The following is a 230,686-nucleotide window of genomic DNA, read 5'->3' as shown; positions in this document are numbered from 1 at the left end:
GGTGTGTTCCTTTAGTTTTGAATCCATATTAACAACTACTCTCTAAAAAATGATTGACAATATTACCTTTCTATAATTAAATTAGTTGATAACAATTATCATTACCAAACAAATAATAGTCTATCATATCTCTAGGGGGATTCAAATGTATAATGTCATGAGTAAGAAAAAAATCATTCAATTACTAGGCGCCGGCCTATTAGCAATATCTTTAGCTGCATGTGGTGACGATGATGCAACTAAAGACGATGTTTCGACAAGTCAAACAGATGAAACATCAAGTAAAGAAGCAGTTAAATCAAAAACACTGACGGATGCCATGGGAAATGAAGTGGTCATTCCAGCTAATCCGAAACGTATCATCGCTTCATATCTTGAAGATAATTTGGTGGCTCTTGGTATCAAGCCAGCCGCTCAATGGAGTGTAAGTGATGGAGCAGAAGTTCAAGGATATCTACAAAGTGAACTAGAGGACGTTCCAACCATTCCATATGATCTTCCATTTGAATCCGTACAAAAAGTGGAACCGGATTTAATCATTATGGATTCTGCCACCATGGTTGAAGGCGGTAAATATGACCAATATAATAAAATTGCACCTACATATGTAATCGGAAACGAAGTTAATAATGACTGGCGAGATGAATTGAAACGCGTCGGGGAAGTATTCGGCAAAGAGAACGAAGCCAAAAAGGTTTTGACGGATTATGATAAAAAAGCAAAAGAAGCAAAGGGAACCCTTGAGGAAAAAGTGGGGAATCCTTCTGTAGCTGCAGTTTGGTTAGTTGGCGGGAAATTCTTCATTGTCAGCGATAACCTTTCAAGTGGAGCTGTCATGTACGGTGACTTAGGGTTAAAAGAACCGGATGTTGTGAAGGAAATCTCCGCTAACGCAACTGGGAACTGGAGTGAAATTTCTTTAGAGAAACTAGTTGAGTTGGATGCTGAACACCTATTTTTGATCAATAGTGATGATTCCGCTGGTTCAAAAGCTTTAAGCGATACGTTATGGAAAAGCGTACCTGCTGTCAAGGCTGGGAATGTTCATGAGTTCTCTCCTAATGAAAGCTGGTTGTATACAGGTGCCATTGCTAACGGGCAAATCATTGATAATATTTTAAAAAGTTTAGTAAAATAGTATAGTGTAATAAAGGCTATCACTTTTGCGAGGATAGCCTTTATTTTTTGCGGAAGTGTGTAATTGCTCTTCCTGTTTTTGTGAGTGAATATCTACTGAAAGAAGGTCATGATATGGGCCACTTATTAACAAAAGATTTGTATGTAGGCTACCAAGATCACATCATCGTCGATAATATGAATCTTCAATTCAAGAGTAACGAAATCACTACTATAATTGGGCCGAATGGATGCGGAAAATCTACATTGCTTAAGGCTATCACTAGAATCATTCCTCATATGAGAGGAAGTGTGTTGCTAGATGGTCAGTCGATAGCAAAGGAAAATACTAAAGAATTGGCAAGGAAAATGGCCATCCTGCCGCAAACCCAAGATGCTCCTGTTGGTTTAACTGTCCAGGAGCTCGTTTCTTACGGGCGTTTTCCATACCAAAAAGGGTTTGGTAAATTATCTTTAAGAGATTATGAAATAATAGATTGGGCCCTGGAGGCCACGAATACGGCAGAATTCAAATTTCGCCCCGTCGATTCTCTTTCCGGTGGACAGAGGCAACGTGTCTGGATTGCGATGGCATTAGCTCAGGAAACGGAAATCATCTTTTTGGATGAGCCGACAACATATTTGGATATGGCACATCAACTTGAGGTACTCGAGCTGTTGAAAGATTTGAATGAAAAGCAAAATCGGACGATTATAATGGTACTGCACGATCTAAACCATGCCTCGCGATTTTCACACAACATGATTGCATTAAAAGATGGTGTCCTTGTAAAAGAAGGGCTGAGTGAAGAAGTGATGAAAAAAGAAATACTGAAAGAAGTTTTCAATATTGATGCGGAGATCGTAGAGGATCCTCGTACAGGAAAACCATTATGCATGACGTATGATTTAATTCGGAATAAATGAGGTGATAGCATGTTTTTCGTCATCAAGCGTTTTTTTGCTTATTATAAACCCTATAAAGGACTATTCATCATTGACTTTTCAAGTGCCGTTTTCATCGCCCTTTTGGAATTGATATTCCCTTTGGCCGTAAACCAGGTTATTGATGAATTACTACCGAGCAATAACTGGAGGATCATCATCCTATCTTGTGTAGGGCTCCTTGGTATCTACTTGTTGAGTACAGGGTTGCACTATGTCGTAACATATTACGGACATAAACTTGGAATTAATATCGAAACGGACCTTCGGAAAAATTTATTTTCAAAACTTCAAAAACAATCTTTCACATTCTTTGATAATAATAAAACGGGTCATTTAGTTTCTAGGATGACGAGTGATTTAATGGATATAGGAGAAGTTGCCCATCATGGTCCTGAAGATTTATTCATTGCATTCATGACCATTTTTGGTGCATTCTTCGTCATGTTTCAAATCAATTGGCAGCTAGCGGTCATCGTATTTGCCGTTGTTCCTTTTTTAATCGTTTTGTCGGTATACTTCAGCCGTAAGATGACTAAGGCGTTCCATTCCATGTTTGGTGACATTGCAAATTACAATGCCCGTATTGAAAATAATATTAGTGGCATTCGTGTTGTTCAGTCTTTCACCAAGGAATCTCACGAAATAGAGTTATTTAACCGCTCAAACTCAGAATTCCGTCATACAAAATTGTTAGCCTATAAAATCATGTCATGGAGTACCTCGATAAATTTCCTTCTGATGAAATTGGTCGCCCTAACAGTATTGGGCTGTGGTGCGTGGTATGTGATTCACGGGAAAATGACGTACGGTGAATTTGTAGCCTTTATTATGTTATCCAATATTTTCGTAGCGCCGATTCAACAAATAAGCGCCATTATTGAAACGTTACCAAAGGGGTATGCAGGGTTCAAGAGGTACCTCGAATTGGTTGATATGCTGCCGGACATCCAAGACAGGGATGGGGCAGTAACCATCGAGGGGGTTAAAGGTGATGTGACATTTGAAAATGTTTCTTTTGGGTATGACTCAAATAGAAACATCCTAAACGATATTACCTTCAGTGTGCCAGCTGGGGAGACGATTGCCATGGTAGGACCATCTGGTGGTGGAAAGACCACGATAAGCAGTTTATTGCCTCGCTTCTATGATATTCAATCAGGTAGCATAAAAATTGATGGCATGGATATCAGGGATTTCACATTAAGTTCTTTACGAAAGCATATCGGAATCGTACAGCAAGATGTATTCCTTTTTGAAGGAACGATTCGTGAGAACATCATGTATGGGAACACGAATGCTACAGACAAACAATTGAACAAGGCAATCGAGGATGCTCAATTAATGAGTGTGATTGATAATTTGCCTGAGGGGTTGGATACGCTAATCGGGGAGCGCGGTGTGAAATTGTCAGGTGGGCAAAAGCAAAGGGTTTCAATAGCCCGTATCTTCCTGAAAAATCCTCCCATTTTAATACTTGATGAAGCCACCTCGGCATTGGATACCGAAACAGAGAAGGCCGTTCAAGAGGCATTGGAGCGTCTTTCTATAAATCGAACGACTATTATCATTGCACATAGGCTAGCGACGATTAAGCATGCTGATCGGATAATCGTCGTCCAAAACGGCCAAATAAAAGAACAAGGAACTCATGAAAAATTAATTCATCACGAAGGAGCATATAAGAAATTGATTCTTGCTCAAACCGTATAATATAGCGCTCTAAAAAAGGGTTCACCAGGATATTGGTGAATCCTTTTTTTTGATTGCAAAGAAAAAGCATTTTGTAGTAGAACATTTAAATGGGAATCACTTTGATTCCTATTAAATATGCGGATTATTGAAAATAAACAGAAATTAAGGTTGTAATTTTGAATGCAGTATAATAAAATAACTTAAAACCAACTAAACTAATTGGAATATTTATATATTTTAGGAGGATAGCTCTTGCAACAGCAAATCATTGAAGTAACCAATGTAAATAAATCGTTTTTAACTGATAAACAAACAATTCATGTTCTTGATCAAGTCTCTTTCCATGTGGAAAAAGGGGAAATCGTCACGTTACTCGGAAAAAGCGGATGTGGAAAAAGTACACTTCTCAATATGGTTGGAGGCTTTGAAAAGCCGGATGAAGGAAGCGTGATTCTAGATGGTAAATCTATAAATCGCCCAACTAAAAAGTGTGTCATGCTGTTTCAACAAATCAATCTCCTTCCATGGCGTTCGGTTCTGAAAAATGTCGAGCTTGGTCTTACTGGAGAAAAGCTATCTAATGAGGAAAAAAACGAACGGGTGATGGAAGCATTGAAGTTAGTAGGGCTTGAAGCACATCTGCATCAGTTTCCACATCAATTATCTGGCGGGATGCAACAGCGTGTTGCGATTGCACGTGCACTTTCCATTGCACCTGATGTCATTTTAATGGATGAGCCTTTCGCGGCACTGGACACATTCAACCGGTATCATTTACAAGACGAACTTCTTCGAATACAAGAAAAGAAGAAGACGACGATTTTACTTGTTACTCATGATATAGATGAAGCTGTCTATTTGTCGGACAGAATATTGATCATGGAGTCACACCCAGGGAGAATATTTAAAGATATTCCTATTAAGCTTGTAAAACCACGTGATCGGGCACATGGGGATTTTCATTATTATCGAAAGAAGATTCTAGAAGAATTCAAGTTGAGTGGTAATCAATTCGTTCCGGAGTATAACATCTGAGAGGGAGTGGGGTTTTGAGCAAGAAAAGGTGGGGTGCTTCGATACTAATGGCTTTCATTTTGCTGTTTACGACTTCATGTGCACAGCCTACACAGCAACCAGAAGGTAAACCAACTATTAAAATTGGCTATCTTCCCATTACTCATGCTGGTGTTCTCTATATGGATAACCACCTGTATGGTGGGGAGTTTGCAGAGTACAATATCGAGCTTGTTAAGTTCAGCTCCTGGCCCGATTTAATGGATGCCTTAAATACGGGTCGGGTGGAAGGTGCCTCTGTTTTAGTGGAGCTAGCTATGAAGGCGAAAGTGAAAGGTATTGATTTAAAAGCTGTTGCACTCGGTCATAAAGATGGGAATGTTATCATTTCATCGAAGGAGATTGAAAGTACAAAAGATTTAATAGGTAAAACATTTGCGATTCCTCATAAATACTCGACTCAGAATATTTTGTTGAATAAAATGCTTAAAAAAGAAGGATTGAACTATGAGGATGTGGACGTTGTCGAGATGCCTCCTGCTGAGATGCCGGCAGCACTGTCCGAAAATCGAATTTCGGGTTATGCAGTAGCCGAGCCGTTTGGAGCGATGGCCGTTCAACTTGATAAAGGGAAAGTGCTACACCAATCGGATGAAATATGGCCTAATTCGTATTGTTGTGTACTTGTTTTGAGGAATGACTTTATTCAATCCAACCAAACCGCCACCCAATCACTGGTGACACAATACGTAAAAACCAGTGAACAGGCAGAACATAAAGATAAAGATTTATTTAATTCATTTGATCAATATATGAAGGTAGAGAAAGAAGTACTCGACTTATCACTTGAATGGATATCATTTGATGGATTACGCATTGAAAAAGATGAATACAATAAGCTCCGCAATTCAGTGATCGAGATGGATTTATTTGAAAACCCGCCATCTTTTGAAGAATTCGTGGACAATACATATATTGATAAAGCGATGTGATTATGATGATGGAACTATTAAAAAAACTAATGAATTTTTTTATCGGAATGGTTGTATTAGTTCTACTATGGCAATTGATCATTTGGATAGGGGGGTATGAAGAAGCCCTCTTACCTACACCTTTAAGTGTTGGTAAAGCGATCGTTGCTCTCATAGTTAATGGAACGTTATTTGTCCACCTAAAAGTGAGCCTCGGGAGGTTTATTGCAGGTTATTTATTGGCGGTCATTCCAGCGGTTCTTTTAGGAATGTTCCTAGGTAGATCTCCTCGTCTCTGGAATATAGTGGATCCCATCGTACAAGTGCTGAGGCCGGTTTCACCGGTAGCCTGGTCCCCATTTATCGTCCTATGGTTTGGCATCGGAAACATGCCAGCAATTGCGATCATTTTCATAGCAGCGTTTTATCCTGTACTATTAACGACTGTAGCGGGGGTCAAGAAAATTGATCGTTCTTATTTGAAAATCGCGGAAAACCTAGAAATCAAGAAGCTGCAATTAATGATGAAGATTATTTTTCCAGCGGCTTTTCCTTCCGTCGTGAGTGGTCTTCACCTTGCGCTTGGTACGGCCTGGATTTTCTTGGTTGCAGGTGAAATGGTAGGTGCCCAATCAGGTCTTGGTTATTTAATCGTGGATGCAAGGAATACATTAAATCTTGATTATGTATTGGCTGGAATTGTCTTCATCGGTATTTGCGGCTTTCTATTGGATCGATTGATTGGTTTGTTTGAGCTCTGGGTAGGCAAGCACTGGGGAAGCTTTTCAAATTAAACAGTGATTATAGTTCAAAAACTGAAAGAAACGCTAGCCCAGTGCTAAGCCTTTCTTTCAGTTTTTTCGTCTATGATATTCTTAGTGATGGTGCTGCTCAATCTTTTCCTTTTCGTCATACGTACCTAAAGTTGTAGCTACTGTGGATACGCCTAGTATTAATACAGCCAACGACACGGTCACAATAATTGTGGAAGGAATGGCTTTCCTGAAAATGGGGTATTCTTCTTTATTCCATAGCCCGATTGCCATGATTACGCTCGCAATATAGATTGTTGTAAAAAATACAATACTTAGTTCTAGATAATTTGTTGTCATAAAGCTAAGCATTGCTCCCATCATCGCTCCCATAAATAGTGCCCCTAGGCTTTCGATGAATATTTTTACAGGCAACTTATAGGTTAATGCTATAACTAAAACCAAGCTTCCTATCATAGCGATTATGGTGGATAGCACCATGTCTGGAATCCATATAGCTACTAAAATTCCGATAATTGTACTCATGGTCATTGTCACAAACATAGCTAAACAACTAGCCATATGATTTTGTTTATAATGTTGTCGAAAGGTGAAGCCAGTTAACACCGTTAAAATTACAACAATACTAAGACTGACTAGTCCTATCATAAACTTCCTCCATTCAGTTTGTGTAAGAAGTGAAATAATGGTTTCTTAATGTGAACAGGTTGAAGAAGTATTCTTGACGGAACATGAATTTTGTTTTGCGGCACGCGGTACATCAAGCGCGGGGTTACGATCAAAGAAGCCAACAGGTTTCAATTGGAAATTTATATAGGCAGTAGGCATAACCGGCCAGTCTTCCGGACGTGTAATATGATGATGTCCCATTGTATACCATACAACGATATCCTCATTATCGATCGATCGATTTGCTTGAATATATTTGGGAAGCCCGTCTCCACCTTTATGTTGATTGGGGTAATTTCCTGTTGCATACAATTCATTACGGTTAAATTGTGTTACATGTAAATGATTTTTGATAAATCCTGCGCGCTTGATGACGCTTGCGCTTTCATGCGCAAATGGAAGGCAGTTCTCACCAGCCATAATTTTATAACCAACCGGCTGATTAACGACATTCTTTGAGTTTTTATTGATGATTTTCCATGTACGCTGGGTTGGCATATCTAAAATACGTACAGCTTCTTTTTCATGTTGGAATGTACGTGATACTGGATAAAATGCATTTGAATATGGATTGTTCGGACCTTCTGGTTCAGCAAGTGTTTCGGTTTCCACCACTGAATTTTTCACACCATCGAGCAATGTATCCAACCGGAAGTTAAAGAAATGTTGATGATGTACAGCGTTTAAGCCAGGGGCAATTTCCGTACCGTATTTTGATTGCCCGGTTTCGTTAAATGTACCGGTATTTAATATACCTGTTAGCTTAACTTCAACCTCAATCGTACCATCTTGATAGAAGCTCCAATAGAAACCATAATCATAATTTCCTACTGTACAGAAGAATGAAATGACTAAGCGCCGTGAGCGACGTACCTCTACATGGTCAGTACGCCAGTCTGTATGTTTCCATCCGATTCCATAATCTTCTTCGTGTAGGCAAATTGCATTTTTAATCGTACGAGGACTGCCAGCCCCATCCGTTAATACCGCGTCGAAATAATGAATGTGTCCTAAACAATCACAACCTAGCTCAAGCGAATTAGCTAATTGACCCATTCCATATTCTCCGGCATCAAAAGCATTTTGTGTGTTATGTGCAAAGGATGCATCTCCATAAGGAACGACCATTTCAGACAATGCTCCGCGATATAGGATGGGCCGGTCCTTTCCTTTATCATTGTAATTCACAGTGTAAAGCACAAGTCCTTCGCGAGGGGTAAACCCGTATCGGAAACTCCATTTTTGCCATTTGATTAAATTTCCTTCTACCGTAAAACTTGCACCTTCTGGCTGAATGATCTCTAGTGGCTTCAGGTCCGTTCTAAACTCTATTGAATCACTTGTTTCAGGATAATAGTTAGCATCAACAGTAGGTATCTCACGTACACCGTAGTCTTCGATACGATCAACTTCCATTTTATTCAAATCAACGTACGCGACAATTCCTGTTAATGGATAAGCGTACCCATTATCATCCGCGAATTTTTTCTGCCAACAGATAGCACGAGCGATCCGTTTACCCTCATTTTCAGGAATATTAAAGTATCCTGCCGACCATGGGTCTACCATGATTAAATCTGGGTTATCAATTCCCCGTTTAGATAAAGCTACTTTAAAGTCAGGGTCTGCCTTAACCAAATTCTCGCATTCTAAGAACTCATCAAGCATTATTCCCGGCTGTACACCTGGGATTTCTTCAAATCGAACAATGGACGATGTATTTAATGAGACAACGACTTCAAACGTTGTCTTTAATTCGTTATCTAGTAATACTATAAAAACTTCTCGTTCGAAGTCATCTCCATCAGTGTAATTTAATACTACTTCTTTTAAAGGCTCATGTAATGTTACTGTTGGGAAGCGCACCTTTTCGCTTAAATTCTTCTCGATTTTCACTATGCTCACAGCTTTTTGAATCTCTTCAACGGTAAGTGGTGCTAACGGGTGATTTACCTTTAAAGTTTTTTCTTTTAAAATATCCACATGTAACATCTCCTTTCGTATATAAATTTATTCTATAGTCAGAATATTTAGTTTACAATGTAAAAAACGGAACTAATAGTATCTAATAGTAGATTGAAAATCCCAAAGAAAATAGTCAGTATTTTTGACATGAATATAAAATTTCCTTAAAAATATATTTCTAGAGGGGTATAACCTATGGATACAGTATTTAAGCCTATTCAACCTGAGTGGAATCAAAGATTACAACATATCAACTTGCTCGAACCTACATTATTTTTAAAAAGTTCTGTTGCATATGTATACCAATTTAAAGTGTCATCAAATGTAGAACCAACCGTTTTATTACCCGGAATACCTGATGGGTGTGTCGATATTATCTTTAATATGGAGGGGGATCAGGGCGATTGTTTCTTGATTCCAAGTCCCAAAATAAGGCAGGCCTATAGCTTTAAAACAAACACGACATACTTTGGCATTCGTTCACTTCCACTCCAGACATTGTTTTCTTTTGTATTATCTATGAAAGAAATCAACCAGTATATTCAGTTAGCCTTATTTGAGGTTGCCCCTTCCTTTTCCGTACTTTATAATCAACTCCTAGAAATTTCTACATTAAAGGAAAAACTACACACACTCGAATCATTTCTTCTAAGTAACTGTACTTCCCATTCACCTAATAGTGCTATTGTGAAATGTTGCATGGACATTAGCATACGTTCGAAAGGTAATATACACGTCAAGGATTTTGAAGCGCATACAGGGTACTCTGAGCGTTATTTGCGTACGCTTTTTCAAAATGAGGTCGGGATACCACCAAAACTTTTTTTGGAACTGTTGAATTTCCAATACACGCTTCAAGAAATCTATAGTGGCACATTTAATCTAGAAACGCATATTGTCGAAAGCGGTTCCTATGATACTTCTCATTTCTATAAGAAATTTAAAAAATTCACCCAAATGACGCCTTTCGAATATAGAAAGCTACTAAAAGAAGTTATTTCTTAAAGTGGTTCTTTCAAAGTGTTCTATTATTCTTTTTTTATGTAAATGAAGTCTAGCGTGTTATACAGCACTTAAGTGTTGTAGAAGAAAGATAAATTGAATGTATAGCGGGAAAATAAAGGTTGGATTAAGCCAACGAGAGATTGGCTATTTGGGGAAGATAAAAAGAGAACGTCCTGATACTTTTCAGGTGTTAGGACGTTCTCTTTTTTATGGTGATGGATAGGTGCTTACCTTTGAAATTCTTTCTCTACTGGAACAACTTTTATGTCCTGAACTAGTTCTCCCGTTTTTTTAGAATAATAGCCTATGCTCACTTCGTCGCCTGTTACAGGGTCGATTAGTTGTTTATAGCATTTTTGCAGATGGTGGCTTCCCCAAATGATAAGTGAATTGAAGACATCTTCTAACTCTTCGCCACTTTTAGTCAATGTATAACGGTAACGAGGAGGGTGGTCCGTATAAAGTTCTGCTGTAACGAGACCTTCCTTTTCTAAGTACTTCAACCGTTCTGATAAAAGATTGGAAGAAATTCCATTTAGCGCTTTTTTTATTTCGTTAAACATGGTATGCCCGTTTAGTATTTCATGTACTACCAATAAGGTCCATCGATCACCGATGATATTAAGTGACTGTGCGATATTACAAGGCAAATCGTACCTAGTTTTCATAAGTATCCCTCCAATGTTTGATTTGATTTTACCATAGTTAGTTAAAAAACAACAAAGTTGCTTTTTTTAACTAAGTATAATAAAATAACCTTATAAAGATTTCCACTTAAAAAATACAAAGCGAGGGTTTTATCATGGGACTATTTTTAATTGAATCATCATTGAAAGATATCGTGTCAAGTAAAGAAGAACTGGATCAAAAGGTGTCAAAACTTCAAGCGGATTTAAAGGAGAGCAACGCTTCATTAGTGGAGCTTCAACTATCGAAAGATTTCTCCCGTTCATTCTTCATTATTGAAGGGGAAGACCAAAATGCTGCAACTGAGACATTAAAAGGTTCAAGTATTCCTGTGGAACTTGTGAAAGAAGTTCGCCTAGTTGGTAAGGAATTAGAAGATGTGAAGAAAAACAATGAAGTCGTCAATTATTTAGTTGAATGGAATATCCCGGAAAATCTTACGATGGATCAATACTTGGCAAGAAAGAAAAAGAATTCCGTACATTATCAAGAGGTGCCTGAAGTGGCATTCTCAAGAACGTATGTGTGTGAAGATATGACTAAATGTCTTTGCTTCTATGATGCACCTGATGAAGCTGCAATTAAGCGTGCTCGTGAAGCAGTACAAACACCCATTACTTCCATTACCGAAATTCATACAGAAACTAAATAATTTTATTTGAGAAACGAGGGACGCCTAAACTTTAAGTTTGGGTGTCCTTTTTTACTTGGAATTATAATCTGAAAATTTTGATTAGATGGTTGCAATTTTATATACAGTATAATAAAATAACCTTAAACCGACTAAACTAATATGAATAAGTGTTTTTCCAAAGCATTTAAAAAATACAGGTTAATATAGTCGTCCGATCCTATACATAAAAGAACCATCATTAAAGTCATTACTTTTAAGGTTTTATACAAAGGCGGAATGAAAATAGGGGAGTTGTGGTCATGGAATCATGCGTAGTGGATAAAAAACCTATGATCGAACAATTAATTGAAAAGGAGTTAAGACCATTCGTAAAGAAAATAGATGCTGAGGCTTTTTATGCTGAAGGATTTTTGAAAAAGCTCGGTGAGGCCGGTCTGTTTTCTTCTACTAATAAAACGGAAAAAGAAATTTTATTAGATGAAATGTATGTAGTTAAAGAAACAGCTAAAGTATGCATGACAACAGCGTTTTGTCTCTGGTGTCATTTGGCTGCCTTAACCTATATCCGAAAAACCGATAATGTAGAAATGAAAACTAGGTTATTATCAGCTTTTGAAAACGGTGAAGTCCTAGGGGCAACAGGTTTATCCAATCCAATGAAGTATTACGCGGGGCTAGAAAAACTGAATTTGAGCGCGAAACCGACTGAAGGTGGCTATATTGTTAATGGTGTATTGGCGTCCGTTTCCAATCTTGGAGAGAACCATTGGTTTGGATTAATCGCAGGTGTTAGCGAAAATGAACGAATGATGGCCGTGGTTCCTTGTAAATTAGACGGCCTAAAGCTAAAAGAAAAGGTAGATTACCTGGGGATTAATGGGAGTTCTACATATGCATGTTCCTTTAATGATGTATTTATACCTAAAGAATGGGTATTGTCTGAAAATGCCGATTTGTTCGTGGAAAAAATTCGTCCGGCATTTATTGCCTATCAAATTCCTCTCGGCCTGGGCGTCACCCAATCATCTATCATGGCGATTGAAAAGGTATGTCAAAAGCAGAATGGCTGTAATCAATTCTTGAGAACCCAATCAAATGAACTGCAAGAAGAAGAGCGACACATACAGGAAAAGATTTTAACCTTATTCAATAATGATTCACTTGACTGGAAAGAGGTTGCAGATATTCGTCTTAAAACCGCTTACCTAACCCTTAAGGCTGTTCAAACAAATATGCTTCATAATGGGAGTGCCGGTTATCTGAAAGACAGCGCACCATCGAGGAAACTTAGGGAAGCATATTTCTTTGCAAACTTGACACCGACAGTTAAACATTTGGAAAAAGTCCTTACTGTATAACCTAACCCTCATGAGATTTTCTACTCATGGGGGTTTTTAGTGAAGAAAACAACTCTATTACATCTTAAATGGGTATAAAGGCCCGGTATTTTTTAAAAAGATAAAGGATCAGAACTAAAATAGTACAAGAAGATTAGTGTGGTAAATGGGAAAATGGGTTATTTTAATTTTGGGAATATTATCTAATTTATTCCAGAAAAGGGGGAGGTTTCATTGAAAAAGTATTGGAAAAGTATATTTTGTGCGTTAGCCGTCCTTGTGCTATCGCTAACGAGTTTGCAACCTGCTTTAGCAGCGACGGATTTGAAAAAAGCGAAGACGATAAGCCTTGACAAAAACTATACGGGACAGCTATCTGTTACTAATTATGAACAGGTTTTCAAAGTCAAACTCAAGAAAAATGGAAATTTGAAAGTTTTTGTTAAAACGTATAAAAGTAGAAGTTGGTATGTTGAAGTCTTGGACAGCGAGGGCAGCCGACTTGATGACTATTACACAAAAACAACCAATGGTACCGAAACCAACGAAATCGGATTAAAGAAGGGTACATACTATATTGTCATCTCCGGAAATAAAGATAAGCCTTACAAGGTGCAAGCTAAGTTCAAAGCAAGCGAGTATTATGAAAGGGAAAGTAACAATACAGTAAAAACAGCAAACACGATAAAAACAGGTAAAAACTATTATGGTGCCCTACAAGAATTTACGGATAAAGATTATTTGAAGTTCACCGTGAAGAATAAAAGGAAAGTGTCAATCACTTATAACAATACACCCAAAGAACAAAGAGATATCTTGATAGTGAATGCGAAGGGGAAGGTCTATAAAACGGTACACACCGACTATCATGTTAGAAAACCTAGTACTAGTTCATTCAGCTTGTCTTTACCAAAGGGGAGTTATCATGTTCTGATTCAATATGGGAGCGGAGCATATAAAATAAAGGTGAAGTAAACAAACAAAAAAACGGTGCAGTCCAGCTAGTGGCTGCACCGTTTTTTCTTAAAACGGGTGTTTACATATCGTGACTACTGTTATGTTTTTGTCGAGAGTGCTGTCTGTTTTTCACTTTGTGAGAACCACTTAGAGGTTCAGGCTGACCTGATTTTTTTCCTTGATTCTTTTGCATGCCTTTTCCATCATTTTTACTCATATGATATCCCCTCCTACTTATTAAGATAATCAGTTCGTTGAAAGTTATTCACAAGCATATTTATAAAAGCATCGTACATCCTAAAGATGAAAACTTATTGAGGAGCTGAATTTGATGCAGGACAAACAAGATAAGCGGAGATCTTTTCAAGAAGCCCAGCAAAGCTACAAACAAGTAAATGATGCCTATTCTTCGATTGAAAAGACGGCACCGAATTATGGAACGGAACTGAAACATGTGAAACAGGAAGTGAATGAAGCTTATCAGCAAATTCAATCTGCTTTAGTCAACGCATCTGAACACCAGCGTGAACAATTGAAGCAGTATGAACAGGATATCCAGGAAATCGTGAACGAAGTCAATTCAGATGACTATTGAAAAAGGAATCCTATAGGCCCAGATTTAGATGTGCGTTTACCTAATAAAATGGGCTTTTTGAAGATTAGCACCTTCAAAAAGCCTCTTTTATGGATTCCTTCTTATTTATTGATTCTTCTTGCGCTTTTTATTGTTTTGCCTTTGTACCTCGGTTAAGGGTGGTTCATTACCTAATTCATCATTGTAGCCCACGCCATTGCCTTGTGCTTTTGCTGCGTTCATTCCCGGTATTACATGATTTGCTTTTTGCTTTGCCATTAGATCACCTCCATTTCATAGAGTGTCATAAGGAACGATGATTATGTATTAACTTCAAATATGTTTTGTTGGAATAATTTATCAGCTTGTTTTTGCGAAAAGCTAATTATAATGAAGCCTTTAATGGGCGTGCTATGGGCATCTTAATAAGAAGTAAGGGATTTCACATAAGCTAAACTTATCAAAAACAATAACTTTCTTGTTATTTACTTATGCTGAATTCTATATTACTATTAGGTAGAAGGAAGAGTTAGGGTGGGAGAAGAGAGATAAATTTCATCAAACTAACTTTTTTACTTATATCCATTGTAAACATGGTTTTAATGACCAGGTTTTACTTTTATGTGCAGAATTGTTCTGACAGTTTAATAGGGGGTAATATTCATGACAAAGAATGACGTATATCAAGCGCGTAAGTCTTTTGAAGTTGAAGGACAACGCTACAACTACTACAGCTTAGATGCTATTGAAAAAGCAGGGGACGGCAAAGTATCACGCCTACCATATTCCATTAAAGTCCTACTTGAAGCGGTACTTCGCCAAGTAGACGGAAGAGTTATTACAAAAGAACATGTTGCAAACCTTGCTAAATGGGGAACAAGCGAGCAACAAGATATAGATGTTCCATTCAAGCCTTCACGCGTTATCCTACAAGATTTCACTGGTGTACCAGTAGTCGTAGATCTAGCTTCTCTACGTAATGCATTCGCTGCACTTGGTGGAGATCCTGATAAAATTAACCCGGAAATTCCGGTTGACCTTGTAATTGACCACTCAGTACAAGTTGATAAAGCAGGAACTTCTGATTCTCTTGATGCCAATATGGATCTTGAATTTGAACGTAATGCAGAGCGTTACCAGTTCCTAAGCTGGGCTCAAAAATCATTCAACAACTACCGTGCTGTTCCACCAGCAACTGGTATCGTTCACCAAGTAAACCTTGAGTTCCTTGCGAACGTAGTCCATGCTGTTGAAACACCAAACGGAGACTTTGAAGTATTCCCTGACTCTGTATTCGGTACAGATTCACATACTACAATGATTAACGGTATCGGTGTTCTTGGATGGGGTGTCGGTGGTATTGAAGCTGAAGCAGGTATGCTTGGACAACCTTCATACTTCCCAGTTCCAAAAGTAGTTGGAGTAAAACTTACTGGTCAACTTCCTAACGGAACAACTGCTACTGACCTTGCATTGAAAGTTACTCAAGTTCTTCGTGCACACGGCGTAGTTGGTAAATTCGTTGAGTTCTACGGCCCAGGAGTTGGATACCTTCCACTTGCTGACCGTGCAACAATCGCTAACATGGCACCAGAATACGGTGCTACAGTTGGGTTCTTCCCGGTTGATGCTGAAGCAATCGATTACATGCGCTTAACTGGCCGTGATGAAAAACAAATTAAAGTGGTTGAAACATACTGCAAAGAAAATGGATTGTTCTATACTCCTGAAAACGAAGACCCAGCATACAATGATGTTGTGGAAATCGACCTTTCAGCTATTGAGCCAAACCTTGCAGGACCTAAACGTCCACAAGATTTAATTCCACTTTCTCAAATGAAAAAATCTTTCCTTGAAGCAATCAATGCACCTATGGGTAACCAAGGTTTTGGCATGACTGATGCTGAATTGGATAAAGAAGTAACAGTTAAATTTGCTGATGGCAAAGAAACTACTATGAAAACAGGTGCGATCGCTATTGCTGCAATCACAAGCTGTACAAATACTTCTAACCCATACGTAATGCTTGGAGCAGGTCTTATTGCTAAAAAAGCGGTTGAAAAAGGCTTGACTGTTCCTGATTATGTTAAAACATCATTAGCACCAGGTTCTAAAGTTGTTACTGGTTACCTTCGTGATGCAGGTCTTCAACCATACTTGGATCAATTAGGATTCAACATCGTTGGTTACGGATGTACAACATGTATCGGTAACTCAGGTCCATTAGCAGACGAAATCGAAGCAGCAGTTGCTGAAGCAGATCTTCTTGTAACATCTGTACTTTCTGGTAACCGTAACTTCGAAGGTCGTATTCACCCATTAGTGAAAGCAAACTACCTTGCTTCTCCAACATTGGTTGTTGCCTATGCACTTGCTGGTACTGTGGACTTCGATCTTAACAATGATTCTCTTGGTAAAGACAAAGACGGTAACGATGTTTACCTTGCTGATATCTGGCCATCACAAGAAGAAGTTAATGCAGCTGTTAAATCAACAGTTACACCGGAATTATTCCGTAAAGAATACGAAACTGTATTCAACGATAACAAACGTTGGAATGATATCGAAACAAGCAATGAAGCTATCTATGCTTTCGATTCTAAATCAACATATATTCAAAATCCTCCATTCTTTGAAGGATTATCACCTGAACCAGGTTCAGTTAACCCACTTACTGGATTGCGCGTAGTTGGTAAATTCGGTGATTCAGTTACAACTGACCATATCTCTCCTGCAGGTGCAATCGGTAAAGATACTCCAGCTGGTATCTACTTACGTGAAAACGGAGTGAAACCACGTGACTTTAACTCTTATGGTTCTCGTCGTGGTAACCACGAAGCGATGATGCGTGGAACATTCGCCAACATCCGTATCCGTAACCAAGTTGCTCCAGGTACAGAAGGTGGTTACACTACTTACTGGCCTACAGGCGATGTAATGGCTATCTATGATGCATGTATGAAATACAAAGCTGATGGAACAGGTCTTGCTGTCATTGCTGGTAAAGATTACGGTATGGGAAGTTCTCGTGACTGGGCTGCAAAAGGTACGAACCTTCTAGGCATTAAAACAGTTATCGCTGAAAGCTTCGAGCGTATTCACCGTTCTAACCTTGCATTGATGGGTGTTCTTCCTCTTCAATTCAAAGAAGGAGAAAACGCTGAGACTCTTGGCTTAACTGGTAAAGAAGCGATTGCTGTTAAGATCGACGAAACAGTTAAACCTCGCGATATGGTAACTGTTACAGCTACTGATGAAGCTGGCAACGTAAAAGAATTTGATGTATTGGTTCGTTTCGATTCTGAAATCGAAATCGACTACTACCGTCACGGTGGTATCCTTCAAATGGTATTACGTAACAAACTTAAAGGTTAATTAACTTTTAGAAGACGACAAACCTGCCTGTCAGGTTTGTCGTTTTTTTTGTGTCAAAGTTATGAAATATAACAAGGGACTTCGATTTTACCTTTTCTGAGCATGATTTTATTGGTAAGATGATGTAAGAGGCTGACAGATATGGAATATGTACTATTTCTTTTGGCGAATGAATATTTTTATTGTAACGGAATTAGGGGGACGGGGTCATGTTAAAGAAAATTATTGCCTCGGTTGTCTTACTATCGCTGATAGCGGTGGCAATCGTTCAAGCAATGGATGATAAACCTGATAAAAATGAAGAAGGAAATTCGATGGGGGGGCTGAAAATTGGTGCCAAAGCACCTGATTTCACCTTAGAAACTTTGAATGGGAAACAGGTGAATTTATCTGACTATAAAGGAAAAAAAGTGATGTTGAATTTCTGGGCAACTTGGTGTCCTCCTTGTAAAAAAGAAATGCCAGATATGGAGAAATACTCAAAGCAGGCTGGGGAAGATGTCGTTATATTGGCTGTTAACATTGATCCAGAAAATGATGTGCAGGCATTTATTGATGATAATGGGATAACATTTACCATTCCATTGGACAGTCAAAGCGCTAAACAACCGGTAAACGATCAATATAAGGTTATGGCCATACCTACAACATACTTTATTGACAGTGAGGGCATTATTCGAAATAAAATGGTTAAAGCGATGCAATTTAATGAAATGGAACAAAACATCAATAGTATGAAATGACGGAATCAATAAGATTCCGTTTATTTAGTAGGATTTAAAAAATGTGTCTAATTTGTCACAAGTTTTTAGAAAAATCAAAAAACATTACAAAAAATAGATTACACTCCGCCAATTTGGGTTAAAGTATAGAAGACGCGTGAAATGAGTTTGGTACGAACTAAAATGACTGATTATTCAGACTTTATATCAGACTGTCTGTATAGTCATAATTTTACGTTAATTTGGAAAAGATGGAATATACACTATATAGTAAGAAGGTGAAAATATGAAGAAAAGAAAACGATCTTTTGAAGAACTGATTAATGAAAATAAAAAGGAATTGTTAATGGATACAAAGCTGATGGAGAGGCTTGAAGAACGACTTGAACAAAAACATATGCAAAAGGCTGAATAATAGCATAAGGGTATGAAAAAGAAGGGCTAGCGATGAATATTTCATTGTTGGCTCTTTTTTACATGCAGTGGTAAAAACATTTGAATTCTCGGAAAACCACTCAAAAACTGGAACTCATGAATTTCATTTTTAAAACCATCCTAAAAATAGGAGGCGATTTATAATGAGTAACCCAAAAAAAGATTCACAACACTTTAGACCGAGCCATCTGGGTACACAACCGAGAACAGGTGGAGGAAATAAAGGAAAGCAAATGCAAGATACTTCAGGAAAGCATGCCCAAGTCATTCAAACTAAAGGTGAGTAAGTAAGAATTCATGTCTTTAAAGGCTAGGTGGAGAAGGGAGTTATTCTTTCTCTACCTTTTCTATTTCAATAACATAACCGAATAAGAACGGAGACGCTATTCTTTAAAGGTATTCTGCAATTATGATAAGATGATGACAGTACGATTGAAAAGGAAGTGGGGAAACAAAATGTGGATAGCAGAAAATGAAATAGAGGTTCGGTATGCTGAAACGGACCAAATGGGAGTCGTGTATCATGCTAATTACTTTGTATGGATGGAACTTGGCAGGACGAAATTAATTAATGATTTAGGTTTCCGTTATGCAGATATGGAAGCGGAGAACATCCTTTCCCCCGTGATGGATATACAGGCTACTTACAAAATACCTGTACGTTACGGTGAAAAAGTGCTGATCAAGACATGGATTGAAGAATATGATGGGCTCCGTGTCGTTTATGGATATGAAATCATGAACCAGGATAATAAAGTGGCGGCAACCGGCCAATCTGTGCATGTTTGCGTAAAAAAGGAAAACTTTAAACCTGTGTCCATCAGAAGGCTATTTCCAGCGTGGCATGAAGCCTATGAAAAAAATAAAAAGTGATATTTACATAACCGAGGTGAACAGTATGGCGTTCGGGATTAAGCGGGTCGACGTTATTAACTGGAAACGTCAAATCGACCAAGGAAAAATTGCGTTTTTAACTCACTATTGGCTTGATGATCGTTTTCCTGGTTGCAAGACAGTGACCAAAGTCGGATGTAAGGACATGAATCGTTTAGCGGAGTGGGGAGAGAAATATGGTTTGAGAAAAGAATGGATTCATCACAGGAAGGATGGTTATTCCCATTTTGACCTGTTGGGGGATCGGCAAAGAGACATTCTTAAAGCTGAGGATATCAAAGAAAGATTAGTCAAGTAAAAGGCGAAACAAGGGAAACTGACAGCAGCAGGGTTCCCTGCTGCATGGTCAAGCTCCTTTTTTGTATACGAATTCAGGTTCAGCAGATTTCTCATTGAAAGTGATTAATAAATCATGTCCATCGAAAAACCATGTATCTTTTTCTTCTACATAAAAGGTGATTGATCTCATTGTATCTGAAGCTGCTATGGCTTCAGGTTCTTCCTGAATGATGCCCAATGAAAATCCGCTTTGGACAGTACTTACCCCTCCGTATCGTGCATGAAAGCGCAGATAAGCCCCTTCAGGCAATTCTAACTCATCGATATACCATTTGGCAGCCCGGTCGGAAATTTGTAGTTTCAAAAAGTGAACCTCCTCCCTTTAATTGAACATGTTCATTATAAGATAAATGCAGTAAAGATGCGAATAAAGTATGTTGTGGAGGAAAATCAAGAATGAATATACCCTATACGATTTGTTTTATTACCCGAGTAAGATCAGGCAGGGTCGAAATTCTTATGCTTTTGCGTAATAATGAACCTAATAAACATAAATGGAATGGCGTTGGTGGAAAAATCGAGGAAGGAGAGACCGTCAATGACTCGATGGCTCGAGAAATAATCGAAGAAACAGGGCTGAAAGTGAACAATCTGTGTTTCCGTGGTATCGTAACATGGAACGAGACGAGTGGAATGTACGTTTATCGGGCCGAAGACACAGGTGGAGAACTCATTGCTTGTGATGAAGGTGAACTTGCCTGGAAGCCCTACGAGTGGGTCATGGAGACTGATGAAGCTGTGTCGAATATTAAACATTATTTAAATGAAACTTTATTTGAGCAGTCTTTATACGAATTTGCTTTGACATATGAAAATGAACGACTACTTTCCTTTGAAAAAAAATCCTTACCTGATAATTATCCGCTACTACTTACTAAATAAAAGAGCATTTTTTATTTATGAATCATGCACTAAAATGAATTTTCCTGTACATATGTAGATGAATATAAAAGTAGGGGTAATGAAGAATTCCTAACATCACACATGGGAGTTAAGGGTACGGAGAAGTGAGAGATGAAAAAACGGTGTTTTTATAGGGATGTATTTTTCGGAATCGAATTATGTAATGGATATTGAGAAAGATGGCATGCTTTCCATGCAAAAAGAAAGCATGCCTAAATCGTAACTGCGGATCATGCTATTTTTTGTTTTCTTTTTCTTCGGCCTCGGCTAGTTTCTTTAACAAGATGGGTGTAGGCATATGCATAATTTGCTCTAAAGGTAGGTTAAGTGTCTCAGATAGCTTTATTGCGGTATCTGATGAGATTTGTAAAGGTTTCACGGTTTCTCTCCTAATCTTCTATTCAATATTTAATGGTGAAAAAGTGATGAAAAGCCCATCTAATGGGCTTTTTCTCTTGCTGAATTATAGCCATTTCACTTTCGGTTCCGTCTTATCGATAATTCGTTTAATATTGGCACGATGACGGTAAAAAATGAAAACGGTCAGTATACCGATCACGATGATAAGAGCCCAGTCGCCGAAATGGAATACTAGGCTGTATATGAGGGCCAGTAGGCAAGCAATCATTGATGATAGTGATACATATTTGGTTATGTATAAGGATATAAAAAATATGAGAACGGCAAAAAGGAAAAATAAAGGTTCATAAGCCAGTATGACACCAGCTGATGTTGCAACTGCTTTTCCACCCCGGAAATTCGCAAAGATGGGGAACATATGACCGATTACTGCACAAATTCCAGCTAGTAATTCAGGCATATCCGCACCTAGGAAGAATGGGAGGAGCGTGGCTAATGTACCTTTAAGTATGTCCATGATCGTTACGGTCAGCCCAGCCTTGACACCAAGCGTTCTGAAGGTGTTCGTGCCACCTAAGTTTTTACTGCCATGCTCCCGAATATCAATGTTGTAAAAGGTTTTTCCGATTATCAAACCTGATGGAATCGATCCGATTAAGTAGGCAGCCAGAATAATGATGATTGTAAGCATTCGATAACCCTTTCTTAAAGAAGAATATTCATATTTTATCGTGCATGAACAGGCTGAAAGTGATAGAAGGACCAAATCAGCCTCAAATACCTGATAAGTTTATCTTATTGTAACATTTTCATGATAAAATGGCATGGCTGTCTGGAAAAATCCTTATGAATTTTTTAGATATATCTTCGAATTCTATGATTTGAATGGTTTATAAGAAGGGTTTATCGTTAATATAAGAAATGTAACGTGTACTTCCATCCAAGTATCGGGATAACCATTCCTTTATGTCTGAAATGAAATTAATAGACGAAATATCTGTTCGGTAAGAATGAATTTTTGTATAATGGTTTTCTTAATAATGGTATTAAACTGCTTTTCTTTGTAAAATATTCTTAATGAGGCAAAACTATTCGTTAGTATTGTATTTTATATTAAAGGGGACTGATAAAAGTGATTGAAAATCCTAGTAGGGAAGAAATGGGCAAGATGTTAAAAAAATCGAAACGGATTGCTGTGGTAGGACTATCGAATAATCCTGATCGAACTTCATATATGGTTTCAAAAGCTATGCAGGATAATGGATATGAAATCATTCCGGTCAATCCTGCCGTATCCGAAGTGATGGGGGTTAAGGCGGTTGCATCACTAAAAGATATTGTTGGACATGTCGATATCGTCAATGTTTTTCGCCGCTCTGAATACCTACCGGAGATTGCAAAAGAATTCGCAGAAATTGATGCGGATATCTTTTGGGCACAACTAGGGGTTGAAAACGAAGAGGCATATAATTTTCTAAAAGAAAAAGGCTATACTGTTATTATGAATCGATGTATAAAAGTTGAACACGCTCTTACAAAATAAAGTAAAGAGCGGATTTTTCCGCTCTTTTTTTATAAGTGGGGAATTAAATTTTTTGAAAAACATAGCTTGAATTGAAAACGAAACATAGTTATCGCAATTAAACTACATATAAAATTTAAGAGAAATAGTAAAACGCTATTTGCCAAATGAAAATTTACGGCTACAATTAGAACGGTGGATCAGATAGATTTTACAATAAAACGAACATGATAAATTCCGATCAAGAATATTAACGTTTAATAAAGGGACGAAAAAAATAGAACACTTGTTCTTTTTGTTCGAAACCATTATACTTTATGTAAAGATAACGAACATATAAATTATTTGGTTTAAGGTTAAGAGTCATTTCATTGCAGTATGATTTGGCCCGGAAATTGTGTTTAGTAAGGAAAGGGGAATTTCTGTGGCAAAGAAAGTAAAGACAATCGAGTACAATGATGATGCAATTCAGGTACTGGAAGGACTCGAAGCGGTCAGAAAACGTCCCGGTATGTATATCGGCAGTACGGATGCACGTGGACTTCATCATTTAGTGTATGAGATTGTGGATAACTCCGTAGATGAGGTTTTGGCCGGTTATGGAGACCACATTAGTGTGAAAATACATAAAGATAATAGTGTAAGTGTAACGGATAAGGGTCGGGGGATGCCTACAGGTATGCATAAAACGGGGAAACCTACACCTGAAGTCATTTTGACGATTCTTCATGCCGGAGGTAAGTTCGGACAAGGTGGATATAAAACAAGTGGCGGTCTGCACGGGGTTGGTGCATCAGTTGTCAATGCATTGTCTGAATGGCTTGTCGTGACGATTAAAAGAGACGGGTTCATTTATGAACAACGTTTCTTCAACGGGGGTAAGCCGGAAACCACCTTGGAGAAAATCGGCAAAACCAATCAATCCGGAACAAGAATTCATTTTAAGCCGGATCCTAAAATATTTTCGGTTACCACATTTAATTATGATACGCTCTCTGAAAGACTTCGTGAGTCTGCTTTTCTTTTAAAGGGCATGAAAATAGAGTTGATAGATGAACGGAAAAACGAGCATGAAATATTCCATTATGAAACTGGGATAGAAGCTTTTGTAGAATATTTAAATGAGGAAAAAGAGACGCTCCATAATGTTGTCAGTTTAGAAGGGGAACAGAATGGAATTGAGGTGGATCTGGCTTTTCAATTCAATGATGGATATTCAGAAAACATCCTAAGCTTTGTCAATAATGTCCGCACGAAAGATGGCGGGACCCATGAAATTGGGGCTAAGACAGCGATGACACGTTCATTTAATGATTACGCCAGAAAGATGGGGTTATTAAAGGAAAAAGATAAAAATCTTGAAGGATCGGATATACGAGAAGGATTATCTTCGATTATTTCTGTCCGCATTCCGGAAGAGCTCCTGCAATTTGAAGGTCAGACTAAAAGCAAGCTGGGTACCAGTGAAGCGCGGTCTGCTGTCGATTCAATCGTTTCAGAGCATTTAGCATACTTTTTTGAAGAAGATCCGACGACTACCACACTATTAGTGAAAAAGTCCATCAAAGCTTTCCAAGCTCGTGAAGCGGCCCGAAAAGCTCGGGAAGATGCTAGAAGCGGAAAGAAACGGAAAAAATCCGATGGTAATCTTTCGGGGAAATTGACGCCAGCCCAATCGAAAAATCCCGAGCGAAATGAATTATATCTTGTTGAAGGGGACTCTGCAGGAGGATCTGCCAAGCAAGGTCGGGATCGACGTTTTCAAGCGGTGCTACCGCTAAGGGGTAAAGTCATCAATACCGAAAAGGCTAAGCTTGCCGATATTTTCAAAAATGAAGAAATAAACACGATTATTCATGCCATAGGTGCAGGAGTGGGGGCGGAATTCAATACCCCTGATACCAATTATGATAAAGTCATCATCATGACTGATGCCGATACGGATGGAGCACATATTCAAGTATTACTGCTTACATTCTTTTATCGTTATATGAAGCCATTAATAGAGGCAGGAAAGGTATTTATCGCCTTGCCGCCATTATATAAAGTGAGTAAAGGCACGGGAAAGAAAGAGATTATAGAATATGCCTGGAGCGATGATGAACTTCAGGGTGCAATTGATAAAATAGGCAGAGGCTATATGATCCAGCGCTATAAGGGTCTTGGTGAGATGAATGCCGATCAGCTATGGGATACGACCATGAATCCGGAAACAAGAACATTGATTCGCGTCAAAATCGATGACGGGGCACGTGCTGAAAGACGTGTAACAACGTTAATGGGTGACAAAGTAGAGCCGCGCCGTAAATGGATTGAAGCCAATGTTGCTTTTGGTCTCGAAGAGGAATCGAATATTTTAGATAATGAAAATATGTCGATTGAAGAGGAGGTCAATAACGATGGTATTTGAAGAGTCATTTCGTGATTTACCGCTAGAAGAGGTTATTGGAGATCGCTTCGGGCGTTATAGTAAATATATTATTCAGGATCGTGCATTACCAGATGCAAGAGATGGATTAAAACCGGTTCAGCGCCGGATTTTATATGCCATGTTTGTAGAAGGGAATACCCAGGAAAAAGGGTTTAGAAAATCTGCCAAAACGGTCGGTAATGTTATTGGTAACTATCACCCACACGGTGATTCCTCAGTTTATGAGGCCATGGTACGGATGAGTCAGGATTGGAAGTTGCGGAAGGTCATGGTTCAGATGCATGGAAACAACGGTAGTATCGATGGTGACCCACCAGCTGCAATGCGTTATACGGAAGCAAGGCTTTCAGCCATTGCCTCCGAGATGTTACGTGATATAGACAAGCGGACTGTTGATTTTGTCTCCAATTTTGACGATACATCCGAAGAACCTATCGTATTACCGGCAATGTTCCCGAACCTGCTCGTAAACGGTTCGACAGGTATATCTGCTGGTTATGCAACGGAGATTCCTCCACATCAATTAGGCGAAGTCATTGATGCAGCCATTATGAGGATCGATAACCCGAAAGCGACAGTCGCGGATTTGATGACAGTTATCAAAGGTCCCGATTTCCCAACAGGCGGTATCATTCAGGGAATCGAAGGCATTCGTAAAGCCTATGAAACCGGCAAAGGTAAAATCATCGTCCGTGGCTTGGCTGATGTGGAAACGATACGTGGAGGAAAGCAACAAATTGTCGTTACGGAAATCCCTTATGAAGTCAATAAAGCGAATCTTGTAAAGAAAATAGATGAGTTCCGGCTTGATCGTAAAGTTGAAGGAATTGCGGAGGTTCGTGATGAAACCGACCGTACGGGACTTCGAATCGTAATTGAATTGAGAAAAGAAGCAGATGCAAATGGTGTCTTGCATTATTTATATAAAAATTCCGATCTCCAGGTTTCTTATAATTTTAATATGGTGGCGATTTATAAAAAACGGCCGACATTGATGAGCCTGCCTAAAATGCTTGATGCATATATTGACCATCGTAAAGAGGTTATAATTAACCGATCTCGTTTTGAACTTCAAAAAGCACACGATAGGGCACATATTGTAGACGGCTTAATAAAGGCTCTATCCATTTTAGATGAAGTCATCGCTGTCATCCGAGGTTCTAAGGATAAAAGAGATGCTAAAGATAACCTGATTGCCAAGTTTACCTTTACCGAAGCTCAGTCCGAAGCCATTGTATCTTTACAGCTCTACCGTTTGACCAACACGGACATTACAGCTCTAAAAGCTGAAGCAGCGGAGTTAAACAGTAAGATTGAGGAATTGACTAAAATACTTGGTAGTGAGAAGGTTCTACTTCAAGTCATTAAAAAAGAATTACGATTTATTAAAAAAGGGTTTGATGACGGCCGACGTTCGAAAATCGAGAATGAGATTGAAGAAATCAAGATCAATCTTGAAGTCTTGATAGCAAGTGAGGACGTTATGGTCACTGTAACGAAAGAGGGCTATGTCAAGCGTACATCGCTACGATCTTATTCGGCATCCGGCGGGCTTGATTTTGGCATGAAGGATTCAGACCGCATGCTTCAGAAACTGGAAATGAATACGACGGACGTACTGTTGTTGTTCACTTCCAAAGGTAATTTCCTATATTGTCCAGTCCATCAGCTTCCAGATATTCGTTGGAAAGAAACGGGCCAACATATCGCGAATATCATCCCAATAGATCGGGATGAGCAAATCATTAAGGCCATTCCAATAAAAGATTTCAATCAGCCGGAGTTTTTAGTGTTCATAACGAAAAATGGCATGGTCAAAAAGACCGAACTAGCTTCCTATAAAGCACAGCGTCATTCCAAAACCCTAGTAGGCATCAATTTAAAGGGTGATGATGAATTGATTGATGTTCACCACACCGATGGCAAGGCTGATCTATTCATAGTCACCCACAATGGTTATGGCTTATGGTTTGATGAAGAAGAAGTGAGTGTTGTAGGCATCCGTGCTGCTGGTGTGAAGGGAATCAATTTGAAAGAAGATGATTATGTCATTGGCGGTAAGATATTAGCCAAGGATAGTAAGGAATCCATTTTGATCGTCACACAACGCGGGGCCATCAAGAAAATGAAATTGACGGAGTTCGAAAAAACAAGCCGTGCTAAACGTGGGGTTGTCGTATTAAGGGAACTTAAATCAAATCCTCATCGTGTCATTGGATTTGATACAGTCAATAAAACCGATAGTTTGTTCATTCTTTCTGAAAAAGGCAAAATTGAAACCGTTCATGCATCATCATTGAAAAATCATGATCGCTACACAAATGGTTCCTTTATTTTTGACGAAACGGAAAGCGGAAAAGCAAAAGAATTATGGAAAATTTCATTAGAAGATGAATCTGTAAAAGATTCGTAACATCCATTCATTTTATAGTAGGGATGCTGACTTGGTCAGCATCCCTTTTCTTTATTTCTATGGTTGATCTGTGTTCAAATCTAGGCTCATTCGTCCCTTACTGTCCGTGTAGTCAAATAACACCATTTACATTTACCCCGATGCCTTCTTTACTCACTAACTACTTAATATGTTCTTAATTCAAAAGTGAATGATTAAGTCAAAATTAAATCGTTGTAGTGTCCATGAGAAAATCTCAATAATTGGATGATTAATTCAAATTTGAATTTTAATGAAACCAGATTGCTAGCCTGGTAGCGTTTTTAATTTGGCACATTACTTGCATATGATAATTGTATCTTCTTGATTTTTGTGAATTAGGAAAGGGAGCAAAAATGGATAGATCTTATAACAAGAATTCTAATCTTGAAAAAAATTGAAATGACCTTCCTACATGCTCGTCAAAAAGACATATTTTTTAATCTTCGACTCGTATTTCTATTAAACTGCGGTTCATTTAAACAAAAGCCTATACATAGTGCTTTAAGTTAAGAAACAACTCATGTGAAAAAGGTTCGATCGGCAGAAACCAATTTAAAAAAAAGGGGGGCTAACGGCATGGACTTTCGCTTTGATGCAGAGACTCTACTTTTGAAAGAAAATATCCGGCAATTTATTCAAGACGAAATCGAACCATTTGCCATGCAGATTGAAGAGGAAGACCGTATCCCTGATTCTCTCATTCAATTATCTAAAGAAATGGGCTTATTCGGTCTTAGTATCCCTGAGAGGTATGATGGACTAGGTATCGGTATGGTCGAAAAATGTGCCTTATATGAGGAAATAGGAAAAACGCATAATGGGTATACGACGTTGATAGGAGCCCATACCGGTATCGGAACAGTCGGTATTGTGGAGATGGGGAATGAAGAACAAAAGCAAAAGTATCTTTCTGACATGGCAAGTGGAAATCGAATCGGAGCATTTGCTTTAACGGAACCAGCTGCAGGATCACATGCCACAAATTTAAAAATGACCGCGGTAAAATCAGGTGATAGATATATCCTGAATGGAACAAAGCACTATATAACGAATGCGGATGTGGCAGATATTTTCACCGTCATGGCTGTTACGGATAAGGAAAAAGGAGCAAAAGGAATCACTTCATTCATCGTAGAAAAGGGATTCCCAGGATTCCAAGTAGGTAGTATGGAAAGGAAAATGGGGCTACGAGGTTCCCATTCTGCAGAACTGATTTTTGAAAATTGCGAGGTTCCTTTGGAAAATGTACTGGGGGAAGTTGGCCAAGGATACGTCAATGCCCTTAAAATCCTGGCAAACGGTCGAGCAGGACTCGCAGCACGCAATTTAGGTTCATGTCAGTACTTATTGGATTTATCCATTCATTATGCAATGGAACGGGAACAATTTGATGTACCGATTATTGAACACCAGGCTGTATCCCATATGATAGCTGAGATGGCAATGGAAATAGAGGCACTTCGTTCTTTTACCTATAGAGTGGCCTGGATGGTCGATCAGGGAGAGAAAATCATTAAGGAAGCGGCCATGCTGAAGCTTTTCGGTTCGGAAGTATATAATCGGGTGGCGGATAAAGCGGTCCAGATTCATGGAGGACTCGGATATATTAAGGATTTTCCTATCGAACGTTTCTTTCGGGATGCAAGAATTACTAGAATTTATGAAGGTACGTCGGAAATCCAGAAAAACATCATTACAGGGCAATTGAAGAAAGCGCATTCAAAATAATTTTAATGGAAGCTGGAGGGATTGTAATGGATTTACGTTTATCGGATGAACAAAGAATGGTGCAAAAAACGATTCGTAAGTTTGTCGAAAATGAACTGATTCCACTGGAAAATGAAGTGCTCCGGAATGAAATAGCCGGAAAGCCCAGTTTACCTGCAGAGACATTACAGGAATTACAGGAAAAAGCAAAAAAGGCGGGGTTTTGGGGAGTTAATACACCTGAAGAATATGGTGGGGCTGATTTAGGGCAAATGATGATGGCCATCGTGCTGATGGAAGTTTCGAAGACATTCGTTCCTTTCAGTTTCGGTGGATCAGCTGATAATATTCTGTATTATGGAAATGAAGAACAGAAGAAGAAATATCTGATTCCAACGATCAATGGGGAGAAGAAGTCTTGTTTTGCGATGACGGAACCAGGGGCTGGATCCGATACACGCAACATAAAAATGACGGCCATTAAGGATGGAGACGAGTGGGTGCTGAATGGCGAAAAAACGTTCATCACCGGTGGAAATGATGCAGATTTTGTCATGGTCATTGCGGTTACGGACAAAGAACGTCACCAGGCAACGGGGACGGAAGGCGTCACCTGTTTCATCGTGGATCGGGACATGGGATGGAAATCAGAATATATCAATACGATGGGCGAATGGGGACCTGCCGGTTTAGTGTTCGACAATGTACGGGTACCTGAGGAGAATATATTAGGGGAAATACATGGTGGCTACAAATTGGGTCTCGAGTGGATAGGTTTTGCAAGATGGATTGTTGGGGCAAGGGCAGTGGGTTCAGCTGAACGATTACTCCAAATGGCCATCGACTATGCAAAGGAGCGGGTAACTTTCGGGAAGCCTATTGCGGAACGTCAGGCCATTCAATGGCAGATTGCAGACTCTGCTGTTGAAATTGAAGCGGCAAGGTGGTTAGTCTTAAATGCAGCTTTCACACTTGATAATGGAGAAGACAATCGTCATCTAGCCTCGATGGCTAAACTTTATGGCTCGAATATGGGGAATCGAGTCGTCGATCGTGTTTTGCAAATCCATGGTGGCATGGGTTATACAAAAGAACTGCCTATTGAGCGTTGGTACCGTGAAGCAAGGCTCTGGAGAATATACGATGGTACAGATGAAATTCAGCGTATGATCATTTCAAGGAACTTAATTAAAGAACATGTTAAACTAGGACAATTTTTATAATAGATGAGGAGGAACAAACATGACAGGAAGATTTTTAGGAAAAACAGCATTAGTAACTGGTGGAAGCAGGGGGATTGGAAGGGCAATCGTTGAACTACTAGCAAGTGAAGGAGCAAAGGTAGGAATCATCGATATTAATGAAGAGGTCCTGAATGTAGCGGGAAATGAACTACGTGACCAAGGCTATACCATTTATACAAAAGTGGCAAATGTAGTCGAGGCAGAAGAGGTGGAAACTGCTGTCAAGGAAATAGCGGAAACATTCGGTTCACTTGATATCCTTGTCAATAACGCGGGGGTCATTCGCGATAACCTAATATTCAAAATGACCGATTCGGATTGGCAGACAGTCATGGATGTACATTTGAAGGGTACGTTCAATTCAGTCCGTGCTGCTCAGAAATACATGGTTGAAAGAAAATATGGAAGAATCATCAATATTTCGTCCACTTCGGCTCTCGGCAATCGAGGACAATCGAATTATGCAGCTGCAAAGGCGGGGCTGCAAGGGTTAACGAAAACGTTGGCGATTGAGCTCGGTAAATATGGAATCACAGCTAATTCGGTAGCCCCTGGATTCATTGAAACGGAGATGACGCAAGAAACTGCACGTCGTGTGGGGGTCAGTTTTGAGCAGTTCGTTGAGGGAAGTGTGAAGAAGATTCCAGTTGCTAGAAGCGGGAAGCCAAGTGATATCGCAAATGCTGTTGCTTTTTTTGCTGATGAAGCTTCTTCCTTTGTTAATGGTCAAGTTCTTTACGTTGCAGGTGGTCCAAAAAATTAACTGATTAGGTGGGGATGATATGTTTAAAGATTGTATCGAAAAACGTTCCAAACCGGTCAAAAATTCAGTCGAACGTGGGGCCGTGAAAAAATTCGCGGAAGCAATCGGTGACTTGCATCCTATTTTCATTGATGAAGAGATAGGAAAACAATCAAGGTACGGCACGAATATTGCCCCTCCTACATTCCCACGGGTCTTTGATTATGGAGTGATTGAAGGGTTGAACCTCCCTGCTAAAGGGTTAATTCACGGCGAGCAGATTTATCATTATAAGCGGCCCCTTCTGGTAGGGGAAGAAATCACGTGTTATACAGAAGTGAAGGATTATTATGAGAAGAGTGGAAAACAGGGGGATTTGGGGTTTCTAGCATTAAAAAATTATGGAACCGATGCAAATGGTGAGATAGTATTTACTGCCGATCAATTGGTCATCATCAATGATACGGTAAGAAAGTCGGTGGGGAGCCGATGAGTTTGTTAAAAGAATTGAATCCTGGAGATTCTGTACAATCGATAAAGTTGGATCCTGTTTCACGCCTAGATCTCATTAAATACGCTGGTGCTTCCGGTGACTTCAATCCCATTCATACCATTGATGAAGAAGCTAAAAAGGCCGGTCTACCTGGAATCATTGCCCATGGAATGTGGACGATGGGAAACCTTGCAAAGTTATTCAGTGATTCTTATGACATCGGATTTATTGAAGAGTATAAAATACGATTCAAGAGTATGGTTTTTCTAGATGATGTCATCACGCTTCAAGCCTATTTAAAAGAGAAAAAGGAAGATACGTACCATTTTGTTGTAGTTGCCGTCAATCAAGTAGGCAAGGAAACAATCAGTGGGGAGGTCATATTCAAAGTATATTGAATGATAGGTAGTGATGAAGTTATTTCATCACTATTTTTTATTGGAATTTCGACATTATTAAAGGGGATTCGAAAGATATCGAGAATTGAATTAGAAAGAATTCTTTTGCGGTGGTGAATGTATTGAATCAACTGAAACAGGATTCCCAGATCAAATGGATCAAAGAATGGCCATTTCCTGCCATTATCCTTGATGATGAAGGCAAGATTAAAGAATGGAGCCAATATTTTAAGGAACAGATGCAGAATAGAAATACCCTTTCAGATTTATTTGATAGATGGATATTTTTTGATAATAATAGGCTGGCAACAGCATACCATGGCACCAATCGATATGTATTTATCTCAGTGATGCAATTGGAAAAAGGCGAGCATTTATATGTAGGGGGTCAAACTTCATATGTCGATGATGTAATGGAAGAATTCGGGGAAACCAAAAAAATGAACCGCGCATTGGATGCCATCATTGAGAATTCCTATGATGGCATTTATATCACCGATCCTGATGGAGTGACAATATATACAAACCCGGCTATTGAGAGAATTACGGGGATTCCTAAAGAGTATTATATCGGCAAATCAGTAAATCAGTTGATTAAGCGTGGAATACTGAATGCCTCGGTTACACATAAAGTGGTAAAGCAGAGGAGGACTGTATCAGTCGTACAGGATAACTTCGCCGGAAAAGAGACGCTGATCACGGGAAGCCCGGTGTTTAATGGTGAAGGGGAGATTGAACAGATCGTTACGAATATACGTGATTTATCCGATTTGAATGAACTGATGCATGAATTGACGAAAGTGAATGAATTGAACAATCAGTATAAGCAGGAAATCGAAAAGCTAAGAAAGATTACAAATCAAGATGGAGTCGTTTTTGTTAGTGAAAAGATGAGGAAGATTTACGAAATTGCTGAAAGGATTTCAGACATTGACGCGACAGTCCTTATATTAGGGGAAACGGGTGTGGGAAAGGACGTATTGGCCCGCAATATCTTTAACGGGAGCATCCGTTCAAAAAAAGGGGATTTCGTTAAAATAAACTGTGGGGCGATTCCTGCCGATTTATTGGAGTCTGAACTGTTTGGCTATGAGGGGGGAGCGTTTACCGGGGCTAATCACAAGGGGAAACCGGGGATGTTCGAAATAGCTGATAACGGAATATTATTTTTGGATGAAGTCGGTGAACTCCCACTTCAGCTTCAGGTAAAATTACTTCGTGTTCTTCAGGAAAGGGAAATACAAAGAATCGGAGGAACGAAACCGAAGAAAATCGATGTTCGTATTATCGCGGCCACAAATCGAAATCTATTGGATATGGTCAAAGCGGGAGAATTTCGCGAAGATTTATATTATCGCCTGAATGTCATCCCCATTGTGATTCCACCTCTTAGGGAAAGAAGAGAAGATATCCTCGCATTGTCTGATTTATTTTTAACCAAGGCCAACAACCAATATAAATTGACCAAAAAGTTAGATTCAGCGTTAAAAGATTATTTTTTTCATTATGATTGGCCGGGAAATGTCCGAGAACTGATTAATATAGTGGAAAGACTGGTCGTGTTAACGAATGGTTCCGTCATCTCGGTAAGCGACTTGCCTGTAGAATATCAGCAAGAAAACATGAGCCAAACCAACTCTCGTGATTCTCAGTCTCTAAAGGAAGCGGTGGAGGGAGCTGAAAAAGAAATATTGACAAAAGCGGCGCAAACTTATCAGACCACATATGAAATTGCTGAAGCTCTTGATTCAAGCCAGGCTACGATTGTCAGGAAACTAAAAAAATATGGATTGAGAGTCAGTGAAAAGAATAGGTAAGCAAAGGGGGATTTCCGTAAGGGGAATACCCCTTTTCATTTCTTCCCTAGTAGTCATCTGGATAATAATATATCTATGAATCTGAAAGACAATCCATTCTAATTCAAAAGTGGTTCGTTCAGTCAAAAGTGAATGATGGTTATGCCATATGAATTCAATTATTTGAATCAAAAGTGAATCATTCTTATTTCGTAAAGTGACTTAGTATGGCTTTTTCAAGATGGCATAGTACTTGCATTGTTATTAAGGAAATGCTTTACAAATGATTTATGGGGAATGTGAGGTGACTGTGGAACGTTTCCGACGATTGCACAGCGTTATTCAGTTGACAGATATGAAGATAGTATTCATGAAATCATAAAATGGGATGCAGACAACTAAAAAAGTAGATAAAGATTACGGAAAAATGGGTCGAAACGAGGTTACAGAAGAAGCGGGTAGCCTTTCGATGGATTACGCGATAAAATAATGAAAGCGCTAACAAAAAAGGTTGGCATTAACAATTCGATAGGGTCATGGAGAAGAGTTCCTTATGGTTAGGGATGTTGTATTCAAGTAAAGCATTACCTACGAACATTCATTGGGATAAGGGAGGAAGGAAATGGAGATTTTAATTCAGCAATTGTTTAATGGTTTAACAATCGGAAGCGTATATAGCCTAGTTGCCCTTGGGTTGACATTGGTATATGGGATTCTTCATATCCCTAACTTTGCCCATGGTGCTCTCTATATGATAGGAGGGTATGTCACGTTGTCGATGATGACGTTATCTGGGCTGAATTACTGGATTGCTATGTTCGTGTCCGTCATTGTCGTGGGCCTTCTTGGGGTTTTATTGGAACGATTCGTATTCCGTTTGTTAAGGGATGCTCCACCGTTGCATGATAAAATTGCAGCCATTGGAATTTTACTTTTTCTTGAAGCCTTTGCACAATTTGTCTGGGGAGCTGATTTTCAAACCATGCAATCTCCTTATGGACAAGTAGTCAATATCATGGGCTTGACGTTCACGATGCAACGTTTGTTGATTATTGTGGCGGCAATCGTGGTCATGTCGGTTCTCTATCTGTTCTTAAAGAAGACGTATACAGGTTCCACGATCATCGCGATGTCCCAAAGTCGTGAAGGGGCTTCGCTAGTCGGGATTAACATCAATAAAGTTGCCATGCTGACCTTCATGATTTCTGGGGGGCTAGCCGCCATTGCTTCCTCCCTTGCATCTCCCATCAATCTAGTTTTTCCAGGCATGGGTCATTTAGTGATATTAAAGGCTTTCGTGATTATCATCCTAGGAGGGATGGGAAGCGTTCCAGGTGCAATCGTTGGTGGATATATTCTTGGATTCAGTGAAAGCCTTGGCGCAACCTATATATCCAATGATTATAAGGATATCATAGCCTTCTTCCTTTTAGTAGTCATCTTAACGGTCAAACCGACGGGTCTTTTCGCAAAGGGGGAGAGGTAGTTTGAATATCTTATCAAAACGAAATGTCATCTTAATTTTGATCATCCTGGCCTTTTTATTTCCAATCATCGCGCAGAATGACTATTACGTTCATATGTTAACGTTGTCTTTCATCTGGGCAATCGCGGTATATGGAATTAATCTGTTAGCGGGCTATACGGGCTATCTTTCGCTTGCCCATGCTGGATACTTTGCCATTGGGGCGTACTCATTGGGGTTATTGACGGTAAAAGCGGGAATGAACTTTTGGTTGGCACTGGTCTTGTCTTGCCTAATTTCAGGGGCGCTTGGTTTTTTGGTCGGCTTAATAGCATTGAGAACAAAAGAACACTTTTTCGCAATTTATACTTTATGCGTCGGATATATCATCTACCTGGTCATCGATAAATGGGAAGGTCTTACAGAAGGAGTTAGAGGCTTGATTGGGATTCCGGCCCCTGGAAATATCGGACCCATCACTTTCGAGACGGCCGCTTCACAATATTATTTGGTGCTCATTTTCCTACTTGGTGTCATTTTGGTCATGTATCGCATTGTTCATTCGTTGACAGGGAGAACCTATATGGCCATCAGGAATAGTGAGGAACTTGCCCAAACGATAGGCATATCCACGATGAAGAATAAGTTGACCGCATTTGTTCTTTCTACATTTTTTGCAGGCTTGGCAGGTGCCTTATATGCTTCATTCGTGCGGTTTATCGGACCGGATATCGGGTCTACGGCCATAATGTTCGACTTGTTGATGTATCTACTGGTCGGCGGAATAGGAACTCTATCGGGACCTTTGGTTGGAACTTTGCTTCTCGTCATACTATCCCAGAATCTACAATTTCTCCAAGAGTATCGAATGTTGATCTTTGGACCTTTACTTACGTTGATCATAATTTTCTATCCACGCGGTATTTCGGGTGCATTCTTTGATTGGAAAATTAAACGAAGAGATAAGAAACAACTGATTATGAGTAAGGACGTTCCGGTTAATGCGGAGGAGGGATGAAGATGTTTATCGAAACGAAGAATTTAACAAAGAGTTTCGGGGGATTGGCAGCTGTAAAAAATGTGGATTTCACCATTGAAAAAGGAAAGATCAATGCGATTATCGGGCCTAATGGAGCCGGGAAGTCTACGTTTTTCAACTTGATCAGCGGCTTCCATCGTCCAAGTTCTGGAGCAGTCCTCTTCAAAGGGAAAGACATCACGAAGCTTCCTGCCAATGAAATAGCGGGGCTTGGCATAGCAAGAACGTTCCAGACGACTAGTCTTTTTGAACAATCCACCATCTTGGATAACGTGATTGTAGGGCATAGGCTTCGCACTAAATCGAATTTGGTAGATGCTATCCTAAGGACGAAGAGGTTAAAACGGGAGGAAAAGGCCTGTCGTGATAAAGCGATGGAAGTTTTGAGAATTGTCGGCTTAATGGATGCGGCAAATAAGATGGTCTCGAGTATTTCTCAAGAGGAAAAGAAGAGGACGGCGATTGCCCTTGCCCTTGCGACGGATCCGGAAATCATCTTTCTTGATGAACCGGCTGCCGGTATAAACCCTGATGAAACAGAAGGGCTTACAGAACTGATCAAGGAGTTGAATCAATCGGGCTTCACGATTTGCTTGATCGAGCACAAGATGCATATGATCATGAACTTAGCTGACCATATCATGGTCCTGAATTACGGGGAAAAGATTGCTGAGGGCACTCCAAAAGAAATCAGGGGGAATGAGGCGGTTATTAAAGCCTATTTAGGAGGTAGTGCTAGTGCTTAAGTTAACTGATGTTACTGTATGTTATGGGAGCTTCACTGCGATTAAGCAAGTGAATATTGAAGTGGAAAAGGGAGAAATTGTCGTTCTATTGGGGGCGAACGGGGCAGGCAAAAGCACGACATTCCGTTCTATCAGCGGAATAAGCAAGCTGGCTCAGGGTGAAATTCATTTTGAGGAACTGGCTATCGGAGGTAGGGCTCCGGATAAGAATGTCCAAGCTGGAATCGTGCAATGTGCAGAAGGGCGGAAACTGTTTCCTCAGATGACTGTCCAGGAAAACTTGAAGATGGGAGCTTACGTACATCGAAAAAAAAAGATGGAAATCAAGTCCTCATTGGAAAATGTCTATCATTTATTTCCTATTTTAAAAGAAAAACTCCATGATGAAGCCGGCAGCTTGAGTGGTGGACAACAACAGATGCTGGCCATTGGCAGGGCTTTGATGTCTAAACCGAAGCTTTTGATGCTAGATGAACCTTCTGTGGGCCTCGCTCCTTTGATTGTTGAACAGATGTTCCAAGTCATCGAAGAAATAAACCGGGAAGGAATAACCGTTCTACTAGCCGAACAGAATGCGAATGCTGCTCTTAGCATTGCAGATAAAGGATATGTTTTTGAAAATGGGGAAATTGTCGTTGAAGGGACCGCAAAAGAATTATTGTCTAACGATGAAGTAAGGAAAGCCTATATCGGAGCATAAGAGTTTAAAAATGAATGGGGGATTTTTATGAAAAAGTTGAGTGTATTCTTTGTAATGCTATTACTCGTCCTAACGGCACTAGTGGGGTGTAACAAGGGAGACAGCCCTGCATCAAGTGGGGGAGGAAAGGCCGGTAAAGGGAAGAATGTTGTCAATATCGGTTTTAGCGGCCCTTTGAGTGGAGCAGCAGCCTTATATGGAAAACGAACGTTAAATGGTATGGAGATGGCTGTAAATGAAATAAACGATGCCGGTGGATTCGAAGTGGAAGGGGAAAAATATACGCTCAATCTGGTTTCATTGGATGATAAGTACTTACCGAATGAAACGGGTTCAAATGCTAAACGTTTAATCCAGGAATACAAAACTCCGATTATTTTCACTCCTCATAGCGGGGGGATACAGGCCCTACAGGTTTTTAACGAAAAAGAGAAATTTATCATCGGTGCCTATTCGAGTGAACCAGCTATCACGGAAAGCGGAAATTCATTAACGGTAAGGATCCCGCCAAATTATGAAGGGTATATTGAACCGTTTTCTACGTATGCAATGGAAAACTTCGGCAAAAAAATCGCGGCATTGCCACCATCTTCCCAGTACGGGAAAGACTGGGCGGAAAACCTACTACCACATTGGGAAAAGCAGGGTGGTAAAGTCGTGTATAATGCCTCAATTGATTTCTCTAAAGAAACGGATTTCTTCACGACTGTTACAAATGCTTTAAAAGAAAAGCCTGATGTCCTTTTCATCGGTGGGGCGTCGGAGCCTACGGCCAAGGTTGCAAAACAAGCAAGAGAACTAGGTTTTAAAGGCGGTTTTATTATCATGGACCAGGCGAAACTGGATCAAATGAAGCCAATTGCCGGTTCATACGAAACATTGGAAGGTTCGATTGGTGTGCTTCCGCTTATCGACTCCAATGAAGAAGCAGCACCAGCATTCATTGATAAATATAAAAAAATTTATAAGGAAGATGCTAGTTCTGAAGTGGGGTTGAATTACATTGCTATGTATGCCTTTGTGGAGGCAATGAAAGCGGCAGGAACAGTCGAGGATGTGAAAGCCATCCGTGAACATATGCAGGATGGGCTGACAAACACGGCACCTGAACAGAAAATTTACAATATACCTTCGATTGACGAAAATGGTGGATTCGCAGCAAAAGTCGTTGTCGGAGCGGTAGAAGATGGCAAAGTGGTACCCATCAGTGTAGAAGAGTAAAGTATCACTTGCTTTCACACTAGCTACCTTTAGGCCCCGAAAGCTAAAAAGTAATGCATTCAATAAGTTTATAAAAATCTTTAATACTTTACCTTGCGAAAACTCTTAAAATGCTGTACTCTTATATTTGCTTTAAAAAAATGAATATTTCTTACTTCTTATCAAGAGAGACTGAGGGACTGGCCCGAAGATGTCTCGGCAGCAGACTTATTTAGAGTGCTGTGCCAAATCCAGCAGGCGATTGACCTGAAAGATAAGAGGAGTGTTTATAGATTAAAAGACCTCTTCTTGTATTAAAACGGAAGAGGTCTTTTTGTACTCATAGGATAGGAATCTGTTCTTGATGGTTTGTTACTATTTTATAATCATGCTTATATTAAAATGAAGGGATGCCGGAAAATTTAGAGAGTCCAAAAAGAGTATCCAATACCATGCAAAAATAATAAAGAGGTGTACATCATGAGTTTAGACAATAAAGGGAATCCATGGGCTTTAACGCCGTTTATCGTTTTTTTGATATTATTTATAGGTTCAGGTGTGATTACAAAAGATTTTTACACATTTCCAGTGATTGTTGCCATTGCCATTGCATCTGCTGTGGCACTGGCAATGAATCGAAAGGAATCATTCAATCACAAAGTAGAAATCTTTTGTAAAGGTGCCGGGGATTCAAATATTATGTTGATGGTTGTCATATTCCTATTGGCTGGGGCTTTTTCGGAAGTGGCAAATGGGATGGGAGCCGTAGCATCTACGGTGAATCTAGCACTTTCGATCGTTCCGCAAAATCTATTAATGGTGGGGTTATTTATTATCGCCTGCTTTATCTCATTATCTATGGGGACAAGTATGGGAACGATAGTGGCTTTAGCACCAATTGGAGTAGGAATTAGTGAACAGACGGATATTTCAGTTGCCCTTTCCATGGCTGCGGTCATTGGTGGCTCAATGTTCGGTGATAATCTTTCTTTCATTTCGGATACGACTATAGCAGCTGTACGTACACAGGGAACGAAAATGAAAGACAAATTCAAAGTGAACTTTTTTATTGTTTTACCTGCTGCGGTAATTACATGTGTTATCCTTGGTTTTCTGACGATGGGTGAACAAGCTACAATTTCTGGAGAAGCCTACAGTTGGGTCAAAATTCTACCTTACCTTGGTGTTCTAGTGGCAGCATTGGCGGGGATCAACGTATTCTTGGTTCTCTCTATCGGCATTGTCTTTGCTGGAATAATCGGTTTAGCGGATGGCAGTTATCATGCAATGGAGGTTATTCAAAAAGTAGGAGATGGAATGGCTGGGATGTATGAAATCTCCTTCTTAGCGATCTTGATTGCAGGCATGGTTTCGGTTATCAAACATAACGGCGGAATAGATTACCTACTGAACCTCGTGACGAAAAAAAGCAAATCAAAAAAAAGTGCTGAGTTCAGCATCGCGGGATTGGTTGCTTTAACGAATCTTTCAACGGCAAACAATACCATATCCATCATCATTGCTGGTCCACTTGCAAAAAATATTGCCGAAAAGTATGAAATTGATCCCAGGAAATCTGCCAGCTTGCTCGATGTTTTCGCTTGTAGTATTCAAGGATTATTGCCATACGGGGCACAACTACTTTTAGCTGCCGGTGTTGCACACATCTCTCCTATCAGTATCCTACCCTATTCTTTCTATCCGGTCTTAATCGGGATTTCAGGAATCATAGCCATTTTAATAGGTTTTCCCCGATTCTCGAAGAAGAAATAAAAATAGTATGGGTGGAAGAGTATCAATAAATCATGAATGTAAAATCATGAATGTAAAATCATGAATGTTGGCCCTGGAGCATTGTCGCCAGGGCTTTTTTAGGGTAAGTGACTTCGAATGGAAAGTGTGGATGAAATCTTTAATTCTTTTATGTTCCAAAAAACTAATATCCTTCTTCAATAATATTAAAATAGTATAATAAAATACAATTAACGGAGATATCTTTATTCTTAAGTGTTTACTATTTTGTAAAAGCGGGAACTCTAAAGGTATTGTAATGAAATAATTAGAGGTGGGTTCGTTTAAAAATGGAGATAGTAGAAAAGTTTATTACTGAAACAAATGATTTATTATGGTCCTCTATACTGATCATTTTATTAATTGGAATGGGCATTTATTTTTCTTTTCGTACTAAATTTGTACAATTTAGAATGGTGAAAGAAATGATTAGGTTACTAGGGGAAGGTGCTACGGCAGATAAGAAAGGCGTATCTTCGTTTCAGGCCTTTTGCATCAGTACGGCTTCCCGGGTAGGAACGGGGAATCTGGCAGGTGTGGCTATAGCCATCACGACTGGTGGTCCGGGAGCTGTTTTCTGGATGTGGTTAATCGCATTGATTGGATCTGCCTCTGCTTTCATTGAAAGCACTTTAGCTCAAATTTACAAGGTCAAAGACGGAGCAGCCTTCCGTGGTGGTCCAGCTTATTATATGGAAAAAGCATTAAATGCACGCTGGATGGGTATCACGTTTGCTGTTTTGATTTCATTGACATTTGGACTTGCTTTCAATTCTGTACAGGCCAATACGATTACAAGTGCATTCCAAGCATCCTTTGGTGTAGATAAATGGATCACCGCACTAATTTTGGCAATCATAACGGCTGTTATCATTTTTGGCGGAATTAAGATGGTTGCTAAAGTGTCTGAAGTCATCGTGCCAATCATGGCAGGAGCTTATGTGTTAGTAGCTTTAGTTGTCATCCTATTGAATATAACCGAGTTACCAAGTGTTCTTGCATTAATCTTTGAAAGTGCATTCGATGGATTAAGGGAGATTGCTAGTGGGGCACTGGGTGCAGCCATGATGAACGGAATCAAGCGTGGCTTGTTCTCAAATGAGGCTGGAATGGGGAGTGCTCCTAATGCGGGTGCTACGGCAGATGTCACCCATCCGGTAAAACAAGGTCTGATCCAATCACTAGGCGTTTTTGTTGATACGCTCATCATATGTAGCTCGACGGCCTTTATCATCTTGTTTTCCGGTCTATACTCATCAAAAGAAACGGATGGAATTGTTCTCACGCAGAATGCCCTTAGCGAGAGCTTAGGATCTTGGGCTGGTATTTTTCTCGCCATTATTGTCCTGTTATTTGCGTTTAGCTCGATTGTTGGAAATTACTATTATGGAGAATCCAATATCAGTTTTATTAATGAAAAGAAAATTTGGATAAATATTTATCGTGCAGCAGTCGTTGGAATGGTCATTTTCGGATCAATGGCTTCGCTCGAGTTTGTATGGAATCTAGCAGATTTGCTGATGGGATCAATGGCCATCATAAACCTGATAGCCATAGCCTTGCTAGGGAAAATAGCTTTCGCTGCACTTGCTGATTATCAAAAGCAAAAGAAAGATGGCAAAAATCCCGTTTTTCATGTAAGTAACATTAAGGGATTGAAGAATGTTGAATGCTGGGGTGACCCAACTGAACAGGTGGAAGGATCCAGTAAAAAGGAATTCAAATAGAAACTAGATCATGAACAAAAGGGACCTCGATACTATTTCGAGGTTTTTTTTATAGATTTAGATAGCCCGGCATATCCGCACATCTCAATCCGGGTTATGTTCTTTCTAAATATTCTATTACACTGTGAATAAATACCTTTATAAAATGAAACAATTTATAAATCAATATTCCTATTTACTAGTTGGTAATATATAATATTGTTGGAAAATGTCGGTATTTAAGGGTATCTTTAATGATGTAGCTGAGATACTATAATATTATAAGGCTCTACCAATATTTTGAAGCTAAAACGCAACCTTGTAGTTATTTGGTGCTCAACTAAGTGAGTGGAGGAATAAAAATGAGTATGATCCTCGATAAGGAAAAAGTAGAAAACCCTACACAAATGGAAGATGCAATATTGATAGGCAAATTTCAAGATGGTGACGATGAGGCACTGAATCAATTAATTACGAAGTATAAAGGTCTTGTCAAAACTAAAGCAATGAAGTATTTTCTAACGGGTGGAGATAAGGAAGATGTTTTTCAAGAAGGCATGATTGGACTGTATAAGGCTATCCGGGATTATCGAGATTGCAAAAATTCGGCTTCCTTTAAGTCATTTGCTGAACTTTGCATTACTAGACAAATTATCACTGCCGTCAAAGCGGCCACTAGACAAAAGCATTCCCCTTTGAATACCTATGTTTCACTGTTTAGACCTATTTACCAAGGGGAATCGGAGCAAGCTCTTATTGATGTCGTTCCTGAGCAAAAGCAGATGGATCCGGTTGCCATTTTAATAGGATTAGAAGAATTCAGTGAAATTGAACTGAAATTAACGGAACTCCTTAGTGACCTGGAAAGTACAGTCGTGGACTTGTATATGGGCGGGCAGACCTACTTGGAAATTTCACAAGAATTGAATGTTCAAGTAAAGACAATAGATAATGCACTCCAACGTGTAAAAAAGAAGTTGGATAAGTATCTAGAATCACGGTTGATGGTTGAATAGTCAATACAGTGAGCATCACTTTAAATTATAGATTTTCTTTATCATCATGATAGCCGTCATTTAATTCATGGAGAATAATACTTGAAAGTGGAGTGTGTATGCGCAAGGTTAAGTCAGTAAAAATAGATGGCGAAAGTGTTTTTATGTTTAATAGTGCTATATATATATTCGAGACAGATTCAAGGTATACATTGGAATTGGAAATAATAGTGAGTGAAATAGTATTAAAAAAATTCGGCAATAATGAAAATTTAATTATTGAAATAGAATTGGAAGATGGTAAAGAAATCAGTGCGATTATGCATCTGCGCGGTTTAGTGGGGGAAGGATTGCCCCAGCTTAACCTATATTGTGAGATATATGATCTAGAAGGCTATGAAGATTTTCAGATAGTACATGAGAATGAAACATCCTTCCCGAATGTTGAAGAGGGCATTACTCTGAAAGAAATAAGAAAAGTGGAAATGCCAAATGAAAGAATAAACCTTAAACTACTATTACCGATAGATCAGACGGAATGGTTAGCGAAGCAAGGAAAAAATCTAAATGGGGTATTGAAAGAAGCTATATATGACTACTGGAATAAAGAAAAGAAACGATAAGAACGAAAACTGGTTAAATGACCATTGAGATAATTGAAAATTAGGATAATATAAAATCCTATCGTTAAATATTTTTTTGTTGTCTTTTTTTATGAGTAAAAATCAGGATCATAAAAAAATATTGAGGGAAATGCATATGCTTTTAAGCCGAAAACTCACCTTGTATGGTATCTCCTTGTAACGCCATATCATTTTTATTAACTACTTATCTACTTTAAATGATAAAATTCGACAAAGTGGGGTACATGAATGATTCGATATCTTCCATACTTCCTTAATGATAGTGAGGAAAGAGGAAGACTATTTTGTTCTATTTATACAATGAAATTTTCAATATTGTTCAAATGCTTACACCGTTCACTTTGAACGGTGTTTTTTTGTTTTTTTAATGGGGAACAGCGTAAACCTATGGTATACCATCCAGCAACAAACCTGCTATTTTTCGAAGTCGTTCATCTATTTTATATCTTACAATTGACCTCGATAGAATAAATGATATTTAACTAAGGAAAAACTGTTAGTAACAAAAGATAAAGAGGATTCATGGAACTTTTTTAAATATTTTCCTTTTGTGTGGAGAAGCTAACAAGAATAAATTAGGTTAGAAAGGAAATAAGTATGGATCACTTACAAATGGCAAGGGCGATGTTCGGGACTAATATGGGCGTACATATTATATTTGCCACTCTAGGTGTGGGATTACCTATGATGATGCTGGCAGCGGAATTGATGTATCAAAAGACGAAAGATCTACAATATGTGGTCATGGCTAAACGCTGGACCAAAACACTAGGTATTCTGTTGGGAGTGGGAATCCCGACAGGTACAATTGCCGGTGTGCAGCTTTCTCTTTTATGGCCTGGATTTATGGAGGTCATAGGTAGAGTTATGGCCCTTCCGTTCCAAATTGAGATTTATGCTTTTATGGTTGAGGCACTATTCATGTCCATCTATGTATATGCAGCTGAAAAAATCAGGCCATGGGCAAGAATCTTGAGTTTATCCTTTATCGCATTTGGTGCTTTGGCTTCAGCTGTTCTTATTGCAAATGTCCATGCTTTCGAGGGGACACCTGCTGGTTTCCGGTTCGAAAATGGTGAAATCGTCGATGTGGATCCGTGGGCAGCTTTTTTCAATCCGAGTTTCTTCGTAACAGCAGGACATACGGCGCTAACTGCTTATATGACAGGAGCGTTTGCAATTGCGGCTGTTGCTGGTTATAAAATGCTTAAAAATAAGTATGGATCCACCGAATATAATTTTCACCAAAAGGCATTAAGGTTAAGTATTGTATTGGGGTTGGTCTTTTCTATCTTGACCGCACTTAATGGTCACTCGACGACCCAGCATTTATATCGGGAACAACCAGAAAAATTAGCAGCTGCGGAGGGCCTGTTCGAAACGAAGGATCATGCAGGTCTCACATTATTCGGTTGGACAGACCGAGAAGCGCGGGAAGTGAAATATGGCATAGAATTTCCTTGGGTACTGAGTATTTTGTCAGGAAATAGTTTTGATACGGTAGTTACCGGTCTGAATGATTTTCCAGAGGAATACTGGCCGCCGCTATATGTTCACACATTATTCAATGCAATGGTGATAATTGGGGGGGGATTAATAGTACTGTCCTTGTTCGCATTAGTGTGGAATAAGGTCTTGAAGAAAGCGCGATATCCAAGGTGGCTTTTATGGTTGTTTGTGGCTTCGGGACCATTGGCCGTACTATCCATCGAATGTGGTTGGATATTCGCATGTACGGGAAGGCAACCATGGACAATTTATCGAATGCTTACCACGGCAGATTCGGTAACCACTTATGAAAATCTGGGGTACCTATTCACATTATTCATTATCGTTTACATCATATTATGTGTGTCTGTTGTATTTACACTTACCTATTATTTCAAGCGTCATTCCATAACGGATGATCTTTATAAAGCTGAACAGAAGGATGTCCAGTTATTCGATTCCAATTCATGAAAAGGAGGAATAGTGAATGAATGAAGCACTTCTAGCGATAACGCTTGTGTGGGGCTTTATTTTCTTGTATGCCATCATGGCGTCCATGGATTTTGGTGCAGGATTCTGGGCAATGATCTATATCAAGAAAGAGCATACGAATGCCACAAAGATAGCAAATAGTTATTTATCTCCGACTTGGGAAGTGACGAATACATTTGTTGTAGGTCTTGTCATTGCCATTTACAGCCTATTTCCGGGTGCTGTATTTTCTATTGGAGTTGCTTTAATTGTCCCCGCCAGTTTAATTTTACTTCTTCTTTGCATTAGAAGTGCTTTTCTCGTCTTCTCTCACAGCTTGGATAAGTATGCAAAGATGTTGACTTATATATCTGGAATAACGGGTCTCATTATACCTGGCCTATTAATCAGTGTTTTACCAATCACCCATCTTGGATTTCTCGAGAATGTAGGGGGGAACGAGGAATTAAATTTAGTTAAACTTTTCACTAGCGCAAATGAATATGCCTTTTTAGGCTTTGGTATTTTAAGTACATTGTTTCTCTCATCTTTGCTTCTGTCTGATTATTCGAAACAGGCTGATGAGCTAAAGTCGTATAAGATCTACCGCCGTGACGCAATGATTACAGGTCCATTGGTGTTAATCATGGCATTTCTCGTAATGTTCACACTGAAAAAAGAAGCATCGTGGATTTACGAAGGAATGATGGAGAACTCCACACTGCTATTGGTCTCCCTTATCTTTTTTATCATTAGCGGTGTAGCTCTTTACCTGCCCTATTTTTCCAAACAAGAGGTAAAGGGGATGCCAAGGCTCGCCGTAATATCGATTATCATCCAATATATGATAGGAAGCTATGTCTATGGGGTCGCCCATTTACCATATATCATCTATCCGAATGTCAGGATAATGGAAGCATTTACAGACCCCACTTCATTCAGGGCCGTGTTCGCTACCTATATTGTGGGATTTGCGATATTAGTTCCTGGTTTTTATTACTTCTGGTCCATTTTCATGAAAGATCAACGAAAAAAGTTCAAAAAGCGGAATATTTCGAATTAGTCAATTTGATATAAGAAAGGGAATTGCCATGAAAAAGTTAAAATTACTAAAATATTCGGTTTTAGTACTTTCAATCTTTTTAAGCTATCAAGCGGTCGAAGCACATGATAAAAATTTCCCAGAGAATGGGACCTATATCTCTTCGAAAAGGGATGTTACGGGGGATAAAAAAATTGACATAATCCAGGTCCAAGGCACACCTTTCGACAAAGGTAGCAAGTTCCTTAAAGAAATCGAGTTGCGAGTAGAAAGTAATCGCAACTCAATCAGTGTACCACTCGAAGCCGGGTATAAGCCGGAACTTTCACTGGTCGATTTGAATAAAGATGGGACACAAGATGTGCTTGTTACTGTCTTGACGGAAGGGATAGAGCGTACACTAAAGTGTTATGCTTATACATTCAAAGATGGAAAGGCCAAGGATTTGGATGTTCCGCCGTCCGTTCCAATCACCGCCCAATTTCTCGATGGGTACAAAGCGGAATTCAAAATTGAAGGGAAAAAGCCTGTGATTGTAGATGTCAGTTCAAGGAAGAGAGAGTATGAAGAGGCGGGGATTTATCAGGATGGCATGTTAAATGAGTCGACGGAGTTATTGGTTCATTCATACACTTCTTTGAAACCAAAGACTATCTTTGGAAAAGGGAAGGGATTATCGGGTGTCCAATATATAATGGGAATGGATGGGAGAGATCCATTGTTAGAAATCAAATCGGTTTGGTCATATAATAATGGGTGGAAATTGATGAAAACAGTGGTGAAACCCGTCAAGAAAAAGTAGATATTCACCAGGGATGGGCGACTGTCATAGTATAAGGTAAACCTGTATTTTTCAAAAGGAGTATGAAGGGATGCCAGAATTTCATCCGGAAAAATTAACGGTTAAGTTTATGCCACCCACGACCCCATGTCTCCCTGTAGACGGAAGGAAATATACACTGACTCATTCTGATGAAACAGGTGATCTATACCTTACCATCGGTACGCAATATGAGTGTTCTGCCTTGGATGCAAAAAAAAGAGATGAAGTGTTGGCTAATTGGGATGCATCTCTTGGTCAATATCTCTTAACGGTCAATGTGTTTGTAGATGGTTTGGAAAATGAGTATGATCAGGCAAAAGCCCGATATACAATTTTTCAGCAAAACCTGGATTTAGCTATTACGGCGATAATTAATGGAGATAAAGAATTTTATTGCTTTTTCCCATGGTTGATTGATTGCCCGATTCATGTTCAATTTCAATCCGGTTTCCCCGAATTCAATCAGCGTATCTTTTACGACACACCTCGATGCTATTGGATCAATTGAATTGTTCCCCACTTATCACTTTTCATGAGTTAAGTGGGGAATTCAATGTATAGATTCGAATCATCCACGATTATATATTAAAAAATTGACAAACTGATAATATTTGGTAAAATCTAATTAAATCCATTAAACAAGTTTTTGTTTAATGGATTTTATGTAAGCGGATACATAAGGAGTGATGGCCTTACGGAGTTAAAAGATAAAATCATTGAAACATCACTGAACCTTTTTGAACAAAATGGATACCACGGAGTTTCTGTGAACGAAATCGTGAAAGAATGCGGAACGAGCAAGGGGGGGTTTTATCATCATTTTTCCTCTAAAGATGAGCTCTTATTTGTCATTCATGATTGCTTTATATCCTATGTTTTAACGAAAGCACAGGAAGCCACCTCAGATAACATACACCCTTCGGCAAAAATGCAAAAGATCATCCTATCGTTTGTTAAAGTGTTTGACCTCTATAAACCACATATTTCGGTTTTCTATCAAGAAAGCATATATCTTAAACCACCTTATGTAGAAGCAATCAAAAAAAAACGTCACCAGTATAAAGAAATTGTATTCTCCGTTATTCAAGAAGGAATTGAAAAGGGAGAATTCCGTAGCGAGTTACCGGTGGAAATTACCGGGATGTCCATACTAGGCATGGTGAACTGGACCTACAAATGGTATAAACGGGACGGCGGAAAGACAATCGAAGAAATCGGACGAATCTATGTCGATTTAATTTTAAAGAGCCTATTAACGGAAGAATTCAAAAATGATGCAAGCATCCAACCTTATTTACTAAAGAATCAAATGGATATCGATTAAAGTTAAAGCGTTTACATTCGATACAGACCGACTAGTTGGTCTCACTATGAAAGGGGAATGAATAAATGGATTTCTCACTTACGAAAGAGCAGCAAATGATCAAGGAAATGGTAAGGGAATTCGCAGAAAAAGAGATTAAACCAATTGCTATAGAACTGGATGCGAAGTCCATGTTTGCAGAAGACGTTTTCAAAAAGATGGGAAAACTCGGGTTACTTGGTATTCCATTCCCGGAGGAATACGGGGGTTCAGGCGGTGACACGATTTCCTATGCGATTGCTGTTGAAGAAATTGGTAAAGCTTGTGGAGGGACAGGATTAAGCTATGCTGCGGCCGTTTCGCTAGGGGCGAGCCCAATTTATTACTTTGGTACCGAGGAGCAAAAGCAAAAATACCTAATCCCGATCACCACTGGTGAGACACTTGCAGCATTTGGTTTGACTGAACCGAATGCAGGTTCCGATGCGGGTGGTACGAGAACGACGGCTGTAGTGGAAGGTGATGAATATGTAATCAATGGCGAGAAGACCTGGATAACGAACGCAAGCTATTCAAGGACCATCACAGTTACAGCCGTTTCAGGGAAAGATAGCAGGGGGAAAAATATCATCTCGGCTTTCATCGTCCCAACAGATACACCGGGATTAACGATAAATAGTAATTACGAAAAAATGGGAGTGCGAGCTTCTAATACATGTGAAATCATTCTTGATAATGTACGGGTGCCAAAAAAGAATCTGTTGGGTGATCCGGAAAAGGGATTCAAACAATTCTTATTTACCTTGGATGGAGGAAGGATTTCCATCGCTGCATTAGCAGTCGGAATAGCACAGGCGGCGTTCGACAGGGCTTTGGCGTTTTCAAAAGAACGTGTTCAGTTCGGTAAAACGATTTCCAACTTCCAAGCGATTCAGTTCAAACTGGCTGATATGGCAATGGAAATAGAATTGGCGAGAAATATGGTCTATAAAGCTGCGTGGCTAAAGGATAATAAAAAGCCATTTGCGAAAGAAGCGGCATTTGCCAAGCTTTTTGCTAGTGAAACCTCATTCCGTACGAGCAACCAAGCGATTCAAATCCACGGAGGATCAGGGTACATGCGTGAATATGAAGTGGAGCGTTACTTAAGAGATGCGAAGCTGCTAGAGATTGGGGAAGGTACTTCCGAGATTCAAAGAATGGTAATAGCTAGACAATTGGGTTGCTGATCTTTGGGGAACCTGAAACTAGGTTCTTAGAGGAGTCCTGCAGATTTTATCACTTTTAATAAAAAGCGTTCATCTTACCTTTATTTGATAGGAGGAGTTTGATGTCAGATCTGCAAGATATTACGATTGGCAAACTGCTTGAAAAGACCGCTACTGAATACGGGAGTAATGAAGCGGTGGTATATCATGAACTAGGTTTACGATATACCTATAGTGAATTCGAAAAGGTTTGTCGTCAGGCAGCGCGCGGTTTTATGTCACTTGGTATTGAGAAAGGTGAACATATTGCCATTTGGGCTACCAATAAGCCTGAATGGGTCGTTTCCCAATTTTCAACCGCCAAGATGGGTGGGGTGCTCGTCACGGTCAATACGAATTATCGGACGAGTGAACTGGAGTACCTCCTCCGACAATCGGATGCGACAACAATCATTTTGATGGATAAATATAGGGATCACTCCTATATCGAGACACTTTATGAGATTCTTCCCGAACTAAAGACTGCGGAGCCAGGTAAATTAAAATCTGAGAAACTACCAAAGTTAAAAAATATCATCATGCTGAGTGACATTCGTTATCCCGGTACTTTTTCATGGGAGGATGTCCTAAGGGGAAGTAATCGGATTTCAGAGGAAATGCTCGATAATCGGATGAAGGACCTGAAGCCGGAAGATGTAATCAACATGCAATATACATCGGGTACGACGGGCTTCCCTAAAGGGGTCATGTTGACCCATTCGAATCTGGTCAATAATGGATTGAATACTGCGTCTTGCATGAAACTCACAAACGAAGATCGGCTCTGTATCCCGGTCCCGATGTTCCACTGTTTTGGATGTTCCCTTGGGACGATGGCTTCCGTTACTGTTGGGGCTACGATGGTGCCTGTTATTGAATTCAATCCACGTACCGTACTTCAAACCGTGGAGGCAGAAAAATGTACTGCACTTCACGGGGTACCGACGATGTTCATCGCCGAGTTGAACCTTGAAGACTTCGATCAGTATGATTTGCGGTCATTGCGGACAGGAATCATGGCCGGTTCCACTTGTCCGATTGAAATCATGAAACTAGTAGTGAATAAGATGGGGATTTCAGAAATCACGATTACGTATGGTCAAACGGAATCGTCACCAGGAATTACGATGACCCGTACAGATGATCCCATTGAACTTCGCGTTTCTTCCGTCGGTCGGGCGTTGCCAAATGTGGAAGTGAAAATCATAAATCCCGCTACCGGAGAGGAACTAGAGCGGGGCCAGCAGGGAGAACTTTGTTCAAGAGGTTATCATGTCATGAAGGGGTATTATAAAAACCCAGAGGCAACGAAGGAGGCCATTGATCCTGAAGGGTGGCTCCATACAGGGGATTTAGCGGTAATGGATGAAAACGGGTACTGCAAGATAACCGGTCGCCTGAAAGATATGATAATTCGCGGTGGAGAAAATATTTATCCTAGGGAAATTGAAGAGTTTCTTTACCAGCACCCCTTAATACTCGATGTTCAGATCTTGGGCATTCCCGATAAGAAATATGGCGAAGAGGTAACGGCATGGATCATCTTGAAAGAAGGAGAAAGCCTGACAGCAGAGGAGCTGAGGACATTCTGCAAAGGGAAAATATCTCATCATAAGATACCACGTTACATTCATTTTACGGATGTGTATCCAATGACTGCATCCGGAAAAATCCAAAAGTATAAGTTACGGGAGCAGACTCTTGATTTATTAGCGGAACGGACTAAATAAGGAGGTAATGGGATGATTAAAAAGGTTCTTATTGCAAACAGAGGTGAAATTGCTTCGCGTGTCATTCGTACTTGTAAGGAATTGGGTATAGGGACTGTTGCAGTCTATTCAGAAGCTGATTCCGAATCTCCATTTGTTTCATATGCAGATGAAGCTTATCTTCTAGGAGGATCCCGCGTTCAGGAAAGCTATTTGAATGTCCCAAAAATCTTAGAAATTGCTAAAGAGGCTAAGGTTGATGCCATACATCCTGGTTATGGATTTCTTAGCGAAAATGCAGATTTTGCACGCTCATGCGAAGCAGCAGGTCTGATTTTCATCGGTCCCAATCCAGATGTCATTCAACAGATGGGCAATAAAGTAGAAGCCAGAAAAAAGATGGAACAAGCGGGGGTCCCGTTAGTCCCAGGTTTTTCACGCCCATTAATCGATAGTGCTGAGGCAGCAGCTGTTGCCGAAAAGATTGGTTATCCTATTATGCTGAAAGCGTCAGCTGGAGGCGGGGGTATCGGTATGCAGATGATTACTAACGAGGAAGATCTCTCGAAAGCATTCGAAAGCAATCAAAAAAGGGCTCAGTTATTTTTTGGTAATGGGGATATGTTCATTGAAAAATTAATTGAAAAACCGCGTCATATCGAGATTCAAGTGCTGGCTGACAAATTTGGGAATGCCGTTTATTTATGGGAGCGGGAGTGTTCGGTTCAAAGACGTCATCAAAAGGTCGTGGAAGAGGCCCCATCTTCTTTTCTGGATGAGGAAACAAGAAAGAAAATGGGTGAAGCGGCTATAAAAGCTGTAAAGAGCATCGGTTATCACAATGCTGGTACATTGGAATTTTTAGTTGATGCCAACAAGAAATTCTATTTCCTTGAAATGAATACACGACTTCAGGTGGAGCACCCGGTCACGGAGGAAATTACGGGTCTCGATCTTGTGGAACAGCAAATCAAAATCGCCAACGGAGAAAAACTCTCTTTTACACAAGAGGATGTTAAAAGACAGGGGCATGCCATAGAAGTGAGGATTTATGCAGAAGACCCTAAGACCTTCTATCCAGCACCAGGAACAATGACCGGTTTGTCCTTACCTGAAGGCGAAGGGATCCGTCATGAGCTTGCGGTTCAGGATAACTCGGTCGTTTCCCACTTTTATGACCCGATGATCGCCAAGTTGGTGGTTAGCGGAGCTTCTCGTGAGATTGCAATCGATAGATTAAAAGAAGCATTGAATTTATATAAAGTAGAAGGAATTAAAACGAATCTTCCGTTGCTCAAGGAAATCATTGAACATACGGCTTTCCATAAAGGGGATACGACGACGGATTTCATCAATAAATATATTAAAAAAATCACGGTATAAGTTGGGTGAGACCTACTGGGTCTTATACCTTTCATTAAGAAAACAGGAGGAATCAAAATGGGAGAATTAAAAGCGAGCATGGCAGGAAGCGTTTGGAAAATCGTAGCAGGTGAGGGACAAAGTGTTGCTGACGGACAGGATATCATCATTTTGGAATCTATGAAAATGGAAATTCCCATATCAGTAGAAAAGGGGGGCACGCTCAAAGAACTTAAAGTAAATGAGGGAGATTTTGTGAATGAAGGCGATGTTTTGGCCGTCATTGAATAAAGGGAAGGAGGGATAGGATGAAATGGCCTGAAAGCGTAACTATTAAGGAAGTAGGGCCTCGGGATGGCCTTCAGAATGAGAAGGTCATTATCCCGACGCAAAGAAAAATAGAGTGGATCGATCAGCTTTCCGAAACCGGTCTTACTTATATAGAAGCGACATCTTTTGTTCATCCAAAATGGATTCCTCAATTGGGGGATGCCTTGGAGGTGGGTAAAGGAATCAAGCGAAATCCAACTATCACATATGCGGCCCTCGTTCCGAACCGAAAGGGGTTAGAGTCTGCCCTTGAAGCAAATATGGATGAAATATCGGTTTTCATGTCAGCCAGTGAAACCCATAATCTGAAGAATATTAATAAAACAATCTCCGACACATTCCCTGTTCTAAAGGAAGTCATTGATGCAGCAAAAGATTCAGGAAAGACGGTAAGAGGGTATGTTTCCACTGTGTTTGGGTGCCCTTATGAAGGACCAATTGATATCAATCAGATATTCAGGGTATGCGATCAATTATTCGAGTATGGGATCAATGAGCTATCACTAGGAGATACGATTGGCGTCGCCTCTCCTAGACAAGTGGATGTTTTCCTAGAGCAAGCGGTGAAACGGTATGACAAGGACAGTCTGGCCCTCCATTTCCATGATACTAGGGGGATGGCCCTTGCGAATGTCCTCAAATCTTTGGACTATGGAATTGACACGTTCGACTCGGCGCTAGGAGGACTTGGGGGATGCCCATATGCACCGGGTGCGAGTGGAAATGTGGCTACAGATGATCTAGTTCACATGCTTCATAATATGGGCATTGACACGGGAATCGACTCCAAAAAACTGATCCAGTCAGCCTCCATGATGCAAACCTGTTTGGAAAAGCCTTTACCTAGCCATCAGATGGCCATCTACAACGCACAATAAACGCACGAGAGGTGAAGTAATGTTATCGAATGTAAAGGTTAGCCATGAGGAAAATGGAATAGCCATTGTGACATTGAATAGGCCGGATGCAGCCAATGCGTTATCCAGGGAACTTCTTCATAATTTATATGAAACTCTGAATGAATTGAAAATGCTGTCCAATCTTCGGACAGTGATTTTAACAGGGGCTGGAAATAAGGCTTTTTGCGCAGGCGCAGATTTAAAGGAACGGGCTGCGATGAATGAGGCGGAAGTCAAGGAAACGCTTAAACTGATCGGTGACACGATATCGGCAGTTGAAAGTCTTCCGGTTCCTGTCATTGCTGCGATTAATGGATCCGCTTTTGGTGGAGGTCTCGAGTTAGCTCTAGCATGTGATATTCGTATTGCATCAAGCACAGCAAAGATGGGGCTAACGGAAACCTCACTTGGCATCATTCCGGGGGGCGGGGGGACCCAGCGTCTCCCTAGGATCGTTGGCATAGCGACAGCTAAAGAACTGATTTATACGGCAAGGAGACTGGACGCCGAAACAGCAAAACAGATGGGCATCATCAGCCAGGTGGTCGATTCCGAGCACTTGCTTGAAGTAGCCAAAACACTGGCTAATGAAATTGCCGTTAACGCCCCTTTGGCCCTGCGAGCAGCCAAAATGTCGATCAACCAGGGAGTAGAAACCGATTTAAAGACGGGGCTGCAAATCGAACAGGACTGTTATCAGACGACGCTACAAACCGATGACCGGTTGGAGGGTCTGAGAGCCTTCAAGGAAAAACGCAAACCGATATTTACTGGTCATTAACTTCAGTTGAAGGAGGAAGATAAATGGTAACAACCGATAAACTCAGTGAACAGGTTGAAAAAATAAGTAAGGGCGGTTTGGAGAAATACCATCAAAAAAATGCGGAAAAAGGGAAGCTGTTCGTCCGCGAAAGATTAGAGCTGTTATTTGACGATGGGATAGATATTGAGGATGCCTTTTTTGCCAATTGTACGAGTGAAGGCCTTCCGGCGGATGGAGTTGTCACAGGGATTGGAAAAATCAATGGACAGACCGTCTGTGTCATGGCCAATGATTCAACAGTGAAAGCCGGATCATGGGGAGCAAGAACGGTTGAAAAAATCATCCGTATTCAAGAGACGGCCGATAAACTACAAGTACCCCTACTGTATTTGGTCGATTCAGCAGGTGCCCGTATCACGGATCAAGTCGAAATGTTCCCAGGGCGGCGTGGGGCTGGTCGGATTTTTTATAATCAAGTGAAACTGTCCGGTAAAGTACCACAGATTTGCCTCCTGTTCGGACCTTCAGCCGCTGGTGGGGCATATATTCCGGCTTTTTGCGATATTGTTGTCATGGTTGAAGGCAATGCGTCGATGTACTTAGGTTCACCGAGAATGGCTGAAATGGTCATTGGAGAAAAAGTGACCGAGGAGGAAATGGGCGGAGCAAAAATGCATTGTTCCGTTTCAGGTTGTGGAGATGTTCTGGTACAGTCAGAACAAGAATCGATTGCCTTTGCCCGTCGATACTTAAGTTATTTTCCAGGGAATTATCAACAAAAGCCAAAAGCGTGCCAATCAGAATTGCCTGCTGACTTTGAAAAAACGATTGAAGATTTGATTCCGAAAAATCAGAATGCACCATTCAATATGTATGACTTAATCGACAGGATCATAGACCGTGACTCATTTTGTGAAATCAAGAAGCTATTCGCACCTGAATTGATTACAGGTCTCGCCCGACTGAATGGTCAATCAATCGGAATCATCGCTAATCAGCCACGAGTCAAAGGGGGAGTATTATTCCATGATTCGGCTGATAAGGCAGCCAAGTTCATTAACTTATGTGATGCGTTCCATATCCCACTACTGTTTCTTACGGATATACCAGGTTTCATGATTGGTACAAAGGTGGAACAAGCGGGAATCATTCGACATGGTGCAAAAATGATTTCTGCCATGAGTGAAGCTACAGTACCAAAGATTTCTGTAGTGGTGCGAAAAGCTTATGGAGCCGGATTGTATGCAATGGCCGGTCCCGCTTTCGAACCGGATTGTGTATTAGCTTTACCGACCGCATTAATTGCCGTTATGGGTGCGGAAGCTGCTGTTAATGCCGTCTACGCAAATAAAATTAACGCATTGGAAGCAGAAGAACGGCCTGCTTTTATTCAACAAAAACGAGAAGAATATAATAAAGATATCGATATCTATCGTTTGGCTTCCGAGATGATTGTCGACGCAATCATCCAGCCTAATGATTTGCGAGATGAATTGAGTAATCGTTTTGAAGCATATGGCAGTAAACAGCTAACATTCACTGATCGGAAACACGGGGTGTATCCGGTTTAATCAATCACTATCAATAAAAGCCCCCTTTATTAATAGTGGATAGGCTTTAAAATATGATGTGAATACCTCCACTAGCTTATTAAGTGGGGGTATTCCTATGTTTTGGAACTCCTCGCTTTACTATATATTCGTATTTAACGAATATAACATCATACAGTACCCTTCGGCCCAATGCTTTTGTTTCTATTATTTTCCAATATATAATCTCTACAATAATCTTCATATAATTTTCATAGGGACGATAAATAGGTATAAGACGTACTCATCCTACTGTTCTTAAATCATTTTATGAGGTGAAACATCTTGATTAATATATTTCAAGGTAAATCTATAAAAACATCGCTAATTAAGTTGTTATTTGTTTTAATAGCATGTTTGTTACTATTCAATCTGGCAACATTATACTATGATTCTTCCCAATCGGTTGAACAAACCTTTAAGGAAACAGGTATAAAAGACGCAACAAGAGTAGCTTCAAATATCGATCCAGTCCTCTACCAGAAATTTCTTGATGAGCCCAAAGTCAATGACACATACAATCAAATTAAAAATCAATTAAATGATTTTCGAATTAAGTCCGGTGTTCTGTATGTATATACATATGCAGTGGAAGACAACAAGGTCAAAATGATGATCAATGGTTTAGATTCTGGTGAAGGGTCGCCCATTGGGGAAATTATAGAGACGATTACTTATGAAGAGTTATCACCTGTCTTGATGGGTGAAACGTTGAGTACAGATATCATTAAAGATGAAAAGTACGGAAACTATATGTCATCTTTCGCACCCATTAAAGACAAAGATGGAAAGGTCATAGGCATTCTCGGTGTCGATACGGAGGCCGAAACTATTAAATCTATTAAAAATGGCGTACTATCCAGCCTTTTACCGATTGTCATTGCAATTTCGATTATTTTTACTGTACTCATATTGGGAATCGTCTACTATTATCTTGGTAAGAAGCTTAATCCTCTCAAGCGACTATCGGATATTGCAAATGCTATTACGAAGGGGCAGCTTGAAGAGGCCTCGACATTAACGCGGGAAAATAGAATACAATCTACTGATGAAATAGGATTACTCTATACATCTTTTGAAAAAATGACGGAGACTTTATCTGAAATGATAAGAAAAATGCATGGTCTATCATCATCATTACACGAGCAGAGTAGTAAATTGAATAATTCCTCTAATGAAGTAAATGAAGGGACAACTCAAGTGTCCGTCACGATGGATGAAATGGCGGTTGGCGCAGAGTCCCAAGCTAACTTAGCCTCTACACTTTCGGTGGATATGAGAGAGTTTTCCGAAATCATTGCCGCAACAAATAAGCAAGGTCAAGAAATTACCCAGTCAACAGAGGTAGTAATTAATGATTCACAGACTGGCATGAAATTAATGAGCTCATCAATTGAGAAAATGCAGGAAATCTATAATATTGTCTCGGAGTCAGTGAATCAGGTGAAAACTTTGGAATCGCAAAATAAAGAAGTAACCACGCTTGTTACGCTCATTAGCAATATAGCTGATCAAACGAATCTACTCGCTTTAAATGCAGCGATTGAAGCGGCTCGAGCAGGAGAGCAGGGGAAAGGATTTGCGGTGGTAGCGGATGAAGTAAGGAAACTTGCAGAACAAGTTTCTGATTCTGTCAACGGCATCTCTACAATAGTCGGCAACGTTAATAACAACTCAAAAAACATGGTGGAAATCCTTACATCAGGCTTAGAGAAAGTGGATGAGGGAAGAGGAAACCTTCATAAGACAGGTGAAACCTTCGATGATATTTCTACGGAATTGTCCACTATGAATGTATTGGTTCATTCCATGGCAAAACAGTTAATCCTGTTGACAAATAAAGAAGAAAAAATCAAAGGGTCCATTGAAGAAGTTGCGGCCATATCTGAGGAAAACGCTGCTGGTATCGAGGAAGTATCAGCATCTGCTCAAGAAATAAACGCAATGACTGGAGAGATGAAACAGTTAGTTTCCAATTTGGCCGTTGCTTCTGAAGATTTAGAAGAAATGAGTAATCAATACTCAGTTTAAGAATTCAATAAGAGACTGTCCCTTAAATGAGACAGTCTCTTTCTTGTATGTCAACAATTTTACTACTGTAAAGCTACGAGTCAACTTTCAGAAGCAATAGAAAATAATTATCCTTAAAAATGGAAATAATTAAATGTTAAATGTTGCAAAAAAGTGAAAACGAGAGTATTATAATTAGTAATTAAGGATTTACTAATTACTCATCCATTTATTTAAAAGAAAGAAAGTGAGAGCTGCCATGGTTCAGCAAGGTAAAAAGAAATATATCACTCCAGATGGATACACTGCAGACATTGCTATCTTTACGATAACGGCTAAAAAAACTGAGAAAAAAGCACCACCTGAAATGTTTTTGAAACTACTATTAATTAAACGAGCGGCTACAGATAAGGAAGGAAATCCAAATGTTGAAGGCAATAAATGGGCCTTGCCCGGTGGCTTTGTAAATGCTAATGAAACGGCCTATGAAGCCGCAGAAAGGGAGTTAAATGAAGAAACTGGAGTCTCAGGACTTCAAGTGAAACATTTTGGTATGTATGACCAACCGGGCCGTGATCCGAGAGGGTGGATCATCTCAAATGCTTTTTATGCAATTGTTCAGGAGAAATTTCTCCATCAAAGGAAGGCCAACGATGATGCCGCAGAGGTCGACTTATTTACGATTAAGGAAGTCTTACAACTGAATTTGGCTTTTGATCATTATAAAATCATTAATGAAGCGATTGAACTACTGAAAAAAGAAATGATGCAAACGACCATTGCAAAAAACTTCTTGCCGGATGAATTTACGCTTTCGGAGCTACAACGAGTTCTATTGACAGTACGGGATGATGCAAAAATCAGCGCAGATTCATTGTTTTTTTCTAAAGCTCCAAAGCTCCCATTCTTGGAAAAGGTTTTGGATGAAAAGGGTTTACAGAAGAAAACGAAACGTAATTCATTTCGTCCCTCACAACTTTACCGATTTAATGCTGAGATAGTCACGGACTCGATTTATTATTGAGGAGGAATGAAAAATGGGTAAAAAAGCATTGATTAATATCGATTATACGAATGACTTTGTAGCCGATGATGGTGCATTGACTTGTGGTAAGCCTGGTCAGGAGATAGAAGATGCACTTGTCAGTATTACAAAAGAGTTTATTAGACAAGGCGATTATACAGTTTTTGCAATCGATCTTCATGAAAAAAGAGACGGTTATCATCCTGAAGCGGATTTGTTTCCCCCTCATAATATTCGGGGTACAATGGGGAGAGATTTATATGGAAAGCTTAAAGATGAATATGAAATCAATAAAAATCTTATAAATGTACATTATATGGATAAGACACGTTATTCGGCCTTTGCAGGCACGGACCTGCATATCAAACTCAGGGAGCGGGATATTTCAGACGTATACCTAGTCGGAGTATGCAGTGACATATGCATTCTTCACACAGCAATGGACGCTTACAATTTAGGTTATAATATTTTCATTTATGAAAATGCAATCGCTTCATTTAATCAGGCAGGACACGATTGGGCACTTACCCATTTCGAAGGGGTCTTAGGCGCAACGATCATAAAGTAACGTCACAGAAAAAAAGGGAGGTACCGCTTCTCTTTTGGGAGGAACTATCATGGAAAACAAATATAATGACGATAGCTACGCGCTACACACTGATCTATACCAAATCAATATGGCTCAAACATATTGGGAGGATAATGCCCATAACAGAAAGGCAGTATTTGAAATTTTTTTTAGAAAGCTTCCTTTCAATAGTGGATATGCAATTTTTGCGGGACTAGAAAAGATTGTCCATTATCTTCAGAACTTTAGCTTTTCAGAAAGCGATATTGAATATCTAAAAAAAGAATTGCATTACGAAGAGGACTTTTTGAATTATTTGCAGAATATTTCATTTACTGGGACGATACGTTGCATGAAGGAAGGCGAGCTTGTATTTGCCAACGAACCGATATTACGGGTAGAGGCACCTCTTGGTGAAGCACAACTCATTGAAACGGCATTGCTGAACATTGTGAATTATCACACACTCGTCGCTACGAAAGCTTCACGAATTAAGCAGGTTATTGGCGATGAGTCTGCACTCGAATTCGGATCACGCCGGGCACAAGAAATGGACGCAGCCATTTGGGGAGCACGTGCGGCCTATATCGCCGGGTTTGATTCAACAAGCAACGTCCGTGCAGGAAAGCTGTTCGGAATACCGGTATCAGGCACACATGCACATTCTATGATCCAAGCTTATAAAGACGAATACACAGCATTTCATAAATACGCAAGCTCTCATAAAGACTGTGTGTTCCTGGTCGATACCTATGATACATTGCGTTCAGGCATACCAAATGCCATTCGTGTTGCTAAAGAATTGGGTGACAAAATCAATTTCATCGGAGTCCGTCTTGATAGCGGGGATCTAGCTTACCTTTCAAAAGAAGCACGACGCATGCTTGATTCAGCCGGTTTTCCAGATGCAAAAGTTGTAGCATCGAATGATTTGGATGAATATACGATTATCAACCTGAAGCAACAAGGAGCCCGGATTGATATTTGGGGTATCGGTACAAAATTGATCACCGCTTTTGACCAACCTGCATTGGGTGCCGTTTATAAAATGGTTTCAATAGAAGATGAAAACGGGAATATGAGAGATACCATCAAAATTTCTTCCAACCCTGAAAAGGTAACGACACCTGGTCTTAAACGGATCTATCGGATCATTAATAAAGTCAACCACCATGCAGAAGGTGATTACTTGGCGATGGAATTTGAAAAGCCACAGGAACAGGAAAAACTAAAAATGTTTCATCCCGTGCACACTTTCTTAAGTAAATTTGTCACAGATTTCGATGCAATTGACCTGCACGAAGACATTTTTGTAAATGGTACATTAACGTACGAATTGCCATCGATTGATGAAATTAAAGCTTTTACGTTAAGAAACATTCAAGTATTGTGGCCGGAATACTTAAGGGCCTTAAATCCGGAAGAATACCCCGTCGACCTGAGCCAGGAATGTTGGGATAATAAAATGAGAAATATAGATGAAGTGAAAGCCAATGTGGATAGAAAGCTTACAAAATAACGAATCTATTTGGGAAGAGGGGTTATACAGTGCGTCCATTACAAAAAGAAATCATAGAAAAATTACTTGTTCAACCAACAATCAATCCAGAAATTGAATTCCGGAAGAGCGTCGATTTTCTAAAGAACTACTTGAAGAAGAACACATTTCTAAAAAGTTTCGTCCTTGGAATTTCAGGTGGTCAGGACTCAACCATAGCTGGCTACATGGCCCAAGTAGCGATCAATGAATTGAATCAAGAGTTGAAGACCACCGAGTATACATTTATCGCTGTCAGCCTCCCCTACGGTATCCAGGCTGACGAAGAAGATAGGCAGCTAGCTCTGAAATTTATCAAGCCAAGCATGACCGTCACCGTCAACATTAAGGACGCGGTTGACGCATCTGTACGTGCAGTAGAGGAAGCGACAGGGAAAAAATTGACACACTTCCTAAGAGGCAATGCAAAGGCACGCGAGAGAATGAAAGTCCAATATGATTTAGCAGGACTATATAAAGGTGTAGTCCTCGGTACAGATCATGCAGCAGAAGCCATTACGGGATTCTTCACCAAACATGGAGATGGTGCGGCTGATATCATTCCGCTTTACCGTTTGAATAAAAGACAGGGCAAAGAAATCCTTAAATTCGTGGGAGCACCTGAACGACTATATATGAAAATTCCCACAGCGGATTTAGAAGATGATAAACCATTGATTCCTGATGAAGTTGCCTTAGGGGTAAGTTATGATGAAATTGACGACTACCTAGAAGGTAAAGAGATTAGGACGGAAGCGGCCGAAATCATTGAAGGCTGGTATACAAAAACGGAACATAAAAGAAATGAAGCCATTAATGTGTATGATACATGGTGGAAATGATATTAAATGTAGCCATACTGAATAATGACTCAATACAGAACCAAAAAAAACCGTACAACTCTTTTAACTAAGAGTGTGCGGTTTTTTTGGTTCAATAGGGATTACTGAAGAGTAATATGATGAAGATAATAACTTTACATATAAGGAACAGGATCCATTGATCTCATTTTATAGTATAAAATATCTATTTATTAACTTTAAAGCCATTTATAAACTCCGTAATGGTACTATAGAACAACGTTAGAACAAGGAGCGATGGTAAAATGAGTATGGATGTAAATGTTTCCCCTTTGTATGCGATTTTTGGAATATTGGACATAGTTCTCCGGATAATAGCTATACCTGCAATTATATACGGTATATATTTATTACGTAAAATATCTAAAAGGTAGTTTTAAGAGTCGATTGTTTAAAAGCTGATTGATTCCTTTTAATATAATAATGAAGTAAAACAAAGAAAAGCAAGGAGTGTTCAAGCACCTATGTCGAAAATGGTTCGCGTATAACTAAAAACTGAGTGTGATACAACTCATAAATACTTCTATACCGATGAAGTGCTGGATATGTAAGTTTTAAAGAATAAAGGGTTTTATATTAACCTAACTCAGAGTAAGGAATATTTTAGCCATAGAGCCACATCCAGAAGACGACGAGGAGCCGTTGTCACAGAATGGGGATACGTATGGGAATAATTATCCGGTTATAAATGTGAATCCGAAAGGTAATGTAAATTGGACGGTTAATAGTGAAGGCATAGATGCTCGTTTATGGGCGATAAATAGAGGATTATTAAAAAAAGCGATAAAGTTATGGGTATCTAACATCAAGAGAGGCCAAACAAACTTCATATGTGATATTCAAGGATTTGAAAATAGAACCTTACTCCATAAGGATAGGTTTTATTTAGGTAAGGTTTGTGTGAATATAAGTTTCTAATGGTCGGAAAATTTAAACTTTTACTGCTATCATAAATACATATTGGTTTTGGTCGATAAAAAACAGGGGTTCTTTTATACTGAGTAACAAATTTATATTAATTTTATATTATTCAAAAAAGACTCATATTTAACTTATAATTGAAAGGTGTGCAACGATGAAAATGGGTCTTTATTCTATACAACCGAAGTTGGAAGCTTTTGCATCAATTGCTCCACTCCTTAACGAGTTAATGCCTGAAGACATCACAATTGGAGTATGCGATACGGAAAAGTTTTTGTTAAGTGTACCGGGCAAGACTTTTTCCCTTGGTATTGAGCCGGGCTATCCACTTCAAAAAAATGATGCTATTACGGAAGCCATTAGAACTGGAAGAACTGTAAGAGTTTTTGTACCAGAAGGAGTTTTCGGTGTCCCGATTATTGCAAGTGCAATCCCTCTTTTTGATGAAAAGAGACAGGTGATTGGCGGGGTTGGACTTGGTGCAAGTATGGAGCAATATCATGCATTGTTTGGAATTGCTTCTAAATTATCAAAAGCAGTTGAACAAGTAACCGGGACAATTGAAGAGCTTGCTGCCAGCACTATTGTTTTATCCGAGAGCATGCAGCATATTTCCAATCAATCGAGTTCTGTTTTGCAAAGTGTTAGTGAAATCGAGAAAGTGTCTAAGATGGTAAGGGAAGTCTCTGATCTTAGCAATATTCTAGGTTTGAATGCCTCAATCGAAGCAGCCAGGGCTGGAGAGTTTGGGCGAGGGTTTTCTGTAGTTGCAAATGAAATCAGAAAATTGGCGGGTAATTCCAGAAGTCATACAGAGGTAATAAAGAAATCGGTCAACAATATTGAAGATCTGATTAAAACCCTAAGTACCTCCATTACGTCCATAAATGAAGAAACAGAAAATCAATCGGCGGTAACAGAAGAAATTTCAGCAACCATGATGGACATCAGTTCTCATGCAAGTTATTTGGCAGAAATGGCACAGGATATGTTAAAGGGAAAATGATAAAATAAAAATCACTGCATTGAACTGTATCCAATTGATAGACATCCATTTAACAATTGGCGCTGCAGTTTTTTGTCTATTTTCTGCAGAAAAAACCACAGGTTGTTGAACGATATACCTGAAGAAAGATAGAAAAAACCAAATATTAGTGGAAGGCTCTATTGAAGCGCTTCATAATGAAATTGAGTGTTTACATATGGAAACGATACATGAAAAAATTGACTGCTTTAATTCAAAATAAGGAAAAATCACCAAATAGGACAAGCACCAATAGTCTAAGAGTTAAGGTATAAATCCGTTGACTGACTCGAAAAGCTGGGAGTCCCTATAGTACGTATTATGATTTAGTGAAGTGTATGATTTGTTTCATTCCAAATGATGATGTAAAGGTGGAAATTAAGGCTATTCATGAGGAACATAAAATACAATTATTTAGAGGGGCAATAGGGAAAGCCACACCCAATATCCTAATTCTATAGCAGTCGCCCCCTAACGAAAAGTTCCTAACCGCTTTCTGGATGGTAAGATAAAGGAGGGAGAAAAATGCGTACATTTGATTACGAAGTGAGTGAATCCATAGAAAAGGATGAAGTATTGGATAGGATCTATAATCCTCCAATAGATCTTATATACTTTTTTAGAGATGATTCAAATAATGGTTTAACCTATACTTTTCTATTGAATACTGTGAACTTCCCTTTCTTTATTGTAATGAATGATGGCATGGGTTTTTATGAAGATTTTGAACACTTAAAACTATCCAAGCTGGTTCATTTAAATGATATAGAAAATATAAGCTTGAAAGTTTTCCAAGTACAAAGTAATAGGGATTTAAAGTTATTGATGCCTTATATACTTTTTTGTATTACCAATGGATGTTACGGGTTAGTATGTGATTGTCAACAGATGCATCTTCATAAGATTATTTCGTACAATATGGAGGATAAGTATAAACTTAAAAACAATACTGATTTAGATCCAAACGCAACGATTTACTTACTCTCAGATGTCGGGATAAGGATTTATAGCAATGATATGGTTTTAGGTAATATAAGCAAAACAAATCTATTAATAAATGAAGCATTTAATTGAACGCTTATCTAACTTTACAACGAATCAACCGAAGATATCCAAATACGTTTCAAGTTATAAATAATAGTCCAAAAGATTTATGTTATTTCTTCCAAAACCGTTTTCAAATGGTATAATAGGTAACTGTAATGAGAATGATGTATTAGTAAACTGGTAGAAAAGCCATGTGTACGGGAGTAATAATATAATAGAAAAGGTGAGATAAGTGAAAGTTAATTTAAAGCATCCAGAAACGAATATGGTTAAAACAGTGAAAGTGGGTTTTAGCTGGACAGTATTTTTCTTTAGTTTTTTACCTCCTCTTTTTAGAGGAGATTGGAAATGGGGGATTATCATATTTTTAGCTGCATCTTTTACCTTCGGTTTTACTGGTCTTATATTCATGTTTATTTATAATAAAATTTATTTGAATGAGTTATTAGAAAAAGGATACGTAGCTGTGGATGATCTTTCTGAAACGATTTTAAAAGATAGAGGGTTTATTGCAAGTTAAGTAATGATATTCCTAGGATAAATTAAGTCACCATAGCGGTGGCTTTTTCTTATGCTAACAGTAATTTTCACTAGTTAGCCGGGGTTTTTCAAACTATTATTTATGATAGGTTCTACACCAGCGTGTCCCTATGAACCAAGAATAATTAGTTAATAAAATCGTATAATATCTTCCAAAATAGTCCTCGATAGAATACATAATAAAAATACAAGAGGTAATAAGATGTTTTATAGCATAGGGGTCTACACATCTAAGTTAAAATTTAGTAGATAATTAAATGTTCCATGGAGGAAACTGAATTAAAACTTACATTTCATACATATTTATCGATTCGAACGTACCCAACATTCATCCAGAATGATTACATTGGCAAGTCCAATTAACATATTTGTACAAACTATTTACTTGCATTTTACATACATAATAGTAGATAGATAATTAATAAGGTTTGGGGAGTAATAAATGAAATTCATTTTCAAACTTTTGAATAATATCGCTAAGTATCTACTAATATCATTCTTCTGGTGGCTAGTGATTATATATACATTAATAAAATAGGGGGGCGACAAGATGTTACATAGATAAGACGATGAAACGGATGTAATTTGATAGGAAGTTATAGTAGAAGAAAGGAAAAAATGAAAAAACGCGCTTTCAAGCGTGCACGTTTTCTCATTGTGGTGGAGATATATTCAGGCTTGTATCTTGTTATCTTTTTTTAGTCTGTTTCAAAATTCTTTTAATGAATAAGTATAAAAATGATAGAACAACGAAAATTAAGAAAAAGACGATGAAACCCCAGAGACCTATGGCAGCATCTTGAAATTCCATATTCCCTCTACTAGTTAACGCCTGTTGTATTTCAATTGCAAAAACCAATACTACCATGACGGTGAATGTATAAATGAAAGAGAGTATGGTAATGCCAAATCTTAGTCTTGAAATGATGTTAGATAAAACTAGTACAAAGATGAATATGATAATCCCAATAATGCCCATTATCCAAAAGTGTAGATCTTTATCCGTAGCATTTAAGTTTAGTGTATCACTTACAAATATCAGGATGAAATCATGAATGTTATTGATGATCTCGGTTAAAACCAGAATAATTTCCTTCAAATAGTGCACCTCCAATTTCTAAATTATAGCAGGTTGTAATTTCATAGAGAAGGAATAAGGATATAAAAAGGGTACATCAAACAGATTTTAATAGGATTACCAAATTCAATTTATTTTATCATTGCTTAAATAGAGGGAAGGTGTAATATCTTAAATATGGGCAGGACGAACCGTTTTGATATGTATATTTTATAAATAACAAGCAAGCTTTGGGGGAAGAAATATGAATCGTGAAAACCAACATATTTTAAATGTAATCGATTTTATAAAAACGGGACATAACACTTGTTTCGTGAAAGTGGTAGGATATGATGCGGATGCACAAGTGGAGTTTGAAGGGGAAATCAAGTTTGTTCGGGAGAGACCATTTGGAGATTTGATCCATCCAGAAAGGTCACAGCTAACGCCTTCCAGTAGAGAATTTGTTAGGGATAATTTGATTAATCGGTATAATAAAGGTGAATTTAACTGAGCAGAAAATATTGTGACCTTCTCATATTCAAGGATTTCACCTACGAGAGTGGTATAAAGCCATTCTTTATTTAGGGATTGTCTTGTACGCCTAAGAAACAGACATCAACACGTACTCTTGTCACCATTTCCCACTAATTATATAAGCAACTTGTCCACACACTCCGACAAGTACATGCATATAATTTAGTAAGGAGGAGATAGTTATGAGTTCAAATTGCTGCTTTGTGAAGAAATGCTATGAGGAGAATGACCCTTATTCAGTCTGGGTTCCAAAAAGACCTTGTTCTTGTAAAAAGAATAAAAAAAGTTGTTATTACTACTAATATCATTTCATCATTAGGTGAATGAATATTTTTTAGGGCAGTTCTTGGACTGCCTTTTTACTTGGATTAAAAAAGACTATTTTGTAAGATTTTTTGCGAAGGAGCTAAAATTTTGTAGTGAAGAAAAAAGCACCTTACCTACGGGTATTGTGCTTTTATTTGTATTATTTATCCTTTAATAATTGCCTGCTTTGAAGGATAATTTCCCTATTTTTATTGATGGCTTCCACATTATTTAATTTAATATGATCGTTAAGGTTTTCATGATCTTCCATATATTCAAGTAGTAATTCCACAGACTTATCCAGCAATTTCTCCATCTGGATATCCCTTTCTTTGGCTAAACGAGTGAGTCGCATGTTTAAATGAGAAGCCAGCGTAGTATCAATTGGATCTCTACTTTCACTCATTTATATTCCCCCTTAAACTTTATTACTTCTATTATATGTTGGTAAGCATTGGATGGCAATGCAAATTATTATTGGTCTCTTCTACAATCAAAGGGGGGAGTTAGCCTTGAATGGACAGTTATCAATCTCTGATAGTATAGTTTCCAAAGAAGGCCAATAGTCAGGTTGAAATCAAACCGTGGAGGATCCAAAAGATTCGTTTAAAATAGAAATTCTATAGATAAAAACCACTCTGCTTTTTTAGCGGAGTGGCTAGAATGATATTTTATAAAATGAAATCCTTTAAAATATAAGCCATAAATCCTTAATTTTTACTTTTTGTGATAACAATTGCGGTCGCAAAAATGCGAGAAATTATAGTTATATTCATACTGTTGGCGTTAGGAAACCAAAATTTCAAACTCTATATAAAATCCCCTCAATACTCTCCAACACTCTTCTTACTAATCCGCTCCACAATCTCCATCAAATCATCCGGTCTATGAAATTCAATCGGGGAAACACCTTTATCGAACTGAATCGTGTCGGCTTCTATCATTAATACATACTTCCCATTAATTTTGCCTAAATGAATGCTTTCCCCGAAATCGGCTAGAAGGCCTTTAACGGAGGTACTGCCTAGCTTCATTCGCAGTTCGGCCTCAGGTGTATGTTCGACGATTTGGGCGGTTGCTTCGACGACCTGGTGGGTTTCTAAGCGTTCCTGGATTTCTCGTTTTTCACTTGATTCCCAGATTTCGAGGTCTTGCTCGAATTTCTGCAGTTCGTCGCTGTTTTCTTCGAATTGTGCTGATACATGTTCATGGACCATATGGATGACCTGGTTTTTCATGATTTCTGGCATGGATTCCCCGTATTCTACGAACTTAAGGAAATCCTCGAAGTAGCGGGCATGTGAAGCCTGATGGATTTTCAGTTCACCTTCTTCGACAATTCCTTCTTCGGGCATGAAGGGGTACTGAATCGATTTCATATTTTTTGTGGTAATGGCCATTTCCACATGTCGAATTAATGTTCGTTCGTCGGAAATGGAAGCGACTTTTGGCTCGAAATCACATTTCAATAGAAAGATGAAAGGTTCATCAAGATATTGCGTCAACTTAGCCGAAGCAATAAGGAAAACCCCGCCACGTACAGCACTTGTATCTATATAAGATTGGGCAAAAAGTTCATTTTCCTTTTGAAACTCTTCTTTTGATCGTGCATATCGGACTCGATTGAATGCATTGTAATTTGGGTTTGAGTCGAGCGCATGACCTTCTTCTACTATAAATGAACCGATTTTCGTCGGAATTTGTTCAGTTTTAGGATGACGGTCCACTTTTCGTTTGGAGATTTTCATCAATTCACCATCTAGAAAATCCTTTAAAGGACTATCTTCATATTCCTGGGTATCAAGTGTTTGAAAGTGTTTAAAACGTTTGTCCGCCTGATCGCCTTTTCCTTCGACTTGTATTAAATAAAAAGACAGATAGGTAATCGCAAAATCCATGAAAGTCACCTACTCCATTATATATATTTCCTCTTTTAAGACTTAATAAGTATAGAGATGCCAGTCTCATCCGTCAATATTAATCTAGTCACCTTGAACATGGTATTAGGACATTATGCTCCGAAGGTGAGCCCTGTAATGAAGTAAATTTATATACATATTACTAGTGAAAGTTGCCTTATAATTAAGAAATATCAAATGTCTAATATTTTGTGAGTATATTAATAGTGTATATAAATCTTGTAAGCTTTAATGAAAATAAGGATAGTATTCTTTAAAAATTATACTATTACAATAATAAAACCATTGACGGGTAAAAGGGTAATGCGTATAATTTGAAAGTCTGATAATTCAGGATTTGTTGAGTTTTGTCGAAATTTATCTTAACTAAACAATATTTTTAGCCATTCTATTATTTACTTATTGAATGTTTTTTATTTTTTATGGAGGAGAAAAGATGAACATTTTTAGAAAGAAGTCCATCGAGGACTTATTGAACACAGGTTCCAATAACAATGGTTTGAAGAGGGAGCTAGGTGCTTGGGATTTAACGATGCTAGGTATAGGCGCCATTATTGGGACAGGCATTTTTGTATTGACGGGTACTGGAGCGGTCCACGCCGGGCCTGCACTATCCCTTTCATTTGTCATTGCAGGTCTAGCTTGTTTATTTGCCGCTCTTTCATATGCTGAATTTGCATCCTCCGTTCCAGTTTCGGGTTCGACTTACACTTATGCTTACGCAACACTTGGTGAATTCGCTGCTTGGATTATCGGGTGGGACCTAATTCTTGAATATCTCTTGGCAGTTAGCGCGGTATCCGCCGGTTGGTCTGGTTATTTCCAATCGTTCTTACATGGAATCGGGATTAACTTACCAGAAGGGATTACTGCAGCACCTGGTTCTATTGAAGGCACCACAACGTATATGAACCTTCCGGCATTTTTAATCGTCATAGCAATCACGTTATTAATTTCCCGAGGTACCAAAGAAACCAAACGAGTGAATAACATCATGGTCATCATTAAATTGATTGTTGTAGCATTGTTCATCATTTCATCTATTTTCTATGTGAAGCCAGAGAATTGGCAACCATTTATGCCATTTGGAATAAGTGGTGTGTTTTCAACTGCCGCATTGATGTTCTTTGCGTTTATCGGATTCGATGCAGTAGCTTCCGCAGCTGAAGAAACGAAAAATCCCGGAAAAAACTTACCCCGAGGAATCATTGGTTCATTGATCATCTGTGTTGCTTTATATATGGTTGTTAGTTTAATCATGACTGGTGTGGTACCGTATGCACAATTCGGAACTGCGTTGGATCATCCAATTTCTTTGGTTTTACAAGTTGTAGGACAAAATTGGATTGCAGGATTCATTGATGTTGGAGCCTTTATTGGAATGACGACGGTCATCCTGGTTATGTTATTTGGACAATCCCGTATCATGTTTGCGATGTCTCGTGACGGTTTAATGCCGAAGCCATTATCTAAACTGCACAAGAAATATAAAACACCCTATGCCGTTACTTGGATGTTCGGAATCATTGCCGCGTTGCTTGGTGCATTTATTCCATTGAGTGATTTAGCTGAGTTGGTCAATATAGGAACACTAACGGCGTTTACTATGATATCCGCTGCAGTCATCGTATTACGAAAAATCAAACCAGATTTGAAACGTGCTTTTTATTGCCCATGGGTGCCTCTCGTACCAGGATTAGCAATCGTTTTCTGTGTGTTTCTGATGTTCCAATTAGGGAGCCATACATGGATTCGTTTCTTGATTTGGATGGTCCTCGGTATTATCGTGTACTTTGTATATTCACGAAAACACTCCAATCTGAATCAATAAATCGTAAAAACACTCTTACGGAGTGTTTTTTTTAGGGCAATACCAAAAATAGTCCTAAAGTAATGTGAAAATATGTTCAAAAATGAGGAAATTTTCATCAAAATAGCTTAATATTAACATAGAATATGACTTACTATCATAAATCGAAAGCAGATATCCGGAGGCAAGTCTTAATGAAAATCATATGGAAAAATAACCTTACCAATGATATTGATTATATGAAGTATAAGGATCAAGTTGGTATACAAATTAAAAACCATTCAGGTGTGTTAACCCAAATAGACATGATTCATTTAACTACAAAGGATCTCTGTGTTATTCGTTCATTACAGGACGATGTGAAGGAACATATTATTAAAATTGTAGACAATTTCTACAGAAACTTAGAAAAGGAACCCTCTTTAATGCAGGTGATTAATAAGCACAGTTCTGTTGATCGGTTGAAGACGACGTTACACCATCATATGTTTGAAATGTTTAGTGGTTGTATCGATGATGAATATATTAAACAGCGTTATATCATTGCACATGTCCATGTAAGGATTGGCTTGCAGCCAAAATGGTATCTGAGTGCATTTCAGGATTTGCTTCAGTCAATCATTCTCCAAGTGATGACTCATATCAAGGACATAGAACTATACCAGGACACGATTTTGGCTGTCACAAAAATCATGAATTTAGAACAACAAATCGTTCTAGAAGCATATGATCTTGAAAATGAGAGAATTCGCCAACAAATCCAGGGTGATAAGGAAATGATTAAACAACAAGTCAATCGGAATGCAGAAGAATTGTCTGCCATCAGTCAACAGACTAGTTCCGCCACTCAATTAATGGCGGATAAAGTAATGGATATCCAAGTTGTTACCCAAAAGGGATCCGATACCGCCATCAGGACAGAAGAGCAATCCAAAGAAGGGGTTGAACTTTTAAAGGGGCTCGAAAAAAGGATGGTTAAAACCCAAGAGCAAATAATTATTATCTCAAAGGATATGGAGCAGCTATCCAATACATCCAAGGAAATTGAAAGAATTGTATCAATCATTACTTCAATCGCAGAACAGACGAATCTTTTAGCTTTGAATGCAGCAATTGAGGCAGCTAGAGCAGGTGAACATGGTAAAGGCTTTGCGGTGGTGGCTGGTGAGGTTAGAAAGCTATCGGAAAACACGAAAAAGTCCGTTACTGAAGTGGCAAAATTGGTAAACGGAATAGGGGACTTTACAAATGTGATGAATACATCCATTGCTGTCGTGAGTGATGAAATTATTCAAGGTACGCAACAAGGAAAGGAAACTGGATTATTTTTTACTGATATTGCGGAGGCCATGCTGTCTGTCAAAGAGCAAAACATTAAAGTCGCCAAAGAAATGAACGAGCTTAACGAAATATTCGATGGAATCAGTAAAGCGTTCGATCAAGTGGCGGTATCCTCTGAGGAATTAACAACAATGACAATGAATTTATAAGATCATGATAGAAAAGATACGGAATCTGCTAGATTCATTCCTTTTTGACCAATAGCGTGTAAAAGGGAGGGAGTGAATCATGAAATGTATACCCCTCTAAAACGCTTTTTTAGAAAAGTATTCTTAATTCCTTCTTTTTTTGGGAATGAGTGAGTATAGGTGCTACCTAGTAAGGGGACTAAATTAAGAATAGAAAAGTCTCAAACATTAACTTGTAATAATTTCAGATTAATGTTATATTAATAAAGCGATGAGCTAATTTGTGTAAGCCGTAGAACATGCTTTTAGCTAAACGTCGGGATGTGGCCTGACGGTTTTGCGCCACAAACGCATCAAGACGCCTGCTGCGTGCAGGCGTCTTTTTCTATGCATTTTTCTATTTAATGGACTCTTTTTTAGCAGCTTGTACGTCTTCTTTGAAATCGGCTTGTATATCATCGGTGATCCCTTTTGTGGCATCCTTGAACTCACGAAGCGAAGTGCCGACAGCACGTCCAATTTGAGGAAGTTTACTTGGGCCAAAGACCATTAAAGCTAAAAGAAGGATTATAATTAAACCAGGTATTCCAATATTTGAAAACATAGATAGTCACCCCTAAAAATATTGATATCTAATATTATAGACTTCACACCGTCAATTGCAAAGGTTAATTACTATTAATTGTAAGCCTTGTTTGCTTATAATCTAAACATATTGCCTCCATATTATTCTCTGCTTGCAAGCTAAATTGTTTGATTGTTCGATTCCCTCATCATAACTTTACCTTCCTACCATATTTTGTGTTACCATTAAATTACATGATGGATAAAAATATTGGATTGGAGGTGTTTATGTGTCCAGTACACTTATTTTTACCCCGCTCAGTTATGTGGGCTGGGGGTCATTGAAACAACTTATTCCTCAAGTGAAGAGGTATGACATCTCCAGTATTCTGATCATCACGGACCCGGTGCTTATAAAAATAGGGGTGACGAATAAGATTACTCTCCCATTGGAAGAAGCAGGGTATCAAGTTCAATTATATACAGAAGTGATTCCTGAACCCCCTTTAGAATCAGGAGAAAAACTGGTTAGCTATATAAAGGAGCATCCATTCGATCTTATCATTGGTCTAGGTGGTGGCAGTGCTCTGGATTTAGCGAAACTGGCTGCGGTTCTTGCTGTTCATGAAGGATCTGTGGCAGATTACCTGAACCTAACGGGAACACGGAAGATTACTGCAAAAGGGATTCCCAAAATATTAATCCCAACCACAGCGGGAACGGGTTCTGAAGTAACCAATATTGCCGTGCTTTCTCTTGGAAACACCAAGGATGTTGTGACCCATGACTTTTTATTGGCGGACGCTGCCATAGTGGATCCAGAACTGACCGTATCCGTGCCACCACATATAACAGCTGCAACAGGTATCGATGCCCTAACTCATGCAGTAGAAGCTTATGTTTCCGTCAATAGCAGCCCTACGACTGAAGCCTTATCATTACACGCTGTCAGGCTCATTAGCAAATCTCTTCGTACTGCCGTTCATGATGGGCAAAATCAACAAGCAAGGACAGACATGAGCCAGGGAAGTTATATGGCCGGCCTTGCCTTTTTTAATGCTGGCGTAGCGGGAGTACATGCACTTGCCTATCCACTAGGTGGCCAATTTCACCTATCACATGGTGACTCCAATGCCGTCCTGCTTCCGTATGTTATGGGCTATATTAGAAAAAGTTGTACGAAAAAGATGGCTGACTTATTAAATGCCATGGGTGGAAGCTCAGTTTATTTATCCGAAGAAGAGGCATCCCTTAGATGTGTTGAAGAAATTAAAAGATTGGTGCAAGATATAGGGATCCCAACTACATTAGGTGATTTCGATATTCCTAAAAATGCAATAGACAAGCTGGTGGAAGATGGAGAAAAGCAAAAAAGGCTTTTAGCGAGAAGCCCCTTGCCACTTGGAAAAGAAGATATTCTAACCATCTATCAATCCGCCTTTAATGGCCGTATTACTGAACCTTTATAAAATTTATTGCATGAAATGTAGTGGATGGAAATTTTTGACCTTGCAACTTAAGATAACATTAGGTATTATAAATACATAAGCTGCGTTGTTCGTAATGATAATTAAGTTTTAACCTTTAAGCTGTAATAGGGAGTTTTATATCAAGGTTGGAATGTTATGCCTCGTCACTGACTTGGAAAACAGGAAAATTTTTGCAAACACCCACTTTGAGGAGTGGTGGTTTAAAACTTTCTTACTGAAATACGGCAATGGCGGCTTTATAACTTTTACAATTTGAGGCCAGTCCCTTATGGGGGCTGGTCTTTTGTATTTGTACCATTTAATTGGGCGAAGGTTAATAAACAGAGGCAATGTTATATAATAAAAGATTTTAGAGGCGTTATTATAGGGCAGTATTCAAAGAGTTAATTTCTATGTAAAATCTCATAAATGCTTTAAGTAACTCTTTTTTCCTACATAATTCAAAAGTGCTTTTATATAAAGCGATAGTTGGAGGTAAACTTGCGGATCGTTTTGGTTCAAAAGTCGTACTCGTCTCCTTTTTAATCCTGGGGTTCCAGACACTCACGATGTTGAGCTTTAAACCAAGCATGTTCATGCTTTATTTGCTCCTAGCCATAGCAGGGGGAACGACAACAGGTACACAAATCATTACGAATGCCTATGTATCACAGTATTACCCATATGAAATTGTCCCTTCAGGTCAACTTCTTGGCCTTTGCCATTCCTTGTATTATCGCAGCGATAGCGATATGGTTCATACAAGAAAAATTCAGCAATGCAGCACTAAGTTCAGTAAAGAAAGTAAGTTAACAGAGTATTGTATGATTAGTATCACTTTAGAGTAAAACGTAATGATAAAATATCCGGTCAGTGTTATGATTAACTCTATCATTTCATTTGGAGGATAAAACATGAACATAATCGTATTTGGGGCTTCAGGTAAAACAGGAAAATTGGTTGTGGAGCAAGCACTAAATTTACAGCACGAAGTAACAGCCTTTGTAAGGAACCCAACTAAGCTGCAATTGAATCATCCGAACTTGCATATCATTCAAGGGGATGCTCTAGAAGAAGAGGCGGTACAAAAGGCCATATCGGGCAAAGATGTGGTCATATCATGCCTAGGCTCAAGCAGTGGGTTGGGAAAGACGACCGTTCTACATGAAATGACGCAGAATATTGTCAATGGAATGAAAGTCAACAATGTTTCAAGAATCATTTATATGGCGTCAGCGGGTATTGAAAAAGAAATCCCAGGATTAATTGGGAAGTTGACAATGAAGATGTTGGGGAATGTATTGGAAGATCATCGTAATGCAGTGGATGTTATTAAAGCAAACAATTTGACATGGACCGTGGCAAGACCGATGGGGTTATCTGATAATCCGCCTACTGGTTCGTATCGGGAAGAGCATCAAGGTGTACCAAAAGGAAGCCGTAGCATTTCCCGTGCAGATGTTGCCGATTTCATAACACGAGCACTCACGGATGATAAATATTTAAATCAATCTGTTGCTTTAGGAAACTAAAGGGGTTAATAGCCCTTTAGTTTTTTTAGTTTCTTGGTGCCCATAGGATGATGGATGCCCCGATTACACAAATGATAGCGCCAATCCAATCATATAAATCAGGTGTTTTCTTATCTATTCCCCATCCCCATAAAACCGATAATACGATAAAAACGCCACCATATGCTGCATATACACGTCCAAAAGTAGGGAATGTTTGAAATGTGGCAATTATGCCATATAAAATAAGTGCAATTCCTCCGGCCAATCCAAAATAAATGGATTTTCCTTCTCGTAGCCACATCCAGATAAGATATCCGCCACCAATCTCGGCCAGACCAGCCATAAGAAATATAAGGATGGTCACAATCATATGTATCCCTCACTTTCCTCATTGAATTCTATCATAACTTGTATAACGTTGGCAGACTTTGCTACCTATGTTTTAGGAGCATCAACTCCATCTCCTTTTCTTCGATCCATGGGTCATTCACTGAATTCTACCCAATGAATATTCAAATGAATTATTATTGGATTGCATTTCAAGTACAAAGGGTACTAGAACTAAAACGGAATCATAGTATCCTAGTTAAGGAGATGCAACCATGAAAACCAAATCATATGCTTATATGCTAGCCATATTGCATGCCAGCATTGTTGGCTTATCCTTTTTGTTTACAAAGATGGCAATCGCCGAATCGAACCCACTTGATACGTTGGCGTTCCGTTTCAGCATTTCTTTCGCCGTTATATTAGTTCTGGTCGCACTAAAAGTAATTAAGGTGAGCTATACAATTGAGTCAATCAAAAAACTGCTTCCATTATCATTAATGTTTCCCACCCTTTTCTTTGTCTTTCAAACTTTCGGACTTAAATATTCCCAATCCACGGATGCCGGAATCTTATCGGCTATCACCCCAATCATTACAGTCATCATTGCGGGATACTTTCTAAAGGAAAGAACCTCTCTTTATCAAAACATCTCTATTGTTTTATCGGTAGTAGGGGTCATTTTCATTTTCCTTATGAAAGGAAGTACGATGAATGCCTCTGATTTGCTCGGTATGGGATTAATCCTTCTATCTTGTTTAGCGACAGCAGGATATACGACGATGACACGGTCCTTGGCAAAGGAATATACGCCTGGTGAAATGTCCTTTTTCATGATGGGAACAGGTTTCATCCTTTTTAACCTGGCTGCAATCATATCTCATATGAGCAAGGGAACGATGCCGGAATTCATTTCACCATGGTCAAGTATGGAATTTGTCGGTTCTATCTTATATTTAGGAATCTTGGCTTCGTTGGTCACGTCGATGCTTTCGAACACGATATTATCAAAAATCAAGGCTTCTCAAATGAGTGTCTTTGCAAATCTATCGACAGTGGTGACCATTATTGCAGGAGCACTCTTTCTTAATGAAAAAATTACGATTTTCGATATAGTGGGTTCAGGTTTAATTATCCTGGGCGTGTTCGGTACCAACTATTTTGGGGAGAGGAAAGATCACCCTATTAAAATGAAACTTCATTTTGATGAGAAAGAGCATAGTGTAAAATGAAAAAATCAGCTTATCCTCAATAAAGGGATAAGCTGATTTTATTTCCACCATATTGTGTCAGGGAATTCCATTCCGCCAATGTGAACAGGCTCGCCGATTTTTGGGGTGGCTACTTGTACGGTTTTTTCCTTGGCAGCTTTTGTCACCCTTTCAATGGGTTCTGTCCAATCATGAAGAGATAAAGTGAAGCCTGCCCAATGAATGGGAATCATTAGTTTTCCTTTTACGTCGATAGTTGCTTGGACCGTTTCTTCAGGCATCATATGAATGGTAGACCATCGTTCATCATACTGTCCGCATTCCATTAATGTAAGATCGAAGGGACCGTATTTTTCGCCGATTTCTCTAAAATGTGTGCCGTACCCGCTATCACCGCTGAAAAAGACCTTATCTTCTTTTCCGTATATCACCCATGAACACCAAAGTGTAGAATTTCTATCATTTAAACTTCTCCCGGAAAAGTGTCTTGCTGGCGTACAAACTAAATGGAGTCCGTCGTAGAATACTTCATCCCACCAGTTGTGTTCCTGTATCTTTTCCTTCGATACACCCCACTTCACCAAATGGTCTCCTACCCCTAGGGGAACAATGAATTGACCGACCTTATCTTTTAATTTCTTTATGGAATAGTAATCTAAATGATCATAGTGGTCATGCGAGAGAATGACAGCATCAATCGGTGGAAGGTTTTCCAAATCGATTGGCAAGTCACCGCTAAATCTCTTGTTTCCAAACACCGGAAAAGGAGTAGGGGCTTTACCAAACATTGGATCCACCAATAAAGTTTTACCGTCCAACTCAAGCATGAAGGCTGAATGTCCATACCAGGTGATTTTATTGGCGTCTTTGTATGATCGGACCGTCGAATCAATCAAAATGGGAACGGCAGGTCGTCTGTTTGGATTTCCTTTCATATACTCCCGAAGTATGGAGCCAGTATGTTTAAGGCTCATCATCTGACTCGCAGGAATTTGATTGATGAATTGCCCATTCTTAAAATTTTCTTTCGTACTGAAGTTTTTGATTCTTTTCTTTGATGCACGTCTTCCTAGTGGAGGATAAAGACTTATAAAAAGTATCCCGGTTAATAGGATGGACATGAAAATTCTTAACGTTTTCAGCATATATGTTCCTCCTGAATATTTAGGGATTTATTCTGAACTAATCATAACATAAAAATTGGTAATCACTCACTGAAGTGGTTCTGAATGAAACGCGTGAGGGTCGCTGTTCAAGTGCAAATGTAAACAGCAATCCTCACTTATACTTTCTCTTTGCTTGCAGGAAAAAGAGGGAGACATCCTGAATATAATTTATATAAGAATTATAGAAGCTGAAAAAAGGGTAGGAGGATAAAAACAGTGTTGATGTTTTTCAGAGTCTTTGTATGGGCCGTATTTATTGCATTATTAGTTTATGTGGTTTTATCCTGGAGGTATAAAGATAAAATCAGCATGAAAATAGAAGCCATTCGAAAAACATGGTATGTCATTTTCATATTGGGGGCTTTAATATACTGGAGTTTTTATCCGACGAGCATTTTTGATGAGTGGAAGAATTTCCTCATTGTCGCCGTTCTGTTTGTGCTGATAGATATGTTCGTATTTTTGAGCATGTATATATCAAAAATTGGCGATAATGAGCTCTCCTATGCAACTAAAGCGGTTGCGGAAAGCGATAAGTTATTATCGGATAATCGGGAAAAGGTCAAAAATATGTTTTACCTTTTGAAAAAAGAAGGGATTCCGGAGTTTTATCAGACGAATGAGGAATACCTGGCCTACTTGCATATCATGCTTCAGGCTTATGCAGCCAAGGAAGGGATGAATGTCAAAATTATTCCTTTTAAAACGGAACAAGACAAGAACTTGATGTTAAAAGCTTACCCGACCTTGTCTGGAAGTACGATCCGTGCTACATTGGAAAGAGAAGATACGTATTACAATGATGAAGAGAAAATGGCGCTTCAGCCCGTTAATGTTTTGACATTTCCTTATATTTTAGAGATAAGATCGGAAAGCTTCGTGTCAGAAGTGGATTGTTTATTAATAGCATTATTGATCATGATGTTTGATATGGTCATAAAACAAAATTAAGGGGAGTTGGTTAAATGAGCATTTATGATAAAGCTGGAAGCAATGTTTCCGTCGCTGTAATTAAACCCCAGGTCAAAATTCCCGATGTGGCTTTAAGTCCACATACAAAAAAGGTGATGAAACAAAATGAACGTGTTATCCTGAACCATAAAGAAAAGACAACACGTTTGAACAAATTGAGGGATGTCCTCTAGAAAGAAGGAGGCTTGGGATTGATGATATTTTAAGGGCACCTGCATATACTATTTTATAATGATAAATAGGAAGGGTCCTTTAGATATGAACAAAAAACCTGTGAGAGTAGACATCCCAGCCCCTTCAGCATCGCCATCCGAAAACAGGATACATAAAAAAAATGCTGAATTGTTGAATGTTTTACGTAAGTTGAAAACGAAACGTTGGTTTTTTATACGGTAATTCAAAAAAGTGTGGATGATTACAATCATCCACACTTTTTTGAATTACGAATCAAGTAGGATAATATTCAATATGTTTTTTGCCTTCTTTAGCAACATACATAGAATGGTCCGCTTTTTTCAGTAACGTAACCATGTCGTCCCCATGGACCGGGTAAACGCTTATCCCCATACTTGCAGAAATCAAATGTTCTTTCCCACCGACTTGAATAGGCATGGAAGATAATTGTTTTAAAAGGAGTTCGGCTGTCTGTTTTGTGCTTTTTATTCTATCCTCAGTGCGTAATAAAATAACAAATTCATCCCCACCAATTCGAGCGACATAACTATTGTCAGGTGAAGATTTCAAAAGACACTCCGCGGTCCTTTTAATGACACTATCTCCAAAATCATGACCAAAAGTATCATTGAAATATTTAAAATTGTCGAGATCGATATAAAGGAGGGACATTTCGTTATAAATTTCATCCTTATTATATTCAAAATAGTTATAAATGTAGTTACGGTTATAGAGACCAGTCAAAGAATCCCTGATTATTCCATTCTCGATGTTGACCGTTTGACTGATCAGCGATGCCAAGGAGCTAAGTAGCACTACATCATACTCTTTAAATTCATAAGGTTTAATATCGAATGCACATAATGTTCCGATGATTTTATCCTCATTTTTAATAGGAGCACCCATGTAGCATCCATTTTTAATCCTATCCAATATGGGGTGATTACATGTCAGGGTACTATTTTTTATATCGTTAATAACTACGGGTTCCATTTTATTCTCGACGACCAGGTTACAAAGAACTTCATTAAAGGGTATGGTATCGCCGGTCTTGATTAGATTTGCTTTCCGATTGAAGGACTTGACGATAAAACTTTGGGATTGATCGAAAACCGTGAGCACGAATGTATTGACTTTAATCGTATGCGCTAGTAATTCTAAGACTTCGTTAGCGATGGAATCAAAATTCTTGTAGTAATTAATGTCGTGGTGAATCATTTTCTGAATCCCCTTTCCATAAGTCAGGTTGTTTGATGGGTTCTATATGGGTGATTTATCATGGGTTGAATCTATTTATATAAATGACGGTATGTTCGTCGCGTTAGCTCATTGCTAATTCGAGGTTACTATCACGAAAAATGGATACAGTTTTGCTTGAAATTTGTTAGTATTAGTTTAAACCATCATTATAAATGTAGAAGTTACATAGCTTATTGTAGACAGAGTCACCATTTACTGTACATGTAATGGAAGTAATACCATTAATCTATCATACATGTCATATTTTATCACTATTTGCATCATAGCACTTCCTTTGTGCTTTCTCACAGTTCCGATAAAATGGCTTATCGTGCTGATTTTAAAAAAAATTTTGGAAAGGATAATAAATAAGAAGATTCAAAAGGGGATTATCATGGGAAAATTAGAAAATATACACCCACTTTCAATTGAACAGACAAAGCAAAAATTACTCCAAGATATCGACCGCTATGTAGAAAATAAAGATGTAATGCCGACCTTTGAAACATACCTTTCAGATCGGATGTCTTATATCGAACAGATTTGGATGAATGTTTGGTTAAATAAAGCGTCCAATGACGTTCCGAGAAAAGAAAAGAAAGTATTTTTAAAAGGCAGGGGATTCGTTACAGAAGGGACAGATCATAAGCATATCAACCATTTGTTTCGAAATGAGTTAAGGACGTATCACCCTTTTGATACAATATCCTGGCTGGAGGAGACCTTTTCCGAAAACGATCAAGATTGGGAACAGAGATATGTGAACGCAAGGGAAGTCTTCTTTAAAAGGCAAGAGGAACAAAAGCTAGCACATAAGCGATGGCTGGTACAGGAAAAGCTTGAAAATGAAGCGTACACTTTTTTAGAAAATAACTCTCTGCTAGTTTATTTACATGTCCGTTATTATATATCAGGCAAAATTGCCACTGATCTTCTTAATAAGCCGAAATTTCAGTCTGTAGAACCGTATCTACTTGAAGAACGGTTGATTGAGGAGGGATCATTCGAATCTACCGATTACCTTATGGTGACTGATTTCTTCGATGAACTGACGGGGGATATTCATTCTACTTTTGATTGGGGTAAAAGTCGTTACGAGTATGAAAATTATTTCTATCGTTATGAACGGTTGGTATTAGACTTTATCTTTGAATATATACCTAAAAAGGTTCTTGAGAACTTGACTACAGAAGTGTTGAACGATTATTCAGAAACCTTAGGGGATATCGTCACCCCGGAGATCCTTAAAGAGTTACTTCAAGAGGATTTGACAGATTTGTCACAGGCTTGTTTCGACGAACTTCAAGAAGAATACCTATCTGACTTACTGAAGCTTGCCCAGATTCCCTTTGATGAATCTGTTCATCAAGAGATTTTTGAAAGGGACGAGGCAACCAGGGAACGAAAAAAAGCAGAAGCGCTGGCAGAAGCTGCTCGAAAGAAGGAAGAAGAGAAAAGAATCCTTGACGACATTTTTGGAAAGGCCTATACACCATCATTAGGACTAAAGGTCAAATACATTTTACACATTGGAGACACGAATACAGGAAAGACACACCAGGCCCTGGAGAAAATGAAAAAGGCCGAGAGCGGATTGTATCTTGCACCACTTAGGCTTCTTGCTCTGGAAGTGTTTGATAAGCTGAATGCAGACGGTGTGCTTTGCTCATTAAAAACGGGAGAAGAAGAAAAGCTGGTAAATGGGGCACAGCATATCTCTTGTACGGTTGAGATGTTTCATGAGAAGGACTACTATGATGTAATTGTCATTGATGAAGCTCAAATGATAGCGGACAAGGACCGTGGATTTTCTTGGTATAGAGCGATTACGAAAGCAAATGCAAAAGAAGTACACATTATAGGAAGTAGAAATATTCAAAAGATGTTGCTGAATTTACTTGATGAAACGGATTTGGAGATTTATGAATATAGTCGGGAAATACCGTTAGAAATAGAACCGAAAGAATTCGAATTGAAAAATACCAAGAAAGGGGACGCCCTTATTTGCTTTTCAAGAAGGCAAGTACTCGAAACGGCCTCACGTGTGCAAGCTAGTGGGCATAGGGTCAGCATGATTTATGGGAGTATGCCACCAGAAAACAGAAAAAGGCAAATTGAGCTTTTTAATCGGGGGGAGACATCCGTCGTTGTTTCAACTGACGCAATTGGGATGGGATTGAATTTACCGATTCGCCGCATCGTTTTTCTTGAAAATGAGAAATTTGACGGGACGAGAAGAAGAAGGCTGACTTCTCAAGAAGTAAAACAGATAGCAGGGCGTGCTGGAAGAAAAGGGATTTATGATACGGGTAAAGTAGCATTTACGGGCGACATAAAAATCATGAGGAAATTACTTGAACAGGTAGATGAGCCGGTTCAAACCTTTACGATTGCCCCGACCTCTGCGGTATTTGAACGGTTTCAGAAGTACTACAGGAATTTAGGGACATTCTTTGAGTTATGGGAAAAGTTCACTCCGCCAAATGGAACAAAAAAAGCATCACTTTCGGAAGAGCGGGAGCTTTATGAACTGATCCGTGAGACTGAAATCGAAGCTCGTTTTTCATTAATGGACCTATATGGTTTCCTGCATTTACCTTTTTCGGCAAAAGAACCTCGCCTTATTCGCCAATGGCTAGAAACCATAGAAGCAATTGCTGAGAGTAGCGAACTTCCCGATCCCTTTATAAGGACTAGGAACTTAGAGGAGTTGGAACTATCTTATAAAGCAATAGGTCTTCATCTTTTGTTTCTATATAGGATGGGTAAGAGAACCGAGGCTGTCTATTGGGAACGGGTGCGGGAAGAAATCAGTAATGGCGTTCATGATCAGTTGAAAGATGAAATAATCAATTATCAGAAAAAGTGTAAGCGCTGTGGAAAACAGCTTCCAGATACCTCGCGTTTTCAAATATGTGACGCTTGTTATCATAATGGCCATAGAAAAAATCGAAAATATTAAGGAAATAATAAAGAAAAACCCCGGATATGGTACACCTTTACATGGTGGCAGATATACGGGGTTTTTGAGTTGAATTCATTTTTTTCGATTGGACTTTGCAATCAAGGCAGCTTGATGCTTCATTCGATTATCCGCTTTTTTGTCATGAACAACCAAAATGGCATGAATTAGGCCTGGAACGTAGAAAAATAAGGTGAGAATCAAGTTAAGCAAGGCTTGAATTGGTTTACCGGCCAATAAGACGGCTAGAGGAGGAAAAAGAATGGCGATTAAATATAGAATATTGATCACTCTCCAAAATTAAAAGTAGATACCCCTAATATAACACTTAACCTATTTCGGTGCTATGAATGGGGTTGGGAATTTTCTATAGAGGTCCCACTGTCGCGTAAAGCCTTCGAATGAAAGTTCTTGATATGATTAGGGAATTGCCTGGGAAATGGGAAACCAAGATATTTGACCCATTAGAAAAAGATATGGACAACATATCCATAGGATAGGGATATATGAAACAGAGCCACTTGCGTTACTAGTTATTTCAATGAAGTGAGCAATCAGCCTCCATTCACTTTATTACGTATCTGTTCAAGGATTAATTCCAACTCTTCAACAGGAAGCTCTGCAAGGGAACTTTTAATTTTTTCTTCAACCCGTTTTCGGTCAAGCTCGCGGTATTGATCCCACCATTCCCTCAAACCATCCGTATTTTCCAATAAGTACTCGATGTCAATTTCTTCTTGCTCGTCGTCGGATAAATACCTCATGACGGCTCCTAATAATCGATTGAGTCGAGTTACCTCGTTTTCTTTCTCTTTCTTATCTATAGTTGATACTTTTTTCCCCTTATCGTTCTCACCGGAAACTTTTTGATTTGCCATGCACATTACCCTCCTGTTTTAAGACTAGTATTCCTAAAATAGCCAAGTTTAATAACTTTGAGGATGGAGGGATGCAAAGTATGAGAATTCAAGTGAAATGCCAACCAATAATTTTAGCATGAACCTCGGTAGAATATATTATTTGATCTTTCAACTCAAAGTATAGTTTAAATAAATTAACATCAATCATTAGGAAGAAAAAAACAAAATTATAAAGGGATAGAGCACCCTATCCCTTTATATGAAGTTATGCTGCAAGTTTCCTGCATTCTTCTGCACACGTTAAGCAAGCCTGGGCACATTTCTGACAATGTTCATGATCATGCTTTTTACATTCATTCCCGCAACTTTCACAAATCTTAGCACAGGTAGCTGCCAATTCAGAAACGAATGGTGTATTTCTTCCTAATGCTTGTTCCAAGTATGAACACATATCCGCGCATTCTCGATCCAAGCGGATGCACTCGGCCATCATCTTTACGTTCTCTTCTTTTAAGCAAGCATCAAAACAATGGTTGCATGCAGTCATGCATTCGTGCAAAGTTTGAATGACTGACTGATAATTTTCGTGTGACATAAGTAAGTTCCTCCTTAATGGTTATCTCATATTGTCTACATCTATTTCCTTAATAACAATTTTCAAAACATGAATAGCCAAACAGATAAAGTACAGACATAGTCGAACATAGCAAAAAATCCAGGTTGAGAAGAACAGGGCAAGCAAAATCTTTTAACGGAATGAATAGGGAAGCTAGTGCATAAATTTAAAGAAAAGGAGGTTGCTTGCATGTATATTAAATTAAGCGTGGCTAGTGTTTCCGGAGCTGTCGTCTATTTGATTTATAATTTAAACAAGACGCTTCGAAAAGGAATGGGTACGCTTGAGGAAACCAATAAAACCCTAGAAGAGGTAAGAAAGGCGGTTCATGGGTTAACAGATGAATCCAAACAATTAATCCATACCGCGAACCAAATTACCGTTGATGTAAAAGGGAAAATGAGTAATGTAGATCCGTTATTGGAATCGGCCCAAGATGTTGGCGAAATGATTCATAACGTCACCAGTACCATCAAAGAAGGAAGCAGGACCGATTCAGAAATTCCTTCAAATCCGACTGCTCCTAATAACCAGCCAGAGGGAGTACACATCAAAATCAAATAAAAGATTTCATATTAGGACCATGCACCCCGAGAATTACTAACATATACATCTAAACTACGGCAATATGCATGTAATGAATTTTTTGAGTTTAAGGGGGATTTTTTCATGGTTATGGAATATAGCGTCGCAGCAATCGCATTGGCTTTCATTTGGTTGGTTGTTTTCTTGATTGGTACATTACAAAAAGTGATGGTGACGTTAGGGGAGGCAAATAAAACATTGATTGATGTGAGAGGAGCGATACAGGACCTTTCATCCGAATCAAAACAACTTATTCATACAGCGAACGATATCACTGTGGATGTGAAAGGGAAGATCAAAACAGTGGAACCATTATTCGACTCGGCCCAAGACGTCGGGGAAGCCATTCATTCAGTGACGGATACGGTTAAAAAAGCTACAAATACCTATAATACAAAGCTTTCACCCAAAAAAAGCAATCCTACTAAACCCAAAAGTAATATTAGATAGCACAAAATCTTCTTCTTATTCTTTCTACATACATCTCATTTACCTCATAGAACAAAAAAGACACTTCCAAATTGGGTAGTGTCTTTCCTTTATTAATCTCATTATTTAATTGTCCAATCTTCTTCTATGGATTTAATTGAATGAATAACCCGTATTAGAATCTGAGACAAGAAAGTTTATTTGTAGCCACTCGATTAAGTGGATTAATTATTTCTCGCTTTTACTACTCGAATCGTTACCATTGGCTTTGGAATCATTGCCATGTTTGACGCCCTTACTTACGTACGGCTTGGCACTCTTTTTCTTATTGGCTCCCGTTTTCCAACGATTCCAACCCTTCTTGCCCGTACCTGTTCCTGTTCCCTTACCTGTTCCACTCTTAGCTTTAGCCTTGCTCATGAAATCACTCCATTAATAGTCTATGCTTAGTTTAAACCACATTGCTTGATTAATACCCAAGTATGTTGAAATATACATCAAATAGCGACATAAGTACAGGAAAAGGGACAAATATTTTTCAAAATCCTTATAGATCAGTTTCTGGAAATAGGTTACGTGTACAAGCATTAAGCAAGATGGTTGGGATTTTGAATGACCAAATTGTCCAAACAATCCATTATTAATAAACGTTTTGTTTGGATTTCGTCAACCAGAGGCTTATCCCGATTTTTTTACAGATGGTTAAGTAATGCATTAATGTAATTAAAACAGCACCTGTATTCATACCCAAGATAACGCCTTCCATATTAAGGACAGCTTGAGATCCAAGAATATACATTAGGGTAAAGGAAACAATATGAGCCCACACGGTATGGATGAATGCATCTTTGACGAGACCTAATCCAATGAGGTAGGCTTGCATCGGTATGATGAAAAAGTGGAAAAGGAAATAAGGACAAAGCATTTTCAAATAAAGAGAAGCTGTTGTGGAAGAAAAGAAGAGTGCTGTCAGAGGTTCCGCAAATAAATAGATAATGAGTACGGCTGGGACTCCATACATAACCGTAAACCACATTGATTTTTGTAACAGGACTCTAAGCTTTTCTTTATCCTGATTTTTGTGAGCTTCCGATACAGTCGGAATAAGCATGATCATTAGAGAATGAGCAATAAATGCCGGAAAGAAACCTATAGTCATCGCGACACCCGTTAACATCCCAAAGTGCTCGGTTGCAAGAACGGCACCAAACCCTGCTGAAAGAAGCGCAGCATGAATAAGAAAGGGTTGAATGGCATTAGTGATTGCATGAAAGATTCTAAGTCCCATAGTTGGGAGGGATACCTCCAAAAGCTTTTGTCGGGCATGTTTACCTGTGGTCCTTAAATTCGTACCACGGCCCATGATCCGAACTTGAAGGATCAGTATGCTGATCAAGTATAAGAATACAAGAAATTCACTTCCTACCAATACGAAAAAGGCCATTAGCAAAGACTTTTCCTGGTTAAATTGAAACAAGTTAAAGATGACGAGCAACAGGCCGAACTGAAAAATCTTCTTTAAAAAGTTTGAGATTGCAATTTTGTTCATTTGTTGTACACCCATAAAATAACCTCTTGCAATCGAGGAAAATGCGACGATAGGTATCAAACCGATCAGCATCCATTTTATATATGGGTGAAACCCGTCCATTATTGAAGAAAATGAAAGGATAAAAGGAAGGATGATACACATGATCAGCACGACCACAGTTGCCAATTTGAAGGCATGAAGCAGTAAATTATAATGTAATGCAGGTTTGTTTTCAGCGACAAACTTGGCAATCGAAACATGCAATTCAAAACTGGCAATTACATATATCAGAAAGAATACAGGCAAAATGGACATGTAAAGCCCCATGCCTTCCTCTTGTAGTTCCCTGGCGAGAATCATGTTTACAAAAAACTCGATACATTCACCAAAAAACGCTGCGACTATCAAGATGAGCGTTCCTTTATAAAAAGATTGCATGCTGTCACACTCCTCAAAAGGTGTTTGTATAAATATATGAGACAGGCACCGGAATATTCATATTGAAGGATGACATGACATGGCATGCTATCCATACAGTTCAAAATGACAGCATGTAGCCATGGTGATGATAAAGTGTGTAAAAGTAACTATGTTATGTCCTTTGTAATCTAACTAATATTTTGCTATCCTGTATTCAGAGGAGATGTTAAAAATGAAATTTTCAGCGATTGACCATTCGAACCTAGACGAATTATGTATTGCATTTGAAAGCTGTTTGACCCAAAATCATATTTCATTCAAATATGTTGACATGACTGAAGAAAATGGAATTATCTCGTTCATATTCTGTAACAATCCCGAGTATGCCCGATCTGTTGAATTGGACGGAAAACAGTTTATCGGTTTAGAAACGGATTACATAGCAAATGAAATATTGGTGCCTATTTTACCTAGATTAAAAGAATTCTCACAAGAATGAACTCCTCTAAATTGAGGAGTTTTTATTTTGATCCGTTTTCTTATATAAGCAATCAGGCAAGAAAATTTTAATTACTCTAGTTCAAAAGAAGGGTAAAGTTAATGCTTATTGAATATATGTAATAGGATGGGTATTACCTGCTCTTTCATTAGCTCCATGTTATACATCTCATTTTTATATATCTTAATAGTAAATCTTGAGCGGTTACGTATTTCAATGGGGAGGTATTCATGCAAAAAAATATAGATGGTAAGCAAAACGAAACAAAAAGACCAAATAGCCAGTCGAGTGGTAACATGCCAACTCTTCCCTGGTCAAACAAAATAAATAACTTTTTGGTGCTTTGCATCTATGAATCAAACAACCAATATAATGATTTTCATAAAATGTATCACATTCATAAGGCTAAAGGCCGGACAGGTTTTCAAACATTTAAAGAAGGGTTTAGTACATCTTTTGTTATTTGGGAAGAGGCATACAAAAAAAATGAAGAGTTGTTTTTTAAACTAAGGATTACAGCACGAAATGAAACCGTTTCACAGATAGCACAGAATGTTGTGTTTTACCTTATAAGCAGATATGAGAAGTTGTCTTCAAAAAGCGAGGCTGTTTTTAATGATAAACAATTAATTGAAGATTCCATTTATCAAATGGAAAACAAATTAAAAACAGATACCTTTTTGGCTAAGGAGACTGTTTGGGTCAATTTTTATAGTTGGTTTAGAAATCAGATAAAGGATTGGATCATTGAGGAAATTGCTGGTTTGTTAGGCACTAATCATTTGGCAAGACTGGATAATGATGAGCTGAATAAACTATTCTATCAACAACTTACGGATAAATTCGCTAAAGACACCGATTTTGTATTGAAATTAATAGATATCGTAAATGGCTATGTACAAGAATGGGTTAAATTAATCATCATTCATTTCAATCTGGAATCTTGTTCTGTAAAAAAAATAGAAGAGTTTCTTTGTATTAAGAAAGATGGTTTTCGAACACCTGATTTATTATTAACAAATATCAGGGATTTTTCTTCAAGCTTTACTATCCAAGACCACTTACTGGTAATGAATAGTGCACCGTACCAGTCTGTCAGAGACGCCATTTATAAAAAGAACTTTCAAAAAATCGGAAATGCCCCATGGCCATCCACACCTATTCTACGTGGAAACACAGAAGGATTTATACAAATTATCCCTATATTCAACCACTCTCTAAATATGGAACAGAGTATAGTCGACAAAGCATGGAACAGAGTACAATTATTGTCGGATGCGGATGTGGATGTATTCGATGCCCTTTGCAGCCTGTTTTTATCCAAGGCGAGAAACAATGAAGAAATTATAGAAATTCACCTGAGTGATTTACTATCCATAAGAGGCTTAAAACCTAAACTTGGTGGAGATGGGCGAAGAGGGGGATATGAAGCGAAACAACGAGAACAAGTTTTGAAATCGCTTACAAATATTCAGAGCATATGGATTAATATCCAAAAAGCAATCGTCTACGAAAAAGGTAAACCAGTTCATACAAGGTTGCAAGGACGGACATTTACTTTTATCGACCGTAAGGGGGAAGAATACTCCATTTCGGAGGAAACATGTAAGAAAAAGATTTCCTTTACAATTGATCGGGTTTTCGCGAAGTTCTTGAATGGATCTGGCAGGCAGGTTGCACTTCTTTCAATTAAAGCTTTGCAATATAACCCTTATAAACAACTGTGGGAGAAACGACTTACTAGATATTTAAGCTGGCGTTGGAGGACACAAGCGAGAAAAGGAACCTTTTTACAGCCAAATAAAACAAGTACGCTCTTGGAATCTATTGGGGAAGAGATAAATATTCGAACTCCATCGCGTACGAGAGAACGTTTTGAAAAGGCTTTGGATAAGTTACTTGATGATGGAGTAATTGCATCATGGCATTATGAAAAGTGGGACGAGTCTATTGCGGATTTTAAAGGATGGGCGAATATTTGGTTGAATTCCATGATTTTAATAGAACCTCCGGAGATTATTAAGGATCAATATCGCTCAATTGAGAAAAAAAAGCCTATTGATGATTCGGAACAAAAACATTCTAACCAAAAGAATGAACAAATTGGTAAGCAAATAAGAAACACTAGAAAAGTGCTCAATCTTACCCTATATCAATTGGCAGAAGAACTAGAAATTTCTGCCCCTTACATTAGTAATATTGAGAGGGGAATTAAAATCCCATCAAAAAAAATTCGCATGAAAATGCTAAAATGGTTGGAAAAACATGAAACGGTTCATTAAACATAGTGGTTAAAACGCCGAATTCCGCTCATTAAATTCCTTTGAGCCAAAGAGTCCAATACCTACACTACACTCTAATAAAAGGGAAGGAATTGGACTATAGCCCCCGAAGTAAGCAGGAGGGATTTGGCCCTAATGCAACTACTGTTTTCGGAGGGGTGAATGTTTCATATTGTCATATGTATTTAAACATATCGCTTCATTATTTATATTTGTATCCCTTATCATATCGTTACAACTAAACAATTATTTACTTATTGGTATATGGCTAATTACGTCTATTTTTATTTTTATAACTTTCGATAGATCCATGAAATCGTTTATTATCACAAGTATTCTATTTGGAGTTGGATTTTCCGCTTATTTATATGCAATTACTCATTGGACGGTACAGTTTGAAACAAAGGAATTACGTATACTTTTCAGTAGAGTATCATTAATTCTAATTTTGGTCCCCTTATTCATTTTATCTTTCTTTTCCAAGTCTCCATTTATAGCATATTTGAAAAAACCACAATGGAATGAACTGATTTACTTTCCATTTATATGGTCCGGTTTTCACCGAACGAGTGTTAAGTTTTTTCTATTCATAGCATTAATCGTTAATACTATTGTCTTTACACCTTTCATTATTCAAAATGGTTGGTTCGCCATCAAAGAAATGTGGCTACTCACCATCATATTTTCAATAACAAATGCTGTATTAGAAGAACTTATTTGGAGAAGTAATCTGCTGAATCGGTTCTCAGAACTATTAGGTGAAAAATGGGCGGTCGTACTAACAAGTTTGGGTTTTGGATTGCAACATTATTCACTTGGAATTCCATGGGTTACTTGCATTGCCTTTTCAATTGGAGGAATGTTTTATGGAGGGATTACTATCAAAGGCAGAAGTGTGATTCCTTCGATTCTTTGGCACTTTATTTTTAATATTCTTATGGTTTTAAGTGGTTTCCTATTGAACTAAGAAAAGGTACGAATTCAAGTATCACCAAGGAACAGTAGAAAAAATTTAATAGAGTTTATATAGGAAATCCTTAAACGGGGTTTCCTTTTTTATTTCAAACTAAAAAGTTAAGCGTTTATCTTGTTCAGATGTCGGGGCTATCCCCACGCATAGTCGGGGTTATATAGAACGTAATTTTTTTAGTGTCTCCTTGTATCCCTTGCTGCATCAAGGTTAAATGAAAGGTTTTACATGAATTAACCTCCTAATGTTTATATGAATTTAGCGATAGTTAATTTTCTTATCTTTTTTTCTCTACATGTAAGATGAAAACAGAGAAATGATTTATACATTACGAGGTTGGGGGAGAATGTATGACAAATGAAAATCAACTAGATCTTTCAAATCAATCGCTTGATCCTTTATTTAATCCTAGGTCTGTAGCCATACTAGGTGCATCTGCGAATAAATATAAGATTGGTAATCTACAAGTGAAGACACTTTTGGATGGGGAATTTATCGGAGAGATTTATCCAATCAATCGCAAAGCGAAGGAGATTGAAGGATTAAAATGTTACCCTTCCTTATTGGATGTACCAAACGATATTGACTTGGCCATATTTTGTTTAAATGCCGAACAAGTACAGCAAGGGTTAGAAGAATGTGCAAAAAAGAATGTTAAAGCGGCCATCATTTTTTCTGCGGGCTTTTCTGAAACTGGACAGGAAGGCATTGAAAAGCAGAAGGTGCTCACAGAGATTGCCAAAAAGAATGGTATTCGAATAGTCGGTCCCAACTGCGTTGGGTTAGTTAATTTGTCTAATGGATTAATCGGGACGTTTTCACCTGCGATATTATCAGTTCCGTTGGATGGTCAACAAGGTGTGGGGTATGTCTCGCAAAGTGGGGCATTTGGTGTATTAACATACATGGCTGCTGCACAGAATGAACTAAGTTTTAACTACTTTGTGAGTGTCGGAAATGAAATGGAAACCGAGTTTGCAGATATCGTAGAATATATGATCCATGATCCAAAAATAAGCGTAATAAGTGGTTACTTGGAAGGATCTAAAAATCCAGAAAAGCTAAGAATTTTGGCTAAAGACGCACTGGACAAAAATAAACCAATTATTGTCATGAAAACAGGCAGAAGTATAGCAGGAAGTAGAGCTGCTGCTTCTCACACTGGTTCACTCGCTGGTTCGGATCATGTTTATGATGCATTCTTTACGCAATCCGGTATTGTCAGAGCTGATGATTATGAAGATATCATCTCTTTTTCAAAGTTATTTCTTTCCAACAAGTTGCCTAAAGGAAGAAATACAGTAATCATCACAAGTTCTGGAGGAAGAGGCATTAATGAAGCAGACCGTTGTGAAGCAAATGGTCTTACCATCATTCCTCTAAGTGAAAAAACAAAGGAAAAAATCATGCTTAATATTCCTACTTATGCAAGCGCTTCCAATCCAGTTGATTTAACAGCTGCTGCCTCTGTATCCAATCCAGAATTATTTATCGCTCCATTAAGGGCTCTTATTGAAGATCCTGAAGTAGATAATATTATTTTCACTGAGTTTCCTAATTATTGGGATGCTGATCATCCTTTGTTAAAAGAGTTTATAGGTCTTTGTAAAGCTTCCGACAAATTCATATTCATTACCTCTTTCCCACTGGTAGGCATGTCCATTCCTCAAGGCACAGCAGAGCTTGTTAAAAATGGAATTCCTGTTGTACCGGGTAATTTAAATCCAATCAGAGGATTTGCTAAATTAGTCGAATACAGTGAATATTATCGAAAAAATAAGGAGTTACATGCATTTGAACAACTTGAAATTCCTAAGTTGATAGAGAAGCAAGATATAGAAAAACTATTGCCTGCTGGCAAGACACTGAGTGAATCAGAAGCAAGCGCTATATTGGATCATTATCAAATTCCAACTACAAAGAGATCTTTAGCTACAACAGCTGAAGAAGCATCAAATTTTGCAACAAAAATGGGGTACCCAGTCGTTTTAAAAGTGGATTCCCCTGATATTCCACATAAAACAGAAGCAGATGCCATTCGATTGAATGTGAAAGACGAACAAGAAGTCGTAAAAGCTTTCAATGAAATAACCCGTAATGCACTGAAGTATAAACCAGACGCTATAATCAATGGAATTTCCGTACAGGAAATGCTCCCCGAAGGTGTGGAAGTAATTATAGGGGTTAATAATGATCCGGTTTTTGGACCTGTTATCATGTTTGGTCTGGGAGGGATATTTGTAGAGGTCTTCAAAGATGTGTCACTTAGGGTTGCGCCAATTTCGAGAAAAGATGCTCATGAAATGATTGAAGAGATCAAGGGAAAAGCCATCCTTAAAGGAACGCGGGGAAAAGATCCGGTTCATATCGAATCCATTATTGATGTGTTACTAAAGGTTTCAGCCTTGGTCACTGATTATAAAGATTCCATCAAAGAGCTGGATATAAATCCTCTAATTGTTTATCGAGATGGAATTAAAGCAGCGGATGCGATGCTTGTTATCGGTAACGAATCTGAAGTGAAAACAACGATTAGGGGGTAGCAAACTATGGAGTTGGATTATTTAAAGGGTTTAACTGGAAATCAATTTGTATTTGAAGTCGAAAAAAGGCATATACGGCAATTTGCCGAAGCAATCGGTGATTTTAATCCTTTATATATCGATGAAGAGTATGCTGCAAAAACAATATATGGAGGCATTATTGCTCCTCCCACTTTCCCTATAGCAATAGGGCAAGATAGTGGAGAAAACTTGGATCTAAAGCTCGATCAAAGAAGAATGCTGCATGGTGAGCAGGAATTCATCTATGAACGCCCAATTCGTCCGGGGGATACACTATATTGCCAGATGAAGGTCTCTGATGTGTATGAACGTGAAGGAAAAAAAGGGCCTATGCAGTTCGTGGTTCTCGATACGGAAATCAAAGATGAAACGGGTAAATTGGTTGTGATAAGCCGTACGAATATTATCTATAGGCCCTTAAAAGCTAAATCATCTACAGTTTAAGTAGGGAATAATTGCTTATAAATAGTCGATTGGAGCAAAAGGAAGACTTCCAATGAGAGGAGTAAAGGGAAATGTTGAATTATGAAGGCTTACAAGAAGGACAAAGACTCAAGTCACTTACCAAGCCAAGTGTAACAAAAGTTCAATTAGTCAAATATGCAGGTGCTTCAGGGGACTTCAATCCGCTCCATACAGATGATGACTTTGCCAAAAAAGTAGGAATGCAAGGGGTGATTGCTCACGGAATGCTGGTCATGGGCTTTCTAGGGGAATATGTAATGAAATTGGCTGGCGATACCGCTATGCCAACGAACTTTAAAATGAGATTCGGTGCTATCACTGTACCCGGAGACCAAATTACCTGTTCAGCATTTGTGAAAAATGTGTATGAGAAAGAGGGAAAACGCTTTGTCAAACTGGATCTTATTGCAGAAAAAGAACCAGAGCATGTTGTAGGATCAGGGCAAGTCGTCTTGCAATTTCAATAGGGGGTTGCTTTAGAAATCAAAAGGGAGGCTTTTTTATGGGAAGTATAAAAGATCGCTACGCCATTGTCGGAGTTGGGGAGAGTGAACGATCCAAGAATTCTGGAACAACGCCCCTTCATTTGGCATTGGATGCAGCACGGGCAGCATTGAATGATGCTGGTCTTCAAGCGAAAGATATTGATGGTTTCATGAGTTATTCCGAACATGATTCTTGCACTTCACATCAGTTAGCCACGTATTTAGGCGTTCGTCCGAAATATGTAAACGATATTATGGGTGGAGGAAGCAGCACGGAGATGTTAATTGCTGATGCTGTTGGTCTAATTGAAACAGGTCAATTAAATACGGTATTAATCTACCGCTCTATGAATGGGAGATCTGGCGTCCGAATGGGCGGGGGCGGTTGGGATGTGAATCTGCTCCAATCGGCCATTGAAGGTGGGAGCTTTATCATTCCTTACGGAGCGGGTAGCCCATCACAGTGGTTCGGACTTTTTGCGACTCGCCATATGCATGAAACCGGGTTGACCCAGGAGCATCTTGGACATGTCTGCACGAGCTTTTATGAGCATGCCCAAAGAAATCCAAAAGCATATTTTTACGGGAAACCGTTAACGATGGAAGAATATAAAAATACACCATATTTGAGTTACCCATTCAATAAGCACGACTTCTGCATGGAATCAGATGAAGCAAATGCAATCATCGTCACTTCAGCAGAGCGAGCTGAAAATGGTAAATCTAAACCAGTCTACATCATGGGCTTATCTGCAAGGCAATGTGTGTCACATGCCCATTATTGGAACAATTTAGATGAAGTCGCTTCTGACTATGTTGCACCTGAAGTATATAAAATGGCAGGGGTTAAACCCGAAGATATTCAGGTTGCGTCCATTTATGACTGTTATAGCTGGGTGGTGCTACGTCAATTAGAGGCTTATGGATTCGCGCCACGAGGCGAAGTAGGGGATTTTGTAGCCGAAGGAAACTTACGGATGGGTGGGAAATTACCATCGAATACTGCTGGAGGAATGTTATCAGAAGGCTATACACATGGGATGAATAACGTATTGGAAATTGTTCGACAAGTCCGACATGAATATAAAGGGACAGATCGCCAGGTGGAAAATTGTGAAATAGGTATATGTACTGGCTGGGCTGGTCCTGATATCGCAGGAGCTATGATTCTTAGAAACTAGGAGGGAAAAAGATGGAATATCAAAAACCAATTCCGGTAAAAACCCAAGATAATACCCCATATTGGGATGGGGCAGATCGTCATGAACTGATTCTACAAAAGTGTAATAGCTGTCAGGAATATTCGCATCCTCCTGGACCAAGTTGTGCAAAATGCGGAAGTACGGAACTAAGTTGGGAAAGTCAAGGTAGTGACATAAACGGGAAAGTTTATTCGTATATCATTTCCTATCGTCCATTTCTGCCAGGATTCCAAGATGATTTACCACTCATCATTGCAATTGTCGAATTAGATAAATTGCCTGATGTCAAATTAATCGGGAATATTCAGCAGTGTCCTACCGATGATGTTCATATCGGAATGCAGGTCAAGATGACTTGGGAGAAAATGACGGAAGAACGTTCTTTGCCACAATGGATTCAAGTATAGATCATTCAATTTAGACTGGTAAAAAAGGGGGAAAGAAACAATGGACTTTTCGTTTTCAGCAAAGGAAGAAGAATTCCGACATGAATTAAGAATGTGGCTTGAACAAAATTTACCTGAAGGTTGGTTAGAAGGATCTAGCCAGGTTTCTAAGGATGAAGGTGAATATGCCGCTTTTTTAAGAGATTGGCAAAGGAAGTTATACGAAGGGGGCTGGGCGGGAATTGCTTGGCCGAAAAAGTATGGTGGCCGGGAAGCTACGTTGATGGAGGAAATTGTTTATCATCAGGAAATGGTTCGTGTTAAGGCACCTCCTTTGGTGAATTATGTTGGACTACATATGGTTGCACCAACACTTATGCAAATAGGTACGGAAGAACAAAAAACAAAGTATATTCAAAAAATCCTCACAGGTGAAGAAGTTTGGTGTCAAGGATACTCCGAGCCAAACGCTGGATCAGATTTATCAGCTATCCAAACGAGTGCAGTAAAAGATGGAGACCGATGGATCATTAATGGTCAAAAGGTATGGACAAGCTTTGGGCATCTAGCGGATCGCTGCTTTTTACTTGCTAGAACAAATCGTTTTGATAAGAAACATAAAGGGATTACAGTGTTCCTCTTGGACATGAAACAGCCAGGAGTGGAAACCCGACCTATCATTCAAATGGATGGGCAGCATGATTTTAATGAAGTGTATTTAAATGACGCGATTGCATATGATGCTGAAATTGTTGGAGAAGTGGATGAAGGATGGAAGGTTTCAATTGCGCTCCTTATGCATGAGAGAACGGGTATAGGAGCACAGGTTTTCACATTGGAACAGCAATTCAATGACCTCGTATCATTGACAAAAGAATGGAAAGTGGATGACAAGCCGTTAATGGCCGATCCACTTGTTAGAAAAACGATGATAGATTTATATACTCGTTCCCGTGGTTCTCTATTAAATTATTATCGGAATTTAACGAAAACAATAAAAAATGGTTATCCAGGAGCCGAGGGTTCCATGGATAAATTAATAGTAAGTGAACTCACAAAGGACTTACTTTCTGAATCAATATCCCTGCAAGGTCATCAGGGAGTTCTATGGAAAGAAGATGCCATTTCAGGTCAGTCATATTGGCAAGATAATTATCTCTATTCATTCGGCCAGACAATTGGTGGAGGGACGAGTGAAATACAAAAGAATACAATTGCTGAAAGAATTCTAGGCTTACCGAAGGATATGGGACGCTAAGTCTAAATAGGGGTGATGAAAAATGGATTTTTCTTTAAATCAAGAACAAGAGATGTTTCGGGGGTATGTCCGAAAGTATTTAGATGATGCAGGTCAAACAAAGGCAGCTCGTGATTTTATCAAGGGTGATACAGAATCATTACTAGCCCTGCAAAGAGGAATGGCCGAATTAGGCTGTACTAGTATTAATATATCAGAAGAATATGAAGGAATGGGATTAGGACCTTTGGATTTAATACCTGTTCTTGAAGAATCCGGTCGTTCATTAGTACCAGGACTTTATTTAGAAACGAGTGCATTGGCTGTTCCCTTATTAGAAAAGTTCGGTACGGAAGAACAAAAAGAAAACTATCTACCCAATATAGCGAATGGGACTCAATCATTTTCTCTTGCATGGTTAGAGAGGGGCGGAAGTTATGGTCCTTCTGGAATTAATCTATCTGGAAAAGTAGAAAATGACCAAGTGATATTAAATGGGGTAAAATCGCTTGTTCCAGATGCCGAGTTAGCCGATCATTTTATCGTAACGGTCCGCACAGATATAGGAAAAGGTACAGAAGGGATTTCGTTAGTTATTGTCAATCGTACCGATCCCAATCTGACTATTCAAAACCAAAAAAACATGGATGAGACGCGCAGCTTAGGAAAGCTTACATTTAGTAACGTTAAAATTCCAAGAAATCAAATCCTCGGAACTCTTCACAAAGGCTGGGATGTTCTCCAAGAGGGTTTACTTTCCTTCAATGCTTCACTTTCAGCTGTAATAGTGGGAGCTATGGAGAAAGTAGTGGAGATGGCTACCGAGTACGCAAAAATTCGTGAACAGTTTGGCCACCCCATTGGAAGATTCCAGGCGATCAAACACAGAATAGTAGATATGAAGACAGACTTGGAAATGGCAAGATCTTTGGCATATTATGCGAATTGGGCATTGGAAAGTCATGCATCCGATCGTGTTCAGGCCATTGCTTGCGCAAGAATCTTTGCTACGGATGCCTTTACCCGTATCTCCGCTGATAATATACAAATTCATGGAGGAATTGGTTTTACAGAAGAAATGGATTGCCAGCTATTTGTAAAACGGGCCCGATTCTATGAGAATTATTTAGGCCGTACAGATCAGTTTTATAAACAAGCCGCAACAGCATTAGGATGGTATGACGAAAGTGCGGTAATCATGCCTGTTTGAAATATATACTCATTTTGAAAGGCGGAGTTGAACTTTGAAAATAGCAAATGAAATTAGGGATTTTCAAAACATGATCAACGGGAAATTAATTCAATCTTCTTCCGGAAGACAAATAGAAAGTATCAATCCATCTACGGGAAAGGTATGGGCCACTATTCCTAACAGTACAGTCGAAGATGCCGAATCGGCAGTAAGGGCAGCAAGGCGTGCTTTTGAGGGCTGGTCTACCCTACCAGCTATGGAGCGGGCAAACTATTTGAGGAGAATTGGTGATCTGATTGTCCAACATGGTAAAGAACTTTCGGAGTTAGAGACTAGAGATAATGGGTGGGTCATTAGGGAAACGAGTTACGGACTCATTCCAAGTTTAGCAAGTTACTGGTACGATGCAGCAGGAGCGACAGCTGTAGGAAGCAAGGGAGATACCGTCCAGTTGGGTTCATCAAGTGTTGGATATACATTACGGGAACCTTATGGGGTGGTTGTAGGAATACTTCCATGGAACTCACCTCTTTTTACTTTTACCGTTAAAGCGGCCTATGCCCTTGCTGCAGGGAATACCGTCATAATCAAACCATCTGAACTGGCCTCTGTCGCATCATTAAGGTACGGTGAATTAATTAATGAGGTTCTTCCCCCTGGTACTCTGAATGTTGTTTCAGGGGATGGAGTGGAAGTAGGTAATACATTGGTCAGTCATCCTAACGTGAATAGAGTCAGCCTAACTGGATCCGGGGCAACGGCCAGGGCAATTGCCCAATCAACGGCTAAAAATCCAAAGCCTATGACGTTTGAACTTGGTGGAAAATCAGCAAACATCGTCTTTGAGGATGCCGATCTTGAAAAAGCTGCACAAGGTGTTACACTCAATGGGATTTTCACTGGGAATGCAGGCCAACTATGTGTAGGTGGTTCCAGGATCCTTATTCAAAGATCGATTATTGATGAGATGGTGACCAAAATGAAAGAAGTGATCACCGAGTATATCCAACTAGGAGATCCGATGCATCCTGAAAGCGCCATGGGGCCAATTGCTAATGCCATACAATATGAAAAAGTGTGCTCGTATATAGAATTAGGTAAAAAAGAAGGGAGAGAAATTATCATCGGCGGTCGCCACGGAGGAAAGGATCTATTGCCGGATATGCCACATTTAGCGGAAGGTTACTGGATTGAGCCTACATTAATCAGGGTGGATAGTAACACCCTTCGAATTTGTCAGGAGGAAATATTCGGTCCGGTGGCGACCGTCATCCCTTTTGATACGGAAGATGAAGCGATTGCTATGGCCAATGATACTGAATTCGGTTTAGGAGCAGGCGTTTGGACGACCAACTTGAACCGGGCACACCGAATGATTCGGAAATTGGAGTCAGGAAATGTCTGGGTCAATACATACCGGACAGTAGGTCCTGAGTTGCCTTTCGGTGGACAAAAAAGTAGTGGATACGGTGTGGATTCTATTATGGAATTCACTCGTGAGAAAACATGTTATATTGATATCGGTTAATCTTCGAAGGTAATTGAAGTGGTTGGAGAAAGGCGGTAATGTATGGAGCAAGGAGCTAAAGGCGTATTCTATGGTTGGTATGTTGTATTATGTGGGTTCTTTATAATGTTTGCCGCTTACTCTATAATAAATTCTTTACACAGCTTATTTATGGTTTCTGTTACTGAAGATTTAGGAATAAGTAGAACCACTTTTTCAATTGCTCTTTCCATAGCTGGTCTTGGCGTGGCAGTAGCTTCCCCCTTTATGGGAAAGCTACTGGCTAAGGGTAATATGAGATTGATCATGTCCATTTGTGTAGTGGTGGCGGGCTTGGGATTCATGTCATACTCATTAGCCAATTCGGCTCTATACTTTTGTATTGTTGGCTTTATGATAGGTATCTGTGTCGCGGGTTTTTCAAATATTCCCATTTCCATTATGGTAACGAACTGGTTTTATGAGAAAAAGGGAAAGGCCATGGGTTTTGCTTTTGCAGGATCAGGAATAGGCGCTGCGGTGCTTAGTCCTGTATTAACTACCATCATCACAAACTACGGATGGAGAACGGCCTATGTTATAGCGGGAATACTTCTCATTGTCTTAACATTGCCGTTTGTTTTACTATTTGCCAAGAAAAGTCCTTCCGAAAAAGGCCTAGCCCCACTTGGTGCTGATAAAATGGAGTCAATTGAGAAAATAGAGACAGAGAAGAGCGGATTAATGATGGGTGAAGCCAAGAAGACAGCGATGTTTTGGATTTTTGTACTAGGAATCGTTTGTTTTGCATTGGTGGCAGGGGGTGTACAGATGCATATTCCCGCTTATTTAATAGATATTGGTCATCCCGCCCTCTTTGCCGGTACGATTTTTGGCCTGCTTTCCCTCGCAAACACAGTGGGAAAATTGATTTTAGGTGCTGTATTGGATAAGTTCGGTACTACTGGAGGAGCTATCTATGTAGGGATATGTATGACTATTGCCATGCTATCCCTTCTGTTGGCTAAAGGCCCTGCTTTCGCCTACTTATTTGCGATTGCTTTTGGATTCAGTGTCGTGATCTCGACATTAGGACCTCCATTCATGACAAACGATATTTTTGGTAACAAAGATTTCGGAGCAATTTTTGGAGTCGTACAAGTCTTCTTTGTGGCAGCAGGTTCCTTAGGGGTCATTGTTTCCGGTTTAATCTATGATCTCACTGAAAGCTACCGTGTTGCATGGATTTTCTTCCTTGGATTATTTATCTTCAGTATGATTTGCGTGCTAGTTGCTAACAGCATGAAAGGAAAAGCAAAGGATAAATTTACAATGGAGTCAAATAAAGAAATCATATCATAAGAAGTAGTATGCCTTTTTCATCACTAAAAAACTGAATAGTCAGGTTTAGACACTGTTTATATAAACAGTGTCTAAACCTTTGAACAGGACCCATATTGGCAATACATAGGTTAAAACGTTTTTCGCCATTCGTCATCTTCTAATGCCACTCCATCAGTGCTGACGTAATTCACGATGAGTTCACCTCGAACAAGAGCGCCGTCGGTTTTAATGGATTGAATAATACTGTTAAAATCATTTTCATCTGAATCTTGTTTTTTACGGTGAATTGTAAGAAGGATAGATGGTGTAACATCATACTCTTTATAACTTTTTGGATGATTCGGGTCAATATCTAATTCTCTTCCAATCTCCCTATCAAAAAGGACAACTAATTCACTAGAATCCCCTATCTTAGCCTGGATTTCTTCATAATTGTTACTATCAGTAATTTCTTTCATTTCCACTGATGACTTTACATCCCCAATTTTTTCTTCGATATAGGGCTTTATTTCTTTTTCTGAATCATCTCTCCATTTATTAGAAATAAAGGAATCCTCCATTTTTCCAGTATGCACGTTAGAATACACAAGAAATTCTGTACCATACTTTTCCTCTCTAACTTTAGCGGCGTATTCAAACTCATCAAAGTTACCCATGTTATCGTATAACACGTCGTATACATACGTTTTTTCTTTAAAATTTTCCACTAGATATTGTTCCGCTTGCACCCGGACTTTCTTTTCTTCGTCAGGATCACCCTTCATACCTTGTGTGAAGGAATACATCAGGATGACTACTCCGGCTAATATAAATAGAAAAATTACAAGTAAAATCAATAAAATCTTTTTTGTCTTACTCACGATATGCCCCCTATTATCCATTCTCTTATTTCCATTATATTCTAATGTTTGAGATATACAAAAAGATATCCAAATTTACTTATTTATCTCTTGGAAAAATACCATTTCCTTGTTGCTGAGAATCTCTACATTAGAGCAGTCTTTTGATACAATAGTTTAATCAGTTGTACATAAAGGAGTGTTAAGTCTTGGAAGCCTTCCAAAGGGATTTGAATCATAATCGTGACGAATATAGAAGGATTAAATGGGGAAAACATCGTGAACGGGTAACAGAATTATTTGATACCGTTTTTTCCAAACAAGCTTTTGTAAATAAAATAGGGATTATTGGAGCGGGCAATTGTGATGATCTGGATTTAAATCATCTATCAACAAAATGTAATTCGATTTATTTATTCGATATAGATAAAGAAAGCATGGTAAATGGAATCAAGAACTTTTCAGAAAGTACTCGCAATAAAATTCAGTTAGTTGCAATGGATGTGACCGGATTGGATAAAATAAATTTCGAACAAACACTGACTTCCATGTTGGAGCATGGTGAAAAGACTGAAGACATTATTCAATACGTATTGAATATGAAGGATAAGTTATCAGAAATCGTTCATAATGAATTCAATGATTATATTGGCCAATTTGACATATTCGCAACATCGGCCATTTATACTCAATTATTTTATAATTGGGCATTAGATACTCTTGAAAAGAATAAACACCACTATGAACAGTTGGATTTAGTAAGAATAAAAGATGGATTTTTGGATGTAAGAGATCAGGTTGTGCTTAATTTGCAGGATGTAGCCTTCAAGTGTTGTACTGGAAATGGGTTCTACATAACCTGGTCCGATATCTTGAAGATGGAACCAGAATACATTGAGACTACCAATCAAGGAATTAACGCCATTTTTTCATTAGCTTCCAATGTCGGGTATGGGGCCGCATTAATTGCCATCCAGCATTATATGAGTAAAGTGGATCGGCAAGATTTTTCCTTGCGCCATTGGTTATGGGATTTCGATGAAAATAAGCAATATTTATCAATCGGGCTATTGGGAAAAGTGAAACAAGTTTAAGGAACATCAGAGGACAATAAGGATATTAGCACAGACCTGCATCAAAAAAATCAAAATCCTACTTTCATATAAAGAGATCCTTTCTACTAGAAATCGAATAGAAGGGATCTCTTTATTTTTGAAAAACCTTACTAGTTATCTGCCACATCCAAAATAGGAAATATATTATTTGTAAGATTTTTCATAAACTTTTTAAACCCTCCATATACACACCAGCGAAGTTTGAATCGTTAAACTAGTGATTACTGGTAAAAAGGAGGACGATGATGATGGACTCACGAGAATTAACATATTTCGAACATACTATAGAAAAGCTAAAGGAAGCTTATGAACAAGTTTCAAAAGATATTACAAAACAAGACCACTCCTATAAAGAGTTACAAAAATATATGATTGATTACAAAAGTGAAATCGATAAATTTGAGATATATGATTATAGCCAAACGTTGAATATGATTGACCGACGGGGTTTTGCTCAAGTTACCGAACGAGAGCAACTACAGAAACTGATCGATTCCCCATACTTTGGTCGATTTAATTTTGTTTATGAAGGCGATGAACCAGATGAAGTGGAATCATTTTATATAGGCCGTTTTGGATTTAGTGATGAAGCCAGTAATAATCTCATCTATGATTGGCGTGCTCCGGTTTGTAATATGTACTATGAATTTGAAATAGGAAAAGCTTATTATGAGGCAAAAGAAAATCATTTTGACGGTGAAATTGTTTCGAAAAGGCAATTCAAAATCGAAAATTCCAAAATTGAGTATATGGTTGAAAGCTCATTAACAATTCAGGATGCTGTGTTACAAAAGACTTTAAGTGAGCATGCGAATGCTAAAATGAAAACGATCGTGACCTCAATTCAACGGGAACAAAATAAAATTGTCCGTAATGATTCTGCCTATAATGTCATCATACAAGGTGTCGCGGGATCGGGGAAAACGGCAGTTGCTCTGCATCGTATTGCGTACCTTTTATACAAATTTCGAGATACACTACAAGCAAATCGAATTTTTATACTATCCCCTAACAAAGTTTTCGGTGATTATATATCTTCAGTCCTACCGGAACTTGGCGAGCAGCCAATCCGTTCCTTTACTATAGATGAGTTAACGGAACAGTTACTTCCTAACCACTTAACTTACGTATCGTTTGAACAAGAGGTAAAAGATATTTTAGCAGATCCCAAAAGTGACTATGCAATAAGAGCTTCGATCAAATCAACTTATGCTTTTGTAGAACAGTTAAATGCTTTTTTACAAAGATTGAACTCAACCTTATTTAAAAATGGTACCCTTTCGGTTGCTGATTATGAATTCACAACAGAATATTTGCAGAATCGTTTCAGCAAATATGCAAAAGAACCCGTACTTATTCGCTTAGAGATGATAGCTGATGATGTAATGAATGTTCTCAAGACGAAGCGCCAAGGTGAACTAAAACTACCCAGTAAAAACGAAATCGTAAAACGATTAAAAAAACGGCTACTTATTAACTCCGCAATCGATATTTATAAAGCATTTATGTCGGAATTCAGTGAAGAAACATTCTATTTCAAAAAGCGGCACTTTGAATTTACTGATGTATATCCCTATCTTTATTGTCAGCTTTACTTTGAGGGTATAAAGACATTTGATATGATACAGCATTTTGTCCTAGACGAGATGCAAGATTATACACCCATTCAATATGCACTACTCGAAAAAGTATTTGAGTGTAAACGTACGATTATTGGTGATTTTAGTCAGGCACTTTTACCATACGAAACAATTTCAAAAGAAGGTTTTGAGCAAATTTTTTCAAACCTAGAATATGTTGAACTAACGACTAGTTACAGGTCATCTTATGAAATCGCAATGTATGCGAAAAAATTCATGCGGAATTCGACAATTCATCCAATCGCTCGTCACGGAGAGGAACCAAAAGAAATCCCCTATAAAATATTGAATGAAATGATTTTGAGATTGCTTGGATCTATTAAAAATGATTTCAAATCTACAGCCATCATTTGTAAAACGGAATCAGAACTTGTTTTGTTAAAAGAACATGTAAACCATTTGCCGATTCACCTAGTAGATGCTCATACAGAAAAATTTGAAAAGGGGATTATTTTAACAACAATCCAATATGCAAAGGGACTTGAATTTGACTCGGTAATAGTGCCATTCGTAAATGGCACGAATTATCGGAATGAATTCGATCGTGGGTTACTCTATATTTCAACGACAAGAGCAATGCATGAACTAACCATTTTAAAAGACGAAGTAAATCCGTCTCCTTTATTATAAGTCCTCTAATAATGCGATGATTGACTTTACGTCTTTCATCGCATTTTTTAAATTTATCTCAAGTTCATCTGTAACATGTAAAAATTCATCAGCAAACTTTGGTGAATTTAAAAGGGATTGAATATCCCGTGCGGTTTGCACTTCTTCAATACCTTCTATTAAATGATGTATGGCTGCAATGGAAAAATGAGCAGTACGAAGCGTACGAATAATTAATAGTTTCTGAATATCACGCTCTGAATATTGACGTCGGTTTTGGGAATTTCGTTTTACCGTAAATAAGCCATTTCTTTCCCAATTCCTAAGGGTCTCTTCCGTTAATTGCAGATTATTTGCTACTTCTCTATGAGTGTATGTCTCAGTATGAACTACTACCTTCGTTAAAATCTTTTCAACTATTTGGACAGCACGACAAGTATAAGAATACTCCGCTTCTAAAAATTGCAGATATTTATTTGCTTCTATTAATGCCTCGCTAAACAGCTCACTACCACTTAATCGGACAATTCGGGTAGCTTGTTTGCGCAGGTTATTTTGAATGAATTCTTGTCGAAAAGCATAGCGAGCGATTTGCATTTGAATTAGATGGATGTGAATATCTCCTGTATGTATTTGCTTCTCTGGGAACTGAAGAAATAAACCCCCAATCCTCATAAAGCCTTACAGTGTTAGGGTGAACTTTCACTTTTTTTGCTACTTCATTTGTTCGCATTAAATCACTCCTTCCTTTAGCTTTTCCATTATAGTTAACTTTTAAAAATACAACAACATTTCATATCCCTTAGTAAAAAACAATTGTTGGTAGTGTTTTTTGTTGTTTTAGATAGTAGTAATTGAAAATAGATAAAAGGTATAAAAAACGGTCCAAAGAATTAACTTTTTGTCTAATGAATGTAACAGTCTATGCAAGTATAATAAAAAGAATAATCCGAAAATTAAGTTTTATAGAAAGTCATCATGTTTTTTAGTAAGTATTCGAAGGGAGTAGTGCTCTATGAAAAAGCAAAAACTACTGATAAATGGTAAGAGGTTAAGTGACTCACTTGAAAAATTTGCAGATTTCGGACGTACTGAAAATAATGGAGTCACCCGCCTTTCGTTGACTGAAGAAGACCGTTTAGTCAGAGATTACTTTTGCTCTTGTTGTGAAGAATTAGGAATGTCGATTAAAGTTGATGATATGGGTAATATTTACGCTACATTAGAAGGTTTGGAGAATAAACCGCCAATCGTCATGGGTTCACATATGGATACCGTGAAAAAAGGTGGGCGCTTTGATGGAATCCTAGGGGTGGCTGCTGGGTTGGAAGTGGTTCGTACCTTAGTAGATAATGATATCAAACCAAATGTTCCAATCACGATCGTCAATTTTACAAATGAAGAAGGAGCAAGATTCGAGCCTTCGATGATGGCCTCCGGGGTCCTTTCGGGGAAATTTGAAAAAACTACGATGATACAAAAAACCGATAGTGATGGAATTACTTTCGAAGATGCCCTGAACTCGATTGGGTATGCAGGAGACATTGAGTCCCGCCTAAAAGAGGCCACAGCCTTTTTAGAATTACATATTGAGCAAGGACCTATCCTTGAAAGAGAAGCTTTGAAGATTGGTGTAGTGGAATGTGTTCTTGGAATGGTCTGCTACGAAATAGAAGTGACTGGCGAATCAGACCATGCTGGAACCACTCCTATGAATATGAGAAAAGATGCCTTCTTTACGACAAATAGTCTTGTCACAGAAGCCATTCAAAAGTTAAATCTTCTTGATGAAGATTTAGTTTTTACCATAGGGCGGGTAAATGTGCATCCTAATATTCATACAGTCATTCCGAATAAAGTAGTTTTTACATTAGAAGCGAGACATAAGGATCAACAGGTTATTGAGCGTGTAGAAGAAATTATAAAAGGGCTAATACAGTCAGGCTCAAATGATGGGTGTGAAGTCATTGCCACAAAGCTATGGGGACGCGACACGGTTTGGTTTGATGAGTCACTTTGCGATTTATTAGAGCAATCTACTAATTCATTGGGGTATTCCTACAAAAGAATGGTAAGTGGAGCTGGGCATGATGCACAATTCATCGCAAGCTATATCCCTACCGCGATGGTTTTCGTTCCAAGTGTCAACGGAAAAAGCCACTGCGAAAACGAGCTGACATCTTGGGAAGATTGTGAAAAAGGTGTGAATGTCATCTTAGAAACAGTCCTTGCGATACAAGCTAAATAGGCAGATTGAAAAAACACTACTAATATATTACGTGGTTTCCTAAAAGGGCAGATTTCATATGAAATCATGCCTTTTTTATTGCAACTTACCATGTTGGTGAAATGTATTTCTAAAGATAATGGAGCCTTCCGGATTTAGCTAAATGGAGGGTCGGAAATCTAGAATAGAATAGGAAAAAAATGGTTTTAAAATAGAGAGGATGGGTAATTAAAAAAAACAAATATATTTAGGGTGTTCAATGGCAAGAGGATGCGAAGGAGAGATGGAATTGTTCTTTTCTAAGGAGTTTTTACCAATAGGGAGTGTAGTTGGAGTCCAAGGTGATTCAAGGCGTTTGTTAATCATCGGTCGTCTGGTGTTTTCTGAAAATCATAATGTGGTTAAAGATTATACAGCTATTGAATATCCAAATGGTTATATCCATTCGAAAGAAAAATTCATTCTTTTTAACAAGGATGATATAGACGTTTTGTATCATTATGGGTATGTGGATGAAATGGAAGTAAAAGTTGATCAATTACTTAAAGAGGCGGAAACAAAGGGAGGCGATTCGAAAATTGAAGGAGGCCAAATAAGTGGGGGTATTTAAATTTAATAAAGACTTGCCTGATATGGTTTCTGGAAGCGTCCGAAAATTAGAAGATACGATATTAGCCGTTTATAAACCCATCGTTTTTTTTAGTAAGGAACTTGAGAATCATAGCGGTGAAGCTGTTACAGCGCTTAAGACAAAATTGAGTAATCATATCGAATTTTTTAACAAAGCTAGCGTTGGTTTACTGTATTTTGCTGATACTGTTATGAACTTTGTATCAATGATTTTGAGTACGGATGAATCAGGTTCAGTAGAGACTGTACCTCAGAACAACCGTGCAGTGCAGCAATACGAGTTTTCTTATGAAAATATGAGTAACGAAATTAAACTAAATGCCTACACATTAAAAACAGCAAAAAAAGAATTTTCTTCTAACTTAGATAGCTTAAACGAGTTGTTAAAAGACTTTGAAAAATTATTGAATGATGTACTTTTTCATACGGAGTTTCCTTGGGGGGATGTTGCCGATGTGTGGGAGGAAGGAAAGGTGCAAATTACTTTCCTTTTATCCACGTTTTTAAAAAGTGTCGAAGAACTTAGCACTGACGCGGATGGAATTATTAAAGAGCTTGAACGAGTAGATAATCTCATTGCTCATAACCTAGGGAAGTGTGAATAATCAGGAAAGGATAAAGAACCTATGTATAAAGAGCCAGAAGTAACGAGTTTGATTAATTTACACACTAGCCGCGCAAATGCTACGGTATTATTAGCAAATTCCAAACTTGTAAGAAATGCATATGCAAAGATTTGGGGTTTTATTGATTCAGGCAGTATAACGGAATTGGCTGGTACTATGATTATGTTTGACTTCTCTGATTTGAAAGCTGAAGTGGACCAATACATAAGTGATTTAGACGAGTTAAGGTTGAAGTCGGAGAACAAAAAACTTCAGTTAAAAGGCGATCAGATTGAAGAAGAACTATTAAAACTTACGAATATTATCTCTCAATGTCAGGAAATTTCACTTTATTATAATATGCTCAAAAGTGAAATATCTGAAATTGAATTAGATTTCGAAAATGCTGTCCGCTATTATCGTTCGCCGATGCGACAGGGATTAAATGATATTTCAATCATTTATAATTCCATGAAAAATATTAAAGGACCTATGGGGGACTTTGAAGAAGTATCAGTTTATATTCATGGAATCGAATCAAACGGGAACGAGTTTTTGGAAAGTGCTAAAAAGGCTTCTGTTGAGGGTGACGTAATCGTTCATTTGAAACGTAACGGAAAGAAAGAATATTATGTTGTGAAAATGAATGAATATGGCGAAAAGGAAGTGCTTGCACTAGACGATTTTCAATCCTTACAAAAGGAAGATGCCTTTAAATATCCTGAAGGACGTATTCATTTAGTTTATGATACAGAACAGTCAAATGAACATAGACAGGAAACCAGTGATGATTTAACTAGATTGCTCTCAGAAATGGGGCTTATAAACAAAACGACAAAACTTAATTTGTTTGGTCATAGTTATGGAGGCAGAAGATCTATGCAATTTGCAATGGATTATCCAGACTATGTACAGAGCATTACTACTATCGGCACACCTTATGACAAAAACAAACTAGCTAAAACGGGAAACAGTTTACCTTATGTTGCTGAAAAAATAGGGCAAGACCCACGGCAATTTACAGATTTTTTGGATTTCAATCCAGAAAATAAAAGGGAGGATAATGGAATTCTCCATAGCAATGTCTATACCGATCTATCTAAGGAAGAAATGAAAGAGGACTTACAAAATCTCAAATCTGCAAATCCTGAAGTATATACTAAACTTGAAAAGATGAATATAATAGCTTCTGCCGGTTATCGAATGGAAACGGTATATTATGAGGGTGGGTCTATGGAAGTTAAAAAAGATAGCGACGATGTAGTCTCATTGGAAAGTCAAAATGCAAACAATCTTGAATCATTGATTGATGAAAGACCGCAATATGAGGTAGAGGGTGTTAGCACAATAAAGAATCCAGGTCATGGTAATGAAATTAAAGATGAAGAATTCATTGAACTCATAAGACAAGTTAATACAGACAAATAATTAGGAGCTAAAATCTATGAAAAAGTGTTTCTTTAACGGAATCGTACTTTTAATCATTATTTTTCTCATTGGATGTGGACCGGATCTTTCAACAACAAAAAAACAAGAGGAAGTGAAGGACTTGCTTTATATAAAGGGATTCCCTGAAACGGATAATGAGTCACTTTCTCGATTTATGATCAATTTTTTCGCTCCGAATTATGGTAATCCTCTTTTTATGGAAGACGGCGTTAGCGTAAATGCCATAAGAAAAGGGTCTGAAGAGTTCTCCCCCATTCAATACTTTTCGTATGGTAAGGTATTCCGTGACTTTTACAAGCCCTTGTTAGGTTTAGAGGATGTTTCATCAACATTGAACTCATTACAAAATAAAAATATAAAGCAGGAGGTTTTTCTACCAGTAAAACCACTGCATGAATATAATCTCCCTTTAGTTGAATTGAAAAAAAAGAATAGATTACGAATTAAGACCATGGAAGGTGAGAAAACACTCAATTTGCCTGGCATTTTAAATCGATATAGTTTGACGGAGACCGATCGGCTCAGTTTTAATATAAGGGGATTAAGTAAGGAATCAATGGCAATTGAAATACAACAATTAAATAAAAAAGAAAGTGGGTCAATTTTTCTTTTCGTAAAAAGTGATTTTTCAACGGTAACCGCCAGTAAACTGGTACCAGATGAACTTCAAAACGTCGTTGATTCTGAAGAATTGAAAAACTTTGAAGGTTTATTCGTTAAGACTGATCCATCAGGGGAATTCTTTAACATCCTGCATTCCGAAACGATATGGAATAAAAAGGAACATACTGTTTTTAGGATTCATGAAAAAGATGTTCTTCTTAGTGATGATGGGAAGTTTGTCTATTTAAATGGAACGAAAGAAAGCTTTAAAGATGGGATACAAAGGATACAGACTATAGAAAATTATAAAAAAGGAAATGAGAAATACGAAAAAGTATTTAAAATAGATTTTATGGATATAGCAAAAGAGCTTAATCTAAAAGCGGATAGTGTCAACTTTGCCCATATTAATTTTTTTTACGATGACTTAATCGTATTAAGTGTTGATTACGAAGCAAAAGTAGTTGGAACAGCAGGTTTTACGAATGTATTAATTGATCTTAACGAGGATAGCGATAATTCTAAGGCTTATCTGGTGGATTTGGGGGTCCAATAACACCTTAAAGTTGATATATCAATACCCATGTCAAACTTCGATAAGGTAAACTATATAGGCAATTATTTGGCTAACCGACATCGGTTGGCCTTTTATTAGTTGCGATGAAATCCTGTAAATCATAAGGACACCAAGATGCCTTTTTTAGTGGACTTTGCCTGTTTCATTTTTTCTCAATATTCCGTATACTTATATTATTAGGAGTTACAGAGAGAACGTAATGTATCTCAAAATGAAGGTGCATGAGCGGGGGGATTAACATGAAATTTTCCATGATATTGGTCTTTATCATCATGATTGCTGCCTTATTTGGTACCATGGCTTTGGGTGGAAAAAGCGATGAAAATTATTCAGGCGCTGTTAGAGGCAATTTAACCAGGCTAACTTGGATATATGCCGTCCTAGGGATTGTCTTAGCTCTAGGAGTGGGGATTTATATAGTCACTGTATAAAACTAAGGGAGCGTTTCTTCTAACCGAGAAACGCTCCTCTTAGTTTAAGTTGGTATATCCATGCTATTTGTTCATCCTAAATACACGGTAGCCTAAACTATTTCCATAAGTGAGGGTTAGACGATAATGTTCTTCCAGTATTCGGCTGTAGGCTTCATTAGAAGGCAGAGGCTTGACATGTTCCGCTTGAGCATTCTCTAATTCTTCTATAACCGTATTGGATTTTAGAATTTCCAGGTGTGAAAATCCTTCTTTTTCAAAAGCACTTATCCATTCAGATTGTGTCAAGATGGTTTTAAGCTGATAAAAATTCATGATTTCCTCTTTATGTTCACCAGGCAAAATACATTCCGCTGTCATATCTATAGAGATTAACGTGCCTCCAGGTTTAAGGACACGGTAGTATTCCCGAATGGATTTTTGAATGGTAGTGAATGATGTAGATGATTCAGCTATGATAAAATCAAAAAAATATTTGGGGAAGGGCATTTTTTCAATGGAGCCCATAAATACATTCACCGGTAATTGAACTTGTTGTAATCTTTTCGTTGTCTTATTTACCATTTCCGGATGATTATCCATTGCATAAACCTGACAACCATAAGTTTCGGCTAGATATTGTGAAGTCTGGCCAAGTCCACATCCAGCCTCGAGGATCTTATCATTTTTATGAATGTCTTCATTTTTTAGAATACTTTTGGTTAGTTCAAAACCGCCTGGATGGGCCCCTTCCAATTCATAAAAGACCAAGGCATCTTGGTAAGAGTGTTTCATTCCTGTTGTCTCCTTTTTCCATGTAATTGATTCATAGTATGTCACGGAAGTTAAAGTGGATATGATAATTGCTTTTCATAGTGGGTGTTTATCTATGCAAGCTAGTCCCCTTCTGCATACCATGTAGAATCGAATATAAGGGAAGTGTTTATTAAAGTGGGATATAACAATCAAAACTATTTTCATAAGTGCAGCCAAGGAATTGGGAGACCGGTAGAAATCCGTACAAATAGAGGAACAATCCATAGGGGCATTATTCATAGGGTAACACCCAACAAAGTCTATATTCGCCCATTTAATAATGGAGGTAACCTTGGTGGATTTGGCTATGGTGGATATTATGGGGGATTCGGTTGGGGAGCGGCTTCTGGGTTCGCTTTTGGAGCAATCACCTCATTAATCTTCCTTGCATTCCTTTGGTAATAGAAAAAGATTCTTTAAAAACCTGTAAGGCAATGGCCACAGGTTTTTTTCTATCTTTGTATTCCCAAGCGGAAAGGTATAATTAAATATTAAGGTACTAACAATAAGTATAATCACTCTAAACAATAGAATCCTCTTAATAAAAATTGTAAATGATCTATTATTAGGGGGATCATTTCATTCGAGAAGATTTTCTTTTATAACAGCTTCACATAAAACTACAGCCATTTCGCTAGATTATTAGATGATACGGCAATTTATTGGAGAATCCTTCTAAGGAGACAGAAACCATTGGAAAGTAAGACTGCTATCCCTTGCTCACCCTAAACGCACGGTAACCAAGACTATTTCCATGAGTAAGCATAAGGCGATAATGCTCTTTGATGATATCATTTAAGGTTCCTTTGAAAACCGGAGAATCGCTCGAGCGTTGGTTGGCAGCAGAGTATCTTTTTAACTCTTCTAAAACTGTACTGGAATGAAGGATTTCCGTATGTTTGAACCCTTGTTCTTTAAAGGCACGTACCCATTCCAATTCAGTCGGAATATTTTTAAGTTTATAGAAATTCATCAATTCAACTTTCAAATTGGCATGCAATGCAATTTCCGCAGTCATATCAATTGAAAGCAAAATTCCGCCATGTTTTAATACCCTATAATATTCTGCAATGGACTTGTTGATTTCCGTAAAACCTGTGGTGGACTCAGCCACAATATAGTCAAATGAATCGTTGGGAAACGGTAATTCTTCTAAGGAACTCATATACACTCGAATAGGCAGATTGGCTTGTTGAAATCGCTGTGCTGCCTTTTTAACCATCTGTGGATGATTATCCACCGCATAAATGTGGCATTTAAAGGTTTCCGCCAAGAAATGTGATGTTTGCCCTATCCCGCATCCTGCGTCGAGTATTGTGGTATTCGCATCAATTCTCTCATTCATCATGATGTTTGATGTCAAATCGAAACCGCCTGGATGAGCACTTTCAATCCCGTAGAAGGCTAAGGCATCTAGATATGTGTGATACATAACTTTTATCTCCCTTGGTGTAGTCATATACATATTTTATGCTTTAGAATGAAAGGGTGACTAAAACATTCATGTCCTAGGTTGAATATTAGTGGACATATTAGGAGTTACCTCAGAAAAGGGGCGGTTTGTATGTGGAATCGGTGTTATCAAGTTCATTCCGCGAGCTTGCACTAAGGAAATGATCATTAGTTCTAGAATATATACTCGTTGTTTAATTCAAAATCACAGATATTCTCTATCTTTAAAGGTAAGAAATTGGTGTGAAGGCACTTGAAAGAAGGAACATAAATGAATAAGACAATTGGAATAGTGGCACATGTGGACGCTGGGAAAACAACATTTTCCGAACAGCTTCTTTTTTATACGAATAGCATTAAATATAGGGGGCGTGTTGATCATCAGGACGCATTCCTCGATAGCCATGATATCGAGCGGCAACGAGGAATTACGGTCTTTGCAGATCAAGCCATGTTTTCTTACCGAGATTCGAACTATAATCTCATCGATACGCCGGGCCATGTTGACTTTTCACCGGAGATGGAGCGGAGTATTCAGGTGATGGATTATGCAATCATCATCGTCAGTGCAGTGGAAGGCATAGAAGGTCATACTGAAACCGTTTGGGGGCTTCTCCAGAAGTATCAAGTGCCCACTTTTTTCTTTATCAATAAAATTGACCGTGTAGGAGCAGATGTGGATGCTGTAATGAAAGATATACAGTTGAATTTAACCCAGGACGTCTGTAATATCACAGACTCTTTCACAGATGGAGTGATGAAAGAGGAGCTTGTGGAATTTGTCGCTGAACGTAATGAACTCTTACTGGATCATTATATGAATCAAGGTTATAACCAGGATTTGTGGTTTAAGACGATGAAAGATTTGTTTCATGATAATAAAGTATTCCCACTTGCATGTGGGTCAGCACTGCATGGTGTCGGAGTAGAGAGTTTTATGAAAAAGGTTGACCAGTTAACGGCCACGGATTATCGCAGCCAAGGACCATTTGCTGGGCGTGTATATAAGATTCGTCATGATGGTAACGGAACGAGAATAACATTTATCAAAGCATTAAGTGGAACGTTAAAAGTACGAGATGAAATTGAATATGGGGAAGCGGAAGATTCCGTCTTCGAAAAAATCACATCCATTCGCATCTATAATGGTAGTACATTTAAAAACGTAAATCAGGTTGCGGCAGGGGAACTCTTTGCAGTCACCGGTTTATCCTTGGCATCAGTTGGGGATGGTCTAGGACTGATTAAAGAAAGTTCCGTTTTTGACATGATACCGACATTAAAGTCAAAAGTTACATTTGAACCTACTGTGAATATCAAAGAAGCATTACAGTATTTTAAAACTTTGAATGTTGAAGACCCCTCATTGGATGTGTCATGGGAAGAACGCTCTCAAGAAATACACGTTCATGTCATGGGGACCATACAGCTAGAAGTATTGGTGCAGTTGGTCAAGGACCGATTCCTATTAAATATCACTTTTGAAAAGCCTGAAATCCTCTATAAAGAAACAATCGGTACAGACGCTATTGGATATGGACATTTTGAGCCTTTAGGACATTATGCGGAAGTTCATCTTCAATTAGAGCCGGGAGAAAGAAATAGTGGGATTACGTTTGATAATAGATGTCATGCTGATGACCTTACTGTGGGAATACAGAACTTAATCCGCCATCATCTCTTTGAACGGGAACATCATGGCATACTTACAGGTTCTCCCCTTACGGATATACATGTAACACTACTTACTGGACGAGCTCACAATAAACATACATCAGGTGGGGACTTTAGAGAGGCTACATACCGGGCATTAAGGCAGGGATTGGAAAAGGCGGAAAATATCTTGCTTGAACCTGTTTACCTATTTAAGATCAGAGTAGACCTGGACCAGATGGGCCGTGTACTTTCTGATATTCAACAGGCACATGGGAGTTTCGATTCTCCAAAAACGGAAGGTGACAAAGCGATTTTAACGGGTCTCGTACCAGTTGCCACATTTATGGACTATAGTAGCCAACTGGCTTCTTTCACCCAAGGGAAAGGGGCCATAAACTTGACCTTCGCTGGATATGACTTGTGTCATAATCCCAAAGAGGTCATCGAACGGACCGAATATAATAAAAATGCTGATCCCGATTACACCTCATCCTCCATTTTCTGTTCCAAAGGACAAGGGTATACAGTAACGTGGGAAGAGGCCGAGGGAAATATGCATGGACTTCAATAAGAAAAATCATATGGAATTATACAGTTAAAATAAAAAGAAACCAGATGTCGCAGCTAAAATGCTTCATCTGATTTCTCTTCAATGGCAATGGCAGGAGTGCTTTTTGTAAGTGTATCAAGAATCTTTTCTACTTTATCACTATAAGAAAAGTCCCCGTAACAATATGGATAACGGAAATTTTCCTCATTGCCACCACAGTCGTAGAGTTCAGGGTTCTTTTCAACTTGCAGGGCAGAGAACTGTTTTGCTAGCTCCTCAGTATGTTTGCCGCCGGAATTTGCAACGTAATCAATATATCCAATCCCCATATTATAAGATTGGATGATGGTTGAGAAGTCAACGGCTTTTTCGTTCCCATATTCCATGATTCTCTGGAAATGTTTCACGCCATATTCGATGCTTTCATTAGGGTCGGTTATTGTATTGGGAGCGAGACCGGCGGATTCGGATGCTTGCATGGGATCTCCTCCTTTTCCTCGACTTTCTTGTTGCATCACGGCAATCAATGTTAGCGTTTGATCCTCAAGGCCATATTTCTTCAATTCAGATTGAATTTGGGTGCTATATTTTTCAACGATTGCAAACGAGTTCATCTTATTAAGCGGTGTTGATAGTTTTACTGAAAAAGGTGTCTGCAACACTTGTTTTATAAACAGAAATAAAAAAAGCATCATCGATATTATCAGAATGACCTTTGATTTTTTACGTAATCTTCTCATGTTTTCTCCCTATTATCACTTTATCTTCTCTTATTCTACCAAAAAGAATGAGTAATAACTATTTTAGTATTCTTTTAAACATCCACAGTATATAGAACGAGTCTAGTCGTAGAAAGTAACGTATCAGAATCTATTCGCCTTCAATCATTTTTTAAATTGAAGGGCACGAACGATTTATATTTACCGGATGAAAATATATGTTCATGAAATGAGTAAACCATTGTTTTTTACCGGTGTTTTGGTTGCTTTTTATGTAAAGGAAGGCATATGATAAATAAGGAGTCTCAACTAGAAAAGATAATTTAAGATGAAAGAGGATTTTAAATGATTACATTGAAAAGTGAACGAGAAATACATTTGATGCATGAAGCGGGCAAGCTTCTTGCTGAGACGCATAGAGAAATCGCAAAAATGATCAAGCCGGGCGTAACGACTTGGGAAATTGAAGAATTCGTTGAAAAGTTCTTGGCTGATCATGGTGCAACACCGGAACAAAAAGGCTACCAAGGTTATAAATACGCGACGTGCGCATCTGTTAATGATGTAATCTGTCACGGTTTCCCACAGAAGAAGCCACTGAACGAGGGAGATATCGTAACGATCGACATGGTTGTAAGGCTTAACGGAGGATTAGCTGATTCAGCTTGGACATATAGTGTGGGTGAAGTTTCCGAGGAAGCACAACGCTTGATGGATGTAACGAAAAATGCTCTTTATAAAGGAATCGAGGCTGCACAAGTAGGCAATCGTCTTGGAGATATCGGGCACGCCATCCAATCGTATGCTGAAGGAGAAAAATTCTCTGTCGTACGTGATTTCACAGGACATGGTATCGGTAAAACGATGCATGAAGATCCAACCGTGTTACATTACGGTAAACCTGGTAAAGGCGCTCGTTTAAAAGAAGGCATGGTCATCACGATCGAACCTATGTTGAATGCCGGAACATGGCATATGAAAGTGGACAAGGATGGCTGGACAGCAAGAACAACAGACGGCAAACTTTCCGCCCAATATGAACATACAATAGTTATTACAAAAGAAGGACCAATCATACTTACAGAACAATAAGAGATAACAAAAGCGATGACCTAATTTTATGGTCATCGCTTTTGTTGTATCCTCGGTGTAAATTTATTCCAGTAAATACCTCGTCAGAATACTATGAATGAATTTGACAACTAAAATGGACGGTATACATAGTTTAAGTACTAAGGTAATTAGGCACGAAACCCTTTACTAATTTGTGGGTGCGCAGGATAATAAGAAGAAGCTGAACTATTTTGTGACAAACAATATATAAGGGGGGTTGACAGTGAAGAAAGGGGAAAAACTATCTACAACGGTTGAGTCTGTTGGATTAAGCCAGAGAGAATTCTTAACGATTTTTTTACTGCATTCTTTGACGGATAAAGCTAACTATCCACGTGCCATTCATCAAGACCTGAAAAATATGTTTACAGGGAAAGTCCATAGTTATGACTACTTATGTAAAATTTCTAATAATCTCGTCGAATCCGGCCATTTATCATTATATACGAGTAAAGGAAGAAATTATTATCAAATAACAGAAAAAGGGAAAGACCTTTATACATGGTACCAAGAAAATTTCCTGGAACGTTTTTCTGAAGTGAAAAAGGTCATTGACAGGTTTATGTTCGATTTAAAAGGTTCTGGTACGAATCCTCCGGTTGTGAATGAACTACCAGAAGAATACCGCTCTTATTTCTCGAAAATCATTTCTGTGAAGGATCTAGTCCGTTACGTTACTTTGAAGGCCGCTTTCACTAAAAGACCGATTTATATGGGGGAAATTGCCGACTTGTTAAAAAATCAATTCGGCTGGATTGCCTCCAATGGATACTTATATGATTTATCACACGAAATGGAGGAGAATGGGTTACTTGTTGGTAGATGGGAAAGTGAAAAACGAACGAAGCGTTATTTACGGATTACAGATGAAGGACAGCATCACTATAAACAAATTGCCGATTCTGCGGCTTACCAAGTGCAGGAAATCCAAAAGTACCTGGCAAGCGTAGTGACCTTTCTCGAAGAAAAATCCTAACATCTTTCAATCTCCATTTACTTCGTTAAGAACAACTATTGCCTAGTGACTGAAAAGATCAATCATCTCATGTATATGTATATGCTTAAGACGAATCGTTCAGGGGTAAAGTTTAATAAAACTGTTCTTAATTAAGGGGGAATCACAATGAAAGAAAAGCGCGATGAAATGAGTAGTATATATACATTGATTAAGAGCCAGGTCGATAAACTTCCTATTTCAGAATCTAAAAAGAATAAAATGCTGGACCAACTCTTAAAAGTAAAAACGATGACGGTTGATGCTAGGGAGCCACGGATTGCTCTTGTCGGAAGGCGTGGTTCAGGAAAGTCCTCTCTTATTAATTCGATGTTCGGAGAAAAACGGCAATATGTCAGTTCTGTTAAGTCTGGAACGGGTAAAGGCAAATGGCTGTGGTACCCTAGTGAAAACAATCCAAAAATCCGTTTGCTTGACTCTCGCGGTTTGGGAGAAAGTGAGGCGCCTACAGAGGCGTTTGAAGAAGAAACACCAATGGATGAGTTAATTAATGCGGTTACTGGGGAACAGCCGGATGTGTTTCTTTTCTTGATTAAAGCGAAAGAAACCGATTCACGGATTGAAGAAGATTTAAAAGAGCTAAATAAGCTACGGAAAATCGTGAAAAATAAACATCACTATGATGTACCAGTAATCTGTGTGGTTACCCAAGTCGATGAATTGGATCCACCTCATTATAAACAAGTGCCATTTGATGCCCACCCTAAGAAAAAACAGCATATAGATGAAGCAGTTTCGTTGATGGAAAAGCGATTTAAAGAAAGCGACATCCCACTTTTGAATATCATTCCGATTTGTTCTTATATTGATTTTGATGAAAATGGCAATATCGATTACGACATGAGATGGAACATCGATGAGTTATCTACCTACTTGATCGAGGCCTTACCCAGTGAAGCGAAATTAATGACGGCTAAGGCCATGCAAAGTCACTTCGTCAAGAAGAAATTCGCACGGACAATCGTCAGCACATTTACCGCTATTGCCAGTTTAATCGGCGCTGAACCCATCCCATTTGCTGATTTTCCAATATTGACCGGTATTCAAGGACTGATGATTGTAGTGATTGGATTTATCGCGGATAAAGAAATTAACACAAAAACAGCAAGTGAATTCATCGCCGCTCTAGGCATTAATGTCGGATTAGGCCTCCTTGTTAGGGAAGGCGTGCGTGCCGCAGTCCGTTTGATACCCGGCGCAGGTCTAGCTGTTTCGGGTGCTGTAGCGGGAGCCGTAACATATGGCATTGGTCAGGCTGCCATTGCTTATTTCATTGAAGACAAAAGCATGGAGCAAGCGAAAGAAGCATATAAGCATGCTAATAATGTATATGAAAAAGAAGAAAAAGAAGAAATTATCCCTTAATCAATTCGATTAAGGGAATTCTCGAATCATATATATGACTAAAGTGATAAGATATAGGTGAGTTATAGTGATGGACGATACTCGCGAATACTTGTAAGAGTATTTGGTTACATATCTAGAAGGGATGATCGACATGTTTTATCAAACAGACGCGCAAAAAAAATATATAGAAGAATTAGAGCGAGCGATACAGTCCTTCCCGGATCGTTCCGAATCACTTGATGAGTCTAAAGGTTTTCCTTTTGACAACATTCAGGAATTAAAAGCATTCGGTTATCCAATATTAACGTTGGCTAAAGAGTTTGGAGGACAGGGCGGTTCCTTATATGATTTTCTCTTAGCCCAGGAGAAAATTGCAGAATATTGTGGACCAACCGCTTTAGGAATTGGTTGGCATGTTGGGACGGTTTTATCTTTAACGGAGAAAAGGCCGTGGAAAAAAGAGGTCATGGACGAATTTTTCGAAGAAATATCTAGAGGAGCCCTTGTCAATACGGCTGCATCAGAAGCCGGAACGGGTAGTCCCACACGTGGAGGACGTCCTGAAACGACTGCACGTAAGAAAGGCGATAAATGGATACTTAGTGGCCGTAAAACGTTTACGACGCTTTCCCCAGTCCTTGATATTTTTCTTGTTACCGCCTGGGTAACGGAAGAAGAACAGATGGGTACTTTTTTGGTCCATCGAGACGTTCCAGGAGTATCGATAGAAGAAACATGGGATATGATTTCCATGCAGGGAACAGGTAGTCATGATCTTGTCCTAGATGACGTTATCATTCCAGAAAAGTACTATGTCATGCAAAAAAATCCCGGTAAAAGAATACCGGATGCTTGGCTACTGCATATACCAGCTTGTTATCTGGGAATTGCGACCGCAGCAAGAAATTATGCAGTCGAATTTGCAAAGACGTATTCCCCAAATAGTCTACCCGGACCCATCCGCGACCTTCCGAATGTGCAAAGAACAATTGGGGAAATTGAATTGGCATTAATGGAAGCGCGACATTTTCTCTTTTCCGTTGCGGAAAAATGGGAAATGCAACCCGAAAATCATGACGAATTATCAAAAGAATTAGGAGCGGTTAAATTATCGGTCGTCAACAAATCCATAACCATTGTCGACAAGGCGATGAGAGTCGTTGGAGCGAAGAGTCTGCAACGGTCTAATCCGCTGCAACGATATTACCGCGATGTACGTGCAGGACTTCATAATCCACCCATGGATGATGTTACGATTACCACACTTGCGAAATCAGCCCTTTATTAAGAAAAAAGCTATTTAGACACTGAAATGGACCATTCGTTTCAGTGTTTTTTACGTTTAGTTATAGGGAAGCTTTAAATTTCTTTAAGACAAAACTTGTGAGGGATTCTCAGAAGAAGAACCTCATTCTTAGCTTTCATGGGTACAAATTAATGGAGATATTTATCACTTCGTTTTAAGTAAATATTCAATCTAGCTTTTATAGTACGTGAAGGTCTATAGGCGTGTTTGAAGGGAATTATCGAATAATTCAGCCTTCTTGACTGTATACGGATTGACGGTATTTCAACAATCCAGTATCATCAAGTTGAATTACCATTTATAGGATGTGTGCATTGATAAACAACTAGTAATAAACTGTTTGATTTTCGATAGCGAAGGGGGAAAATGATATGAAGTCACTTACAGAAGGACAAATCATTTGGGAACCGACACAAAAGCGGATTGAGCAAACGGGATTGACACACTATGCAAACTGGTTGAAAGAAAAGAAAGGCTTGGAATTTCAAGATTATCAACAACTATGGAAATGGTCAGTCGATGAACTCGAGGAATTTTGGGCATCTGTGTGGGAATTTTGCGAAGTGATTGCAACTAGACCATATGATAGGGTTTTAGCGGATCAGACGATGCCAGGTGCTAAGTGGTTTGAAGGCTCGCGGTTGAATTATGCGGAGAATGCCCTATCGAAAGAACAAGAAGGCAAGACGGCCATTTTCTTTCGTTCCGAGCATATTGTCAATCAAGAAATCAGCTGGAAAGCGCTAAAAGAAAAAGTTGCCTCTGTTTCTCACTCATTAAGAAAACTAGGGGTGAAATCGGGTGATCGAGTTGTTGCATACATGCCCAATATCCCTGAAACCGTCATTGCGTTCTTGGCTACGGCCAGTATAGGTGCCATTTGGTCAAGCTGCTCACCTGACTTTGGGGCAAAAAGCGTCATTGATCGCTTCAAACAGATAGAACCCGTTGTTTTATTTGCTGTTGATGGATATCACTATAATGGAAAGTCGTTCGATAAAACATCCGTAGTTGCCCAGTTACAAAAAGAATTGATTACAGTTAAACATACCGTACTAGTTCCTTACATAGATATAAAGAATCTAGAGCAAAAAATAGAAAATATCATTCCATGGAAAACACTTTTAATAGAATCATCAGAGTTGTCCTTTGAAAGCGTTGCATTCGACCACCCACTTTGGATTCTTTATTCTTCAGGTACCACGGGCATGCCGAAACCGATTGTTCAAGGACATGGAGGAATCATTCTAGAGCATTTAAAAGCCACGCGCCTGCATCAAGATATGACATCTGAAGATACGGTTTTCTGGTTCACAACGACTGGCTGGATGATGTGGAACCTGTTGATGGCCGGACTACTCAATAGGGCGACCATTGTCCTTTATGATGGTAGTCCTTCCTATCCTGACATGGATACACTTTGGAAATTGGCAGAAGATGCAGGTGTGACTTCATTTGGTACTAGTGCTCCTTTTCTTACCAGCTCGATGAAACTAGGCATTAAACCAATCGAAACATATGATCTATCAAAATTAAAATCTCTTTTTTCTACGGGGGCCCCTTTATCAAGTGATGCTTATAAGTGGGTGTATGAACATGTTAAAAAGGATATTTGGCTTAGTTCATCCAGTGGAGGGACTGATGTATGCTCCGGCTTTGTGGGGGGTGTATCCATACTTCCTGTTAGGATTGGAGAAATACAGGGTCGCTCGTTAGGTGTCCATGTTGAAGCATTTGATGAACAAGGGAACTCACTAGTAAACGATGTCGGTGAACTAGTGATCACTAAACCGATGCCTTCCATGCCGCTATATTTTTGGAATGATCATGATGGTGCAAGATACTTCGATAGTTACTTCGATACGTATCCAGGCATCTGGAAGCATGGCGACTGGATTAAGATTGATGATAGAGGCAGCTGCATCATTTATGGACGTTCAGATTCTACCATCAACCGTTCAGGTGTACGCATGGGGACCAGCGATATTTACCGTGTCGTGGAAGCGATGGATGAAGTGATGGAGAGCCTGGTTATTGATAGGGAGGTACTTAGTCGAGGATCATCCTTGCTGCTATTCGTTGTCCTTAAGCAAGGGAACACTCTCGATTCGAATCTGATGACAAAAATCAAAAATGAAATTAGGGAACATGTTTCCCCACGCTTTATTCCAGATGAGATTTATCTCGTCAATAAAATACCAAAAACGTTGAATGGTAAGAAGATGGAAGTGCCAATACGTAAACTACTATTAGGATTCGAATTCGATAAAGTAGTAAATCCCGATTCTATGAGCAATCCTGAATCACTGTCGTTTTTCAAACAGTTGGCAATCGAGTTAAACGAGGAGAGAATCTTTTAAGAAAGATGGGCGGGGTTCAAAAACTCCGTCTTTTATTCGTTTTCTTAATGCTATTTTAATCTATCATTTTGTTAAGCTCATACTGTTGACTGGTAAGGCTTTGCAGACGTAAGGGGTTTAAGTAATATGTTGGGCTCAAATTAGAAGAAAAAATCAAGGATAGTGGCTTTATGGCCATTAAAGACGTACCCATTCAAAGTAACGTACAAGTTTATTTAAACGATATTGGTATTGGAAGGTTCAGACTAGATTAAGAGAAAGGACATCTACTTTGGAGATATGCATACATAGGGAGAGGAGTTAAGTGGATTTTGTAGAGTAATTCATGATTAATTGAATTCGTACTTGATATCACGGAGTTTCATAATGTGATAAAAATTATTTATAGTTCTATACTTCATTAATGGGGACTTGGGGCAACTTTTCATATGAATTAACGTCTATGTAATAAAGGTGGGGATTCTATATGAAAAAATGGTTAGCATTATCATTCTTTGCGCTTAATCTAATGGGGTGTTCAAACAGTAATGAAATGGATGGGGAAAAGCCCCCAAAGGTTCAGATTGAACTGGCTAATGAAGCATATGAAACGAAACTAGGTACTTACTGTTGGAGCGATAACAAAGTAAATACTTGTGTAGATATGGCAGGACCAGTGGAACTATTAGCGGATAAAAAGCCTATTGAGGCACTACCAGGTGAGAAGGTTACCATAAAGATGGATTATGAACCTAAACCAAATGAAATGTATATAACACAGTTTAATGCGAATGAGAAAAATAAAGAAACAGACATTCATTTAAGGGATGATCAGTTTACTGTTCCTAAAGAAAAAGGGATTTACTATTATTCATATAGTGTGTGGTGGATGGATGGAGAAGATGCTACTGTGTCCAAAGGTGATGCTTTGTATGCATTTGTACTAAAAGTTAATTAGGAAGGGGATGTTGGTTGATGATACCTAAATTCTAATAGTGAAAACCCCAAACCAATAAATACCTATTAGTGGTTTGGGGTTTTATTTTGGTAAGTATCAAAACTAGAAGAGTGAATACATTTCTAAAAAGCAACAGGAAGTGAATCAAGACTTTGGGATGAGAGTGAAAACTGCCACTCAACTTTCTCCTTAGGAATATTTAACCTTAAGTTGGGCATTCGTTTTAAAAGCGTAGTGAAGGCAATATCTCCTTCTATACGAGCAAGCGGAGACCCTAGACATACGTGTAGGCCATGTCCAAAGGCGAGGTGACGATCTATCTTACGTTTAATATCTAAATCTTCTGAGTCAGTAAAGACTTTCTCATCACGATTGGCGGCTTTCACCATCACAAGTAGTAAATCTCCTTTTTTGATTTGCTGCCCACCCAATCGTGTATCTTCTTTAGCAAAACGTGGTCCTACAATCGTTGATGGACCATTGAATCGCAATAGTTCTTCAACAGCTGAAGGAACTAAAGTTAAATCAGCCTTAAGCATTTCTAGCTGTTCTGGATGTTCAAATAACATCATAGTGCCAGTTGCAATTAAGTTCGACGTTGTCTCATGACCTGCAAAAATAAGTAAAGTGATCATCGAAATCAATTCTGACTTATCAAGACGCTCACCTTGTTCTTCAATGGCAATCAACTGGCTAATTAAGTCATCGGAAGGATTCTTCCTTTTTTCTTCAACTAACATTTCAGTATATTCCCCGAACTCTTGTAAGTGCTTCCCAACTGTCGGATCTTGTTTACCCAAACCTAGGCCATTAGCGATTGCGGTGGACCAAACTTTAAGCTTTTCACGATCTTCATGGGGCACACCTAACATTTCTGAAATTACGTTTATCGGTAAGGGGTAAGCATAGTCTTTAACAATGTCCATCTCACCTTGAGACTGAACTTGATCCAGTAATTCATCGGCGATTTCTTGAACGCGAGAACGTAACCCTTCCATGTATCGAGGTGTAAAGGCTTTTGAAACTAACATACGTAATCTTCTATGATCTACACCATCGGCAAAGAGCATGGACTTCCCAGTGAAAAAGGTATCGGGCGACGATGAATCTACATCATTAGCCATTTTATCCCTAAAGCTTTTGTCATTCTCAATCGTTTTTGGGTCTACAGTATATATAGCGTGCTGTTTCAAAACTTGAATCGCTTCATCCATATGTACAACTAGCCATGCTTTACTATCTGTTTGGCCAAAAGGGTTTGGAATAGAAATGACAGATCCCGCTTTACGTATTTGCGCGAATATAGAAAATGGATTCTCTTTATTTTCTCCACTTAATAGATTTAGAACTTGCTCTGGCATCATTTGATCTGACTTATTCATGTTCTATCATCCTTCCTAATAAATATTGGTTATTAGTTCATACTCGTGTAAGTTGTCGTAAAGCAAAACTATTTCATTCAAAGAATCCAAAATTATTAATTAATTTGCAGTTTAGTAATAAGTACATGTACTATGATTACTTATTTCACTAACCTCCTTAATTAGAACTTCATCTTACTCAAAACACATTACTTTAATTTGAGTAAGATATTATTAAAGGTTACAATTGATTTTTTTCTTAGTCAATGCGAGTAAAGTACTTTACTGATAGTAGGTATAATGGAGGAATGTTTAGAAATATAGTTTTAAATCTGTATAACTTTGCTTATAAAAGAAATCTATATCTAACTAATTAATTGACTAAAGTGTGTATTCAATTAATAGTTAGGAGTGACACTTGTCCATTTATACTCAGCGAACTTATTAGTGAACGTATTAACGGAATTGCTATCATTCGTAACAAAATCAGACTGGAGGGAAAACGGAAAGGAAACATAATTATAATTATCAGTTTAATTTATGGAAAGCGGCTACAGTTATATTTAACAATTGGGAAGGTTGTGATGTTGAAAAGAATTTATAGATATTATTAGTGTTAAAGTGGAAATCACTAATAAATTCGAATGAATTTATTATTCTGAAATACTTTTATTAAAGTGTTAACCCGTGATTTTTATCATTTTAGTTATATTTATATATATTGATATAGTAATGGGCGTTTTAAGAATATCTTGTTCATTCGTTATACTTTTGATTGATCGAAGCCAGTGAAGTAAACGGATTTTACTAATATATATAATACGGATAGAAGGGAAGGGCGGGTAATATTGATAGTGGGTTTAAAAACAATTCAAGTCAATACACATCCAAAATTGAGAGATATTACTCGTATGGTAAACCAAAGTTTACATAACAATAAAAAAGTATTTTGGATGTTGTTTAATCTAGAATTAAAGACTCTTGGCGGTTTGCTGTTATAACGTATGGTATGGGGAGAATATACAGGCTTGATACAAAATGTGATACAAACACTTGTTATTATCTGGTAAGTAATTTAAAGCGAGACTAATATTAATAATATAAGCAGGAGCTCATATGAATATATTTCTGTTATGGAAATAAAATAACACTGGAGTTTCCAGATTACATTTACTGTGAGTGCATTAAAATGAAAATTGTAAGTGATCCTGATCAAGAATAATCAATAATAGTTTTATAAATTATTTACATTTAATCTTAAATCATTTAAATAGATGAAAACTTGTATGTGTTATAAAAATCATAGAGCTTTAAATAAAAACATAAATTTTGATTCGGTCTCACTTAGTTAAGTATTCTTATGATATGAGACACGGATTGATATTATTTTATAACTTCCTATAATATATATTATGTAAACTAGAATTATTCATTTTGCTCTGTGACAGACTTTCTGCCCTAACCTTTCATGACTGATGACATTAATCTATTATATATTTTACATTCCATTAAAGTGTTACCTTCTTTCCATAGATTCTGTTATACTTTAATATTGATTTCAAGAATAACCACTTTTTGTGATCTTTTTATTAATCTAAAGCCCCATTAGTTCCCGTTGAAAATCAAAATAATTCTAAAGTAATTCCTGCATTTCATAACACTATGGTAGCTGGAATTTTTGATGCTCCAGGTCCTAATGCTGTTCTTTCAGAATTGGGATCAATGTTACAAAGTTTATGTATAAGCACATATGAAAAAGCAGAATTAATTGCTGTTAAACGTTCAATTGGCTCATGAGAATAAAAAGCTCGGATAACCTTAAGCCCAACCCCTCCTTCTCTTTCTAATTTTGGGTGTCAATGGTGTAGTCATTTCCAGAAACCTTTATGTCTTGTTTATCTTATACTTGATAACTAAGATCGGTTTTTATTTTGCAGAAAAGAAGAAGGATTAGCCGTATAAAGCTAGTCCCTTTTACTTTATGTTTAACATCTTATTTTCCTCCCTTCCATAGAAAGGCAGCCATTTCCGGCTGTCTTTTTTATTTCTACATATCTACATAAGAAGGAATACATATGGCTAAAACTAAAAAGAAAACAATAGGCGAACTAACAAATAGTAGAATGTGTTGGGCTTTCGCCCCCTCCACTCGTGTAATCAAGAATAAGAAAGGAAAGGGTTCTTATAATCGTAAAAAGGTTTCCGTATAAAATGCTACACAGGTTTCGCTCTTTAATGCACCAAAAACTTTATAATGCACCAAAACGATTTAATGAGCGGAGCTGAGATAATAAATAAGAGCAGTCCATTTAAGGCGCTGCTCATTCCTATAATATCTATACTAGTGAAGTTTTCTTCTTCCAGTTCCTCATAATGACTTCTCCTTCTCAATGTCCGATAATCTCTCCTTTTAGTAAAAGGAAGTGCCCGACTCGTTATTGAACTAAAGCCCCTATTTGCTCAATAAGTGTATTACTTTTTTAGGTTTTTCCATTATTCTTTGAATTCACAATACGTTCATTTCCTCTTTTAAAGTTCCCTGTGATCTTTGCCAATATCAGTTGCACTGCTTTTTCATTTTCAGCAATGTTAATCTTTTCTAAAATTTTTTCAGCATCTTTACCTTTTAATAATTTTACTTGTTTTCCCTTATAATCGATAAAAACAGTATTACTTTTGGTAATTCTGTAACTAAACGGAGCTTCATCTAATCGTTTTCTATTATCAATATTGCCCACTTATAAACCTCCCTAATAAACTCCGAATCTACATTCCATTTAATCTCATTCGATTCCCGCCCCGTGCTCAAAGGCAATTATTTTGCCCCATTTTCTTTTTCATAAGCATTTCACAGAAAAAGGCCAATCCTACTTGGTTCAGGAATCCTTCCAAAATCTTTTAATATGCAAATACCATTCGAAATATTTTACAGATTTCCTTTTATTGAACGACAATATATTGTTGCTGTCGAACGTAGTTCTGAATTTTTTCATTATATGTTCAAAGGATCTCCAAATAGAATGAAATTTTATTTGGAGACCCAATAATAGATACTATTTCATATGATGTACATGATTATGTGAGACAAAGTGTTACTTTCACCTTGGCTGAATTCTTGTCTGATCCCAAAAAGTCTACTGTTCGACGTTCTACTATTGGATCTAAATTCTTTGGACTTTTCAATTCAGACAAAAAAAGAATCCCATGAAGAATGGAATTCTTAAATCATTCATATTTATACCTTCGTCTCCATTGGCTGCACCGGTATTTCCTCGATCCCTTTATTACCAGCAGACTTTTTTGACCAGTATGTCGCAAGAATGGGTCCGGATATATTATGCCAAGCAGCCGCCAGAACGCTTGGGAGCGCTGCTAACGGTCCGAAATGAGCAGTTGCAAGGGCAACGCCTAATCCAGAGTTCTGCATGCCCACTTCAATTGAAATCGCCCTTCTATTCACTTCATCAAGCCCAAGCGCTTTTGCCGCAAAGTAACCAATCAGAAGTCCGAATCCATTGTGAAGCATGACTGCCGTGAAAATAAGGAACCCAGATGTAGCAATACTGGAGGCGTTTCCTGAAACTACTGCGCTTACAATCGTGATAATAGCTACAACGGATATAAGCGGTAATACGGTTAAGCTTTTCTCTACTATAACTGGGAAAAACTTTTTAATGATCAGACCTAAAACAATGGGAAGAATGATGACTTGAACGATGGACATGAACATTGATGAAAAATTAACCGGCATCCATTGGCCTGCCAGCAACAGCAGAAGCAATGGTGTCATAATTGGAGCCAGTAAGGTTGATACCGAAGTCATAGCAATTGACAAGGGAACATTCCCTTTTGCTAGATATACCATAACGTTCGAGGCGGTCCCGCCTGGTACACAGCCAAGTAACACCAACCCTGCAGCCAATTCAGGTGGTAAATTCATGACTTTCGCAATAAAGAATGCCACTAATGGCATGATGACAAACTGTGCGGCAACACCAATGATTACGGGCAGAGGTTTTGTAATGATGATTTTAAAATCAACTGCCTTTAACGTAAGACCCATTCCGAACATGACAACGCCTAACAATATCGTAATATACCCTCCAAGACCCAAAAAGGGATCTGGAAACATAAAGGCAATGACGGATATTAAGATAACCCAAACAGCAAAATATTTTCCGGCTAACGCACTGAGAGTTTCTAGAACTTTCATCTCGTCACTCTCCTTCTTGCATGAATATTTTACTTGGATTTAATAGATTGTCAGGATCAAGGGCTTTTTTTATTTTTTCCATCACCAAGAGTGACTCCCCATGTTCTTGTTTCTGATATTTTTGTTTACCGACTCCCACTCCATGCTCTCCCGTACATGTTCCGTTGCGTTCAAGGGCGTATAGAACAATTTGTTCATTTAATTGTTTAGCCCTTCCCACCTCTTCTTTATTTTCGTTATCGATCATTAAGAGGATATGATAGTTGCCATCGCCTACATGGCCAACGATTCCACCGGTCAGACCTAATGAATCCACCGTTTCCCTGGCGTGGTGAATGGCTCCAGATAGCTCCGATATCGGCAGGCAGACATCCGTTACCATCAGTTTTTTCCCAGGATGGCCGTGAATATAAGCATAGGCAAGATTATGGCGAGCTTCCCATAGGCGGTTCCTAGCAGCATTATCTGTTTCGAATTCAATATCGAGGCAATTATGTTCTGCTACTATTTCTTTTGTGAAAGCTACATCTTGTTTCAATCCAGCTTCATTCCCATGAAACTCCAAAAATAGCGTAGGGCCTTCGTTATAGCTTGTTTCGCTATGGAGATTCACCTGTTTCATGGATGGCTCATCCACTAGCTCTACCCTTGCGATTGGAATGCCAGCCTGTAATATAGATACTACGCCTTCAACTGCATCATTCAATGAAGGAAAGGATGCTCTTGCGGCCATAATATGCTCAGGAATTCCGTAAACTCTAAGGGTTAATTCAGTAAAACATCCTAGGGTCCCCTCAGAACCAACGAATAGGCCGTTTAGATGGTAACCTGATGATGATTTAGCGGCCAAATTACCGGTATGTATAATTGAACCATCCGCAAGAACCACTTCAAGATCACGGACCTGGTCTCGCATTACACCATATTTAACTGATGTAGTTCCACTAGCATTGGTAGCAGCCATTCCTCCCAGGGTAGCATCTGCTCCCGGATCGACGGAAAAGAATAAACCGTATTTTTTCAATTCTTTGTTCAGTTGAGAACGAGTCACGCCAGGCTGCACCTTTACAAGAAAATCATCACCACGTACTTCCAATACTTTATTCATTAGTGAAAAGTCAATGGTGATACCATGTTGGTATGGGATGACATGCCCTTCTAAGCTAGATCCCAATCCAAAAGGAACCACAGGAACTTTATGTATACTTGCTACCTTTACAACTTCGCTCACTTGCTGCGTTGTTTCTGGAAATACAACAATATCCGGAAGGCTTGTAGCATGATAGGATTCATCTCTGCCATGCAGTTCTCTTACTGTCTGGTTTTCGGTTACTTGACTTTCCGATAGAACTTCTTTTAAAGCCCTTACTAAATCTACGCTAGTTGCTTCCATCTCGATCTCCCACTTTCTAATTAAATATCTGATTGTAATAAAGTAAACGATTTCATAAACGAGTTATTTGTCAAAGAGTCATTATGAATCTTAACAATTGGTCCAACCAGTTTTCATTATACTAAATATTTTGATTTTTTCAACAACTATTCATTTTCTTAAAAAAACACACATTTTATTAGGTTCCTCCAATATCACCATGTATGAAATCTATCTTTTATAAGGGGGAAAGTTATCAATATTGGTCTAACCAATGTTAAGACTCGTATTTATTATGGAAAGTGAAAGTACATTCCACTTATCCGCTTGCTACAATGAGAAATGCTTGTTAAAATGAGTCCACTTATAGTGGGATAAGGATGTGTAATGAGTAATGGATTCTATACCAGTTAAATCGCCAAAAGTATACGAAATAATCTTCAATCAAATTAAAGAATCTTTTATTATCGGGGAACTCAAACCTGGTGATAAGTTACCCTCTGAGCGGGATCTATCCATACGGTTTAAGGTGAGTCGAACTTCTATCAGAGAAGCTCTTCGGGTATTGGAGATTAACGGAGTCATAGAGGTAAGACCAGGCGATGGGAGATTTATAAGACATTCTGAAGTTCAGTCACTGATCAATCAGTTATCTACCACCATCACTGATGCTGAGAATGATATGGTTTATGAAATGCTCGAAGTTCGTAGAGTAATTGAAACTGAGTGTGCATTTTTAGCCGCACAGAAAGCAACCTCGCTAGATTTACAAAAAATGCTTAAGGCTTTAGAAGATATGGCGAATTCAGAACACGATGATGAATTGGGTTTACAAGCAGATCTGTTGTTCCATAATAGTATTGCACAAGCTACAAACAATTCCATATTTGCAGGCCTGGTACATACCCTTAGTGATCAAATGAAAGAAACGATTCAAGCGACTAGACAGCACCGTTTTTCTAAACCAGGTCACTTTCAAGAAACCCTTCAAGAACATAAAGATATCTATATTTCTATCGCATTAAAGGATGCCGACAAAGCCAAGCACCTAATGGATGTCCATATTAAACGTATTAGAGAACAAATGGCCACAGCTACACTTGATAGCATTGGAGATAACGGGGAAAATACGCTTCCAATAGTTTAAAAAAATCGGAAAGGCCGTATTTCATGCTACCGTCCCCTTTTCGCTTCCTACTTCATTGCATATAGTTCGTGGAAAATTTACTAGCTACTTTTTTTGTTTGATTTTGGCACCAGTAATATCAATTTCATTATATTTGCTTTTGTAATATACTTTGTCACCTTTATAATAGATGTTCTTTTGTTCAGTGGTCATCACATTACCATCAGGCAATTCGATTGTTAACATTTGATCACTTTCATTTGAACTTCCCCCAGCCGGAACGAAAGTATTCTTATTCTTGGCTACCTGATTCCATGTGCCAAGAAAAAGGATAAGAGTAAAGATTGCTATGGCTATATATAAAGTCCATTGACGCTTTTTTAATCTATCACTTCTGTTCAATTTAGTTCTCCTTTAGTAAGTTTTTCATAAGTCACAAAATAATGTACTCCTTAAATGGAACTAGTTCAAGAGAAAGGATTTGGAACTTATAACCAGCTTCGGGAATTAGGAAGCTATTACCCTTTCGAAACCTCATAGTATCAGTAATCACACGATATCTATCCATATAGAATAACGTTTTGAAAATAGGATAGCGTGCTTTGTCTTCATTTCATTTTCTCATTTCCAAAGCCAATGCCCTTTTCCTATATATTTTATGACAGTCTGCAAAAAGCCCTACCGCTTCCAGGTATTCCTACATAAAGTATTATAGCTAATCCCTCTTAGGAAAGAAGGCGGTATTTTGAACAGAAGTAAACGATTAAATCGAGGTTTTTGTGTACCAGGGTATAGATGGTGTGGTCCGGGTTGTTCGGGACCTGGTGCACCTACTAACGCGGTCGATTCGTGCTGCAAATCACATGATATTTGTTATGAAAAATATGGACCTTCAGAACACTGTGATCGAATCTTCCAGAATTGTCTTCGTCCATACATGAATACACGTAACAAAATGGGTAGGGATGCTTCCTTATTTTATGGAATTACGAGATTAAATAATAAATTCAGGTGAAGGCACGGCTCACCTTATGATGTAATTAATATAGGGAAAAATCTATTTTATAACCCATGTTTTTTCACTATTTGTCTTACCTGTCGCTCTCTACCTATTATGCTTAGGTTATGAAAGAAAGGGATGGCTCACTTGTCACCTAGAAATAATGCTCTCTAATCAGGAACTCTGGTTAAGCAGGGCTGTATTTAGTGGATACCTTCTGATCACGTGTCTGTCACTTAATTGCTCTTCCATTGAAGAGTCCAATATTACCTGTCACTTTGGTCCATGAAGTGTATGAAATAAGAAAGGTAAAGCCATTTGATATGCTTTACCTCTAAATTTCTATAAAATGATGACAATTCCTTTTTTAGTTTATTGGTCCGTGGTTTTTTGTTGAGTGAAGAAAAAAATGAAAAAAATTATTGGAAGAACTATTAGAAATACATTGTACCTCGAATTTTTTACGGTAGGTATATCAGTTAATGACATTATACTCATTCCCTCTTAATTTAGTTACCATTTCTGGAGGAACGTTGTAATGTTTACTTACGATTTTATTGAAAAAGTCATAATCTTCAAAGGGCAGTGCGGGGACAACTTCTGGGTAACCAAAAATGGGGCCTGAAACATTAATGGAGAAGTCACCGGATGAAACGAATGTGCCCGTAACATGTATGACGTTATTGATGAGTAATATAGCTAAAATAATATCAAGTATATCGATGAAAAGATTTCCCACTTCCTCATGATTCTTTCCCTCTAAACGATGCCCTCCAAAAAGTGGCCCACCTAAAGAGAGGCTAAATCTACCCGGTCTTACAAACACGCCAATAATTGTGATTTGTCCGGTCAATAATAGGATGGCTGTCGTAATTTCAATACTACGCTGAAAGGAGTGAATTATTGTTAAATTGGTATCCTTCTCACAGGATTCATTCAATATCATCACTCCCCATGTAGGCATTTTATTCAGGTAAACAGAAATCTGTCACTTCATTCAATGAATTTTATATTGTGTATGGCTGAATGTATCGCTTCTTCAATTTCTTTGTACCCGGTGCATCGACAAATATTAGAAGAAAGCCATGTTTTGATTTTCTCAGGGGTTGGGTCGTCGTCATTAAGAAGTAAAGCTGTAGCATTCATGATAAATCCAGGTGTACAGTACCCGCATTGAAAAGCAAAATGCTCAACGAATGCCTGTTGTATGGGGGTTTTGTGAAGACCTTCAATAGTAATGATTTCTGTATCATTGGCTTCAATCGCTAATACTAAACATGATTTCATTGGCTGTTTACCCATGATTACCGTGCATGCCCCGCAATCACCATTTAAGCATCCTGGCTTGGCTCCCGTGAATCCTATTTTTCGCAATACATCTAGTAATAGATCTGAGGCCAGTATCTCTCTCTCGTACCTCTCCTGATTAATTTTTAAGCGAATTGTTGTATTTTGATTCCCCAAATTTCTATTCATATTCTTCATCACCCAACTTAGACAAAATAGAAGTTAGCGTATTTTCCAATACAAATAGTCGATATTCATTAGATCCTTCAATGTCATTTAAAATTGAATTAGGCAAGTATTCAAAAGATGCCAAAACTCGGTCTTTATAGGATAAATTCTGGTCATTGAGGGTTTCTTCCATTGGGATCGAACGAAAGGGAAATGGACAAACTCCGCTAAATGCAAAACGTACATAACCGTCTTTTTTCAGGGAAGCCACGGTCAAAAGTGGATATCCCGTATCCCATTGTTGCCGTTTCTTAATACTCAGATGGGGAGCAGGAAGATACTCTTTTTCTGTAAGGATTTGCACTAGAAATTCACCTTCTTCCAGTTGTAATTCTTTATGAAAAACTTTGCTTAATAATAATTTTCTTATTCCTTTAGGTCCTGCAATAATTACAGCACTATCCGCTAATAAGAATGGCAGAACAGACTCTCTATAAAAAATATTCCCACATATATTCCCGCCAATTGTAATCTTATTTCTTGAAGTATAATCTGCAACTTCTTTTGAAGTCTTCGTTAATAAAGGGAAAAGCTTTTTCTCTTCAAAATCGCTTAGGCTCACCATAGAACCAATAATGAGTTCATTATTTTGGAATTCAAATATATTACATTCGTAAATTCCTTTTAAATCTATAATAGCATCGGCGTATACAAGATTCAGTCGTCCTAATGTTATAATCTCTGTTCCTCCACCATAGTACAAAGGAGTCTTTCCTTGAACTTTTAATGTTTGAAAAAGGTCAAGAGCTTCTTGTATGGATTCTGGTTTATAATAATCAAAATGGAAGGGTAACATCAGTGATGCCTCCCTTCTTTCTTCCCTTCCCAAATTAGTTCGGGAAGTAAGGGTAATTGATTTAAAGGTATACCCGCAGCAAGAGATAAACAGTTACCTAATGCAGCTGGCATTCCTAACAGGCCATGTTCACCAAGACCTCTTGCCCCATATGGTGCTTCTAAATGTGGTGTTTCTAAAAACTCACAAATGTATTCGGGATTTTCACCATATCTTAAGGGTCGGTACGTCCTGAATTGCGGGTTAAGGACTCTGCCTACATGGTCGAAATAGAACGTTTCACGACCAGCAAAGGCTAAGCCCATACTCATTGCCCCCATTATTTGACCTTCTGCCGTTTTTTGGTTCAGCACTTTCCCTGCATCGATGACGGATATGGCTCTTACTACCTTATAGGTATATTCATGGGTATCATATTCTACTTCAACCCCTTGTACGCCTACTGTCCATTCAGGTCCTGGGTTCCCTGCTCCCGTTTCGGAATCTAATTTGGAAATATGGGGAGTTATATAATGTCCTCTACCGATGATTTGTCCTCCAATGGCATTTCCATTTGGATAAGTATATCCATAAACTAGCTCCTTGAAAGGAATGCGTATTGTTGGATCACCCTTGAGATATACAATTTCCTGACCGATTTCAATGTCTTCCAGGGGAACTCCTAATACAACCGAAGCAAGTTTCTTGATTTGAAAGATAGCATCTTCAGCGGCTTGGATTGCTGCTCTTCCAGCCATGAACGTTCCACGACTAGCGACCGTCTTCCAATGCTCAGGAGTACTTAGCGTATGGACTCCCATCTGAACATTCACACGATCGACTTCTATCTTCAATTTATCTGATACAATTTGTGCCAACACCGTTTTCGTACCTGTGCCGATTTCCACTACTCCTGATATAAGGTTAACACTCCCATCAGGATTGAATGTTAAAATCACACCGGACCCTGCGTTTGTATCAATGGTGGAATTTTTCCATACGCAAGCTATCCCCTTCGCCAATACTGTTTTGTCACTTTTTCTAATGAACTGTCCTTCTTCCCAATTCATTTTTTTCTTGAGGACATGTATACACTCAGGAAGATTCCCTACGGTACTTGAATTCAACGTAACTTGAGTTGGAGTAGAATGTCCAGGAAGTATCGCATTCCGTTCACGAAGTTCAAGTGGATCCATGCCAAGTTTTTTTGAAAGAGAATCCATGGTCCTCTCAAAAGCAAACAAAACCTCTGCATGGGCAAACCCTCGATATGGAGAGGCGTATGGATGATTTGTATACATACAAAAAGAATCACACCAAACATTTTCAATGTGGTAGGGTCCCGTGCAATCCACTGCTCCAGCACGACTAAGGTCTGTAGCCTTGTCAGCATATGCTCCCCCATCCCAGAGATAAGTCAATTCAGCTACCTTAAGGACCCCAGACTGTGTGCATCCCAGTTTCACTGTCGCATCTAAACCTATATGGCATGGGGATGTAATGATATCCTCTTCACGACTATTTTCCACCTTAACCAACTTTCCACCGACCGCTTTAGAAGCGATATAGGCTAATAGCTCAAGTTGTACTGAGGCTTTACCGCCGAATCCTCCTCCAACCAAAGGAGTGTTTACGACGACTTTTCCGATTTCAACGCCAAAGTAATCGCTTATCAGCCGCTTGATCATGAAAGGAGCTTGCGAAGAAGAAGTGATGAAGACTTTTTGATCTGCATGAATTTCTGCCAATGAACATCTTGTTTCCATTGCAACATGATCAGAAGGAGAAAAGGAGAAATTTTCTTCAACGATTATATCGCTCTCTTGCCATCCACTTTCTTTATCACCTTTTCGGATTTTTGAATGATTTGCTATATTCGTACCTGGTTCAGGATATACCTCGGATATTTTTGTATATGTACCTAAATGGGAATGGAGTAGAGGAGATGAAGGGTTTATGCTTTCAGTCGGAGAATTGACAACAGGCAAAGGTTCATAAACAACTTTTACCTGGTCAGCAGCCATTCTTGCTTGTTTAGGCGTGTCCGCGACTACGAGTGCGACAACTTCACCGTGATAACGGACTTTGTCTTGAGCTATGGGATAACGATCTCTAATCTCTTCTCCTGTTAGGGGTAAATTTCCGCCTGTTATGATTGCACGGACCCCACTGATTTTTTCAGCTTTCGATATATCAATCTTTCTAATTAGTGCATGAGCATAAGGACTGATCACCTTTTTAACGGAAAGGATATTTGCATGATGATGATCTCCTGTATACCGGGCTTGACCGGTCACCTTATCCCACGCATCTTTACGAATCACACATTTTCCAATGATATCCATATAAATCCCCTCATTATCTGTTTGATTCTACGTGTTTTTTCCAAAACAAGTACTCATCCATATAATCAATGTCAGTAAACAGTTTTTCGTCATTAAAGGGTAAAAGAATTCCTTGCTCCATTTGCTCCTTCAATATCTTTTTTGCACCTTGATCTCCTGTTAAGTGAAGTATCTTGGAAAAAAGCTGGTTATCTAAAAGAATGGGTGGCTGGATAATATCAAGAAAACTAGAGGCAACAAAGGAGGTAGTAGGTTTTTGTTTATATATTTTAATGAGTTGATTTATCATATCTGTCGTAATAAAAGGTTGATCGGCAAGTAAAATGATGACTGCATCCGAATGTAAGATGTTCGCTTGTTCTATACCGACTTTAAGTGAGTGAGATTGTCCCGCATTAGATTTGGTAACTTCTACTTCCATTACTTTTTGGGTGCATAATCCAGATAAGTCTAGTCGATTTTGGTGTTGAGAAATGAGGATAATATCATCCAGATTTGAATCGAGGGCCTTTTCTAAACCCCATCTACCTATTTCTTTATTACCTAATGTTAAGGTTAATTTATTTGTTCCCATACGATAACTATTACCAGCAGCCAAGTATATACCGGAAATTCTCATTGACTGGTCTTCCTTGTTTTTATATGAATTAGTTCAGCTATGATACTTACTGCAATCTCATATGGTCCTACAGCTCCGATCGATAAACCAATGGGTGCATGTATATTCTTAGGGATTTCATCATCAAATAGACTTGCCGTTCGCTTTCTTGAACCTAAAATGCCTAAATAGAATAATGACTCATCTTTAACAAAAGAAAGGATTTCCTTATCTCTCTGAAAGTTATGGGTCATCATAATGACATAATCGTCTTTTTTGAAGGAAATTTGTTTCTCAATTTCTTTTGGGAAGCCAATTATATACTTATCCGCTTCAGGTATATTATGTTCGTTACAAAGTGATTCTCTCCAATCACAAACTGTAACCGAGAATCCGGTTTGGGAAGCTAAAGAAACAACTGGATGTGCATCTGCTCCAGCACCAAAGATAATTAATCGAGGTTTTGGCGAGAACTTTTGAGTAAATACATAATTAGATGTTTGACTATATCTAAGCGATTCGTCTTTGAATGAATCTTCTGGTGAAAAATAGGATTCTGATAAGTTCCATTCATTACTTAGTACTCTTTGATAAATGCTATCCTTACCCTTGGTGATTGTGTCGTTGATACATAAAAGATTTTCTTTTAACTTATGATCTACATATTCAAGTAAAATATATAAGATTCCATTACAACCTGTAGATACTCCCCAATCCAAATCTTCATTATTTTCCATGTTATAGACGATGGTTTCCGCTTTTTTACTTTCAAATATTCTTTGAGAATGATGCAATAAATCGGTTTCCAAACAACCAGCACTAATAATGCCTGTGAATGTGCCATCTTTTTTTATGAGCATCGAGGTACCTTCACGCAAGTATGCCGAACCTTTCACCTGAATAATTGTTGCTAAGACACACTCCATAGAAGTGTTTTGCACTTCTTCCAAGATTTCGAATAGTTGATTCATGATCCTCCCCCGGTCATGTATGAATTCAAATAGGGTATTACTATCATTATGTTGAGTTATGAAAAAAATGAATCTTAGTGGAGAAAGTAGGATTACTACTTTTATGATTCGATGTACAAGCTCTAGGAGATTAGGCCTTTCAATGGTTTATGAATATTTAGAATATGTTACGAGATGCATATTCAATCTAATATGTATGCATAAGAAAAAGGAGCAAAATGATTGCTCCTTTTCCCTATACTATGAAACTAAATCGAATTACTTTTTCGATAACCCTTCCCAGGTAGACTGAAGCCACTTATCGAAGTCGGCTCCCTTTTCGCCTTCGTAGGCATCATATATATCAATTCTCATCTTTTTGAACTTCTCTTTGAACTCGTTATACGTATGGCCTTCAGGTAAGCTCTTTTTAATTCTTACCAAGACTTTGGTTACCCCTTTAAACAATTCACCTTTTTTCTTTGCGGGTAACTGGACATCTTCACCTAAACCTTTTAATTGACGGTAGGCTGCCTCTTGTACTTTATATACAGCATCGTTATTCATAATATGTGTTAGAATATCAATAACTTGTTGGTTTTTCAGCTGTCCTAACTCTTCGATAGCATCTAACCGTTCTCTCCAGTTCGCAGTACGGTGTGCCGATTTTTTTAATTCCTCATAATTTGCTGGTAATTCGATTGCATTTGCTTCTTTATTATTCAAACGTATCAATTCTCCTTCTGTCTGTATGTAAGAATCAAGTTCTGACTAAATGAAACCATTCTTACATGTGTTACTAAGAATATATATATTCTTATCTATCTAGTATACCCTTTTCTTTATGTTAATATAGGAAAATTTTATAGACTGCCTAAGTAAATGTCCTAATCTGCACAAAAGTATAAACAATATTCACCATTTTGGTTTTGTTACCTTACATTCTGCTTCAAATAGTCTAATGCAAAAAGGGATCCCCAAAATGAGAATCCCTTTTCTTTAGTCATTTAATTCTTCAATAGAATCGATATCCATATAGGTTGGTACCACTAACCCGAGTTTCGTACCTTTCAAGTTTGGCCCAAGATCTACAATATCTTCTTTGTATTCTTCGTAATATTCAGCTGAAGTGGTTGGTAGCCAGGCGGCAACCATAGCATCAGCGCTACCATTTGCGATTCCTGCGAACATAGGACCTATCTCTACTTGCTGTAAAGTAACCTTGAACCCTTGTTGTTCCAGAACCTTTCCAATTACATGGGTGCTAGCGATTTCTGATTCCCATGCTACGTAAACTAGACTGATACTTTCTCCATTTCCTTTTTGTGCCCCGTCTGTCCACTCTGCTACTTGTTTTGGATGTGCCGCTATCCATTTTTCTGCAGCTTCTTCGGGTTCGATTCCAGTTGCTGTATCTGCCATCACTTCTTCCATATCACTCGATTTCCAGAAGAATTGATCCAGTACGGTATGGGCTCCTTTCGCATCCTTTTCAAGGCCTTTTCTAGTAATGGTATGAATGTCTTCATCTTTACCATAGGAGTTTTTGGGGTCTTCAAGATATTTCAAGTCGAATGATTGAAACATCCAGTGCGGTGTCCAGCCAGTTACAATGATGGGTTCTTTATTGCCATAAGCTTTTTTCAATTCCGCGGTCATGGCAGCTGATGATCCTTCAACAAGGGTCCAATCATCCAGGTTATAATCTTCCATAGCCTTTTTGGTGGATTTCATGATTCCTGCTCCTGGGTCAATACCGATAATTTCATAATCGGTCAGACTGCCTACACTACCTGAATTCTCCTCGGAAGGGTTCTCTCCTTGTAAAGAAGCAAAAATACAGGCACCTAGAAACAAGACACCAAAAACTGAGAAGACGATTCGTTTACTCAAAAAATTCGTATAGGCAGGATTTCGTAGGTTTTGTGTAATTCGGTCTAGGATAACGGCGATTATGACAATAGACAAACCCGCTTCAAACCCTTGTCCTACTTTGATCTGAGCTACAGCACGATAAACTTCTGCACCTAGACCTGGTGCTCCTACCAAGGAAGCTATAACAACCATGGAGAGAGCTAACATAATGCTTTGATTAATGCCGGCAAAAATGGTTGGCGCAGCCAATGGTAATTGAACTTTGAGTAATTTTTGATTATTTGTTGAACCGAACGCATCAGAAGCTTCAATTAATTCTTTCGGAACTTCCTGTATGCCAAGATTGGTTAAGCGAATTGTCGGTGCAACTGCAAAGATAATCGAAGCGAAAATACCAGGAACAACCCCAATTCCAAAAAATAAGATGGCTGGAATCAAATATACGAAAGCTGGCATTGTCTGCATGAAATCCAGAGTTGGAATGATGATTTTTCTCGCAGTAGGACTTTGGGCAGCCCAAATCCCTATCGGAATACCAATCGCAATCGTTAAGATCGCCGATGAAAGAACGAGGGCCAAAGTTTGGACACTAGCTTCCCAATAACCCAGATTATCGATTAACAGGAGGGCTAATACTGTAAAAAGGCCTAACTTCCATTTACTCGTATAGGCAACTAAAAGCGTCAAAAATATAATTAAAACCAGTGGTGGCCCTATACTCAAAGCATCAACAAGGATATTTAAAATCCCTTCGATTAATCGTGTTAGAAAAGAGAATAAACCAGCGAATGTGATGGTGATCCAATCAACGATTTTATCAACCCAATTGCCTAATGGGATTCTTGTGATATTCATGTATTCACTTCCATCTCGTTCAAGGAATCTTTATTACCAGCCAAAGCACCAATGACGGCTCCACGGATAATGACTCCTTTCAATCTTTTCTCTTCATCGACTACAGATATCGGAAGTGTTGAAGTGGACATCACATCTAGTATTTCAATGAGTAATTGGTCTTCCTTAGCTAGCGGTATATCAGTTGTCATGACCTCTGATATAGGTTGATGGCTGTCTATAGCTTTAAGGGCCTGCTCAGCTGTAATGGCGCCCAATAACCTTAGCCTTCGATCTACTACAAAGATACTTGAATATCCTTGCTTCCGCATAATTTCCAATGCAACCCTTGGACCACGGTCCACACTGATTTTCTCTGCTCTTTTCATAACATGGGAAGCGGTTAATACCTTCGATAAATCTACATCTTCAACAAATTTCTCAACGTATTCATTTGCAGGGTTCATCATGATCTGTTCAGGTGTCCCGAGCTGGATGACGCTTCCATCCTTCATCAATGCGATTCTATCACCAATCCGTAAAGCTTCATCCAAATCATGTGTGATGAAAATGATGGTTTTCTTAAATTGGTCTTGTATCTCAAGTAATTCATCTTGCATATCTTTTCGAATTAGCGGGTCAAGCGCACTGAATGCTTCATCCATTAAGATGATATCAGTATGGCTAGCAAGTGCCCGGGCTAAGCCGACACGTTGCTGCATCCCACCGCTCAATTGGGAGGGTACCTGATTTTCATACCCTTTTAGTCCCACAACCTCTAGGGATTGCATCGCCCTTTTTTCTCGTTCTTCTACCGGCACTTTTTGTATTTCTAATCCAAACTCGGTGTTTTCCAAGATCGTTTTATGAGGGAATAAAGCAAAGTTTTGAAACACCATACTAATTTTTTTTCGTCTAACTTCCCTTAAACGAGAAGCATTCATTTTAACAATGTCTTCATTATTGATGAGGATTTCTCCCCTAGTAGGTGAAATTAAACGATTGAACATTCGAATTAAGGTGGACTTCCCGCTTCCAGATAGCCCCATGATCACGAAGATTTCACCCGGATAGATTTCGAAGTTCACTTTATTGACACCAACTGTTTGACCAGTTTCTTTTAAAATTTCCTTTTTGGATTTCCCTTTCTCCAATAAATCGATGGCTGCTTTTGGAGACTTACCGAAGATCTTTGATACATTCCTAACCGTTACAATTGGTTCTTCCATCAACTCACCTCTTCATTCATCATGTGTTCTTAACTAGTTATGTATAGAATGTGCTTCCAAACCAAATACATTCGTATGCAACTAAGTATGTACAATCATCCCATCGAGGATTCAGGAACTTTTTAGACCCACCGGATGTGAAAAGGAATGTTCTATAAGGCTATGTTCTTATCTGGCATACGATAAAAAACACAGCAAGTACACTGTGTTTAAGAAATTTCCACTATATTTTCTCAATCCCTCATGTTAATAATTACTGTCCAGAAGAAGCAATAAAGGTACGCAGAACTTGTTCAGTCAGCATCTCTAACAGTTCAGCTCCACGTTCCATAGATTCTTGTAGTGACATAGGTTCGTTGACAAGGCTATGCACACTTGTAAATCCATGTTGATATAAAGCATCAACTCCTTTGCCTATTGAGCCTGCTAGGGCAAATACAGGGATTCTTAGTTTCTTCGCTTCTTCAGCCACTCCCATTGGCGTCTTCCCTGATGTCGTTTGAACATCGATTTGTCCCTCTCCAGTAAAAACACATTGTGCTCCCGATAACTTTTCTATAAGACCTGAATATTCCATGACGATATCGACGCCTCTTCTCGTTTTAGAAGGAAAGAAAGCTTGAAAGGCACCACCAATCCCACCCGCTGCACCAGCCCCTGCTTTATGGTGTAATTGGACACCTGTCTTGATTTCCACCAGATCCGCCCAGGTCGATAAAGCCTCTTCCAACATTTCAACCATGTCTGGGGTTGCCCCTTTTTGCGGACCGAAAACCTTAGTTGCCCCATCGGCTCCAATCAACGGATTTTGGACATCTGTAGCAATGATGAATTCACATTCAGCTATTCTTGGATCGAAATCATGCATCTCAATTGCTGTAATGCGTGATAGTTCCGCTCCTCCATATCCGATTTCTACCCCTTCTTTATCTAAAACCTTCAGCCCTAACGCTTGGAGCATACCGACACCAGCATCATTTGTGGCGCTACCACCGATGGCTAATATGAATTTTCGATACCCGTCATTTAGCGCTTGATGAATAAGCTCACCCGTTCCATAAGTCGTCGCAATTAAAGGATTCAGCTTATTTGGTTCAACTAGACATAAACCGGATGCAGAAGCCATTTCGACTACACAGGTTTCTTCATCTCCTAAAACCCCATAGGCAGCTTGTACTTTGTCTAATAGTGGTCCATTTACTAGTATGTCAACTCTTTGACCATGTGTCGCAGCTATTAGACTTTCCATCGTTCCCTCACCGCCATCAGCCATGGGGACTACTACTGTTTCTGCGTAAGGCAAAACCCTTTTAACGCCACGCTCCATTGCCTGTGCCACCTCAGGGGCCCTCAAACTTCCTTTAAAGGAATCTGGTGCAAGAACGATTTTCATAATTCCATCTCCTTCCTAAGCGGTTTATATATACAGTTAATTATAAACTTAATAGACGGATTATTCCTTCTTCTATTGAATCACGCAGTAAACGGGGACCATGAGGAAAAAATGAAGCGCATGTGCCCCCATTGGATAATTGTATAAATGCAGGAAGGACCGCGTAGATTAAACGATATAGTTCTGCATATAGGAGGGGTAAAATGGATGTCATAGCCAATCTTTTGATTATCTTGGGATTCGCTCTTGTCTTTATCATTATAATTATGGCTGTCCTGATGTTGATTTACATGATTTTCTTTGACCGAAACCAGAAGCATCATGCAATACTTAGAAACTATCCCGTACTCGGAAGGGTTCGCTATTTCTTGGAAAAAATCGGACCAGAAATGCGGCAATATTGGTTTAACAGTGATAATGAAGGGAAACCTTTTTCCCGTGATGAATACGAGCATATGGTTAAAGGTTCTAAATATTTAAGAGATGTGGTAGGGTTTGGTTCAAAACGTGATTTTGATGAGGAAGGTCTTTTTGTTCGAAATAGTATGTTCCCAAAACTAGCCGAAGAAGAGAAATACGATAGGGAAACAAAAGTGAAAACCAAAAGGTATATCCTCCTAAAAGATCCTCTCTTTTCGCAAAGAGAGGAAAAATGGGAAGATGAAGAATCACTTGCCTTTTTATTGCACGACAATGATACGGTAGTTATAGGCCCAAACGTAAAATACCCATTTAAATTAAAAGGTCTTATCGGAATGTCTGCGATGAGCTATGGATCTCTGGGTAAGAATGCTATTACAGCTTTGTCTGAAGGGTTAGGCATGGCTAAAGGTACTTGGATGAACACGGGTGAAGGTGGTTTGTCTCCTTATCATTTAGAAGGTGGAGTGGATATCATCATGCAAATCGGCCCCGCAATGTTTGGCGTACGGGATAAGTTTGGTGAGATGGATTGGGATGAACTGAAAAGGAAAAGCGAAATTCCACAAATCAAGGCATTTGAAATAAAATTAGCTCAAGGAGCTAAAACTCGCGGAGGACATATCGATGCAGAAAAGGTAAATCCTGAAATTGCCGAAATACGAAAAGTTGAGCCTTATAAATCGATAGATAGCCCGAATCGTTTTCATCAATTTAGTGATGTAGGTACTTTATGTGAATTCATTGAAAAAATCAGGAATCATACAGGGATACCAGTAGGAATCAAGATGGTCATCGGGGGAAATGATAGTGTCGAGGAATTGGCTAAATATATGAAAGATACTGGAAAAGGGCCTGATTTCATTTCATTGGATGGTGGGGAAGGCGGTACGGGAGCTTCATATCAGGAATTGATTGATAGCGTAGGATTGCCTATTAAATCGGCGTTACCCATTCTTGTATCAACCCTTGAGAAATATGGAGTAAGGAATCAGGTTAAAATCATTGCCTCAGGAAAATTATTCACCCCGGATCGGATAGCAATTGCTTTAGCCATGGGAGCTGATTTGGTCAATATTGCCCGGGGATTCATGATAGCGATTGGTTGTATACAGACAATGAAATGTCAATCCAACGCATGTCCAGTCGGAGTAGCGACAACTGACCCAGACTTGCAAAAGGCACTGGTCATTGACGAAAAGAAGTACCGGGTCGTTAACTTTCTTGTCACTTTACGAAAAGGTCTTTTTCGTATATCGGCTGCTGCTGGTTTAGATTCACCTGTCGATTTTCAACCAAAGCATATTAGCTATAAAGATGAAAAAGGCATCGTAACTTCATTGGAAAATATCATGCACGAAGTAAAAGAAAAAATAGCCACACAATAACGTCTACTCCTACACTTTATTTTCATAAAAGAAAAGGGCCTCCCGACGAGAGACCCTTTTCATATATATATCAAGAATTAGGCATTTAAACGAAAATCCACTTTTTCCTCTTCAGGTTTCTTGTTCTTGTCTACCAACTGACCATGGCGATAATAGACATACACCGCAGAAATAAAACCTATTATTGAGAGAAAAGCATCGAAAATGAATATGATAGATATATTCCCACTTTTCGACATCATCCCTGTGATAAGCGGCATGACAATTGATGCCAATCCAGCTGCGGTTGCAACAAATCCTGTAACGGTCCCTTTTTTCTCCCAAAAGAATTCAGTCATAATTGTAATGGCTAATTGGAAAACGCCTGCAGTAGAAAGGCCAATAAAAAAGGCTGTAATGGACACGATGATAGGTATCTTAACTAAAAGGATCGTCAAAATAGAAATAAAGGTAATAATCGGATAAACCATGATGACGGTAATTGGTTGTAAAAATTTCTTTAGCAATACAGATAGAACCAAAACGGAAATGAGAGCACCCAAACTATAATAACTTAATAGTTTTATTGAATTGGCCATACTCATGCCTACCGCTTCCTGTCCATAAGATGGAAGCCATATTTGGGAAACGGTGAACAAGCCAGTCGATGTAAACCCAATTAAAATAAGGGCAAATCCCTCTTTCCTCAACACCGGTTTCCCTTTGAACTTGCTCTTCTTTGTAGTATTCTCGGGCATGCTAGCTTTTCCTTTTGGGTTACTCGGGAAAGATACAGTAAATAAAAATAGCATATTGATTAAATAAATAGCAGCAGGTATAAAGAAGGCGTATCCGTAAAACATATCATGATCTGAGATAAATAGAATCATGAAAGGAAGAAGGAATGCTCCTGCAGACATAAAGGCTTTAACTAAAACACTAGCAGAGCCAGCTGAATTAGGAAAAATCTCGATCAGACCCGGATATGAACCGGCATCCATCGATGAATTGGCAACACCTGCGAGTATTGCAAAAACAAAAGCCAATTGATAACTCGGGGACAGGGGAATCCCGATTAGAAAAATGCCCATACCGAATGCAGAGGCATAGACTAGCGGTTTCCGCCCGATTTTATCTGATAAATAACCAGTATAGGCATATGTAAGCAATTTCCCTACTCCGATAGCAGCAATAATATAACTAATACCAGCACTATCCGTATCCCATTGCTCCGATAAATAAGACATATTCGATGCCAGCATGATATTCACCATACCAAGCAAGAAATAATTCATATAAACTCCTGTTGCGGTATTCAAATGCCTGTTCTTCATTCTCAAAACTCCCAACTAATTAGTGACAGAGAATCAACTTTAAATTTTCTGAATAATATAATTATATAACACTTTCCATCATATTACGATACCCCGTCATGTAAATAACGCCATATTTCATATTTTTAATGAGTATGAATAATCTCCATCTCTTTAGTGCTGTCCTATTTTCCTAACTTAAAGAATTATACGTATCGATCAGCAGATTAAGTTGTTTAATATCCTCTCTTCCTCTGATTCCTCTGCAAAGATCCGCCATCTTTTGTAACATGATTATTTGTTGTTCATATTTAAAAGCTTTATTATTGCTCTCCACTCTACTAGTCTTTTTATCGACATTCGAAATTATTAATCCTAAAAGCCGGTTTTTAATTTTCATTTGATTGGTAAGCTCTTTAACGAAATGTTCTTTCTTTGCTTTATCCCAAAATAATACTTTGTCCACGGAGTACCCTCTTCCTTTCACTTGATTATTAGTATAAACTTCGAAACAAAAAAAGAATAATGGTAAATCTCAACTTCAATTGTAAGATTACAATGGGATAGAACAATGTTGGCAGTTTTTTAATATTGAATATATTGGGTCAAAACGATAAAAAAGCTCATAAAATGAGCTTAATCATTAAATCGATTGGTAATACCAAATCCCATCTCTTTTATATTTTCGGCATTTTCCTTTGGAATGGAGATACTCTAGGTGAGCCAATGTCTCCCCAATTGCAAACCGAGATTCGTGAGTCGATAGGTGTTTGAACAGAATCTTACAAGCAGCTTGTATAGTGGTCGGTTCTTTCATATTTTCATAGGCTACATGTAACCGTTCTTGGTGGTGATCTAATAATTCCGTAATTCTTTTATTTGCGTCTTTGAAGGGCTTTCCATGTGAAGGAATCACATAGTCTACATGTAACTTCTGAATTTTCTTTAAGGAAGTAAAAAAAGCCTCCAACGGATTGCTGATTCCTTGAAACCAATAAGATATGTTTGGAGAGATTCTCGGCAATATATGGTCAGTAGAAAAAAGAATGCTGTTTTCCTTATTGTATAAAGTAATTAACCCGTCTGAATGTCCTGGTGTAAAAATCACCTCATACTCTAGCTTGCCAAATAAAATCTTCATTCCTTCCTCAAGATGATGGTTAACCGTGGGATAGGGCTTTACCTTTGGAATAAAGCTGCTTTCATCACTAGATAAGGCTTGGGCTAAATCCTCTTCCATACCGCATGATTCATAATTAGATTTCAGAAAATCGAGTGTTTCAGGTTCCCAATAGGTAGTGCCTGCTTTTTCATCCACTTCCGTCATCCACACATCAGCACCTGTTAACCGTTGTAAATGACCTGCATACCCAAAGTGGTCGGGATGATAATGAGTAAGGATAATATCCCCTATTTCATGTTTTTCGATTATCGGTTTCCATATATCACGTGCTGTTTGGTTGTTTAATCCTGCATCGATAATTGTCCACCCATTCGCTCCTTCGGCTAAAAAACAATGCACGTGATCTAACCTAAAAGGCAATGGAATCGTCACTTGTGTAACTCCCAATTCATTCAGCAAATATAATTACTCTCCTTCTAATTCTGGATTTTTTATATTAAATAAAAAGAGAACTAAATAAGAATTCAATGTTATCTACTAATTCGGCACTTTTTCAATAGTTCCTTTAATTTGGTTATGACAATAAAAATAAAAGGATGCACATGAAGACCCCCATCAAACAATGATGGGGGTCATTCATCTATTTTATTGTTCTTCTTCGATTGCTTCATTGAGGTTAAAAAGAAAATGGTGAATTAGTTGGAACGCTTCACCTAACGTCATCTCTTCCTTAAATCCTTGTACAGCATTCAAGGCAAAATTTACATCCCATAGGCCATCACCTTGGTTAAATATCATGCTGAATGTTCCCATATCTCCTTGAAGTTCTTGATTGAAATATGCTTTAAGTGCGTCTCCCATTTTTTTCTGGAATTTCAACCCGAACATGGCGTTATAAGTGCCGAATACATCATCTACTTCCAAAGAAAGCGCCTCAACTCCAATTAAATCAAACCAAGATGATTCAAAGTAAAGGAATTCATTTTTATTCGTTTTTAAGTATTCAAGCGGCTGTGTTAGAAATGCAGCGGTTTCTTCTTTAATCAATTCTTCGGTTTCTTTATCACTGAGTTCGATATAAGCATCAGTAAAGCGGGTAGTGTTTTCGATTTCTTCTATAGTTATATCATCAGCGAGCAACTGATGCTTTTTTACATACGCCTTTTCTTCTGTATATAACTCAATCGTATCTCCATTCAAAGTCTTCGATATGTATGTTTCCATTTGTTTTCTTAACATCGGTATTCGTCCTCCTAATATCTTTTCAAGCCTTTTCCTCTTAATCATAGCATAACTTACAGAGATAAAATAACTGTGTGAATAATCAAATACCATTCAAGATGTAGCAATCGGATAGTGACTTCGCTATAGTTATAGAAGAACGTTTACACATATGAAAGAAATGGGATGTTTATATGCAAAAAATCATTATAGTAGGGGCGGGGATTTTAGGAGCATCCACTGCCTACCAGCTTGTGAAAAAAGGCGCTGAAGTAGTCATTATAGATCGTCAAGATAATGGGCAAGCCACCGCTGCTGCGGCAGGTATCGTTTGTCCTTGGATATCGCAGAGACGTAATAAAGCATGGTACCATCTTGCTAAAAACGGAGCCCGATTTTATCCAAGTTTAATTAAAGAGCTTGAAAATGATGGGGAAACAGAGACAGGTTACGCTAAAGTAGGGGCCATCAGCTTACATACTGATGAAGAAAAACTGATGGGCATGCAAAAAAGAGCGACAAAGCGTAAGGAAGATGCTCCTGAAATTGGTGATATCACTATGCTCAGTGTGGAAGAAACACGCGCTCTCTTCCCACCACTTTCGGATGAGTATGCAGCGGTTCATATAAGTGGTGCGGCACGGGTTGATGGTCGCGCGTTACGAGATAGTTTATTGCGTGCGGCACAAAAAAATGGAGCGACATTGATTCATGGCGATGCTTCACTGAACTTCGAAGGTAATTCTGTAACCGGTGTAATGGTTGAAGGCAATAGCATGGTTGCAGATAAAGTAATTGTCTGTGCAGGTGCATGGGCGTCTCATTTACTTGAACCATTAGGAGTGAATTTTCAAGTTAGCTTCCAAAAGGCACAGATTATCCATCTAGCATTACCAAATAGCAACACGAATAACTGGCCTGTTGTTATGCCCCCTAGCGATCAATACATATTAGCTTTCAATGAAAATAAAATTGTAGCGGGAGCCACTCATGAAAATATGGAGGAATTCGATTACCGAATGACTGCAGGAGGTTTGCAGGAGGTTTTTGATAAAGCTTTACATACTGCGCCAGGTTTGGCCGAGAGTACATTTACTGAAGCAAGGGTCGGCTTCCGTCCCTTTACCCCAGGCTTCCTTCCGGTTATTGGCCCCCTTCCTGATTGGGATGGCATCATCGTAGCCAATGGACTTGGTGCTTCTGGTTTAACAATGGGACCTTATATTGGATCTCAACTGGCGAACCTTGCTCTTGACAGGGAATTAGACATTGATTTAGAAAACTATGACGTAAAGGGTGCAATACTGTAAATCTTCATTTCGACTTAAGTAGAACAACAAAAAGATCCAAGGCATTAATCTATTCCTTGGTCTTTTTGCTTTGCTTTGTTAGTAATTAACCATAATTTTATTATGTAAACTAAATGATACTTCCTTTCTTTACCTCCATCGCGAACAATATTTTATACGGAGAAAATCCCTATATACCTCTTGGACCATTTTTTTCACTCATATCAGTTACTTTATCCTGTTTTTCTTCATTCTTCGATGGTATGAGCTAGCCTTATTCACTCATTTTATTAAAAATTGAAGGAATAACATAGGCGACGCCTGAATTTAAACTTAAAAGTCAAGTTGGTTTTGAAAATTATAAAGTACTAGGAGGAAGTGTATGAAAAGAATATGGTATCAAATCATTCTTGTTACTTTTCTATTTTCATTATTTTTGTTTATGAATTCTCCATCTAAAACTTCAGCTGCAGAAATCGAGCCCTATGGTAAGCTAAAGCCCCCCAGTGAAAGTTTTACACCTGGTGATTGGTTTCTAGGAAGCACCCCTCCTAATTATGACTCAAATAAGCCACCCATCGTTTTTGTTCAGGGGAAGAACGGATCTTCAACCAGTTGGTACGGTGAAACGGAATATCATGGAATCAATGATATGTATACAAAAGCATACGAAGCGGGGTATCAAACGGTTTTTGTTCAGCTTTATGATGCAGCAGGAAATGGATCTTCCAGTCAATATAAGAATGGGAGGCTATTAGCTACTAAGCTTGCTCAAATCAGTGCACACTTTGGTGGAAAAAAAGTGAATATTATCGCTCATAGTAAAGGGGGACCAGATACACAAGCTGCTCTAGTCACTTATGGGGCACATCCATATGTGGGTCGAGTTATAACGCTCGCCTCCCCTCATCACGGTTCCAACTTGGCTGATTTGGCTAACAGCTGGTATGCTGGATGGCTAGCTTCTCTTCTTGGAGCAAATGATGAAGGAACAGCTTCGTTACAAATTGGACAGATGGCTGAATTCCGCTCTGTCATCGATAACCATGCAAATTCAAGAAAAAATAAATACTACACGCTTACCGGTACCAATCAGGGGCCAGCATTGTCCGCATTATCGATTGGAGGGCTGTATCTATCTTCCTATGGCAGTAATGATGGACTCGTCAATGAGTGGAGTTCAAAATTACCCTATGGTACCCATCTCTTTACTGATAGCAAATATGATCATGATAACATCCGTACAGGATCCGCTGTTTTTTCAAGAATTGAACCCTATTTACGAAGTTCCTCTACTGCAGGGATTGCTAGTTTAAGTGAACAGCCTGCCAAAGAAGAAATTATTTCGACTACACACAATCAAATTATCCACGGTGGTCCTTTACAATCAAATAATTGGATAGAACAGCCTATCCCTTTGAATGAATCAACTAAAGATGGTGAAGTAACCATTTATACGGCAACTGCAGATGTTGATATAGAACTAATCTCTCCATCAGGAGTGGTTTATCCAACCTTCCAAGTTTCACAGGCTTCTAAAGAAGAAATGTCTTTTCTTGCAGGTGCCCATATTCACACTCTAAAACAAACGAATATGGAATCTGGAAATTGGATAATTAGAATGAAGATAAAGGCCCAGCAAGATGCATATTTACTTACCGCAAAAGTGGATGACAAAGAGCCGCTTGTTCTTGAAATGCCAGGGAAAGTAAAGCAGAATGATGCACAGTTTGTACTTAAATCTCCTGTCAAAAGCAACCTCCTAACCAACCCATTAACATTTGATGTTCACCTAACAGACGAAGAAGGTGTGGAAATTAAAAACTCGGGTTCTCTTAATAAAGTGAATTCAGGTACCTACTTTGGTAATCTTCCGGACGTCCCAAAATCGGGGACCTATAATCTAACGATCGTTGTAAAAGAAAAAAACATGACTGGTCAAATGGTGAATCGCACCATTGTTCGTTCTATCTATATTAATAAGTAATGGAATCACTGTCCCAAACTGTCGTTTACTTGGCGGTTTGGGAAGTTTCCTAATTAATATGCATAAAATAAGATTTAAATTGAGTATATTCTATAGTGATTTTGCTACATAATGTGGCTTAAAAAAATACATAATATTTCCAATTAATAACGTCGAATCACTGCTCTCTATTTTTCTATCACTATTTTACCTTGTTTACATAATGTTATTATGGGCAATGTAAAAAAAAGACCATTTCTAGTCCATTTTATCAAAAATAAAAATCCATCAATGTTTCGTCCATCAAATCTTGAGTGAGTCCTATGTATATCATGGTGTCTTTCGGATTAGAGTGATTAAGGATTTGTTGGAGCAAAGCGATATCCTTAAACTTCTGATAATGGAGATAACCGAAAGTTTTTCGGAGTGTATGTGTCCCCACGTCTGGAATGTCAGCCATTTCAGCGGCCTTATTCAAAACACGATAGGCTTGAACCCTGCTTATGGGACCATTGCCTTTGCGACTAGGAAATAAATAGTCATCATTTTTTAATTTCATTTTTTTTACATACTTTCTTACTTCTTTACGAAGTTGTGGGTTGACTATGAAACGTTTAATTTTTTCAGTTTTTTGCTCAACAATGACAATATGCGTCCCTTCCAATATATCCCGGACACGTAATTTTAAGAGATCACCAATCCGTAGACCGATGTTGATTCCAATAGAGAACATCATGTAATCACGGTAGCTACAATATTTTAATAGAGACTTTTTCATCTTATCTATATGATCTAGCCGGCGTATCGGCTGGACATTTTTTATTCGTTGTGAGGTTCTTTGCATCTGTCATTCATCTCCCCTTTTCCCTCTTTATATTGTACGTTAAGACGTAAAAAAAAGCCAAGTTTTTTGATTTTCATAAGGCTTATAAACGTTGATTTAAAGGGATTTCGAATGTATCAAAACAGGTCCTTTGTTACATTCGGAATATTTCGTTATATTGCGACGGAATATCATTAAAAAACATAGAATCTCATTAAACGATCTTATTGGATCAATACAGCTCATTTAGATTCTACGATACCTATTACTATAGTTTTAAATTATAAGCACCTTAAAATGAGAATGTGGAATCCGTTTTTGATTCATCTTTGAGAACGCTCTGTCGATTTTAATGAATTTCACACTATATTGGTGTTAATCATTTCGAAATATCATGCTGGTTCACGAAGACATTCCATTTTCTTACTGAAAATAATATTTTCATAGTTTGGATTCTAAATTCGTTCTATATGAGAACTTTCTCCTTCCAATAATGGCAAACAGAGCATCAATGCTCTCAAATCAATTATATGGCACCTTGTGTAGATTTAGATCGTTTCGATACCTATTACTCCAGTAAAATAAAATAGGTGCCTTAAAACGGAAATATGAGCCTCGTTTTTTTGAGAATCTTCATATTTTCTGTATAGTTTCAGAGATTAATCATAACTTGAAATTACGCCAGTCATCACCATACTTCTTCTTTTTCATTTTTGTTTCTCTATTTAATTACCATAATTTTATTATGTAAACTAAAAATAAATACCTGATAAATTAATAAAAGTCAACTATTTTACCAAGCATTTAAAAAATATTATATTTTATCAGTGTATATAAAAACTCCCCCCATCAATGATTTCAATTTCGGGAAAATCTTTTATTTGGTCCATTAACTGGAATAGAGCTCCATCCTTTTGTTTTGCTTCAATCATACAATCCAACTGTGGTAAACTCCCCTTGATTTCCCGTAAAAAATCGATAAACATATTAACATCCACAAAATCTGCATGTGCTCTAAATTCTTTTTCATTCCTAGGACTAGAAATGTGCATTTTGGGTGGTAATTTCGAATAGTGCCATGTATTGAGGATACGACCCCAATGCTCGCTCCAATTTTCATCCTTAGAATGGTGAGCTAGATAGTGATGATAATCAAATACAAGAGGTACGCCCAGTTTTTCACATAAGTAGAGTGTCTCTGATAAAGTGAAAGTCGTATCGTCATTCTCAAGGATAATCATCCTTTGAAGAGATTCTGGGATGATCCCCCAGTTTAGTATGAACTGTTCCAAAGCCTTCTCGTTTTCGCCATACCCGCCACCTACATGGAGAACACACCGATGCTCAGGATCAATGCCTAGTTTCTTCAATAATAAAAAATGCATTTTCAGTGTTTTCATTGAAGTTTTTAGTATATCAATATTGCTACTATTCAAGATGACAAAATGATCTGGATGAAAGTCTATCCGCACTTCTGGATGAGATAGAAGGAAATCTTTTATCTTGTTCAGTTCATCAGCCATTGGTTCAAGATAGTCCCATTTTGGTATTTCTGGATGGTTTACTAGAGGTATAAGTTTAGAAGAAAGACGAAAAAACTGGATATCATATGCAGCATTATGTATGAGAAGACGCCAGCAATTTTGGAGATTTGAAGCGGAAATCCTTTCTAACTTTCGTATTGCAGCTTCTTTATCTTTAATTTTAGAGAATTGTGCAAAAGTCATCGTTTGAGAAGGCGAACAATGTGGTACTTGATTGCTCATAGCTACATAACCAAGGCGGATTAAAGTCAATATGAAAACTCCCTTGAATGTCTTATATGAGGAAGTATCCCCATAGCTCCTATTATTATTACATCTTGAGCTTAGGATTTCTGATTGCAAGATTGGAATCAATGCCTACAATGAAAAAGGGATAAAATAAAGAAACAGATTCATAAGTGCACCTGTTTCTTTATTTTGGATTTATTTTCATTCCTTTTTAGTACCTTAACTCTTACTTACACTTCAGGAGTCGGAGTTGGTTTAGCATACCCTTTTTTATAGGCTTTATCTACTTTGTCCCGAATATCCTTTATCGTCATTCCATCGTTTAAATCAAGGATGGATTGTGCTGCTATCTCTAGGCATACTCCACATTTCGTCCCATGATCATCCCAAACTACTGCTCCATTTTTTTTATTTTCATGGATAAAACAATCGTAATTGTTTTTGTGGCCAGCTTCCTCTCCACATCCACAGTAACACGGTATTTTTTCCAATAGCGCCTGGTTTTGGGCAACGGCTAAATAGATGGTTTTCATGTCTTCAGGTTTTCCAGAAAGAAACTCAGGTGCTGTAGCTTTTCCACTAGTTTCTTCCTGAACATCCCCTGAAACGGTATGGTCATGGCTCTCATGACTAGTTTCTTTCTTCACTTCACTTTTCTCTTCAGTACATGCTGAAAGTAATAAAGACGTACACATACCGAGAGTTAACGCTGTGTATTTAAGTTTCATTTTTACACTCCTTGAAAATTTTGGTTACCCTTATTTTATGTGTAAAAGTTTTAAACTACAAGTGGATTGTTTAAATGAAACCTTAAAAAAGGACCCTCAGTATAAGGATCCTTCTCTCGTTATTATTCAATTTTATTTTGTTCGTTCTTTTGCCTCTTTGATAGAAGCGGAAGGGTCATGAGGGAAACCCCTGCTGCAATCCAAAGCCAATTACTGCTTTTTCTTGATTCTCTTCCGCTTTTACTGGGCATACTTGAACCGAAATCTTTCTTTGAAGTCGGTCTTTGAATGGTTGCCTGTTCATTTTCTTTATGAACTTGTTGATCTTCTGGTAATTGAGTGGTTCGTTCTAAATCACTTGTATCTTCTCCCATTCCTTTTAAGAAGGTCATCAATAACGTCATCGCTTGTTTTACTTCTTTGTCATTTAATGAACGTACCAATGAAAGGTAGCCGGATTTTTCATCCGATTTATCAATTTCTGCGACTCTGGCTATACCTGAATTCACCTTCAGGATAAGTGGCTCAAGCTGTTTAACATTTAGCGTTCCTAATGTTCCAAGCATGAGAAGAAGGTTTTTTAGAGTATTGGCTGTTTCAGGAGTATCCGCTGTTTTGACCAGAATATTCAGGACTTTATCTCCTTCCTTCAGCAGGCTGTTGACCATGGAAAGTATCCCACGGTCCTGCATGCCTTTCATGACTTCGAACGTTTCTTTAATGACCTCTTTATTTTCGAGAAGAGTTCTTTCAATATCTTCGAATTCAATTTTTCGCAATTCTTCTTCACTGAGTTCTATGCGATTGATTACTTTTGTCGCTTTAGCCACGGTTCCTCGACTCCTTTTTTATTTTTAAAAGGTCACCAGGGAAAATATAATCTTCACGGGCCCATTTTTTCTGTACTTGTACCCCGATTTGAGGTTGAGGATTACCATTACGATGGTTGATGCGAGGTAATGGATTTTCTCCTTTCGCCTTCAATACTTCCATTTTTGCCTGTACTTCTTTATAGGCTGGAGTATCCGTGTCTTTATCAGCATAGCTGCTGGTCAAAAAGTTGATGGCGCCATCTCCCGAATCATTCATTGGCAAGTAGACCTCTTTACCTTTCACTCGATCGGTAATGAGACACTGTATTTTTACATTTCCGTATGGAGAAGAAAGGCGGACTAGCGTACCATCCTCTAAGCCTCTTTCTTCAGCCAATTCAGGTGAAATCTCAAGAAATGCATTTGGAGTCTTGGAAGTGATTCCTTTCGATTTATATGTTAGATTTCCTTCATGGAAATGCTCTAATAATCTTCCATTATTCACATGGATATCGTATTCTTCTCCAAAATCGATTGGTTTTGACCATTCAACCGGGAATAGCCGTGCTTTCCCATCCGGGAATGGGAATTCTTCTGTAAATAGAAGTGGTGTATCCTGACCATCTGCGGCAACGGGCCATTGAAGGCTATTGTATCCTTCTAATCGCTCGTAGCTTACACCTGCATAAATTGGTGATAAGCGAGCGGCTTCATCCATGATTTCACCTGGGTGAGCATAATTCCATCCGGCACCTAACCTATTTGCCACTTCCATAATGATTTGCCAATCAGGTTTAGAGTCACCAAGGGGTTCAAACACTTGGTACATTCTTTGAATACGGCGTTCCGTATTTGTAAACGTACCCTCTTTTTCAAAACTTGGGCTAGCAGGAAGAACGACATCCGCAAATTCAGCAGTTTTGGATAAAAAGATATCTTGTACTACGAAAAAGTCCAGCTTTTCAAATGCATCATGTACATAGTTGATATTGGAATCGACTAATCCCATATCTTCCCCTTTTAAATACATGGCCTTTAAGGTGCCTTCATGGATGCCCTCGACCATTTCATGATTGTTCAGTCCAGGCTTTGAAGGTACTGGTGTGCCCCATATTTTTTCATATTTATCCCGGACTTTTTTATCTGTGACCATTTCATATCCAGGAAGTTTGTCCGGCGTACTACCAAAGTCGCTGGCTCCTTGAACATTATTATGACCTCGTAATGGATAGGTACCTGTTCCTGGTTTTCCATAGTTACCAGTAATAAGCATGAGATTGGAAATGGCGGTGCTTGTATCACTTCCACCTATATGCTGTGTTACACCCATTGCCCAAAGGGAAACAGCACTGTTAGCTTCATGAAGTGCTTCTGCAATGGTGATTAAATCTTTTTTGCTTACTCCCGTATGCTTTTCTGCATAGTCCATTGTAAAAGGTTCCAGGCTTCTGATGTATTCATCCATGCCATTCACACGATCTTTGATGAACTTTTTGTCAGCCCAGCCTTTATCGATGATATATTTAGACACGGCTGATAACCAAACGATATCTGAACCTGGAGCTGGTTGAATGAATAAATCAGAGCGTTCAGCCATTTCATGTTTCCTGATATCAGCAACGATTAATTTTTGCTTTCCAAGTTTATGTGAACGTTTAACCCTGGTCGATAAAACTGGATGAGATTCTGAAGTATTCGATCCAATAATCAAAACTAGTTCAGATTTTTCTATATCCTTAATTCCACCTGTATCCCCACCATAACCGACGGTCCTGAACAAACCAACGGTTGCTGGGTTTTGGCAATATCTAGAACAGTTATCGACATTATTGGTTCCAATAACGCTTCTGGCCAATTTTTGCATCAAGTAAGATTCTTCATTTGTACACTTAGAGGAAGTAATGAAGGCTAAAGAATCAGGTCCGTTCTCTTTTTTGATTTCCTTGAATCTCCTAGTAATTAAATTCAGTGCCTCTTCCCATTCGGCCTCGCGGAAAGCATCGCCTTCCCTTATCAATGGCTTAGTTAGCCTTTCTTCACTATTCACGAAATCCCAACCGAATTTACCCTTTATACAAGTAGAAATACCATTTGCCGGTGCTTCTGCCTGTGGTTCTACTTTTAATATTTTTCTATCTTTTGTCCACACGTCAAAGCTGCAGCCTACACCACAATATGTACAAACGGTCTTTGTCTTTTTGATTTTTGCATCACGCATGGCAGATTCCATATCAGAAATGGCTAAAATAGATCCATATCCAGTTTCGACATTTTTGGTAATTTCAATCATTGGTCGAAGGGTTTGTTTAGCAATGCCTGTCAAAAAGCCCGCTTCCCCTTCCATTCCTTTTTCCATCATCGCGTTACATGGGCAAACAGTTGAACAATGGCCGCATGATACACATGATGATTCATTGATAGGAACATTATTATCCCAAATGACCCGTGGTCTTTTGGCTTCCCAATCAATCGATAATGTTTCTGTTACTTGAACATCTTGACAGGCTTCTACGCACCGGCCACAAAGGATGCATTGATCAGGGTCATATCGGTAAAATGGATTGGATTGATCCACTTCATAAGGTTTTTGATCAAACGGAACACTTTGGTGGTTCACTTTCATTTCTTTCACCGTATTGTGGATTTCACAACCGCCGTTATTATAATCACAAACCGTACAATACAATTCATGGTTATATAATATCTTATCCATTGCCATTACCTGTGCTTCTTTCACATCAGGTGCTAATGTATCAATCACATCTCCGTCTTTGATTTCAGTTGAACAAGATCTCACAAGTTCACCATTTACACTAACGAGACACGTATCGCAAGTTTCAATCGGCCCTAAGCTTGGATGATAACAAACACTAGGAACCTCTATTGAACTATCATTAAGCATTTGTAGCACTGTTTGGTTGCCATCCAGAACTGTCTCCGCTCCATTAATTTTTATATGTACTTTTTCTCGCAAAATAAACTCCTCCTAATACAAGTGGTCAATCTATAAATCTAATTTACCCTGCTTAAAAACGCCTTAAACTTGTTAAAATAATGGATAATCACATCTGTCCTGGATTCTTCCGGTACTTTTGATAGCATTTTAGATTCAAACTTACCATTAGAACGATTCGTCTTATCTTTTTTCACGAAAAAAAGAAAGAACGCAATTTACCGTTCTTCCTTTTCGGTTCTCATGAGATATTAATCGGCATCACTTTTTATCACAAATGAACTTAAGGGTGATACGTTTATATGACTACCATGAATTACTTCTATTGTTTCTAGACTCGCTTTCTGTCCATTAACTAAAAGTGACCACTTTTTTAGATGAGGCAAAGTAATGTCGATTGAATGCCAGTTTGCATTATGAACGACAACTATATTTGAATCTTCTGTCATTAATGAATAAGCTATTACATTTGCAGGGGAATCCAGGAACATCAAGTGCCGTTCAATTTCTTCAGCCGAAGTAAGTCTAAATACAGGATGTTTTTTTCGCAAAGCAATTAATCCTTTTACATACTCTACTTCATGGTCGAATTCCGCTCTTCGTTTCCAATTCAGTCGATTGATCCAATCTGGGGATTGATAGCTGTTTTCGTCTCCATCTTTTGTTCGCATGAATTCTTGACCGGCATGTATCATGGGAATTCCCTGTGATAACAATACGACAGCAGTTGCCAATTTATGCATCTGTTTACGTTCTTCATCTGAGACGTCAGGTTGGGTGATGACAAGCTTATCCCATAAAGTATAATTATCATGAGCCTCTACATAATTTATGACCTGGGATGGGGTCTGGTACGTAGCTAAATGATCATCGTATTTCAATCCTCCAGCAATTCCCCTTTTTACGATATCTTCCATGTCTTGTTTACCGTTGACAAAGCCCCTATCGTATTTATCCATTACAAAACCTTTCAAGCCATCTCGAATGGCGTCATTAAAATGAGCAATGCCCGGCATTTTATACGCGTTTTTCTGGTTTGCCTTCAGGGAAGCATCCAGTGGTGTATTCATATCCCATCCTTCACCTAACAGAATGATAGACGGATCAAGTTCATGAACAGCTTTTTTCACCTCATTCATCGTTTCCACATCATGAACCCCCATAAGATCGAACCGGAAGCCATCGAGGTGATACTCTTTTGCCCAATAAACCACAGAGTCGACAATGAACTTACGCATCATTTTATGTTCGGAAGCGGTGTCATTCCCTACACCCGTCCCATTAGACAGTGTTCCGTCTTCGTTATAGCGGAAAAAGTAATTGGGTACGAGTTTATTAAAATTTGAGTCATCCACTGTATATACGTGATTGAAAACTACATCCATGATGACACGTAATCCTTGATCATGCAGCGTTTGAATCATCTGCTTTAACTCTCTAATTCTAAGTTTCGGCTGATAAGGGTCCAATGAGTAGGATCCTTCCGGTGCATTAAAATTTTTTGGGTCGTATCCCCAGTTATATTGAGGCTCAGTCAATCTCGTTTCATCTACTGTAGCAAAATCAAATATGGGGATGAATTGAACATGAGTTACACCTAAGTCCTTAATATGATTGATTCCTGTTTTCGTACCATAAGGGCTTATAGTATCTGTTTCAGTCACACCTAAATATTTACCTTTTTGTTGAATTCCACTGTCGGGATGAATTGATAAATCCCTGATATGAAGTTCATATATAATCGCATCCTCCGGTTTAGCTAATGGTGGCTTATCAGTACTCCATTTTTGGGGATTAGTATCATTTAAATTAATGACTACCCCTCTATTCCCGTTAACCGTGACGGCACGGACGTATGGATCCACAGCTTCATTCCATACATTACCGACTTTCACTTTGTATGTATAAATCAAGCCATCTTGATCACCTGGAAGTTCAGCCGTCCACGTTCCCTTCTCCGAGCGCTTCATATCAAACTCGGTACCAACAGGATCATCCCAACTTTTATACGTAACAAGCTTAGCTTCACTTGAAGTAGGTGCCCAGAGACGGAAAGCTGTTCGATTTGGGTGAAAGTCATTCCCTAAATCATTGCCATCATAATAATAAAGGTTATCCATTTCTTGCGGGCTCATTGGGTCAATTTCTGCAACCGGCAAGGAGTCCAGAATTTTTTCGATTTCTTTTTCCTTAGGTGCTTGATTGGTATTTTCCTCTTCGAAATAAGAAAGTGAATCTTTCATAGGTCACTCCTCCAATGAAATTCCCCTTATGAAATAGGAATTCGTTTTTTTATATAATATTTTGATTTCATTTGAATGGCCCAATCCATAAAAGTGAATACACTTTCTTTTAATTCCACAACTGTTTCATCATCAAACATATACCATTTATCCCATTGTTAAACAATATTATATACTATGCTCTCTGCAAAAAGAAATAAGTCCTTGTTTATACCTAACAATTTTCTATTGCAGTTCCTTCAAGTAATTGATATCCTTATGAAAAAAACTATTTCAAACTAAGACTTCATTAAAAGAATTCTAATTATTAAACTAAACGAGCGGTCATTATAGAACGTTTTAAAAAATGCCCCCATTACAGTCATACTGTCTTGGAGGCATTTCTAGTACTAATCATTATGAATTGATAATTTTCAATTGGTCATCTTTAACGATAGCTTTGAAGTTTTTCACTTCAGGCTGTTCAAAAATATAGTCTGTTATGCCATCTTCAAGTTGTTCCTGAAGAACACGGCGAAAGGGTCTTGCACCGAATTGTGGGTGATAACCCATCTCAATCAATTTGTGCCTAGCTTCATCTGTCACGACAAGTGATAAGCCTTGAGCAATCAGGGTTTCTTCAAGTTCATGAATCATGATATCAACGATTTGTAATAAATCTTCTTTCTTCAGTGTGGAGAACTCAATAATACTGTCAAATCGGTTTAGGAATTCTGGTTTAAAGAAACTACCCAATGATTGTAGGATTGAAGCTTCTTCAACAGCAGTGCTCGTACCGAATCCCATAACTTTTTGCTTTTCACCGACTCCAGCATTACTTGTCATGATGATGACAGTATCTTTAAATGTCACAGTCCTTCCCTGACTATCCGTCAGACGACCATCCTCAAGAATCTGTAAGAACATATGCATCACATCAGGATGGGCTTTTTCAATTTCGTCCAATAAAATAATACTGTATGGTTTACGGCGAACTTTCTCAGTTAATTGTCCTGCCTCCTCATGACCAACATAACCTGGAGGAGAACCAATCAATTTAGAAACACTATGTTTTTCCATGAATTCACTCATGTCAAGGCGAATCATTGCTTCTTTATCGCCAAACAGTTCCTCGGCTAGCGTTTTAGCCAATTCAGTTTTACCTACGCCGGTCGGTCCAACAAAAAGGAAAGAGCCGGTCGGACGGTTTTTGGATTTTAAACCTGCACGGCTTCGACGAACAGCTTTTGCAACCTTTTTGACTGCTTCTTCTTGACCAATGACTTTTTTCATTAAGTCCTCTTGTAGATGAACCATCTTTTTCTGTTCATCTTCTTGCAGCTTGCCTATAGGAATTCCCGTTTTTTGTTCTATAATCCTTTGTATATCTTCTACAGTGACGTTCGGTTTAGCTGCATTGGCTCCAGCCTGTAGGGATTTTTCCAACTTTTCTTCTTCATCTCGAAGCTCGGCCGCTTTTTCGTAGGCTTCTTCTTTTAGAGCCTTTTCTTTTTCTTTATAGATTTGTTCAAGACGTTGTGTTACTACATCCTCTTGACTATATTCAATCGTCAAATTTTGTTTAGAGCCGGCTTCGTCCATTAAGTCAATCGCTTTATCTGGTAGAAAGCGATCTTGGATGTAACGATGGGAAAGTTCAACAGCTGCTTCCAGCGCTTCCTCCGTATATATGACTCCATGGAAAGACTCGTAACGATCTTTCAGACCTTGTAAAATGACTATCGCTTCTTCTGTTGTCGGCTCATCAACTTGTACGGGTTGGAATCGTCGTTCAAGGGCCCCATCTTTTTCAATTTTCCGATATTCAGAAAGGGTCGTTGCACCCACAAGTTGAAGTTCACCGCGTGCTAAGGCAGGTTTTAAAATATTCCCTGCATCCATTGAACCTTCAGCTGAACCAGCACCTACGATTTGGTGAATTTCATCAATGAATAGAATGACATTCTTTCTATCTTGTAATTCACTGATTAATTGTTTCACTCTTTCTTCAAATTGACCACGAATGCCTGTGTTCGTTACAAGGGATGCCATATCGAGTGAAAAAACCAGTTTGTTACGTAATTTTTCCGGGACCTTTCCTTCAACAATTGCTAAGGCCAATCCTTCTGCAATAGCTGTTTTACCAACGCCAGGCTCACCAATCAAAACTGGATTGTTTTTGTTTCGTCTATTTAACACTTCGATGACTCTTTTGATTTCTTCATTTCTTCCAATGACCGGATCAATGAGTCCTGCTTTTGCAACATCATTCAGATTGTGACCATACTCTTCAAGCAAACCTCCGTCTTTATCTTCTTGTACGGGTATTGATGGAGGCATGTTGCTACTATTAAAAGGGTTGAATGAATTTGAAAATCCATCAAATTGGAACTTTCCTGTATCCATTCCTCCCATGGCTGCACCAAGTTTATTTCGTTCTTCTTTATAACAAGTGGAGCACAATTTGACATCATGCTGTTGCCCATTCATATTGAGATGAACCTGAATATTTGCTTGGTTTTCATGACATTTTTCACATAACATATGAGTACTCCTCCTTATTTATTATTACGAGTTATCATTTGACTTTGACTAACTTTGACCTTGTGCCTTTATTATACATTGACCTTCTTTGACTTTCAAGAATTTTGCTTGACTGGTTTTAGTGCACATTTAATTTGTTAAATAAAAAAAGAGACTGAATTCAGCCTCAATTTCCGTTTCTATAAGGAATAGTTTTACTAATTATATACGTTTTGCCCCAATATACTGTGGTTTCCAATAACTATTATTCGTCTTTGCGTAGGAAACTCCCTTGGAAGATGCGGAGTGTATGAATTTATTGTCACCTATATATATCGCTACATGCGTTGGTTTTTTTGCTTTATTCGGTGAGAAGAACATTAGATCCCCTTTTTTCAAGGTTTTAACTTTCTTTCCTTTTTTGTAAATGTCAGCAGCTGTTCGCGGTAATGTCTTTCCAGCTTTGTTATATGAATATTTCACCAAACCTGAACAGTCAAAACCGGAAGAAGACATACCACCCATTTTATATTTCGTCCCTAATTCACTTTTAGCGGTTTTAATTGCTTTGGTATGATAAGATGCAGCTTCTACATTGTTTCCAGTAAAGGAACCAAATCCAATCATTGTAACTAACGACAATCCGACAAAAATTTTCTTTAACAATATAACTTACCCCCTGATGCAATATGCTAAACCTAATATACTAGAAAAGTCATAACATGCGCATCACAGGGACTTTACAATTATATTACATTAGTAGATTTAGGAAATAAACGATACTAAAATAAAGATCACCTTGTATAAAAGGAAAGAAGCCGCAATGTCTCTATTAAAGAAACACTGCGGCTCTTCCTAAAATTCCTTTGAGAAAAATGGTAGCAATAACTTTACCCCCCGTTTATTAAAGGGCAGAAACTTCATATCAGCCAGCAAATGACTTATGTACCCTAAAATGCAAGTAGTGAAAATCCCTTCAGTCCCCAATGTCTCTTGGAACTGAAACGCAATCACTCCAAAGAATAGAATCCCCGCTATCGAATGGGTATAACTACGGTGCGGTGTAAAGGAAGCTAGTATAATATAAACTCCTAAAAGCCATAGCCAGCTAATATCTAAAGACAGCCCAGTCCCTAAAATACCAAGCCCTGTAAGAGTTAGCATATGTCTTTGTGTTATAAATGAAGAAATGATAATAATACCAATACCTGCGCCTACACCTAGCCATCTCTCCGTTTCAGAACTTGCTAGAAGACTATAAATGATCATAAGCACTCCGATGGTTTGAGCCAAAGTTCGAATGAATTTGTGTGAAAAGGTAATCTTATTACTCAACTTTCCGTCAATATCCATGTCAGGCATTAATCCTGAAACTCCACCTACACCGACTAGAAATAACGTAGTGGTTGGATCGGTCTGTAGAGTGTTCGCCGTTAGAAATCCTACTGTTGCCCCTATTGCCATATGTGCTGTTCCGTTCACTTTCTCTCCCCTGTTCCTCTAAGAAGTAGCTTACAAACAAGTAACGAATGTTTGTTCGAATCTTGTCTTTTTAACTATACATTATTTTGGATTAATTTTCTTTAAATTAGGGAAGAAAATTTACCAGTATGGTTTTCCTGTGAAAATCTGGTTATATTAGTTGGAAGCTGGTAAGGAATTGCTTTTACGAATGACAATCCATAAGGAGAATACAAGAACCGTAATCTGCTCAGGGTTATGATAAGATTCAATTTCGTGAAAATCTGAAATCTATATTGAAAAATGGCCAAAATCATTCTATTAATGTAATTATTCTTGAGGTGATTAGACTCGATTAGACCTAGAATCTGACCATATCGACCCCAATAATTTAAAGACACCATTGTCCATCCTTTGCATTGCATTCAACGAAGACATAGTTAGTTTTCTATTGTGTGAATTTAATGGCTTAATTGCATTTCTAATGTTTAAATGTTTCTAGCTTTTAGATAATTTTTGAAATTTATTAATTTATAAAACGTTACTCCAAAAAAGAAAAAAAGTGCCAATTGATAATAAAAGCACCGGCAATCCAAAAAAAGATCCTAGTTTTAATGTAGATAGTATAGGGATAATAAAAACTCCTAATAAAGATATAAGCGCTAAAAGAACTCCTACTGATTTTAATGTAAGTAAAATATACATCAAATATATAACTGGGGCAGTTAGAAGAAGAACAAGTATCGTAAATCCTATCGTGATTATATATCCCTTTAAAGAATATACTTTTTCTAATTTCATCATTAAATTTAGGCCTATTAATCCAAATAGCAAAGGCCATGCAAAGATATAACTGGACCCTATAAAGAGAACACTTGTTATAACTAACAATAGAAGCCAAGCAAGTAATGCTCCCATAGTAAGATTAAAGACATTAATTTTTTTAGAAACTAATTGATAAACAAGTGCATTTATGGAGAATAGTATAAATATCATTCCTACAAAAATGACATTACTGTCTATAGTCTGAGTATTCTCGGGGTGCATATTGGAGAAGATACCCCATAAAATCCGACCAAGAGTATATCCTAAACCAAGTGTAATCAAAAAAAGAAAGAATCCCAAGCTTGTACCAGTTAATGTAACTTTCTTCCTCTTATGTCCATGTATAAATGAAAAAATATAAAAACCAATAGTAATAAACATTATTGGGATAACAAAAAGCTCAGAATATGTAATAATATATCTCCCTAATACGTTAAAATATATTTTATTACCTTCTTTTTTTTCAACTAAATTCAAATTACCGAAATGCTGTACTAGATGTACCATATAATCACCATGATGTTGGAGACTACTTAGACTCAAATTTTCTATATTATCATGATTTGTATGATATCTACTTTCCCCCTCGAAGAAACCAAAGTTCAAACCCTGCATACCCGATTGTTTAAAAATTGTTAAATCAGTATCATGCGGGAGTACTTTATATAGATTATAAATGAAAGAATGCGCAACTGGGTTTGGAGCCCCTTTTATAAATTCAGAAATCAACCTAGAATTTCCTTCACTTGTCTCAAATAAAACAGATGGGCCCATACTTCCACGAGCTTCAAAGTTAAACACTAAACCTACTTCTCTTGCCCATGGATGTTGATTCACAAATGCTTGTGCCCCTAATAGTCCACTTTCTTCACCATCTGTTATTAAAATAATAACATCATTTTTCAAAGTCGGTGATTCTGACAAAATTCTTACCGTTTCTAAAATTGATGCCACACCTGAACCATCATCAGCAGCCCCTGGACTAGTCGGTACAGAATCATAATGTGATGCAATCATAATAGCCTTTGATGAATCTTTACCTGGAATTCTTGCGATAATGTTTTCTATTTTCCCATCATAAACAATACCCCATTCTGTGATGAAGCTGTCTGACTTTTGTATTTCAGGAGATACACCTAAATTTTTCAAAGACTTCATTAAATAATCTCTCACTCGATCATGCTCTTCAGAACCAAGTGGATGAGGTTTAACTGCAAATTCTTTTAAATGAGACATAGCTCTTTCAGCAGAAAATTGTTTTGTACTTGAATTAAGCGTAAGAACTTCTGGTGATCGGAACTGTAAAAAACTTATCCAAATGGCTGACATAATCAAAATGATAAACAAAAATAAAATAAAAATATTTTTAACAAATGTACCAGTCTTTAAAGAGGGTAAGGTAAAACTTGATATCTTTTTCATTTTTTCACCTCTTTTCAATTTTATGAAATTAATAAGAATCCTTAGCTTCCTTTATGCTACTACTGAAAACTATAGTGGGTAGCCGATATTATATATTTCTGAAAGTAGAAATGAGAATATTAAAAATATTTTTCGAGTAATATGTAATACTTTAGTGTTTCATTCCAAAAAGGTTTTTATCTAAAAAACGATACTGCCAATCAGGATAAGATATTAATTTTAATAGAACACCCGCTCCACAATTGGCTAGTTAACCCTCATGGATTTTTTCTAGATCAACTATTCTTATTAATCGATTTGAAAAATAAAGTTAATAAGTTAATATCTCCTTTTAAATTTAATTTTTATATATAATTTTTTTCCCTAGTAGCTAAGTTAAATCCCGGTATGAAGGGAAAAAATCAGTTTTGGAACTTCCTGAAAAATCATTTATTATAGATTTTGACAGTTCATTATATATTTTTTCGTTAATGATGTTCTTTCCAAGAAAGTAATAAAGTGAATCATTATTTGAAAATGATTTCTTGAATTTGTAAAGACTATCATTTTCCTTATAACCCCCCCCTAAATGAAGTGCTTTCAAATCAAAAGATTTAGTGAACTCTATCATTGTATCGAATAATAAGTTATTGGGTCTTAGAAATAAATATTCTGTCTTTGAAGCTCCCAAATGATAATGAGCAAACTCCTTTCCAATAATCAATAATATTCCACCAATAATTTGCTCATTAAATCTAGCTAATAAAAGATAGGATTTACTTAATTTCGTTTCTTCCATTTGTCCATAGAAGTAGGATTTGTTGAAATAATAAAACTTCGACGCATTATTGCGATCCATTGTTTCATAATATAAATTCATAAAAATTTCTATATCTTCCCTAGTATTTGAAACATTAACTTGTACTCCTTCTCTAATGGCTTTTCGAATATTTCTTTTATTGGTAGAAGAGTAATTATTTCTTATCTCTTCTAAAGAAAGAGTTAAATCTATTGCTTCCGTTCTTCGAATATAATCAACTCTCATAGTATTCTTAATATAGTCATAATTATTAATTAATGGGTGTAAGCTAATTGTCTCGGTAATAATATTGTTATTTAAACAATAGTTATTAAAATGTTCATAAAACTTTTTAATTACACTCGGTTTCCCTTCCAAAACAGGTCCCCCATAGCCGTATGGAGTTATAATATCAAAGTATCCTTCCTTTATATCAATCTTCCTTTTAATAAATGGATAAAATACTTTTCCATCTTCATTTTCATAAAAAACTGCTTCTGTTAAACCGTCTTCAAACGCAGCAAATAAATTTAAATACTCCTTAGAATAATAAATATCTAAATGTTGGAACTTTTCAATGACCTTTACCCAATCATCTTCTGTACCTAAATGTATAATTTTTTCCGATAAACTAGATTCAAAAACATTAAAACCTTCCATTAAACCACCCTTTTTATTAGTTGATTATATTTTTATATGGTGTTTTTACAATTTCATATTTTAATTAATATTAGACATAAATTTTTTCTCATTGGAAAGCTTTAGATAATGCAAAATCGTTTTCTCAATTCCCTTCTCAAAAGTATACTCTGCTTGAAATCCCAACTGGTTCCGTAATTTCGAATCATCAATTGCATACCTAAAATCATGTCCAGGTCGATCTTTAACAAATTCAATTAATTCTCTATAACTTGTAATTCCTTTTTCATTAATTTGAGTAGGACTTTGTCTATCAAGAAAGTCACATATTGTATGAGCAATTTCAATATTTGTCTTCTCACAATGGCCACCTATTAAATAGGTCTCTCCTGGCTTTCCTTCAAAAAAAACTTTTTCTATCGCAAAACAATGATCCAGTACATATAACCAATCACGAATATTCTGTCCATCTCCATATATTGTTATAGGCTCTAAATCTAATGCTTTTTTGATAATCGCCGGAATTAGTTTTTCATCGTGTTGATTCGGTCCATAATTGTTTGAACAGTTGGTAGAAATAACATTCATATCATATGTATGAAAATAACTCCGTACCAACATATCTGAAGAGGCTTTACTTGCAGAATAGGGACTGTTTGGAGAATAAGATGAATCTTCATTGAAAAATCCATTAATTCCTAGAGTTCCATATACTTCATCAGTAGAAATATGATGAAATCTAGCCTTTTGATATTGTTTTTTATAAGTACCTATACCGTCCATCCAAGCTTTCCGGGCTGTTTCAAGCAAAGTAAATGTTCCTAGGACATTTGTTTGCACAAATAGTGCTGGATTTTGAATTGAATTATCTACGTGTGACTCCGCTGCAAAATGAATAACCCCATCAATTTGATACTGTTCAAAGGTCTTCTTAACAAGTAATTGATCACAAATATCTCCTTGAATAAATGAATGACGGGGATGACTCAGAATATCTTTAAGATTTTCAAGTTTCCCTGCGGAGGTCAATTTATCAAAGTTCACGATATGAATATCCTCATACTTATCTAAAATGTATGAAACAAAATTAGAACCTATAAATCCTGCCCCTCCTGTAATAAGTAAGTTCATTTATTCTCACTCCCTTTTCAAATATGAATTTTTGTATTAATTATGTTTTCTAATTTTATATATAAGCAGGTGTTATTAAAAATTGAAGGTATTGTTAGTTAACCAGTGCTTTTGTTCTCTTCCCCATTATCAATGCAGATATTTTTATAACATCGTTCATACTTAAATCGCTAAATAAAGGCAAACATAAAATTCTCTTAGATATATCTTCAGATATGGGACAAGAGATAATGGTTGTTAAATACGGTAGTTTATTTAAAGATGGATTAAAATATCTCTTTGTCTCTATATCATTTTCCATTAATTTATTTTTTATATATAGTAGTTCTTTTTCTGACTCAAAAACTACGGGGTAATATGAATAGTTATATTTAATGTCATCCGAAATAAAGGGCCTTTCATAATTACTTGCCAAAAGTGCATCATACGTTTCAGTTAAGTTCTTCCTGTGGATAAAGATATCATCAATATATTTTAAATTACATAAGCCCATTGCTGCATGAAACTCGGAGTTCTTTGCATTAATTCCTGGTGTGTAATGCTGTCCACTGTCAAACCCGAAACTTCTTAATAATCTAATGTCCTGATCTAATTCTATTTCCGCATTATTTATTACGGCCCCACCTTCTATAGTATGAAAGAGCTTTGTTGAATGAAAGCTTATGGTGGATATGTCTCCAAATCCTAGGACGGATTTCCCTTTGTATTGGACACCGAAAGCATGTGCAGCATCATAAATCACTTTAAGTCCATGCTTTTTTGCGATAATCTCGATTTTTTCTATATCACATGGTATACCAAATACATGAGTAGCTAAAATTGCCTCCGTTTTACTCGTAATAGCTTCCTCAATTTTATTTGGGTCAATACAAAAGGTTTTTGGATCAATATCTACAAATACGGGGTCACAATTCTCCCATAAAATAGATGTTGTTGTCGCAACAAACGAAAAAGGGGTGGTAATGACTTCATCCTTTATTCCCAAAGTTCTTATTGCTAGCTGTAGAGCAATAGTGCCATTGCTGACAAAGTGGAGAGAGGATATATTTAGGTAATCCTCTAACTGCTTCTCTAACTGGGTTACATATACACCGTTATTTGTTAACCACTTCGTATCCCATAACTTTGAAATTAAACTGTAATATTCATCTTTTGGAGGCAGAAAGGGTTGAGTAACCGGAATCATCTATAAACCTCCCATTCACTAATTCATTTAAATAAGTACCGTAGTCGTTTTTATATTGAAGCGCTATTGATAACACTTCATCAGAGGAGACCCAATTGTTCCGATAACTGATTTCTTCTAAACAGGCTATTTTATAACCTTGCCTCTTTTCAATAGTCTCAACAAATTGGCCAGCTTCTAAAAAACTTTCAAATGTCCCTGTATCAAGCCAAGTAAATCCTCGACCAAGAAGACCTACTTTCAGTTTTTTTCTTTTTAAATAAACTTGATTGATATCCGTAATTTCTAATTCACCTCTAACAGATGGCCTAATATTTTTTGCAATCTCAATTACGTTATTATCGTAAAAATATAAGCCTGTTACAGCATAATTAGACTTTGGAAATGCTGGCTTTTCTTCTATAGACAAAGCGTTATTCTCATGATCAATTTCCACAATCCCAAAACGCTCTGGATCTTTTACTTGATATCCAAAAACAATTGCACCCTCATTTAGGGTTGAAGCAGTTTTTAGTAAAGGAGTAAATCCCTGTCCATAAAAAATATTATCACCTAGTATAAGGCAGACATTATCATTACCTATGAATTCTTCTCCAATAATAAAAGCATCCGCTAGCCCTCTTGGATGCTTTTGAATTGCATATTCAAGTTTTATTCCCAATTTAGATCCATCACCAAGTAAATTCATAAAAAGAGGAATATCTTTCGGTGTAGAAATGATCAGTATTTCCCTAATCCCTGATAACATAAGAACAGATAGTGGATAATAAATCATAGGTTTATCATATATCGGTAACAATTGTTTTGATATAGCTTGAGTTATCGGATATAATCTCGTCCCATTACCTCCAGCTAAAATGATACCCTTCATCATAAGTCCGCCTCCAAATTAATAAGTAAATTCAAATATCCATTTAATTATTTGAATTCTTTAAATTAAGGTACGTTGAGCTCTTTAGTAATAATATAAGAATTTTTCTCGGTCTCACTACTAATATGAAAATCATATCCAGTGAATAATGTAATCATTTTAGAATTGCTTTTATTAACTTCTGCCTTTATCAACTCCATTCCCATTTCTTTTGAAAATTGAATACCAAAGTCTATTAAAATTGGTGCGATATTCCTCCCTTGATGTGTCGGTAAAATTCCTATGGAACTACAATAAGCTGTTTTAGTGATGAGATCATTCACATATATTGAAAGTATGCTTATATCGTTATCGTCCTCAACTAAAATAAAGTTATATGCATTTTCAATTAACTTTTTTGAATAGTCTTTCAGCTCAACATCATTATCACTCGGTAATAAATAATTTGAATCCATTTTGTATATAAAGGAATCTAATCTTTCTAAACTATCAATATCATTAATAAGTAAGCTAAAATCCAACCCCATTTTTCTCAGTACATTTTTATATTTTTGAAAACTAATCGTATTCATTTTCATCTAATACTAAGCTCCCTTCGAATTGATTTTCCTCTGCTTGGCTTTCTTTAAAAATTGAAAAAGAACTTGACAAATTGTTTCAAACTCTTTTATTTTAAATATCCAGCTTACTAATACATATAGCAAGGAACCACTGCTTATCTGTATAAAAAGTTTAATAAGTTTACTAACAGGTAATACAATACCTAGCAAATAAACAAAACTACCCATAAAAACAGAAAACAGAAAAATTGGTAGGATATCTTTAATCTGTTGTGAAATGGAATACGCAATTTCTCTAGCTGAATAATAAGCATTAATAACTAAAGAAAGGTATGAACATATTATTGCAGCTCCTATTAACCCTATAATGCCTAATGAAAAATAAATTGATACAACAATTAGAAATGTTAATAGTATTTTCTTAATAATCTCCAGTTTTAGGAATATGCTTGACTTCCCCTTAACTTGGAGAATGTTCAAATTTATAGCATGAAGTGGGTATAGCATTCCAGCTATACATAAAAGTTTAAAGTATATGATAGATCCAAACCATCTTGGTCCTAGTAAAACAGGGATGAGTGTGTCAGAAACAGCTATTAATCCAGACATAATAGGAAACATTATATATGCAGATGTTCTTATAATCCTTTGAAACCCATATCTTAAGCGGTCTTTATCTTCTTGGATACTACTTAATACTGGATAAGTTACTCGTTGAATAGCACTAGTTATGGAGATTGTAAACATATCGCCTAGTTTAACCGCGTTAGTATATAATCCTAATTGAGCAGCTGGATATAATCTTCCTATGATTATCGAAAATAAATTATTGTATATAGTATCTATTAAACCAGAAATTAATAATTTGAATCCGAAACCAAAGAGTCGTTTAAATGATGGTATACTAAAAAAAAATATGGGAAACCATTTATTATTGGTCCATAATAGTACTGTTTGGGTTATCTGTAAGGTTAGCGTTTGAGCAACAAGACTCCACACACCGTAACCACGTAAGGCAAAAATTATCGCGACAAAACCTGAAATAGTTGCAGCTAAAAGATTTATCTTAGTTTGTGTTTTAAAGTCTATTTTCTTTATAAGAATCACTCTTTGAATAATCCCTAAAGAATTAATAATAAGACCTAATGATAGTACTCTTAATAAAGGGATTAGTTGTTCCTCTTTAAAAAAGCTACTAAAAATTGGAGCGAAAAAATAAAGTATAATGAATAATGAGCAAGACATGAACAAATTAAAAAAGAATACAGTAGAATAGTCAGATTCACTAGCATAACTTTCTCGAATTAGAGCTTGAGTAAACCCACTATCTATTATTAAATTAGATAATGCTATAAATATAACTAGCATTCCAATGAAACCGAAATTCTCAGGAGATAATTGCCTTGCAAGAATCATAATAACAATAAATTGGATTCCCTGTGTGCCCAATAATTCTGCAAAACTCCAAATTAATCCCCTTATAGTTTTTATTTTCAGATCATTTCCCTGATTTAATTTCATTTAGTGTTTAAAACAAAAATTCTCAATTTATTTAACTTGGCATATACCGAAGGAAAATAGTACCTTGAGTATATTATTATTTTATCTTTTAAACCCAGTCCAGCAAGAATTCGTTTATAATATTTCCTACTTTTTTTACCTTGCCAATCACCATTTATAACCGATATTTGAAATTCGAAAATCTTTTTTACATCATCAATTTCATTCTTATATTTATAATTAGAATATCTATCAAATTCCTCATAAAATTTAATAAATCTCATTAAAAGCTTGATTTTTTTTTCTTGTGTGTCATTCATTTTTACCCAATTTGTTGTAGATGATCCCTCAACTCCAAATCTATAAGCTGACATATATTCGTCTATATAATAAGCATAACCATTGCTGGAGGTAATTAGTTTTATTACATTATCTCCAGCAACAGAGTTAATACACCATTGTGGAGGGTTATCTAATAGGTGCTTAGGATAAATAAAGGATGCTGTAGGAATATACCCTAGCAAAGCAAGTTCTCCTGCTGAATATTTTGTGTTTTTCCTCAAGTAATATTTTTTATTATTTTTCATCCAGGGAACAACTGCTCTACGAACTAATGTTTTATTAGAGTCAATTACTTTTGCATTATGGAAACACAAAGTGCATTCGGGGTTTTCTTCCATATATTCTACTTGTTTTTGTAATTTGAGGGGGTCAGTCCAAAAATCATCACCCTCGCATAATGCTATAAATTTCCCCCGTGATTTTTCATGAATACGGCGTAAGTTTTTCTCAGCTCCTATATTCATTTCAGACGTAATCAATTTAATCTTTTCTGGATATAGATTTACATACTTTTCAATTATTTTTCTAGTATTATCAGTACTGCAATCCTCTCCAATAATTATTTCAAAATCAAAATTCGTTTGCTGTTTCAAAAAGCTTACAATTGCATCTTCAATAAAATTTTCGTGGTTATAAGTGATACAGTTGATACTTACCAAAATACTCATAGATAATCTCCTTATGATGAGATATTAAATATTTTTTTCTTACTGATTGTTAAGTAAATTTCAAGAAGTTTCTTATTGTTAACTTCTGCGTCATGTAATTGAGATGCCTTAATTTTGGATTTCTGAGAAAAGTTTATTGCGATCTTTTCATTTCCGAATATCTCACATATATAATGAGCAAGCATATATGAGGCGTCTGATTGATAAATAAACCCTTCTTCTTTATGTTTTAATAAATCAGAAATGCCACCCACATTTGCAGCAACAGAGGGTACTCCAAGAATCATAGCTTCCCCAAGTGAATTAGGACTATTTTCTATAGTAGAAGGACACACAAATACATTTGACTTTAAGTACTGCTTACACATTTCTTTTTCATTTAACACTCCAGTAAATTGGACTTTTTCTTGTAACTTATACTTTTTAATTAAGCTCTTTATATACTTTCCGTATGACGAAATTTTCAGTTTATTATTTAAGTTTTCATAATTAGTAATATCATGACCACCAATATATATTTTAGCTAATGGATACCTCTTTAATATTATTGGCATTGCTTCAAGTAAAAAATGTAACCCCTTTATGGGATATGAACCTTGACTTACAAATATCGAATACTTTTCACAATAAGTATTATCCCAAGAATATTTATAAAACTCATCCCTTAATGTTTCATTGCAGTGATGATATTGAATTTCTGGATTAATTATAGATGTACAAGCATTATCCCAAGTAGTCCTACCAATAACATGGTTTGTTTTTTGTATAGCTTCTATTTCATATTTCCCCCGCATTACAAATTTATTTTTTTGTAATTTTAAGTTATCTCGCTTGATAAAATCTCTAAATGTATATTTTTTTTGAATTTTATCTGGTATGCCATTCATATAATGCTCAGCAATATATGACAGTAGACCTTGAATGGATATTACAACATTTATATTTTTCTTTTTACACATATTTACCATAGCAAGAGTATGAGCACATTCTGTTCCAAAGATATGCACCAGATCAGGTTTTGATTTTTCAATAATATATAGTAAATTATTGTTTTTTTTCTTTTCTTTATTACTGTAACCAATAGATGGGAAAGTATAGTATATTATGTCCTTGGCTTTTAAAATATTAACTTTTTTTGTCCCTTTTTTTGGAAATGATATTTCCAGTTTAATATTCTTTTCCTTTGCTAAATTAGCGGCTGCATTAACAAGCCATCCGCCGAAAGCTATAGGTTTTTCACTCATAAGTAAACTGGCTTCTGGCAATGGGACATTAGTCACCCATAATATTTTCATTTGATTGATATTTCCTTTCTCATGATTTCTTCGAAAACGCATATGGTAAGTATGGAATTGAGGGTCCAACAACAAATAAAACAAATCCTATTTGGTAAATATAAATAATAGGATTTATAAATCCAAAAATTACAAATAAAAGTTGTGCAGTTAATAAAACGTGAAAGTATGGATGACTAGCATAAAACCTTAACTGTTTTCGAAAATTCAAAAAGATCGCTATAAACAGTGGAAGCGACCCGAATAAACCGTAATATGCCATAAGATCAAGCCACCCGGAGTGTCCTCCAACTTCAGATTTAAAATCATGACCAAATGGTCCGTATATTCCGAATATTGGATTTCTCAAAAAAGTCTCTAAAGATGCTAAATAAAGTTGCCCCCTCCCAGAGGTTTGAGAACCGACTGATTCACTAACAAAGCCTTGCGCAAGATCTAAAAATTTAGAACTAATTACCTCATTTGTTTTGAATAGCTTTGCGCTCTCTATTAAAAAATAGCCAATCATTTCTATAGGATTGATTAAGAACAAGAATAAAAAAACCAATATCATACAAAAAATAAAACTTTTTTTCCCTTTAATCATTACAATCAAAAGAGTTCCTGTTAATAGTACTAGTATGGCGGTAGCGTATGAAGCGGAAATTAGCATAGTAGTTATAATAATATAAATAAAAAGGCAAAGAATTTTGTAAAATTTATTAACATCTTGAACTTTTTTTATAACAAAGTATAAAATTAGAATGTTTATAAAAACAGCACTATAAACAAAACCAAACCCCCCTATACCTAAAGATAAGTAGGTTTGCTGTAATGGGTCGCTTCCTGTAGCAAGTCCCCGTGCAGCAAGAGGATAGTCTTTTAAACCTAAATATGTTTGGGTAGAAGCAATGACATAAAACAGTATTGAAAAAAAAGCTACTTTCCCCAGGACTAAATCATTATTATTGTAGTACATATAATAATGATTTATAAATATTCCACCGATAAATAATATAAAAGTAATCATTACATATTTTCCATCTACTATGCCGTACAAAAAACCACCTGTTAAAATATATGGTAAAAATGTTATTGCCCAAATAATTACCATTACTAAATCAAGGGGTATTCTTTGAAAAACCCACCGGTAATCTGTAGTAAAAAACCAAATTATAAGGATTAATAAGAATGGTATTACTCCCAATTTATAGTTGAAGTAAGGCCATGAGTACCAAGTACACATAAAAAGAATGATCCATTTATTAATATTGGACAGAAAACTGTTAGTTTTAAGACTAGTATCTGAACTAACACCAACATACCTTATTTGTTTTTTATTAGAACGCATATTTTACCTCACTAAATAATGCTGAACCAATATACAATTCAGAAAGTCATTTTATTTATTATTTATATTTAACAGTTAATAGTTTTAATTATTTACTTTACTTTCAATTTGTAGTCAGAATATATAAACCAAACAGCTAACCAAAGATGTTTTAAGGCCAAATAAAATAATGAAATTCAAAATAAACTTATTATTTTTTCCACTTGTTTCATATTATTTTTTTCGGATAAAACATAATTCCTTGCTTTATCTCCAAATTCCATCAATTCATTTGGACTCTTTTCACATACCCTTATTAAAGTATTTGTTATGCTATTTAAGGAATTCCCATTAATAAAATAAATATAATCATTATATTCTTCTGGCATACCCGGTAATTTATAAGCTATAGTAGGTACTCCCGAGACCAAATACTCCATTAACTTTGAGGGAAAGGAATATTTAGTGTATTCACCTTTACTATTTCTTGGGTTTATTAGTACTGTTGCCTTTTTTTGAAGTTTCATAGCCTCTTCTCTACTCACACGTCCATAAAATTCAATTCTGCTATCGCGTTTAGCCATTTCTTTAATTTCTTTTTCGGTTTCACCTGTTCCACAAATTTGTAATCTATAATTTTCCTTATCGATTAGCTCAAACGCCATAAGAAGATCTAAAATACCGTATTTTTCATTTAAACTACCGGTATATAAAATAGTTTTTAAATCACTTTTCTTTCCACTTTCTTTTAAAATGTGAGGTTTAACTTGTTCTTTAATATTTACCATTCCTTCAACAACCACATAAGGTTTATTCTGTAACTTCAGAGTATCAGCCATCTGCTTGGTTAATAACACATAGGAATCAACATAATGTTGCAAACTATTAATCATCTTTATTTCCAACTTTTTTAAAAATTTATAGCTTGCTTTTTCTGTGGAAGTAAGATTCATGAACTGAGGTAAATCAGGTACAACTAAACAAGTTGTTATTGCTGATTGGCTTGCCTTGGCTGTCTTTAAGGCTCTAAGTATAGAATAATCCATAGAATATGCAATAATTACTTTTTTTCGTTCATCTTTAATATTTACCCAGTTTTTAATTTCTCTAGATAGGCTCCAACCACGAGAAAATTTCTTTAAAATTGGAATATTCAAAAAATTAACATCTATATCATTTGCACCTTCTACATGTGACCAATCGTTCCTTTTAATAATCGCTTTCTTATAAAAACTTGGATAAGATCCTATAAATACAGCATTTAATAAATTTATAGGGTGTGAATTTATTAAATCTAGTCCTTCTATAATATTCCACTGAAGGGCGTTCGCAGCAAACTGTACGTTGCTCTTGCTCTCCTTAATGATTTTTTTTTCATTAAATACTCCGCCTAAAAATAAAATATCAAAATTACATGTGGAATTATTCATTTATACTTTTCCCCAAATTACATTATTGATAATTTTTGTATAGTTTTGAATAATCTTTGTAACTTTTACAGATACATTTACATCCTGATAATCATTAGCAAGATATGTTTTCTCGCCTTTCTCCCACATTGCTCTACTCAATTCTACAGCCTGCTCAATATCTTTTTCTGTAATACCACCAATTACTACCGTTCCTTTATCAAGTACTTCTGGACGTTCAGTTGATGTTCTAATCAATACGCCTGGGAAACCTAGAATAGCAGATTCTTCTGATAATGTACCGCTGTCAGAAAGGACTGTGAAAGCATTCATTTGTAGTTGGTTATAGTCAAGAAAACCAAAAGGTTTTAATTTCTTTATAAGGGGATGAAAGGTAATTCCTCTTTCTTCAATCTTTTTGAAACTACGTGGATGAGTCGAATAAATTACTGGAACTTGATATTTTTCTGCAATATTATTAATTGCTTTCATTAGAGAAAAGAAATTATTTTCATTATCTATATTTTCTTCACGATGTGCAGAAATAAGTATATATTTTCCTCTTTCAAGATTTAGTTCTTCGATTACTTTACTATTACGAATACCTTCCATATTCACACTTAATACTTCTGTCATTGGTGAACCAGTCACAAAGATATGATCTTTACGAATACCTTCTGTCAATAGATAACGTCTACTATGCTCTGTGTAAGGAAGGTTAATATCTGCTACATGATCGATAATCATTCTATTAATTTCTTCAGGGACGTTTTGATCAAAACAACGATTTCCTGCTTCCATATGAAAAATTGGTATTTTTAAGCGTTTCGCTGATATTGCACTTAAGCAACTGTTTGTATCTCCTAAAATCAAAAGAGCATCAGGTTCTTCCTGTATTAAGATTTTATAGGAAGAAGTAATAATATTCCCCATTGTTTCACCCAAGTCTTCACCTACGACATTTAAATAATGATTTGGTTTTCTTAGACTTAATTCCTCGAAAAAAATATTATTAAGTGAATAATCCCAATTTTGCCCGGTGTGTACTAAAACATGATTAAAATATCTATCTAATGATTTTATTACTTCAGACAATCTAATAATTTCTGGTCTTGTCCCTACTATTGTCATAACTTTCATCTTTTCCATTTTACTTAAACCTCCACAAAATAAGTATCAGGCTTTTCTGGATTAAAAATTTCACAAGCCTAAAATAAAGTAATGACATCCTTAATTCCAGTATTTTCTATAGAGTGCGAATAACCTGCAGGAATATCTACTACCTCAGGAGTTTCTCCATCCACATTGTATTCAAGTACCTTTTCCGAATAAATATTCCTAAATTTAATAGTAGCTTCTCCTTGAATAACCAGAAACTTTTCTACTTTCGTATGATGCCAATGATTTCCTCTTATAACACCAGGTTTGGTTTTTGAAATGAAAATTTGGCCCATACTTTGAGACTTAATAAACTCTGCAAGCCAACCACGACTGTCTACATTTTTTTTTAGTTTATAAGAAAAATTATCTTCATCTAAATAAGATAAGAAGGTACTATATAATAATCTATCAAATTCACCCTCTAAAGAAGGCATTACTAACGATTTCCGGTTATTATTAAAAGAATAAAGTTTGTCTATTAGTTCACCTAGACAGATTTTGTATGTTACTGGCACTCTACAGTATTCTTTTTCCATTGTTTCATTACCATTTAACGCTCGAGAAAATTCTGCTAATACGTCATCTATATAACATAATGTAAGTTCAGTTTTGGGGTTATTAACCTGTATATCCATTCCTCTTGAAATATTATGGCAAAAGGTTGCAACAACACTGTTATAATTCGGTCTGCACCATTTTCCAAAAAGATTTGGTAGTCTGTAGACTAAAGTTCTAACTCCCACTTCTTTGCTATAAGAGAATACTAACTGTTCGGAAGCTTTCTTACTTCTACCATATGGATTATCTTGATCAGCCTGTGAGGAGGATGTAATTAATATGGGAGATTTATTCTGATTTCTTTTTAAAGATTCTATTAAATTTGATGTGAATTCAAAGTTCCCTTTCATGTATTCGTTTTCATCATTGGGTCTATTTACTCCTGCTAAATGAAATACAAATTCACATTCTTTTGTATATTTGTCTAATAACGAAGCATCTGTTTCTCTTCTGAATTCAAATATTTCGTTATTCTCCTTATTTTCCAAATCTGCAACTAGGTTTTTCCCAAGAAACCAGCTGCCCCTGTAATAAGTATTTTCATAATGACTCAGACCTTTCTATTAATTAAATAAGTTCCTCCCGCAGAGTCTTATTTATATATATTAATTGTTAATGTATCTATTAAGTTATTGAAAAGTTAATAAGGTATATTCATTTAGCTATTAAAGTACCTTTATACTCTCCTTGCTCTCCTTAACCTCTTTTAATTCATTACGAACAAACTCTAATTCAAGTAATTTCTCTTTAATTTGCTCTATATTTAAAATTTGAGTATTTTGGGAGTTATATTCTTCTTCTATTGATAACTTTTTGTCTCCTTTAGCAAAATACTTATCATAGTTCAAATCTCTTTTATCGGATGGTACTCTGAAAAAACCTCCTAAATCTTCTGCTACTAAAAGTTCTTCTCTTGTAAGAAGAGTTTCATAAAGCTTTTCTCCGTGCCTAGTTCCGATTATTTTAATTTCGTTACTTTCGTTAAATAGTTCTAACAGAGCTTTAGCTAAATCTCCTATTTGACATGCCGGAGCTTTTTGAACTAATATGTCACCTGCTTCAGCATGTTGAAAAGCAAATACTACCAATTCCACAGCTTCTTCTAGAGTCATGAGGAATCTAGTCATGTTAGGGTTTGTTATTGTTATTGGTTTTCCACTTTTTATTTGTTCGATAAATAAAGGGATAACTGAACCACGGGAAGCCATTACGTTTCCATATCTTGTTCCACAGATGAGAATACTATCTGAAGAAACTGTGTTGGCCTTTGCAATAAATACCTTTTCCATCATTGCTTTTGAAATGCCCATTGCATTAATAGGATAAGCAGCCTTATCAGTTGACAGACAAATTACCTTTTTTATTCCATAATCTATGGCAGCAGTTAGGACGTGATCAGTACCGATTATATTCGTTTTTACTGCTTCAAGCGGAAAAAACTCACAAGAAGGTACTTGTTTAAATGCTGCTGCATGAAACACGTAGTCTACGTTAAACATAGCATTCTTTATACTTGAAAGATCTCTAACGTCTCCTAAATAAAATTTGAGTTTCTCACTTTTATATAATTTTCGCATATCATCTTGCTTTTTTTCATCACGAGAAAAAATTCGGATTTCTTTTACATCTGTATTTAGGAATCTTTTCATTACCGCGTTTCCAAAGGAACCTGTTCCTCCAGTAATTAATAAAGTTTTATCCTTAAACATACAAATCATCTCCATTTACAAATGCTTGATAATTATATTGACTGTTTCTCTTATATTATAATGTGCTTCTAAGTATTTTCTGCCATTCAGACCCAATTGAGTTCTAAGTTCTTTATTAGTTGAGAGTAGTTTTGCATTATCAATAAAAGACTCTAAGTCCTCGCTTTCTGACCAAAGTCCACTTTCGGCTTCACTTAATATATCTTTTAAATCTGTATTTTTATCTGTTGCGGCAAGTATTGGGAGTGAGTATTCTAAATATGAAGTTAATCTAGAGGGAAAATTAGGTATTGTAAATCTTTTATCTAAAAAAATTAATCCAACATCAGCATTTTCAAGTAATTTATCATATTCATTTTTAGGTAAGTTTTTGTGTAAACTTACATTTTTCGGTTTCGCATTATGTATGTGTTTTTCTATTTTTTCATATTCCGTACCGGATCCTACGATTAAAAGGTGTCCACTATCGACTTTGTGAAAATTTTCTATTACTTTTAATAAGAAATTAATCCCCTGCGGTTTACCTAAGTTTCCTCCATAAACAAATAAAGTTGATTCTTCTGGTATGTGATATTTTTTATAGATTTCTTTATTCACATTTACTCTTATTTCAACAGGCTCAATTGAATTAGGAAAAACCTCGACATTTCTTTTGTCAATAAAAGAATTATGTTGTAAAATGTAGTTTACATTTCCTTTTGACATGCAGCCAATCTTATCTGATAATTGATATAATTTTTTTCTTTTTTTCTAAAATATCTCCATATAAAACCTCTATTTTTAATTAAATCAATATCTACTGCATTTTGTGGAAAAATATCTTTAAGTAATAAATATGTTTTACTTTCATGTTTCTTTTTTAGGTAATTAACAACTTTTACAAAAGTAATTGGTGGAGTTGAATAAATGACTAAGTCAAATCGCACATCTTTAAGATACTTTTTCACTGCCTTGAGGTATTGCTTGTCTATTGTAAGGGTTGATAAACCCTTCTCAATAAAGCTCGTTTTAGTAATATTTCCAGTTCTTACTTTCAAAAGCTTAATATTTCTAATCGAAGTAAGCTCTGTAGGTAATTTTGTTCTCCTTTCCCTCGGAAAGACCACATGCATATTTATACCTCTACTCGCAAGTTCTCTGACAAGGTCCGTATAGATTCCTCTTTCGTCAACATTCTCCATATTTAATAAAGTTATAAATAATACGTTCAAAAAAGTCACCCACTCGAGCTCAAGTTAAATTAATGTAATTTATTTATTAATATCAACATTTAATGTAGATTGTTCATTTACGTTTAGAACTTTCATTTTTCCATTTAATAAACTCAATTAAAGTTTTATATTCGTGGAGTTGATTCTTTTCCACCCCTAATTCCTTTAGTTCATTAAAGAAACCAATCCATTCTTTTTCGATAAGCAGACTTTTCTCCCCTTCCAATCCATTTTTCAATAATGATATGAGATCTACCTTTAAAACTGTCGCAATCTTTTTCATTACTTCCAGGGAAGGATTTTTGTTAATATTACGTTCAATATTACTTAGATATGACTTGGAGATTTTAGACTTTTTAGCAAGTTCTGAGAGGGTATACCCTCTTTTTTTCCTAATTTCAGCTATATTTTTTCCAATCATTCGATTACCTCTTTAACTACTTTGTAGTATATTATTAAAGGTTCTTTAATAAGTTTTAACATCATTTCAACTTCTACCAGATTTTCCATATGTCATTTAAACTATAATGCAAATTTGCTACTTTTTTTGATATTTAATTACGATAAATTTTGAACGTTTTCCTATATTGTTATGATTTTATATTTTTAGGTGTAAGTCTTTTCATCTACTACATTCTTCTCGACTTCTTCCGTACTTTCCATATTCATTAGTCCCGAATCACGTATACGAGAATTTGATATCAACTTATTATCTTGATAACCGTTAGGATTTTTTCTCTGCCATCGCCAAGCATCTCTACACATCTCTATGATTCCCTTCTCTGCTTCCCAGCCCAATTCCATCTTGGCTTTTGATGAATCAGCATAGCAAATTGCTATATCACCTAATCTAGGTTCGCTTAGTTGAAATGGAATCTTTATACCAGTTATCGACTCGAAGGCTGTTATAATTTCTAATACACTATAGCCTTGGCCTGTTCCTAGATTATAAGTGTTTATACTGTTCGTTTTCAGTACTTTGTCAAGAGCGGCCACATGTCCTTTAGCTAAATCAATAACATGAATATAATCCCTAACTCCTGTACCATCAATTGTAGGGTAATGTTGACCAAACACTTTCAGTTCTTTTAGTTCACCTATTGCTACTTTAGTTATAAAAGGCATTAAGTTATTTGGAATTCCATTTGGATTATCACCTATTAGTCCGCTTTCATGAGCGCCAATTGGATTGAAATATCTCAAAATAGAAATACTCCATTGTTTATCGGATATATATATATCTTGAAGTATTTCTTCAATCATTAGCTTTGTCCTACCATATGGGTTCATTGCCTTTAGAGGAAAGTCTTCTGCAATAGGAACTTTATCCGGCATACCATAAACAGTTGCTGAAGAACTGAATACTAATTTCCTAACATGATACTTTTTCATTAGTTTACATAAGTTAATCGTACTATTTATATTTGTTCTATAATACTTGAGTGGCTCAACAACAGATTCCCCAACTGCTTTAAGACCAGCTAAGTGAATAACTGCCTCTATCCTATTTTCTATGAATACTCGTTCTAAATCTTTTTCATTTAACAAATCGATCTGGTGAATTTCAAAAGATTTTCCTGTAATTTTTTGAATTCGTCTTAGTACCTCTGGATTACTATTTGAAAAATTATCAACAATCATCAGATTATATCCGGCATTTAATAATTCAACACTTATGTGGCTTCCAATAAAGCCAGCCCCTCCAGTTACAAGAATCGTTATGCTAAACACCCCCAAATCACGAACTAAATAAAGTGTTAAAATAGTAAATAGGGCATTTAACCCCGCCTCTCACCACACTCTCGACGACTCGCGTCTAAGGTTTATTTCAACCCACAGTATGGTCGAGTGCCTCCATTAATATTGGTAAGGAGACATCACCAAATTTTAATATTGATTTCAAGTCGATATTCTTAATAGCGAACATCCATATTAAAACTGAACTTTGGTATTAAAGCTTTTTAAGTTCGATTTAATTTATAAAAATTAAATAAGGTGTTAAATAATCCCTAAGAGATAAAAGAGTTTTCCTTTCTTATCTAGAAACCCAATTGTTCTTTATAAAGAACTTGTGTGTTATTAAAATACCACCATTCTACACGTTGTGTCAATAACTGGATATCTAAATTAATTCTACTATTTTTTAGTAGTTTCGTATAACAGATTATATTGAATGCGAGTTATGTAAAGTTATATCTCATAAACCAGATTTGATTTTATCATTATCACACATAATTCAAATAAATGATCAAGCGATAAATTTTTCATAGGAAATTAAACTGAGTATAATTTAAACCGCCTCTATATCACAGTTTACCGCTAAACTAAAAAACCACCTAAGCCTTCTACCCTTAACCTTGAATGCCTTGGAGACGTTAAACTTGCTTACTTTTTTAATAAAGCTGAATAAAAATTTCTTCCATTCTAGTACTACGACACTGGAGTCAGTATAGTTTCATGGACACATTTTAGTTAAATCCTTACAATGATTTTTGAGAGGATATGTTCGGATTGGAACGTAAGCATACAGGCAAGAAATATAATAATGAGTTTAAGAAGATTATTGTAAATCTATATCATTCGGGTAACTCAGTAAGAGAATTAAGTGGCGAATATGGCGTATCTGACGTAACAATTTATAAGTGGGTTAAAGAATTTACCCCTATTGGTATAGGGGAAGAGTCCATGACTCCGAAGGAATTGGCTGCGATACAGAAGGAAAACCTTCGGTTAAAGCAAGAAGTTGAAATCCTAAAAAGGCTATGGCCATATTCGCCAAAAAGTAACTGAGACAGATCTCACCGAATTTATCGTGGAACACAAAAACAATATTTCGTAAAGAGAATGTGTGAAGTATTAGAAATCCCAAGAAGCAGTCATTATCAGTCTCTTCAACTAGTCGTATCAAATCGCGAACAGAAAACGAAGAGCTAACGAAAGAAATTCATCTCATTCACTTAGAAAGCAAAGGTCGCTATGGTGCTCCCAAAATCCATGAAATCTTATTAACCAAAGGATTTAGTCTAAGTCTAAAGCGTGTTCAGCGCCTAATGAGTAAGATGGGAATCCGTTCTATCACTAAGAAAAAATACCGTCCTTATCCACCTAAAGAGAAGGTTATACAATTAGAGAATTTGCTCAAACGAGATTTTACCACCCAGACTATTAATGAGAAATGGGCAGCCGATATTACGTATATTCATACGTTAAACGACGGATGGTGTTATTTAGCTTCTGTATTGGATCTTCATTCTAAGAAAATAGTAGGCTATCCCTTTTCGCGTTCTAAGACGACTGAACTGGTTATTCAAGCTTTCAATCACGCACACACTTCACAAAAGTCCACGGAGGGCTTAGTTCTTCATACAGATCATGGCCCACAATATGTGGTGAGTTTACTCAACATATCCAAAATCATCATATTAAGCAATCCTTTAGCCAAAAAGGGTGCCCGTATGATAATGCCTATATTTTGGGGTACCAAAACCCACAAGCGATTGAAAATCAAATTAGAAATACAGCTTAAGATTTTACTTTTGTGTGTCCAAAATATTGACTCAAATCCATGGGTATTTGCTACCCTTTTCTAATTAATAGTCTGGTGGAGAATTTTATTAAAGTTAATATCTACATTCCATAAAAACAATTCACTAATTTTTCACTCCCCAATACATTATAAGACTCAATCCCCCCCATATTCCCAGTTATAAACCATTTACTTGGCATAATATAATATGTAATATTACTAAGGGTGTAAATCTGGCTTTTTCCTTTATCTTTTTATCCGTCTTTGGAATTATTTTTATCAAACTACATTCTAGAATTTTTTATTCTCATAAAGGAGGGTGCATTAATTTGCATAATCTTTTACATTTTACTCAATCGATCGATACGGATCTGACTCAATATATCACTGTTTTCGGTAAACAAATTTATGTCATTTTATTCATCATCATTTTCGCGAAGACGGCTTATATTGTTCTGACTTTCCTGCCTGGAGATGCGACTTTGTTTGCCAGCGGTACCATTGCTGCGATTGGACACTTGAGTTTCCCTACACTTTTGTTCCTTTTCTTCCTTGCAACTGTTGCGGGGGACGCCCAGAATTATTTTATCGGGAACCTGATTGGGAAATCCACGAAGAAAGAAAAGAAATACTCAGTATTTAAGTACATCCCAAATAAATCTATTGAAAAGACCCATCGATTTTTAACCAGTTATGGAAAATACGCGATTATGTTCTCCCGATTCGTTCCTTTACTTAGCACAACCTTACCTTTCATTAGTGGGTTCACACGCTATTCGTTCAAACGATTTATCGGACATAATATGGTCGGAGCGATGGTCTGGACGATCACTTGGGTATGTGCGGGTTACCTACTCGGCAACCTTACATGGGTAGGTAGTCATTTATTCCTCTCATTGCTCGGCATTACTCTTATCAGCTTTATCCCTCCATTCATCGCGTTTACCATTGAATATGCGAAAAAGAAAACAGCTGCCGCAAAAGTCCTTGAAATCTGACTTTTGCCGGCAGCCGTTTTGGCTTCAATTACTATTGTAAAGTTAACAAGTTATTCTTACCCAAGGTGCTAGTCTTACTTGGGTACCGAAACATTTGCCCCGTAAAAAATTTCATCCATTTCCGTTTGAAGCCTTTCGATAATTTCATCACGTTCAGTTGGTTTTAGTTTTTCTTCTGAATAATCAAATAGATAATTGTTTAGTTCGAATCTTTTCAGTTTACATTTAGTATGAAAGATATTCTCTTGGTACACATTCACATCGATCATATCGTATAATCCCTTTACTTCATCAGGGATATAATTTTGAATGGAATTTATATCATGATCGATGAACAATTTGCGACCATTTGTATCTCTGGTAAATCCTCGAACCCGATAATCTATCGTGATGATATCGGTGTCAAAAGAATGAATCAGGTAATTAAGTGCTTTTAATGGAGAAATTTCCCCACACGTAGATACGTCAATATCGGCCCTGAATGTACTGATTCCCTCATTGGGATGAAACTCAGGGTATGTATGAACCGTAATGTGGCTCTTATCCAACTGCATGACAACATTGTTCGGCAAAGGTCCAGGCGTTTCCTTATAGGTATCGGTGGGTACTTCTACGACGGGCCCCTCAGAAATAAGCATCGTCACGCTTGCTCCCTGTGGTATGTAATCCTGTTTGGCTGTATTCAAAACATGAGCTCCAATTAAATCCGATACATTCTTCAATATGCTAGAGAGTCTTTCCGCATTGTATTGTTCATCAATATATTCTAAGTATGCTTCACGTTCCTCTTTTGTTTTCGTATAACAAATATCATACATATTAAAACTTAATGATTTAGTAAGATTGTTGAAGCCATGAAGTTCAATTCTTTGCTCAGGTGTAATTTTCATGAACGATTCCCCTTAATTTTTTTACCAACCATATTTATAGTTACCCATTATTTGAGAATAGAAACTTTTAATTATCGTAGAGGAGTTTACCTATATATAACTTCTAAATTAAACTAAAATAGGTAATTGGAATTAAATGTATTTTCGATCTTTGTTTATATCTTAACTACTATTTAGACTTTAAATTAATATATTCTAGCGAGGTTATTATTGGAATAAATATTTTAGATATTTTAATATTCTATAAAAAAGGTGTTTTATTATTTTTTTTCTGGAAAATAGTGTTTTCAGGAAAAAATCCATCCCTGTTTAATCGGAATGGATTCTTTACAGTTATAAGTTTCAAAGCCCGTCATTTAATAGTCACTATCATCTTCATTGCCAACTTCATTACCTTCGTTATCCTCATAATTCTCGTAGTCTTCATCCTCATCTTCATAGTCATATTCTTCATCTTCGTCTTCATAACCATCTTCGTCAGAATAATCTTCGCCATCCTCAGCCAAGTCTTCGTTTTCATAGTCCGAATAATAATCTTCATCCATATCTTCACTATCATCTTCGTCTATAATTTCCTCTTCATAGTCCTCAAAGTCTTCGTACTCATCGTAGTCTTCAAAGTCTTCCTCTGATTCTGACCATTCATCTGGGATATCATAATAACTGTCTTCTTCATCATTATAATCGCCCCCCTCGAAATACCACTCACCATCTGATTCGTCTTCGTAATAATAACTGCCGGATTCATTGTAAAACAAATCGCTAATTTCCTGTTCTGAGAGTGGTTGAGCGATCCAGCCTTCGATTAACAGGAATATATCCTTTATTGGTATGCTGAACCCTACGGATTCATCCGTTATTAACCTTGCTGAATTAATGGCCACAGCCTTTCCTGTTTCCATGGAAACAAGAGGTCCACCGCTACTACCTGGAGCAATATGAGCTGACATTTGATAAATATTATCATATGAACGCTCTCCAATAAAGAAACTGCGATCCACTCCAGTTATGGTCCCAAGCGTTGCTGTATTCTCAAGGCCCAATGGACTGCCAAGTGCGACTACTTCCTGACCAATCTTGGCCCCTCCTGTTTTTTCAACATCAATTGGCTTTATCCCGGCTAATTTGGGAACTCTAATAATGGCTACATCTGTATCGGTGGAATAACCGATAACCTTTCCATTATACTCTGTGCCACCTTTATCTTTAATACTTGTTTCAAGATACCCTTCCACAACATGTGCATTTGTCAAGACATCACCTTTGTCATTAATTAAAAATCCAGAACCTTGGCTGTCCCCGGCAAAAATGGTATACACTTTTTTCTGAGATTCCTCGATGATCTGCGTGACACTTTGTTTTGTATCTTCTTTCATCTTCTCAACTGGCTTTGATGCAACCACCCTTGTTACTTCTTTCTTTTTCCCCGTTTCATTTTTATCTTTTTTGGTTTCTACTACAGTAGGTATAGTGGCTGTTTTTTTATTGTCCGCTTCATCCCAATAATATTTGATGGTCAACACAAAAGTTAATGTGCTTAAAATACTTAATATAACTAAGAATGGTATTAATTTAGATTTCTTTTTCTTATTCCCACAACTAGGACAATAGCGACCATCGCTTGATAGTTTCTTACCACATGTTGAACAAAACAAAAATATCACCTATTTCTCTAAGACTTTATACCTATTATATTGAAAAATAAGGAACTTGTATATCAAAATTCATAAAAATAAAAACGAGCCTCATATAATTGGCCCGCTTTCATTTTTTTATCTTATCAATCAAACTCCTAATATAGTTCTCTCTCATTAGCAAGTTCCTCAATTTCATTGGACTGGTACACATGGTTTCCTGAATTAACGGATTTTGCCGCAATACTCATGGCAGTAGCCACCGTTTCTACATGTATGGCGCGATATGGGCGAAGAGGTCCCACTAACAAAAATTTAAAAATCGAACTCAGTTTACCGGATATCTTTTCACCGATACGGAGTTCTTTTCGTTCTCCGATTAGTAACGAGGGGCGGAAAATATGTAGAGAATTTAATTTTAATTGCTTTAGTGTTTCCTCCATATCCCCCTTTACTCGACTATAAAAGAAACTTGATTTAGAGTCAGCCCCTATGGCACTTATCACTAACACATTCTCTACATTTGCCGCTTTTGCCAATTTTCCTGCCTCTATAACGTAATCATAATCAACTTTCCGAAAGGCTTCTTTAGATTTCGCTTTTTTAATGGTAGTGCCTAAACATATGAACACATCATTGACATGAAACAAATCTGCAAATTCTTTCATATTATCAAAATCGACAATATGCACTTTACAGACGGAATCTTTATACTCTAGTTCTCTTCTCGTAAATAGATGTATGGTTTGATAATCCTTACTAGTACATAACCTTTTCAATAGTTGGGTGCCTACAACCCCAGTTGCCCCTAAAACCAACGCAGTTTTCTTAGTCATGATTTCCTTCTTTCTCGTATAGGCTGCTTAATAGCAACCGAACGGTTAAATTAGAAAGGATTAGGACAAGTGATTCACTTGATTATAATCGGCTATAACCCATGAATCCATTTCAAACTTGATTGTACTAAGACAAGCATTGGATAATCTGGTCTGAGTCGATACAATCGTTTCATTCGACATCATACGTAGAATCATATGAATGACCGCCCCATGTGCAACTAAAATTACTTTCTTATCAGGATATTCTGCTTCAATATCCTGTAGGCCTTTCATAAGGCGTTCTCGTAAACTTTCCTGGTCTTCCTGATTAGGGTATTCTTTATTAAAAAATGTGGATTCCCTCTCATCAGCTGTCATTCCTTCAGCGTCCCCAAAATTCTTTTCAATGAATTCCTCTTTAATAATAATTGGGGAATCGATTATTTCACCTATAATATTGGCTGTAGCCCTTGCTCTTTTTAGAGGACTAGTAAAAATTACATCCCACTTGTCTTTGAATAAAAACTCTCCACACTTCCTGGCCTGCCTCTTTCCATTTTCATTAAGTGGTATGTCTGTTTGTCCCTGTAACCGTCCTTCTACATTCCAATCTGTTTCTCCATGGCGTACTATACAAATCGTTGTAATAACCTTCAACCCTTTCGTTTTAGAGTGGTGAACTTTTCACAGTTTTAAATTTCCTTTGCATGCTTTTGCAAGTGAACATGAAAATCCTTAATACAAGGCAATTTAACATGTATTCGAACAACAAGTGAAAGCGAGACACCTCTTCTCCACATGTGATAGATAGTTAGAACAATAATACCAAATTTAAGATCGATTTAGTACCTAGAACTACTACCTAAAAAAGTGATAGGATGTGCATGCCCATGTTCATGCATAATATTTCCATAGCTTTATTGGGTCCCATATGTTTAGATTATGGAAGATGTTTCATATAGAATAGTTAATGGACTTAATTAAAATGGAGAGGTGCCCAATTGAAGGAAATATTATTAATCTTATTATTACAACTTATTTATGTTCCCATCTATACATTACGTACCATATTCTTAGTCAAAAACTTAACCTCTTTGGCCTCTATTTTAGGCATAGCCGAGATGTTAGTTTATGTATTTGGACTATCCCTTGTATTTGGTGGAGACCAAAGCATATTGGCCATGGTTGTATATGCAGTTGGTTTTGGAATAGGTATCATATTCGGGACGAAAATTGAGCAAAAACTTGCTATTGGTTTTATCAATGTTACTGTTAATACACAGACAAAAAACTCCGATTTGATGGACACATTAAGGAACAACGGCTTTGGTGTTACTCTCTATACAGGCGAAGGTAGGGATAGTAACCGTTATCGGATGGAAATCTTAACAAAACGTAACCGAGAACAAGAATTAATTGCTACAATTGAAAAATTCGAACCTAAAGCTTTCATCATTTCTTATGAACCGAGGTATTTTAAAGGTGGATTTTTACTGGATCGTTTAAAGAATAGGGGAAGCATGAATAGATAAATAATACGAAGGCCCATCTAATTCAAGATGGGCCTCCGTATTATTTAGTTTTAGACTTTCTTGTTTTTACAGATTTGCTAGCAGGTTGCTTCTTGATCCATTTTATATATTTTTTCAAAGCTTCATCATCTTTTAACAAAATAACGGTATATAATCTTATGGCTAACTCCCGGTTTGAATATAAGGCATGAATTTGCTTGTGGCACGATTTACAAAGAAAAGCGGTTGGTAACTGACTGCCTCCTTCCTCCCTGGGCGTTAGATGGTGCACAGTCAGTTCTATCTCACTTCGAGAACAAAGCTCACACGTCCCTTGCATGGTTCCACCTCATCCATTAATGGTTCAATATTTTACCTTCTTCCACATTATGGAACATCAAATGTTCCATGTGATGAATTGGACCATACTCTTGCTCTTCTTTCCTCCATCCCTTGCAAATAAAGAACCATGAATTCATAACAATCATTTCTTGAAAATGAATAACAATCACTAGGATCATTGTTTTCTTCAGGATATAGCAGGATGAGATGGAAAGGAGTCCGTCTCCAATTTTGGTCAAAAAAGACAAAGCTACCTGCATTTTTTTCAAGTTCGAATAACCTTCGGAAACCACTTGCCCCTGCTTCAATAAATTCACTGGCTGTAAGCTTTTGTACTTGCATGCTATTCTATATGATTTTCTTGATGGAAGCTTGCAATAAACGTTCTCATCACGTCACCCCCCGTTAAACTGGATAACGGATAGTATATTCCCATACCATCAGATTTATCCTACTTAAAAGGCCGTTTCCAAGACAATTGGACAATGATCGCTACCCATTATATTTGAATGAATGCTAGCATCTTTTAAATCTACAGCCAACCGCTCCGAAACAATAAAATAATCAATCCGCCAGCCAATATTTCTTTCTCTTACCTTGCTCATATAAGACCACCAAGAGTATGAACCTTCTTTGTTTGGATAAAAATGACGAAAAGTATCAATGAAACCCGATTCTAACAAGTTAGTCATTTTACCTCTTTCCTCCAGGGTGAAGCCGGAGTTTCCAACATTCGTTTTGGGGTTTCTTAAGTCTATCTCGGAGTATGCTACATTAAGGTCCCCACAATAAATGACTGGTTTATTCATATCCAAGGCTTTTAGATATTCGATCATTTCATCTTCCCATTCCAAACGATAGTCCAGTCTCGTTAAATCTCGTTTGGCATTAGGCGTATACACGTTTACCATATAAAATTTTTCAAATTCAAGAGTTATTATTCTTCCTTCAGGCTCTTCATCTCGGTCACCAACTCCATATTTAACCGAAATAGGTTTTTCCTTCGTGAATATCGCCGTTCCTGAATACCCTTTTTTCAAAGCATAATTCCAATATTGATAATAGCCTTCTAAATCAAGTGTGATTTGCCCTTCTTGAAGCTTGGTTTCCTGCAGACAAAAAATATCGGCATCCACATCTTTAAAGTAATCTAAAAATCCCTTTTTTACACACGCTCTTATGCCATTTACGTTCCAAGATACCAATTTCATTTTTTATTCTATTCTCCTTATATCTATCTGTTTTGACTTCCAATCCTACTATACTATGATTTCTTAATGCATGCCCATCATAGAATATTGGAAAATAGTCGGGCAAATGATTCTTTTGAACGTTCCAATAGTGTCCTATTTTTATAGGTTAATGGATCAATCCTTTCACAATCTTTTATATCTTCTTGAAAATGAGTGGCTAAATCAGCAATGGAACTATTGCCCATCAAGAAGACATTTACCTCAAAGTTTAAATGAAAGCTTCGCATGTCCATATTTGCCGTACCTATCGAAGCCATGTCTCCATCCACAATGATTATTTTTTGGTGTAGGAAACCTTTTTTATAGGAGTATATTTCTACGCCAAATTGTAGAAGCTCACCAAAATAGGAGCGGCTCCCATACTGGGTTAAGAACCCGTCATTTACAGCAGGAACCATAAGACGAACTTGTATTCCTTTTAAAGCAGCATTCTTCATCGCAGCTTTAATTGCTTGATTGGGGACAAAGTATGGACTTGCTATCCAAACTGATTTGGTTGCAGTCGTTATGAGGGAAAAATAATAATCGCTCATGATTCCCTGCTGGGTATCGGGTCCACTCGCAACAACTTGGACAGCTCCATCTCCCTTTTCAAATTTATTCATTTTTGGTCGTTCTTCTAAGACATCTTCTCCACTTACATATTCCCAATCCATCAGGAATACGGTATGGAGCATATAAACAGCTTCCCCTTTAAGAACCATATGTGTATCACGCCAAAATCCAATGTTTTTATTTTTTCCAAGATATTCTTCCCCTACATTCAGTCCGCCAACAAAACCAATCTCTCCATCTATGATGATTATTTTCCGGTGATTTCTAAAATTGAATTTTTGATTAAAAAATCCGTGCTTTAACGGCGAAAATGGAAATATCTTCACACCTGCCTCTTTCATTCTATTGATTTCTTTATTTGCTAGACTTAAGCTTCCTGCTGCATCAAAGATAAATAATACCTCTACCCCTTCCTTTGCTTTTTCAATGAGGATATCGATGATTTCCTTACCAAGCCTGTCAGAACGAAAAATATAATATTCTATATGTATAAACTTTTCCGCCTTTTTTAACTGTTGAATGATTTCTGTAAATGTTTCATTCCCATTTTTCAATACTTTCGTTTCTGAAGATGTACTGATGGTTGTTTCTGAAGCATTCTTTGCAAAATCCGCAAAAGATTGCTGATGATTATTCAGAAACGATAAATCAGGAGCTGATATGTCATTGACAAGGTTCTTCCATTCTTCTCTATCTTTTCTTCTTTTAGATTGAAATAAATATCCTTTTAGATAAAGTTGACCTGAAAACAAATAGAAAATAAATCCGAAAACAGGAAAACAAAAAAGAACATACATCCATAAAAGTGTATCATGGGCAAATCTATTTTCTAGCATAAGTGAGATCATCGTAATAAGCATAACCAAGATATATAATCCCATAAAAAATAGCTTCACATTGAAGCTAGCATAGCTAAATAAAACCATATAAACAGATGCGATTAAAATAAATAAAAACACAATTTCCATTCTTCTTCTACTTTTCATTTTCATTCTCCTACAAATAATTTATATTTATATATACCCATGAAGTATGACAAAAGAAACAAAAACACTTACGAAAATTAATCGTAAGTGTTTTATACTGTCTTATTTTTTGATTGTTAATAAGCTTTCATATAAATCTATATATTCGGAAGATGAGGAATCCCAACTGAAATCTTCATTCATGGCATTTTCAGTCAACTGCTTCCATCTTTTTGGTTGGAATTTATACATTCCTACCGCTTGTTCAATAGTATGAAGCATATCATGAGCATTATAGTTCGTAAAACTAAAACCATTACCTTCGCCTGTAAATTGATTGTAAGGGATGACCGTATCACGAAGGCCACCAGTCTCTCTCACCAGCGGTAAAGCACCATAGCGCATTGCTATGAGCTGACCGATTCCACATGGTTCGAATTGTGACGGCATCAAGAAAATATCAGAGCCCGCATAAATCCTCCTGGCCATTCCTTCATCAAAATATGTGTTGGTTGATACTTGATTAGGATATTGCTCAGCTAAATTATGGAAAGCCCACTCATATTTTTCTTCGCCCGTTCCAAGTAATACGAATTGAATGCCTTGACCCATCATTTCATGGAAGACATGCAGGATAAGGTCTATCCCTTTTTGATCAACCAGCCGGGTCACCATTGATATAACTGGAACCTCATCATTGACTGGCAAATTCAATATTTCCTGTAATTCGCGCTTGTTTTTCATTTTCCCTTCATATGTGGAAAAAGGCACGGGTAAATATTCATCTGAAGCAGGATTATAGGATTCATTATCGATCCCATTTATGATACCTTTAAGATCCCCGTTCCGTTTACGCAGATAGCCATCCAGTTGCTCTCCATAATAGGGAGTCTGTATCTCTTCTGCATAACTTGGACTTACGGTTGTAATATAGTTAGAGAAGGCCAGACCCGCTTTAAGATAACTCACATTACCGTGAAATTCAAGACCATCCATATTGAAATACAATTCACTTAAATCCAACAATTCCGCTAGGACAGTTTTAGGGTAGACACCTTGATAGAGTAAATTATGTATGGTGAATACCGTTTTAATATTTTCATATAATGGATGTTTTTGATAATGTGCTTTCAACAAGACACTCACAAGACCTGTTTGCCAATCATGACAGTGGATGATTTCTGGGTGATCGTCTAAAAAAGGTATGGATTCTAATATGGCACGGGAAAAAAATGCAAACCTTTCACCGTCATCAAAATATCCATAACTTCCGTGTCTTTTAAAATAATATTCATTATCAAGAAAATAATATGTAATCCCATTGGCAACCAACTTTTCAATTCCACAAAATTGTTGGCGCCAGCCTACAGGGACCTCGATACTGGTCACGTGCGTCATTTCCTGTTTGATATGAAAAGGAAGGTCTTTAAACTTTGGAAGAATTACACTTACATTGACCCCCTGTTTTTTAAGTGCTTTTGGAAGTGCGCCTATCACGTCTCCAAGTCCTCCGGTTTTTATGAAAGGAGCGCATTCTGAAGCGGCAAATAGAACATTCATAGCTGTACCTCCATTAAATAACTTCTGCTTTCTTTATTACAGTTGGTTGTTGTAGGCCAATTACTTCTTTATCCCGTGTAATTCTAACTTCTTTATCCGTTATAATATTTTCTACGACTGCCCCTTCTTCTATCTCACCTTTTTGCATGATGATGCTGTTCTTTACGACTGCCCCTTTTTTCACCTTGACTCCTCTGAATAGAATACTGTTTTCAACTGTACCTTCAATATTACACCCATTGGCAATCAATGAATTAGTAACCTTGGAGGATTGTGTGTATTTAGCCGGAGCCTCGTTTTTAATTTTTGTATAGACATCCCATGTATCCCCAAAGAAAGTCCGAATGACGGCAGGATTCAAGAAATCCATATTACTCGAATGAAAACTTTCAATAGAATGTATGAACGGCATTTCTCCAGTGAAATGATAGCCTTTAACCGTAAAACGATGAAGATTGGCTTTAACCGCATCTTTCAAGAAATCGTATTCCCCATTGGCAACACAGCTCTTAATCAAATTGACCAAAAGGCTTTTACTGATAATGAAGGTTTCTAGACAAACATGGTCTCCCGGTTGAGGTATGGTAAAAAAGCTAATGTCGGTGATGGCGCCATCCGAATTCACTGAACATTTGTGGTAGATGGGTTTTTCAATGGATTCTCCCACATAATCTTTATAGACGACAGTGATATCCGCTTTCTCTTTTTTATGGTAAGCAAGCACTTCGTTAAAGTCCAATTTACAAACATGGCATCCAGGAGATATGATGACGGTGTCGGCATCTGCCCGTTCAAAAAAGCTGAGATGGTCATAAAATTGTTTCATGTCTCCAGTGACCGTTTCATCAGGATGTATAGGTGGCAAAATGAATAATCCACCTGAACGCCGGTCTAAGTTCCATTCTTTCCCTGATCCTAAGTGGTCCATAACAGAGAGGTATTTTTCCTTTGGAAAGACAGCGACCTTTGAAACATCCGCATGGATAAAGTTCGACATTGTGAAGTCGATTAGACGGTATCGTCCGCCAAATGGCACAGATGCCACATTACGGTGAGCAGTCAATTCTTTTAAATGTTGTTTTTCATTAATTAAATTGATGATTCCTAACACATTTTCCATTGCAGCTCCCCCTTGATCAATTAAGAGTTATCTTTTTTTTATTTGAATCAGTAATGGTCTGATTTTCTCCAATTAAGGTAATGTCAGAAGTCACGGTTGAATTACCTACCACTGCTCCGTCTTCAATCACGCAATTACTTGCTATGATACTTCTTTCAATGTGGACATTATTGCCAATGGTGACATTCGGCATTATGACCGAGTCTTTTATGGTTGAGCCAAATCCAACCTTGACATTATAGGATAAGACGGAATGGTCAATGTTCCCATAAATCATGCAGCCTTCATTCACGAGCGATTGTGTGACTTCCGCTTCTCTCGAAATATATTGTGGCGGATGATTAGCATTTCGGGCGAAAATTTTCCATTGCGGGTCATCTAACTGGAAATTAGGGTTTTCTTCCAATAAGTCCATATGGGCTTGCCATAGGCTCTCAACCGTTCCAACATCCTTCCAATATTCATTAAATCGATAAGCATACAATTTCTTTCTATCTTCCAGCATCTTTGGAATGATATTGCTGCCAAAATCATTGGAAGAATTCACATCTTTTTCATCATTTATAAGATATTTTCTTAATGTTTTCCAGTTGAAAAGGTATACACCCATTGACGCCAGATTACTCTTCGGGTATTTTGGCTTTTCATCAAATTGAGTGACCCTATCACCTTCATTCGTATTCATAATGCCGAAGCGGCTTGCTTCCTGCCAAGGTACTTGAATCACTGCTATAGTTGCCTCAGCAGATTTTTCGATATGATAGTCCAGCATTTTGCTATAGTCCATTTTATAAATATGGTCGCCTGAGAGGATTAACACATGCTCAGGATCATAGTTATCGATATACTGAATATTTTGATAAACAGCATTAGCTGTACCCTTATACCATTCCCCACCCTCTTTTCCTTGATAAGGGGGAAGGACAGAAACGCCACCCACATCTAAATCCAAGTCCCATGCTTTTCCGTTTCCGACATAATCATTAAGTATCAATGGCTGATATTGAGTCAGGACCCCAACCGTATCGATACCGGAATGAGTGCAGTTACTTAATGGAAAATCTATGATTCTATATTTACCACCGAAAGGAACTGCAGGTTTTGCCAATCCAATAGTTAATTCACCTAACCTTGAGCCTTGACCTCCTGCCAATAACATCGCAATCCACTTTTTTGCTCCCATTATTCGTTCACTCTCCCAGCCCTTTTTTTTGTTTGCTTCATAAAAATTGAAACCCCTAATGGAGGAACTGTAATATTCATACTGTATCTTTGGTTATGATAAGGTTCTTTTTTTACATGAAGAGGTTCTTGATTGATTTGTCCAGACCCTCCAAAGGTAAGGTCATCACTGTTAAATACCTCCATATACTTCCCTAGAGATGGGACACCAATTTTATGCTGATAGTGTGTCTGTTCTGAAAAATTACAAACCACGATACAATAATCTCCTTTTCGCTTACCTTTTCTCATAAATGTAAGAATGCTCTGGGAACGATTATTGGGATCTATCCATTCGAAACCATCCTGTACGTGGTCCTGTCGCCATAAAGATGAATGTTCTCGATAAAATTGTTGCAGGGTTCGAAAATAAAGAGCTAACTTTGTATGGGACTCATACTCCAAAAGAAACCAATCCAACTGTTCATCATCTTTCCATTCAATAAACTGTCCAAATTCCCCGCCCATAAAGAGAAGCTTTTTTCCTGGGTGCGTCATGAAATACCCGAGGAGCAAGCGCAAATTAGCAAACTTCTGCCAATAGTCTCCCGGCATCTTATTCAATAAAGACTTCTTTCCATGAACCACATCATCATGAGAGAAAGGCAAGACGAAATTTTCTGAAAATGCATAATGAAATGAGAAGGTTAAGAGGTTATGATGACTGGGTCTATCACTTGTTTCCAATTGCATATATCGGAGGATATCATTTGACCATCCCATATTCCATTTATAATTAAAGCCTAGACCTCCTATATCAGTTGGAGAAGTAATAAGGGGTCTATCTGTTGCTTCTTCAGCCATCATTAAGGCATTAGGATACTTATCAAAAATCACTTCATTCAATTTTTGTAAAAACCGAATCGCTTCTAGGTTCTCTTCCCCGCCATATTGGTTTTTAAGTTTTACTGGCAAGGGATTATCATGATTCAAATAAATCATGGAAGAAACGGCATCCACACGTACACCATCAATATGGTATACATCCATCCAGAACATCACATTAGATATGAGAAAACTAATAACCTCTGGTTTCGTAAAATCAAAATTAAATGTTCCCCATATTGGTCGATTAGCTCGATCAAATTCAATTGGTTCATAGAGTGGAGTACCATCAAAACAGCTAAGACCATGGGAATCCTTACAAAAGTGTGCAGGAACCCAGTCTAATATGACACCTATCCCTTTTTGGTGGCAAAGGTTCACCAAGTATTTAAAATCATTTGGAGATCCAAAGCGGCTATTTACTGAATAATAACCGGTCACCTGATATCCCCATGATTTATCGAAAGGGTGTTCCATTATGGCCATCAGTTCAATATGGGTAAATCCATTATCAACCACATACTCTACTAAGCTATCAGCCAACTCTCGATAGGTATAAAACTCGGACATCGCTGTCTGTCTCCATGTACCAGGGTGCACTTCATAAATGGACATGGGTTTTTGATAAACATTTCCCTTTTTCCTATCACTCAGCCATTTCGAGTCAGCCCAATCGAAGCTATTCAAACCATGGACAATGGAGGCTGTATCTGGTCTCTTTTCAGAATAAAAAGCATAAGGATCTGCCTTTAGAAATTGCTTATTTCCCGGTGAATGTATTTCGTATTTATACAAATCACCTTCTTTTAATCCAGGTATAAATAATACCCAGATACCGGAATTATCGATACGTTCCATAAAATGATCTGTACCGTCCCAATTATTAAAGTTTCCCACTACTGAAACTTTCTTGGCATGAGGTGCCCAAACCGCAAATCTTACACCTTCTATACCTGATGATGTTAGAATATGCGCCCCAAGCATTTTATAACTTTCATAAAGCGTACCTTCATGAAATAAATATAAATCAAAGTCACTTGGATAACTATCTTCTAGTTGGCCAATCATTGTCTTCATTTATCCGCCTCCATCAACATGAACAATATAAACTCGATAGCATATTCGTATCAATAAGTACCAGTTAATATATATATTCGTTAAAAATGGCATTTATCCTTCAAACAGAGGCGATATATTGTAATAAATGCCCTTTTCGCACTACCTTTAAACATTTTAATGGAAGAATACCCAATAAATGTAATAAAATACTTCCCCCAAAATAAATGTAAGCCCTTCCCTTGATGGGAAGAGCTTTTTTTCATGCTCTAAATGACTTATTTAATTTTTTCATTCTGCATCATATTTGTTTTCTCCAAAAATAAATATGATAAAGAAACTGACCAAGCTAACGGGGTATTTCCGTTAGGGACGTCTCTTCCTCCAATATATAATTCGGGCACCTCCCAATTTAAAGGAATGATTTTTTTTGTTTTATCAATATAATCCATCGCCTTGTTCACCATACCTAGTTCAAGGTAGCAAAGTCCAATCCAAGGGAGCCCGAAGCACCATTCGGCTTCTTGCCCTTCATTATAATAAAGATCCTTCTCATAACGTATACAACCGTAAGTCCTTTCAAGACGATTCGTAACATTCTCTAAAATTTTCAGGGCAGTATTGCGATCAACTAGACGGTATGGATAAATTAATGATAAAAGGGCAAGATCGGTTTCCTTCGTATAGCTTTCTCGTGGAAGCAGGAAACGAAGAGCTTCCTCTCCCTTCTTGATTAATTCTTCCTTAACTGTCACAAGCATTTTTACGGAAGTTAAACCGGCTACACAAGCTCCAATACTTGAAGCATGTATTTCAATATTCTCTTCCCACATCCCATTATCTCCGGCCTGCCAATATTGAAGACACTCAAGATAATCGACTAACTTTTGCACAATTTCCAAGTCATGTTCATCTCGTATGACCTTTTGTCCATTCCGGTAACCTTCGCCAACCCCCCATAAAAAAGCACCAATTGAATCATTCTGGGCATGGCCCCATTCAACTGGAAGTTCTTTTAAATCAGTGGAGTACCGAGCATGAATATATTCAAAAAGATATTGAGGTTTTTTTTCGGTATGAATGTCTATTTTCCATTCATACATACGAAATATATCAAATAATGCATGATAGGCATTCATATATCGATCGGATGAATCAGTTAAAAAAGGTAACACTGTGTAAACTACATCCCTAACCCATACATAATTATAATCTTCAGAAAGACTTGCTGTATATGCCCCATTAGAAAGACGCATACGATCAAGGACTTCTAAGGCTCCATTTATATTCATTACTTAAACACCTCCGTAGCAATTTGCTTATTTCCATTATTAACAGCCATTCAATTATTAAACATTCATCCAATCTTTAAAGCGCTTACAATACGAATTCTTTTATTATAGAATATGTAAGCCCGCGCGTTTTTGATAATCAAGCTTCCTAAACCTTATAAGTTAAGATAAATCCCCACCCAATTATCACGCACCAAAAAAACCAGTGAGGCGAACCTCACTAGTTATATCGACTCATTCACTAAAAAGTTAGTACTTTTTAAAACTTTTTTAAAAGAATATTCTTAATGCCATTAATGAAAGAACTCCTCCAAGTACGGTAATTAGTAAGCTTCGTGTGAAAATGGCTATTGCAAATGTAGGCAGTGCAGCAGCTAGGCTCAATAAATTTTCCCTTATAGAAAACGATTGGTCCACTAAAAGAAGTTCCTGAGCAAGTAGGGCAGCCATGACAGCAACAGGAACATGTTTCAGCCAATTGATGCCCCACTCAGGAATATGCATTTTGCTAAGTAACACTAATGGTAAGACTCTAGGGATGACAGTAACGATGGCGGCCCCTAAGATCACATAGAAAATATATGCGTTTATTTCCACCTTTCAATCACCACCCCTATGGTTGATGCTAATATTGTTGCAACGATGACACCTGTGCTTCCAGAAAAAACAAAGCTTGAAGCCACTACAATTATGATGGCACTGAGAGCTACCAAACAGTCAAGAAAATACTTTTTATGTCTTAAAATCTGCAAAACAAGAAGCCCAATAAACATTGCAGGCAATGCAAAGTCCATGCCATATTTCTCGGGATTGGGAATCCATTGCCCTAAAAAGCCCCCTGCCATGTTTGCCACGAACCAATTAAAGTAGGCGGCAACATTCAGACCTAACATCCATTTAAAATTGATGGCTCTATTTAGCTGTGCATGATTAATGGCAACGCCAAAAGTCTCATCTGTTAACAAGGCACCTGTTAGTATATTTTGCTTCGTTGTTTGATGACGGAAATATGGTGCCAATGCCGCACTTAGTAAAAGATGGCGGCTGTTGATGAAAAAGATCGTAAAAACAATGGCAGAGATCGGGTGACTTGCCGCAATCATGCCTGACGCTATAAATTGACCGGATCCTGCATATAATAAGAGGGAAATAAGGGCAATTTCCACCATGCTTAAGCCCGCTGTTTTTTCGACTACCCCAGCCGCAAAGCCGATACTTAGATATCCCAGTAAAGTAGGGATACAGTCCTTCACCCCTTCCCAGAAACTTTGCCCTTCATTGACATCTGTATAGATACGCTCTTCTCCCAAACTATCCTGCCTCATAAGTCTCCGCCCTTATTATGTATTTTCACTTCTTCAAAAGCTCCGGCAATTCTCGATAGATTTCAATAATATCCTCTATCCTCATCCTAACCAAACCGCTTGAAGATGGGGCTACAAATTCCATCGTTTCCTTCGACAAAGGATCTTTCTGTAAGCCCCATGGAACGTCTCGTTTCTGCCGATACTCTTGATATACTCCCTTACCGACGAAACAAACAATCCTAGGCTTGAAAAGCTTTATCTTTGCAAGTAGTTGTTTTCTTCCCTCTTTGTATTCTTCTTTAGTGATATCGGCAGCCCCTTTTGTCGGTCTAGAAACAATATTAGTAAATCCAAAACCCAACCCTAATAAAGCGAAGTCTTCAGAAGGATCGTATTTTCTTTCGGTTAATCCAGCTTCGAAGAGAATCTTCCAGAAGCGATTATTTGGATTGGCATAATGATGTCCTGTCTGTCCTGAACGGATACTAGGATTGAAGCCAACAAACAGGATATCCAAATTTTTCGCTAGGTGATCGGGTATGCTGTACATTTTAAAACTCCTTTTATAACGTTAAGTTATCTCTTTTATATTATTGTACAAAACTGTAAAATATTTAACTACCTTTTCAGATGTTTTTATCTCGATAATAAATCCACGATGACTTAAAAAGGCAAAACTCTTTATAGATCGACCTATAAAAAAACAGCCATCCATTCAGATGACTGATTCTTTAAGAAATTTACTGGTCAATCTTGACACATAAATCATGGAATGGTTTAATCATTTTCTTTATTGTCGTGTTTGTTTTTTCGTTCCTGACACGTCTCATCTTGCTTACACTCTTTCTCCTTTTTTTTCTTGAGTGTAGCGTTGAACTTGTTATTGACTGTGAAGATATACCCGGGAATGATTTCTAATGAAAATGAATCGCCAGCCCGAAACCGTGCTAGAACTTTGCCTAGCCTTGAGCCTGTTGAGTCTTTTGAAAAAATGGACATTGATGTACCCCTTTCTTATTTAGCCTCAACAATAGTATATGGATACCTTGTCTCATTCGATTGGACTTATTATAGTAAGAAAACTTCTTAAAAGGGAAGAAACTAAATTCCTCGTATAAATGAACTGATTAAATTTTAGAATGAGGTTTCCATGGAATGCAAAAAACAACCACAAGGGTTGTTTAAGAGTCAATTCGCTTAGGCTGAATAAGTCCCTAGCTTTTTTGCTAAAGACAGTTTTGTGACTCTATGGTAGATTCCGAGACAGCCTAAAAAGACATGTATTCCATTTCCCCTGGAAACCATGCGATAGACTATATTCTTGTCTACAATACCAAGGTTGATAGACGAGGCCACTGAAACAGCGGTGGTTCCAATTCTGATAAGGGACGGATAACATGCTAAACTGAAGCAACTGCTGGAGTAATTCAAAACATCAATTGGAGTGAAGATGAACTTTCCCATGACTGTTCCAAGTGAACCATCTATTCATTCTTGAAAAACTGATGAAAGCTAACACGATGAACTTTCCCATGACTTCCTCCCCATTTTCCTAGATTAATACACTGACCTTACATACACCATTCATGTATAGTCAAAAGAGGCACCTTGCAATGATAAATTATCATTGCAAGGTGCCTTCCTTTTCTCTGATGAGCGCAATCTATTAATCAATTTCAACCGGCATAAGACTCACTAAAAATCGATATCTTTCCTTAACGGAATGCTTATACAACACGTCGATTGAATTTTTTAACAACCTGGATTTTTCTGTTTTTGAAAATGAACTGCTTTTTATATGCTGTCTTGCTTCGAATAGGAATTCGAGATAATCCTCATACGATTCATCATATACTTCCTGTAAATCATTACGGATCTGTTTAGCTAGCTGAGGGCTTGCCCCATTTGTGGAAACACTGATTGAAAGCTTTCCTCTATGTAAAGTTGCCGGAATGTGGAAGTTTGCCATCTCGTGATTACTGATGACATTGACGAGTTGATTTTCATGAGCATTTTTGTAGATTTCTTCATTAACCTTGGATGAGTTGGTTGCGGCAATGATTAAAAAGGCTTCTTGATAATCCGCTGCTTCCACCTCTTTACGAACAACATGAACGGCTCCTTGTTCTTGAAGTTGCTGGAACCCTTCACAAATCTCAGGACTTATCACAGTGACAATAGCTCCTGCTTTTATTAAAGGGTTAGCTTTAAAAAAGGCTATTTTACCGCCGCCGATAATGACGCACTTTTTATTTTCGAGATTAAGCGTAATCGGATACATAAGCACTCTCCCCAGATAATTCCTGAATTCTATCTGATATTGCTTGTTCAATCTTAGGATGATAGCCAAGATAAGGACAAAGGACAAATTTCTTGTCGCTGTTTCTCTGGACTTCCGATATTGCCCTTTCCATCGATTGCATTAAAAGACCAGTAAACAATAGATAAGGGATTACGAAAATTTGGTTTACGGGAGTCGAATTCGCTTTTAACAGTGCTTCTCCAAAGCTTGGTGACGCCGCTGTCAAATAACAGTCCTTCACTCTAGTGTTTGGTATCCTGTTTTGAAGTGAATTGGCTATATGGCCTAAGTCTCTTTTTACATCAGGATCACTGCTTCCCCGCCCAACCAATAAAACAAGTGAATTTTCCGTTATCTTTTCTTTTGTTTCTACCAAACGTTCCTCTAAGATATCCACCATTCTCTCACTGACCCCTATTGGCCTACCATATTTCATTTCCACATCAGGAAATTGGTTTTTCATTTTACGTAAAACCTGTGGAATATCATGTTTAGCGTGCGCAGCAGTTAATAAGAGAATCGGGATCGCTTTAATTTTTGTTGCTCCCCTGTATACACAAGCTGCATATGCTTCTTCTATGGTCGGGCTTTCCAATTCCAGAAAGCAATACTCTTGAATAACATTGGGGTGTCGTTTCATACAAATTCGAATAAAATCGATAGCTTGCGCGGAAGCCTCTTTAACGCGACTCCCATGACATATGTAAAGAATCGCTTCCATTAAAAGGCCTCGTTAGCCAATAACTTTTCGACTTCCCTTGGTTCGAACCAATTAATTTTCCCACTTAAGTTAACCACTTCTCCAACGACGATCATACAGGGATTTGAGATTCCTTCGTTTTGGACAGTTTTTAGTATAGTGCCTAATGTACCGATAGCCGTCTTTTGTGTATCCAATGTCCCCCAATGGATTAATGCTACAGGTGTGTCTGGACTTTTCCCATGTTCCAAGAGTTTTCCTTGAATATACGGAAGGTTCTTAATACCCATGTATATCGCCAATGTATCGATGCCTTTAGCAAGCGATTCCCATTTGATGTTATCGTCTTCACCCTTTTTACGATGACCGGTTACAATGGCAAATGATGATGCATGGTCTCTATGGGTAACCGGAATACCTGCATAGGCCGATGCGGCTATGCCAGCTGTAATGCCCGGTACTATTTCAAAGCGTATTCCATTTTCGACAAGAGCCTCTGCTTCCTCTCCGCCTCTACCGAACACAAAGGGATCTCCGCCCTTTAATCGGGTGACCACCTTACCCTTTTTTGCATATTTGACGAGAAAACGATTGATTGTTTCTTGTTGCAAGAGATGGTAATCCGGCAGTTTTCCACAATTAATCAATTCTACGCCATCTTTGGCATGAGTCAACAACTCTTTGTTTACAAGGCGGTCATATAAAATAACATCAGCTTCCTGAATACATCTTAACCCTTTTACTGTAATTAAATCTGGATCTCCGGGACCGGCTCCTACTAGATATACTTTCCCCATTTTGCAATCCGCCTTTCCTCAGAGTACTGTTTCGAAATTCGATAAAACGAAACCTGCTCCATTTTTAATTTGTTTCTTTTCATATAATGATACGTCATTAACCATCGGCATTTTCAAAAACCGTTTTTCCAGCTCGATATCGACAAGCTGGAAAGCCATTTCATCTGAATCTGCGGCAATGATGACATGACATAATTCATTCTTAATTGTAACTTCAAAGCGATAAAGATTCATCATTTTTTTACCTCTTTTTAAACAGCAATCATGCTCGCTAAGACATTATCCAGTTTATTCTGTAATTCCGACGTTCCAACCCGTTCAACAAATTCAAGAAAACTTTCCGAGGGAAGTTTTTTGTCTTTAAAATAAAGAATTAGCTCTTTCAAGACATGATAAAGTTGTTCCGCTTCCACTTTTCCTTTTAGTTTTTCATTGAATTTTCCGCCAGCATTTAATGTTCCGCCCACGTATATTTCGAAAGCCTCAACCATCTTTTTATCTTGGTTTTTCATTTTTATCCCTTGTAATCCTATATCAGCAATCGCTCGTTGGCCACAGTTATTAGGGCAGCCAACCATATGCAGCCTTACCGGTACATCTAGATCAATTTCCTTATCCAATGTTTCGGCAATGGTTTTCATCCTGTTTTTCGTTTCAACAAGTGCTAGGTTACAATATTCTATACCTGTGCAGGAAACGGAGTAACCGAGAAATTTCTTGGGCTCGTATGGAAATCTTTCAAAGATTGTTTCCTGTTTTAAGGCTTCCAGATTTCCATCCGATACATTCGGAATAATCAGGTTTTGTGAATTGCAATTCCTGATTTCCCCATTTCCATATCTTTTAGCTATTTCGGCGAACTCGATAACCTCTTCGGGCGTTAGTCGACCAACTGGGATATTGACGCCCACATAGTTGAGTCCTTCCTGTTTTTGTTTATGTATGCCGTAAAAATAACCAGCATTCCATTCCTTCAACGCACTTTCTCCCTTGTCAGGTAGCGGCCCAGTGTATTCCAGTACTTTTTCCGTGAATTGTTCAGGGCCCCAATCAGCAACAAGAAACTTCAAACGTGAACGGTGGCGTTTTTCCCGGTATCCGAAATCACGAAAAATCGTTGTGATCGCTGCAGCCACTTCTACCGTTTTCTCAGGTAAAACGAATAAATCCAGTTCTTGTGCCAGCATAGGGACTGAGGATAGACCCCCACCAACTTTCACATGAAAGCCGACTTCTTCTTGCCCATCTATGACCTTTGTTGCCGGATTAAAGGAAACGCAATTGATTTCGGCGTTTGAAGCATTATGTATATTAGCACTGACTGACATTTTATATTTACGTGGAAGGTTCGAAAAGTCTTCATTCATTCTGAAGTATTCAAATACATCCGTAAGGACTTCCCGCGTATCGAATAACTCATCTGGATCGATTCCAGCTAGAGCGTTGCCGATAATATTCCGTGTTATGTCTCCGCAAGCACCCGCTGTTGTCAATCCTACCTGATCTAGACGATTTAATATATCAGGGACCTGCTCTATCGTCAACCAATGAAATTGTATAGCTTGCCGTGTAGTGATGTCATAGACATCGCGGCCATAATCCTTAGCAATATTTGCAAGGGTGATCTGTTGGTCGTATGTGAGAATCCCTCCTGGAATCACAACACGCATCATCCAATAACCAGCTTCTTTAGGACGTTGTAAGTAAAGACCTGCCCATTTGAACACATCCCATTCTTCTTTAGGGATGGAGTCGAATCCATTTGCCGCGTAATGAGGAATATCGTCAAAAATCTTCAAAGCATCTTTTTCCAGTTTCCGAATTTCCATTTTGTTTTTGGCAAGCGCTGGATTGTCCGCCCAAATCTTCTCGTACACCATTTCTTTTCCCCCTAGGTTAAATCGCTCTCTTTGTTGTCAAATAGTCTATAACCTGTTCGACGCACTCTTCTACACTAAACTGACTGGATTCCAATACGATTTCCGGATGTTCCGGTTCTTCATATGGAGAATCGATTCCAGTGAAATTTTTAATGATACCTTTACGCGCCTTGTCGTAAAGACCTTTTGGATCACGGACTTCACATTCTTCAAGTGGACATTTTATGTACACTTCAATAAACTCGCCTTCTCCAAGCAGGTCCCGAACAATTTGACGATCTGCACGAAAAGGTGATATAAATGCCGTTAATACGAATTGACCACTGTCCACGAAGAGCTTGGATACCTCTCCAATCCGTCTAATATTTTCTGTGCGATCTTTTTCTGAGAAGCCTAAATCCTTGTTAAGTCCATGACGGATATTATCCCCATCCAAAACATAATTTCGGATATTCCGATTATACAACTCTTTTGCAACAGCATTGGCGATCGTTGATTTCCCAGAACCTGAAAGCCCGGTAAACCATATCACCGTGCTCTCATGACCGTTTTGCTTCCGTCTAAGTTCCTTCGTTACCGATGCATCATGCCAAGTTACATTAGTACTTTTACTCATGAGGATCCTCCTTCTAAAACTTACAATAATTAGTTATATACCTCGTTCTTCTTAAGCCCTTCTATCAATACTTCGATTACTTCTTTGCGGCTGAAAGTCGCTGGTGGAATTTCCCCATTCCGTAACATTTCCCTAACCTTCGTCCCAGAAAGGATGACGTGATCTTCTTTACCATGCGGACATGTTTTTGCAGAAGCCATATTCCCACATGTTTTACAATAGAAGCTATGTTCAAAGAATAATAATGTTATCCCTAACTCATCAGAAGTGAAGTTCCCGAAGATCTTTTGTGCGTCATACGTACCGTAATAATCGCCCACACCTGCATGGTCGCGTCCGACAATGAAGTGAGTACATCCGTAGTTTTTACGAACCATTGCATGAAAAATCGCTTCTCTAGGTCCTGCATATCGCATGGCTGCTGGGAATACCGCAAGTGAGACACGGTCCTTTGGATAATACTTTTCAAGTAATACTTTATAGCTTTCCATCCGAACGTCAGCAGGAATGTCATCGGACTTCGTGGCACCAACTAATGGGTTTAAGAATAATCCATCCACTATCTCCAATGCTGTTTTTTGAATATATTCATGGGCACGGTGAACGGGGTTTCTTGTTTGGAAACCGACAACCGTTTTCCACCCTTTTTCTTCAAATGTTTTTCGGGTATCAACTGGGTCTAAATAATGATCCTCGAATAATGGACGCTCGATCCGTTTAATAAGCTTGATTTTACCACCTACATATACATCGCCACGATTATATAGATTTTTTACACCTGGGTGATTCTCATCATCCGTTTGATAAACTAAAGTTGCCTCCACTTGCTTATCAGGTGTAAATATATCGGAAACGGCAAGGACTCCATAAGTTTGGCCCTCATGAGTTAACTTTACTTCTTCCCCGATTGTAAGAGCGTTTGCCACATCAGCGGAAAGTGGTAATGTAATAGGAATACTCCAGACATGCCCGCTGCTAAGCCTCATATCCTTTACTACTGTTTGATAGTCTTCTTTTGAAAAGAATCCCTCAATGGGGCTGTATGCTCCAGTCCCTATAAGTTCCAAGTCGCTTAATGAGATTTCATCAATTTCAACGGATTGTTCTATTTTAGTTAAATCATAGTCTGGTTCAAAGCGATTGATTAATGTTCCTCCGTGCGGCAAGCTAATGGTCATGCTGATTTCCCCCTGAATTTTTTATAATTATGATAAATGTAATCCGCATTCTGTTTTTTGGGCACCTTGCCATCGTCCTGAACGAAGATCATCAGCATTAATGGCAGGTGCTGTACATGTTTTACAGCCAATACTTGGATATCCATTATCATGAAGCACATTATATGGTAAGCCATTTTTATGCGCATAACGCCATACATCTTTCCATGTCCAATGAATGAGCGGACAAATTTTGATAGATTTGAATTTGTTGTCCTTGTTTATATATTCAGTCAATGCACGGGTTTCCGATTGCTCCCTGCGCAGTCCCGAGAGCCAAGCCGTCGCTGTTGATAATACTTCAGTGAGCGGCGTAATTTTGCGGATGTTACAGCATTGATTTGAGTCATGAAGCCATAATTCATCACCAAATTCAGCGGCTTGTTCTTCCAATGTCATTTCCGGTTTCTTCATTACAATGGAAAGCCGTGGGTAACGATTTTTCACTTGTTCGATTAATTGGTAAGTCTCAGCGAAATGAACATCCGTATCCAAGAATACGATTTTGGCGGAAGGATTAACCTTTGCCAGCAAATCTGTCAGTACAATTCCTTCAATCCCAAAACTACAGGCATAAATGAGTTTATCTCCGTACTCTGAATTTGCCCATTCCAATACTTCTAACGCGCCTTTTGTATCGCTATCTTCCGGGAACGAAGGTAATGTCGCTGTATCAATATTTTCATAGTCCACTAGCTCTGCCAACTCTATACCCCCTTTTAAGAATCACCCTATGGTACAGCAGATATCTTTGAAAGCCTTTGAAACACCATTTCTTATAATGAAAAAGGCGGCTTTAACCAATAGTTTCCTATTTATATCAGCTAAATCCACCTCTAGTTTTCTAGTCAGCAGTCCATTTATTTAATTCTCAATTTTTCGTTTCTTTCCATTTGTATAACCTTACCGTCCTGAACGATAAGGGTTATGGATCCATATTTCATAGTTTTTAGCATTTCTTGCAGCCTTTCAAATATTTCCCCCAGCTGATTTTCCTTTTCCAAGGCTATTCCTCCTTTAAGAAAACTCGTCGACTAGCTTGTCGTAAGATGATCAGCTTGTAAATGAATTCCCCCAAATTAATAAAATCAATCAGAAAAATCCTTCCATGCCAAGATGGAAAGATTGATAAGGTAATCTTATTTACCTTATCTTCCAAAATGATGACATTTTGTTGGATGTAGCACCTTGCATTCATGATGCAGGTTGCTGGACTTCAAAGGGCCAAATCCCTCCGTCGCTCTTGATAAGTTTTATTATTTTAAATATTAACACATATCAAATCATTGTCAATGGAGTTTTCATATAAATTAACTTGGTTTAATATTTTGGTTTAACTTCAATTATTATACACAAATAGTTCAAGTTTGTTACAGTGATTTGTTAAGCCAGTAAAAAAGGTTCATTCATCCTGAACAAGCTTGAATAAACCTTTAAAGTAGCCTATAACTTAACTCGTTGATGGGAAGGGTCAAGATAAAAAGAAGAAATCATCAATTTCTTCTTTTTTGTATGGCTTCTACAAATTCCTTTACTTGACTCTTTGTACGATCAAGTAATTCCACTTCCTTAATCGGATGTTTTGGATTCTGCTTATCGATTTCTTTATCCACAAAGTATAACCCCTGCATCGGTTCCCCTTTTAATATTGATATAAGAGGTTTCAGCGCATAATCTATAGCCAATAAATGCCTGTTGCTTCCCCCAACCATTATGGGCAAAACTGGCTTATCCTTAAACGCGCCCTCGGGTAATAAATCAATTAGAGCTTTCAACACTCCTGTATAAGATGCCTTATAGACAGGTGAACCAATAATGATACCATTAGCTTGCTTAATCTTTTCTGAAAGTCTTAGAATATCCTCGCTATCATAACGACCTTGGAATAAGTCGTTTGCAGAAAACTCGGTAATAGAATGATAGTCCGTTGTAAATCCTTCTTTTTCCACCAACGTTTGGATATATTTTAATGAAATATCTGTTCTTGATGGTATAGCAGGGCTGCCTGATAAAATTATAATTTCGCTCATATCTATTCCTCCTGTATGTAAAATCTGCAAAGGATCTGGGTCCTTTCCAGTTAAGCAACTTCAATTAATTATCTTAATTATCAGAAAAATAAAAGTCAAGTAACTTAATTGGAATTTATATTTTTGAAACACTAATAAGTATCGTATTATGCCATTGACTAAAAATCCTGCCCCGTTAGGGCAGGATTTTTAAAGCTTTTCAACTCTATTGATTGAGTCTTTCACCATTTTTAAAAAAAGTTGTATAAATCGTTGATCACCGGTCAGTTCTGGATGAAACGAACTGACAAGAACCTGTTCTTGTCTAGCCGCCACTACTTTCCCGTCATAACTTGCTAATATCTCCACATCTTCACCTACGCCAACGGCAAAAGGTGCTCTGATAAAGACACCCATGAAAGGTTCTTCCATTCCTTGAACTATAAGGGGTGCTTGAAAACTTTCCCTCTGACGACCAAAACCATTTCTATTCACTGTAATATTGATAAAACCAAGATGGGGATGTTCCAAACTAACCATTTCCTTTGCCACTAATACCATCCCTGCGCAAGTACCGAAAATCGGTTTTTTTTGTTCGAAAAATGCCGTAATCGGCTCCATGAAACCATAATGGTCCATTAGTTTTCTCATAGTGGTGCTTTCTCCACCCGGAATGATCAGGCCATCGATATCCTTTAACTGTTCTGGGTTCTTAACTAATATCGCATGCTCACCGGCTTCCTTGATTTGGTTCATATGTTCATCTACAGCACCCTGCAAACCTAAAACACCTATGGTTACCATGTTTACCATCCACGCTCCTGCATTCTCTCAGCTGGGGCCAACTTAGAAATATCAATTCCTTTCATCGCGCTTCCCAATTCTTTAGACAACTTGCCTATTAAATCATAATCGGTGAAGTATGTAGTTGCTTGTACGATGGCAGCAGCGAATCTATCGGGATTTTCCGATTTGAAGATTCCTGAGCCCACAAATACACCGTCTGCCCCAAGTTCCATCATCAGGGCGGCATCTGCAGGAGTCGCAATTCCACCTGCTGCAAAGTTTACTACAGGTAATTTCCCTGTGCGCCGGATTTCCTTCAGAACTTCATAAGAAGCACCAATATTTTTTGCTTCAGTCATTAATTCATCCTCGCTCAGCATGCATACTTTACGAATTTGAGATTGAACTTTTCTCATATGCCGTACAGCTTCCACAATGTTCCCTGTCCCAGGTTCTCCCTTCGTCCGAAGCATCGAGGCCCCTTCGCCGATACGTCGGGAGGCTTCCCCTAAATCCCGGCAACCACATACAAAAGGTACTATATAATCGCTTTTCAAAATATGATATTCTTCATCGGCTGGAGTCAGTACTTCACTTTCATCAATGTAATCCACTCCCATGGATTCCAAGATTCTCGCTTCCACAATATGACCGATCCTTGCTTTAGCCATCACTGGGATCGAAACAGCTTTCATCACTTCCTCCACGATCCTTGGATCGGCCATCCTTGCCACACCGCCTGCAGCACGAATATCTGATGGTACCCTCTCAAGAGCCATGACAGCCACCGCCCCCGCCGCTTCAGCAATTCTTGCTTGCTCTGCATTTATGACATCCATGATTACGCCACCCTTTTGCATCTGCGCCATTCCTCTTTTGACTGTGTCGGTTCCTACAAGCTTTTCCATTCTTCTTCCCCCTAATATTTGCATAATTAAGATTTGTTCATTAGTATAAGAAATAGTTGACCACATTGAAAGTGTCAGTTTTAATGAAAATGATAGGGTCAGATAGAAACCACGAAAAGGGCGGTAAAAAATGGATATGCTAGCATGTAATTTAAACCGTATGGATGAAGTGCCATTATATGAACAGTTATATTCACACATAAAAACGGAAATTGTAAATGGCCGGCTCCCTTTTGGTACAAAGTTGCCTTCAAAACGGAAACTAGCGGAATTTCTCCACATCAGTCAAAATACTGTCGAGACAGCATATGAGCAATTATGTGCAGAAGGCTATGTTGAAGTCATCCCAAGAAAAGGGTATTACATTCAAACTTCCGAGGATTTGGAATACACACAACCTGTGAATGCCCCAGTCGAAAAGACGGTCAATAACAAGAAAGATTTCCTGTTTCATTTTCACCCCAGCCAGATAGATACAGAAAATTTTCCTTTTGAAAAATGGCGTAAATATACAAAAAACACTATAGACATATCAAATCAAGAACTCCTTTTACTAGGAGACCCTCAAGGCGAATATGAGTTACGTTGTGAAATTGCCCATTACCTGTACCATTCTCGCGGAGTCCAGTGTGTGCCCGAGCAAATCATTATCGGTGCAGGGCTGGAGATTATACTGCAACAACTGATACTACTGTTTGATAAAAAAACAGTATATGGTGTCGAAGACCCCGGATACCATTTAATTTTACGGCTTCTGAAAGGCTATCCAAATGATGTGTATCCACTAGAAGTGGATGAAGAAGGCGTGAAGGTGGATAGAATCGATCAATCCAATATTGACGTCCTTTATATAACCCCTTCTCATCACTTTCCCTATGGAACGGTTTTGTCCGTTAACCGACGTACTCGCTTGTTGAACTGGGCTCAAGAGACGGAAAACCGCTATATCATTGAAGACGATTATGATAGTGAATTTCGTTATAGTGGAAAAACGATTCCCTCTCTACAAAGTTTGGATGCTGGTGATAAAGTGATTTATTTAGGATCATTTTCTAAATCATTGATTCCTTCTATTAGGGTCAGCTATATGGTTTTGCCTCTCGCTTTACTAGAAAAACATAAAGAGGAATTATCTTTTTACCATTCAACTGTCTCCCGAATCGATCAACATATTTTGACACAGTTTATGAGAGAAGGAGATTTCGAGAAACATTTAAACCGAATGAGAAAAGTTTATCGTAGAAAGTTGGAAAAGGTTTTGGAACTATTTAAACCCCATCATCAGCAGATAACGATAATTGGCGAGCGATCAGGACTTCACATCGTCCTCATCGTTAAAAATGGTATGAATGAAGAGGATCTTATCCTAAGAGCTTCAAATGCTAATATTAAGATTTACGGACTATCTTCCTATAGCATTCAACATAAGAAAGAAAGTCCACCCAAAATCATTCTTGGTTTTGCAGGAATTCCTGAGAAGGAACTGGAAAAAGCCATTCAACTATTGCTGGTTTCATGGGGATTCGACACAAAAAAAGAAGTTCAGAATGGTTACTGAACTTCTTTTTTTGTTACATTCTTGTTAAGTATCTTTCCATCATTTCTTTCGGGACCATACTTCCCCCTGTAGCCCATATGATGTGCGTGGACTGATTTAACCTTCCTGTCAATCCTTCCTTAATGATATACTTTTCTCCTTCTTCCCTACTGAATATTTGAACCGGTCCATATGCTCCTGCCAGGGCTGATGGCTCTAAATAATAAGCTTCCGTTTTAGCCATCATTCGAAGGAAGTCAAATAATCTTTCGTCCCCAATCGTGAAACTTCCACTCAACATAGAGTCCATCATATTCGAAACCAACTTGGAGGGTCTACCGACTGCCAGGCCATCTGCTTCCGTTTTATTATCCACCCCAAAATCCTGCACGGAAACTTTTTCATGAAGTCCTGTTGCCAACCCGAGCGTCATACATGGTGAATGGGTTGGCTCTGCGAAAAAGCAATGAACATTTTTTTGAAAGGCCAGTTTAAGCCCATACGTTATCCCTCCTGGGCCTCCACCCACACCACAAGGTAAGTACACGAACAGAGGATGTTCTTCGTCAACTATAATCGACTTTTCATTCAATTGCTCTTTTAGCCGTGTTGCGGCCGTTGCATAACCAAAAAGTAAATCGACTGAATTTTCATCATCAATAAAATGACAACTGGGATCGAGAGAGGCCTGTCTGCGCCCCTCCTCAACGGCTTTACTGTAGTCCTCTTCATATTCCTTTACGATGACACCGAGCGACCTGAGTTTATCCTTTTTCCACCGCTTGGCATCAGCTGACATATGAACGGTTACCTTAAACCCAAGGTGGGCACTTATTATCCCAATGCTTAAACCTAGATTCCCTGTCGACCCGACAGCAATGGAATAGTGTGAAAATAACTCTTTATATTCATCACTAGCCAATAATTCATAGTTATCGGTTTCTTTAAACCCCCGATCTTTCATCGCTATTTCTTCCGCCCGTTTTAATACCTCATATATGCCACCTCGAGCCTTGATGGAACCGGAGATCGGTAAATGACTGTCACACTTAAGCAGTAGTTTACCTGGGATGGCAATTTCATAGATTTTTTCCATTCGACTCTTCATGGAAGCTATTTCGACTAATGGAGATTCAATGATTCCATTCATGGGTTTTGTTTCCGGAAAGGCTATGGCAATATACGGAGCAAACCTATTCAATCTTTCTTCTGCCTCTTTCACCTTTGCTGCTTGAACAATTGGATGATCAAACATGCTTGTGTAGTTCGGATTTAACCAGAAAGTTTCTTCAGTGTCCATTAGTTGTTTAAGTAATGGATTTTCCTTCCATTCTTTTTTTGTCAGTCCCGCAACTGTATGTTCTTTCATGACACCCCTCCAAATAATGAATGTTATAGAGTTTTTATTGATTGGTAAGCTGAACCTTAATCCTTCCTCTTACACTATTAATAAACCAAATTTCCTCAGCAGTAACCAATTCTTCCTTTTTTATGACCCTTTCCTGGATTTCTTTCCTCTTTAATAGTTCTCGACGAAAAGTTCCTGCAAGCAAGCCTGATTCCAAAGGGGGAGTGATGAGTTCCCCATTGATTTTCACGACAATGTTTCCGTTCGTGAACTCCGTGACATCCCCTTTTTCATTCCAGAGCAATACGTCATGAAAGTCAGGATACCTTCTTTTAAATTCATCATAAACGCCTCGATTCGTAGTTTTGTGATGAAGAAAAGGATTTTCACTATGAATCGGACTTTCGGCTACGATAACTGATATTTCCGGATTTACCCCATCAATTACTTGCCCAGAGACACTAATTTCCCCATTTTCCGAAACTAGCACACGAATCTTTTCTAACGTGTCGGTATGTATGGAGGAGTATTCTATCAGTTGATTTCTAAGCGTCTTTTCAGGGAGCCTGAAGCCAAAATAATCTGCAGATTGCATCACTCTTTCAATATGTTCCTCCAATAAAGAATATTCGCCATTCTCAAGCCTGATTGACTCTAAAAGCTGGTAAGCCGGGTGCTCTTCCGTCAATAGTTTTGCTTTCAAGAAGGCTTCCTCGTATTCTTCCAAAGAAGCCGAGTCCCAAGTGATTCCCCCTCCGACTCCATATGCAGCCTGACCAGTTTCCTTATCAATTACTACTGTCCGTATCGGTACATTGAAAACTGCTTCCCGATTAGGAGTGATGTAGCCAATGGCGCCACAATATATTTCACGCGGTGAATTCTCAAGTTCAGCGATGATTTCCATTGTTTTAATTTTCGGTGCACCCGTTATCGATCCACATGGGAAAAGTGCCTTGAATAAATCAATAATAGTCGTTTCCGGCTTCGTACTTGCAGTGATTGTCGATGTCATTTGCCAAACTGTCGGATATTTTTCGATTTCCTTAAGCTTAGATACCTTAACAGTCCCTTTTTCCGATACCATCCCCATGTCATTTCTAAGCAAATCGACAATCATTAAATTTTCGGCTTGATTTTTTTCGGAATTGGCTAACCATTTGGCATTCTCCAAATCTCTCTCTCTATTTCCAGCCCGCTTTACTGTCCCCTTCATGGGACGGGTGATTAATTGTCCATCTTCCCATCGAAAGAATAACTCTGGAGAAGCGGAAAGAATCCGATATGTTCCCAGATTTAAATAAGCACTATAGTTGGAACGTTGAGCTCTTACAAGGCGATTATAAAATGCATAGTCATCCCCTTCAAACTTCGATCGTAACCGCATTGTGTAATTCACCTGATAGCTGTTACCTCTCTCTATCTCTTCTTTAATCCTTTGAAATCCAGCATGATAGGATTTAGAATCGGTTTCGGAATCCCAATCGGCCATATGAAAGGCACCCAACGTTTCTTCTATGAATTCTCCCGGACTTTCAAAAATCCCAAACCATAATAAAGGCATGTTTCCACCCTCTTTTACTTTCAAACAGTTATTAAAGGCTGGGGCGGCTTCATAAGAAACATAACCTGCTACATAATATCCTTCATCAATCGCTTTCTGTACTTCATCGAATTTGATTAACACTTCTTCAATCGAATGGGCAATCAGAATCTTTTTCGGCTTATTAAAATACATGGGCTTTTTATATCCATATTTATCTGTAAAATGAAACAATAATGATATTGGAACTTCCTGGGTCATGTTTTGCTCCTTCAGTTTTAGTGAATAAAGATATCCCGTTTCCAGTTTTAAAAAAGAGCTTGCAGTGTTTCTGCAAGCTCTTTTAACCCTCATTTCATTCCAGTGATCTCGGCAACGATTTCATAAGAACGAAGTCGGGCTCCGTGATCATAAATCGCCGAGTTTATAATCATTTCATCCGCCTGTGTTTCATCAAGGAAAGCCTGTAATTGTTCCTTGACTTGTTCCGGATTCCCGATGATCGATGCGTTCAATTGCTTCATGACGATCGCTTTTTCGTATTCGGTCCAGAGCCCCTCCATCGAATCGACCGGCGGCGCCATTTGGCCAGGGGTATTCCGAATTAAATTTAAGAATTGTTGTTGATAAGAGGTCGCAATTTTGTGTGCTTCTTCAGTAGTGTCTGCCGCAAATACATTGATGCCTACCATCGCGTGTGGTTTATCAAGTACATCGGAAGGTTGGAAATTATTCCGATATCGCGCTAATGCCGGTTTAGTGTTTTCGGGTGAAAAGTGACTGGCAAATGAGAAAGGCAGACCAAGTTTTGCCGATAGCGCTGCACTGAATCCGCTTGAACCGAGTAACCAAATAGGGATATCCTGTCCTTCCCCAGGTATAGCCCGGACCCGATTATGTTTGGAATCGGCACTTAGATAGCTGCGAAGCTGTTCCAACTGTTCCGGAAAATCCTGTCCATTATTACGGACATCACCGCGAAGAGCCATAGCAGTATACTGATCGCTTCCTGGAGCTCTTCCTAGACCCAAATCTATTCTGCCCGGATACATTGCCTCAAGTGTACCAAACTGTTCCGCAATAACAAGAGGAGCATGGTTCGGAAGCATGATCCCCCCTGAACCGACCCGGATTCTCTCCGTCTTGCCAGCGACATGGCCGATTAGCACGGAAGTCGCAGAGCTTGCGATGCCGGGCATGCTATGATGCTCAGCCACCCAGAAGCGGCGATATCCCCATTCTTCTGCGTGCTGGGCTAAGTTTACGGTATTATGAAATGCTGCAGATACTGTACCGCCTTCAATAATGGAGGCTAAGTCCAATACGGAAAAAGAAATATCACTCAGTTTTTTTGTTGATGTGTCATAATTCATATATTCAACTTCTTTCTCTTTTTAAAATGAATGGTCGCAAAGCCATCATATAGAAAATGCAGGGAAATTGCACATGAATTGCTTATACTTACTTTCCAAAAAGCTCCTTGGCAATCAAACGGAACGAGTTCAAGCGGTCTTCCAATAGATGTGTGATCGTGATAATCATGATTTCATCCGCTTGATATTGCTCCTTTAGGTCCAAAAGGCGACGCTTGACTTGTGATGGAGAACCAACAATCATCTTTTCATCTATTTTCCTCTTCCATTCTTTTTCCCTATCCGTCCATACATATTCGCTAGCCTCTTCTATACTAGGAACCATACTTCTTTCCCCTTTATCGCTTTGAATTCTCCATAAAGCATTGCTCAATGCAATTTCTTTTGCTTTTTGTTCATCTTCTGCACAAATTACAGATACCGTTAAAATCGTTTTCGGGGACAAAAGGTTCCCTTTTGGTTGAAAGTGGCTGCGATAATGCTGTAAACTTTTCACACCATCATTTTGGCTCATGAACTCGCCGAATGCGTACGCAACACCATTCTCCGCAGCAAGCTTCGCACTTTTTTCACTTGTGCCAAGAATCCATGGTTCCGATAAAGTCTCTGGGACAGGTGCAGCCGCAACATTAGAAAACTGGTGATTCTCCGGAAAATCCCCTCTCAGAAAATGTAGCAATTCCTGTACTAGCTCTGGCATTTTGTAGACATTTTGCAAATAATTATCTGACAGTGCCATCGTTGCTTCTGCAGAACCACCTGGGGCACGTCCAATCCCAAGATCGACCCTCCCTGGGAAAAGTGTGGCCAGCATGTTGAATGTTTCAGCCACTCGATATGGCTTATAATGTGGCAGTAAAACAGCACCTGCCCCAATTCTAATGTTCTTCGTTTGAGTACCAATGTAACTAAGCATCACCTCGGGTGTAGCACAGGCCAAACCTGGTAAATCGTGATGTTCCGTCAACCAAATTCTGTTGTATCCCAGTCTATCACCTTCCTGCGCTAGAAGTAGTGAATCATGTAAAGCTTGTTGTGCCGTTTGGCCAGATGAAATGGGCGATTGATCTAAAATACTAAGCTTCATTTCTTCCTTCCTTTCATGTTCTCTTTATACTTCATCGTAAATCATTGGTAGAAAATTGTCGCCTAATTGGCTTATACGTTGAATTCCTTAACTAAGACGGTAAGGATTGGAACAAATTTCAGGATGAAAGGGTGATAATGATATTCTAGCGAGGTTATCTATTAGATAATGAATGATTTTTGGTCAAAATAATTACTTATTCATATATTTTAACGAGTTGAACTATAAAATATTCACAAAAAAAGACCCAATCAGGGTCTTTTCGTCAAATTATTCATTTCTTTTAAATTGAGAGGAAAGTTCCATGGCGATGATTGACGAATCCAGTCGAGCGGATATGAACGGTGGCTGAATTCGATTATTTGTCTCAATAGGGACTCCCAGCCAGACAAAGCGTTTATCGAAGATGATAAACGAGAAGGAAACCGGCAAACTTATAAAGGAATGTAAAGGGATATCCGAATTTCTCTTTCCGGATATGATTGTCAACTTCACCTTGGGGTTTCTTTTCAACAAAATCTGCTTCCAATCATCTGACAGCAAGTTTGCATCAGGGATTGCCATAATCATCTCATGGTTGGTATTACCCAGATCCTCCAAGACTTTTTCCAGTTTCCGTGCATGCATCCACTGCAATCTGGAATGTTGGTGTTTCACCCATTTCCCAATGTCTTTCCTTGGAATCACCTGACCGTTATGCGTTTGATGGTCCACAAGTTGTCGAAGCGTTTTACTACGATATACATGTTTATTTATAAAAGAAGTATCGCACACATGCAGAAATTTACCTTTTGTCCGCGTTATTGCCACATTAATGAGCCGTTCACTTTCTCTTCCTGTCAATAACATCCCAGCACGATCCTGTGGATAGCTATCTACCGTATCAAAAACCATTACATCACGTTCACTGCCCTGAAAACGATGGACAGTTGCGGCAATAATATCAGTGGTTTGCCGTTCGTTCCGGTACAGATCATCCAATAGCTTTTCCATCCATTCAGCCTGTGCCCGATATGGTGCCACATAACCAATCGATTTAGCACCATCAACATATGCTTCATGAATCAGCTGAAATGATAATAATAATTGCCAAAGATTCATCCTTGAGTGGGAAGTACGCTCCGTCATGCAATATTCACCAGAACAGCTCGTATCAAGAAGAACAGAAGCCTTGTTGGCAAACGGTTCCGCAGCCCTGATACTTTCTCTGCTTATCGAAACACTTTCATGATCTCCCACAAAATTGTTGTAGACAACACGGTTTGTAAAGGCCGAAATCTCTGGATGCATACGGCGCTGTTCTTTTAAAAGGAATAAATGTGGATGAAGCGTCCCTTCTTCAACTGATTGCGCAACTCCAGCCCTATGGAATATATCCTCTTTCAACCAAAGTTTCACTAAGGAATCACGGGCTGCTGCGATCGGTGGAAGCTGTTTGAAATCACCTGAAACTAAAATGTGTTTAGATAAAGCCGCAGCAAATGCTACTTGCGGTACGTATGCCATGCTGGCTTCATCCAAAATGATCAAGTCATACTCCCTAGTGTATAACGTTTCATCTTTAGCGGCTTTTGCCAGGGTCGTCCCGATTATTTTGGCTTCTTTTAGGAATTCTATCTCTTTTTGACGGATTTTCTCCAAAACCCGCGCCAATTTCTTTTCTAATTCAAGCAATTCGTCGGTGTCCCTTTTACTGAATGAACCTGCTAAATCCTGTTTCAATAAACGTTTTTCTCCTACAAGTTTCTCTTTATCCGCTAATAAGTCCGGTTCATGCTTCCCTAGTAATTGCCCCGTTACAATATCTTCATGAACTGCTAAGGATTCACCGACTTGTGACCCATATCGAAGGACGTCCCCTTCGTGAAAACGTTCTTTCCTTTTTATGAATGAAGAAATTTCGGCCATCAAAACATCAACAGCTTGATTACTATGAGACAGGACGAGTATCTTTTTACCTTGAAAATAATGGTTGGCAGCCGTACGAGCCAATGTGTAGGTCTTTCCAGTCCCGGGTGGACCCCAGACAAATGTGACTGGATTGAACTTTGAGCGTGCATACAATTCCCTCACACTACTTTGTTTCTCGCTGGAAGGATGTTTTTGTGGCATGGAAGGATCCATAAGACGCTTAATCCTAAGTCTCTTTTTCTTACTTCTCTTAACTTCATCTAACCTTGTGATTAGTTGCTCTAAAAGTTCCCAAGGATCGTGGTATAGAAATGCTTCCCCTATTAAATCACCCAATGACCGTTCAAAGGAAAGGATGATGCTTTTTCCTTCTGACGATAAAACCCTCCCATCCTGTTTAATTCCTCCCCATTCCAGCCGTACAATCGACCCGACCGGAATT

Annotated in this window: 209 protein-coding genes, 1 other RNA gene, 4 pseudogenes and 2 riboswitches (2 of these 216 only partly in view); of the genes and pseudogenes, 107 read left to right on the top strand and 107 right to left on the bottom strand. The window is 37.8% G+C overall.

The window, feature by feature from the left end; all coding sequences use genetic code 11:
- Window positions 1–27, bottom strand: the 5' end (the start) of a protein-coding gene (locus ACIQXH_RS07535; protein ID WP_402872618.1) for a FecCD family ABC transporter permease. It extends 1,014 nt beyond the left edge of the window; 27 of the gene's 1,041 nt are visible here — the first part of the coding sequence; the start codon lies at window positions 25–27; its stop codon lies off the left edge, out of view.
- 118 nt (window positions 28–145) lie between these two features.
- On the opposite strand from ACIQXH_RS07535, the gene ACIQXH_RS07530 reads away from it, so the two are divergent.
- The 6 genes from ACIQXH_RS07530 to ACIQXH_RS07505 all read left to right on the top strand — a co-directional run bounded on the left by ACIQXH_RS07530 (window position 146) and on the right by ACIQXH_RS07505 (window position 6,535).
- A complete protein-coding gene (locus tag ACIQXH_RS07530) occupies window positions 146–1,138 on the top strand; it encodes an ABC transporter substrate-binding protein (RefSeq protein WP_402959140.1) in 993 nt (330 codons plus the stop codon).
- 113 nt (window positions 1,139–1,251) lie between these two features.
- Complete coding sequence (locus ACIQXH_RS07525; protein WP_402873187.1) at window positions 1,252–2,043, top strand: ABC transporter ATP-binding protein; 792 nt, start codon at window positions 1,252–1,254, stop codon at window positions 2,041–2,043.
- Window positions 2,044–2,052: 9 nt separating this feature from the next.
- The gene (locus ACIQXH_RS07520; protein ID WP_403080155.1) at window positions 2,053–3,774 is read left to right on the top strand and encodes an ABC transporter ATP-binding protein; all 1,722 of its coding nucleotides are present in this window, start codon (window positions 2,053–2,055) and stop codon (window positions 3,772–3,774) included.
- Between the two features lie 234 nt (window positions 3,775–4,008).
- Window positions 4,009–4,791: an ABC transporter ATP-binding protein gene (locus ACIQXH_RS07515; protein WP_402872623.1), complete on the top strand. Its 783-nt coding sequence runs from the start codon at window positions 4,009–4,011 to the stop codon at window positions 4,789–4,791.
- A 47-nt stretch (window positions 4,792–4,838) separates the two neighbouring features.
- Window positions 4,839–5,762, top strand: a complete 924-nt coding sequence (locus tag ACIQXH_RS07510; RefSeq protein ID WP_402959206.1) for an ABC transporter substrate-binding protein — start codon at window positions 4,839–4,841, stop codon at window positions 5,760–5,762.
- Between the two features lie 8 nt (window positions 5,763–5,770).
- Window positions 5,771–6,535, top strand: coding sequence for an ABC transporter permease (locus ACIQXH_RS07505; RefSeq protein ID WP_402873195.1), 765 nt, complete (start codon window positions 5,771–5,773; stop codon window positions 6,533–6,535).
- Window positions 6,536–6,616: 81 nt separating this feature from the next.
- Here ACIQXH_RS07505 and ACIQXH_RS07500 read toward each other — a convergent pair whose 3' ends face one another.
- Together ACIQXH_RS07500 and ACIQXH_RS07495 are read right to left on the bottom strand one after the other, a co-directional pair.
- A complete protein-coding gene (locus ACIQXH_RS07500; RefSeq protein ID WP_402959136.1) occupies window positions 6,617–7,039 on the bottom strand; it encodes a hypothetical protein in 423 nt (140 codons plus the stop codon).
- A gap of 168 nt (window positions 7,040–7,207) precedes the next feature.
- The gene (locus tag ACIQXH_RS07495; RefSeq protein WP_402959134.1) at window positions 7,208–9,166 is read right to left on the bottom strand and encodes a primary-amine oxidase; all 1,959 of its coding nucleotides are present in this window, start codon (window positions 9,164–9,166) and stop codon (window positions 7,208–7,210) included.
- 177 nt (window positions 9,167–9,343) lie between these two features.
- Between ACIQXH_RS07495 and ACIQXH_RS07490 the strand changes: the two genes are divergently transcribed.
- Window positions 9,344–10,153, top strand: a complete 810-nt coding sequence (locus ACIQXH_RS07490) for a helix-turn-helix domain-containing protein (RefSeq protein ID WP_402872630.1) — start codon at window positions 9,344–9,346, stop codon at window positions 10,151–10,153.
- A 227-nt stretch (window positions 10,154–10,380) separates the two neighbouring features.
- Here the strand turns inward: ACIQXH_RS07490 and ACIQXH_RS07485 are convergent, their stop codons facing one another.
- Window positions 10,381–10,821: a winged helix-turn-helix transcriptional regulator gene (locus ACIQXH_RS07485; protein WP_402872632.1), complete on the bottom strand. Its 441-nt coding sequence runs from the start codon at window positions 10,819–10,821 to the stop codon at window positions 10,381–10,383.
- 134 nt (window positions 10,822–10,955) lie between these two features.
- Here ACIQXH_RS07485 and ACIQXH_RS07480 point away from each other — a divergent pair, with 134 nt between their 5' ends.
- The 3 genes from ACIQXH_RS07480 to ACIQXH_RS07470 all read left to right on the top strand — a co-directional run bounded on the left by ACIQXH_RS07480 (window position 10,956) and on the right by ACIQXH_RS07470 (window position 13,786).
- Window positions 10,956–11,492, top strand: coding sequence for a DUF4242 domain-containing protein (locus tag ACIQXH_RS07480; RefSeq protein ID WP_402872634.1), 537 nt, complete (start codon window positions 10,956–10,958; stop codon window positions 11,490–11,492).
- A 281-nt stretch (window positions 11,493–11,773) separates the two neighbouring features.
- Window positions 11,774–12,832, top strand: a complete 1,059-nt coding sequence (locus ACIQXH_RS07475) for an acyl-CoA dehydrogenase family protein (RefSeq protein ID WP_402959132.1) — start codon at window positions 11,774–11,776, stop codon at window positions 12,830–12,832.
- Window positions 12,833–13,045: 213 nt separating this feature from the next.
- Window positions 13,046–13,786 (top strand): hypothetical protein, encoded by a 741-nt coding sequence (locus tag ACIQXH_RS07470; protein WP_402959130.1) that lies wholly within the window; start codon window positions 13,046–13,048, stop codon window positions 13,784–13,786.
- A gap of 61 nt (window positions 13,787–13,847) precedes the next feature.
- On the opposite strand, the gene ACIQXH_RS07465 is transcribed toward ACIQXH_RS07470, so the two are convergent.
- On the bottom strand, window positions 13,848–13,985 hold the full coding sequence (locus ACIQXH_RS07465) for a small acid-soluble spore protein P (RefSeq protein ID WP_402959128.1): 138 nt from the start codon (window positions 13,983–13,985) through the stop codon (window positions 13,848–13,850).
- Window positions 13,986–14,099: 114 nt separating this feature from the next.
- Between ACIQXH_RS07465 and ACIQXH_RS07460 the strand changes: the two genes are divergently transcribed.
- On the top strand, window positions 14,100–14,363 hold the full coding sequence (locus ACIQXH_RS07460) for a hypothetical protein (protein WP_402872642.1): 264 nt from the start codon (window positions 14,100–14,102) through the stop codon (window positions 14,361–14,363).
- A gap of 105 nt (window positions 14,364–14,468) precedes the next feature.
- Here ACIQXH_RS07460 and sspO read toward each other — a convergent pair whose 3' ends face one another.
- Window positions 14,469–14,621: a small acid-soluble spore protein O gene (sspO, locus tag ACIQXH_RS07455; RefSeq protein ID WP_402872644.1), complete on the bottom strand. Its 153-nt coding sequence runs from the start codon at window positions 14,619–14,621 to the stop codon at window positions 14,469–14,471.
- 384 nt (window positions 14,622–15,005) lie between these two features.
- Here sspO and acnA point away from each other — a divergent pair, with 384 nt between their 5' ends.
- From acnA to ACIQXH_RS07425, 6 genes are all read left to right on the top strand, one after another.
- Entirely contained in the window at window positions 15,006–17,717 is a 2,712-nt protein-coding gene (gene acnA, locus ACIQXH_RS07450; RefSeq protein WP_402959126.1) for an aconitate hydratase AcnA, read from the top strand.
- Window positions 17,718–17,926: 209 nt separating this feature from the next.
- Window positions 17,927–18,460, top strand: coding sequence for a TlpA disulfide reductase family protein (locus tag ACIQXH_RS07445; protein ID WP_402872649.1), 534 nt, complete (start codon window positions 17,927–17,929; stop codon window positions 18,458–18,460).
- A 265-nt stretch (window positions 18,461–18,725) separates the two neighbouring features.
- Window positions 18,726–18,854, top strand: coding sequence for an FbpB family small basic protein (locus ACIQXH_RS07440; RefSeq protein ID WP_402872652.1), 129 nt, complete (start codon window positions 18,726–18,728; stop codon window positions 18,852–18,854).
- Window positions 18,855–19,017: 163 nt separating this feature from the next.
- Complete coding sequence (locus ACIQXH_RS07435; protein WP_402872655.1) at window positions 19,018–19,161, top strand: acid-soluble spore protein N; 144 nt, start codon at window positions 19,018–19,020, stop codon at window positions 19,159–19,161.
- Window positions 19,162–19,330: 169 nt separating this feature from the next.
- Window positions 19,331–19,747, top strand: a complete 417-nt coding sequence (locus ACIQXH_RS07430) for an acyl-CoA thioesterase (RefSeq protein ID WP_402872658.1) — start codon at window positions 19,331–19,333, stop codon at window positions 19,745–19,747.
- A gap of 25 nt (window positions 19,748–19,772) precedes the next feature.
- Window positions 19,773–20,066 carry a hypothetical protein gene (locus tag ACIQXH_RS07425; protein ID WP_403123257.1) on the top strand — a complete coding sequence of 98 codons (294 nt, stop codon included), beginning with the start codon at window positions 19,773–19,775 and terminating at the stop codon, window positions 20,064–20,066.
- Window positions 20,067–20,114: 48 nt separating this feature from the next.
- Here the strand turns inward: ACIQXH_RS07425 and ACIQXH_RS07420 are convergent, their stop codons facing one another.
- Entirely contained in the window at window positions 20,115–20,411 is a 297-nt protein-coding gene (locus ACIQXH_RS07420; RefSeq protein ID WP_402872660.1) for a HesB/YadR/YfhF family protein, read from the bottom strand.
- Window positions 20,412–20,503: 92 nt separating this feature from the next.
- Between ACIQXH_RS07420 and ACIQXH_RS07415 the strand changes: the two genes are divergently transcribed.
- Window positions 20,504–20,989 carry an NUDIX hydrolase gene (locus ACIQXH_RS07415; RefSeq protein WP_402959123.1) on the top strand — a complete coding sequence of 162 codons (486 nt, stop codon included), beginning with the start codon at window positions 20,504–20,506 and terminating at the stop codon, window positions 20,987–20,989.
- 256 nt (window positions 20,990–21,245) lie between these two features.
- Here the strand turns inward: ACIQXH_RS07415 and ACIQXH_RS07410 are convergent, their stop codons facing one another.
- A complete protein-coding gene (locus ACIQXH_RS07410) occupies window positions 21,246–21,389 on the bottom strand; it encodes a YycC family protein (RefSeq protein WP_402872669.1) in 144 nt (47 codons plus the stop codon).
- 84 nt (window positions 21,390–21,473) lie between these two features.
- Window positions 21,474–22,061: a glycerol-3-phosphate 1-O-acyltransferase PlsY gene (plsY, locus tag ACIQXH_RS07405; RefSeq protein ID WP_402989500.1), complete on the bottom strand. Its 588-nt coding sequence runs from the start codon at window positions 22,059–22,061 to the stop codon at window positions 21,474–21,476.
- Window positions 22,062–22,529: 468 nt separating this feature from the next.
- Between plsY and ACIQXH_RS07400 the strand changes: the two genes are divergently transcribed.
- From ACIQXH_RS07400 to ACIQXH_RS07215, 38 genes are all read left to right on the top strand, one after another.
- Window positions 22,530–22,913, top strand: a complete 384-nt coding sequence (locus ACIQXH_RS07400; RefSeq protein ID WP_402873203.1) for a CoA-binding protein — start codon at window positions 22,530–22,532, stop codon at window positions 22,911–22,913.
- 403 nt (window positions 22,914–23,316) lie between these two features.
- On the top strand, window positions 23,317–25,302 hold the full coding sequence (gene parE, locus ACIQXH_RS07395) for a DNA topoisomerase IV subunit B (RefSeq protein ID WP_402872675.1): 1,986 nt from the start codon (window positions 23,317–23,319) through the stop codon (window positions 25,300–25,302).
- Entirely contained in the window at window positions 25,292–27,736 is a 2,445-nt protein-coding gene (parC, locus tag ACIQXH_RS07390) for a DNA topoisomerase IV subunit A (RefSeq protein ID WP_402872678.1), read from the top strand. The genes parE and parC overlap by 11 nt, the downstream gene beginning before the upstream one ends.
- Window positions 27,737–28,333: 597 nt before the next feature.
- A complete protein-coding gene (locus ACIQXH_RS07385) occupies window positions 28,334–29,485 on the top strand; it encodes an acyl-CoA dehydrogenase family protein (RefSeq protein WP_402872681.1) in 1,152 nt (383 codons plus the stop codon).
- Window positions 29,486–29,511: 26 nt separating this feature from the next.
- Window positions 29,512–30,687 carry an acyl-CoA dehydrogenase family protein gene (locus ACIQXH_RS07380; protein WP_403122887.1) on the top strand — a complete coding sequence of 392 codons (1,176 nt, stop codon included), beginning with the start codon at window positions 29,512–29,514 and terminating at the stop codon, window positions 30,685–30,687.
- Between the two features lie 19 nt (window positions 30,688–30,706).
- Window positions 30,707–31,471, top strand: coding sequence for an SDR family oxidoreductase (locus tag ACIQXH_RS07375; RefSeq protein WP_403122885.1), 765 nt, complete (start codon window positions 30,707–30,709; stop codon window positions 31,469–31,471).
- Between the two features lie 19 nt (window positions 31,472–31,490).
- Window positions 31,491–31,943 carry a MaoC family dehydratase N-terminal domain-containing protein gene (locus tag ACIQXH_RS07370; protein WP_402872688.1) on the top strand — a complete coding sequence of 151 codons (453 nt, stop codon included), beginning with the start codon at window positions 31,491–31,493 and terminating at the stop codon, window positions 31,941–31,943.
- Complete coding sequence (locus tag ACIQXH_RS07365; protein ID WP_402872690.1) at window positions 31,940–32,341, top strand: MaoC/PaaZ C-terminal domain-containing protein; 402 nt, start codon at window positions 31,940–31,942, stop codon at window positions 32,339–32,341. The genes ACIQXH_RS07370 and ACIQXH_RS07365 overlap by 4 nt, the downstream gene beginning before the upstream one ends.
- A gap of 122 nt (window positions 32,342–32,463) precedes the next feature.
- Window positions 32,464–34,158 carry a sigma-54 interaction domain-containing protein gene (locus ACIQXH_RS07360; protein ID WP_402872693.1) on the top strand — a complete coding sequence of 565 codons (1,695 nt, stop codon included), beginning with the start codon at window positions 32,464–32,466 and terminating at the stop codon, window positions 34,156–34,158.
- A gap of 601 nt (window positions 34,159–34,759) precedes the next feature.
- Window positions 34,760–35,623: a branched-chain amino acid ABC transporter permease gene (locus ACIQXH_RS07355; RefSeq protein WP_402872696.1), complete on the top strand. Its 864-nt coding sequence runs from the start codon at window positions 34,760–34,762 to the stop codon at window positions 35,621–35,623.
- A 1-nt stretch (window position 35,624) separates the two neighbouring features.
- A complete protein-coding gene (locus ACIQXH_RS07350) occupies window positions 35,625–36,620 on the top strand; it encodes a branched-chain amino acid ABC transporter permease (protein WP_402872698.1) in 996 nt (331 codons plus the stop codon).
- Window positions 36,621–36,622: 2 nt separating this feature from the next.
- Window positions 36,623–37,387 carry an ABC transporter ATP-binding protein gene (locus ACIQXH_RS07345; RefSeq protein WP_403122882.1) on the top strand — a complete coding sequence of 255 codons (765 nt, stop codon included), beginning with the start codon at window positions 36,623–36,625 and terminating at the stop codon, window positions 37,385–37,387.
- Window positions 37,380–38,087 carry an ABC transporter ATP-binding protein gene (locus tag ACIQXH_RS07340; protein WP_402959114.1) on the top strand — a complete coding sequence of 236 codons (708 nt, stop codon included), beginning with the start codon at window positions 37,380–37,382 and terminating at the stop codon, window positions 38,085–38,087. The genes ACIQXH_RS07345 and ACIQXH_RS07340 overlap by 8 nt, the downstream gene beginning before the upstream one ends.
- A 21-nt stretch (window positions 38,088–38,108) precedes the next feature.
- Complete coding sequence (locus ACIQXH_RS07335) at window positions 38,109–39,308, top strand: ABC transporter substrate-binding protein (RefSeq protein ID WP_402959205.1); 1,200 nt, start codon at window positions 38,109–38,111, stop codon at window positions 39,306–39,308.
- A gap of 155 nt (window positions 39,309–39,463) precedes the next feature.
- Window positions 39,464–39,568, top strand: a riboswitch (SAM riboswitch).
- Window positions 39,569–39,767: 199 nt separating this feature from the next.
- The gene (locus tag ACIQXH_RS07330) at window positions 39,768–41,060 is read left to right on the top strand and encodes a Na+/H+ antiporter NhaC family protein (RefSeq protein WP_403122879.1); all 1,293 of its coding nucleotides are present in this window, start codon (window positions 39,768–39,770) and stop codon (window positions 41,058–41,060) included.
- Between the two features lie 308 nt (window positions 41,061–41,368).
- Window positions 41,369–42,805 (top strand): alanine/glycine:cation symporter family protein, encoded by a 1,437-nt coding sequence (locus ACIQXH_RS07325; RefSeq protein WP_402872716.1) that lies wholly within the window; start codon window positions 41,369–41,371, stop codon window positions 42,803–42,805.
- A gap of 341 nt (window positions 42,806–43,146) precedes the next feature.
- Complete coding sequence (gene sigH, locus ACIQXH_RS07320; RefSeq protein WP_403080143.1) at window positions 43,147–43,800, top strand: RNA polymerase sporulation sigma factor SigH; 654 nt, start codon at window positions 43,147–43,149, stop codon at window positions 43,798–43,800.
- Window positions 43,801–43,898: 98 nt separating this feature from the next.
- The gene (locus ACIQXH_RS07315; RefSeq protein ID WP_403122876.1) at window positions 43,899–44,402 is read left to right on the top strand and encodes a hypothetical protein; all 504 of its coding nucleotides are present in this window, start codon (window positions 43,899–43,901) and stop codon (window positions 44,400–44,402) included.
- Between the two features lie 618 nt (window positions 44,403–45,020).
- A complete protein-coding gene (locus tag ACIQXH_RS07310) occupies window positions 45,021–46,382 on the top strand; it encodes a cytochrome ubiquinol oxidase subunit I (RefSeq protein ID WP_403122873.1) in 1,362 nt (453 codons plus the stop codon).
- 16 nt (window positions 46,383–46,398) lie between these two features.
- Window positions 46,399–47,445, top strand: a complete 1,047-nt coding sequence (locus ACIQXH_RS07305) for a cytochrome d ubiquinol oxidase subunit II (RefSeq protein ID WP_402872728.1) — start codon at window positions 46,399–46,401, stop codon at window positions 47,443–47,445.
- 28 nt (window positions 47,446–47,473) lie between these two features.
- A complete protein-coding gene (locus ACIQXH_RS07300; RefSeq protein WP_402872730.1) occupies window positions 47,474–48,226 on the top strand; it encodes a hypothetical protein in 753 nt (250 codons plus the stop codon).
- Between the two features lie 70 nt (window positions 48,227–48,296).
- Entirely contained in the window at window positions 48,297–48,755 is a 459-nt protein-coding gene (locus ACIQXH_RS07295; protein ID WP_402872733.1) for a staygreen family protein, read from the top strand.
- 168 nt (window positions 48,756–48,923) lie between these two features.
- A complete protein-coding gene (locus ACIQXH_RS07290; RefSeq protein WP_403080185.1) occupies window positions 48,924–49,571 on the top strand; it encodes a TetR/AcrR family transcriptional regulator in 648 nt (215 codons plus the stop codon).
- A gap of 65 nt (window positions 49,572–49,636) precedes the next feature.
- A complete protein-coding gene (locus ACIQXH_RS07285; protein WP_402872737.1) occupies window positions 49,637–50,779 on the top strand; it encodes an acyl-CoA dehydrogenase in 1,143 nt (380 codons plus the stop codon).
- A gap of 101 nt (window positions 50,780–50,880) precedes the next feature.
- Window positions 50,881–52,527, top strand: a complete 1,647-nt coding sequence (locus ACIQXH_RS07280; RefSeq protein ID WP_403080139.1) for an AMP-binding protein — start codon at window positions 50,881–50,883, stop codon at window positions 52,525–52,527.
- A 12-nt stretch (window positions 52,528–52,539) separates the two neighbouring features.
- Complete coding sequence (locus tag ACIQXH_RS07275) at window positions 52,540–53,889, top strand: acetyl-CoA carboxylase biotin carboxylase subunit (protein WP_402872743.1); 1,350 nt, start codon at window positions 52,540–52,542, stop codon at window positions 53,887–53,889.
- A 57-nt stretch (window positions 53,890–53,946) separates the two neighbouring features.
- Complete coding sequence (locus tag ACIQXH_RS07270) at window positions 53,947–54,159, top strand: acetyl-CoA carboxylase biotin carboxyl carrier protein subunit (protein ID WP_402872747.1); 213 nt, start codon at window positions 53,947–53,949, stop codon at window positions 54,157–54,159.
- Window positions 54,160–54,176: 17 nt separating this feature from the next.
- A complete protein-coding gene (locus tag ACIQXH_RS07265) occupies window positions 54,177–55,076 on the top strand; it encodes a hydroxymethylglutaryl-CoA lyase (RefSeq protein ID WP_402872750.1) in 900 nt (299 codons plus the stop codon).
- A 19-nt stretch (window positions 55,077–55,095) separates the two neighbouring features.
- Window positions 55,096–55,878 (top strand): enoyl-CoA hydratase, encoded by a 783-nt coding sequence (locus ACIQXH_RS07260; RefSeq protein WP_402872753.1) that lies wholly within the window; start codon window positions 55,096–55,098, stop codon window positions 55,876–55,878.
- Window positions 55,879–55,901: 23 nt separating this feature from the next.
- Window positions 55,902–57,431, top strand: coding sequence for an acyl-CoA carboxylase subunit beta (locus ACIQXH_RS07255; protein ID WP_402872756.1), 1,530 nt, complete (start codon window positions 55,902–55,904; stop codon window positions 57,429–57,431).
- A 303-nt stretch (window positions 57,432–57,734) separates the two neighbouring features.
- A complete protein-coding gene (locus tag ACIQXH_RS07250; protein ID WP_403122870.1) occupies window positions 57,735–59,480 on the top strand; it encodes a methyl-accepting chemotaxis protein in 1,746 nt (581 codons plus the stop codon).
- Between the two features lie 238 nt (window positions 59,481–59,718).
- Window positions 59,719–60,483 carry an NUDIX domain-containing protein gene (locus ACIQXH_RS07245; RefSeq protein ID WP_402872762.1) on the top strand — a complete coding sequence of 255 codons (765 nt, stop codon included), beginning with the start codon at window positions 59,719–59,721 and terminating at the stop codon, window positions 60,481–60,483.
- A 13-nt stretch (window positions 60,484–60,496) separates the two neighbouring features.
- Complete coding sequence (locus ACIQXH_RS07240; protein WP_402872765.1) at window positions 60,497–61,051, top strand: cysteine hydrolase family protein; 555 nt, start codon at window positions 60,497–60,499, stop codon at window positions 61,049–61,051.
- 49 nt (window positions 61,052–61,100) lie between these two features.
- On the top strand, window positions 61,101–62,570 hold the full coding sequence (locus ACIQXH_RS07235) for a nicotinate phosphoribosyltransferase (RefSeq protein ID WP_402872768.1): 1,470 nt from the start codon (window positions 61,101–61,103) through the stop codon (window positions 62,568–62,570).
- 29 nt (window positions 62,571–62,599) lie between these two features.
- Window positions 62,600–63,430, top strand: coding sequence for an ammonia-dependent NAD(+) synthetase (nadE, locus tag ACIQXH_RS07230; RefSeq protein ID WP_402872770.1), 831 nt, complete (start codon window positions 62,600–62,602; stop codon window positions 63,428–63,430).
- A 1,093-nt stretch (window positions 63,431–64,523) separates the two neighbouring features.
- Complete coding sequence (locus ACIQXH_RS07225; RefSeq protein ID WP_402959080.1) at window positions 64,524–65,375, top strand: methyl-accepting chemotaxis protein; 852 nt, start codon at window positions 64,524–64,526, stop codon at window positions 65,373–65,375.
- 543 nt (window positions 65,376–65,918) lie between these two features.
- Entirely contained in the window at window positions 65,919–66,467 is a 549-nt protein-coding gene (locus tag ACIQXH_RS07220; protein ID WP_403080134.1) for a hypothetical protein, read from the top strand.
- Window positions 66,468–66,672: 205 nt separating this feature from the next.
- On the top strand, window positions 66,673–66,960 hold the full coding sequence (locus tag ACIQXH_RS07215; RefSeq protein WP_402872776.1) for a hypothetical protein: 288 nt from the start codon (window positions 66,673–66,675) through the stop codon (window positions 66,958–66,960).
- 708 nt (window positions 66,961–67,668) lie between these two features.
- Here the strand turns inward: ACIQXH_RS07215 and ACIQXH_RS07210 are convergent.
- Window positions 67,669–68,079: a hypothetical protein gene (locus tag ACIQXH_RS07210; RefSeq protein WP_402959076.1), complete on the bottom strand. Its 411-nt coding sequence runs from the start codon at window positions 68,077–68,079 to the stop codon at window positions 67,669–67,671.
- 223 nt (window positions 68,080–68,302) lie between these two features.
- Between ACIQXH_RS07210 and ACIQXH_RS07205 the strand changes: the two genes are divergently transcribed.
- On the top strand, window positions 68,303–68,551 hold the full coding sequence (locus tag ACIQXH_RS07205; RefSeq protein ID WP_402872778.1) for a hypothetical protein: 249 nt from the start codon (window positions 68,303–68,305) through the stop codon (window positions 68,549–68,551).
- A 489-nt stretch (window positions 68,552–69,040) separates the two neighbouring features.
- On the opposite strand, the gene ACIQXH_RS07200 is transcribed toward ACIQXH_RS07205, so the two are convergent.
- Both ACIQXH_RS07200 and ACIQXH_RS07195 read right to left on the bottom strand, forming a co-directional pair.
- On the bottom strand, window positions 69,041–69,286 hold the full coding sequence (locus tag ACIQXH_RS07200) for a hypothetical protein (RefSeq protein WP_402872779.1): 246 nt from the start codon (window positions 69,284–69,286) through the stop codon (window positions 69,041–69,043).
- 418 nt (window positions 69,287–69,704) lie between these two features.
- A complete protein-coding gene (locus ACIQXH_RS07195; RefSeq protein ID WP_403080131.1) occupies window positions 69,705–70,778 on the bottom strand; it encodes a DUF3900 domain-containing protein in 1,074 nt (357 codons plus the stop codon).
- 457 nt (window positions 70,779–71,235) lie between these two features.
- On the opposite strand from ACIQXH_RS07195, the gene bcaP reads away from it, so the two are divergent.
- Both bcaP and ACIQXH_RS07185 read left to right on the top strand, forming a co-directional pair.
- Window positions 71,236–72,630: a branched-chain amino acid transporter BcaP gene (gene bcaP, locus ACIQXH_RS07190; RefSeq protein WP_402989426.1), complete on the top strand. Its 1,395-nt coding sequence runs from the start codon at window positions 71,236–71,238 to the stop codon at window positions 72,628–72,630.
- Window positions 72,631–72,803: 173 nt separating this feature from the next.
- On the top strand, window positions 72,804–74,099 hold the full coding sequence (locus ACIQXH_RS07185; RefSeq protein WP_402959497.1) for a protoglobin domain-containing protein: 1,296 nt from the start codon (window positions 72,804–72,806) through the stop codon (window positions 74,097–74,099).
- A 376-nt stretch (window positions 74,100–74,475) separates the two neighbouring features.
- Here ACIQXH_RS07185 and tatA read toward each other — a convergent pair whose 3' ends face one another.
- On the bottom strand, window positions 74,476–74,682 hold the full coding sequence (tatA, locus tag ACIQXH_RS07180) for a twin-arginine translocase TatA/TatE family subunit (RefSeq protein WP_402872789.1): 207 nt from the start codon (window positions 74,680–74,682) through the stop codon (window positions 74,476–74,478).
- Between the two features lie 250 nt (window positions 74,683–74,932).
- Here tatA and ACIQXH_RS07175 point away from each other — a divergent pair, with 250 nt between their 5' ends.
- The 4 genes from ACIQXH_RS07175 (at window position 74,933) to ACIQXH_RS07160 (ending at window position 77,643) form a co-directional block, all read left to right on the top strand.
- Window positions 74,933–76,111 carry an iron-containing alcohol dehydrogenase gene (locus tag ACIQXH_RS07175; protein ID WP_403080129.1) on the top strand — a complete coding sequence of 393 codons (1,179 nt, stop codon included), beginning with the start codon at window positions 74,933–74,935 and terminating at the stop codon, window positions 76,109–76,111.
- A gap of 74 nt (window positions 76,112–76,185) precedes the next feature.
- Window positions 76,186–76,373: non-coding RNA, 6S RNA (ssrS, locus tag ACIQXH_RS07170), on the top strand.
- 205 nt (window positions 76,374–76,578) lie between these two features.
- Window positions 76,579–76,959, top strand: coding sequence for a hypothetical protein (locus ACIQXH_RS07165; RefSeq protein ID WP_403080127.1), 381 nt, complete (start codon window positions 76,579–76,581; stop codon window positions 76,957–76,959).
- A gap of 66 nt (window positions 76,960–77,025) precedes the next feature.
- Complete coding sequence (locus ACIQXH_RS07160) at window positions 77,026–77,643, top strand: NAD(P)-dependent oxidoreductase (RefSeq protein ID WP_403080125.1); 618 nt, start codon at window positions 77,026–77,028, stop codon at window positions 77,641–77,643.
- A gap of 25 nt (window positions 77,644–77,668) precedes the next feature.
- Here the strand turns inward: ACIQXH_RS07160 and ACIQXH_RS07155 are convergent, their stop codons facing one another.
- Entirely contained in the window at window positions 77,669–77,995 is a 327-nt protein-coding gene (locus ACIQXH_RS07155; protein ID WP_402872798.1) for a YnfA family protein, read from the bottom strand.
- Between the two features lie 232 nt (window positions 77,996–78,227).
- On the opposite strand from ACIQXH_RS07155, the gene ACIQXH_RS07150 reads away from it, so the two are divergent.
- Window positions 78,228–79,184 carry a DMT family transporter gene (locus tag ACIQXH_RS07150; RefSeq protein ID WP_402872801.1) on the top strand — a complete coding sequence of 319 codons (957 nt, stop codon included), beginning with the start codon at window positions 78,228–78,230 and terminating at the stop codon, window positions 79,182–79,184.
- 38 nt (window positions 79,185–79,222) lie between these two features.
- Here the strand turns inward: ACIQXH_RS07150 and ACIQXH_RS07145 are convergent, their stop codons facing one another.
- Window positions 79,223–80,308 carry an MBL fold metallo-hydrolase gene (locus tag ACIQXH_RS07145; RefSeq protein ID WP_402872804.1) on the bottom strand — a complete coding sequence of 362 codons (1,086 nt, stop codon included), beginning with the start codon at window positions 80,306–80,308 and terminating at the stop codon, window positions 79,223–79,225.
- A 243-nt stretch (window positions 80,309–80,551) separates the two neighbouring features.
- Between ACIQXH_RS07145 and ACIQXH_RS07140 the strand changes: the two genes are divergently transcribed.
- The gene (locus ACIQXH_RS07140; RefSeq protein WP_402873209.1) at window positions 80,552–81,280 is read left to right on the top strand and encodes a type II toxin-antitoxin system SpoIISA family toxin; all 729 of its coding nucleotides are present in this window, start codon (window positions 80,552–80,554) and stop codon (window positions 81,278–81,280) included.
- A gap of 14 nt (window positions 81,281–81,294) precedes the next feature.
- Complete coding sequence (locus tag ACIQXH_RS07135; protein WP_402872807.1) at window positions 81,295–81,474, top strand: hypothetical protein; 180 nt, start codon at window positions 81,295–81,297, stop codon at window positions 81,472–81,474.
- A 274-nt stretch (window positions 81,475–81,748) separates the two neighbouring features.
- On the opposite strand, the gene ACIQXH_RS07130 is transcribed toward ACIQXH_RS07135, so the two are convergent.
- Complete coding sequence (locus ACIQXH_RS07130) at window positions 81,749–82,693, bottom strand: sensor domain-containing diguanylate cyclase (protein WP_403080123.1); 945 nt, start codon at window positions 82,691–82,693, stop codon at window positions 81,749–81,751.
- Window positions 82,694–83,108: 415 nt separating this feature from the next.
- Between ACIQXH_RS07130 and ACIQXH_RS07125 the strand changes: the two genes are divergently transcribed.
- Window positions 83,109–85,676, top strand: coding sequence for a DEAD/DEAH box helicase (locus ACIQXH_RS07125; protein ID WP_402872812.1), 2,568 nt, complete (start codon window positions 83,109–83,111; stop codon window positions 85,674–85,676).
- 75 nt (window positions 85,677–85,751) lie between these two features.
- Here the strand turns inward: ACIQXH_RS07125 and ACIQXH_RS07120 are convergent, their stop codons facing one another.
- The 3 genes from ACIQXH_RS07120 to ACIQXH_RS07110 all read right to left on the bottom strand — a co-directional run bounded on the left by ACIQXH_RS07120 (window position 85,752) and on the right by ACIQXH_RS07110 (window position 87,131).
- Window positions 85,752–85,958, bottom strand: coding sequence for a YqaE/Pmp3 family membrane protein (locus ACIQXH_RS07120; RefSeq protein ID WP_402873212.1), 207 nt, complete (start codon window positions 85,956–85,958; stop codon window positions 85,752–85,754).
- A gap of 272 nt (window positions 85,959–86,230) precedes the next feature.
- On the bottom strand, window positions 86,231–86,554 hold the full coding sequence (locus ACIQXH_RS07115) for a hypothetical protein (RefSeq protein WP_402959509.1): 324 nt from the start codon (window positions 86,552–86,554) through the stop codon (window positions 86,231–86,233).
- Between the two features lie 247 nt (window positions 86,555–86,801).
- Window positions 86,802–87,131 carry a four-helix bundle copper-binding protein gene (locus ACIQXH_RS07110; RefSeq protein ID WP_402959511.1) on the bottom strand — a complete coding sequence of 110 codons (330 nt, stop codon included), beginning with the start codon at window positions 87,129–87,131 and terminating at the stop codon, window positions 86,802–86,804.
- Window positions 87,132–87,341: 210 nt separating this feature from the next.
- Here ACIQXH_RS07110 and ACIQXH_RS07105 point away from each other — a divergent pair, with 210 nt between their 5' ends.
- Window positions 87,342–87,716, top strand: coding sequence for a DUF948 domain-containing protein (locus tag ACIQXH_RS07105; protein WP_402872818.1), 375 nt, complete (start codon window positions 87,342–87,344; stop codon window positions 87,714–87,716).
- A gap of 105 nt (window positions 87,717–87,821) precedes the next feature.
- Entirely contained in the window at window positions 87,822–88,187 is a 366-nt protein-coding gene (locus ACIQXH_RS07100; protein WP_402872821.1) for a DUF948 domain-containing protein, read from the top strand.
- Between the two features lie 207 nt (window positions 88,188–88,394).
- Here the strand turns inward: ACIQXH_RS07100 and ACIQXH_RS07095 are convergent, their stop codons facing one another.
- The gene (locus tag ACIQXH_RS07095; protein ID WP_402872824.1) at window positions 88,395–88,586 is read right to left on the bottom strand and encodes a DUF3934 family protein; all 192 of its coding nucleotides are present in this window, start codon (window positions 88,584–88,586) and stop codon (window positions 88,395–88,397) included.
- 220 nt (window positions 88,587–88,806) lie between these two features.
- On the bottom strand, window positions 88,807–90,135 hold the full coding sequence (locus ACIQXH_RS07090; RefSeq protein WP_403080121.1) for a polysaccharide biosynthesis protein: 1,329 nt from the start codon (window positions 90,133–90,135) through the stop codon (window positions 88,807–88,809).
- Between the two features lie 214 nt (window positions 90,136–90,349).
- Between ACIQXH_RS07090 and ACIQXH_RS07085 the strand changes: the two genes are divergently transcribed.
- The 12 genes from ACIQXH_RS07085 (at window position 90,350) to ACIQXH_RS07030 (ending at window position 104,247) form a co-directional block, all read left to right on the top strand.
- Window positions 90,350–90,616 (top strand): hypothetical protein, encoded by a 267-nt coding sequence (locus tag ACIQXH_RS07085; RefSeq protein ID WP_402992035.1) that lies wholly within the window; start codon window positions 90,350–90,352, stop codon window positions 90,614–90,616.
- 230 nt (window positions 90,617–90,846) lie between these two features.
- Window positions 90,847–92,898: a helix-turn-helix domain-containing protein gene (locus ACIQXH_RS07080; protein WP_403080119.1), complete on the top strand. Its 2,052-nt coding sequence runs from the start codon at window positions 90,847–90,849 to the stop codon at window positions 92,896–92,898.
- 310 nt (window positions 92,899–93,208) lie between these two features.
- Window positions 93,209–93,865: a CPBP family intramembrane glutamic endopeptidase gene (locus tag ACIQXH_RS07075; protein ID WP_403123253.1), complete on the top strand. Its 657-nt coding sequence runs from the start codon at window positions 93,209–93,211 to the stop codon at window positions 93,863–93,865.
- A gap of 353 nt (window positions 93,866–94,218) precedes the next feature.
- The gene (locus ACIQXH_RS07070) at window positions 94,219–96,411 is read left to right on the top strand and encodes an acetate--CoA ligase family protein (protein ID WP_403080114.1); all 2,193 of its coding nucleotides are present in this window, start codon (window positions 94,219–94,221) and stop codon (window positions 96,409–96,411) included.
- A 6-nt stretch (window positions 96,412–96,417) separates the two neighbouring features.
- Entirely contained in the window at window positions 96,418–96,876 is a 459-nt protein-coding gene (locus tag ACIQXH_RS07065) for a MaoC family dehydratase N-terminal domain-containing protein (RefSeq protein ID WP_403080112.1), read from the top strand.
- Between the two features lie 71 nt (window positions 96,877–96,947).
- Window positions 96,948–97,364 (top strand): MaoC/PaaZ C-terminal domain-containing protein, encoded by a 417-nt coding sequence (locus ACIQXH_RS07060; RefSeq protein ID WP_402872843.1) that lies wholly within the window; start codon window positions 96,948–96,950, stop codon window positions 97,362–97,364.
- A 35-nt stretch (window positions 97,365–97,399) separates the two neighbouring features.
- Window positions 97,400–98,563 carry a thiolase C-terminal domain-containing protein gene (locus ACIQXH_RS07055; RefSeq protein WP_402872846.1) on the top strand — a complete coding sequence of 388 codons (1,164 nt, stop codon included), beginning with the start codon at window positions 97,400–97,402 and terminating at the stop codon, window positions 98,561–98,563.
- 11 nt (window positions 98,564–98,574) lie between these two features.
- Window positions 98,575–98,991 carry a Zn-ribbon domain-containing OB-fold protein gene (locus ACIQXH_RS07050; RefSeq protein ID WP_402959526.1) on the top strand — a complete coding sequence of 139 codons (417 nt, stop codon included), beginning with the start codon at window positions 98,575–98,577 and terminating at the stop codon, window positions 98,989–98,991.
- A gap of 40 nt (window positions 98,992–99,031) precedes the next feature.
- Window positions 99,032–100,228 carry an acyl-CoA dehydrogenase family protein gene (locus ACIQXH_RS07045; RefSeq protein WP_402959528.1) on the top strand — a complete coding sequence of 399 codons (1,197 nt, stop codon included), beginning with the start codon at window positions 99,032–99,034 and terminating at the stop codon, window positions 100,226–100,228.
- A 22-nt stretch (window positions 100,229–100,250) separates the two neighbouring features.
- The gene (locus ACIQXH_RS07040; RefSeq protein WP_403080110.1) at window positions 100,251–101,417 is read left to right on the top strand and encodes an acyl-CoA dehydrogenase family protein; all 1,167 of its coding nucleotides are present in this window, start codon (window positions 100,251–100,253) and stop codon (window positions 101,415–101,417) included.
- 34 nt (window positions 101,418–101,451) lie between these two features.
- Entirely contained in the window at window positions 101,452–102,927 is a 1,476-nt protein-coding gene (locus ACIQXH_RS07035; RefSeq protein WP_402872858.1) for an aldehyde dehydrogenase family protein, read from the top strand.
- A 42-nt stretch (window positions 102,928–102,969) separates the two neighbouring features.
- On the top strand, window positions 102,970–104,247 hold the full coding sequence (locus ACIQXH_RS07030; protein WP_403122865.1) for an MFS transporter: 1,278 nt from the start codon (window positions 102,970–102,972) through the stop codon (window positions 104,245–104,247).
- Window positions 104,248–104,357: 110 nt separating this feature from the next.
- Here ACIQXH_RS07030 and ACIQXH_RS07025 read toward each other — a convergent pair whose 3' ends face one another.
- Window positions 104,358–105,089: a hypothetical protein gene (locus ACIQXH_RS07025; RefSeq protein ID WP_402959532.1), complete on the bottom strand. Its 732-nt coding sequence runs from the start codon at window positions 105,087–105,089 to the stop codon at window positions 104,358–104,360.
- 188 nt (window positions 105,090–105,277) lie between these two features.
- On the opposite strand from ACIQXH_RS07025, the gene ACIQXH_RS07020 reads away from it, so the two are divergent.
- Together ACIQXH_RS07020 and ACIQXH_RS07015 are read left to right on the top strand one after the other, a co-directional pair.
- Window positions 105,278–106,162, top strand: coding sequence for a hypothetical protein (locus tag ACIQXH_RS07020; protein ID WP_402959534.1), 885 nt, complete (start codon window positions 105,278–105,280; stop codon window positions 106,160–106,162).
- A 269-nt stretch (window positions 106,163–106,431) separates the two neighbouring features.
- Complete coding sequence (locus ACIQXH_RS07015) at window positions 106,432–108,453, top strand: HelD family protein (RefSeq protein WP_403122862.1); 2,022 nt, start codon at window positions 106,432–106,434, stop codon at window positions 108,451–108,453.
- Here the strand turns inward: ACIQXH_RS07015 and ACIQXH_RS07010 are convergent.
- A complete protein-coding gene (locus tag ACIQXH_RS07010) occupies window positions 108,448–109,029 on the bottom strand; it encodes a MerR family transcriptional regulator (protein ID WP_403122859.1) in 582 nt (193 codons plus the stop codon). The two genes, ACIQXH_RS07015 and ACIQXH_RS07010, sit on opposite strands and share 6 nt — an antisense overlap.
- Window positions 108,983–109,165 (bottom strand): MerR family DNA-binding transcriptional regulator, encoded by a 183-nt coding sequence (locus tag ACIQXH_RS07005; RefSeq protein WP_403122856.1) that lies wholly within the window; start codon window positions 109,163–109,165, stop codon window positions 108,983–108,985. Before ACIQXH_RS07005 ends, ACIQXH_RS07010 begins: the two co-directional genes overlap by 47 nt.
- 282 nt (window positions 109,166–109,447) lie before the next feature.
- Between ACIQXH_RS07005 and ACIQXH_RS07000 the strand changes: the two genes are divergently transcribed.
- From ACIQXH_RS07000 to ACIQXH_RS06975, 6 genes are all read left to right on the top strand, one after another.
- Window positions 109,448–110,680, top strand: coding sequence for a Zn-dependent hydrolase (locus ACIQXH_RS07000; RefSeq protein WP_402991686.1), 1,233 nt, complete (start codon window positions 109,448–109,450; stop codon window positions 110,678–110,680).
- 262 nt (window positions 110,681–110,942) lie between these two features.
- Window positions 110,943–111,269: a DUF4176 domain-containing protein gene (locus ACIQXH_RS06995; protein ID WP_402991689.1), complete on the top strand. Its 327-nt coding sequence runs from the start codon at window positions 110,943–110,945 to the stop codon at window positions 111,267–111,269.
- The gene (locus ACIQXH_RS06990; protein ID WP_402959542.1) at window positions 111,256–111,894 is read left to right on the top strand and encodes a hypothetical protein; all 639 of its coding nucleotides are present in this window, start codon (window positions 111,256–111,258) and stop codon (window positions 111,892–111,894) included. Before ACIQXH_RS06995 ends, ACIQXH_RS06990 begins: the two co-directional genes overlap by 14 nt.
- A 21-nt stretch (window positions 111,895–111,915) precedes the next feature.
- Complete coding sequence (locus ACIQXH_RS06985; protein WP_402872888.1) at window positions 111,916–113,322, top strand: alpha/beta fold hydrolase; 1,407 nt, start codon at window positions 111,916–111,918, stop codon at window positions 113,320–113,322.
- Window positions 113,323–113,443: 121 nt separating this feature from the next.
- Window positions 113,444–114,502: a hypothetical protein gene (locus tag ACIQXH_RS06980; RefSeq protein ID WP_403122854.1), complete on the top strand. Its 1,059-nt coding sequence runs from the start codon at window positions 113,444–113,446 to the stop codon at window positions 114,500–114,502.
- A gap of 260 nt (window positions 114,503–114,762) precedes the next feature.
- Complete coding sequence (locus tag ACIQXH_RS06975) at window positions 114,763–114,954, top strand: hypothetical protein (RefSeq protein WP_402872894.1); 192 nt, start codon at window positions 114,763–114,765, stop codon at window positions 114,952–114,954.
- A 63-nt stretch (window positions 114,955–115,017) separates the two neighbouring features.
- Here the strand turns inward: ACIQXH_RS06975 and ACIQXH_RS06970 are convergent, their stop codons facing one another.
- Window positions 115,018–115,728: a class I SAM-dependent methyltransferase gene (locus ACIQXH_RS06970; protein ID WP_402872897.1), complete on the bottom strand. Its 711-nt coding sequence runs from the start codon at window positions 115,726–115,728 to the stop codon at window positions 115,018–115,020.
- Window positions 115,729–115,884: 156 nt separating this feature from the next.
- Here ACIQXH_RS06970 and ACIQXH_RS06965 point away from each other — a divergent pair, with 156 nt between their 5' ends.
- Window positions 115,885–116,151: a hypothetical protein gene (locus ACIQXH_RS06965; RefSeq protein ID WP_402872900.1), complete on the top strand. Its 267-nt coding sequence runs from the start codon at window positions 115,885–115,887 to the stop codon at window positions 116,149–116,151.
- A gap of 307 nt (window positions 116,152–116,458) precedes the next feature.
- On the opposite strand, the gene ACIQXH_RS06960 is transcribed toward ACIQXH_RS06965, so the two are convergent.
- Window positions 116,459–117,181 carry a class I SAM-dependent methyltransferase gene (locus ACIQXH_RS06960; protein ID WP_403122851.1) on the bottom strand — a complete coding sequence of 241 codons (723 nt, stop codon included), beginning with the start codon at window positions 117,179–117,181 and terminating at the stop codon, window positions 116,459–116,461.
- A 291-nt stretch (window positions 117,182–117,472) separates the two neighbouring features.
- Between ACIQXH_RS06960 and ACIQXH_RS06955 the strand changes: the two genes are divergently transcribed.
- A complete protein-coding gene (locus tag ACIQXH_RS06955) occupies window positions 117,473–119,428 on the top strand; it encodes a GTP-binding protein (protein ID WP_403122848.1) in 1,956 nt (651 codons plus the stop codon).
- 53 nt (window positions 119,429–119,481) lie between these two features.
- Here ACIQXH_RS06955 and ACIQXH_RS06950 read toward each other — a convergent pair whose 3' ends face one another.
- Window positions 119,482–120,147: a lysozyme family protein gene (locus tag ACIQXH_RS06950; RefSeq protein WP_402872907.1), complete on the bottom strand. Its 666-nt coding sequence runs from the start codon at window positions 120,145–120,147 to the stop codon at window positions 119,482–119,484.
- A gap of 324 nt (window positions 120,148–120,471) precedes the next feature.
- Here ACIQXH_RS06950 and map point away from each other — a divergent pair, with 324 nt between their 5' ends.
- From map to ACIQXH_RS06920, 6 genes are all read left to right on the top strand, one after another.
- Complete coding sequence (map, locus tag ACIQXH_RS06945; protein ID WP_402872909.1) at window positions 120,472–121,218, top strand: type I methionyl aminopeptidase; 747 nt, start codon at window positions 120,472–120,474, stop codon at window positions 121,216–121,218.
- Window positions 121,219–121,462: 244 nt separating this feature from the next.
- Window positions 121,463–122,215: a PadR family transcriptional regulator gene (locus ACIQXH_RS06940; RefSeq protein ID WP_402872911.1), complete on the top strand. Its 753-nt coding sequence runs from the start codon at window positions 121,463–121,465 to the stop codon at window positions 122,213–122,215.
- 147 nt (window positions 122,216–122,362) lie between these two features.
- A complete protein-coding gene (locus tag ACIQXH_RS06935) occupies window positions 122,363–123,619 on the top strand; it encodes a GTPase family protein (protein WP_402872913.1) in 1,257 nt (418 codons plus the stop codon).
- Window positions 123,620–123,743: 124 nt separating this feature from the next.
- Window positions 123,744–124,889 (top strand): acyl-CoA dehydrogenase family protein, encoded by a 1,146-nt coding sequence (locus tag ACIQXH_RS06930; protein ID WP_403080084.1) that lies wholly within the window; start codon window positions 123,744–123,746, stop codon window positions 124,887–124,889.
- 389 nt (window positions 124,890–125,278) lie between these two features.
- Window positions 125,279–127,267 carry an acetoacetate--CoA ligase gene (locus ACIQXH_RS06925; RefSeq protein WP_403080083.1) on the top strand — a complete coding sequence of 663 codons (1,989 nt, stop codon included), beginning with the start codon at window positions 125,279–125,281 and terminating at the stop codon, window positions 127,265–127,267.
- A 466-nt stretch (window positions 127,268–127,733) separates the two neighbouring features.
- A complete protein-coding gene (locus ACIQXH_RS06920) occupies window positions 127,734–128,204 on the top strand; it encodes a hypothetical protein (RefSeq protein WP_403080081.1) in 471 nt (156 codons plus the stop codon).
- Between the two features lie 122 nt (window positions 128,205–128,326).
- Here ACIQXH_RS06920 and ACIQXH_RS06915 read toward each other — a convergent pair whose 3' ends face one another.
- Entirely contained in the window at window positions 128,327–129,586 is a 1,260-nt protein-coding gene (locus ACIQXH_RS06915; protein ID WP_403080077.1) for a cytochrome P450 family protein, read from the bottom strand.
- A gap of 2,054 nt (window positions 129,587–131,640) precedes the next feature.
- Here ACIQXH_RS06915 and arfA point away from each other — a divergent pair.
- Entirely contained in the window at window positions 131,641–131,775 is a 135-nt protein-coding gene (arfA, locus tag ACIQXH_RS06910; protein ID WP_403122845.1) for an alternative ribosome rescue factor ArfA, read from the top strand.
- Between the two features lie 270 nt (window positions 131,776–132,045).
- Here the strand turns inward: arfA and ACIQXH_RS06905 are convergent, their stop codons facing one another.
- The 3 genes from ACIQXH_RS06905 to ACIQXH_RS06895 form a co-directional block, all read right to left on the bottom strand.
- Entirely contained in the window at window positions 132,046–132,303 is a 258-nt protein-coding gene (locus ACIQXH_RS06905; protein WP_402872971.1) for a hypothetical protein, read from the bottom strand.
- Window positions 132,304–132,800: 497 nt separating this feature from the next.
- Window positions 132,801–133,778, bottom strand: coding sequence for a bile acid:sodium symporter family protein (locus ACIQXH_RS06900; RefSeq protein WP_402872973.1), 978 nt, complete (start codon window positions 133,776–133,778; stop codon window positions 132,801–132,803).
- A 4-nt stretch (window positions 133,779–133,782) separates the two neighbouring features.
- Complete coding sequence (locus ACIQXH_RS06895) at window positions 133,783–135,171, bottom strand: FAD-binding oxidoreductase (RefSeq protein WP_403122843.1); 1,389 nt, start codon at window positions 135,169–135,171, stop codon at window positions 133,783–133,785.
- A gap of 373 nt (window positions 135,172–135,544) precedes the next feature.
- Between ACIQXH_RS06895 and ACIQXH_RS06890 the strand changes: the two genes are divergently transcribed.
- Entirely contained in the window at window positions 135,545–136,297 is a 753-nt protein-coding gene (locus tag ACIQXH_RS06890) for a FadR/GntR family transcriptional regulator (protein ID WP_403122840.1), read from the top strand.
- 84 nt (window positions 136,298–136,381) lie between these two features.
- Here ACIQXH_RS06890 and ACIQXH_RS06885 read toward each other — a convergent pair whose 3' ends face one another.
- Window positions 136,382–136,678 (bottom strand): hypothetical protein, encoded by a 297-nt coding sequence (locus ACIQXH_RS06885; RefSeq protein ID WP_403122838.1) that lies wholly within the window; start codon window positions 136,676–136,678, stop codon window positions 136,382–136,384.
- A gap of 343 nt (window positions 136,679–137,021) precedes the next feature.
- Between ACIQXH_RS06885 and ACIQXH_RS06880 the strand changes: the two genes are divergently transcribed.
- The gene (locus ACIQXH_RS06880; protein ID WP_402872983.1) at window positions 137,022–137,291 is read left to right on the top strand and encodes a Parvovirus coat protein VP1-like protein; all 270 of its coding nucleotides are present in this window, start codon (window positions 137,022–137,024) and stop codon (window positions 137,289–137,291) included.
- Window positions 137,292–137,751: 460 nt separating this feature from the next.
- On the opposite strand, the gene ACIQXH_RS06875 is transcribed toward ACIQXH_RS06880, so the two are convergent.
- The 10 genes from ACIQXH_RS06875 to ACIQXH_RS06830 all read right to left on the bottom strand — a co-directional run bounded on the left by ACIQXH_RS06875 (window position 137,752) and on the right by ACIQXH_RS06830 (window position 148,790).
- Window positions 137,752–138,222, bottom strand: coding sequence for a hypothetical protein (locus ACIQXH_RS06875; protein ID WP_402872986.1), 471 nt, complete (start codon window positions 138,220–138,222; stop codon window positions 137,752–137,754).
- Between the two features lie 47 nt (window positions 138,223–138,269).
- Window positions 138,270–138,752: a (2Fe-2S)-binding protein gene (locus ACIQXH_RS06870; RefSeq protein ID WP_402872989.1), complete on the bottom strand. Its 483-nt coding sequence runs from the start codon at window positions 138,750–138,752 to the stop codon at window positions 138,270–138,272.
- On the bottom strand, window positions 138,745–139,587 hold the full coding sequence (locus ACIQXH_RS06865) for an FAD binding domain-containing protein (RefSeq protein ID WP_402959421.1): 843 nt from the start codon (window positions 139,585–139,587) through the stop codon (window positions 138,745–138,747). The genes ACIQXH_RS06870 and ACIQXH_RS06865 overlap by 8 nt, the downstream gene beginning before the upstream one ends.
- On the bottom strand, window positions 139,587–141,911 hold the full coding sequence (locus ACIQXH_RS06860; RefSeq protein WP_403122835.1) for a xanthine dehydrogenase family protein molybdopterin-binding subunit: 2,325 nt from the start codon (window positions 141,909–141,911) through the stop codon (window positions 139,587–139,589). Before ACIQXH_RS06860 ends, ACIQXH_RS06865 begins: the two co-directional genes overlap by 1 nt.
- Before the next feature lie 13 nt (window positions 141,912–141,924).
- The gene (locus ACIQXH_RS06855; protein ID WP_402959417.1) at window positions 141,925–142,530 is read right to left on the bottom strand and encodes a nucleotidyltransferase family protein; all 606 of its coding nucleotides are present in this window, start codon (window positions 142,528–142,530) and stop codon (window positions 141,925–141,927) included.
- Window positions 142,527–143,480, bottom strand: coding sequence for an XdhC family protein (locus tag ACIQXH_RS06850; RefSeq protein WP_402959415.1), 954 nt, complete (start codon window positions 143,478–143,480; stop codon window positions 142,527–142,529). Before ACIQXH_RS06850 ends, ACIQXH_RS06855 begins: the two co-directional genes overlap by 4 nt.
- Window positions 143,481–143,738: 258 nt before the next feature.
- A complete protein-coding gene (locus ACIQXH_RS06845; RefSeq protein WP_402959413.1) occupies window positions 143,739–144,185 on the bottom strand; it encodes a HEAT repeat domain-containing protein in 447 nt (148 codons plus the stop codon).
- A 273-nt stretch (window positions 144,186–144,458) separates the two neighbouring features.
- A complete protein-coding gene (locus ACIQXH_RS06840) occupies window positions 144,459–146,189 on the bottom strand; it encodes a glycine betaine ABC transporter substrate-binding protein (RefSeq protein ID WP_403122831.1) in 1,731 nt (576 codons plus the stop codon).
- Window positions 146,186–147,397 carry a quaternary amine ABC transporter ATP-binding protein gene (locus ACIQXH_RS06835; RefSeq protein ID WP_402873005.1) on the bottom strand — a complete coding sequence of 404 codons (1,212 nt, stop codon included), beginning with the start codon at window positions 147,395–147,397 and terminating at the stop codon, window positions 146,186–146,188. The genes ACIQXH_RS06840 and ACIQXH_RS06835 overlap by 4 nt, the downstream gene beginning before the upstream one ends.
- A gap of 253 nt (window positions 147,398–147,650) precedes the next feature.
- A complete protein-coding gene (locus tag ACIQXH_RS06830) occupies window positions 147,651–148,790 on the bottom strand; it encodes a glycerate kinase (protein WP_403122829.1) in 1,140 nt (379 codons plus the stop codon).
- 203 nt (window positions 148,791–148,993) lie between these two features.
- Between ACIQXH_RS06830 and ACIQXH_RS06825 the strand changes: the two genes are divergently transcribed.
- Window positions 148,994–150,598, top strand: a complete 1,605-nt coding sequence (locus ACIQXH_RS06825) for an FMN-binding glutamate synthase family protein (protein WP_402873010.1) — start codon at window positions 148,994–148,996, stop codon at window positions 150,596–150,598.
- A gap of 77 nt (window positions 150,599–150,675) precedes the next feature.
- On the opposite strand, the gene ACIQXH_RS06820 is transcribed toward ACIQXH_RS06825, so the two are convergent.
- The 4 genes from ACIQXH_RS06820 to ACIQXH_RS06805 form a co-directional block, all read right to left on the bottom strand.
- A complete protein-coding gene (locus tag ACIQXH_RS06820) occupies window positions 150,676–151,911 on the bottom strand; it encodes an MFS transporter (RefSeq protein ID WP_402873012.1) in 1,236 nt (411 codons plus the stop codon).
- 172 nt (window positions 151,912–152,083) lie between these two features.
- Window positions 152,084–152,356, bottom strand: a complete 273-nt coding sequence (locus ACIQXH_RS06815; RefSeq protein WP_402873015.1) for a hypothetical protein — start codon at window positions 152,354–152,356, stop codon at window positions 152,084–152,086.
- Between the two features lie 177 nt (window positions 152,357–152,533).
- Window positions 152,534–153,472, bottom strand: coding sequence for an MBL fold metallo-hydrolase (locus ACIQXH_RS06810; RefSeq protein ID WP_402959404.1), 939 nt, complete (start codon window positions 153,470–153,472; stop codon window positions 152,534–152,536).
- A 186-nt stretch (window positions 153,473–153,658) separates the two neighbouring features.
- Entirely contained in the window at window positions 153,659–154,252 is a 594-nt protein-coding gene (locus ACIQXH_RS06805; RefSeq protein WP_403122826.1) for a branched-chain amino acid aminotransferase, read from the bottom strand.
- Between the two features lie 176 nt (window positions 154,253–154,428).
- Here ACIQXH_RS06805 and ACIQXH_RS06800 point away from each other — a divergent pair, with 176 nt between their 5' ends.
- Together ACIQXH_RS06800 and ACIQXH_RS06795 are read left to right on the top strand one after the other, a co-directional pair.
- Window positions 154,429–155,544, top strand: a complete 1,116-nt coding sequence (locus ACIQXH_RS06800) for an NAD(P)/FAD-dependent oxidoreductase (RefSeq protein ID WP_403122823.1) — start codon at window positions 154,429–154,431, stop codon at window positions 155,542–155,544.
- 421 nt (window positions 155,545–155,965) lie between these two features.
- Window positions 155,966–157,510 carry an esterase/lipase family protein gene (locus tag ACIQXH_RS06795; protein WP_403123249.1) on the top strand — a complete coding sequence of 515 codons (1,545 nt, stop codon included), beginning with the start codon at window positions 155,966–155,968 and terminating at the stop codon, window positions 157,508–157,510.
- Between the two features lie 250 nt (window positions 157,511–157,760).
- Here ACIQXH_RS06795 and ACIQXH_RS06790 read toward each other — a convergent pair whose 3' ends face one another.
- The 27 genes and pseudogenes from ACIQXH_RS06790 to galE form a co-directional block, all read right to left on the bottom strand.
- Window positions 157,761–158,333: a tyrosine-type recombinase/integrase gene (locus tag ACIQXH_RS06790; RefSeq protein WP_402873024.1), complete on the bottom strand. Its 573-nt coding sequence runs from the start codon at window positions 158,331–158,333 to the stop codon at window positions 157,761–157,763.
- 803 nt (window positions 158,334–159,136) lie between these two features.
- Window positions 159,137–160,108, bottom strand: a complete 972-nt coding sequence (gene uvsE, locus ACIQXH_RS06785) for a UV DNA damage repair endonuclease UvsE (RefSeq protein WP_402873026.1) — start codon at window positions 160,106–160,108, stop codon at window positions 159,137–159,139.
- Window positions 160,109–160,314: 206 nt separating this feature from the next.
- Complete coding sequence (locus ACIQXH_RS06780) at window positions 160,315–160,812, bottom strand: PCYCGC motif-containing (lipo)protein (protein WP_402873029.1); 498 nt, start codon at window positions 160,810–160,812, stop codon at window positions 160,315–160,317.
- Window positions 160,813–161,075: 263 nt separating this feature from the next.
- Window positions 161,076–161,642 (bottom strand): annotated as a pseudogene (locus ACIQXH_RS06775) (helical membrane plugin domain-containing protein); the annotation flags it as partial.
- Window positions 161,635–164,598, bottom strand: coding sequence for a formate dehydrogenase subunit alpha (gene fdhF, locus ACIQXH_RS06770; RefSeq protein WP_402873033.1), 2,964 nt, complete (start codon window positions 164,596–164,598; stop codon window positions 161,635–161,637). The gene fdhF and the pseudogene ACIQXH_RS06775, both read right to left, overlap by 8 nt.
- A 230-nt stretch (window positions 164,599–164,828) precedes the next feature.
- A pseudogene (pulA, locus tag ACIQXH_RS06765) lies at window positions 164,829–166,781 on the bottom strand (type I pullulanase); the annotation flags it as partial.
- A 435-nt stretch (window positions 166,782–167,216) separates the two neighbouring features.
- On the bottom strand, window positions 167,217–169,343 hold the full coding sequence (locus ACIQXH_RS06760; protein WP_403122821.1) for an ATP-dependent Clp protease ATP-binding subunit: 2,127 nt from the start codon (window positions 169,341–169,343) through the stop codon (window positions 167,217–167,219).
- Window positions 169,344–169,544: 201 nt separating this feature from the next.
- The gene (locus ACIQXH_RS06755; RefSeq protein WP_402873229.1) at window positions 169,545–169,949 is read right to left on the bottom strand and encodes a C40 family peptidase; all 405 of its coding nucleotides are present in this window, start codon (window positions 169,947–169,949) and stop codon (window positions 169,545–169,547) included.
- Between the two features lie 228 nt (window positions 169,950–170,177).
- Window positions 170,178–170,804: a metal-dependent hydrolase gene (locus ACIQXH_RS06750; protein WP_402873037.1), complete on the bottom strand. Its 627-nt coding sequence runs from the start codon at window positions 170,802–170,804 to the stop codon at window positions 170,178–170,180.
- A 510-nt stretch (window positions 170,805–171,314) separates the two neighbouring features.
- Window positions 171,315–173,030, bottom strand: a complete 1,716-nt coding sequence (locus ACIQXH_RS06745; protein ID WP_402873039.1) for a M20/M25/M40 family metallo-hydrolase — start codon at window positions 173,028–173,030, stop codon at window positions 171,315–171,317.
- A gap of 370 nt (window positions 173,031–173,400) precedes the next feature.
- Entirely contained in the window at window positions 173,401–174,468 is a 1,068-nt protein-coding gene (locus ACIQXH_RS06740) for a peptidoglycan bridge formation glycyltransferase FemA/FemB family protein (RefSeq protein WP_403122819.1), read from the bottom strand.
- Between the two features lie 60 nt (window positions 174,469–174,528).
- Window positions 174,529–175,578 carry a dTDP-glucose 4,6-dehydratase gene (rfbB, locus tag ACIQXH_RS06735; RefSeq protein ID WP_402873044.1) on the bottom strand — a complete coding sequence of 350 codons (1,050 nt, stop codon included), beginning with the start codon at window positions 175,576–175,578 and terminating at the stop codon, window positions 174,529–174,531.
- A 94-nt stretch (window positions 175,579–175,672) separates the two neighbouring features.
- Window positions 175,673–176,764, bottom strand: coding sequence for a DegT/DnrJ/EryC1/StrS family aminotransferase (locus ACIQXH_RS06730; RefSeq protein ID WP_402873046.1), 1,092 nt, complete (start codon window positions 176,762–176,764; stop codon window positions 175,673–175,675).
- Complete coding sequence (gene rfbA / locus ACIQXH_RS06725) at window positions 176,724–177,635, bottom strand: glucose-1-phosphate thymidylyltransferase RfbA (RefSeq protein WP_402873232.1); 912 nt, start codon at window positions 177,633–177,635, stop codon at window positions 176,724–176,726. Before rfbA ends, ACIQXH_RS06730 begins: the two co-directional genes overlap by 41 nt.
- A 65-nt stretch (window positions 177,636–177,700) precedes the next feature.
- Complete coding sequence (locus tag ACIQXH_RS06720; RefSeq protein WP_402873048.1) at window positions 177,701–178,213, bottom strand: GNAT family N-acetyltransferase; 513 nt, start codon at window positions 178,211–178,213, stop codon at window positions 177,701–177,703.
- Between the two features lie 6 nt (window positions 178,214–178,219).
- Window positions 178,220–179,716: a lipopolysaccharide biosynthesis protein gene (locus tag ACIQXH_RS06715; protein WP_402873050.1), complete on the bottom strand. Its 1,497-nt coding sequence runs from the start codon at window positions 179,714–179,716 to the stop codon at window positions 178,220–178,222.
- On the bottom strand, window positions 179,713–180,705 hold the full coding sequence (locus tag ACIQXH_RS06710; protein ID WP_403122816.1) for a glycosyltransferase: 993 nt from the start codon (window positions 180,703–180,705) through the stop codon (window positions 179,713–179,715). The genes ACIQXH_RS06715 and ACIQXH_RS06710 overlap by 4 nt, the downstream gene beginning before the upstream one ends.
- Before the next feature lie 11 nt (window positions 180,706–180,716).
- Window positions 180,717–182,000 (bottom strand): glycosyltransferase family 4 protein, encoded by a 1,284-nt coding sequence (locus ACIQXH_RS06705; protein ID WP_402873055.1) that lies wholly within the window; start codon window positions 181,998–182,000, stop codon window positions 180,717–180,719.
- 19 nt (window positions 182,001–182,019) lie between these two features.
- Complete coding sequence (locus ACIQXH_RS06700) at window positions 182,020–183,330, bottom strand: hypothetical protein (RefSeq protein ID WP_402873058.1); 1,311 nt, start codon at window positions 183,328–183,330, stop codon at window positions 182,020–182,022.
- 176 nt (window positions 183,331–183,506) lie between these two features.
- Window positions 183,507–184,739, bottom strand: coding sequence for a glycosyltransferase (locus ACIQXH_RS06695; RefSeq protein ID WP_402873061.1), 1,233 nt, complete (start codon window positions 184,737–184,739; stop codon window positions 183,507–183,509).
- Window positions 184,740–185,867 carry a non-hydrolyzing UDP-N-acetylglucosamine 2-epimerase gene (gene wecB, locus ACIQXH_RS06690; RefSeq protein WP_402873063.1) on the bottom strand — a complete coding sequence of 376 codons (1,128 nt, stop codon included), beginning with the start codon at window positions 185,865–185,867 and terminating at the stop codon, window positions 184,740–184,742.
- Between the two features lie 59 nt (window positions 185,868–185,926).
- Window positions 185,927–186,981, bottom strand: a pseudogene (locus ACIQXH_RS06685) (polysaccharide biosynthesis C-terminal domain-containing protein).
- 121 nt (window positions 186,982–187,102) lie between these two features.
- Window positions 187,103–188,146 (bottom strand): polysaccharide biosynthesis protein, encoded by a 1,044-nt coding sequence (locus ACIQXH_RS06680; RefSeq protein ID WP_403122814.1) that lies wholly within the window; start codon window positions 188,144–188,146, stop codon window positions 187,103–187,105.
- A gap of 15 nt (window positions 188,147–188,161) precedes the next feature.
- Complete coding sequence (locus ACIQXH_RS06675; protein ID WP_403122812.1) at window positions 188,162–188,851, bottom strand: glycosyltransferase family 4 protein; 690 nt, start codon at window positions 188,849–188,851, stop codon at window positions 188,162–188,164.
- Window positions 188,833–189,357 carry a glycosyltransferase family protein gene (locus ACIQXH_RS06670; RefSeq protein WP_403122809.1) on the bottom strand — a complete coding sequence of 175 codons (525 nt, stop codon included), beginning with the start codon at window positions 189,355–189,357 and terminating at the stop codon, window positions 188,833–188,835. Before ACIQXH_RS06670 ends, ACIQXH_RS06675 begins: the two co-directional genes overlap by 19 nt.
- A gap of 73 nt (window positions 189,358–189,430) precedes the next feature.
- A complete protein-coding gene (locus tag ACIQXH_RS06665) occupies window positions 189,431–189,778 on the bottom strand; it encodes a helix-turn-helix domain-containing protein (RefSeq protein ID WP_402873074.1) in 348 nt (115 codons plus the stop codon).
- Window positions 189,779–189,963: 185 nt separating this feature from the next.
- Window positions 189,964–191,079: a UDP-glucose 4-epimerase GalE gene (gene galE, locus ACIQXH_RS06660; protein ID WP_403123246.1), complete on the bottom strand. Its 1,116-nt coding sequence runs from the start codon at window positions 191,077–191,079 to the stop codon at window positions 189,964–189,966.
- A gap of 780 nt (window positions 191,080–191,859) precedes the next feature.
- On the opposite strand from galE, the pseudogene ACIQXH_RS06655 reads away from it, so the two are divergent.
- Window positions 191,860–192,829: pseudogene (locus tag ACIQXH_RS06655) on the top strand (IS3 family transposase); the annotation flags it as partial.
- 383 nt (window positions 192,830–193,212) lie between these two features.
- The gene (locus ACIQXH_RS06650; protein ID WP_402873077.1) at window positions 193,213–193,881 is read left to right on the top strand and encodes a VTT domain-containing protein; all 669 of its coding nucleotides are present in this window, start codon (window positions 193,213–193,215) and stop codon (window positions 193,879–193,881) included.
- Window positions 193,882–193,955: 74 nt separating this feature from the next.
- On the opposite strand, the gene speD is transcribed toward ACIQXH_RS06650, so the two are convergent.
- The 4 genes from speD to ACIQXH_RS06630 all read right to left on the bottom strand — a co-directional run bounded on the left by speD (window position 193,956) and on the right by ACIQXH_RS06630 (window position 197,880).
- Window positions 193,956–194,771 carry an adenosylmethionine decarboxylase gene (gene speD / locus ACIQXH_RS06645; RefSeq protein WP_402873080.1) on the bottom strand — a complete coding sequence of 272 codons (816 nt, stop codon included), beginning with the start codon at window positions 194,769–194,771 and terminating at the stop codon, window positions 193,956–193,958.
- A gap of 356 nt (window positions 194,772–195,127) precedes the next feature.
- Window positions 195,128–196,426: a trypsin-like peptidase domain-containing protein gene (locus tag ACIQXH_RS06640; protein ID WP_403080553.1), complete on the bottom strand. Its 1,299-nt coding sequence runs from the start codon at window positions 196,424–196,426 to the stop codon at window positions 195,128–195,130.
- 137 nt (window positions 196,427–196,563) lie between these two features.
- A complete protein-coding gene (locus ACIQXH_RS06635; RefSeq protein ID WP_403122806.1) occupies window positions 196,564–197,241 on the bottom strand; it encodes an oxidoreductase in 678 nt (225 codons plus the stop codon).
- 60 nt (window positions 197,242–197,301) lie between these two features.
- Window positions 197,302–197,880 (bottom strand): histidine phosphatase family protein, encoded by a 579-nt coding sequence (locus ACIQXH_RS06630; protein WP_403122802.1) that lies wholly within the window; start codon window positions 197,878–197,880, stop codon window positions 197,302–197,304.
- A gap of 344 nt (window positions 197,881–198,224) precedes the next feature.
- Between ACIQXH_RS06630 and ACIQXH_RS06625 the strand changes: the two genes are divergently transcribed.
- The gene (locus ACIQXH_RS06625; RefSeq protein ID WP_403122798.1) at window positions 198,225–198,755 is read left to right on the top strand and encodes a DUF2179 domain-containing protein; all 531 of its coding nucleotides are present in this window, start codon (window positions 198,225–198,227) and stop codon (window positions 198,753–198,755) included.
- Between the two features lie 40 nt (window positions 198,756–198,795).
- Here ACIQXH_RS06625 and ACIQXH_RS06620 read toward each other — a convergent pair whose 3' ends face one another.
- The 25 genes from ACIQXH_RS06620 to pdxS all read right to left on the bottom strand — a co-directional run bounded on the left by ACIQXH_RS06620 (window position 198,796) and on the right by pdxS (window position 221,445).
- Entirely contained in the window at window positions 198,796–199,074 is a 279-nt protein-coding gene (locus ACIQXH_RS06620) for an HNH endonuclease (RefSeq protein WP_402873097.1), read from the bottom strand.
- Window positions 199,075–199,121: 47 nt separating this feature from the next.
- A complete protein-coding gene (locus tag ACIQXH_RS06615; RefSeq protein WP_403122796.1) occupies window positions 199,122–199,418 on the bottom strand; it encodes a hypothetical protein in 297 nt (98 codons plus the stop codon).
- Window positions 199,419–199,531: 113 nt separating this feature from the next.
- A complete protein-coding gene (locus ACIQXH_RS06610; RefSeq protein WP_402873103.1) occupies window positions 199,532–200,287 on the bottom strand; it encodes an exodeoxyribonuclease III in 756 nt (251 codons plus the stop codon).
- Window positions 200,288–200,364: 77 nt separating this feature from the next.
- Complete coding sequence (gene cls, locus ACIQXH_RS06605) at window positions 200,365–201,870, bottom strand: cardiolipin synthase (RefSeq protein ID WP_402873106.1); 1,506 nt, start codon at window positions 201,868–201,870, stop codon at window positions 200,365–200,367.
- Between the two features lie 102 nt (window positions 201,871–201,972).
- Window positions 201,973–203,409, bottom strand: a complete 1,437-nt coding sequence (gene glgA, locus ACIQXH_RS06600; RefSeq protein WP_403122792.1) for a glycogen synthase GlgA — start codon at window positions 203,407–203,409, stop codon at window positions 201,973–201,975.
- Window positions 203,410–203,422: 13 nt separating this feature from the next.
- The gene (glgD, locus tag ACIQXH_RS06595; protein ID WP_402873112.1) at window positions 203,423–204,529 is read right to left on the bottom strand and encodes a glucose-1-phosphate adenylyltransferase subunit GlgD; all 1,107 of its coding nucleotides are present in this window, start codon (window positions 204,527–204,529) and stop codon (window positions 203,423–203,425) included.
- Window positions 204,530–204,545: 16 nt separating this feature from the next.
- On the bottom strand, window positions 204,546–205,712 hold the full coding sequence (locus ACIQXH_RS06590; RefSeq protein ID WP_402873115.1) for a glucose-1-phosphate adenylyltransferase: 1,167 nt from the start codon (window positions 205,710–205,712) through the stop codon (window positions 204,546–204,548).
- Window positions 205,712–207,652: a 1,4-alpha-glucan branching protein GlgB gene (glgB, locus tag ACIQXH_RS06585; RefSeq protein WP_402958830.1), complete on the bottom strand. Its 1,941-nt coding sequence runs from the start codon at window positions 207,650–207,652 to the stop codon at window positions 205,712–205,714. Before glgB ends, ACIQXH_RS06590 begins: the two co-directional genes overlap by 1 nt.
- Before the next feature lie 257 nt (window positions 207,653–207,909).
- Window positions 207,910–208,923: a glycoside hydrolase family 15 protein gene (locus ACIQXH_RS06580; protein ID WP_402873121.1), complete on the bottom strand. Its 1,014-nt coding sequence runs from the start codon at window positions 208,921–208,923 to the stop codon at window positions 207,910–207,912.
- 270 nt (window positions 208,924–209,193) lie between these two features.
- Complete coding sequence (locus ACIQXH_RS06575; protein WP_402873123.1) at window positions 209,194–209,520, bottom strand: AzlD domain-containing protein; 327 nt, start codon at window positions 209,518–209,520, stop codon at window positions 209,194–209,196.
- Window positions 209,511–210,248, bottom strand: coding sequence for an AzlC family ABC transporter permease (locus tag ACIQXH_RS06570; protein ID WP_402873126.1), 738 nt, complete (start codon window positions 210,246–210,248; stop codon window positions 209,511–209,513). The genes ACIQXH_RS06575 and ACIQXH_RS06570 overlap by 10 nt, the downstream gene beginning before the upstream one ends.
- Window positions 210,249–210,273: 25 nt before the next feature.
- Entirely contained in the window at window positions 210,274–210,780 is a 507-nt protein-coding gene (locus tag ACIQXH_RS06565; protein WP_402873129.1) for a mismatch-specific DNA-glycosylase, read from the bottom strand.
- Window positions 210,781–211,007: 227 nt separating this feature from the next.
- Complete coding sequence (locus ACIQXH_RS06560) at window positions 211,008–211,229, bottom strand: hypothetical protein (protein WP_402873132.1); 222 nt, start codon at window positions 211,227–211,229, stop codon at window positions 211,008–211,010.
- A 667-nt stretch (window positions 211,230–211,896) separates the two neighbouring features.
- Window positions 211,897–212,511: an NAD(P)-binding protein gene (locus ACIQXH_RS06555; RefSeq protein WP_402873135.1), complete on the bottom strand. Its 615-nt coding sequence runs from the start codon at window positions 212,509–212,511 to the stop codon at window positions 211,897–211,899.
- Window positions 212,492–213,253: a sirohydrochlorin chelatase gene (locus tag ACIQXH_RS06550; RefSeq protein ID WP_402873138.1), complete on the bottom strand. Its 762-nt coding sequence runs from the start codon at window positions 213,251–213,253 to the stop codon at window positions 212,492–212,494. Before ACIQXH_RS06550 ends, ACIQXH_RS06555 begins: the two co-directional genes overlap by 20 nt.
- On the bottom strand, window positions 213,253–214,029 hold the full coding sequence (gene cobA / locus ACIQXH_RS06545; protein WP_402873141.1) for a uroporphyrinogen-III C-methyltransferase: 777 nt from the start codon (window positions 214,027–214,029) through the stop codon (window positions 213,253–213,255). The genes ACIQXH_RS06550 and cobA overlap by 1 nt, the downstream gene beginning before the upstream one ends.
- A gap of 18 nt (window positions 214,030–214,047) precedes the next feature.
- Window positions 214,048–214,266: a DUF3906 family protein gene (locus ACIQXH_RS06540; protein ID WP_402873143.1), complete on the bottom strand. Its 219-nt coding sequence runs from the start codon at window positions 214,264–214,266 to the stop codon at window positions 214,048–214,050.
- A gap of 14 nt (window positions 214,267–214,280) precedes the next feature.
- Window positions 214,281–215,909, bottom strand: coding sequence for a nitrite/sulfite reductase (locus tag ACIQXH_RS06535; RefSeq protein ID WP_402873146.1), 1,629 nt, complete (start codon window positions 215,907–215,909; stop codon window positions 214,281–214,283).
- Between the two features lie 16 nt (window positions 215,910–215,925).
- Entirely contained in the window at window positions 215,926–216,525 is a 600-nt protein-coding gene (gene cysC / locus ACIQXH_RS06530) for an adenylyl-sulfate kinase (protein ID WP_402958809.1), read from the bottom strand.
- A gap of 29 nt (window positions 216,526–216,554) precedes the next feature.
- Window positions 216,555–217,703 carry a sulfate adenylyltransferase gene (gene sat / locus ACIQXH_RS06525; protein ID WP_402873151.1) on the bottom strand — a complete coding sequence of 383 codons (1,149 nt, stop codon included), beginning with the start codon at window positions 217,701–217,703 and terminating at the stop codon, window positions 216,555–216,557.
- 27 nt (window positions 217,704–217,730) lie between these two features.
- The gene (locus ACIQXH_RS06520) at window positions 217,731–218,435 is read right to left on the bottom strand and encodes a phosphoadenylyl-sulfate reductase (RefSeq protein WP_402873237.1); all 705 of its coding nucleotides are present in this window, start codon (window positions 218,433–218,435) and stop codon (window positions 217,731–217,733) included.
- A 167-nt stretch (window positions 218,436–218,602) separates the two neighbouring features.
- On the bottom strand, window positions 218,603–218,719 hold the full coding sequence (locus tag ACIQXH_RS06515; protein WP_402873240.1) for a YezD family protein: 117 nt from the start codon (window positions 218,717–218,719) through the stop codon (window positions 218,603–218,605).
- Window positions 218,720–218,887: 168 nt separating this feature from the next.
- Window positions 218,888–218,995, bottom strand: a riboswitch (SAM riboswitch).
- 240 nt (window positions 218,996–219,235) lie between these two features.
- Window positions 219,236–219,772, bottom strand: coding sequence for an NADPH-dependent FMN reductase (ssuE, locus tag ACIQXH_RS06510; protein ID WP_402873154.1), 537 nt, complete (start codon window positions 219,770–219,772; stop codon window positions 219,236–219,238).
- Window positions 219,773–219,961: 189 nt separating this feature from the next.
- Window positions 219,962–220,555: a pyridoxal 5'-phosphate synthase glutaminase subunit PdxT gene (gene pdxT, locus ACIQXH_RS06505; protein WP_402868595.1), complete on the bottom strand. Its 594-nt coding sequence runs from the start codon at window positions 220,553–220,555 to the stop codon at window positions 219,962–219,964.
- 2 nt (window positions 220,556–220,557) lie between these two features.
- Window positions 220,558–221,445, bottom strand: a complete 888-nt coding sequence (pdxS, locus tag ACIQXH_RS06500; protein WP_402868597.1) for a pyridoxal 5'-phosphate synthase lyase subunit PdxS — start codon at window positions 221,443–221,445, stop codon at window positions 220,558–220,560.
- A 130-nt stretch (window positions 221,446–221,575) separates the two neighbouring features.
- Here pdxS and pdxR point away from each other — a divergent pair, with 130 nt between their 5' ends.
- Window positions 221,576–223,003 carry a MocR-like pyridoxine biosynthesis transcription factor PdxR gene (gene pdxR / locus ACIQXH_RS06495; RefSeq protein WP_403122789.1) on the top strand — a complete coding sequence of 476 codons (1,428 nt, stop codon included), beginning with the start codon at window positions 221,576–221,578 and terminating at the stop codon, window positions 223,001–223,003.
- Between the two features lie 13 nt (window positions 223,004–223,016).
- Here the strand turns inward: pdxR and ACIQXH_RS06490 are convergent, their stop codons facing one another.
- The 5 genes from ACIQXH_RS06490 to ACIQXH_RS06470 all read right to left on the bottom strand — a co-directional run.
- Window positions 223,017–224,351 carry a D-serine ammonia-lyase gene (locus ACIQXH_RS06490; RefSeq protein ID WP_402988574.1) on the bottom strand — a complete coding sequence of 445 codons (1,335 nt, stop codon included), beginning with the start codon at window positions 224,349–224,351 and terminating at the stop codon, window positions 223,017–223,019.
- Between the two features lie 34 nt (window positions 224,352–224,385).
- Window positions 224,386–226,134, bottom strand: a complete 1,749-nt coding sequence (pabB, locus tag ACIQXH_RS06485) for an aminodeoxychorismate synthase component I (protein ID WP_403122786.1) — start codon at window positions 226,132–226,134, stop codon at window positions 224,386–224,388.
- 89 nt (window positions 226,135–226,223) lie between these two features.
- The gene (locus tag ACIQXH_RS06480; protein WP_402988568.1) at window positions 226,224–227,246 is read right to left on the bottom strand and encodes an LLM class flavin-dependent oxidoreductase; all 1,023 of its coding nucleotides are present in this window, start codon (window positions 227,244–227,246) and stop codon (window positions 226,224–226,226) included.
- 88 nt (window positions 227,247–227,334) lie between these two features.
- Window positions 227,335–228,333 carry an LLM class flavin-dependent oxidoreductase gene (locus ACIQXH_RS06475; protein WP_402868608.1) on the bottom strand — a complete coding sequence of 333 codons (999 nt, stop codon included), beginning with the start codon at window positions 228,331–228,333 and terminating at the stop codon, window positions 227,335–227,337.
- Window positions 228,334–228,603: 270 nt separating this feature from the next.
- On the bottom strand, window positions 228,604–230,686 hold the 3' portion of the coding sequence (locus tag ACIQXH_RS06470) for an AAA domain-containing protein (RefSeq protein ID WP_403122784.1). Its footprint extends 164 nt past the window's final position; the window shows 2,083 of its 2,247 coding nt (coding positions 165–2,247); the start codon falls outside the window, past its right edge — the gene reads right to left on this strand; it ends in the stop codon at window positions 228,604–228,606.

The sequence above is a fragment of the Peribacillus sp. NPDC097225 genome (assembly GCF_044761955.1).
Classification (GTDB): Bacteria; Bacillota; Bacilli; order Bacillales; family DSM-1321; genus Peribacillus.
This window is presented reverse-complemented; position numbering and strand designations above follow the sequence as displayed.

What these genes read in the sequence shown, in the direction of transcription:
- ACIQXH_RS07015 (WP_403122862.1), top strand. Translation starts at nt 106,432, where the DNA reads ATGGACTCACGAGAATTAACATATTTCGAACATACTATAGAAAAGCTA.
- ACIQXH_RS07255 (WP_402872756.1), top strand. Translation starts at nt 55,902, where the DNA reads ATGGTAACAACCGATAAACTCAGTGAACAGGTTGAAAAAATAAGTAAG.
- ACIQXH_RS07275 (WP_402872743.1), top strand. Translation starts at nt 52,540, where the DNA reads ATGATTAAAAAGGTTCTTATTGCAAACAGAGGTGAAATTGCTTCGCGT.
- ACIQXH_RS06805 (WP_403122826.1), bottom strand. Translation starts at nt 154,252, where the DNA reads ATGTTAAGAAAACAAATGGAAACATACATATCGAAGACTTTGAATGGA.
- ACIQXH_RS06890 (WP_403122840.1), top strand. Translation starts at nt 135,545, where the DNA reads ATGGATTCTATACCAGTTAAATCGCCAAAAGTATACGAAATAATCTTC.
- ACIQXH_RS07475 (WP_402959132.1), top strand. Translation starts at nt 11,774, where the DNA reads ATGGAATCATGCGTAGTGGATAAAAAACCTATGATCGAACAATTAATT.
- sat (WP_402873151.1), bottom strand. Translation starts at nt 217,703, where the DNA reads ATGACCATTAGCTTGCCGCACGGAGGAACATTAATCAATCGCTTTGAA.
- plsY (WP_402989500.1), bottom strand. Translation starts at nt 22,061, where the DNA reads ATGCTTACAATCATCATTATTCTGGCTGCCTACTTAATCGGATCGATT.
- ACIQXH_RS07195 (WP_403080131.1), bottom strand. Translation starts at nt 70,778, where the DNA reads ATGGATTTTGCGATTACCTATCTGTCTTTTTATTTAATACAAGTCGAA.
- ACIQXH_RS06760 (WP_403122821.1), bottom strand. Translation starts at nt 169,343, where the DNA reads ATGTTATGTGAAAAATGTCATGAAAACCAAGCAAATATTCAGGTTCAT.
- ACIQXH_RS07240 (WP_402872765.1), top strand. Translation starts at nt 60,497, where the DNA reads ATGGGTAAAAAAGCATTGATTAATATCGATTATACGAATGACTTTGTA.
- ACIQXH_RS07270 (WP_402872747.1), top strand. Translation starts at nt 53,947, where the DNA reads ATGGGAGAATTAAAAGCGAGCATGGCAGGAAGCGTTTGGAAAATCGTA.
- ACIQXH_RS06920 (WP_403080081.1), top strand. Translation starts at nt 127,734, where the DNA reads ATGAAAAAATGGTTAGCATTATCATTCTTTGCGCTTAATCTAATGGGG.
- ACIQXH_RS06840 (WP_403122831.1), bottom strand. Translation starts at nt 146,189, where the DNA reads ATGAATATCACAAGAATCCCATTAGGCAATTGGGTTGATAAAATCGTT.
- ACIQXH_RS07280 (WP_403080139.1), top strand. Translation starts at nt 50,881, where the DNA reads ATGTCAGATCTGCAAGATATTACGATTGGCAAACTGCTTGAAAAGACC.
- ACIQXH_RS07155 (WP_402872798.1), bottom strand. Translation starts at nt 77,995, where the DNA reads ATGATTGTGACCATCCTTATATTTCTTATGGCTGGTCTGGCCGAGATT.
- ACIQXH_RS07125 (WP_402872812.1), top strand. Translation starts at nt 83,109, where the DNA reads ATGGGAAAATTAGAAAATATACACCCACTTTCAATTGAACAGACAAAG.
- ACIQXH_RS07135 (WP_402872807.1), top strand. Translation starts at nt 81,295, where the DNA reads ATGAGCATTTATGATAAAGCTGGAAGCAATGTTTCCGTCGCTGTAATT.
- ACIQXH_RS07355 (WP_402872696.1), top strand. Translation starts at nt 34,760, where the DNA reads ATGGAGATTTTAATTCAGCAATTGTTTAATGGTTTAACAATCGGAAGC.
- rfbA (WP_402873232.1), bottom strand. Translation starts at nt 177,635, where the DNA reads ATGAAGGGTATCATTTTAGCTGGAGGTAATGGGACGAGATTATATCCG.
- tatA (WP_402872789.1), bottom strand. Translation starts at nt 74,682, where the DNA reads ATGTTTTCAAATATTGGAATACCTGGTTTAATTATAATCCTTCTTTTA.
- rfbB (WP_402873044.1), bottom strand. Translation starts at nt 175,578, where the DNA reads ATGAACTTACTTATTACAGGAGGGGCAGGATTTATAGGTTCTAATTTT.
- ACIQXH_RS06620 (WP_402873097.1), bottom strand. Translation starts at nt 199,074, where the DNA reads ATGCAAGGGACGTGTGAGCTTTGTTCTCGAAGTGAGATAGAACTGACT.
- ACIQXH_RS07505 (WP_402873195.1), top strand. Translation starts at nt 5,771, where the DNA reads ATGGAACTATTAAAAAAACTAATGAATTTTTTTATCGGAATGGTTGTA.
- ACIQXH_RS07315 (WP_403122876.1), top strand. Translation starts at nt 43,899, where the DNA reads ATGCGCAAGGTTAAGTCAGTAAAAATAGATGGCGAAAGTGTTTTTATG.
- ACIQXH_RS07300 (WP_402872730.1), top strand. Translation starts at nt 47,474, where the DNA reads ATGAAAAAGTTAAAATTACTAAAATATTCGGTTTTAGTACTTTCAATC.
- ACIQXH_RS07525 (WP_402873187.1), top strand. Translation starts at nt 1,252, where the DNA reads ATGGGCCACTTATTAACAAAAGATTTGTATGTAGGCTACCAAGATCAC.
- ACIQXH_RS07095 (WP_402872824.1), bottom strand. Translation starts at nt 88,586, where the DNA reads ATGAGCAAGGCTAAAGCTAAGAGTGGAACAGGTAAGGGAACAGGAACA.
- ACIQXH_RS07325 (WP_402872716.1), top strand. Translation starts at nt 41,369, where the DNA reads ATGGAGATAGTAGAAAAGTTTATTACTGAAACAAATGATTTATTATGG.
- ACIQXH_RS06560 (WP_402873132.1), bottom strand. Translation starts at nt 211,229, where the DNA reads ATGTCCATTTTTTCAAAAGACTCAACAGGCTCAAGGCTAGGCAAAGTT.
- ACIQXH_RS07400 (WP_402873203.1), top strand. Translation starts at nt 22,530, where the DNA reads ATGGGCAAGATGTTAAAAAAATCGAAACGGATTGCTGTGGTAGGACTA.
- ACIQXH_RS06800 (WP_403122823.1), top strand. Translation starts at nt 154,429, where the DNA reads ATGCAAAAAATCATTATAGTAGGGGCGGGGATTTTAGGAGCATCCACT.
- ACIQXH_RS06925 (WP_403080083.1), top strand. Translation starts at nt 125,279, where the DNA reads ATGAAGTCACTTACAGAAGGACAAATCATTTGGGAACCGACACAAAAG.
- glgB (WP_402958830.1), bottom strand. Translation starts at nt 207,652, where the DNA reads ATGAAGACAATGATTGGCCAACTAGAAGATAGTTATCCAAGTGACTTT.
- ACIQXH_RS07160 (WP_403080125.1), top strand. Translation starts at nt 77,026, where the DNA reads ATGAACATAATCGTATTTGGGGCTTCAGGTAAAACAGGAAAATTGGTT.
- ACIQXH_RS06550 (WP_402873138.1), bottom strand. Translation starts at nt 213,253, where the DNA reads ATGGAAGCGATTCTTTACATATGTCATGGGAGTCGCGTTAAAGAGGCT.
- ACIQXH_RS07040 (WP_403080110.1), top strand. Translation starts at nt 100,251, where the DNA reads ATGGATTTTTCTTTAAATCAAGAACAAGAGATGTTTCGGGGGTATGTC.
- sigH (WP_403080143.1), top strand. Translation starts at nt 43,147, where the DNA reads ATGAGTATGATCCTCGATAAGGAAAAAGTAGAAAACCCTACACAAATG.
- ACIQXH_RS06705 (WP_402873055.1), bottom strand. Translation starts at nt 182,000, where the DNA reads ATGAAAATATTATGGGTGACTAATGTCCCATTGCCAGAAGCCAGTTTA.
- ACIQXH_RS07365 (WP_402872690.1), top strand. Translation starts at nt 31,940, where the DNA reads ATGAGTTTGTTAAAAGAATTGAATCCTGGAGATTCTGTACAATCGATA.
- ACIQXH_RS07225 (WP_402959080.1), top strand. Translation starts at nt 64,524, where the DNA reads ATGAAAATGGGTCTTTATTCTATACAACCGAAGTTGGAAGCTTTTGCA.
- ACIQXH_RS07465 (WP_402959128.1), bottom strand. Translation starts at nt 13,985, where the DNA reads ATGAGTAAAAATGATGGAAAAGGCATGCAAAAGAATCAAGGAAAAAAA.
- ACIQXH_RS06565 (WP_402873129.1), bottom strand. Translation starts at nt 210,780, where the DNA reads ATGTACAGCATACCCGATCACCTAGCGAAAAATTTGGATATCCTGTTT.
- ACIQXH_RS06795 (WP_403123249.1), top strand. Translation starts at nt 155,966, where the DNA reads ATGAATTCTCCATCTAAAACTTCAGCTGCAGAAATCGAGCCCTATGGT.
- ACIQXH_RS07430 (WP_402872658.1), top strand. Translation starts at nt 19,331, where the DNA reads ATGTGGATAGCAGAAAATGAAATAGAGGTTCGGTATGCTGAAACGGAC.
- bcaP (WP_402989426.1), top strand. Translation starts at nt 71,236, where the DNA reads ATGAACATTTTTAGAAAGAAGTCCATCGAGGACTTATTGAACACAGGT.
- ACIQXH_RS07200 (WP_402872779.1), bottom strand. Translation starts at nt 69,286, where the DNA reads ATGAGTGAAAGTAGAGATCCAATTGATACTACGCTGGCTTCTCATTTA.
- ACIQXH_RS07530 (WP_402959140.1), top strand. Translation starts at nt 146, where the DNA reads ATGTATAATGTCATGAGTAAGAAAAAAATCATTCAATTACTAGGCGCC.
- ACIQXH_RS07295 (WP_402872733.1), top strand. Translation starts at nt 48,297, where the DNA reads ATGCCAGAATTTCATCCGGAAAAATTAACGGTTAAGTTTATGCCACCC.
- ssuE (WP_402873154.1), bottom strand. Translation starts at nt 219,772, where the DNA reads ATGAGCGAAATTATAATTTTATCAGGCAGCCCTGCTATACCATCAAGA.
- ACIQXH_RS06825 (WP_402873010.1), top strand. Translation starts at nt 148,994, where the DNA reads ATGGATGTCATAGCCAATCTTTTGATTATCTTGGGATTCGCTCTTGTC.
- ACIQXH_RS06490 (WP_402988574.1), bottom strand. Translation starts at nt 224,351, where the DNA reads ATGAAAGAACATACAGTTGCGGGACTGACAAAAAAAGAATGGAAGGAA.
- ACIQXH_RS07110 (WP_402959511.1), bottom strand. Translation starts at nt 87,131, where the DNA reads ATGTCACACGAAAATTATCAGTCAGTCATTCAAACTTTGCACGAATGC.
- ACIQXH_RS07485 (WP_402872632.1), bottom strand. Translation starts at nt 10,821, where the DNA reads ATGAAAACTAGGTACGATTTGCCTTGTAATATCGCACAGTCACTTAAT.
- ACIQXH_RS06700 (WP_402873058.1), bottom strand. Translation starts at nt 183,330, where the DNA reads ATGCGTTCTAATAAAAAACAAATAAGGTATGTTGGTGTTAGTTCAGAT.
- ACIQXH_RS07380 (WP_403122887.1), top strand. Translation starts at nt 29,512, where the DNA reads ATGGATTTACGTTTATCGGATGAACAAAGAATGGTGCAAAAAACGATT.
- ACIQXH_RS07145 (WP_402872804.1), bottom strand. Translation starts at nt 80,308, where the DNA reads ATGCTGAAAACGTTAAGAATTTTCATGTCCATCCTATTAACCGGGATA.
- ACIQXH_RS07500 (WP_402959136.1), bottom strand. Translation starts at nt 7,039, where the DNA reads ATGAGTACAATTATCGGAATTTTAGTAGCTATATGGATTCCAGACATG.
- ACIQXH_RS07105 (WP_402872818.1), top strand. Translation starts at nt 87,342, where the DNA reads ATGTATATTAAATTAAGCGTGGCTAGTGTTTCCGGAGCTGTCGTCTAT.
- ACIQXH_RS07285 (WP_402872737.1), top strand. Translation starts at nt 49,637, where the DNA reads ATGGATTTCTCACTTACGAAAGAGCAGCAAATGATCAAGGAAATGGTA.
- speD (WP_402873080.1), bottom strand. Translation starts at nt 194,771, where the DNA reads ATGAAAATTACACCTGAGCAAAGAATTGAACTTCATGGCTTCAACAAT.
- ACIQXH_RS06915 (WP_403080077.1), bottom strand. Translation starts at nt 129,586, where the DNA reads ATGAATAAGTCAGATCAAATGATGCCAGAGCAAGTTCTAAATCTATTA.
- ACIQXH_RS06790 (WP_402873024.1), bottom strand. Translation starts at nt 158,333, where the DNA reads ATGCAAAGAACCTCACAACGAATAAAAAATGTCCAGCCGATACGCCGG.
- ACIQXH_RS07115 (WP_402959509.1), bottom strand. Translation starts at nt 86,554, where the DNA reads ATGGCAAATCAAAAAGTTTCCGGTGAGAACGATAAGGGGAAAAAAGTA.
- ACIQXH_RS06865 (WP_402959421.1), bottom strand. Translation starts at nt 139,587, where the DNA reads ATGTTACCCTTCCATTTTGATTATTATAAACCAGAATCCATACAAGAA.
- ACIQXH_RS07415 (WP_402959123.1), top strand. Translation starts at nt 20,504, where the DNA reads ATGAATATACCCTATACGATTTGTTTTATTACCCGAGTAAGATCAGGC.
- ACIQXH_RS07260 (WP_402872753.1), top strand. Translation starts at nt 55,096, where the DNA reads ATGTTATCGAATGTAAAGGTTAGCCATGAGGAAAATGGAATAGCCATT.
- ACIQXH_RS07510 (WP_402959206.1), top strand. Translation starts at nt 4,839, where the DNA reads ATGGCTTTCATTTTGCTGTTTACGACTTCATGTGCACAGCCTACACAG.
- ACIQXH_RS07480 (WP_402872634.1), top strand. Translation starts at nt 10,956, where the DNA reads ATGGGACTATTTTTAATTGAATCATCATTGAAAGATATCGTGTCAAGT.
- ACIQXH_RS06755 (WP_402873229.1), bottom strand. Translation starts at nt 169,949, where the DNA reads ATGATTGGATTTGGTTCCTTTACTGGAAACAATGTAGAAGCTGCATCT.
- ACIQXH_RS06830 (WP_403122829.1), bottom strand. Translation starts at nt 148,790, where the DNA reads ATGAAAATCGTTCTTGCACCAGATTCCTTTAAAGGAAGTTTGAGGGCC.
- pdxR (WP_403122789.1), top strand. Translation starts at nt 221,576, where the DNA reads ATGGATATGCTAGCATGTAATTTAAACCGTATGGATGAAGTGCCATTA.
- glgD (WP_402873112.1), bottom strand. Translation starts at nt 204,529, where the DNA reads ATGGAAAATGTGTTAGGAATCATCAATTTAATTAATGAAAAACAACAT.
- arfA (WP_403122845.1), top strand. Translation starts at nt 131,641, where the DNA reads ATGGCTAAAACTAAAAAGAAAACAATAGGCGAACTAACAAATAGTAGA.
- ACIQXH_RS06985 (WP_402872888.1), top strand. Translation starts at nt 111,916, where the DNA reads ATGTATAAAGAGCCAGAAGTAACGAGTTTGATTAATTTACACACTAGC.
- ACIQXH_RS06835 (WP_402873005.1), bottom strand. Translation starts at nt 147,397, where the DNA reads ATGGAAGAACCAATTGTAACGGTTAGGAATGTATCAAAGATCTTCGGT.
- ACIQXH_RS06950 (WP_402872907.1), bottom strand. Translation starts at nt 120,147, where the DNA reads ATGAGAAGATTACGTAAAAAATCAAAGGTCATTCTGATAATATCGATG.
- cls (WP_402873106.1), bottom strand. Translation starts at nt 201,870, where the DNA reads ATGAAAAGTAGAAGAAGAATGGAAATTGTGTTTTTATTTATTTTAATC.
- ACIQXH_RS06695 (WP_402873061.1), bottom strand. Translation starts at nt 184,739, where the DNA reads ATGAATAATTCCACATGTAATTTTGATATTTTATTTTTAGGCGGAGTA.
- ACIQXH_RS07460 (WP_402872642.1), top strand. Translation starts at nt 14,100, where the DNA reads ATGCAGGACAAACAAGATAAGCGGAGATCTTTTCAAGAAGCCCAGCAA.
- acnA (WP_402959126.1), top strand. Translation starts at nt 15,006, where the DNA reads ATGACAAAGAATGACGTATATCAAGCGCGTAAGTCTTTTGAAGTTGAA.
- cobA (WP_402873141.1), bottom strand. Translation starts at nt 214,029, where the DNA reads ATGGGGAAAGTATATCTAGTAGGAGCCGGTCCCGGAGATCCAGATTTA.
- ACIQXH_RS06740 (WP_403122819.1), bottom strand. Translation starts at nt 174,468, where the DNA reads ATGGAAGGTTTTAATGTTTTTGAATCTAGTTTATCGGAAAAAATTATA.
- ACIQXH_RS06970 (WP_402872897.1), bottom strand. Translation starts at nt 115,728, where the DNA reads ATGAAACACTCTTACCAAGATGCCTTGGTCTTTTATGAATTGGAAGGG.
- ACIQXH_RS07305 (WP_402872728.1), top strand. Translation starts at nt 46,399, where the DNA reads ATGAATGAAGCACTTCTAGCGATAACGCTTGTGTGGGGCTTTATTTTC.
- ACIQXH_RS07375 (WP_403122885.1), top strand. Translation starts at nt 30,707, where the DNA reads ATGACAGGAAGATTTTTAGGAAAAACAGCATTAGTAACTGGTGGAAGC.
- ACIQXH_RS07085 (WP_402992035.1), top strand. Translation starts at nt 90,350, where the DNA reads ATGAAATTTTCAGCGATTGACCATTCGAACCTAGACGAATTATGTATT.
- ACIQXH_RS06675 (WP_403122812.1), bottom strand. Translation starts at nt 188,851, where the DNA reads ATGTCAAAAGGAAATGTAAACTACATTTTACAACATAATTCTTTTATT.
- ACIQXH_RS06480 (WP_402988568.1), bottom strand. Translation starts at nt 227,246, where the DNA reads ATGAATTATGACACATCAACAAAAAAACTGAGTGATATTTCTTTTTCC.
- ACIQXH_RS07435 (WP_402872655.1), top strand. Translation starts at nt 19,018, where the DNA reads ATGAGTAACCCAAAAAAAGATTCACAACACTTTAGACCGAGCCATCTG.
- ACIQXH_RS07045 (WP_402959528.1), top strand. Translation starts at nt 99,032, where the DNA reads ATGGACTTTTCGTTTTCAGCAAAGGAAGAAGAATTCCGACATGAATTA.
- ACIQXH_RS06580 (WP_402873121.1), bottom strand. Translation starts at nt 208,923, where the DNA reads ATGAATATAAATGGAGCCTTAGAAGTCCTTGATCGTATGCGTCTTTCT.
- ACIQXH_RS07075 (WP_403123253.1), top strand. Translation starts at nt 93,209, where the DNA reads ATGAAATCGTTTATTATCACAAGTATTCTATTTGGAGTTGGATTTTCC.
- ACIQXH_RS06975 (WP_402872894.1), top strand. Translation starts at nt 114,763, where the DNA reads ATGAAATTTTCCATGATATTGGTCTTTATCATCATGATTGCTGCCTTA.
- ACIQXH_RS06875 (WP_402872986.1), bottom strand. Translation starts at nt 138,222, where the DNA reads ATGATATTGAATGAATCCTGTGAGAAGGATACCAATTTAACAATAATT.
- ACIQXH_RS07245 (WP_402872762.1), top strand. Translation starts at nt 59,719, where the DNA reads ATGGTTCAGCAAGGTAAAAAGAAATATATCACTCCAGATGGATACACT.
- ACIQXH_RS06680 (WP_403122814.1), bottom strand. Translation starts at nt 188,146, where the DNA reads ATGTTTAAGGATAAAACTTTATTAATTACTGGAGGAACAGGTTCCTTT.
- ACIQXH_RS07370 (WP_402872688.1), top strand. Translation starts at nt 31,491, where the DNA reads ATGTTTAAAGATTGTATCGAAAAACGTTCCAAACCGGTCAAAAATTCA.
- ACIQXH_RS07100 (WP_402872821.1), top strand. Translation starts at nt 87,822, where the DNA reads ATGGTTATGGAATATAGCGTCGCAGCAATCGCATTGGCTTTCATTTGG.
- ACIQXH_RS06745 (WP_402873039.1), bottom strand. Translation starts at nt 173,030, where the DNA reads ATGAAAAAGATATCAAGTTTTACCTTACCCTCTTTAAAGACTGGTACA.
- ACIQXH_RS06730 (WP_402873046.1), bottom strand. Translation starts at nt 176,764, where the DNA reads ATGATTCCGGTTACTCAACCCTTTCTGCCTCCAAAAGATGAATATTAC.
- ACIQXH_RS06960 (WP_403122851.1), bottom strand. Translation starts at nt 117,181, where the DNA reads ATGTATCACACATATCTAGATGCCTTAGCCTTCTACGGGATTGAAAGT.
- ACIQXH_RS07060 (WP_402872843.1), top strand. Translation starts at nt 96,948, where the DNA reads ATGTTGAATTATGAAGGCTTACAAGAAGGACAAAGACTCAAGTCACTT.
- ACIQXH_RS06590 (WP_402873115.1), bottom strand. Translation starts at nt 205,712, where the DNA reads ATGGGAGCAAAAAAGTGGATTGCGATGTTATTGGCAGGAGGTCAAGGC.
- ACIQXH_RS06895 (WP_403122843.1), bottom strand. Translation starts at nt 135,171, where the DNA reads ATGGAAGCAACTAGCGTAGATTTAGTAAGGGCTTTAAAAGAAGTTCTA.
- ACIQXH_RS07490 (WP_402872630.1), top strand. Translation starts at nt 9,344, where the DNA reads ATGGATACAGTATTTAAGCCTATTCAACCTGAGTGGAATCAAAGATTA.
- ACIQXH_RS07205 (WP_402872778.1), top strand. Translation starts at nt 68,303, where the DNA reads ATGAATCGTGAAAACCAACATATTTTAAATGTAATCGATTTTATAAAA.
- ACIQXH_RS07385 (WP_402872681.1), top strand. Translation starts at nt 28,334, where the DNA reads ATGGACTTTCGCTTTGATGCAGAGACTCTACTTTTGAAAGAAAATATC.
- ACIQXH_RS06955 (WP_403122848.1), top strand. Translation starts at nt 117,473, where the DNA reads ATGAATAAGACAATTGGAATAGTGGCACATGTGGACGCTGGGAAAACA.
- ACIQXH_RS06855 (WP_402959417.1), bottom strand. Translation starts at nt 142,530, where the DNA reads ATGAGAATTTCCGGTATATACTTGGCTGCTGGTAATAGTTATCGTATG.
- ACIQXH_RS06610 (WP_402873103.1), bottom strand. Translation starts at nt 200,287, where the DNA reads ATGAAATTGGTATCTTGGAACGTAAATGGCATAAGAGCGTGTGTAAAA.
- ACIQXH_RS07445 (WP_402872649.1), top strand. Translation starts at nt 17,927, where the DNA reads ATGTTAAAGAAAATTATTGCCTCGGTTGTCTTACTATCGCTGATAGCG.
- ACIQXH_RS06540 (WP_402873143.1), bottom strand. Translation starts at nt 214,266, where the DNA reads ATGATGAATCTTTATCGCTTTGAAGTTACAATTAAGAATGAATTATGT.
- ACIQXH_RS06720 (WP_402873048.1), bottom strand. Translation starts at nt 178,213, where the DNA reads ATGAAAATGAATACGATTAGTTTTCAAAAATATAAAAATGTACTGAGA.
- ACIQXH_RS06820 (WP_402873012.1), bottom strand. Translation starts at nt 151,911, where the DNA reads ATGAAGAACAGGCATTTGAATACCGCAACAGGAGTTTATATGAATTAT.
- ACIQXH_RS06615 (WP_403122796.1), bottom strand. Translation starts at nt 199,418, where the DNA reads ATGCAAGTACAAAAGCTTACAGCCAGTGAATTTATTGAAGCAGGGGCA.
- ACIQXH_RS07055 (WP_402872846.1), top strand. Translation starts at nt 97,400, where the DNA reads ATGGGAAGTATAAAAGATCGCTACGCCATTGTCGGAGTTGGGGAGAGT.
- ACIQXH_RS07345 (WP_403122882.1), top strand. Translation starts at nt 36,623, where the DNA reads ATGTTTATCGAAACGAAGAATTTAACAAAGAGTTTCGGGGGATTGGCA.
- ACIQXH_RS06900 (WP_402872973.1), bottom strand. Translation starts at nt 133,778, where the DNA reads ATGAAAGTTCTAGAAACTCTCAGTGCGTTAGCCGGAAAATATTTTGCT.
- ACIQXH_RS06535 (WP_402873146.1), bottom strand. Translation starts at nt 215,909, where the DNA reads ATGGTGTACGAGAAGATTTGGGCGGACAATCCAGCGCTTGCCAAAAAC.
- ACIQXH_RS06935 (WP_402872913.1), top strand. Translation starts at nt 122,363, where the DNA reads ATGAAAGAAAAGCGCGATGAAATGAGTAGTATATATACATTGATTAAG.
- pdxS (WP_402868597.1), bottom strand. Translation starts at nt 221,445, where the DNA reads ATGGAAAAGCTTGTAGGAACCGACACAGTCAAAAGAGGAATGGCGCAG.
- pdxT (WP_402868595.1), bottom strand. Translation starts at nt 220,555, where the DNA reads ATGGTAACCATAGGTGTTTTAGGTTTGCAGGGTGCTGTAGATGAACAT.
- ACIQXH_RS06715 (WP_402873050.1), bottom strand. Translation starts at nt 179,716, where the DNA reads ATGAAATTAAATCAGGGAAATGATCTGAAAATAAAAACTATAAGGGGA.
- ACIQXH_RS07265 (WP_402872750.1), top strand. Translation starts at nt 54,177, where the DNA reads ATGAAATGGCCTGAAAGCGTAACTATTAAGGAAGTAGGGCCTCGGGAT.
- ACIQXH_RS07010 (WP_403122859.1), bottom strand. Translation starts at nt 109,029, where the DNA reads ATGCAAATCGCTCGCTATGCTTTTCGACAAGAATTCATTCAAAATAAC.
- map (WP_402872909.1), top strand. Translation starts at nt 120,472, where the DNA reads ATGATTACATTGAAAAGTGAACGAGAAATACATTTGATGCATGAAGCG.
- ACIQXH_RS07005 (WP_403122856.1), bottom strand. Translation starts at nt 109,165, where the DNA reads ATGCGAACAAATGAAGTAGCAAAAAAAGTGAAAGTTCACCCTAACACT.
- ACIQXH_RS06570 (WP_402873126.1), bottom strand. Translation starts at nt 210,248, where the DNA reads ATGAGGCAGGATAGTTTGGGAGAAGAGCGTATCTATACAGATGTCAAT.
- ACIQXH_RS07310 (WP_403122873.1), top strand. Translation starts at nt 45,021, where the DNA reads ATGGATCACTTACAAATGGCAAGGGCGATGTTCGGGACTAATATGGGC.
- sspO (WP_402872644.1), bottom strand. Translation starts at nt 14,621, where the DNA reads ATGGCAAAGCAAAAAGCAAATCATGTAATACCGGGAATGAACGCAGCA.
- ACIQXH_RS07065 (WP_403080112.1), top strand. Translation starts at nt 96,418, where the DNA reads ATGGAGTTGGATTATTTAAAGGGTTTAACTGGAAATCAATTTGTATTT.
- ACIQXH_RS07090 (WP_403080121.1), bottom strand. Translation starts at nt 90,135, where the DNA reads ATGCAATCTTTTTATAAAGGAACGCTCATCTTGATAGTCGCAGCGTTT.
- ACIQXH_RS07050 (WP_402959526.1), top strand. Translation starts at nt 98,575, where the DNA reads ATGGAATATCAAAAACCAATTCCGGTAAAAACCCAAGATAATACCCCA.
- ACIQXH_RS06780 (WP_402873029.1), bottom strand. Translation starts at nt 160,812, where the DNA reads ATGAAACTTAAATACACAGCGTTAACTCTCGGTATGTGTACGTCTTTA.
- ACIQXH_RS06555 (WP_402873135.1), bottom strand. Translation starts at nt 212,511, where the DNA reads ATGTATCCGATTACGCTTAATCTCGAAAATAAAAAGTGCGTCATTATC.
- ACIQXH_RS07000 (WP_402991686.1), top strand. Translation starts at nt 109,448, where the DNA reads ATGAAAAAGCAAAAACTACTGATAAATGGTAAGAGGTTAAGTGACTCA.
- ACIQXH_RS07330 (WP_403122879.1), top strand. Translation starts at nt 39,768, where the DNA reads ATGAGTTTAGACAATAAAGGGAATCCATGGGCTTTAACGCCGTTTATC.
- ACIQXH_RS07030 (WP_403122865.1), top strand. Translation starts at nt 102,970, where the DNA reads ATGGAGCAAGGAGCTAAAGGCGTATTCTATGGTTGGTATGTTGTATTA.
- ACIQXH_RS06995 (WP_402991689.1), top strand. Translation starts at nt 110,943, where the DNA reads ATGGAATTGTTCTTTTCTAAGGAGTTTTTACCAATAGGGAGTGTAGTT.
- ACIQXH_RS07185 (WP_402959497.1), top strand. Translation starts at nt 72,804, where the DNA reads ATGAAAATCATATGGAAAAATAACCTTACCAATGATATTGATTATATG.
- ACIQXH_RS06710 (WP_403122816.1), bottom strand. Translation starts at nt 180,705, where the DNA reads ATGAGTATTTTGGTAAGTATCAACTGTATCACTTATAACCACGAAAAT.
- ACIQXH_RS06930 (WP_403080084.1), top strand. Translation starts at nt 123,744, where the DNA reads ATGATCGACATGTTTTATCAAACAGACGCGCAAAAAAAATATATAGAA.
- wecB (WP_402873063.1), bottom strand. Translation starts at nt 185,867, where the DNA reads ATGGAAAAGATGAAAGTTATGACAATAGTAGGGACAAGACCAGAAATT.
- ACIQXH_RS07080 (WP_403080119.1), top strand. Translation starts at nt 90,847, where the DNA reads ATGCAAAAAAATATAGATGGTAAGCAAAACGAAACAAAAAGACCAAAT.
- parC (WP_402872678.1), top strand. Translation starts at nt 25,292, where the DNA reads ATGGTATTTGAAGAGTCATTTCGTGATTTACCGCTAGAAGAGGTTATT.
- ACIQXH_RS06475 (WP_402868608.1), bottom strand. Translation starts at nt 228,333, where the DNA reads ATGAAGCTTAGTATTTTAGATCAATCGCCCATTTCATCTGGCCAAACG.
- ACIQXH_RS06860 (WP_403122835.1), bottom strand. Translation starts at nt 141,911, where the DNA reads ATGGATATCATTGGAAAATGTGTGATTCGTAAAGATGCGTGGGATAAG.
- glgA (WP_403122792.1), bottom strand. Translation starts at nt 203,409, where the DNA reads ATGAATGTTCTATTTGCCGCTTCAGAATGCGCTCCTTTCATAAAAACC.
- ACIQXH_RS07140 (WP_402873209.1), top strand. Translation starts at nt 80,552, where the DNA reads ATGTTTTTCAGAGTCTTTGTATGGGCCGTATTTATTGCATTATTAGTT.
- ACIQXH_RS07235 (WP_402872768.1), top strand. Translation starts at nt 61,101, where the DNA reads ATGGAAAACAAATATAATGACGATAGCTACGCGCTACACACTGATCTA.
- ACIQXH_RS07520 (WP_403080155.1), top strand. Translation starts at nt 2,053, where the DNA reads ATGTTTTTCGTCATCAAGCGTTTTTTTGCTTATTATAAACCCTATAAA.
- ACIQXH_RS07130 (WP_403080123.1), bottom strand. Translation starts at nt 82,693, where the DNA reads ATGATTCACCACGACATTAATTACTACAAGAATTTTGATTCCATCGCT.
- ACIQXH_RS07150 (WP_402872801.1), top strand. Translation starts at nt 78,228, where the DNA reads ATGAAAACCAAATCATATGCTTATATGCTAGCCATATTGCATGCCAGC.
- ACIQXH_RS06635 (WP_403122806.1), bottom strand. Translation starts at nt 197,241, where the DNA reads ATGACTAAGAAAACTGCGTTGGTTTTAGGGGCAACTGGGGTTGTAGGC.
- ACIQXH_RS07425 (WP_403123257.1), top strand. Translation starts at nt 19,773, where the DNA reads ATGGCGTTCGGGATTAAGCGGGTCGACGTTATTAACTGGAAACGTCAA.
- cysC (WP_402958809.1), bottom strand. Translation starts at nt 216,525, where the DNA reads ATGAGTAAAAGTACTAATGTAACTTGGCATGATGCATCGGTAACGAAG.
- ACIQXH_RS07440 (WP_402872652.1), top strand. Translation starts at nt 18,726, where the DNA reads ATGAAGAAAAGAAAACGATCTTTTGAAGAACTGATTAATGAAAATAAA.
- ACIQXH_RS06870 (WP_402872989.1), bottom strand. Translation starts at nt 138,752, where the DNA reads ATGAATAGAAATTTGGGGAATCAAAATACAACAATTCGCTTAAAAATT.
- pabB (WP_403122786.1), bottom strand. Translation starts at nt 226,134, where the DNA reads ATGACCCAGGAAGTTCCAATATCATTATTGTTTCATTTTACAGATAAA.
- ACIQXH_RS06665 (WP_402873074.1), bottom strand. Translation starts at nt 189,778, where the DNA reads ATGATTGGAAAAAATATAGCTGAAATTAGGAAAAAAAGAGGGTATACC.
- ACIQXH_RS07070 (WP_403080114.1), top strand. Translation starts at nt 94,219, where the DNA reads ATGACAAATGAAAATCAACTAGATCTTTCAAATCAATCGCTTGATCCT.
- ACIQXH_RS07220 (WP_403080134.1), top strand. Translation starts at nt 65,919, where the DNA reads ATGCGTACATTTGATTACGAAGTGAGTGAATCCATAGAAAAGGATGAA.
- ACIQXH_RS06850 (WP_402959415.1), bottom strand. Translation starts at nt 143,480, where the DNA reads ATGAATCAACTATTCGAAATCTTGGAAGAAGTGCAAAACACTTCTATG.